Here is a 223090-nt window from a genome sequence, read left to right as displayed (position 1 = left end):
TTTTTCTGCCTCGAAGTTTGTAGGAACGGCAAATCCTCGTTTATGTAAACCCTATAAACCCCGCTGTCAAACCCAATTTTTATAGATGAAACTCCCAAGGAGTTTAAGAGAAATACAAGCTGGTTTGCTAGGAGCTCGCTTTTTGTGGAGAGCCTAAGCCTTTTTGATGGATGAATATCGCCATCACCCACAAAATACGCTCTCAAGAATGCCCATCGTACAGGTTCAGAGGAATCAAATATAATTGAAGGAATCCTTTTGTTCTCTGCTGTTACTCCACAGAGGGATTTCGCGAGAAGGTATGCCATCTTTTTTGGTATATCCACACAGTTTTTGCCGACTCTAACTTTGCCAAAAAACTTCTCTGCAATATTTTTCATATCTTTGAGAACGTTAGGATTCTCATTATAGAGCTTTACTGAGTAGCTCATTCCACCTGTTTTGTTTTTCTGAGCCCCCGCATAGCCTTCGCTGACATAGTAGCCTAAGAACTTTCCGAAATCCTCATCGACTTTGAGGATGCACTTCATCCTAAAGCCGTTGAGCGTTCCAATTTTCCATTCTTCAAGCTCCTTTCGTGGGAAGCAAGATACGGAGTCTTTGATATCGTTAAACCTCACTAAATACTCCCTCTTATTTCCATTGTATCTGAGGTTTTTTACGAGCTTCTCGTAAAGTTGCCTATATCTTTTTAGCCCTTCCCAGTCGGTGACTTCATATCCACGGGGCAGCAGTTTAACAAAACCAAGCTCTTCAAGATGGAAGAGGTACCTGTTAAACGTCCTAATTCTCTTGCTTTCCTCTCCAAAAATCCACTTTAGTGTTCTCAGCATGCCTTTAAAGAAGTTCTTTCTTCCCTTAACTGGGGTTGTCATAACAACATCGGCCGTGTCTTCATCGGGCAGTTTCGAAATCAACTCTGGAATGTTGATGACGGCTTCTTTTTCATTGAGCTTAACTTTTTTGGGCACTATTATAAGGTCGCCAACTTTTACTTCTTCTCCCCATATTTCCTTTATTTTCCCGTTCCTAATCGTGAACAAGCTGTGACCACGGGTTATGTGGATTTTTCTTCCAGAGTTGAGCTCGACCTCGTAAGCTTCACCCTTGTACTTATGCCTTATGAGGGCTTTGACTTTCTTGATCTCGCTCTTTTTGCTTTCCTTATTTAGTGAAAATGCAAAGATGTTATCCACTTCGAGAACTTCAGTATTATCCACTGTTCTTACTTTGTCCTTTTGCTCTTCCATGTAGCGGTCTATGAACTCACCAATTTTTACGAATTTTACTTCTCCGTTTTCAATTATTGGTAGCCATTCATTTGGCAAAATGCTGTTTGCGAGCAATTTAACAGCTCTTTGCCTATAATCAAGCATTTTCTTTTCTATTGGGTCAATTGTAGCTTTCATCTTCTTCTTTATTTCTTGCCTCATTGTGATTAATTCCCCGAGTATAGATGGAATGAAACCGGGAAAATCCTTGCAGAACTTATAACCTACTATCGGGGCAACATCGTAATTCTTGCAGCCTTCTCTTTCTAAAGTGTCAGGGGAGACGTTGTGGGTAACTATAATTGAGGGGTATAGAGAATTGTGAGTCAGAATTCCATTTGCAAAATAATAGGGGTTTCCTTCTAGGGTTAGGTCATAAACTTCGCCTTTATAATATTCAGAAGACACTTCAAACGTTGAAAGGTTGTAGAAGCTGTTATTCTTAAGTCTATTCATTTCTCTAACTTCAATTGCTTTCTCTAAAGCTTCGTTTTTCTCTGAACTTATGAACCCCACCAGTGTTTGGAATAAAATAAGTCCATCCCTTCCTGTTATTTCTAAAATATGCTTAGTCAACTCCTTTCCATTTTCAATGTATTTGTACTCATAGCGGCTATATGGGATTCCAAGGCTGTCAAGTAACTTTGCTACTATATCTATTTTCCATTTGTTGTTTGTACCTTGAGTAACAACTATTGTACTCCGTATTTTGTTCACAGTGGCATCTCTTTCAAAAAAGCCCCTCAATACTGCTGGGGCGTAAAGACTTTCAATGTTTTTCAAAAGTTCCTCGATTTGAAGGTAAACCGCTTTCTTTGCGGTAGTAATTTTAAGCGCATTTGTGTCTCCCTTCTTTTTCACAGAAGGTCTTATGCCAAACAGCTTATCGAAAATGTATAGAATCCTCTCTAAAAGCTCCTTTTCGTTTTCGCCGATTGTTATTTCGACTCTATATTGGTGTGAGATTCTCTTTTTACCTCTCGATGAATCGAAGTATTCAATATCTTTTCGAAGCAATGTGCCCTCGGCTAAAATAATCCCTGAAAGTTCCCCCTTTAATATTTCCTCTTCAGAAGGCTTGTTTTTCTCAAACTCGGCAATTTTTTCAAAAAGCTTTGTTGTGATAATTTTACCTTTTACTTTTCCTGAGAGGAATGATTTTGCAAGACTATCTCTAATCCTAGTTTGCCGATCATTTTCCGTGACTACCGGGACCTTATGATTTGGAGTGCATTTTAAGCCGTTTATATTGATTAGTTTGCCTTCGTAATGATACTTCCAGACTTTTTTGACTCTTTGCCACCCATCTATTCCTAGTATGTAGTCTCCTTCTTTAACATCGCTAATATTCACGATTCCTTTGCCTTTTACTATGACTTTTGTATCTGCAGGGTGGCACCTAAAGTCTAAATAGGCGATGTTCTCCCATAAGCCTCTTTCCGGCTCTTTTACGTATCCTCCCAGGTAAGTAGTCCTTAAACGCCTTCTGTACTCTTCTTCATCCGGCTTGTTCGGAGCGAGCTCATTCCTCTCATATGCCACCCTTAACAGGTACCACTCTACAAGGTTGCCAGTGCTTGATCTTGAGACGTCCCATACGCTTTGGCCTATTAGCTTTGCTAGCTCTGCCTCCATGGGGAAAAACTCTTTTCCGAGTTCATAAGTTGCCCTAGCATCTTCCATCGAGTACTGGGCCAGCTTCTTCATGCTCTCCTCTGTTTCCCAGATGGCGGCGATTTCCTCCGCACCCAGCTTGCTTTTGGTTTTTCCCAAGACGGCTTCATAAACTGCCTCAAGCGTGTATGTTGGGAGGTTTATGGTTCTCCGCACAACCGGGAAGAGATCAAAGTGAATTCTGCCTTTAATTTCCACGGCAAAGCTATCGCCCATTCTGTGAATCTTGGGCTCGGGGTGTTCTTTGTCCCTCCCCAAGAGAAGAGTAACTCCTAACTTCTCTGCCCTTTTTATAAGGTACGGCAAATCAAAGTTGTCTCCATTGTAAGTTATCAGGACATCCGGGTCTTTTTCCCTGACAATTTGCACAAACCGCTTTATCATCTCCCTTTCGTTGGATACAACATCAACGTAGGGCAGATCAATATTCTTCCATGTAATTACCCTTGCCTCTTCCTCATCGGCGTAGCTTATCATTATTATCTCGCCCTTCCCAAACTCGTCTCCCTCGTGGTAAAACGTCTCAATGTCGAAGGCCATTAGCTTAAGCTCCTCGTCGCCCTCCATAGGGATCAAGCCCTTGTCTATGAGGTAGCGCTTGGCAAAGGGTATGTCGTACTCATAAATGTCAATCACAGCTGGATGTTCCCTTATCTTGCCCCTTAGGGCCGGGACGTCTTGGGGATGCTCAAATATAAGCTTCCAGACCTCAACATCTCTCCCCAAAAATTTCTTCTTGACTTTCACTGCATCGACTACTCTCACAATTTTTCCGTGTCTCTCGCCTTTTATTGCTTTTATTTCATCAATAGCGGAGTCATCTTTGAGAAGAGCGTAAATGTAGGGCTGAAAATGTGGATCAAGTTCTATTTTAAATTCCCCGTTCTCTTTCTTGAAAATTCGAATTATGGGTTTACCGTCCTTTGTTATGTAGTCAGTGTCTAATATCATAGATACCACCAGATATAACTGGAATTCAGATTAAATAAAAGTTCCGCCAAATTTTTAAACCCTCCCCCAAATCGGAAATCATGGAGTTGTTTTACAGAATAACTCTTCACGAGCTCATTGCCGATATATTGACCCTCATAGAGGAGCGCGAGCTTTCATCGAAGAACGCCCTAGAGAGAGTTTTCAAAAGAGTTATCGGAAAAGACAGGGAGAGGGCTAGAGGACTGGCTCATGCTTACGTTTTTGAGATTGAGAAATGGAGAAAGAAAATAGATTTTATCGCTAATTCTGTTATTAAAGGAACTAAAATTGAGGATTTTGACCTTTACCTTGCCAATCTTCTCAGGATCGGGATATTCGAGATGAAGTTTAAGAAAATAAATCCCGCAATAGCCACTGATTCAGTTGTCAGAGTTGTCAAAGAAAGATACGATTTAAAGAGGGCAAAGTTCATAAACGCGATTCTTAGGGAGGTAGAGAGTTTCAACCTGGATAAAGCTCTAAAAAAGCTCAAGGAAAAAGATAGGATAGAGTACTTAAGCGTAAAGTTCTCTCATCCGCGCTGGTATGTGGAGTATGTAATTGACCTTCTCGGCTACGAGAGCGCGGTAAGGCTTTTGCTAAGCAACAACAAGCCCCAGAGGTATTACGTCAGAGTCAACCCGCTAAAGACAGACATAGATACGCTTGCAGAGTACCTTGAGGAAAATAACGTCAGAGTTGCAAGGACCCCCGTTGATGACGTCTTAAAGGTTCTGGAGTACGAAACGCCGATAACCTGCTTAGATTGGTATAAGGAAGGCTATTTCGTAATCCAAGACCTGGCGAGTGCTTACGTTGCCCATGTTCTTGCCCCCGAAAAGGGAGAAAGGATTCTTGATTTAGCTGCTGCGCCGGGTAGTAAGACTTTCCATGTGGCCCATCTAATGGAGAACACCGGAGAGATAATTGCTGTCGATTATTCTCTTGATAGGCTCAAAAAAATGGAAGCCAAGATGAAGGTTCTAGGGGTCAAAAACGTCAAGCTTGTACACGCTGATGGCATGAAATTCAAGGACAAGGAAACGTTCGATAAAATAATACTCGATGCACCGTGTTCTTCTTCCGGGACATACAGACAGTTTCCGGAAGTCAAATGGCGTTTCGATAAAAACAAAATAAAGAAGGTTATCCAGGTTCAAAAGGCTATGATAAAAAACGCCTACAGAAATCTAAAAGAAGGGGGCGAAATGACGTATTCTACCTGCTCAATAAGGGTTGACGAAAACGAGGAGAACATAAAGTATGCCATAAATAAAGTAGGCTTTGAGCTTGTTGATTATCCCTTCACATGGGGAGAAAGAGGATTTACAGACATTGGAGACAAGGTTTTCAGAAGCTTTACCCACTTGCACGACTGTAACAGCTTTTTCATTGCGAAATTGAGAAAATGAAGAGCAAAACACAACTAAAATTTGCTACGGAGCATGCAGGGGCTTTCTTTTCACGGGCCCATTGGGATATTCCTCTTCAAAAATCTCCGCGGTAAAACGGTAAACCTCCGTATCCTCATCTAGCCAGCAATCAGGCGGAAGACCAGCTTTCCAGCATGTTTCACTTAAAAATTCCTCCTCATCCCATCCCCATTCAATGGGAACTTGGGGTAGCAATAGGCCGCTGTAGATGCCCTTTTTAATGATTAGCCCATCTCTCCCAACCTTTATCTTTTTGGGCCTTTCGTGAGGAGGACCTTCTACTGGCTCTGGAGGGGTTAGAACACTAACCTCTATCCGCAAGTCCTTTAGTTCATCCAGCGTAACTGGGGGAAAGCGCGGGTCATCAACGGCCGCATAAATTGCGGCCTTTATAGTTGCCTTGACTAAGGGGTATATTGGATACGGGAAGCCTATGCACCCTCTTAACGCTTGAGTGGGAGGAGCATTTGCCCTGTTGAGGGTCACAAAAACACCCATTTTTTCCCAGAGTTCCGGGGGAGTATCCTCAGGAGGTTCTATTTCCTTACCAGAGTTTAAGTACTCCTCTATGGCTTTTCTGGCCAATCTCACCAAGAATTCTCCCCACTCGTCTTTTATCTTGTGCACGTCCCTCACCAATATCCATTTGCTCTCCAACAAAATAAGGCTTTCCACCGTTAAGCTTAAAAAATCGTCGATTCTAATTTAGCCAGGTGTCGAAAATGGGGGTAATTATTGAGTTCGTTATCGTCCCGCTAGGAGAGCTGAGCTTAAGCAAATATGTAGCCCACGTAGTAAAGCTTTTAGAGGAGAAGGGGGTAAAATATCAATTGACACCTATGGGCACAATCATTGAGGTTCCAACCCTGGAAGAGGGGTTGGAGATAATCAAAGAAGCCCATGAAGCGATGTTTGCCCTTGGTGCGAAGAGAGTTTCGACAACGATAAGAATTGATGACAGACGTGACAAAGATAGAAAAATGGAAGATAAAATAAAATCAGTTCTCGAAAAAGTTCGGGGGGATAAAGATTAAAGTATTGGTGCTTGCCATTGACAGAGATGACGACTTTGGAAAAAAAGCAAGGGTTAGAGGTCCTGTTATTGGTAGAGACGCATGTATAGATGCCGCTCTAAAGCTCAGCTTAGCAGATCCAGAAGATAGCGATGCTAATGTTTTATACGCTGCAGTAAAGCTTTATGACGAGCTCAAGGGAAAAGGGGAATTTGAGGACGTTGAAGTGGCGCTCATTACAGGGCATCCTGATGTAGGAGTTAAGAGCGACCTAGAACTGCAAAAACAGTTGGAAGAAGTCCTCAAGAAGTTCCCCGCCGATGGTGTAATTCCGGTTACAGATGGAGCAGAGGATGAGCAGATATTCCCCATAATAACTTCAAGAATTCCAATTATAAGCACCCGCCGAGTTGTCGTTAAGCAAAGCGAAAGCATCGAGACAACCTACTACATTTTGTATCGGTACCTAAAGGAAATTTTAAGCGATCCTGAAGCGGCAAAAATATTCTTTGGACTTCCCGGACTGATATTGCTTATCTATGGTATTGCCCGTTTACTTTCCATAAAATACCAGCAGAGTGTTACAATAATTTCATCAACTGTTACGGGTGTGATACTCTTCCTTATTGGAGGGTACTTTTTCGCAAAAGCCTTCCGAATAAAGGAAGTTTTGGGGCATGTCTTAACCAAGGGGTTTATACAGTTCGTTTCTGCCATTGCGGCAATGTTCGTTCTCTTCGCCGGAGCAGTAAATGCTTATCTTAACTTGGAAAGAATTGCGCTTCAGCTAACGGGTAGATACCCCGGAACGGAGCTTTTAGGGCTGGTTATATTCCTAAATGCCTTAAATACTCCCTTTATCGTTGCACTGGGCATTTTGATGATAGGTAAGATTGTCCATTCGTATCTGAGGAAGGATTACCACATCTGGTACTACATAAGCGGTATTCTGCTCCTACCGGCGCTGTGGATAACAATCGATGTTACCACCCTCTATGCACTCTCAATAGTGTCGTTCTATTCGATTGAGTTCCTAAAGAAAGGGCTCATAGCAATTATCGACATAGCCATTGCGACCCTTGTGGGGATATACCTAAGGGATAAAGTAAAAGGATGGGAGAAAGTTGAAGCTAAGAGAAGCACTTCAGGAGTATGAACGGAAAAAAGAAGAGATTAAAAAACAACGGCAAAGAATAAGGGCAAAATACACAAAAACTTCCGGAGAAATTGTCCTGAAAATTTTCAAAAATCTTGAGAGACTTGAAAAGCAGGAGATACCCAAGAACGTTGATCCTCGACTCGCAAGAATTGTGAAGGCTGAAAAAGATAGATACATAACTGCACTCCGAAACATGCTGCAAAAGATAGAAGGCATTGAGGACGTAGAAAAAATACTGCCGGAGATTTCCAGATTTCACGTTACTCACGGCCGACATCTGCTCTTGATATTTGAGAAGGAGATATATGAAATAAACGCCCTTTTAAAGGCTCTGTCCGAGGAGTATTCCGCGTATCTCAAAGAGGTGGGTAAAATAGGTATTGAGGACGTGAAAACTAAAGAGCTGCTGAAAGAACTCGAAGATCTCAGAGATACCTTAAAAGAGGAGGAACTCTCAAGAGAAAATCTCATGAAACAGTTAGAAGAACTTCAGAAGCAGATTAAAGGGCTCGAAGCCAAGCCAGAGTTTAAAGCCCTTAGAGAATCCCAAGAAAGGCTTAAAAGGGAAATATCCGGAAAGGAGATTAACATCCGTTCGAAGATTTCCAAGCTCCAAAAACCAATAAAAAGGATGAGGCTGCCGGAAAGTGTTGCAAGAGAGTTTTTGAAAGATTCTGCTTATGCAATCAACCATCCAGAAGAATTTCTGGAGCTGCTCGGCAGAATTGAAAATGAACTTGACAAGAAATACAAAAAAACCGCAGAATGGGCCAAAACAAATCTGATTAAGGAATCCCAAGAGCTTGCCAACATGAAAGAAGAACTGGCAAAGGTTGAAAAAGAGCTCTCAGATATCGTGGAAAAGGAAGAAGCCAAAAAACGAGAAGTCGAGGAGTTGAAAAGAAAAATCCGCGAAAAGGAAGAAAAAATAAAGGCATTCAAGAAAAAAGTAGAAGAACTTGAAGAAGAGCTTAAGAGGAGCATTTCAAAGCTTGAACGTATTCTGGGAGAAAAAGTCGAAACGAGTTAAAGTTTTTATATTTTTAGGTCTACCTAATTTTTAGGTGGTGGGCATGAAAAAGAAGGTTGATAGACTAAGGTTTGGAACCGCGGGAATCCCCCTCTCAACTCCAAAGCCTTCAACCATAACGGGCATAGAACAGGTCAGAAAGTTGGGCTTAGACGCCATGGAGCTCGAATTTGTAAGAGGGATTAATATAAAGCCCGAACTGGCCAAAAAAATAAAGTATGTTGCCCAAAAGAACGACGTTCTCCTCACGGCACACGCACCGTATTACATAAACCTAAACGCAAGGGAAAAAGCGAAAGTTGAGGGGAGTAAACAGAGAATAATCCAGAGTGCCGAACGTTTGCACGAAGCTGGGGGCTGGAGCGTGGTGTTCCATGCAGGGTACTACCTAAACCAAGACCCTGCGAAAGTTTATGAGAAGATTAAGAACGAGATAAAGGACATCGTGAGAGTTCTGCAGGATAAGGGAATAGACGTGTGGATACGGCCGGAGCTAACTGGTAAGCCAACTCAATTCGGAAGCCTCGAAGAGCTAATAAAGATAAGCCAAGAGGTTGAACAAGTGCTGCCCGCTATCGACTTTGCACATTGCCACGCAAGGCACAACGGAAAATACAACAGCGCCGAAGAATGGAGAGAGATGCTGTCCCTGATTGAGAATGAGCTTGGAAGAGAGGCCTTGGACAATATGCATATTCACATAAGCGGAATAAACTACTCTGAAAAGGGCGAGAGGAATCATTTAAACCTGCAAGAAAGCGACTTGAAATGGGAAGACTTGCTTAGAGTTTTAAAGGAATTCAGAGTCAAAGGAGTTGTCATAAGTGAGAGCCCCAACATAGAGGGCGATGCACTGCTTATGAAGAAAAAATATGGGGAAATTAAAGTTTAGAAAGGGACTCCACAAGAGAGTTCAAAAACGTCTCAACATCATCCATATCGTTGTACAAGTGAGGGGAAGCCCTTATTCCATAGTGCCCTAGCGCTCCCCTGTGGCTGACCTTTATTCCTTCGGCAAGCATCTGCTGGTAGATTTCCTCTTCTTTCTCGTAACCTAAGCCGGTTTGTATTGTAATTATTGCCGAGCTTTCCCAGTTCTCGTCCCCAATAATGTCCAAGCCCAAGCTTAGAGCTTCATCTCTAATCCTTCCTGCAAGCTTGGTGTTGTGTTTTTCAATTTTTTCAATGCCAACGTCGTTTATCAGCTCGAGGGCTCCCCAAAGAGTTGTTGCAAGAAGATAAGGCAAGCCGCCTCCAAAGTCAAGCTTTCCTGCATCGTTTCTAAGCTCGAATTCCCCCCAAGGATCCTTTTCGGGCATGCCCCACCAGGATGACCACTCCCCTACCGGGGGCTCCATGTTCAACAGTCCAGCTATTGGCGAAGCTTCTTCGATAAGCTCGTCACATATGTACATAATCCCAGAGCCCACGGAGGGATTAAGCAGCCATTTTTCTCCTCCAGCAACAAAGGCATCGACGCCCTCTTTTTCTGGATATAGCTTCAAGCTGCCAGCGTGTTGAACCGCATCTACAATGAGCCATGCCCCATGTTTGTGAGCAATTCTGGAGAGCTCTTTTAGATCCATTCTCTGGCCAGATATCCACTGAACACTGCTCCCAATGACTGCAAACGTGTTATCATCAACGAGCTTTTCCACATCCTCAATAAAGTACCAGCCGTTTCTGTTTTTAACAACTCTAAGCTCCAAGCCATACCTCTTTGCATAGCTTTTTAGAAGGCATGAAAGAGAGGGAAACTCCATGTCAAATGAAACGATATTTCCGCCTTTTTCTGGTTCTAGCGATAGGAGCAGCCTCCTCAATCCCTCTGTTGTCTGGATTGTTAAGGTTAGGTTCTCCTTATTGGTACGGAAAAGTTTTGCCCCCTCCTCAAGCACTTTTTCCAGTATTTCTTTGTTCAAAAAGTCCACTGAGTCAGCCCCTTCCTTAAAGTCTGAGAGGTAGGATAGAAAGTCAATGCTCCTCTTAAGGGCTGTTAAAGGCAAAAATCCTGCACTTGCCGTATTCAAATAGGCTTTGAAATTTTTCAACCCGGGAAAAAGATGTTTGACGTTCATATTTTTCACCTCATTTCTTTTCCAGTCTTCCATATTTCTCCATTATCCTTACAAGCTCCTCTTTGGGAATGGCATAGCGTACGTGATTATCTCTTCCAGTCATGGTCTTTGCTTGGAGGAGGGAGTTAATTATTGCCTCCTCGACTGCTTCAGCCGTGGCTTTGAAAAGGGGCGACAAAGTGCTGTCGGGGAGAACTTTTATATCAAACGGCTCCTTTTGATAGTGCTTTATTCTTTGAGCGGTTGAAAATGCAAAAACTATGTCTCCACTCCCGTTGTAAGCATAGCCTCCGGTTCTTGCAAGTCCCACGGCTCCCCTCTTGGCAACTCTGTGGAGTTGGCGTGATGTTAAAGGAGCATCTGTTGCCACAACGATTATTATACTCCCTTTCCCTTTGCCACCCTTCCCAGGCCAATCTTTCAACTCCAGCCCTACGGGAACCCCAGCAACTGTTAAATCTTCCCTCTTACCAAAGTTGCTCAAAACAAGTGCCCCAACTGTGTATTTTCTGTTCTCTATCTCTACAACTCTGGAAGAAGAGCCGATACCACCTTTGAACTCAAAAGCACTCATTCCAGTTCCAGCACCGACTGCACCTTCCTCAAAGTCCTCTTTTGCATTTTTAAGGGCCTCAAATACGTGCTCCTTCTTGACGTGCCTTCCCCTGATATCGTTAAGATATGAGTCATTGCACTCCATAACAACGGGATTAACTGAACCGGTAGTCACTCCTATGTCATCGTTCTGCTCAAGCATATACTCTATCAACGCATCAGCAGCAGTGCCAATGCTTAGGGTGTTAGTCAGTACTATCGGTGTTTCAAGGGTTCCAAGCTCTTGAACTTGGATTAAGCCAATAGGCTTGGAGTAGCCATTCATAACAAATGCATTTGCCAGCAGTTTTTCCTTGTAGATATTCCCCTCGTGGGGGATTATTGCAGTTACACCAGTCCTTACTGGACCTTTACCCGGTATAAGCTTTCCCTCCCCTTGAATCAAGGTAACGTGACCTACTTTAACACCCTTAACGTCGCTTATTGAATTTCTTTTCCCATGCTCAAAAACTCCTATTTTAATTCCAAGTTCAGGGGCTTTCATAGGAACCACCAAAAGTAGGTATGCTCAAGAGAATAAAAGCTCTTCCACAAGGAATAAGTACCTCAACACCAAGTTTCTCCGGTGAACAAAATGGAGGAGTGGAAAAAGGAGCTTGGGTTGGTGCATATATACACAGGAAATGGGAAGGGAAAGACCACGGCTGCCTTGGGTTTAGCTTTAAGGATGCTCGGCCACAAAGGACGGGTTATTATGATACAGTTTTTGAAATCTGCTAACGTCTATGGGGAGCAGAAAAAAGCCCAAGAATGTGGAATTGTTGTAGAATCCTATGGCCTACCGAAGTTCGTTCACGGAAAGCCTGAGCCAGAAGATATTGAAGCGGCAAAAAAGGCCTTAGAGAGGGCCAAGGAAGTTGTTAAAAGCGGTGAATGGGACCTCGTAATTCTCGATGAGATATGCGTAGCATTGGGATTTAAAATGATAGAGCTCGAAGAAGTTAAACAACTCATAAAAGAAAAAGCTCCAAACACCGAGCTTGTTTTAACCGGTAGATATTGCCCAGAAAAACTCTATGAACTAGCGGACTATGTAACGGAGATGAGAGAAATAAAACACCCCTACCAAAAGGGAGTTGTGGCTAGAAAAGGCGTAGAGTACTAAAAGAACCGAAAAGGTTTTAATAACCAATGTGCAATATATGGTGGAAAAATTTTAGTTACGAATTCTTACTTAAATCGGAGGTGATAAGGATGAGTGAGGAGAAGATTCAACAGATTATCCAAGTTTTGAAGGAGCAAGTTGTTCAAGATACAATCGTCCCAAGAAACATTAGGAGAGCTGCCGAGCAGGCAATTGAGGTCCTAATGGACACTAGCAAGGACCCAACTGTGAGAGCAGCTGATGCTATTGCTATTCTTGAGGAGATTAGCGAAGACCCGAACATGCCAATGCACACAAGGACAATAATCTGGGAAGTTTTGGGTGCTTTGGAGCAGATTAAGTGATTTGCTCGCCTTTTTCTTTTAGATACCACAATTTTGCACTTTCTTCTACTAACTCTGCCTTGTAATAAGCTTCTCTTAAGCTTTTACCAACGGTTACTATTCCGTGGTTGGCCATTATGACCGCATCATAATTTTCCAAATACTTCGCAGTCTCTTTAGCAAGTTCCCAGCTTCCAGCTGGTTTAAACTCAGCTATGGGAATTTTTTTCAAATAGATTTCAGCTTCGGGTGTTATTATAGGGAGCTCACCGCTGAGTAGAGTGGATGCAACTATTGAATATGGCGGGTGGAGATGAACCACTGCTTTTATATCCTCTCTCCGTTTGTAAATCTCCACATGGAGCTTCCATTCGGAAGAAGGCCTCACCAAGCTTAGAACGTTCCCCTCGAGATCAATAACCGCTATCTGCTCCCGTGTAAGTTCATCCATCACAGCTCCAGTTGCCTTTATGAAGATTTTTCCATTGAAAAGAACGCTCAGATTCCCTCCAAATGCAGCTGTTAATCCTCTTTCATGAGCCAATCTCGAATATCTAACGAGCATTTCTCTAACGAGCCTGCTCATTTTTTCACCACCTTTACCCCAATGCCGCAGGCGTTGCAGTAGGCAGTTCCCTTCTGCCATACAAGCTCGTCAGCACCGCAGATAGGACAGACTTCAAGTTTGCCACTTTCTTTCCATGCATCGTATGTTTTCTCGCTTATCACGAGGAATATTTCACCATTTTCCTTCTCAAAATGCCCCAAAACAGGAGTGCTTTTTAACTCAAAAGTTTCTGCGTCTATTATAACCGGCTCCAAACCTATGTTTCCTTCGAACTCAAGTTCATTAGCCGGCAGTATGTCAACTATGTAAGCGTTGAGCTTTTTGTCGTGATATACCATAAGCTCCAAGGCGTCGCTCAAATCTCCAGTTGAAGATATTATATCAACGGTTATGTATTCCTTGGACGGAATGAGGAGAGCGAGGACATACTTGGAGCGGAATAAGGCAAGTCCTCTATCCAGACACGCCTCTTCAAGACCGAGAGACGTCAGTATTTTTCTAAGGTCATCAGCACTCGGTACTTTCCTCTCCTGCAGTATCTTGTCTTTAATTCTCTCCGCAAGGGGCATTGCAAGCATTACGGGTTCATAAATTATCATTGCTCTCACCATAGAGAAGTAGTAGCTTTGGCTTTTAGATTTTGTTGTCACAAGAAATTTTAGGAGCCTTAATTAAAAGCGCGTGTACATTTGATCACTCAGAATAAGCGTGGTAAATGATTGAGTAATGTGCTCCTTTACCCATATGTTTACGTACTTGTTCACATGCGTTTGCTCATTTATTTGAAGATTTGACAACATATGTGTTTGGCAAATATTGATGCTTAGGATAGCTGTCAAACTAGGTATCAAAACTCTCATAAACAAAGTAACATAAATATTTCCTGTTGGTGATAGGCAGATAGTTGCGTTTTACTTCCTTAATACTGACGTGTTGGAGCGTACTATTCCGGAAGCTGTATCCTTGCTTGAAGAGTTAGCAACAACCGTGGTTAGAGTTAAAGTGTGCGAGAAGACCTACGCGTTCTCAGTGGTAAAAGCTGTTAACAGAGAACTCCTAGGGCTAAAGGTTGCAGTACCATAATGTCTCTTCTGCATTCGCTTCTTATTTTCTTTTGGCAAACCCTAATTTTAGAAAGTCCAATTCGCTGGATCCTTCTATAAACAAGAGTTTTTTTGAGTTTAAGCAATCTATTGTCTAAGTTTACAAATCGATTTGTTATGCCTTCCGCATATTACTATTCTCACTACCTCCAACTTCTAACTTTTAACTTCCAACTTATAACTTCTACTCCGCCCTTGAAGACCACAAAAATGCTTTGAGTACAAATTGCAGGCATGTATGTGGCTTAAGGTAACTAAAGAGTGAACTATTCTCGCTCCGAAGGAGTAATGTTTTTAAGTTTTTTAAACCAAATCAAAGAAAAAGACTGCCAGGGGATAATAAAAATGAAAAAATGGAAAACATTAGCAATTTTTCTTGTGTTTGTTCTGCTGGCTTTTTACTTTGGAAATTTTGGCTTTGGAAAATCAGAAATACGCTCATCAGTACAGTTGGGAGCAGCATCCACAAAAAATGCTACTTTCAAAGAGGGTTTTTGTGTGTATCCCGATTCAAAGTTTGGAAGAATTGTTGCTGAGGAGCTACAGAATAGGGGATACAAAGTCTCGGTTATTGAGTCTCCTGCAGAATGCAATAGCCAGTTCCTCGCTGTTTGGGTTGAGGGGATAAACACAACTTATTTTCCTTTTATGGCAAAGGGGTCAATTAAAGTGAAAGCAGTTTATTCAAGCCTCGGTAAGCCAGATCACTATCTTAAGTATTTGAATGCTACCGATAAAGAACGGGAGCTAATAACCTTTGTTTCCAATGTTAATGGAGAAATGCAGGCATATCTGGTTGCTTACGTAACAGATTCTTCTAAAGGCCTTATGGGCTTTAGATGGTATCAGGAACATCTTATGGAAGAAGCCGCAAAGAACCTGATTAATTCTATTGAGAATGCAAGACAAAGAACAAACATAAAGTCGTAGGGAATCCCACAATCGCAGTTTATACCATCTTATGCCATACTCCTGAAGCATTCATAGAGAAAACTTCCACGCGGCCGCAAAAATGCCTGAAAAAGCTCTCTTTTTGAACCTCTATTTTCAGAAAAAAGCTTTTCTGGGGCCGGGGCCGGGATTCGAACCCGGGCTAGGGGATCCACAGTCCCCTGTGCTAACCAGGCTACACCACCCCGGCCATGTCCACTTTAGCTATCTGGGATATCTTTATAAACTTTTCGCCAGAATAAGGTCAAAAAGTGCTAAGACCGGATTAATAACTAATTAACCATCTCAAACGAAGTTTATTAATGATAATTGGCTTCAGAGGTGAGATAAAGATGAGAGCAAAGAGAGAAGCTCTGAAAGCTCTCTTTACAGCAATAAGCGAGAACAAAGTTGACAGGGACATAGTTGATTTGCTCCTCCTTATTAATTCCATAAAAGGTGTTTACACAACAAGCTCATGCTCAGGAAGGGTAGGGATAATTGAAGAGCCCAAAATAGGTGCCAAACCCTTGTCAAGGTGGATTATCAAGAAACACGCCCCAATAACATTTGAAGAAGCAAAAGATAGCTTGAAAGATGCGCGAGAAGGGATAATATTCCTCAAGGCACAGCCACCGATTTTTCACATAGTCGGAGAAACTCCAGAAATAGGGAAAAAGCTTCACGAAATTGGACTTTCTTCTGGCTTCAAGTACACCACATTCAAAGCCCTCAGCAAAGACCGAGTACTGGTTGAAATAAACGGTACCGAGTACTTAACCGTTCCTCTTGGCAGAGATGGAAAGGTGTTAATAACCGACGAATACCTTGAGTTTTTGATTAACTTGGCAAACGAGATGCTCGAGCGGAGCAAGTCACGACTCCCTAGACTCGAGCAGAACTTCAAAAAACTGAAAAAGGAACTTGGAGAAGATGAACTATTTTACGAGCTCAATCCTCCCAGGGCTCAGTATATTTGAGCGCCCATCCAAATTCTTCTTTTAAGATGTCTATTGCTGCACACGGTGGAATAACGGCTTTTTCCGTAATTATCACGTCGATATATTCCGGCGGGGTAACGTCGAAGGCAGGGTTCTTAACGACTATGTTCTTGGGCCATGTGTCGAGCTCCTCTTTTGGAACGACTTCATATGGGTCTCTCTCCTCTATTTCAACTAGCTGTCCCAAGAGTGTCTCCGGGTGGAACTTGTAAGTTTCTGCGGCTATCATAACCCATACTCTATGCTCTTTTGCCGTTAGAGCCAATAGAGCGGTCCCCACTTTGTTTATGACGGCACCGTTGGCAGTTATCGAGTCCGCTCCCATAACTACCTTATCGGTCATTTTCATATAGTGCCTAGCGGCTCCATCGACGACGTAAATCACCGGAATGCCTGCCTCTGCAAGCTCTTTTGCCGTAATCTTTCCTTGATACTTGGGTCTTGTCTCAGTCACGATGACCTTGATGTCTTTTCCTTCTTCCCACGCTTTTTTCATAACCCCTATGGCAGCCTTTGAATGGCAGTGTGTCATTATGACGTCTCCGTCTTCAATCCTCTTTGCACCAAATTCTGCTATTCTCTTAATGGCGTTTTCTGAATTGTGTATGAACTCCTTCGCCGAGTTGATAACTATAAACCTGAGCTCCTCTAAGTCTGCACCGCTGTTGTATGCTACTTTTGCCCTGTATGTGACGTATCTTAAGGCATTTGGAAGGGAAACGGCAGTGGGTCTTGTGTGGTATAAAATTTTTGCCGCTTCCTTAATCTCCTTCCAGAGTTCATCCGCACTTTTTGCTTTGCTTTTTTCGGCTTGAAGTTGCAGTGCATATGCCGCAGACCTTGCTATCTTCCCTGCCCCCCTTATTTCCATCGTCTTTATCTTTTCTGCTATTTCTAAAACCTCCTTTATTACGGCCATTTCAATCCCCCCTTTGTTCCCTTAATTCTTTGAGTGAGTTTATATAGCTCACTCTTTCCATACTTTTGGTTTTGTTCGTTGATGTTTTCACATGTTCTTTGATGTACATAAATTTCCTATACATCAAATCTTTACAAACATAAAGATTGTTTCCGACCAACGCCGAAAGCTTTATATTTAATTGCCACAAAACTACTAATGCACAAAATAGGGTATATGTTCACTTTAGTACATTAGATAAACTGCATGGGGGAAGGCTAAGATGGAGCTTGAGAACAGGCTTAAAGGAAAATTGGAGGCGCCAACTTTGGATTATGAAAAATATTTCTCAGAAAAAGCTCTTGGAATGAAAGCTTCAGAGGTTAGAGAGCTTCTAAAGCTTGTTGAATCTTCAGATGTAATTTCACTTGCAGGTGGTCTTCCAGCATCTGAGACCTTCCCAGTGGAGATAATTGGAGAAATTACCAAAGAAGTCCTTGAAAAGCACGCAGCCCAAGCACTTCAATATGGAACCACAAAGGGGTTTACTCCCTTGAGGTTGGCTATTGCCGAGTGGATGAGGAAGAGGTATGATGTCCCTATCTCCAAAGTGGACATTATGATTACAAGCGGATCACAGCAGGCCCTCGACTTGATTGGTAGAGTTTTCATAAATCCCGGCGATATTATTGTAGTTGAAGCTCCTACATACCTTGCTGCCCTTCAAGCTTTCAAATACTATGAGCCCGAATTCGTTCAAGTACCCCTTGACGATGAGGGAATGAACGTTGACCTCCTTGAGGAAAAGCTGCAGGAGCTAAAGAAAGAAGGAAAGAAAGTAAAGATACTCTACACAATACCAACATTCCAGAACCCGGCTGGCGTAACAATGAGTGAGAAGAGAAGAAAGAGGCTTCTTGAGCTTGCAAGTGAGTATGACTTCATAATAGTTGAAGACAACCCATACGGTGAGCTACGCTATTCCGGAAAGCCCGTAAAACCGATTAAGGCATGGGACGAGGAAGGAAGAGTACTATATTTGGGAACGTTCTCCAAGATTCTTGCTCCAGGCTTCAGGATTGGGTGGATAGCTGGAGAACCACATTTCATAAGGAAACTAGAGATCGCAAAGCAGAGCGTTGACCTCTGTACCAATACTTTCAGCCAAGTTATAGCGTGGAAATACGTAGAAGGAGGCCATTTAGACAAGCACATACCAAAGATTATTGAGTTCTACAAACCTAGAAGGGATGCAATGTTAAAAGCTCTGGAAGAGTTCATGCCAGAAGGGGTTAAGTGGACAAAGCCAGAGGGTGGAATGTTCGTTTGGGTCACTCTCCCTGAGGGAATTGATACAAAGCTCATGCTTGAAAAGGCCGTTGCAAGAGGGGTTGCATACGTCCCAGGAGAGGCTTTCTTTGCACATAGAGACGTTAAGAACACGATGAGACTCAACTTCACTTACGTACCTGAAGAAAAGATTAGAGAAGGTATAAAGAGGCTCGCCGAGACAATAAAAGAGGAAATGAAGAAATAGCAAAGGTTATTAATGAAAAGTCCCAACTACTCCTGCCCGGGGAGTACCGCCGAAGGCGGAGTCGATGAACTCGGGCGGGTTATTACCCCCTTTTATAGACAATTGCCGAAAAACTTATAACGTTTTAGTGCGAGGAAGTAAATATGCTGGAAAAAGAAAAGGAAGCTCTGGCAAAAAGAATTGCTGGTGAGATAACACTCTCTTCCGACCCAGGAAAAACTATGAGAAAGTGGAGAGAGATATTCGGCATAAGCCAAACTGAACTGGCTGAAGTCTTAGGGGTTTCTTCTTCGGTGATTAGCGATTATGAAGGAGGCAGAAGAAAAAGCCCCGGCGCTTCCACAATTAGAAAATTCGTCGAAGCACTGCTTGAGATAGACGAAAAAAGAGGAGGAAACGTTATAAGGGCGTTTAGCAGGACCATAGGGAGCGACCTCCCAACAAATGCCATCTTAGACATAAGGGAATTTGCATTTCCCGTTACCGTGGAAGACATAGTTAACGCGGTGAAGGGAGAAGTTGTTGCAAACGAAGACCTCCTCGGAAGGAAGATTTATGGATACACCGTCATAGACAGCATACAGGCTATCTTAGAGATGAGCAGCGACGAATTTTTGAAGCTCTATGGATGGACTACGGAAAGGGCGCTAGTCTTTACCAAAGTAACCACCGGGAGAAGTCCAATGATTGCAATAAGGGTTCAAGGACTAAAGCCGGCAGTAGTTGTGTTGCATGGGGTTAAAAAGCTCGACGAGCTCGCCGTAAAAATAGCGGAAAGGGAAAGAGTCCCTCTAGTGGTGTCGAAAGCCAAAGACGAAAACGAGCTTATATTGAACCTCAGGGCGTTGGTAGAAAAAGCCGAAAAAATCTAGAGTTTTTCTCTTCTCCAAACACCTTCTTCAGCTAATTTCTCTAGCCTGGATTTCATATGAGTCAACACTTCGCTGAGTATCTTTCCATTGTCGTACTCCGCCACTATTTTTTCAAGCTCTTCTTTGGGGAGCTCCCTCATTTCCTTAGCGAGTTCAATCATCCTCGGATACGCCCTCACTATGTTGTCAACTATGGTTATGTCAGCCATTCTCGCGCTCCTCGAAAGGGGGTTAAGGTCAACTGTTATAACGAACTTGCCCATCCTTACGAGTGCTTCCGTTCTGTCCCCATCTTCCAGCGGAACGACAACTACATCTGCCTTCCATATGCCGTTCTCATCAACTTTACCCCTCTCGCTCTCCAAATTAGGTATTCTTTTTGTGGGGTTTATGCCGAGAAGCTCTACTTCGGGGTCGTATTTGCGTAGCTCTTCTGCTATTGCCTCGACTCTCTCTTCTGTCCGATAGAAGAGGTTTATTTCGAGTTTTGCGTTGAGGACTTTTGCAAGCTCTATTGTCTCTTTTGGAACTAAAGCAGCGACGTTTCCGTTTACCGAAATAACAGGGTATTTAGCTAAGAGAAGTTTCGCAACTGCAGCTCTCATTGCCTTTTCTGCGGGTTCAATTGTCTTCTCACCGATAAGGTAATCGAAGGCTTCTCCTCTTCCGTGGGCTATCAGTCCAGCGGTTGCTAAAATTCCCTTTTCGAGGGCTTCTTCGAGCTTATGCCTATAGTAAAGGCTCCAGTATCTGGGATGAGATTTCGGCACGAAAAATTTTGCCATTTTAATCACCAAAAAGGAGTGGGGGGAAGAGATTAAAAGCCTTTTCTCGACTTCACTAAATACATTCCCAGGAGTGGTATTACGGTCACGAGAAGAACAAAACCTGGACCACAAATTCCTCCGCCAGTTGTTGATTCCGTGGAGATTGAAGACTGGGTTTGAGTGGAGGAAGTTTCACTAGTTGTCGTGCTGTGTTCCCATGTTTGCGTTGTAGTTGCTGAAGATGACGAAGTCTGTGTTGTGGTCGTCGTTTTTGTTTGAGTTGGTGAAGTAGAAGAAGTCTCAGTAGCCGTTGGAGAGGGCGTTTCAATCTCTCCCCCCTTTCCGAACTTGAAGAACCAAGCATCGCCGTTTTTTGGATGGTCAAGGATTCCATTAACGTCTTTTACGAAAACTCTGTATTCAGATGCTTCTAATACTATTTTCTTAGGCTCTGCGGAGTATCCCCTTTCCTCGACATCCAGAGAACTGTAAAGGCTCTTCCAAGTAACTTCAGAGATTTTGGGGACCACAAGGGTTTTAGAGAAATCTTCCGTGTAGCCTGCCCCATAAATCACGCCATCTTTCATTATGGTCTTTGCTACTATATCCTCTCCGCCCCCTTGAACTATTCCGAACCATAAAAGCTCTCCTAAACTGTTAAATTTTGCAATAAGGGCGTCTCGATTTCCGGCAGTAAAGTTGCCAAAGTAACCACCAAGGACTATCTCGCTGTTGTTAAACATCAAAGAAACAAAGATGTCTCCGTAACCTATTCCGAAATGCTTCTTCCAGATGATGCTGCCATCAGGTGAGAACTTCATTATGAAGGCGTTTCCAAACCCCATATTTTCATATGTGGTGCCTACTGCATAAATGGCATCTCTAAACTTAAGACCCTCCAAGCTTTTTAGGGGGTACGACTTAGCCCACTCCAGTTTGCCATGTAAGTCAAACGCACAAACAAAGACCCCGTCCTCATAGTTTCCTCCCACATAAACAGCGGAGGAAGTTGCTTCAACGGCAGTTGCTTTGGAACCTTTCTCACCAAACTCAACTATCCAGTTTATGTTTCCATCAAGTGATATCTCAGCCAGAAATGTCCTCTGAATGCTTCCCGTTGGATAGGTATAGCCCACTACGTATATTTTGCCGTTTGCTATATCTATTGCTTCGGCACCGTCATTGGAGCTTCTACCGAATGTTTTGAAATATTTAAGCCTTCCATTTTCGTCAATGGCAGCTACGAACCCATCAGCCTCTTGAAAGCTTGACGACCCAATCTGGCCAACAACGTATATTGTGTCCTCGAAAAGAAAAGCGTCTTTAATGAAAATTGGGTGCGAGGAATAAATAAGCTTTTGAAACTCCAAATTTCCTTTGTCATCAATTTTGACAATAAACATCCCCCTGGTATCTTCAAAGCTTTTCGTGGAGCCTATTAAAAAAGAGTGTCCATCTGCTGGAAGGTAAGCAATGGCAGTATCACCATCGTCGCCGCCCCAGGTATGGTACTCTAGTTCTTGGGCAGCTACAAAGGGCATTAAAAATAACAACACGAACACCATTAATTTTTTCATAATAGCCACCAGAAGTATCTTTGATTTCTCCTAAATAAGCTTTACCACTGCTTTCTTCTATCACCAAAGAAGAACTTCATAAAACCAGAGAATGCCTCGCCTCTAAAATCCTCGTAAAGCTTTTGGGTTTCCTCCTCGCTTAGCCACTCTATATCCTCGGGAATACCCTCAAAGAAATCGTAGTAAATTTCATCACCTTTTCTGGCCACGTTTATTGTGTAAATTTTCTTCTTGAGTTCTTGGGCAATTTTTATTTCTCTCACAACCAAGGAAGTAAATTTGCCAATTATGCCAACGGCGACAAATATTTCGGCGTCTTTTATCATATGGTGCGTAGGCTTTAGCCCATAATCAGAAGGAAGTATAAAGTTGTTTGAGTTAAGCCTCTCTTCAATAATCTTTAGCACTGCTTTCTCAGTTTGAGTGTGATAAATAATCGTGGGTTCGCTCAGGTATATCAAAGCACCGTATCTCTTCTTCTTTTTGAAAAATCCAAACATTTTTCACACCTCAGGTGGGGATAAAACGTCGTCACCACTCGGCTGGGATGACACTCATCATCGGTTATCCTTATTTTTGAGTTTCAACGTGGCCTTAAAAACCCTTCCCTTTATAGTCCGGCATGGCAAAACTTTTTATTCAAACCCCAGCAACTTGTGTTGGAGTGGAGGTGAGAGGATGAAATTCTGTCCAAAATGTGGGAGCATAATGCTACCAGACAAGAAGAAAGGAGTATTTGTGTGCAGAAGATGCGGATACGAGGAGCCTCTCGATCCCGAGTCAGCAAACAGATACAAAATAACCCAAAAAGTCAAACATGAAAGAGAAGACATCCCAGTAATTGAGCAAGACTTAGCAACGCTTCCAAAAGTAAAAATAACCTGTCCAAAGTGCGGTAACGATGAAGCTTACTGGTGGGAGATACAGACGAGGGCAGGAGATGAACCTTCAACGATCTTCTACCGCTGTACAAAGTGCGGCTATACTTGGAGAAGCTATGAATAGCGGTGGAATACATGGAGGAGCTTGAGATAGAAGTGCTTAAACGTCTTGTAGAAAAAGCTTTAAAGGAGTTAGATGAAGCATATAAAAGGTTACCCGATGTGAACAATGGAAAAACTTATTTATGGAGAGGCAAAGAAAGAATAAGGTTGATGACTAAAATTCTCAACGATATGGAGGGGTAAAAATGCCATTCGAGATAGTTTTTGATGGAGCAAAGGACTTTGCAAGCTTGATTGAAACAGCGAGCAATTTGATTGATGAAGCCGCCTTTAAAGTCACAGAAGAAGGCATATCTATGAGAGCAATGGATCCAAGTAGAGTTGTTTTGATTGATTTAAACCTTCCTGCGGGGATATTCAGCAAATACGAGGTTGAAGGCGAGGAAACTATCGGTATTAACATGGATCACTTCAAGAAAATCCTCAAAAGAGGAAAAAGCAAAGACATTCTCGTTCTTAAGAAGGGTGAGGAGAATTTCCTGGAGGTAACTCTTGAGGGAACAGCAAAGAGAACATTTAGGCTACCTCTCATTGAGGTTGAAGAGCTCGAACTTGAACTTCCCGAGCTACCGTTCACTGTAAAAGCAGTGGTTCTTGGTGAAGTTCTCAAAGAAGCTGTTAAAGACGCTTCCCTTGTTAGTGACTCCATAAAGTTCATTGCCAGAGAAAATGAGTTTATCATGAGGGCAGAAGGAGAAACCCAAGAAGTCGAAATCAAACTCACACTTGAGGACGAGGGGCTGCTCGACCTCGAAGTTAAAGAGGAAACAAAAAGTGCCTATGGTGTCAGCTACCTCGCGGATATGGTAAAGGGAATTAAGAAAGCCGACGAAGTAGTTCTTAGATTTGGAAACGAAATGCCACTCCAGATGGACTACCCGGTTAGGGATGAGGGGAGACTCACATTCTTGCTCGCTCCAAGAGTTGAGGAGTGATTCTCTTTAATTTTCATCAAATTATATTTTTTAGGTGGTTGAATTGGACCTTGCAAAGCTCAGAGAGCTTCTGGAGATGGAGTTATCTTCAAACGAACTAATACCCTTAGATGAGGAGTTTTACAAAGAGTTTGATAGTCTTGTTAAGGCATTGAAACTTAGGGCTGAATCTTCTAAGGAAAGGGGAGAAGAAATCGAAGAAAAAATGTACCTTGCAGAAATGAACGTCGCTGAAAAGCTTATCAAAGAGATACTTCGCGCAAGGCTTCATAAAATAGTGGATATGGTCTTTGAAGGAAGACCACACAACCTTGTTAGTGAAGAAAGAAAGATCTTTTCTCTGCTCCTGGCATTTGTAAACAGGGAGCACATACCTATGGAAGATCTTGAGGTACTTGAAGAAGAAGTCGAGGAGAAAATCCCAGAGAGTGGAAAACGGATCTGGGAGGCTTATATTGTCCTCAAAGACATTCCAAAGGTTATGGACGAGCGCCTGAGGGAGTATGGACCCTTCAAGGCTGGTGATTTGGTTACGCTTCCACGGACCATTGGACATGTTTTAGTTCAGAGAGAAGCCGCAAGGAGAATTAGTATCTCGCCTTAGGGTGCTTCCAATGTTCAGCGTCTGCATGAGGGACTGTTATGACACGTGTGCAATTATAAGTGAATTCAAGAACGGCAGACTTACTGTTAGAGGAAATCCCAATCATCCAATAACGAGGGGCTTTTTGTGTCCAAAAGGAGCTATGCTACCAAAGTGGTTCCACAGTAAAGAGCGATTGAAGAGCCCACTAATAAGGGAAACCCTAGAGGACGAGTTTGAAGAGGTAGAATGGGAAGAGGCTATAAAACTCGTCGCAGAGAAGCTAAGAGAAACAATAAAAAACCATGGAAGCGAGAGCGTTCTTGTTTACAACTACGCTGGTGATAGAGGAGTTGTTAATTACGCGTTTCCCCTGAGGCTTTTCCACTATCTAAACGCTGCAATGCTCGATTATGGCATCTGCGAGAGGGCTGGTCAGGAAGCTTTGAAGGACGTTTATGGAAGTGCTGTAGGAATGGACCCCGAGAAGCTGAAAAGCCAGAAGCTCATCGTGTACTGGGGGGTAAATCCCTTCTGGACGAACCTTCATGGGTTTATGCTTGCAAAAAAATATGGGCTCGAAAAGTGGGTTGTTGATGTCGTTAGAACGGAAACCGCAAAAAGGAGCGAGAAGTTCTTCCAGATAAGACCCAACACGGATGTTCTGTTTGCTCTTGGGATTGCGAAGGTAATTGTGGAGAATAAACTCTACGATAAAGAATTCATTAGGGAAAACGTTTACGGATTTGAGGAATTTAAAGAATACATCAAAAAATTAGACTTGGACTTTGTGAGTAAAGAGACGGGAATTGAAAAGGAGGAAATAGAGGAGTTCGCCTTTAAGTATTCCGAGAAGAAAGGGGTTATTCACATTGGCTATGGATTCCAGCGCTCCCTTAACGGAGGGGAGGCCGTAAGGGCGATTTCCATTCTTCCTGCACTTGTGGGACATAAGTTTGGCTTCATCTACGACATGAAGACAATAGACAAAAGCTACGCAGAGGGGGATTTTCTAAGGACAAAACCTGCTAAAAGAATACCCCAGATGAAGCTTGCCGAGTACATCGAGAGCGGCGAGATTAAATTCCTCTACATCTACAACTCCAATCCCTTTGCATCTCTTCCAAACCAAGGAAGATTGAGAAAAGCCATAAAAGAGAGCGACGTCTTCGTTGTGACTCACGATATCTTTCTAACTGACACAGCGCTTTATTCTCACGTGGTTCTACCCTCTAATACCTTCTTTGAACGGTTTGATATTGCCGACTCCTACTACCACAGATACATCGCTTTAAATGAGCCGGTAGCAAAGCTCTATGGAAAGAGCAACAGTGAAGTAACGAGAATGCTCGCCAGAGCACTGGGCATAACTAATCCTTACCTTTACGAAAGCGACGAAGAAGTGATAAGAAAAGTCTTGGAGATGAACGGCTTAAGCCTTGATGAGCTTAAAAGGAAGGGCTTTATCAAGGTTGAGGAAGGGGAAAGAAGATACGAAACTCCGAGTGGAAAGATAGAATTCTACTCCCAGAGGGCATTTGAGAGAGGTCTTTCACCTTTTCCCGAGTACAAGCCAGTGAAAGGAAAAGGACTTCAGCTTTTGAGTCCAACATGGAAGCTGACGATTACAAGCCAATATCACAACACATACAATATAATAGACCCTTATCTGTACATCAACCCCAAAGATGCCAGTGCACGGGGGATCAAGGATAATGACGAGGTTGAGGTGTTTAACGAACGCGGAAAACTAAGAACTCGGGCTAGGATAAGCGAAGACGTTCCCGAGGGAGTTGTAGTTCTTTACAAGGCATTCTGGGTTAAACTGCTTGAATGGAACGTTAATTTCCTTACCACCGACAAAGTCGTGGAAAAATACGGAAACGCTTCCGCTTTTCACTCAACTTGGGTGGAAGTTAAAAGGGTATAACCAAATTTGTCCAAAAAACGTTTTTATGCATCTCTTCCGATCTTAGAATGGTGAGAAAAATGAAAGTTTATAGGAAGGATAGAGAGTATCCCGAGGAGTACAAAGAAGTTCTGGATGAGTTGAGCACTATTATTGACCCAATAAGCACAATGAACATACTGGATGCAGGTCTTCTGGCAGGGCTCGAGGTTAGCGGCGACACCCTTAAGACATGGCTTGCTGTAGAGAGCAACGCATATTACAACATGATCGGAGGAGCTGCTATAGCCCATTCAAAAATAATAGGGGATATAATGGAGCGCTTTGCCCTTGTGAAGTTTTCAAAGGTTTATATATACGATATGAAAAACAACCTTCTTGCAAAATTTGAGAAGAAGTGAGGAAAGTGGGATTTTTAGAGTTCCTTAAAGAAAAGCCAAGGGGAAGGTTAAAGAGCTTCCTCCCGAAGTTAAAGAAGTTGTGGAAGAGCTTAGAAGAGTCATAGATCCAGAAACAGAGCTTAACATAGTGGATGAAGGCCTAGTACATGGGCTAACCGTGGAAGATAAGAAAGCTATGGTGTGGCTTTTGCTGGCCAGAACAACTCCGGAGTGCCACTTTTGTCAGGCAATAGCTATGAACGTGCAGAAGAGAATTATCAGGGATATAATCACAAGACTAAGAGATAAAGGGTTTACGAACATTAAGGTGTATAATGAAATCGGGCTTTTGCTTGAGGAGTGGAGGGGTGAAGAGGAGGGTTAAGCCGTTTAATGACCTAAAAAGAATTGGAGACAACAAGGTTACGGCAATTGGAATGGGAACATGGGGAGTAGGCGGATGGGAAAGCCCAGACTATTCCAGAGATAAAGAACACATAGAAGCCCTTAGATACGGACTTGAGCTCAGAATGAACCTCATAGATACGGCGGAATTTTATGCCTCTGGCCATAGTGAGAAGCTCGTTGGAAAGGCCATCGAAGGATTTGAAAGGGAGGACATTTTCATAGTGAGCAAAATATGGCCTACCCACTTTGGATACGAGAGTGCCAAAAAAGCGGCAAGGGCTAGTGCAAAAAGATTGGGAACGTACATAGACCTCTACCTTCTCCACTGGCCTACTGAGGATTTTAGAAGAATAGCGGAAACTTTCCATGCCCTTGAAGAGCTCGTTGATGAAGGTCTCATTAGATACATTGGAGTTAGCAACTTCGACCTTGCGCTCCTCAGGAGGAGCCAGGAGGTTATGAGAAAACATGAAATTGTGGTAAATCAGGTAAAATACTCCCTAAAAGATCGCAGACCAGAAGAAAGCGGCTTGTTGGAGTATATGAAAAAGGAAGGCATCACGCTGATGGCATACACTCCATTGGAAAAGGGAACCCTGGCCAGAAATACCTGTTTGGCGGAGATAGGAAGAAAATACAATAAAACAGCAGCTCAAGTTGCCCTAAACTGGCTCATATGGAAAGAAAACGTCGTTGCAATTCCAAAAGCGGTAAACAAGGAACACATTAGGGAAAACTTCGGCGCAATGGTATGGAGACTCCGCAGAGAGGACTACGAGAATGCTAAAAGATGCGTGTAACGATACCTTTTTAACAATATTCTTCCTCAACTCGGAACATGAATATCTTTATTCCTCTCCTACTAGGCATCGTTGTTGGTTATCTGCTTAGGAATAGAATAAGGGCTAGCATGGACAAGCCAATGAGCGCTGCTTTGCTGTTTTTGATCTTTTTCATGGGAGTTGAAGCAGGTAGGGTGGAGATAGATGCGCTTAGGCTTTTTGCATCTTCAATTGTATTTGCCCTGTTTACAATACTTGGGAGCCTCTTTGTAGCGTTGCTGGGGGTGAGAGAGTGAGCTTTCTCTACTTAGTGCTCTCCGCTCTACTTTTGGGCATGTTGGTTGGGAAATACACAACGGTGGATTTCGGCAATCTCTACGAGTTTATGTTATATCTTCTCATATTCATCATAGGCATTGACATCGGAAAGAGCAAAGGACTAAGAGAAGAGCTCAAAAAACTCGGAAAACTTTCACTTTTACTTCCTGCCTCAACTGTTGTGGGCTCATTGGCAGGGGGCTTCTTGGCTTCTCTCCTCTTGAAGGTGCCTATTAAGTGGGGATTGGCGATCTCTGCCGGTTTTGGGTGGTACTCCTTAACGGGACCTCTTTTGGCAACTTATTCACCAACGTATGGAGCAATTGGATTTCTGGCAAACCTAACAAGGGAAATTTTGACGATTATCTTCTATCCTCTGGTGATAAGGAAGGTTCCAAAAGAGAAGGCAATAGTCATGGGAGGGGCAACTACTATGGACACTACCCTTCCTTTAATTGCAAAATTTGGAGGAACGGAAATAACGCTTCTGGCATTTGTTCATGGGTTTGTTTTGACTGCCATAGCACCATTTTTGATTCCTTTGATTCTTCAGCTTTTGTAGCTCTCAAACTCTTTTTCCTCTAGCTTCTTAATCTCGTGGAGGAGCTCTTCCAGCCTCATTGCTCCTCGCCTCTAATTTTAATAACATTTTGTGTTTAAAAATTTTTCTGAATCCCTCCAAAAACGTTTTAAAGGATTCTATGTTAGGGGTTTTCGAACTGTAATAGGCTCATGCTCGGGGGTGTCCGTGAAGGAACCTACCGGGCGTGTTGGGAGGTGGAAAAATGAAATACCCAAAGCAGATAAGAACATACTGTCCGTTTTGTAAGAAGCACACAGTTCACAAGGTGGAAAGAGTAAAGAAGAGACCAAGAAGTGAGCTTAGTGCAGGTCAGAGAAGATTCAGGAGAATTCTCAAAGGTTACAAGGGTTTCCCAAGACCAAATCCAACTGGAAGAGAAAAGCCAGTGAAAAAGCTTGACCTCAGATTCAGATGCACAGAGTGCGGAAAGGCACATACAAGAGGAGAAGGATTTAGAGTAAAGAAGTTCGAGCTTGTGTGAGGTGAGAGAAAATGGCGATGCCCAAGAACCTCATCCCAATGCCAAGATCAAGGTTCCTCAGGGTTAAGTGCATTGACTGTGGAAATGAGCAGATCGTTTTCAGCCACCCTGCAACAAAGGTTCGCTGCTTAGTTTGTGGTTCAACTCTCGTTGAGCCAGCTGGTGGAAAGGGAATCATAAAGGCAAAGATTCTCGAAGTTCTTGAGTGATTTTCTCTTATTTTTCTCCAAAACCTTAAAAACCTCATACAGCTACCTTTATTAGGTAAAATTTTTGGGAGATGGTGAAAATGCCGAGGAGAGCTAAAGAATTTCCGGAAGAAGGAGAGTTTGTTGTTGCTACCGTTAAGAGCATCCACCACTACGGTGCATTCTTAACACTTGACGAGTATCCCGGAAAAGAGGGTTTCATGCACATAAGTGAAGTTGCTCCAACTTTTGTAAGAAATATTAGGGATTACCTCAAAGAAGGTCAAAAGGTCGTAGCAAAGGTAATACGTGTAGATCCAAGCAAGGGGCACATAGACCTAAGCCTTAAGAGAGTCAAGCAGCAGGAAAGAAAAGCAAAGCTCCAAGAGTTCAAAAGAGCTCAAAAGGCAGAGAATCTCCTAAAAATGGCAGCTGAAAAACTTGGTAAAGACTTTGAAACTGCTTGGAGAGAAGTTTGGGTGCCCCTTGAAAAGGAGTATGGAGAAGTTTATGCTGCCTTTGAAGACGCCGCCCAGAACGGTATCGAGGTTCTCAAGGGTCTTGTTCCAGATGAGTGGTTACCGGTTCTTGAGGAGATAATAAAGAATTATGTTGAAATCCCAACCGTTACAATAGATGCAGAGTTTGAAATAACCGTTCCCATTCCTAACGGCATCGAAATCATAAAAGAAGCCCTCATAAGAGCCAGGGATAGGGCAAATGAAGAGCAGGGAATAGAAGTGAAATTCAGCTATTTGGGAGCTCCGAGATACAGAATAGACATCACCGCTCCAGACTACTATAAGGCTGAGGAGGTCTTGGAGAAGATAGCCTCGGAGATACTTCGGGTTATAAAACAAGCCGGTGGAGAGGCCTCTCTTATGAGGAAGGAGAAAAAGATAAGGAAAATAAAGAGGAGAGAGGCATGAGGTTCAGAATTAGAAAATGCCCAAAATGTGGTAGGTACACTTTAAAAGAGGTTTGCCCTGTTTGTGGGGAAAAAACAAAATCGGCTCATCCTCCAAAGTTTTCCCCGGAGGATCCATATGGGGAGTATAGAAGGAGGCTTAAGAGAGAATTACTTGGCATTGGGGTGAAAAAATGAAGGAAACTATGATAGTTGTTTATGAAAAGCCAGATATATACGACCCAATATTTATCGAAGGTCTGCCTGGAATTGGTTTAGTTGGTAAACTTGCCGCGGAGCATTTGATTCAAGAGCTTAATGCGAAGAAATTTGCCGAACTTTACTCTCCTCACTTCATGCATCAGGTTATAGTGAAGAAGGACTCCACAGTGGACTTGATGAGAAACGAGTTCTACTACTGGAAGAGCCCAGACGATGAGCATAGAGACCTAATAATTATCACGGGAGACACTCAAGTGCCCCCAACTGACAGCTATGGCCACTTTGAAGTGGTTGGCAAGATGCTCGACTTCGTGGAGCAGTTTGGAACGAGAGAAATAATCACAATGGGCGGTTATCAAGTGCCAGAGCTTGAAGGAGAACCAAGGGTTTTGGCAGCTTTCACTGACCTTGAAACAAAGGAAAAATACAAACACTTACCCGTAGTCTTTAGAGAAGACGAAGGAGGGGCAATAGTCGGAGCAGCAGGTTTGCTTTTGGGCATTGGAAAGCTTAGAGGCATGAAGGGCGCATGCTTCTTAGGCGAAAGCCTTGGGTATATCGTGGACGCAAAAGCAGCCAAGGCTGTTCTAAGCGTTGTGGCACAAGTTCTTAACTTAGAGATAGACATGAGCGCCCTTGACGAGAGGGCAAAAGAAACAGAGGAAATCCTCAAAAAAGTCCAAGAGATGCAGAGGGCAATGTTCGAGCAGCAAATGCCACAGCCAGGTCATGAAGAGGAGGATAGAGGTTACCTTTGATTTCTCTTTTCCTTTTGAGGTGCCCTTATGCTGGTTGATGCTGACTTACACATTCACTCCCACTACTCTAAGGCGGTTTCAAAGCTAATGGCATTCCCTATTCTGGCTGATAACGCAAAGCTCAAGGGGCTTGGGATCGTAGGAACTGGCGACATTTTGAACCCCCACTGGGAAAAAGAGCTCTTAAAAGCCGCTAAAAAAGTTGATGAGGGCACTTACGAGATAAAAGGGGTCAGATTTCTCCTCACGGCTGAAGTTGAAGACAACAAAAGGGTGCATCACCTCCTTATTTTTCCTTCTCTTAGTGCGGTAAGAGAGATGCGTGAGGCACTCAAGCCGTATTCCAAAGACATCGAAAGTGAAGGACGGTCACATGTAAATCTAAGCGCCGCTGAAATAGCGGACTTGGCCAATGACATGGACGTCTTAATAGGCCCAGCCCACGCTTTTACTCCATGGACATCCCTCTACAAGGGATATAACAGCCTTAAAGAGGCTTATGGCGACGCTAAAATTCACTTCCTCGAGCTTGGGCTTTCAGCGGATTCTTACATGGCCGACAGGATAAAAGCTCACCACAAACTCACATACCTTAGCAACTCCGATGCTCACTCGCCAATGCCCCACAGACTTGGAAGAGAATTCAACCGCTTTGAAATCCAGGAGGCAACTTTCGAAGAGGTTAGAAAAACCATCCTAAAGCGCGGAGGAAGGAAGATAGTTCTCAATGCCGGTCTTGACCCCCGTTTGGGCAAATACCACTTAACTGCTTGCTCAAAGTGCTACACCAAATACAAGCTGGAGGACGCGAGAAGGCTAAACTGGAGATGCGAAGTGTGTGGGGGAATCATAAAGAAGGGAGTGCACGATAGGATTTTGGAGCTTGCCGATACAGATGAGAGGCCAAAAGACAGACCTCCTTACCTTCACCTCGCACCTCTCGCGGAGATAATCTCTATGGTAATCGGCAAAGGAGTTGAAACCAAAGCCGTAAAAAGCATATGGGAAAGACTTCTTAGGGAGTTTGGAAGTGAAATTGCTGTTTTAGTTGACGTCCCAGTAAAGAACATTGCCGAGTTAGTGGGCGAAGAAGTCGCCAAAGCCGTCTGGGCATTCAGAAAAGAAAAGCTTATCGTAATTCCCGGCGGAGGAGGCAAGTACGGTGAAATTAAGCTTCCAGATGAGATAAAAAACGCAAAGCTTGAAGAAATTGAAAGCGTAGAAATAAAGCAAGAGAACGTCTACTACAAACCCAAACAGAGTTCAATTCTGAGCTTTTTGAAAAAAACCTAAGGACACTTTCCTCTTGCATTCAACTCTTTGAAGACCTTTCTACAAGCTTCCTTAAGCTTTTTAGCATTTTCCTCAGGGATTCCATCATAGGTGAACTCCCATGCGCCCATCTCTATCCCTGCGGCGTACTTTATTTTGTCCCTGTCCCTCAGGAGGGGATAGAATTCAATATGGAGATGGTAGAAGGGGTAGCTTCCCTTGAACGGCGCCTGGTAAATGTTCATTACATAAGGCATCTGCCTGTCAAAGAGGCTGTTGAGAGTTCCCGTGGCCACCCTCATGATGTCGGCCAAGTCCGTGGTTTCTTCTTCGTTTAGCTGAGTGAGCCATTGAACATGCCTTTTTGGATATATGTGAACCTCATAGGGCCAGTTTGCGAAGAAGGGCATGAAGAGCACAAAACTCTCGTTCTCGTAGATTACTCTCTCCCCTTTCAGCTCCTCCTCAAGTACCCTGCAGAAAAGGCACTCGCCATGGCGCTTGTAGTGCTCACGGGCATTGCTGAGTTTAATTCTAACTTTCAGTGGGATGAACGGAAGAGCGTAAAGCTGCCCGTGAGGATGAGTCAGGCTGACCCCTATCTCCTCACCCTTGTTTCTAAATATTGCTACGTAGCTCACGTGGGGATTTTCTTTTAACTCTCGGGTAGCCTCTTTCCAGAGATTAACAACCTTAGTCATCTGCTCAAGGGAAAGTTCGTCGAGGTCATTTAAGTCGTGCTCTGGGGTTTCCACTATGACACTGCACTGGCCAATAGCTCTGGCTTTTTTGTAAAAGCCCTCTTTTTCAAGTTTCGGCGCATCAAAAGAGAGCACAGAAAACCTGTTCGGTAAAAGAAGAACTTCCCAGCCATAGCCTGTCTCCTCACTTCCCGGACAGAAGGGACAAAAGTTTTTTGGCCTCCAAGGGCGGTTTTTTCTTACTGCTGAAACCATCACCCACTGTCCTAAAATGGGGTTATACCGAAGCTCCCTCATTCTATCCCCGTAAGACTATTAAGTTTTGGAAGGTATTAATTTTTTGGTGACATCTATGAAAATAAAGTTCCCAGAGTATTTTCTTTTCGGAACTGCTACAGCTGCCCATCAAATTGAAGGGAACAATAAGTGGAACGATTGGTGGTATTACGAGCAAATAGGGAAGCTCCCCTACAAGTCCGGTAAGGCATGCAACCACTGGGAACTTTATAAAGAGGATATAAACCTCATGGCAGAGCTTGGCTACAATGCCTACCGCTTTTCCATAGAGTGGAGCAGACTCTTCCCTGAGGAAGGAAATTTCAATGAAGAAGCCTTTAACCGCTACCGCGAGATTATCGATCTCCTGCTTGAGAAGGGCATAACTCCAAACGTCACACTCCACCACTTCACCTCTCCTCTGTGGTTCATGAAGAAGGGGGGCTTCGCTAGGGAGGAGAACCTCAAGTACTGGGAGCAATACGTTGATAAAGCCGCAGACCTTCTCAAAGGCGTCAAAATCGTCGCAACCTTCAACGAGCCGATGGTCTACGTCATGATGGGCTACCTCACTGCCTATTGGCCACCCTTCGTTAAGAGCCCGTTCAAGGCCTTTAGAGTTGCCTCAAACCTCCTTAAGGCCCATGCCTTGGCATATGACACACTTCGTGGCAAGTTCGATGTAGGAATTGTTAAAAACATCCCCATAATGTTACCAGCGAGTGAAAGTGAGAGAGACAAAAAAGCCGCTCAAAAGGCAGACTACCTTTTCAACTGGAGCTTCCTCGATGCAATTTGGAGTGGAAGGTATAAGGGGGCTTTTAAGTCCTACAAAGTCCCCGAGAGCGATGCGGACTTCATCGGCATAAACTACTACACCGCCAGCGAGGTAAAGCACAGTTGGAACCCACTTAAGTTCTTTTTTGACGCAAAACTGGCAGACTTAAGTGAAAGAAAGACTCAGATGGGGTGGAGCGTCTATCCAGAGGGTATTTACAAAGCAATTAAAGCTGTTTCCCGGTACGGAAAGCCAATGTACATAACGGAGAACGGAATAGCGACCCTCGACGACGAGTGGCGGGTTGAGTTCATAATTCAGCACCTCCAGTACGTCTACAAGGCCATAGAGGATGGCTATGACGTTAACGGCTACTTCTACTGGTCTCTGATGGACAACTACGAGTGGAGAGAGGGCTTTGAGCCGAGGTTTGGACTTATAGAGATCGACTACGAAACCTTTGAAAGGAAGCCCAGAAAAAGTGCTTACGTATATGGAGAAATTGCACAGAAAAAGGGAATAAAAGAGGAGTTGGTCGAAAAATATGGCTTAAGTTCTCTTTAGCTCCTCTGCCCTCTTCTTTAGTATCTCCTTTACCTTGTCCCTGTCTTCCGGGTAGCTCTTCTTTATCCATAGCCACACTACAGCACAGGGAATCCAGAACAAGGCACCTATGAGAAGTGTGTACTGATATGCCAAGGCCTTTGAGTACCCCATGTTCATTAAGAGCTCTATCAGGAAGCCTCCAAACAGTGGACCTGTCGCCTTGCCGACGTTGTCGAGAATGTTGAAGAGGCCAAATACAGTCCCCCTATCCTCGGGGAGGTTGACCTGGGAGACTATAGCCCTGACGTTCGGTCCCGCATATGAAACGAACTGTATTAAGGCGAATGAATAGATCGCTAGGACGACCCAGTGCTTAAAGGTGAGTTCGCTCGGGAGTGGGTAGATGGTAATGCCAATCGCAGCAAGCATTCCAATAAATATCGCAAGCCCTGTAATAACTGCCCTGCCTCCCCTCCATCTTGATTCAAAGTAGTCACCGGTGAATCCACCGAGAAGGCTTCCTAGCACGCTCGAAACTCCAATCAAGAGAAGCACAAAGGTTGCAGTGTCTTTTTCCATCCCTCTTGTAACAATGAGGAACGAGACGAGCCAGTACATTATGACTCCCCACGGTACTGTCCCTATAATGCCTTGGAGAAATATTAGGATGTTGGTCTTCGTTTTCAACGACTTCTTTATGACCTCCTTGTTTAACCTATACGCATACTCGTAACCGGCCTCGAGTACTTCTCTTAGTTCTTTCTCTCCTTCGCCCCTCTTGGGCTCCTCAGCTATTATGTAGAACAGCGGTGCGAGGATGAAGTTTGGAACTGCGGCGATTATAAACGGTGGCCTCCAGCTCGTGATTAGTCCGGCGACTATCATTCCAAACAGAGTTCCGAACCCGAAGGCCGTCTCGATGTAGGCGTAGCCCCTCCCCCGCTTCTCCTCCTCGAACATATCAGCTATTAAGGAATAGCCGATTGGGATTATCGAGCCTATGCCTATGCCCGTTAGGAGGCGCATGAGCAGAAGCTGATAATAGCTTTGGACGTAAGCCGTTAAAAAGCAAGGTATTTCACCGAGGAGGACTCCAATAACCAAGAGTTTCTTTCTCTGGCCTATATCTGAGAGGAAGCCCCAAATTATCGTTATTAATGCACTCGTTGCCACGAAGATCGTTGACACCAAGCCCATTTGAGTCTCTGTTATTCCAAACTCCTCCATTATCTGCTGGTAGTTTGGCGGCAGGAGGTTCTGGTCGGCCATTAAAAAAGCTGCCATCAGTACGAGCAAAACAATCGAGACCTTCCTTCTAAGGTTTCCCATTTTCACACCTCCAGGCATTATAAATGGCCTTAAATGCATCTAACCTCCTTTCAGGCAACGGTTCCCATCCTCTGGCGTCGCTATTCTCCGCGAGAAATGCCAGCTCGCCCGTTAAGTTCTGGGAAAGCATGTTCAATCTTGCGTTTCCTTCATCTTCTGTCCATATTCTTAGACTCTTGTCCGGTGCCCAGCTCGATGTCCTCAGGTAAAGCCTCTTTCCACTGTGCTTGAGTTCCAATGGGAGACATAGCTCGGCATTTAGCTCCCTTAAGAGTTCCAAAAGCCCTCCGACGCTCATTTTGTATCCTCCTATGTCCCTGTAGCCTAGGAACTCTATGTCAGTCCCATAGAGGAGAATTTCATCCTTGCCCTCTATCCATTTGGCAGCCTTTCGGGGGTTCATGAGGGGGAAGCGACCGATTCCAAGCATCACCGCGGTGTTTACCGCTACCCACACAGGGACTGCTTCAATCTCTTTTACGGCTTCCAGCGTTACCTTGCCCCCAAAGGTCATGTTAACGGCCTTCTTCAGCTCCCTTAAACCGAGGAAATAGTTGAGATAGACGAAACCCTCTCCGCGCTGGGCCTTTATGAGGTGGGGGTAGAATGGTTTTATTGGTTTTATAGCCGAATTAAGGTGATTTGAAAGGAGCATCGCTTCCCCATCCGCAAAGAGATAGCTGTAGCCATTGTCCTTCAGTATTGCAGGAATTATCGGGTCATAAGCGAGCTCAGGGAGCCAGAAACCCTCCGGAGAAACCTCAAGTTTGACCTCTTTAACTTCCTTGGTCTCTTTGAATTTGAGCTTCCACCCTGTCGAGAGACAATATAGGGAGTATGGCGTGGGTGTAGCTCGTTCCTATTATTTCTATGAGCTCGCTCTCTATTCCATCCTTCACGAGAGAAATGACTTCTTGAGGAAGAAGTTCCAGGGTATATCCGGTTAGATTAAGGCCGAAGGGGATTTCTTCCTTGAGCAATGAACCTATAACGGAAACATATGCCTTCTCGATGACCTTCGGGATTTCGGCCTTTGGTATCTCCGCGTACTGGAGGTTGCCGTGGAAAACGAGGGCCCTCATCATTTGACCCCCTCAGCGGGTTCTACAACAAAATACCGCGCTTCCCATGGAAACCTCTCTTTGTACTCCCTAAGAATCTTCTCGCCGAACTGCTGGGCCTCTTCTCTGTCCACGAGAGCTATTGCCGAGCCTCCAAACCCCGCTCCCGTCAACCTTGCGCCGTAAGCGTTGAGTTCTTTGGCCTTTCTTACAAAGAAGTCAAGCTCCTCACAACTGACCTCGTAATTCCTCGCTATGTCCCAGTGCGCCTCCATGAGAAGCTCTCCCACCCGGACGATGTCGCCGGATTTAAGAGCGTCCCTGACCTTAAGGACGCGGCGGTTCTCCCTCACGATGTAGCCTAAGTACCTAGCATAAAGGCTTGGAAGCCTTGAGAGTTCCTCTTCGCTTACCTCTTTTGAGGTTCTCTTCCCAAGGATGCTTAGTGCTTCTTTAACGATGACCCTTCTCTCCGCGTAGGCCGATGAGGCCAGCTCCCTTTTCACGCCCGTGTAGAATACCACCATCGAAACGTCTTCCGGGAACGGTACGTACTCATATTTTAGCGTGTCAGTGTCCAGGAAGATCACGTGGTCCTTCTTTCCAAAGGCTATCGCGAACTGGTCGAGTATTCCGCAAGGTACTCCAACGAACTCGTTCTCGGCTTTCTTTGCCAGCAGTGCCATCTCGAGGCGGGAGAGGTTGAGCGAATATGCCTTGTTGAGGAACTCTAGAACCGCGAGTTCGAGGCTTGCCGAAGAGCTTAAGCCCGCCCCAATGGGCAGATCACCTGATATTTTTCCCTTCATACCGCCTACGCTGTACCCTTCTTTCTTGAGCACCCAGTAGATCCCTTTCACGTAGTCTATCCATGCATTCTCTCTGTTAAGCTGATCCGGTTTGAAAGACCTTTCCTCTTTAAAGTGCTCAGAATAAAGGGTGACTTCCTGTGCCTTTTCGCCTTCCAGAACCGTGTAAAGGTTTATCGCCATAGGCATTACATAGCCGAATGTGTAGTCCGTGTGCTCTCCGATAAGGTTTACCCTGCCTGGAGATTCTACCCGTACCATAGCCATCCTAAAAGTTTGGATTTGAAAATATAAATCCCTTTCCCCAAGACTTTTTAACATCCATGTCCCAGTAGTGAGAGGGGTTAAAGTGGAGAGAGTGATAATAGAGCTCTTCATAAAGCACTTCAAACTTCAGGGTGATTTACCATTAGGAGATGATGCCGGAGCGTTAAATCTTGGCGATGAATGGCTCATAGCAACAAACGACATGCTCGTAAGAAGCACGGACGTTCCCGATATAATGACGCCGGAGCAGGTTGGGTTTAAAGTGTTCACTATGAACGTAAGTGATGTCGCCGCAATGGGCGGAAAACCTATAGGATTTCTCTTTTCTCTTGGAGTGCCCAAGGATACTGACATGGACTATCTTGAGGGCGTTGCAGAGGGCATTGCCGAGGCTTCTGAGTTTTATGAGACCCCAATAATAAGCGCCGATACCAATGAGGCGTGTGATCTGATAATAGATGGAATTGCCCTTGGAAAAACTAAAAGGCTGCTCACGAGAAGTGGAGCAAAGCCCGGAGATTTGGTTTGCGTTACCGGAGACATCGGGAGGGCTTTAGCCGGGCTAAAGGTATACTTTGAAGGTATCGATATTGAGGAGAAAACAAGAAAAATACTGTATGAGAAGCTCCTTGAGCCAAAAGCCCGGGTTAAGGAGGGAACTACGTTAAGCAAATACGCAAATGCCGCGATAGATATAAGCGACGGTATGAGCAAAGAATTGCACTTAATAGCGGAGATGAGCAAAGTAAAGATAATTATCGATACAGAAAAGCTCCCCATAAGAGAGGAAGTTTTTGAAGTGGCTAAGCTCTTGGGCTTAGACCCCATTGAGGTTGCCTTAGCTTCCGGAGAAGAGTTTGAGCTCATCTTTACGATTCCCGAGGAGCACTTAAATAAGCTTGACTTTGATTTCGCAGTGATTGGAAGGGTTGAAAAAGGAGAGGGAGTTTACCTAAGGAGGAATGGAAAGCTCGAAAAGATGCCAATTTTGGGGTGGGAGCATCTGGCAAATCCTTAAAACTCGGAGTGAAATTTAGGCTCCTCAAGGCTTTTCTATTTCCTGCCATCCCAAAAGCCCAACTAAGAATCCTTAGCAAAATTAATAACCTTGCTCTCCAATTATCTCTGATGTCATATGAAAAGAATCAAGTTCAAAATCCCAATGGATAGAATTAATTATGAGTTTTTCAACGCCTTTAAGTGGTTCATGGACTTGGTTGAGTGGGGCTATGGGGACACCTACTTCTTCATCGGGAGTGATGTAGTGAAGCTCGTGGAGATTAAGTTCAAAGAAGATGTGAATCCGGAAAAAATCGTTAAAAAACTCCTTGAAATTCCTCACGTTAAGGATGCCAAGCTAATTCCAAAAAACGACCACTACGTCCTCTACGCGAGGGCCAACATTTTTGAGGCACCTCTCCCCCAAAATGCCATGGAGATCTTTGATATTCAAAAGAAAGGTATGGTGATATTCGAGAAGGGTACCTTCACATCCAGCGAAGTTTATCTATACGTGATCTGTGAGGACGAGCTCGTGGGGGACGTCATCGCAGTGATAAAGAAAGTGTATCACGGGGAGCTGGCGAGCATAGAGGAGTACTCCCCAGAAGAGAGCCCGCTCTCAAAGCTCACTGGAAAGCAGCTTGAGGCACTGCTCCTGGCATACAAGAGCGGCTACTTCGACAGCCCGAGGAGGATAACCCTTAGAGAGCTCGCCGAGATGCTGAACCTGAGCCCCTCAACAGTGAAGGAGCATTTGAGGAAAGCCCAGAAGAAAGTCTTCGAGGAGCTTATAGGCTAACTTCTTACCGAAATCTTTAAATCATCTTTTCGGTAGTTACCTATAGTGGGAGCTATGGGAAAAATCAAAACCAGCATTTATATTGATGCCGAACTATGGTGGAAACTAAAGAAAGACGCTGCTGAAGAGAAAAAGGATTTAAGTAAGCTTCTTGAAGAGATTATCTCAGAGGAGCTTCTTTTAGGTGTGGAAGATTCTTTGAGGAAAATGCTCAAAGAATTCGAGGAAAAAATTGAATTTGAACCCATTGTTGTGAAGGGAAGTGTTAGTGAGCTCGTAAGGGCGATGCGGGATGAGCGGGAGAACAGTATACTTGGACAGTAGCGCCATAATAAAACGTTACGTAAAGGAAAAGAACAGCGAAAAAATCATTAAACTCTACAGAAAAGCGTATAATGGAGAAGTTAAGCTCTCCTTCAGCCTCTGGAATATAGGTGAAGTGCTAGGGGTTCTTGATAAAGCAAGAAGGCTTGAAAGGCTTGATATAGATAGTTATGAGTTAGTTAGAGCCAGATTTCTCTCTGAAACTCTTAGAATGAAGCAACTAGGGATATTAAAGCTTATTCCGGTGTATGCGTCAATAATTGAAAAGAGCTGGCAACTGATAGAGAAATACCACATATATCAAGCCGATGCCCTTCAGATACTCTCCTCAAAGAGGGTAAATGCGGATGAATTTTATACTGGGGATAAAAGATTGAACGAAGTAGCTATTTTGGAGGGATTGAAGTCGATTCTTGTTTGAGTTGTTTTAATACTCAAATACCCGCACATGTGCGGGGTTAACTATAACTACTTCTAACGCCCATTTTAAATTGGTGAAAGCATGCCCGTGATTGAAGTTAGGAATGTTAAGAAGTATTACGGCGATGTTAGAGGTGTAGAGAATTTAAGCTTTGAAGTTGAAGAAGGGGAAATCTACGGCTTCCTCGGGCCAAATGGGGCTGGAAAGACGACAACCGTTAAAATTCTCGTGAAGATCATCAAGGACTACACCGGGGAAGTCAGGGTTTTTGGCAAAGACTTGAGAGAATGGGGCAAAGATTACTACAACAAAATCGGTGTGTCGTTTGAGTTCCCAGCTGTTTATTCAAGGCTCACCGCTCTTGAAAACCTCCAGTTCTTTGCAAGCTTCTATAAGAAGCATCTCGACCCAATGAACGTCCTAAAAATGGTTGGTCTTGACAAAGAAGCGGATCAGCTCGTGGCTAGGTTCTCCAAGGGTATGAAGAAGAAGCTTGATTTAGCGAGGGCTCTGCTGCCCGACCCTGAAATATTGTTCTTAGACGAGCCCCTCGAGGGTCTTGACCCAGCAAGTGCAAGAAAAATAAAAGACCTGCTCCTTGAAATGCGTGAAAACGGAAAAACGATCTTTTTGACAACCCATAACATGTACGTTGCGGATGAGCTCTGCGATAGGGTTGCTTTTATCGTCGATGGTGCCGTAAGGCTTGTAGATAATCCGAGTGAGCTCAAGGTAAAAATGGGCAAGCGGGTTGTTAAAGTGGAATACGTTGCCAATGGCAGTGTTGTGGTTAAGGAGTTCCCGCTTGAAAACATCGGTCAAAACGAGGAGTTTCTGAACATCTTGAAGAACTATGAAATAAGGAGAATAAACACCGAAGAGCCCACTCTGGAAGAGATATTCCTAAAGGTGACTGGGAGGAGGCTTGTATGATAGGGAACATAATCAAGACAAACCTTATCCTTGGGGTGAGAAGCTACGTTTACCCAATATACATATTAATAGGATTAGCATACGGTCTCATGCTCATGGCCTTTCCCGAGCGCTACCTCCCTACGATGGTGCCAATCTTCCTCCTCTTTGAACCCGGATTGGTTGGCTTCATGTTCGTAGGAACTGAAATATTCGCCGAGAAGAAGGACGGCGCGATAGGCGCTTTAGCGGTAACCCCGATAGACTGGAGAAGCTATATTCTAGCTAAAACACTCCTTTTGAGTATGCTATCAATTATCGGAGCCATACTTATAATGGCAATTGGGACAAGATCTCTCAATGGGCTTCCATATGTGATTGTGGGAGTCTTCTTAGTTTCCATAGTTTACACGCTCCTCGGAATAGCGGTTTCGGCAAAGTACTACGACCTTGATGATTACTTTGTTCCGATAATGGGGGTTTTGATAATCTCACTCCTCCCATTTGCCCACTATCATGGCTACCTGACAAACGAAATCTGGAAAGTTCTCTACCTCGTACCGAGCTACCCCGGGCTTTATTTCTTCAAAGCGCCCTTCGAGGGAATCTCGACTAACACATTAGCATGGTCCGCCGTAGCCTTAATTGTTTGGGCAGGTGTAGCGTATTACATCGCTAAAATAAGGTTTTACAAATACGCCGTGGAGGGATTGAGATGAGTTTTGTGAAAAAGTTCACTTCCATTTACAAGACCGACCTTAAGCTTCTCCGTAGAGACCCCATGCTCCTTTACAGTGTGGCAATGATACTCGTTCTACTTCTTATAGTTAGATACTTCAAGGATCGCATCGGAGTTTACTACCCGACACTGGCGCTCCTTGTAATGCTATTCATCCCCATGATACTGGGGATGATACCAGGATTCATGATGGCCGACGAGAAGGAGGACAAAACCATACAGGCCCTTCAGGTGATTCCCATTTCAAGTGAGGCTTTTCTTGCTTACAGGCTTACATGGGCTTCCTTAACTACTGCCATACTAACAGCCATATCCCCAAAAATCCTCGCCATAGAGCTTCCGCAAAAGGGTCTTCTGGCTTTGGTAGTTCTTTTTGTCCTCGAGGTTTGGATTTATGGTCTGCTCATCACGGTGTTCTCAGAGTCAAGGATGCAAGCTTTGACTGTTTCCAAGGTTCTCGGATGGTTCTTAATGCTGCCACCGCTGATAAAGCTCGTTGTTGTCTGGAGAAACCTCTCGACAGACTGGAGCAAGTTCACAGCGTTTCTGCCAACATACTGGCTTTACAAGGTCTTTGAAGGAATTCCACTTAACGACTACAGCAACTTCCCTACAGCAATTGCCGTCCATCTTGTCTGGCTAATTCCGCTAGTCCTTCTTTTTAGAAAGAGAGTTCTTTGATCTCTTTTTCTCCTTGATTTCTTTTTGAACCAAAAACTTAAACTGTTATGAGTACTATTTTCTCATGGTGAGACTATGAGAGAAGCAATGTATTGGGAACCCCTTGAGGGAAATAGGGTGAGATGTCGTCTGTGTCCTTTGAACTGTATTATAGATGAGGGGCAAAGGGGCTCTTGTAGAGTTAGGAAAAACATTGGAGGTAGGCTTTATACCCTCAATTATGGAAAGGTTTCATCCATAGCGGCCGATCCTATCGAAAAGAAGCCCCTTTTCCATTTCTACCCCGGCTCTTGTGCATTCTCCATAGGAACTGTCGGATGCAACATGCACTGCATCCACTGTCAGAACTGGGAGATAAGCCAGGCTGATGAAACATTCCCCTACTTGGAGGACGCCACTCCAGAGGCCATAGTAAGGTTAGCCCAACACTATGGGTGTGAGAGTATAGCCTACACCTACAACGAGCCTACGATATGGTACGAATTTGTTTTTGATACCGCTAAGGTTGCCAAGAAAACTGGCCTCAAAAACGTGCTCGTAACAAACGGCTACATAAACGAAGAACCCTTCAGAAACCTAGCCCCTTATATTGATGCTATGAACATTGACATAAAGGCCTTTGGGGATGAGTTTTACAGAAAGGTCTCAAAGGTTCCAGGGGCTGAGCCAAGCAAAAGAACGGCCATCATAGCCAAGAAAGAGTTTGGAATTCACGTTGAGCTCACATACCTAATAATCCCTACACTAAATGACAGCGAGGATGAGATAAGGGCCTTCGCAAGGTGGGTCGTTGAAGAGCTTGGCGATGACACACCAGTGCACTTTTCAAGGTTCTTTCCCCATTATAAGCTCCTCACACTGCCGCCAACACCGATTGAAACCATAGAAAAAGCCTACCGCATAGCAAGGGAGGAAGGCCTGAAGTTTGTTTACGTCGGCAACGTTCCCGGCCATGAGGGGGAAAACACCTATTGCCCAAAGTGTGGAAAACCTTTAATAGTAAGGTGGGGCTTTACCATAGAGGAGTATCACATAAAGGATGGAAGATGTGAATACTGCGGTGAACCAATACCAGTAGTTGGAGAATATAAGAAAAGACATTACAGGAGCATGTGGTGGTAATATGACGACAATGAAGGTTAGATTTTATATAGAAGCCCTCTCAAACGATAAGAAAGCTTTGGAAAGGGCTGTTGAGGAGATTGTAAAATCCCTAAAGAACGAAACTGGTGTAAAAGTTGGGGATATAATAGCGGAAGAAGTCCTCGAAAACCCTGAAGAGGAGATGCTCAAATACTCAAGCATGGTTGAAGCAGAGCTGGAAGGCTCTTTTGAGGAAATAGTTAGGGCAACAATGAAATACGCCCCCGCAATAGTGGAAGTAGTCTCACCGGCTAAGCTTGAGATAGATGGAAAAAGCTTAATGAAGATCCTTGGTGAGATTTCACTCTTCATGGGCAAGCTCATGGATAGGTTCGGACCCCTCGTCGCTTATCCCCCGCTTGATAAGATTCCAAAGCCGAAAGTTGGCTACAGCAGAGAGGAGATTGAAGAACTAATAATCGACGGCAAAGAAATTCTTTATCGCTTTGTTATAGAGACCTTTGGAAAGGACAAGGAGAGCATAGAAGAAACCATGCTGGAGGCGTTCAACTATGAGGGATGCAGAATCAACAAAATCCTCGTAAAGGTTCAAGAAGAAAGAGATGATAGAATATATGCACTTGTTGCGAGTGAGCTGATATCTCCCTTTGAGGTTCTCTTCCAGTTAACGGCAAAATACGCTCCAGTTGCAATATCAATAATTGAGCCCGAGATAGTGGACATCTCCGCGACGGAACTTCAAAACGCTCTCACTGATTTGGGAGGCTTTGTCCACGAGCTAATCCACAGACCCCTCAGGAAGAAACTTATAAAAGCTGACACATTCAAGCTTGGGCTCTCCTGAGCCTTTATTTTACTCTTAGGAGAAAGCTTTATAAACAAAATCCCTTATTGCTGGTTGAAGTGTTACTTTCTTTTTCGGTCGTTGTTGGGATATTATCGGCAAAAGGCGAATAAGTTGTAGGCATTAGGTAAACGCCACTTTTAGCCATCAGAGGAAAAATAAAGCTTCTCTAATCGTTAGAAAGGGTCTGAAAGCGAAAAGTATATAAACCCTAAGCTACATAAAGCTACTGAAGAATACCATAGTTAGGGGTTTGGCCCCTACAAGGTATTGGAGGTGTGAAGAGATGAAAGTAAGAAAGATCGCGGCCCTCGCCGTTGGTGCCGCAATGGTTGGAGCAACCCTTGGATATGCAAGTGCTACAATGCCAGGGAAGGAGTTTTTCGTTAAGGATGGAAAACCAAACGTTAAAATCGTAGTCGGTGCAAACGCCCCATCAACTATGGATGTTGCCAGCGCAGCTGACATTGCCCTTGCAGTTGGAAGCTTACTCTACACATCCGAGGAAGTTGAAGCAAGCGGAGTTAGTGTTGTAGTTAAGAAGGACGTAACAGACGATCCAGAAGACCTCACAATATACAAGTACTTCTATGAAACAGTCAACGGGCCCATAACTGCTGAAGACTGGGACGACTTGCCAAGTGACTACTGGTGGAACGGAAGCGCCTACAACGGCTCATATGATGACTGGGTAGCTGCATATCAAAACGACCCATGGAACTACGAAGTCGAAGACATGGATTCACTCGAAGGAGATTACCAAATTGACTGGGACTTCTCACTTAGTGAGATACACCTAATCCCAACTGAACCAGATGATTGGGAGGAAGAAGATGACATTGCCCAGCCACCAAAAGAGGCAAAGCTCTTAATCCCAGAAGGAGGGTTTAAGGTTCTATTGAACTACACAATCTCAAACTGGTCAGTTGAAGTTAACCTTGGAAAAGACGACCAGTGGGGAATTCCAGAGACGGAGAGCTTCAACGTTATTGATGACGATGAACCAGATGTAGAGGACATCGCCGATGAGTACGATGTTGACCCAAGCGACGTTACAGTAGAATTTGAAGGGTATGTCTATGAAGGAGTTCACGAGGGAGAGTCATTCACAGTTCTTGGCAACACTTACTATGTGTTGGACATTGGCGACCAATCATTCACCTACGGTAAGGATCACGGTGAAGTCTGGTTCAAGCTTGGTGATACAAAGGACTACGACGGCTATAAGGTTAAGGCCGTTGACATAAGCGTTAACGAGAACAGAGCATTGGTAGAAGTTACAAGCCCAGAGGGAGTAGACAAGCTCGTAATCCTCTACAAGGATGAGGAGAAAGACGTCTTTGACGACGGAGGAATAATCCTAACCCTTACCGACACATTCGTCGGTATCGACGGAAACCTCATAGCAACAATACAAGTCGTAACGAACCAGAAGGAAATTGAAAGCGGTGACGAGCTTGTATCAGGATGGACAGCAACTATTACAACTGGAACTGACTCAGAAGACAAAAAAGTCATTAAGTGGATAGAGTTGAGCAATGCTGATGACATCGAAGAGAAGACTGTAGATGTGCTAGGAAAGTACAAGGTCTACTACAAACTTGAAACATACACTGAAGATGAATCTGATGTTGATTACGACATTAACGACGACGGCGACGAGAAAGACGAGCTAATGACTGCAGAAGCTTTGATTGTCATCGAGCCAACAGAGAGAGTTTATGAGACCAAGGAGCTCAAAGTCGGTGACAAGCTTGAGGGATGGACAATCGAGGCCATCAAAGGCGAGACCTACACCGAAGTCACCTTAGTACCACCAACAGAGCCAATCACAGTCCTCGACGATGAAATTGACGTCAACGCAGTTGACAGCAACCTCATCCTCGTTGGTGGACCAGTCGCAAACGCAATCACCAAGTATCTCGTCGAGCAAGGACTCAGCACAGTCGACTGGGAGAACAGCGACGGTGACATCGAGTACCTTGAGGACGTCTTCGGCGAGTACGACGTCCTTATCGTTGCCGGTAAGGACAGGTATGCCACAAGAGAAGCAGCCAAGGAGCTCATGGAGTACTTGGCTGAGCTCTGAAGTCTTTTTCCTTCTTTTTAATTAAATTTAACTTTTCTGGAGGTTTTGACATTGGATAAAAAATTAGCTGCAATGTTTCTTTTGATTGTTGTTGTGCTTGCTCCTTTGGGAGTCCTTGCTTATGGATATGCCAATTTTTCGGATAAGGTTTATCCAGATAAAGAACCTTTGAAGAGAGTCCTTGTTAAAGTCCCATACAACGGGGTTGAGTATAGAATCGCTCTTGAAAGTTACAATACCGGCGATCCCTTTTTGGATTTGAACTTAACACTTAGAGGGACGGTATATGAAAGCATGACCCTCATAGTCGGGGACCCAATGTTTAGAGAGTGCGATGCCAAAGCCCTCGGTGATGTATGCATATGGAGAACCAGAACCGTAACCGAGATTGCGGCGGTGTTATCGCCTGTGTTTACCGCAAATAGGTATTGGTACTACAAGGAAAAAGGATACGATGAGAATGAGTCTATGGCGAGAGCTCAAGCCGATGTTGAAAGAATACATACTACATCTTTGGGGTTCATCCAGAAGGTTAAAATTGGACTTGGACTCATGGGGGACAAAAAACACCTCCTCGTCCTGTTGAAGGGGCCTGCAGAAGGAGGAAAGGTAGACAGGATATACTCCCCAAAGGAAGGAATCATGGTCCTTGAAGCCACCAGCGAGCGAACTCTCTTTGCAGAGGTTTTACTGCTGAAGACCATTATAGCCTCAAGGGTCAAGTGACCACAATATCTTTATACATTCCTCTTCTCTCACCTACCAGCTCTAAAAACTCCTCTTTGCTTTTGAAAGGTCTTTTTGCCAGGATCTTCGCAACCTTCTTCTTTCCAATTCCCGGAAGATAGCTCAAAACTTTAGAGCTTTCTTTGTTCACGTTTATGGGAATTGGTACCCCGGTTATGCTCCTAAAGCCGTGATCAACGATAAGGACGTCATAAAACTTGTTCAATTCTACCTCTTTAGGAATACCCACTATCAAGGGATAGCTCCCTATCTGCCTGCCGTATGTTAAGCCATTGTCAAACACCTCAGCCCTAACTTCCCTCAAAATTGTCCCAACTGGTACAACTCTCTTCAGCATTGGGTAGTCTATCTCATGCCTTATCTTGTACTTGTAGTGCTTTATAAGGGCCTTGTGCTTTTCAGTTTTGACTTTATCCTTCATGCGCCACAAAGGCGTTCCCGGGAATACAACGACCTGTCTTATGTTTATCCTCCTCACCAGTAAGCCGTCGTCAAGGATTTTCTTCAAGAACTCGTAGGTGAGCTCATAGGTTTTTTTAGTCTCTCCAGGAAGGCCAAAGAGGATGTTAATTCCCGGCAACAGCAAGGGCATGCCGTTGTAGCCCCTCTTTGCCCCAACTTCATTTAGAATTTTCACGGCTTCATAAGTTTCCTCAGGGGTTGAATTGAGGTTGTTGAGCTTTGCCACCTTTGGGTCGGCACTCTCAAGCCCGAAGGCAACAACATTCCCGGGAGTGCCGTATTTTATGAGCGTCTTCGCTATTCTAATGCTTTCCTCTGGATAGTTCGCTATCACTGCAGGATTTGCATTGTCCACGTGGAGCGTTTTAACTTCCAGAGCTACTACTCTAATTCCCTTGAAGAGCTTTTCAAGGGCTTCTGGATTTGGGATGGGCACTCTGCCATTTGGCTTTGCCATATACGAAAAGATGCAGCTCTGCCTGCCAATTCTAAAGTGCCTCACACCAAGATTATAGAGCACTTCAATTTCCTTGACGATGTCCTCAATTGGACGGTCTTCAATTGTTTTATACCTAACTGGCTCCGTACAGAAGCTACAGCCCCCTATACCAGCGGCCTTAGGACATCCTCTTTGGGTTTCAATCTCCACTATAACAAAATCAGGGTAATCTGGGAACTGCTTTACGACTTCAGCTCCAAGAAGGGCATAGTCCCTCAATTCGGAATAACTCCTAAAGCGGAAGGGGTTTGCATCTTTAGGATTCGTTAGAAAATCGTAGAGAAAGGCCTCCAAGTCGCCATAAACTATGTGGTCAAAAACACTCTGGGCAAGCATAAGCTCTCTTGACCCTACTCTGGTTCCGCCTTCATGCGCAGAGCCCATAAAAGCGGGCCCGCCGAGAATTTTACTGCCCTTAAAAGGCTTTATAAACTGTGCGACCTCCTCTACTTGAGAAGGAACCGCAGAAAGGTATTTGCCCGGAGTATGTAAGCCGCCGATATAGACAATCACATCAGCTTTCTCGAGGATTTCTCTCGCCTTTGCAACATTGGGCGTTCTATTCTTCGTTTTTATCCCCTGCTCGCCCTCAAAGGTAAAGCGCAGGTCGTCGATTGTCAAGTAGAATATTCTAGCATCTTTTCTAGCCTTTTTTATTGCCCCATAAGCATACCTAGGGTAGATTCCCAAATAGGGTGGCACTCCAAGTCCTGCTGGTTCATCAGTATATCCATCTATTATCGCAACTATCATCATGAATGAGTCTGCTATGTCTTTTAAAAACTAATCGCATTTCTTTCAAAAGGTATAAATGCCAGGAGTACCATTATACACATAGGTGGACTATATGATACATCAGCGCTTTAAAACTGAGAAAGAAAAGTTAAAATTCAAACAGATTTTAGAAGGAATATTGAAGCTCAGCACCAAGGAGCTCCTTGCGTACTGGATGGATCAGGAGGTAAAGGAAGCAGAGATGTACCACAGGCTCTACACAATGAGCAAAGAGGTCAATTGGGACGAGCAGGTTTCAAAGCTTTTCTTGGATATGTACAAAGATTGCTTGGAGCACGCCGAGACACTGCTAAAGCTGTATCGTACTACGTATCCAAACGAGGAAGTTATTATGGTCGATCTCCCTGCCCTAGAGGTAGAGCTCTCTGAGGAGCAACTGAGGGATCTGGTATACCATGGAAGACTCAGGGGAATCCTTGAACACCTAATGGAGACGGAGAAGATTGCACGCGACGTCTATGAATACTTATCGAAACAAACTACCGATGAAGAAATAAAGGATACCCTTATACCCTTATTTGGCTAGCAGATATTGAAAAAGGGCATTACGAAAAGTTGAGAAAGCTCTACGTGGAGCTCTTTGGAGAGAATCCTGAAGAAATGACCTTTAGATAGAATCTTGATAAGGGGTTTTGGGCATATTTTGGATAACTCCCCATGTTTGGAAGTTTAGAGTTGGAAATAAGTTTAAAAATTGGGCATCATGTTTTTATATTTCCAAATTCAAGTTTTAAAAGAGGTGATATAGTGTCAGAAGTATCTTCCTCTGTTAGTCGTATTATTCAAAAATGTCTTGAGAGGCTTCCACATATGACCCCTGAAGAACTGATATCATACAAGATAAAAGCCGAAGTTGAAGACGCAGAGGTATATTACCGATTATACGAGCTGAGCAAAGAAACGAGCTGGAGTGAAGAGCTCCCTAAAATTTTCTACCAGCTCTATCAAGAGAACCTTAAACATGCCGAGAAACTTCTTGAATTCTACAAAAGAATCTTCCCAGGGAAAGAACTTATTTCAGTAGATCTTCCATCCATAAAAGCTACTCTAACCGAAGAAACCCTAAGGTATTTCCTTGAGAGTGATAGGCTTGAGCATCTTATTGATATCTTAATGAAAAATGAAAAACTCGCTAAAGAAATCTGCGAATATGTCTCCAATACAGCAGAAAATCCAGAGGTAAGGGAACTTGCCCAGTGGTTAGCAAAGAGAGAAGAAGAGCGTTACGACAAACTCAAAATAATTAAAAAATTACCTACCGCTAAAAGGGAAGTTTCTAATCAATAAGGCCCTCATTTCGGAGGAATTCTTCAATATCTTTTATGTCCTTTATAGATAGCTGAAAGACCCTTTTGTTGGCATGGGGAATTCTCTCGATTATTGGTTTAAACTTCTTGAATTCCTCCTTTGTTAGTCCCAGCATGTGGTGAGAATCTTTCAGGGCTTTGCTTGCCAGTTTTCTCCTGTGCTGGAAGAGTGCTTTCACGAGGTTTTCATTTAGCTTGATCTGTTCGTCTTTGGACTTAGGCTCCATCACTATTACCGCAGAATCAACTTTTGGCTTTGGATAGAATGCCCCTCTGCCAATCCTCTCAACAAGCTCTACATTTGCCTTCGCCTGCACCATGACGGAAAGGCGGGAGTAATTTTTATTCCCAGGCTTTGCTACCATTCTCTGAGCGAATTCAAGCTGATAAATGAGCACAGCCCTCTCAAAATCATGCTTTAGAATCTTAAAGGTTATTGGAGAGGAAATCTGATAGGGCAGATTTGACACTATCTTGTTAAATTCCGGGAATTCAATTTTCAAGGCATCTCCTTCTATGATTTCCACATTACTCCAGTCGTACTCCCGCTTTAAAATTTCAACCATCCGTGAGTCCTTCTCTATGGCGTAAACTTTTCCAGCCCTTTTAGCAAGTTCATCGGTAAGCACGCCTAACCCGGGCCCTATTTCAAGAACAGTATCGGTTTCTTTTATCTCCGCTCTTTCAACCTCTCTCTTGATTACATCTTCAACTATCAGAAAATTTTGCCCGAGATCAGAATTAGGTCTTAGGTTGTATTTAGAAATTAGAAAAAAGACTCTGGAGTTCATCTCTACTCCCTAAATATTCTTCTTGAACCAACGAAAAGCCTGTATCTGTCTTTGTTTTCAAGTTCGTCCAAGATTCTTCTCGCTATCATCTTTACTGGGTCTGGGAGCCCTTTTACCCTGCGCTTAAGGTCTTCAAAGCTTTTAAATGGCTCTCTTTGTCTCTCTTCCAAGATGTCCCACATGTGTTTCTTCCCTATTCCTGGAAGCAGCTCTAAGCTGTGAAGTCTGTTGGTAATCGGTGGAGCAACGTTGAAAAACTTCACAAAACGCTCTTCGTTGGTTTTTACAATCTCTTCAAGGACATATGGAAGCTCAGCCTTCGCAGTTGGAGTTAAATCGTCATAATTAAGCTTTCTGGTTATCATTAATATCTTATCCCTCGGCCCCTTTCCAACGAAGACTCTCTCATACAGCATAAGGTCTGTCTTCGGAATTACCTCAAGCAAGGTAAAAGCCTTTTCTCCAATAACCTGTGCTATAGGCTTGTTTTCCCTAAAATTCCGATGCTCAAGATCGAGATAACCGGTAGGAAGGTAATCTAATACATAGGCGTATTCCTCATACTCCACATGACGCTTCTTTTTATCGGTGCTTTGGGCATAGGAATGTCTCTTACGATAATAATCCATGGTCTCTCCCCCCAAGAATATACAGTCTAAGGCTTTTAATACTTTTCGAGAAATTTTGAAAAAGAAGAAGAGAGGGCTTATTCTCTATATTCGTCCAAGATTTTGAGTATTTCTTCTGCCTCTTCTTTGGTGGGCATGTGTTCTTCCTTGGCAAAGATAACCCTTATGTCGAAGTAGTCCTCTGGCATTATGTCAACAATTTTTGTCGCCATCCTTTCGTCAAGCCATTCAAAGAGCCCTGTTAGCTTTTTCCTTAACTCTTTTGCATTTTCTGCTGGGAGCTTTGAAAACTTCTCAGCATGTTCAATGCTAACCCTTGCTTCATAGAATATTGGCTCTTCTGGGTTCTCTTTAGCACCTTCTTCCTTTCTCTTAAGCAACAGTTCTTTTGCCTCTGGAATTGAAATGTACTCCTCCTTAAGCTTCTTGCGCCCTATCATAGCCCTCACTTCTGGGGTCTTAAGTGAACTGGGTGGATAAAGAACGTCTTGAGCTTACCACCATCGGTGAGCTGGACTATATATGCGTCTCCCCTTTTTCCGACTACAGTACCAGTTCTTCCATGGAACCTTGGGTCTGGCATTCCCTTGTGGTAGCTTGGCTCAATCACTATGTGAACTTTCTGACCAACTTCAAACTCTTGGAGGAACCTTGTAAGTGGAGGGAGACCTCTCCTTCTTGGTGACTTGCTAAGCTTACCTCTAGTTTTCCTTCTAACTGTGTGGGCTTTTTGAACCATCTCAATCACCTCTCAGAGCTTATTTAGGGATTTTAACACCTTATACGTCCAGGAACACGCTTTTATTGTCAACTACGGGTCTTTCCCAATTACCATACACTCATGCGCTCAACCATTTATAAAGTTTTCACTCTCGTCTTCGTCCAGGATATTTAGGACATCAAGCTTCTCACACCACGCCTTCTTCCCGAGCAGGTCACTAACAGAGGGCTTCGTGCGCCCCTTATCACCGGATATGAGTTCCTTGATGTATAACCCTCCATCCGTAACAAGGCGGAGTTCAAAGTGCTTCTCATCAATCCATCTTGCTTCAGCCTCGTATACTCTCTTTACCCTCACTTTGTCAGCCCTTGACTTTCTAACGCGCCAGGGGGTTCTCTGGTAAATCTCAAGGCCAGTGAGCTTTCTCGCAACTTCCTCCGCTTCCTCGGGAGTAACACCCTCTTCGACGAGGACGAGTGCGAGGTATTCCTTCCTATGGTTCTTCGTGAGCACTTCCTCGGCTTCCTTCGCCGAAACGAAGTGCAGGTTGAGAACCTCTATCTTCCCGCTCGCGTTTATCTCATCCGCAACTTTTTTGAGGCCGACCTTCCTCTTTTTCGGCCTCTTGACTTCAACTATGAAGGGCCTCCCGTTGCCGAGCATCCTTACATCAACGTCCTCCCTTCCAGCACCTTTAAAGACGCACTTCCCTCCAAAGGCCTTCGAAAACGCCCTGCAGATTATTGAGGCGACGCTCTCTTCGAAGTCTGGAAGGGGCGTCTGAGGAATTCCGCGCACGAGCTTTCTGTAGCAGCCATAAACGTAGACAGGATTAATCTGGAGCTCAATCTTACCTGAGAACGGTTCCACGATGAAAACGACATCCGATTCTTTTGAAGTTTCCTTTCCGGTAGCTCGGCCAAAGGCCTTGCCGAGCTCGCGGTTGAACTCCCTGTTTATCGGCTCGGCGGTCTCAATACCGAACTCCTCCCAGATGGCCTTTTCTTTCTCTCTAATCTCTTCAGGGAAGCGGGAACCAACGAGAAACGTTTCAAATTCTATCCCTTCGCTTGCCTTCTTCATCATCTCCACGAACTCGGGGATTCTATCAAAGACATTGTGACAGAGTTCACACTCCTCTGGCTCCGCTATAGGTTCCAGACCTCTCGCAGAGCGCTCCATATTGAGGACAAATCTCACCGCCTTCCCGCGCTCCTCGTTAGTGCCTTTGCCAAGCTTTGCAAAGAGCCTGCCGAGGCAGTGGTCGCAAAGCCTGTACTTTTCAAGAACTTTCTCGGCTTTTTCTACTATCATCTCCCGCACCCTTAAGCTTTTTAATGTTCTTTCAAACTTTCCCTTATGATGACGAGAAGGCAGAAGATAATAAAGCTTTTGGAGGAGAGAGACTACAGCGTAAGCGAACTTGCAGCACTCCTTGATATGAGGGGCAAAGGAAGCAAGAAGGTAATTCTCGAAGACCTAAAGGCAATTGCCAACATCGTAAAGCGTGAGGGAAAAGTTCTCCTTATTCAGCCAGCCCAGTGCAAAAAGTGTGGCTTCGTATTTAAGCCTGAGATCAAAATTCCAGGAAAATGTCCAAAGTGCAGGTCGGAATGGATCGAGGAGCCGAGGTTCAAAATTGAGGTTCGCTAATGGTTGCCCTCGAGATTGGCAACAATGTTTATATCTCCCCTAATCAACTCCATCTAGCCTAAAACTTGTGAAAGGAGGTTTCGCTATGAGGAAAGTTGAACTTTTCATGAAGGAAAAAGGGATTGAAATTGGCGATTACATTGAGGTTGTCGAGGAGGAAAACGGGAAGAGAGTTACCCACAGGGGTCTTGTAATGCCCCCATATGAGCTTTCGAAAGGGGAGACACTTACAATAAAGCTCGACAACGGATACAATGTGGGAATTTTAATTGACCAGATAGTTGAAGTGAGGGTTTTAGAAAAAGCCAAGCCAAGGGAAGAGGTTTCTTTCAAAGAAGTCCTACCCAAAAAGCCGGGACTTCCAAACGTTACCATAATAGGAACCGGTGGAACCATCGCGAGCAAAATAGATTACAAAACTGGTGCAGTTCATGCTGCTTTTACCGCTGAGGAGCTTGCAAAAGCCGTCCCAGAGATTTTTGAAATAGCAAACATAACACCGAAGCTCCTTTTCAATATAATGAGTGAGGACATGAAACCCGAATACTGGAAAAAGATAGCTCATGAGGTCGCTAAGGCCCTCAACAGTGGAGAAGACGGAGTTATAATAGGACATGGAACTGACACAATGGGATATTCTGCAGCGGCGTTGAGCTTTATGCTTAGGGACTTAGGAAAGCCCGTTATTTTTGTCGGTGCTCAGAGAAGCAGCGACAGACCTTCAAGTGATGCCGCGATGAATTTAATATGCTCCACCAGAATGGCAGTCGAGGACTTTGGTGAAGTTGCCGTTGTAATGCACGGAGAAACGAGCGACACATACTGCCTAGCACATAGAGGGACAAAGGTCAGGAAGATGCACACATCTAGGAGAGATGCCTTTAGAAGCATAAACGACATCCCCATAGCAAAAATCTGGTACGATGGAAGGGTGGAATACCTGAGAGACGACTACAGAAAGAGAAGGGATAGCGAGGTATGGGTAGATGACAAGCTTGAAGAAAAAGTGGCCTTAATAAAGGTCTATCCCGGCATAAGTGGAGAGATTATAGACTTCTTGGTCGATAAAGGCTACAAAGGAATCGTAATCGAGGGGACTGGATTGGGTCACACTCCAAACGATATAATCCCCAAAATAGAGAGAGCAGTTGAAGAGGGCATCGTGGTTTGTATGACGAGCCAGTGCCTCTACGGTAGGGTCAACCTTAACGTCTATTCCACGGGAAGAAAGCTCCTTAAGGCTGGAGTTATACCGTGTGAAGACATGCTCCCAGAAACTGCTTACGTGAAGCTTATGTGGGTTCTCGGAAAGACGCAAAACCTTGAGGAAGTTAGAAAGATGATGCTGACTAGCTATGCTGGAGAGGTAACTCCCTACACAAGGTTTGACACTTATTTGAGGTGATGAAGATGGAGCTTGATTACAAAGCACTCGGGTTAAAAGTTGGTCTTGAAATTCACAGGCAGCTGGATACAAAAAAACTCTTCTCACCTGTGCCGAGTGAGCTTTATGAAGATGTAGACTTTACTTTTGAGCGCCGCTTGAGGCCTACAATGAGTGAACTCGGAGAGATTGACCAAGCTGCACTTGAGGAGTTCAAAAAAGGTAGGGTTTTTGTTTATGAGGGGAACTACAAATACAGCGACTTGGTGTATATGGACGAGGAACCGCCTCACTTGCCAGATGAAGAGGCATTGAAAGTTGCCCTTCAGATTACCTATCTCCTAAATGCTACCCCAGTTGATGAAGTCCATTTTATGAGAAAAATCGTCATAGACGGTTCTAACGTATCCGGATTCCAGAGAACTGCTATAATTGGCATTAACGGCAAAGTGGACACCCCATGGGGAAGCGTTGAAATCCCAACGATTTGCTTAGAGGAGGACGCGTGCAGGATTGTAGAGCAAGGGGACAAGAAAGTAATATACAGACTTGACCGTTTAGGAATTCCCCTAATTGAAATCGCCACCACTCCGGACATCCACCACCCGGAGCAGGCAAAAGTAGTGGCAAAGTTCATAGGCGACGCTCTAAGGGCAACGCGCAAGGTAAAACGTGGACTTGGAACCATAAGACAGGATTTGAACGTTTCCATTAAAGGTGGGGCAAGGATTGAGATTAAAGGTGTTCAGGAGCTTGACATGATACCCCTCATAATTGAGCGCGAAGTTCAGAGACAGCTCAACCTTCTAAAGATTAAAGAGGAACTCGAAAAAAGAGGAGCAAAGGAAGAGGAGCTGAAAGAGGAGTTCTACGACGTGACAGACATCTTCAGCAACACTGGTTCAAAAATAATTGCCAGAGCGTTGAAAAATGGAGGCAAAGTCTTGGCCGTTAAGCTTCCAAAGTTTAGGGGTCTCATAGGCTTTGAGATCCAGCCGGGAAGAAGGCTTGGCACAGAAATGGCAGATAGAGCCAAGAAATACGTGAAGGGAATATTCCACATTGATGAGCTGCCCAATTACGGAATAACGCAGAAGGAAGTTAATAAGGTTATTGAAAGGCTTAACCTCGAAGAGCTCGATGCCTTTGTTCTGGTCGCGGCTGAAGAAGATGTTGCAAAGAAAGCCCTTAAGGAAGTCCTCCAGAGAGCAAAAGAAGCCATTAGAGGTGTCCCCGAAGAGACTAGAAGGGCATTGCCAGATGGAAACACCCAATACATGCGTCCCCTTCCAGGAAAAGCCAGAATGTACCCCGAAACAGACATTCCGCCGATATTTATCAGTGAAGAGCTTAAGAGAGAAATCTTGGAGAACCTTCCAGAGTATCCACAGGCGAGAGTGGAGCGCTATGTTAAAGAATACGGCATAGACAAAAGCTTGGCACAGACCCTCGTGGATGACGAGAGGGACGAGCTCTTTGAGGAACTCATAGCAATGGGCGTTAAGCCATCTCTGGCAGCTTCAGTCCTTGTTGTAGTGCTCAAGGGACTCAAGAAAGAAGTCCCAATTGAGAACATTACTGATGAACACATAAAAGACGCCTTTAAGCTTCTCCTCGACAACAGAATAGCAAAAGAGGCTTTTGAAGAGATATTCAAGGAACTCGCACTGCATCCAGAAAAAACAGCCCTACAGGTTGCGGAGGAGAAAGGGCTTACACTGCTAAGCGAAGAGGAAGTTGAAAAGATAGTCGAGGAAGTGGTTAAGGAGAACATAGACGTCGTGAAGGCCAAAGGCATGGGGGCCATGGGAATGCTCATGGGAAGAGCAATGGCGAAGCTTAGGGGAAAAGCCGATGGAAAGCTTGTAAGCCAGCTCGTAAGGAAAAAGATTCAGGAGTTCAGCTCCTAATTCCTTTTTCTCAATAACTTTTTAAGATTCGAAGACCTATTCTAACCGGGAAGAAATATGACGTTTGTTCCAGGCCCGATTATAATCCCAAGCAAGTCTAAGGAAGAAAGGCGTAAAGTCAAAAAGGAAGTAAAGAAAAAGACTACTCCTCCAAAAAAGGAAAAGAAGTTAGTCTATGTTCTCATAAAATTGAAGCCCGATCAGCTTATAAGCGAAAAAGCCAAAGAAGTTGAAGAGCTTTTTAGGGGAAAAACGTTCAACAGGGTGGTAAATCCCGATGAGTATACTCTTCTAATGAATGCCCAGAATCTTTTCTCGAAGGCAAACAGGCTTTATGTTGTTGAGCTAACGGATGGAATGAACCGCTGGTTTTATCTCGTGCCGAGCGAGGAGAGGATTAAGTTCAAAAATAGGGACAAGTACATAGTATTTCTCATTAAAAAGGACTCCTCTCTTGAGGAGATATTTAAAAAAATTGCTGAGGGCAAAATAGACAAGAAGAGCACATTTGAAGTAGTTCTAACTGTCATAGAAGCAGTTTTGGGAATTTTGGCATTTGTGGCTGGCTATTTAGCACTTGAAGATGTCATTGACTTTTCCCAGCTCAGCAACATTGTAACTTTCGTGCTGTTTTTTATCTTTGCACTTCAGAGCATTAAAAAAGGCTATAGAAAGAGGAGCTGGGAGGATTGAGAGTTTTACTTCCCTATTTCCCAAGCTCAAAGTCCGAAAAACCCAGAAGATGTGCATACTCTGTAGTGTTTGATTCTTCCCTCGCAGAAACTTTGAAAGCCCTTGAAAAACGCTTCTTATCTCTCGGAATAAAACCAGTTAGACTCATAGATCCGGAATGCTATACTCTGGAAAGTCTCGCAGATTCTTTGTATGGGAGTGAGCATATTGGAATATTGGAGGTAAAGGGAGAGTTGAATAGAGTGTTCTACCTTTTTTCAGAAAAGAGCGAGCTCGAAGATGACCTCGAGTTCGATGTTTTTACAGAAGCTAAGAGCTATTGGGATTATCTACTCTCTTTAATCCTAACTACAGTGTTAGTGCTTTTAATGGTACTTTTGATAAGCTATCCTTTCTCAATTCTGCCGTTTAAGGGAGTTAAACCAGTAGAAAGGAAAAAAGAAAACTATACGAAAAATCCCGCTCTCAGCGTTGGAATCGCTAAAAAGAATGAGATAAGAAGACTAGCGCCCAAGCTCTTTGTGTGCTTTTGCTAAGTGCTTTGCTGCTATTGCCGCCAATAAGGAGAGCTCTCCTGCCAATACTGCACCCGCAACGATTTCTGCAAACTTCTTTGCATTAGTTCCAGGTGGGTCTCCTCCGCCAGCGACACCCATGATGCTCAATGCCTCCCTTTGCGTAGGAACCCTTGTCCCCCCACCAACTGTTCCAATTTCAAGGCTCGGCATTGTTATGCTTATGTAGAGATCCCCTTCGGGAGTTACTTCCGCAAGGGTTATTCCATGAGAACCTTCAGTTATTTGGGCTTCATCCTGGCCTGTTGCCAAGAATATAGCTCCAACTATGTTCCCAAAGTGTGCATTAAAGCCATAGCTTCCAGCCTGGGCTGAACCAACGAGGTTTTTCCTATAGTTTACTTCTGCTATCAGTTCTGGCGTGGTCTTAAGCTTCTTCTCGACTATCTCCCTTGGAACAACAGCCTCAGCTATAACGGTTTTTCCTCTTCCGTTGATGAAGTTCATCGCGTTGGGCTTCTTATCAACACAGAGGTTGCCCGATAGGGCGAGGTACTTCACATCCGAGAAGTGCTCCTCTATTATCTTCATTATCTCTTCGCTCGCTATCGTGACCATGTTCATGCCCATTGCATCTCCGGTTTCAAACTCAAACCTCAGGTAGAGGTTGTTGCCGACGATGTAGGGTTTAACTCCCCTAAGTTTTCCGTGCCTTGTTACTTTGGAAACCGCTTTCTCTTGGAGGTATTCAAGGTTCTCCTCAACCCATTGGGCGACTTCTCTCGCCCTCCTTGCATCAGGGCACTTCAAAAGAGGAGCCCTTGTCATTTTGTCATCTATTATGGTTGTTTTCACACCGCCTGCGGCTGTTAAAGCTGAGCATCCTCTGTTAACACTCGCAACTAACGCTCCCTCTGTTGTTGCTAGAGGGATGTAAAATTCGCCCTTGGCGTATTCCCCATTTATCTTTAAAGGCCCCGCTACTCCCATGGGTATCTGAACGACTCCAATCATGTTTTCTATGTTTTTTCCGATAACCTGCTCAGGGTCAATGGAGTAATGCCCGATGTTTTCGAGCGATATTCCCAACTTCTTTTCGAGGGCCTTTCTTCTTACCTCAGTTGCAAGCCTTTTGTCTCCTGTGTACTTTTCTACTTGATGGAGCTTAATCTCTCCATTGGCTACTTTTTCGATAAGTTCTTCCAAGTTCATATTCATACCCCCAACAAAAGAGATTTTTCAAATCTTTTTAATCTTTTTAAATATCCATTCCTCTAATATTTCTCCAGATTCATAAAACGCTATAGCAGCATCGCTCCTTGGCTTATATGCGAGTATTGGGATTCCAACGTTTATGGATTCCGGCACGTACTTATCAAACGGTATTACCCCAACAACCGGTAGGCCAACATTTTCAGTGATTTCATCTACTATATGCTCTATAATCTCTTCTGACTCCCTGACCTTGTTTAGCACTACCGCAATCTTCAGCCCGTATTCCTCACCTATTGCCTTAAGCTTGTTGATTTCGTTCTCAACCATTGCTTCAAAGGAATAAATTGGCGATCTTTCAATTTCAACAACTATTATTTGGTAATCAGCAACTTCAAAAGTTGGAAGAGTATCAAACGGAATCCCAGTAGGAGAATCAACAAAGACTACCGGAAACTTGTACTTCATTTGCTCAACAATGTCTCTCAATCGTTTAGGTGAGATGCCTATTACATCCTGCAGTCTAGTACTCCCGGGCATCACGTTAACTCCAGTCTTTGGGTGTTTATAAATGGCCCATTCTGGATCAATATCAGGATTTTTGAGAAGGGAATGAACGGTATAATTAACATTTTCTAAGGCAAAATGGAACCCGAGGTTGGGTAAGAAGAGATCGCCATCTATAGCCAGAGCCCTATACTCTTTTTGAGCAAAATAAACGCTTAAATTTGCCGTGGTTGTGGTTTTACCCGCTCCTCCTCTCCCGGTAACAATTATAACCGGCATTATTCACACTTCCTTAGGTAAATCTTTAAGGTAGAGATAACGCTTCTAAATAACTGCAGCAATGAACACACTACAGTTATTAACAGAAGGAAATATAAGATTTTCGTAAGACAATAGGATATAGGAGAAAGAAAGAAAAACTCAACCGAGAACTTCTCCGAATGCAAACTTCTGTTTCACAGAGTTTATAACAATCTCCACTTCGTCCCCAACTTTTGTGTTTGGGACAAAAATAACAAAGCCCTTAATTCTTGCTATCCCATCTCCACCTTTTCCGAGGGCTTCTATCTTCACCTTGTATCTTTCCCCAACTTTAACTGGAGGCACTCTCAGACTTCTTCTGTCCATCCTCTTCTTTCCAAAGTTCCTATCCTCCAATTCAGACACCACCAAGCAAGTATCTGCAATCTCAATTGTGATAGTAGAGGTATTTAAAATTTTTGGTAGTCTCATAACTTTTTCAAACTTTTTGTTTCTTAATTTCTGTCCTTTCCATTGAAAATTGAAGTCAAGGAACAACGAAACATATTTTATCAATGAAACCATGGTATTTTATAATAGCGATATTTTACGAAGACAAAAAAGCTTATATCAAAAGACAGCGAAGATATTAATGCTAACGAACCCGTTGTGGAGATGGTTAACTATGAGCGAAAAAATGACAGCTATTATGAAAACTAAGCCGGCTTACGGTGCCGAGCTTGTTGAAGTTGATGTTCCAAAGCCAAAAGAAGGAGAAGTCCTCATTAAGGTTCTTGCAACCAGCATATGTGGGAGTGATCTTCACATATACGAGTGGAACGAATGGGCACAAAGCAGGATAAAGCCTCCCCAGATAATGGGGCATGAGGTCGCTGGAGAAGTTATAGAAGTTGGTAAGGGAGTAAAGGATGTTCAAATAGGCGACTACGTCTCTGCAGAAACTCATATAGTTTGTGGAAAATGCTACCAATGTAGAACTGGCAACTACCACGTTTGCCAGAACACCAAGATATTTGGAGTAGATACAGATGGGGTATTTGCGGAATATGCAATTGTTCCAGCCCAAAATGTGTGGAAAAATCCCAAGGAGATTCCTCCAGAATACGCGACTCTTCAGGAGCCTTTAGGCAATGCCGTTGATACAGTTCTAGCCGGGCCAATTTCTGGAAAAACTGTTCTCATAACAGGTGCCGGGCCATTAGGCCTTTTGGGCATAACGGTGGCTAAGGCAAGCGGGGCTTCTCTGGTAATAGTAAGCGAACCAAGTGATTTCAGAAGGGAATTAGCAAAAAAAGTAGGTGCTGACGTTGTTATAAACCCGATGGAGGAGGACGTTGTTAAAGAGGTCAAAGATCTAACGGATGGCAATGGAGTTGACGTTTTTCTTGAGTTTAGCGGTGCTCCAAAAGCTCTCGAACAAGGCTTGAAAGCAATCACTCCGGGAGGGAGAGTCAGCCTTCTCGGATTGTTCCCGGGGGAAGTAACTTTTGATGTTAACAACCTCATTATCTTTAAAGCGCTGGAAGTCCATGGAATCACCGGAAGGCATTTATGGCAGACATGGTATACAGTCTCCAACCTCCTTAGAAGCGGAAAGCTGAACTTAGATCCAATAATCACACACAAATACAAGGGATTCGATAAGTTCGAGGAAGCTTTTGAACTAATGCGTGCTGGAAAAACTGGCAAGGTTGTTTTCTTCCCCAACAAGCGCTGATTTTTCTAATCTTTTTTAACCTTGAAACCGCAATTTTTAAGTAACTCCAGCAAGACTTCTTTCGGGGGGTTGGTAATGGAATTAAGCTATCAAGAAAAATTAACTCTCATCAAGCTCAAAGATTTGAAAAAGGCAAAATTTGAGGATCTCGTTAAAGAGACTGGACTTGATCAAGTAGCAGTGATGAGAGCCGTCCTCTGGCTCCAGAGTAAAGGGCTCGCAAAGCTTCATGAAAGACAAAAGAGAATTGTAAGAATAACAGAGCTGGGGAAAAAATACGCTGAAATTGGGCTCCCAGAGAGGAGAGCTTTAAAGCTGCTTGTAGAAAGGGGCAAGGTTTCTCTTGATGACCTCAGGGAAGTTTTGAGTGACGATGAGCTCAAGCCGATTATTGGAATCCTAAGGAGAGAGGGCTGGGCTTCTGTTAGAAAAGAAGACGGAAAACTTATTCTTGAGGTTACTGAGAAAGGAAAGGAAGCCCTTTCTAAGGAGAGACCAATTGACAAAGCATTAAAGCTCCTTGCTGAAAAGGGAGAAGTTGAAGCAAAAGAACTTGAGCAACTAGTTCCGATTAAGGAGCTAAAGAGCAGAAAAATTGGAGAAGAAGACACCAAAGCGGAAAGAGAAGTGGAAATTACAGAAGAGGGAATAAAACTCGTTGAAAAGGGTCTTGAGCTCAAGAAAGAAGTATCTGTTCTCACTCCAGAACTTATAAAGAGTGGCGAGTGGAGAAATGTTGAGTTCAAGCGCTTCAACATTCAAGCTCCCGTAAGAAGGGTTTATCCCGGCAAGAAACAGCCTTATAGGGTCTTCCTTGACAAGATACGGAGAAAGCTTATAGAGATGGGCTTCATTGAGATGACTGCAGAAAGCCTAATAGAAACCCAGTTCTGGAATTTTGATGCCCTGTTCCAACCTCAAAATCACCCAGCAAGGGATTGGACTGATACGTATCAGCTGAAGTACCCCAAATATGGCTCCCTCCCAGATGAAGAGCTCGTGGAGAAAGTTAAAGCCTCTCACGAACACGGCTGGACAACCGGGTCAAGGGGATGGGGGTACAAGTGGGATCCAAGGATGGCTATGTTACTAATGCCTAGGGCACATGCAACCGCCCTAAGTGCAAGACAGCTCGGCAAAGGCGTTCAAATACCGGGCAAGTACTTTGCAATTCAAAGAGTCTTTAGGCCCGACGTTTTGGACAGGACTCACCTAATAGAATTCAACCAAGTTGATGGATTCGTCGTGGATGAAAGCTTAACATTCAAACACCTCCTTGGAATACTAAAGAGGTTTGCTGTTGAAATTGCTGGAGCAAAGAAAGTTAAGTTCCTTCCAGATTATTACCCATTCACAGAGCCGAGCGTCCAGATGAGCGCCTACCACCCCGAGCTCGGCTGGGTAGAATTTGGGGGAGCAGGAATATTCAGAGAAGAAATGACGAAGCCTTTGGGAATAGACGTACCAGTAATTGCGTGGGGAATTGGAATTGACCGTCTAGCAATGTTCAAACTCGGAATAGATGACATAAGATACCTCTTCAGCTATGACCTAAAGTGGTTGAGAGAAGCCAAACTGGTGTGGTGATGAAGGATGCCGAAGTTCGATGTTGCCAAGCATGACCTGGAGAGATTGGTAGGGAAGGAGTTCACAGTTGAGGAGTGGGAAGATCTCTTCCTTTATGCAAAGTGTGAACTTGACGATGTGTGGGAAGAGGGAGGAAAAATATACTTTAAAGCTGATGCTAAGGATACCAACAGACCTGATCTATGGAGCGCTGAAGGAATAGCGAGACAGGTAAAGTGGGCTCTTGGAATGGCAAGAGGACTGCCGAAGTATGAAATCGAAAAAAGCGATGTTGTTGTCTATGTCGATGAGAAATTGAAGGATATAAGACCGTATGGAGTTTACGCAATAGTTGAGGATCTTGAACTCGACGAAGAAGCATTAAGGCAGATAATCCAACTTCAGGAAAAAGTAGCGCTCACTTTTGGAAGAAGGAGGAGAGAAGTCGCTATAGGAACGTTTGACTTTGACAAGCTCAAGCCTCCCTTCTATTACAAAGCGGTAGAGCCGGATAAAATAAGATTCATCCCCCTAAACAGCGACCGAGAAATGAGTGCGGATGAAATACTTGAGGAGCATGAAAAGGGGAAAGAATACGGGCACTTGATTAAAGGGAAACCGTACTATCCTCTGCTTGTTGATAGAGAAGGAAACGTCCTGTCAATGCCTCCAGTTATAAATTCCGAAACTCACGGAAAGGTCACGGAAGAGACTAAGAGCATTTTCATAGACATTACCGGGTGGGATCTTAACAAGATTATGCTCGCTTTAAACGTCATTGTAACAGCTCTGGCTGAGCGTGGTGGAAAAATAAGAAGCGTTAAAGTAGTATACAAAGATTTTGAAATAGAGACTCCCGACTTGACTCCTAAGGAATTCGAGGTTGACCTTAGCTACATCAAGAAGCTTGCTGGAGTAGAGCTAAGCGATGAAGATATAAAAGACCTCTTAGAGCGCATGATGTACGAAGTTGAAATCGTCGATGGCAAGGCAAAGCTGAAGTATCCGGCTTTCAGAGATGACATAATGCACGCGAGGGACGTTTTGGAGGATGTCCTAATAGCATACGGCTACAACAACATCCCTCCGGAGGAGCCAAAGCTTGCTGTCCAAGGAAAAGGAGATGATTTTGTAGACTTCGAAAACGCAATAAGGGATCTCATGGTTGGCTTTGGCCTCCAAGAGGTCATGACATTTAACCTTACGAACAAAGAAGCCCAGTTTGATAAGATGAACATCCCCGAAGAGGAAATAGTGGAAATAGAAAACCCGATAAGTCAGAAATGGTCAGCATTAAGGAGATGGCTCCTTCCAAGCCTGATGGAGTTCTTAAGTCAGAACACCCACGAAGAATATCCCCAGAAAATCTTTGAGGTAGGCAAGGTGACTCTCATAGATGAAAAGAGGGAAACAAAGACCGTCAGTGAGAGCAAGCTTGCAGTCGCACTTGCACATCCGAAAGTGACGTTTACAGAAGCAAAGGAAATCCTCGACAGCCTAATGCGCCATCTCGGTGCTGAATATGAGCTTAGAGAAATAGAACACGGTTCTTTCATCCCAGGTAGAGTTGGGGAGATAATAGTCAATGGAAAGAGCGTTGGAATAATAGGAGAAATTCACCCACAGGTGCTTGAAAACTGGGGAATAGAGATGCCAGTTGCAGCTTTTGAAATATTCCTAAGACCTTTCTACAAAGGAAGCTTTCTCTGACCTCTTTTCTTTCTCCTGAATATGGAAGGGTTAAAAAGACTTTTCTTTTGTATGAATTTCTTTGCCAACGTAAGCATGATATCAAAGTTGATTAGGGACTCCATTGTTTCTATATCAACCTCCATTTCCCCACCTCCAATTCTTTTTATGGAGTAGAGGTTTTAGCTTTTGCCCTATTTTTATTGTCAAAATTCCAAAGATATTCGCGAATTAGCAGAATGGATAGACACATTGACCTTGATATTTGTAAAGGAAGCTAACGGGTAATATTTTTATAACCTCCTATTCAAATTTTCGGGCATGAGAATAGCTCTAAAAATTGCCTACGACGGGAGAAAGTTTTACGGCTTTCAAAGACAGCCCAATGTAAGAACCGTCGAAGGCGAGATAATTAAAGCGTTAGTAAAGCTAGGAATAATTGAAAACCCGAAAGATGCGAATTTTAAGGGCGCTTCAAGGACTGACAGAGGGGTTTCCGCTTTTGGAAACATCATTGCTTTTAACACATCCAAACCCGAACTCACGTACCCCAGAATTCTAAATCATCATCTGCAAGATGTATGGGTTTTGGGAAGGGCGCAAGTTCCAGAAGACTTCCATCCAAGGTTCTGGAGCAAGGGAAAGGTGTATAGATATTATCTTATCGACGAAGGGTTTGATATTGAAAAAATGAAAGCATGTGCTCAACTTTTTGTTGGGATCCATGACTTCTCAAACTTTGCACGCATTGAAGAGGATAAAAACCCGATAAGGAAAATAGATAGGATTGAAATACTCCCAAAGGGAAAGGTAATTGTAGTTGAAATTGAAGGAGAGAGCTTTCTCTGGGAGATGGTTAGGAGAATAGTAACTGCTCTCAAACTTTGTGCTTCTGGTGTTCTTTCAATAGAAGACGTAAAAAGAATGCTGGAAGAAAAAGTTGCTAGGAAGCTCCCACCCGCCCCTCCAGAAAACCTCGTTCTCTGGGAAGTCAAGTACGAGGGAGTGTCCTTTGAAAAGGATCCTTATGCAGTTGAAAAGGCTAAAAAAGAATTCTTTGAAAAATTTGCCCAACACCTGATAACGGCAAGCATTTTTGAGGACTGGCTCACTTCTTTATGAGTTTTTCAAGTTCTTTATCGTAATATTTGCCATAATACTGCTTCAGGGCTTTTTGCCTCTCTATAAAGTGGGTAAAGAGAAGGGGATCATCATCCTTTATGTCAACTATGACCGCACCGTCCCTTCCTTTGGGCCTTAAAGCCCTTCCTATAGTCTGGATCGTCATTATATCGCTTTTTCCTCCCCCAGCCAGAATTATGGCCGAGATTTCCGGAATATCAACTCCCTCTTTTAGCAGAGTAGACACCAGAACGTTAATTTCTCCTTTCTTGAACTTTTCAAGAATTTCCCATCTGTTTGGGCTCTGGGAACTCAAAAACTCAGCGTTTATGCCCTTCTTTTTAAGCATATCTACAAGAATCTTCCCGTGTTCAATTCTCTTGACGTCTATTAAAACCCTATGGCCTTGTTTTGCGAGTTTATATGCTGTCTCAACTATTGCTTTGTTCCTCTCTTCATTTTCCATAATCACTTCTTCGTAAAGTTCTTTGTATCGTTCTGCCAGAGATGGCATAGATGATTTGTAGTCAATTATTTTGAACTTTGGCTTTGCCAAGAATTTTTCTCTTATCAGATCCTCAGCTTTAACCTCGGATATTATGGGGCCTATCGCACCCTCTATCTTCAGTTCTTCCCCTTTAATCCTTCTCCATGGAGTTGCAGAGAGACCAAATCTATATTTTTGCGGCAGGCTTATCCCAAGCTCGTAGAACTTTTCTGCGGCTGATGTTCTGTGGCATTCATCGAACACAACAACCGCATATGGGAGCTGGAGCTTATCAACGCCTCTAGAAAGAAGAGTCTGTATCATGGCTACCGTTACGGGTCTTTCTACCCAATTGTTGTCCCCCACAACTCCAGCTTCAATCCCAAGAACCTTCTTTATGTTCTCAGCCCACTGATAAAGGAGTTCCTTTGTATGTACAACAATAAGGGCAGAAAGGTTGAGCTCGTAAATTATCCTCAAACCGATTATTGTTTTTCCACTTCCTACGGGCAGTGCTAAAACTCCCATGCCGGCCTTTAATGCCTTTTTGACAGCTTTTTCTTGGTATTTTCTTAACTTATACTCCTCGTTCCACGTTGCGTTTATTTCTAACCCCTCAACTTTTCTTTCATCAATTATCCTAACCCTATATCCTTTTGAATTCAAAAGTCGCTTTACACGGGGAATTAGACCAACGGGGAAGGATTTTGTGTGAGGATCATACAAACTTTCGGGCTTCTCCCATTTACCGAAACTTTTTCGGTAAGTTAACTCTTCATATATCATGAAGTATACCTTAGGATCTGCCTTTTCAATATACACCAATGCGGATTTATCTGGAATTCTCAATACTACCGTCTTCATAGCAACTCAAAAGACATTTTTGGACGTTCCCCTTTATAGCTCTTTCTGTATTCTGTTGAAAAATATCCGAAAAGAAGCGCAAAAATAAAAATGCCCAAAAAGTTTATCACGGCATCAACAAATTTTGGATGGGTGGTGTTATGCTACGCGAGATATTGCAACAATTTCAAGACGAGCTTGTTATCATCGATAAGCCGGTCAGCAAGAAGTTTGAGATAACCAAGTACCTCCTTCAACGCAAAACAAGACCCGTTTTGTTTAAAGATGTCGATGGATGGGAAGTTGTCGGAAATATTTGGAGCACACGAGAGAGGATAGCCTCCTTTCTGAATACTGAGAAGGAAAGGCTCATACACGTCCTGACTGAGGCCATGGAGAACCCCTCACCTTATAGAACTGTTGAGGACGCATCATTCCTGAAGAACTCAACACGTGACTTCTCCCTGACGGAGCTTCCCATCCCCAAGTACTACCCGAAGGACGGCGGCCAGTACTTCACCTCCGCCATGGTCATAGCCAAGGACGAGAACGGCTTCGTCAACTTGTCCTTCCACAGGATGATGGTGCGCGATGACAAGACCGTCGCCATAAGGCTCGTCCCGAGGCACCTCTATGCCATGTGGAAGGACAAGGCCGAGCACGGGGAGGAACTGGACGTCAGAATTGTGGTCGGAAACCCGGTTCATCTTCTCCTGGCCGGCTCTACGAGTGTGGCCTACGGCGTGAGCGAGCTTGAGATAGCCTCAAAGCTTAGTGAGATGACCTTCGGAAAGCCGCTCGAAGTCGTTGAGTTGGGCGGAATACCCGTCCCGGTTGAGAGCGAGTTCGTCTTTGAGGCAAAGATAACTCCCGAGCTTGTTGATGAAGGCCCCTTCGTGGACATAACTGGAACCTATGATCACGTGAGGAAGCAACCTCTGGTTGTGTTTGAGCGCATGTACCACGTGGACAGGCCTATATTCCACGCCCTCCTGCCCGGTGGATACGAGCACTATATGCTGATGGGCCTTCCAAAGGAGCCGCAGATTTACGCGAGCGTCAAGCGCGTCGTGCCGAAGGTTCACGGCGTAAGACTAACAGAGGGCGGGTGCATGTGGCTCCATGCAGTAGTAAGCATAACAAAACAGCACGACGGCGATGGGAAAAACGCAATTTTAGCCGCTTTTTCTGGACACCCGAGCTTAAAGCATGTGGTAGTGGTTGATGAGGACATTAACATCTATGACGACCGCGAGGTGGAGTGGGCGATAGCGACGCGCTTCCAGGCCGACAGAGACCTCGTGATAGTTCCAAACGCCCGCGGTAGCTCCCTTGATCCCTCCGGCGAGAAGGGCTTTACTGCCAAGTGGGGCATAGACGCCACAAAGCCATTGAACAGAAAGGAAGAATTCGAGAGGGCAAAGCTCGGGTGACCTCTTTACAATTTTTGTGAGCGAATGTGCCGTCTTCACAGAACACACTTATTCTGCTTGTTACCACTACTTTAGAGTTACTTTACACTCTTTTTCTTCGCAGTTTAGTTCAATTTCAAACTTCAATTTGCTTGGGACAACAATGCCGAGCCACCAGAATTCATAAACTTGTATCTCTCCAGTGATTGTGTGATTTCCCATTGAAGCGGGGTTTAAAGTAAATCCTACATAACTACTTCCGCTTGGATGCTCCTCTTTAATCAAAATATCGCTTTTAGTGTCAACTTTGATCAAAAATCCCTTAATAATGGGTAGTTTGTCTTTAAGTGCTAGGTAACATCCAAAATATTGCCCGTTTGAGGCACTATACTTTGTACCGTTCCAACAATAAAAAGAAGCGGTGTAGGTAAGTTTGGAGTAGTTTGTGTACGTGTAATAAGGGAGATATTCAAAGCTGTTCTCTGAGACTAGAGAATTTGTTGGGATAACTAAATTGAAGAGAATTACGTAAAAGAGATAAAATGTCAAAATGCTCCGCTTTCTCGTGAATTTCACCCTCATCGCCCCAAATTATGGAGCTCCGTTAGTGCTCTCATAACGGAATGTTCCATTGCAGTATCTCCCTATCCCAGTGTACAAACCAAATGTTGCACAGCCGTCTTCCCTGATTTTGCCCCATCCTGCTATCACATGACAGAGACAGTTCGGGTCGTAATCGAACTTCCTGTCAAAGATTGGTTTTGCATTCTTAAATATGATGACTCTCCCGAACATAGGGGATCCATCACTCTGGGGGCACTCAAAGCCTATGATTGTATAACTGCCATTTGAAGCGAGAAAGATGTTTCTTGTTGCCCAATACCCCTTCCCAAGGTCAATCTTTTTAATAAGTCCCTCTTTATCGTAAATGTATAACCAGTCATTGCCGAGCTTATATCTCGCATCTGGCATTTTGTCGGCTGGAAGACCTCCATGGAACTCCGCAATGAAAAAATACTCCCCAGCTGAACTCACAAAAATTTGGGGCCAGCTTATGCCCTGTTCACTTCCAGTAGCTTCCTTTACTTCCCAAATGTAAGGGAGCATTTGAACATGATCCCACAGGAGATTTCCTCTGTAATCACATGCTACAAAGTGCTTTACCTGCAAGGTAGTGGTTTTGTTCTTAAGTTCCAAAGTTGCCACAGGATAATGCGTTAAGTCCACAATGACCAATGGAAGCTCAACCGTCTCATTCCTCTCATAAAGTCCAACAACTCCCCAAGGGAAGAAGTAAGCCTCGGATGAAGTTATACGATACGCAGTTCTGTTCGTTTTTATGAAAAAACTTCCATCTGATGATCTGGTTATGATTGTCTCATTAAACTTGGCAAAAACGTTGCCGTCGGCTTCCTCAACTGGAGCCCAGAATGGACACTCCGCATTAGAGAGGCTCTCATTTGGCTCGTTTGATTGTGAATGATACCAATAACCCACAAAAGCCAATACAAGAATCAGGAAAAGGATAGGAACTGCCATCCGTCCTTTAACTACCATTAGGATCCCCTTCACGTCTTTGTTGAGGCGCCCTTACTAATCTACCATTGTAGGTCCTTTCACTATAGATATTTCGTGTTGATTTAACAGACAGCAGGGCTTTCAAAAGAAAAAGTTAAGAAAAATAAAATCTCACTCCTTCATTGGCAGACCATAGTCGAAGGAGTAGTAAACCTTCTGGAACTGCTTCCTGAACTCGAAGACTTCCTTCTCGACCTTCTTTGGATCTTCTCTGTCGAGGAGGACTCTTCTCATGAACCTTGCGATTTCTTTCATGTCGTCTTCCATCATTCCTACTCTCGTCATCTCTTGAACGCCTATTCTTAGACCGCTTGGTGTGTTGACCTTCTCAAGTGGATCCCATGGAAGGAGGTTCTTGTTGAGGATTATCCCCGCTTCTTCTAAGAGTGGAGCAGCCCATCCGCCACCGGCTTCGTGGAGCTCGCTAACATCAACTATTACTTGATGGCTCTCTGTGTATCCCTTGTCCTCTCCGATTACCTTAAATCCTTCCTCTGCAAGGGCCTCAGCTAGGGCTTTTGCGTTCTTTACAATCTGCTCCGCGTAGGCTTTACCATATTCAAGCATCTCTGCAGCTGTGATAACTTTTCCAGCCATGTGGTGCAAGTGATGGTTGCTTAAGACACCTGGGAAGATAGCCGATTGCAGTTTTGCTGTGGCTTCTCCAAGGTCTTTATAAAGTATGACACCACCCTGGGGGCCGGGGAAAGTCTTGTGTGTTGAGGAAGTTATTACATCGGCTCCTTCCCTAAGGGGATCTTGGAACTTTCCTCCAGCGATTAATCCTAAAACGTGAGCTGCGTCATACATTACATAGGCACCAACTTCTTTAGCAACTGGAGCAAGCTCCTTAACTGGGTGTGGGAATGGGAACAATGAACCACCAAAGACAACTATCTTGGGCTCGAGCTCTCTAATCATCTGGGCAGCTTTGTCGACATCGATGTTAAATTCTTCATTATCAAAGGGCCATGTGTAAACTTCTAACCCTCTCATACCAGCGGCACCAAAGGGCATGTGGCTTATATGTCCCCCATGGGAGGTGTGAAGAACAATAGCCCTATCGCCGGCATTTGTTAATCCAAAGAACGCAGCTTGATTTGCATTGGTTCCGGAGATTGGCCTCAGATCAGCGAAATCACTCTTGAAGAGCTTGCAGAAGAGGTCAACGCCTATAAGTTCTACCTCATCGACGTACTTACATCCTTGATAGTATCTTTGTCTTGGCCAGCCCTCGGCATATTTGTGCATAAAACCGCTTGCCACAGCTCTTGTAACGCTTGGAGAAGTTACATTTTCACTTGCAATCAAATTTATAGTCGATGCCCTCCATTTTTCGTGTGCTTCAATATACTCCAGAACTTTGTCCCTATACATCTTGTAGCTCATGGTATCACCCCATCGATGTCTTGCATGTGATATTTTACATCCATGTAATTTAAATCTTGCCATAGAATACCTTTAAAAATTTCAAAGGAGAATTATGAGTCGATGCCCCATGATTGAGGAAGCTGCCAAATTAATAGCCCATTCTCACTTTTTGATAGCTTTTACAGGGGCTGGAATAAGTGCTGAAAGCGGAATACCAACCTTTAGAGACAAGGGTGGCTTGTGGGAGAAGTATAGAGTAGAGGAAGTGGCCACTCCAGAGGCTTTTAAAAGGGATCCCCAGTTTGTATGGGAGTTCTACAAGATGAGAATGAAAACCATGAGGGAAGCGAAGCCCAACAAAGCTCACTTAGCACTGGCAGAGCTTGAGAGAATGGGACTTTTAAAAGCTGTTATAACTCAAAACATTGACAACCTCCACAGAGAGGCGGGAAATAAAAACGTCATAGAGCTCCACGGCAACATTTATCGGGTCAAGTGTACCAACTGCAGTTATAGAGAATATAGAGAAAATCTTCTTGAGTCCGGCAGACTTGAAGAGCTTTTAAAAGAAGACTTGCCAAAATGTCCGAAGTGCGGTTCTCTTTTAAGACCCGACGTTGTTTGGTTTGGGGAACCCCTACCTCAGGAGGCCATTCAAAAGGCATTTAAACTTGCCGAAAGGGCAGATGTTTGCCTCGTCATCGGAACGAGCGGCCAAGTGTTTCCAGCGGCGTACATTCCCTACATCGTAAAAGAGAATGGAGGATATGTGATAGAGATTAACATAAAGGAAAGCGGCATAACTCCAATAGCGGACGTTTTTCTGAAAGGGCGAGCGGGAGAAGTTATGGAACTCCTTCTAGCAAAGGTTAAAAGATGTTTAAAGGATAAAGGATGCTAAGGTGGTGTTATTGATACTCCTAATTTGGATTCGAAAAGGACGAAGTTTCCAAGATAAAGGACATCCTTACTGGATTTGAAGTTTATGAGGTCCCAGAATACTGCAGGGACTGGGTTGTAGAGGAAGTTGTGACAAAAGCTCCTACTTTTGAAGGAAGCGGTAACTGGCACTGGAGAAAGTTTATCATAATGCACAACCTCTCAAACAAAAATATAAGCAAGGTCATCAAGGTACTCCGCTCTCATGGAATTAATGGAATCTTTGCGACTACAACACCGACATCTTTAACATGGAAGCTTGAAGACCTCCTCAATGAGCTCATTAGAGAAGATGAATACTTTAGAAGGCTAAGAGAAGAAAAGCAAAGGATGAGTTCCTTTTATCTTGACATAGGGAAAAGTTAAATACTCTGACCTTCTACTTGAGTGAGGGGTTAAGATGATAAAGGTTGTGTTTTTTGATCTCGACGATACCATTGTAGATACTTCTCGCTTAGCTGAACTTGCCCGAAAAAACGCCATAGAGAATATGATCCAGCACGGACTGCCGGTTGATTTTGACACTGCGTATAATGAACTTATGGAGCTAATCAATGAATATGGGAGTAACTTTCCCCATCACTTTGATTACCTCCTCAGGAGGCTTGACTTGGACTACAATCCAAAATGGGTTGCGGCTGGGGTTATTGCATATCATAACACCAAGTTTGCCCACATAAGAGAGGTCAAGAACGCAAGAAAGACCCTAATTAGACTCAGAGAGATGGGCTACCGCTTGGGGATAATAACGGATGGGAATCCTATAAAGCAGTGGGAAAAAGTTCTAAGGCTTGACCTTGACGACTTTTTTGAGCATGTTATAATCTCAGACTTTGAAGGAGTCAAAAAACCCCATCCAAAAATATACCAAAAGGCACTAAAAACATTTAAAGTCTCTCCAGAAGAGGCTTTGATGGTTGGGGATAGGCTCTATTCGGACATCTACGGTGCAAAAAGAGTGGGAATGCATACCGTATGGTTCCGATATGGAAAATATGCGAATAAGGAGCTTGAATACGAAGAGTACGCAGATTTTAAAATCAATGATCTTTTAGAAGTTCCAGAAATTTTAGAGGTGCTCAACAATGGTTCAAATAAGAAAGTTCCTGTTGATAGATAATGCATACAAGTCCAGAATTCTCAGCGGAAAGAAAACTACGACAATTAGGTTTGGAGATTATGAGGTCGAGCCGGGGAGCGAGGTTTATCTCGTCATAACGCCCAGCGACACAGCGATCGCAAAAGTAAGGATTACAAAAGTGGAAAAGAAAAAAGTCAAAGAGCTTACAACTCAAGATGCAAAAAAAGATGGCTTTAAAGACGTCAAAGAGCTTGTAAATACGCTTAGCAAGATATATGGAGAGCTCGACGGAGAGGATGAAGTAACGGTAATTGAATTCGAAGTCATAAAGAAGTTCGAGAGTGGAATTCCTTTAAAATGGCTTAAAGGGCTGAATTACAGGGACCCAGAGGAAATAGCGAAACTTTACGTAGAGAGCAACCTAAAAGAATCTCCCGATGTGGATTTGATAATTAAGAGGGTCTATTCCGAAGGGCTGAAAAGCGCAGTGAAAAGATACGGGCCAAAAAGAGTAAGAGATGCTTTTCTAAGGGCTTATCACAGACTTTATGCGGAAGGGAAAATTTAAAGCGGGAGCTCAGTTGTCTCCTTGTGTATCTTCAGCACAACCATCGTGTGTGTTGCTACCACACCTTCTATTTCTCCAATTTTGTCAAGAAAGTCATTAAGCTCTTCGCTGCTTCTCGTCCTTATCTTGAGTATCATATCATAATCGCCTGTAGTTTCATAAATCTCCACTATCTCTGGGTAGGAGATAAGTTTTTCGGCAACCTCAGCATATTTTCCAGCTTTTGCCTTTATCAGTATGAAAGCCAAGAGATGAAAGCCAAGGGACTCTGGATCGAGGATAATTGTGAATTTCTTTATTATTCCACGCTCTTTCAGCTTCTTAATTCTTTCATAGACCGTTGACTCCGCAAGTCCGACTCGCTTTGATATCTCCCTTAACGGAGTGCGGCTATTTTTTTGAAGCACTCTCAGGATTTCCTTATCGATTTCATCTAAAGGTCCCTTCATGTTCTCACCATCCTAAAATTTTTCGAGAAGGTATATAAAGTTGATGATAGTTTCACACCATAGATTTATAAAAAAAACCTCTATTATAACTCCAATGGACTAGAGATAGGCTAGGGAAGGAGAGGTGAATAGAGATGCCAACAAACGTAACAGCAGAGTACTTGGCTGCAGAGGAAGAATACAGGCAGGCTAAAACAATACCTGAAAAAATAAGAGCCTTAGAAAAAATGTACGCTACCGTACCAAAGCACAAAGGTACAGAAAAGCTCAGACTTCAAATAAAGAGAAAGCTAGCGGAGCTTAGGAAGGAGCTAGAAAAACAGCAAAGCCAAAGAAAAGGTGGGGGTTACTCGTTTAGCGTTAAAAAAGAGGGAGCCGCTCAAATCGTCCTTGCGGGCTTGCCTAATGTTGGAAAGTCATCACTCCTTAGGGTTCTTGCCGACGTTGACATTGACGTTGCTGATTATCCTTTTACAACGGTTGAGCCAATTCCCGGCATGATGAAGCACAAAGACGTTCAAATTCAAATCGTGGAAGTGCCGGGCTTAATAGAAGGGGCTGCTCTAGGAAAAGGTATGGGAACACAGCTTTTGAGCGTTATAAGAAATGCCGATGCCATAGCTATCGTTGTTGACCTCTCTCAAGACCCGATAAAGCAGATGGAAATAATATTAAGGGAATTTGAGCGTGCGGGGATAAAAATAAACAAAAGAAAGCCGAGAGTGGAAATAAAGAGGATGTCAATGGGTGGAATCGTGATTAACGGCCAGCATTTAATTCAGGGAGACATAAGCGAAGTTATGAAAATGCTTAGAGAAGAAGGCATCCACAGTGCTGAAATTACTGTAAAAGAGCCAGTTACCCTTGAAGATTTTTCAGATGCCTTGGACGAGAGCCTTGTATGGAGAAAAGCTATTATAATCGCTAACAAAGGAGATGCTCCCGGAAGTAAGGAGAACTATGATAGACTTGTTAAGGCTTATGGAGACAGGTTTAAAATAGTCCCCGTTTCTGCCAAAAAGAAGGCAAACATCGAGGCTCTTAAAGAGGCGCTATATGATCTGGCAGATATAATAAGGGTCTTCACGAAATCACCTGGCGAAGAGCCGGCTTATCCCCCAATTGCTCTTAAAAAAGGTTCAACGGTTTTGGACGTTGCAGAGAGAATCCATAAAGACTTCGCAAAGAACTTCAAATATGCAAGAGTATGGGGGAAGAGCGCGAAGTTCCCCGGCCAGAGAGTTGGACCTGACCACGTGCTTGAAGATGGGGATATAGTTGAGATTCACGCTCGCTAGTTTGAGAACTTTGGCATGCTTCCATTTTGTATTCCCTGCCTAAGGGTGAAGCTTGCCACTAATGTCGTGAAGTGGGAGAGCACAGGGGATAATAGGCAGAGTTGGCTACGAAGTAGGGCCAACTTCTGACTAACGCCCCCATACAACTTCCTAAGAGAATTGACCCATTTGATAACAAAAGGCAAGAGCAAGCTCCCAATTGAGTGGTACGACCCTACTGCTTTGAGCGTGGAGAACTTTGTACTCAAGCCTTGCAAGTGGGTTGACATTCATAGTTTTTAATTTTTGGTAATTTTTTGATGCATGTGTTATTATTTCAAAAATTGTTCGATTTTTTGGTATTTATTTTCCATTATGCTTTAACCAAAGGTGCACAACATTTTTTTATTGGAAAAACATTTAAAGTGAAAGTCACGTATTTTACATCGGTGAAATTTTATGCGCCTTACTGAACATCCCATTTTGAATTTTGAGAAAATTCGTAAAAGAGAAGTAACAATATACTTCGAAGGACAACCAATAAAGGCCTATGAAGGTGAAACAATTGCGATGGCCCTCCATGCTGCAGGAATAAGAACACTCCAGCATTCAATAAATAAGCACAGACCAAGAGGGCTTTTCTGTGCAATTGGAAAATGCTCCTCCTGTCTTATGAAAGTCAACGGCATTCCAAACGTAAGAACCTGCATAACGCTTGTTGAAGATGGAATGCAAATAGAGAGGCAAGAAGAAAAACCAGCACTGCCAAAAACTACAAAGCCGCCTAAGTGGAAGGAACCACAGCGAATTGAAGCGGATGTTGTTGTCATTGGAGGCGGGCCAGCGGGGATGATGGCTGCAATAAATGCAAGCGAAGCTGGAGCAAGGGTTGTCCTATTAGATGAGAACCCAATGCTTGGGGGACAGCTGGTTAAGCAGACCCACAAGTTCTTTGGGAAGAGAGAGCAGTTTGCTGGAGTTAGAGGGATAAAAATTGCCGAAATATTGCAAGAAGAGCTCAAGAAAAGAAACGTAGAAGTCTTTTTGGAAACTTCGGCAATAATGCTTCTCCAGGATGGAGAGGAGAAATTGGTAGTCGGAGTCAGAAAGAACAAAGAGCTCATTGAGTTCAAAGGAAAAACCGTTGTCGTCGCAACAGGCGCAATGGAAAGGATGATACCATTTGAAGGGAACGATTTGCCCGGTGTATATGGAGCCGGAGCAATACAGACTCTCATGAATACCTACGGCGTAAAACCAGGGGATAGGGTTCTAATCGTTGGTGCCGGTAATGTAGGCTTAATTCTCGCCTATCAGCTCTATCAAGCTGGAGTGAAAGTAGAAGCAATAGTTGAAGCAATGCCAAAGATCGGAGGCTACTTTGTTCACGCTGCTAAAGTCAGAAGGCTTGGCATCCCAATATTGACAAGACATACAATTCTAAGAGCTGAAGGCAAAGAAAAAGTCGAAAGAGCGGTTGTGGCTCAACTTGATGAGAACTGGAACGTTATCCCCGGAACAGAGAAGGTTTTTGAAGTTGACGTAATAGCCCTAGCCGTTGGACTAAGGCCAAGCATAGAGCTTCTTCACCAAGCGGGATGCCAGATCAAATACGTTCCGGAGCTTGGCGGTCATGTTGTCATTAGGGACTCGAGGATGGAAACCACGATAAAGGGCATTTTCGTTGCTGGGGATTCTGCAGGAATTGAAGAAGCAACAACGGCAATGCTTGAAGGAAAAATAGCCGGAATTGCAGCCGCATTGTCTGCAGGTGTAGCTTCTCCAGAATGGCTTAAAGAAATAGAGAAAGCCCAGAAAGAGCTTGATGAATTCAGAAGTGGTCCGTTTGGAAGAAAAGTCCTTGAAGGCCTCAAGAAGGTGGTGATACAATGAGTGAAATTCCCAGGTACTTGCGGGAAGGTTATCTGAGTGTAGAAGAGCTAAAGAGGTATATAGGTCTGCCGAGCGAGGAGAGGCTGAGACAAAGACCTGTGGCAGTTCCAGAGTGCCCACAAGAAATCCCATGTACTCCATGTGCAGAGATCTGCCCCACAAACGCTATTCTCATGGAACATCCAAATGCGACCCCCAAAGTTGATTACGAAAAATGCATTGGTTGTTCTCTCTGTGTCCAAATTTGCCCTGGATTGGCATTTTTCATGATTCATTATGTGGGTGACAAGGCGAGAGTCACACTACCGCATGAAATCCTTCCAGTTCCTAACGTTGGAGAAGAAGTTGTTCTGCTGAACAGAGTAGGAGAAGAAGTCGGAAAGGGAAAAGTTGTCACAGTTGTACCAAGAGAAAAGAGCAGAGGAGATACACCAATTGTAACCGTCGAGGTGCCATTGGAGTTAGCTTGGGATGTTAGAGCAATAAAGGTGGTGAGAGAATGAGTGAGGAAAAGAAAATAATAATCTGCAGGTGCAATGATGTAACGCTTGAAGAGATCGAAGCTTTGATCGACCAAGGCATAACAGATATAGAAACGATAAAACGACTTCTAAGGATTGGAATGGGGCCATGCCAGGGGAGGACATGTCTTCCAATGGTAATAAGCATAATAGCAAGAAAAACCGGAAAGAGCCCAGAGGAGATAAAGCTCCCCGCAACAAGAACTCCTGTTAGACCTGTCCCAGCAGGTGTCTTGGTGGGTGAAATGAATGAAGAGTAAAGCGGATGTTGTTGTCATAGGCGGAGGAAGTACTGGCACGTCAATAGCTTACTACCTAGCAAAGCTTGGCGTTGATGTCGTTCTTGTTGAGAAGAGCTACCTCGGAAGCGGTTCAACTTTTAGGTGTGCCACTGGAATTAGACAGCAGTTTACGGACGAAGCTAACATAAAACTCATGAAATACAGTGTTGAGAAGTGGAAAACGCTAAGTGAAGAGCTTGAGTACGATATAAACTTTAAACAAACTGGCTACCTCTTTTTGGCGACAACTGAAGAAGAAGTTGAAGCTTTTAAGCAAAACATAAAGCTCCACAATAAATTCGGCGTTCCTACAAGGCTTATAACACCCGAGGAGGCAAAAGAGATCGTGCCACCCCTAAATGCCGACGAATTCCTTGCCGGGCAATGGAACCCAACCGATGGAAAGGCAAATCCCTTCAAAACTGTCTTTGCCTTTGCAAGAAAAGCCAAAGAACTTGGGGCCGAGATTTATGAATACACGGAAGTGACTGACATTATAGTCGAGAACAATGAGACAAAAGGGGTAAAAACGAATAGGGGAACTATAAAAGCCGATGCTGTTGTAAACGCAGCAAATGCATGGGCTCCAATAATCAATGAGATGGCTGGACTAGACAAAGAATTCATTCCAATAAAGCCCTACAAGCACCAGCTTGTTAAGACCGAACCCCTGAAAGAAGGTCAAATTGAACCTCTCGTTTGTCCACCAGCGTGGAATGATTCTTATCTCCTTCAAGATGGTGAAGATGGAGGAGTTTTATGTGGAACGGGTTTGGAGTATGGGCCAACATATGACATGACCCCCACTTACGATTTCCTTAGAGAAGTCCTTAAATGGGCGACTAGAATAATCCCGGCACTTAAATACGCCCATGTAATAAGACAATGGGCAGGGTTCTATGCAAAAACTCCAGACAGCAATCCCGCTATTGGGAAGATTAACTACATAGACGGCCTATACATTGCCGCTGGATTCAGTGGGCACGGCTTTATGATGGCGCCAGCAGTAGGGGAAGCCATGGCAGAACTCATAGTTAAAGGAAAGAGCAAAGTTCCGCTTGACTGGGAGTGGTACGATCCACATCGCTTTGAGAGGGGAGAGCTTAGAAGTACAGCTTTCCAGATCGGGTGACCTTTTCTTTTTTCTTATACCTGTTCGAATGAAAAGCTTTTTAACCCCCTAGTCCTTGAATGGGAGTGAAAGCAAAAATTTAAATAAGGCTTTACTAATCGGCCATTAGTTGAGCTTTTCACGTTCACAAATTAAGGGAGGGGTTAAGAATGGCAAGGAACAAACCGTTGGCAAAGAAGCTCCGTTTGGCAAAGGCAGCCAAACAAAATAGGAGAGTTCCCGTTTGGGTTATCGTAAAGACCAACAGGAAGGTGTTAACTCACCCTAAGAGAAGATACTGGAGGAGGACCAAGCTTAAGGAGTGATGAGAGATGGTAGAGGAAAGAATTTACGTTATTCCAATTAGGAAGATCAAGAAGATTGTTCCAAGATGGAAGAGAGCGCCAAGAGCCGCTCGCTTTGTTAGGGAATTCGTAGCGAGGCACACAAAGGCAGACGAAGTCATAATAGGCACAGACGTCAACGAGAAGATATGGGAAAGGGGAATTGAGAAGCCACCAAGCAAGCTCCGCGTCAAGGTGACCGTTGAAGAGAAAGACGGCACCAAAGTAGCCGAAGTTCACCTTGCTTGATTCCTAATTTTTTCCAATGAGGGAAAACCGAGGTGTGGAAATGCACATTGAAAGATTAGACTTTGAAAACTCACCATATCTTGGAGTCTTCGGGTTAGCCACAGATAAGTTCGCCCTAGTTAGGGAAGGGCTCCAAGAAAAGAAGCTTAATGTCCTTAGGGAAGTTTTGAAAGTGCCGGTTATTGAGGCAAGCATAATGAAGTCCAGAATAGTTGGAATTCTTGCTGCTGCTAACTCAAACGCTATTGTAGTCCCTTACTATATCTGGGACTCCGAGCTTCAAAAGATTAAAAGCGCCCTAGAAGAGAACGGATTGGATGTTAGGGTTGAGCCCGTTTTAAGCAAACTCACCGCCTTTGGAAATCTCATCCTCGTAAACGATAAAGCGGCATTAATCAGCGCAAAGTTTACAAGGGAAGAAGCGAAGCAGTTTGAGGACATCTTTGATGTCGAAGTTGAGAGGGGCATGATAGCCAACTACCACGCCGTTGGAAGCGTTGGTGTTGTCACAAACAAAGGCGGATTAGTCCATCCCGAGGCAACAGACGAAGAACTCGAATGGCTCGGAAACCTCTTCAAAGTTGATTTCTACGTTGGCACTGCCAATATGGGCGTGCCCTTTGTGGGCTCATGTATGATTGCAAACTCATTTGGTGTCGTCGTTGGACACCTAACTACTGGACCGGAAATTGTTAAGATTGAAGAAGCACTTGGATTTTTGGGGTGAGGGGAAATGGAGGTTAAAGTGTTCAGAGTTAGGGGCATCTTCGAGAAGAGCGGAAGGAAGTTCAAATTCACCAAGGAGTACAGGGCATTGAAGCCAGAAGACATAAAGGAGCTCGTCTATTCAGATATCGGAAGCAAGCACCGCGTTAAGAGGTCAAAGATTTACATAGAGGGCATCGAAGAGATAAAACCGGAAGAAGCTGAGGATCCAGTAGTTAGGAGACTCAGCTTGGAGCTTGCTTGAATTTTTTGTTTTTTAACCAACACTCTTAAAAACTTCCTCAATTACTCTTTTTGGTGATGGAAATGGAAAACAGGGAACAGCTTGAGAGATTGGCTTATGAGTATCAGCTTTTACAAGCTCGAGCACAGCTTTTAGCCCAAAACCTCGAGCTCTTAACCCTCGGAAGAAACGAGTTCCAAGCTGTAAAAGAGACACTCGAAGGACTTAAGAACGTTGAAGAAGAAAATCCTGAAATTCTCGTTCCAGTTGGTGCAGGTTCCTTTTTGAAGGGAAGGATAGAAGACAAGCAGCACGCCATAGTTAGCGTTGGTTCTGGCTATGCCGTGGAGAAGAGCCTCGACGATGCTATAGCATACCTGGATAAGAGAATTAAAGAGTACGATGAAGCAATAAAGAAGACTCAAGAAGCTCTTCACCAACTTGAGCACAAGCTACAAGAGCTAGCTCAAAAAGCTCAAAAATTACAGCAACAGCAGGCAATGAACTTTAAAGTCCCCAAGAAGTAGCTTCCGCCTTTGGAGCAACTTCAAACTCAATTTCTTCTTTTATGTCGGGTCGAAAAGGAATATCCAGTGCAAGTCTGAGAATAAACTTTCCATGTCCGGCTATTATCCTTCCAAATTTACCGCCTTTCAGGATTCCCAAGGGGCTTACCTGGTCATAGTACCCCAATATTATCAAAGGCTCGTTTAGAAATTCTTTTTCAAAAACTCCTATGTTTTTTGTATCGCCGATGAGCTGTTTAACAACCCTCTTTCTCCTTGAAACCAACTCCACTTTGGCTCTTCTTGCTTTTGAGAGGTTTGCACTTACCGAAATCCTAAACCCATTTTCTATCTCTTCTATTCTGGCCTCGACAAAATCTCCATTGGCAGATACTACAAAGCTCTCAAGCGGAAACCTCACCTCGTAGGACGGTTTTGCATAAAGAATAACCACGTCCTTGTATTCATCGTTCAAAATTCTAATCCCTGGAAGATATATATCTCCTGTTCCATCCTGGGCTATTGATAACAAAAATGGCTTTGTTTCAAGTTTAAATGATGTTACTGCCTCTTCACTTTCCCTTAGAAAACTCTTGAATACATGATAGTGACTGCTCTTTCCGCTTGAACTCCAGTAAGCATAAGCATCAAAATATCCAACTTCTGCTCTCAAGGGTTTTAGAAAACTTATTTCATTCTCGCTGATGGAAATGATTTCTTTGATATTCCTTACTTTTTCAAAGGACTTTCTCGAGCGATAAATGACAAAACTCATCAAACCAGTCCAGAGGGCAATGAACCCAAGTATTCCAGCTCGATACATTATGGGAATTGTGGGATTTTTAAGTACTATTACTCCTACGGGAACAGTGATAAGCATTCCAAGTAGCAGAACAAGGTACAGAACTTTGATTTTTCCCATTAGGATTATTATCCTCATTACAGTTCTCACCCCAAAGATACTCTAAATTTTATACTTTCCCTCATGTCTTTTTTTAAGGGATACTTGAGCTTGGTTTCAAGTTCAAACTCTCCATGTCCACTTATCAAGGAGACTTTTCCAAGCGCATTTGCAAGTTCTTTTGGGCTGATTAAACTTTCATGGGAGATTAATAGAATATGTTCTTTGATAAACTCATAGTCAAATTCTCCCTCTTCATCTCCCCAAAAAAGTAATTCCCTCGTGTCATTCCCTTTAAGTATTACTTCCACCTCCTCAGCATCTTGGAGATTTGGTGAAACTTTACCTTTAAGGCCAAATTTAGTTGGAGCGAGAGTAATTTGCACAAAATCCTCGGAACCATAAATTGCTATGCTCCCCTGGGGAAATTGAAACACATAATTCGGAGTTATGTAGAGAATCAAAATTCCATTATCAAGTCTGAATCCGGGTATTTCGAGTCTTCCAGCACCACTAACGTCTATTTCAACCCGATACTCCGCTGGTTCTAAGAATAGCTCTCTTGATGTAGTTTCTTCTTCCTCTTTAAACTTTCTTGAAACTGAAAGTAGCATACCTCCGTACTCTACTCCTCCCTTATATCTTTTGAGTGTTGCACTGCTAGAACATAAGAGGATTCCTTTTTTAATTTTCTCTTCCTTGGGGAGAATGAGACGGCTATCTTCTATGATAATACTCCCGGAAAAAGAATGTACGAGCTTTTTTGTTTTTCTTTTTAGAAATGAAAGCTTGGAATCAGGGACGAGGATTATTTTTCTCATCGAGTTCCCCCCTATACCATTCCACCGTTTTCAGAAGGCCCTCTTCAAGTGAATACTCCGGTTTAAAACCAAGCTTCATTATTTCACTTATATCTGCCTGACTGTGCCTTATATCTCCTGGTCTTGGTTTGTCAAAGACTATGGAGCTTGAAGAACCCGTTATCTCAATTATTTTAAGGGCGAGCTCCAAAATGCTTGTTCTCTCCCCCCTTGCAACGTTGAAGATCTTTCCGTCTGCTTTACTGCTTTCGGCAGCAAGGATGTTTGCCCTTACAACGTCCTTAACATAAATAAAGTCCCTCGTCTGTTTTCCATCCCCATAGATTATCAGCGGCTCTCCTCTAAGAGCCCGATTGATGAAGATGCTTATTACTCCAGCATATTGATTGTAGCCCTGCCTCTCTCCAAACACGTTAAAGTACCTCAAGCTCACTGTTGGAACGCCGTAGAGCTCATAAAAGACTTTGCAGTAATATTCCCCCGCTATCTTCGTCACGCCATAAGGGGATAGGGGCTCGGGCTTTTCACTCTCTTTGAGGGGGAGATTCTGGTTGTCCCCATAAACAGCCGCAGAAGAAGCGAAGATTAACTTTCCATGCCCCTCGCTCAGGGCTTTCAGAATGTTTAAAGTACCGAGAACGTTTATTTCTTCTGTCAGCATTGGCTTCTCCACGCTCTCCACAACACTGACAAGAGCAGCCTCATGAAAAACGTAATCCGCGTGAGATATTAGCTCGGCTATGCTTTGGTAGTCCCTTATGTCGGCTTGAAGGAACTTTACATTTGGAGGAACATTCTCAATTTTACCGGCGTAGAGGTTGTCGATCACTATTACCTCGTTCTCATCGCGGAGCTCTTCGGCTATGTGGGAACCTATGAATCCTGCTCCTCCTGTGACTACGATGAGTTTGTTTTTTATCATAGCTCTCCCTCACTCTAAGTTCCTTTTGGGGAATTTATAATTTTTGGATCTTCCTTTTAATGGTTTCACCCTTCAGGATGGAGAGGAGGACAGTAGGCAAAGAGGCTCCTCAATACCGTGCTGTGGCTCTTTGAAAAGCCTTAAATCTCAATTCCTATCTTAATACCTTTCTCTTTTTCTAACCCCTTGAGGAGAAACAGTATCTTTTCTCTATCCAGCCGGACTCCCCTTAAATGGCGATACGCCTCTATCAACTCGGTTTTTTCTTTCCCTTCAGCTTTTTCCGCTAGGTATAACAGCAGGGAAAGCAAAACACCTTTCATGCTCTTTTCGATTAAGGGGAGGACTTTCCATTCGCTGTCGTACACATAAAGAGCCTGGGGAATCTCATTACCATTTAGATGCTCCAAAAGGAAAAAGCTCGGCTTTATGGTGCTCGTTAGATACGATATGAGGGTTTCTCTTGAATATCCCTTTGTCCTCAGCATCTCAAACCCCCACGCGAAAGCTTTTAGCTGACTCGCGTATTCTTCCAGCGAGGCTATTTTGTCCTTTGAAAGAAAGCTGAGTTTTAGAGAGCTCTTTTCGATGGGCTCATTGAAGAGGTCTATTTTCAGGAGAACCCTATCTTCTAAGGTTGAGTTCTCTTCAAAGGCTTTCACTATCTTCCACTGGATACCGTTTGTTAAAATGCCGTACTTGACCCCTTGAGAAAAGCAGTACTTGGCAAGCTGTCTTAAAGGCTTTTCACTTCTCAAAACGTTCACGCTTAAGTTTTTGGCTTCCAAATAGGCAACTACCTTTCCGTCGAGAACGAGAGCATAATCTGCCCTTCCCTCTTCCGTTCGTTCTTCAGGCCTTACTTCTTTTGGGTCTTCCCAGTCCCATCCTAAAGCCTGAAAAATCTCGCCTATTAAATGCTGCTTCACGGCTTCCTCGTTTCTCTCATAGAGCAGCCTATGCTCCCGAACTTTCTTGAGAGTGCTTATTATAGCCTTCTGGATTTCAAACATCTCTCACACCCGTTAAACTTCAATAACGTACTTTTTGCTTTGCTCCCCAAACCCCCTAAAACTTCCAAGCTTCAGGCTTATAATGGCTTTCTCGACATTTTCAACCTTTACGGAAGCGAGATGTGTAACTCCCGTCCCCTTAAAGAACTCAGGTAACCCTTGAGCCGTTGCTCCAACGAGAATTATCTTTTTTGCCTTGTTACTTCTCTCCACTATCATATCAATTGTGCAGTTTAGCAGAGCCGAGCCGCTGACTATTACCGCTTCCATCTCCGGGAGGAGGACATATTCAAGGGCATCACTCAAGGTCTCTCTGTCCCAAAGTTTAGGGTTCCTCTCGAACACAAACACTTCCTTGCCTTTTTCACGCAAAGCTTGGACTAGAGGGAGCATGTTCCCTATGACCGCGACTTTTTCTTCCTCTACTAAGTCCAAAACGTTTCTTTCCGCATCTACCTCTAAGTAATACTGAGAAACTGCATTTATTGCCGCAAGGCCAAGAGTTCGTTCTATGATGTTGAGGCTGTCAGCCTTTTCTATAAACCCTCTCAAGCTCGCCCCTGTGATCGTGTTTTTGTACTCGTTAATCTCCTCTGGAAGCGTCATGACTAATCCCACCGCTTTTCCCTTTTCTCCCTCAATAACAACGTAAGTATAAGGTAGGGCGAAGAAGAAGTCTACCAGCTTAAAATCCTCCTCCATTGCTTTCAAAGCTCTCTTTTTTAACAGTCTTAGCATCATTTCCGAAGCCTCCAACCTTTTTAAACTACGCTGCCTAAAAAAGTTTGGTGGATAAAATGTGCAGGGTACTGTTTGCGGCTGGAAATGGAGAATCGATGGTAGAACTTGTAAACGCCCTAGTAAACTCATCAAAACACGATCCCTATAAGGTGGCACTGGGAAAAAGTCCTTCTCATAAGGATGGCTGGGGATTTATCTGGATGTCAGAAGGCAAAATTGAACATTACAAGACGACTAAGCCTATTTTTGAGGACAAAGAGGGAGTTGAAAGTCTTTTGGGATCTTTAAAAGGCTTCGGAGTCCTCTTAGCCCATACAAGAGCTGCAAGTCAAGGAAGTGTTAACATCTTCAATACCCAGCCGTTCTCATATTCCTCTCCAGAAGGCTTTACGTTTTGGTTTTACCACAACGGCGACCTAAAGAAGGACGAAATTATAAAAATGGCAGGGTTTAGGGAAGAAAAACTTAAAGATGCATCTGATAGCTACGTGTTTGGCCTCTACCTGCTGAAAAGACTGTCCTCTTTTGGTGAAGAGGAAGTCCTTAACACCTTTAAAGAAGCCCTTCCAACCGTTAAAACCACACTCAACACAGGAACTCTTTTCACAGCTCCAAATGAAGTCAAAGCTTTTGTAACAGCTTACATGGTCGAGGAGAGAGAAAAAGACACCTTACACAAGAGATACTCTCGCCTTTTAAAACTTGAGACGAAAGACCTCTTTGCAGTTGTATCGTCAACGTTTGAACAGTACTCATCCCTCCCCTTCCAGGAAATTCCGAACAGAAAGGCGTTTTATGTTGACATGGACTTGGGAAGAAAAGAATTTGGGGCGAAGGAGCTTACCCTCTAAACTCTCTAAATTTTCTTATGAAGTTTGCCACCTTTATGGCATCAAGAGTCTCTTTAACGTCATGAGTCCTTATGATGTTGGCTCCGTTCCATACTGCAATGGCGGTAGCAGCTAAGCTGCCTGCTAATCTCTCCAGCGGGTCTTTTCTTCCAGTTATGGCTCCTACAAATGACTTTCTTGATACCCCTACCAAAATAGGTAGCCCAAAAACCTTTAGTAAGTTCAGATTTGCGATGACTTTTGAGTCCCACTCGTACCATGGAGGGTATTGAGGTCTTAGAAATCCAATCGCTGGATCAATTGCTATCTTATTTTTCTCAATGTCATTTTTATATGCAATCTGGAGACTCTCCTTGAGAGCTTCAATGACTTTGTGGATTGGATCTGTAAAGTTCCTAACTTCTTTATGGGCGCAAACTATAACTGGGACATCGTATTCTCTGGCAACTCTCGCCATGTTGGGGTCTCCTTTGAGGCCGGTTACATCGTTTATAATATCAGCTCCAGCCTTAATGGCTTCTTCAGCCACCTTCGCGTTTGTTGTATCTATACTTATAGGAACGTTGACATGCTCTCTGATCGTGCTTATTGCCCATACTGCCCTCCTGATTTCTTCCTCTATGGGTATCTGAGTTTCCAAGTAAGGAGCGGTAGATTTCGCCCCAACATCTATAAAAGAAGCTCCTTCGTTTACCATTTGGATTGCAGTTTCTATCAGCTCTTCTTCATTTTGTTTAACGCTTCCTTTAAAGAAGCTCTCCGGAGAAACGTTGATAACTCCCATAATTTTTGGTTCATCTAATGGCACTCCAGTAAATCTCATGCTCTCACCGAAAAGTGTTTTAATGCTTACACTATAAAAATTTGGGGTGAGAAAATGCTAATCGAGACGCCGAAGAGGTTACACTTAGGCCTAATAGACCCTTCTGGATCACTAGGGAGGCGTTTTGGATCCCTTGGGGTCGCCCTTGATGGGGGGTATAGAATAAGGATTATGCCCCACGATAAGCTTGAAATACGGGCCAACGAAGAGGACGAGAAAACCATACGCTACGTTGTTAACAAGATGAACCAGAAGTTTACAACAGGGTTTAATTACCTGATTGAAGTTGAGAACGCCATTCCAAGGCACATCGGGCTGGGATCCACCACCCAGCTAGCCCTTGCCGTAGGTGTGGGAATAGCAAGACTCAGTTCAGTTAAAATTGAGATTGAAGAACTCGCTTCTCTTCTCGGCAGAGGAAAAAATTCAGGGGCCGGGATTTATGCCTTTAAATACGGCGGTTTCGTAATAGACGGCGGAGTTAAGGATGGTATTCCGCCCTTGATCGTAAGAGAGGACTTCCCCGAGGACTGGGCATTTCTTTTGATAATTCCTCATGCTAAGAGAGGCTTTGACGAGGAGGAGGAAAAACCGATAATGCAGAGCGTAAAAGGAGAAAACAGTATAGCTGAAAAGATTTCCCACAGGATTCTTCTAGGGTTGTTGCCGGCATTAAAGGAAAGAAACATCGAGGAATTTGGGAGGCATCTAAGCGAAATTCAAAAACTCGTGGGGAAGCATTTTGAGGAGTATCAAGGTGGAGAGTTTAGAGAAGACGTTAAGCTCATCATGGAGTTTTTGCAGGAAAACACCTATGGCTGTGGGCAGAGCTCCTGGGGACCAACGGTCTATGGGCTGATAAAGAAGAACGAATATGGAATGACAGAGACAAAGGCTCACGACTTTCTGAAGGCTCATGGAATTAAAGCTACCCTTGAGTTGGGCCTCCCAAGAAACAGGGGAGCAACAACCGTCGAGGAGAACACTTATATCCTGAGGCTCATTAACAAAGTTGCCCAGAAGTAGGTTTTTAATTTTTTCTAAGGTCTTATTGGAACCAGCTTGAGAACGGCTCGATTGTGCCCGCTACCCTGACCTTTCAATTCTTTTAAAGTCTTATTGGAACTCAATGCGTTTATGGGGCATAATAACCCGTTTGGCTGCTTTCAATTCTTTTAAAGTCTTATTGGAACCAATAGCTTCTTGGACGGTTTTTCCATGCCTTCCCACTTTCAATTCTTTTAAAGTCTTATTGGAACGCCTTTGGGTTCACTCTTGAGGAGGGGCGCCCCCGCTTTCTTTCAATTCTTTTAAAGTCTTATTGGAACCGACAAAATTCACCGCGTCTGGTAAAAGCTCAAGTTTTCTTTCAATTCTTTTAAAGTCTTATTGGAACTGGAACGGAGCAGGAGCCAACCCCAGAGTTTGGGGCAGAGGAATACTTTCAATTCTTTTAAAGTCTTATTGGAACGTGGGACGAGGTAAACAAGAGTGCAGTAGTGTGGGTTAAAGCTTTCAATTCTTTTAAAGTCTTATTGGAACTCAGGGCCATCTGTAACATATTTGGGGATATTCTTCATCTTTCAATTCTTTTAAAGTCTTATTGGAACACATTTTGAAGTTATTGATACACGTACCAAAGACACGACTTTCAATTCTTTTAAAGTCTTATTGGAACTAAATGGTGGGTTATGTTGAGCTCCCTAAGCAGTACAGCTTTCAATTCTTTTAAAGTCTTATTGGAACCTGTAGTGTCGACGCTAACGAACTGGTTTATTGCCACCTTTCAATTCTTTTAAAGTCTTATTGGAACTACGCTAACTATCAGCTTAACTTTCCATTTATTCCTATTCTTTCAATTCTTTTAAAGTCTTATTGGAACACCAATGCGTTCCTGCAGAACTTCACAGTGAAAATGGTCTTTCAATTCTTTTAAAGTCTTATTGGAACGGTCTTGGGAGCAGCCTTCACCGTCGGCGACCAGATCTTTCAATTCTTTTAAAGTCTTATTGGAACTTATCAACGAACGCCCTAACCTTAGCATATTCTCTTCTTTCAATTCTTTTAAAGTCTTATTGGAACTATGATATCGATGAGGAAGAAGCTATCGGGATTAACACTTTCAATTCTTTTAAAGTCTTATTGGAACATTAAAAGGTGGTGAAAGTGACTAAAGGTGAATATTACTTTCAATTCTTTTAAAGTCTTATTGGAACGTTGCGCTCGATCCAGCTGTTCTGCTTGGCGTTGCAGACTTTCAATTCTTTTAAAGTCTTATTGGAACCTTCATGTTAATCTGCCTCCATTTATCCTCGACATGGTCTTTCAATTCTTTTAAAGTCTTATTGGAACAATCTGTTTTCATAATCGAATTTTAAGCTTATTTTAGCTTTCAATTCTTTTAAAGTCTTATTGGAACGCATCCGACGCCAGCTCTGGTGATAACCTCCAATACGTCTTTCAATTCTTTTAAAGTCTTATTGGAACAAGATTCAAGGTTTTTACCCTATCTTAAGGCCTCCACTTTCAATTCTTTTAAAGTCTTATTGGAACAGATGAAGTTTTTCGGAGAACAGTTGAGCTTTATTGACTTTCAATTCTTTTAAAGTCTTATTGGAACATTTCACTTCAAATGTTACCATAAACCGTTTTGGAGTCTTTCAATTCTTTTAAAGTCTTATTGGAACTCATCATTGTTTTGGCACTCATGGTATATGTGCTCGGAAACTTTCAATTCTTTTAAAGTCTTATTGGAACTACGGATACACTCGCAAAGATGCAGAACTACTATTAGAACTTTCAATTCTTTTAAAGTCTTATTGGAACCGAGGAAGCGACAGAGCATTATAAAAAAATTAAAGCGACTTTCAATTCTTTTAAAGTCTTATTGGAACCTCCTTGTTCCGTATTTGATGAGTATAATTTTCGAGAGCTTTCAATTCTTTTAAAGTCTTATTGGAACAGGGGCGAATTTTCTCCCAAATCTCTTGTAAACCTATTAGAGAGCTTGAATATTATAAGCCTTTCGACAAAGGGTCGTTAAAGAAGCCTTCCCATACCTTTAATCAAAGCCCAAAGAATGTATTTTCACAGAACAAATCGCGTGAAACTTTGCTAATTTTCTCATGCACAACCATATACACGAGATTCCCAGAGCAAGAACAACAAATTAAACCAAAAATAAACCCCTAAAAACGAATTAAAAAGAAAAAGATCCAACCTCCATGAGGAGAGCATACAAAAGAACCCCTAAATTTGCTCCGTTCAAAACTCCGAAAAAAATTTCGTTACAAAATTCATTAGATTTTGCAACTCTTTGTTAGATAGCAACTTTTAGTTACTAAAGATTTCCAAACCGAGTTTAAAGTTCAAAATTCAAAAAGAAACCCTCAAAAACGATTAAAAGCAAAAAACAAAAACCTAAACGTGATACGAAAAATCTTCGGCTACTCGCTCACGTAATAGTATTCCCCTATTTCCTTTTGCTCCCTGTCCTTAACGCTTCCCTCTTTGTTTGCTCTTGGCCTTCCTGTGTCAGGGTCTCTTCTGAAGGTTATGCCCACGTTTGCCAGGAACCTGTTCATTCCTTCTCTCATCCCCATTGGAGGTAAAGCCCTACCGTACTTTCCTGGCTCACCCTCGAAGACCATTATGCGATCGCTTATGTAGTCAATCATCAGCACGTCGTGCTCAACTACGAGCGCGGTTTTCTCGTTCTTTTCCATTAGATGTCTTATTGCCCTTGAAACGGCCAGGCGCTGCTCAACATCAAGATAAGCTGAAGGCTCGTCTAGAAGATACAAGTCGGCATCCCTTAAAAGACAGGCTGCTATTGCTACCCTCTGCAGTTCACCACCACTTAAGTCATTTACTGCTCTGTCATAGAGGTCGGGGATGCCCAAGGGGTTAAGAAGCTCGGTTTTGTAGAAGTTGCTCATGAGTTTTGCCGCATCGATTTTGCTTAAAAGCTCATAGACCGTTCCCTCGTAGTCGGCTTTTATGTACTGCGGCTTGTAGCTTACCCTAAGCTCCCACTCGACTTTTCCTTCTGTCGGTTCCTCAACGCCGGCAAGCATTTTCACAAAAGTAGTCTTACCTATACCGTTGGGTCCCACTATGCTTACAACTTCTCCCCTGTATAGTGTTCCTCCTTCGGCTTCAAGCCTAAAGCTTCCATAGTCCTTTACAAGCCTTGGATACTCCACCAGAACGTCTCCAGCCTGGCTGTGCCTCTCACTAAGCTTTGTAAACCTTATTTGGTACGGCCTGAATCTGACGTTTTCCTCGGGGAGATAACCTTCCAAGAAGGCATTTATACCAACTCTTGTCCCTTTTGGCATAGAGAAAATACCGTAAGCACCGGGCTTACCATAGACTATGTGTATAATGTCGCTAAGATAATCCAGAACTGCCAAGTCGTGCTCAACAACTACAACGGACTTCCCTTCTTCTGCCAGCTTTCTAATGGCTTTGGCAACTTTGAGCCTTTGCCTTATGTCGAGGTATGATGATGGTTCATCAAAGAAGTAGAAATCCGCATCCCTGGCTATAGCCGCTGCTATCGCTACCCTCTGCAGTTCACCACCACTTAAATGCTGAATCTCTCTATCCAAGATATTTGAAAGTTCGAGCTCTTCAACGAGCTTATCCAGTATTCCTCTCTCGTCAGCTCTTTTGAGCAAATCCCTTACCTTTCCTTTAACGACTTTGGGGATTAAATCAACGTATTGGGGCTTAACCACTTTCTTTACATTGCCTTCTTTAAGCCTCTCAAAGTAGTTCTGGAGCTCATTCCCCCTGAACATCCTTATGACATTCTCCCAGCTGTCATTTGACCCGCAGAGGTTGGGAATCATTTCCCCGGAGAGTATCTTAACCGCGGTTGTCTTACCAGTACCGTTTGGACCCAAGATACCAACAACCATTCCCTCCTTGAGGACTGGCAATCTGTAAAGGGCGAAGCCGTTAACTCCATATCTGTGCACACAGCCTTCTTTCAGCTCCTCGGGAAGGTTAACTATCGTTATCGCCTTGAACGGACACTTGTGCACACATATCCCACAACCGGTACAGCTCGCCTCTTGGATAACAGGCTTGTAGTTGTCCTCGTCGATAACTATAGCTTCTCCGCCCATTCTGTTCACTGGACAAACCCTCTCACACAAGAAGTGCCCACACTTGTCCGGATTGCACTTATCGTAATCGATGACCGCGATCCTCATAACCCTCACCACCGAGCACAATATCTAAGAGCATTTTAAAAGAGTTGTGTAGACCTTTCGGATACTGTTGAGACAAGTAGTGGGGGGCTCAAACTATAGGGTGTGGAAGTCGGTCTAACTTGGGCAACACTTCAGATAAAAATGAAAATCTTGGAGAATGACTAACCAAACAATTCTTCGTTTTAGGCGCCCTACCACCTAAAATCTCATTAGAGAGAAAATCGTGGCAGTAAAAGAATTTGCTAACCAAAACTTCTGGCAATTAAAAAACAGAGAAATATTTTGCCCTTGTTTAGTCCATTATTCGATTTAATGCTTGGTTGATATAATTGAGTTATTCGAAAGGTATCTGCCCAGTACCGTAACACTTATATAATCAATCACAAATAATCATAAATGATCACAATCACAAAAATATGATCGAGATTGATTAGGCGATGACTTATGTTCGCGGAAGAACGAAGAACCAAAATCTTGGAGCTCCTGCAAAAACATAAGAGTATGACTGTCTCTGAACTAGCCAAAATGCTCAACGTTTCAGAACCGACGATAAGAAGGGACTTGGCTTTTTTAGAAAGGAAAAGACAGATAATTCGCACTCATGGCGGTGCTATGGCAATAGAATACTTTTCTCATGAACCCACGTTCTTCGAAAAAGAGCCCCTTGAGAAATCTGCTAAGGAAGAAATTGGAAAACTGGCTAACAGTCTTATAAAGGACGGCGACATTATAGTTTTGGATTCTGGAACGACTACCCTGGAAATAGCCCGGAACATGGAAGACAAAAATATCACTGTAATCACGAACTCTCCTTATATAGTCAAAGAGCTCTCAATGCGGAAAAACATAGAAGTGATAGTTACAGGAGGGAGCCTCAAAAAAGGAACCCTAGCTTTAGTGGGGCCAATAGCGGAAAACACTTTATCCAGATTACACGCAGACATAGCTTTTATTGGGGCTAATGGCATTACGCTGGACGCTATAACGACTACAAACTTGCTGGAAGCTGAAATTAAAAAGATAATGATTAAAATTGCATCGACATCTTACATTGTGGCAGACCATTCGAAGTTTGGTAGAACTGCTTTTGTAAAATTTGCAGAGCCCAATGAGATTTCCGGGATAATAACAGACTCTGGCACCGATTCTAAGTGGATTACTGCGTTCAAGGAACGGAAGATTCGAGTTATAACACCAGGAGGTGTGGGTGGGTGATACTTACTGTTGCAATGAACCCGGCTATTGACAAGACTCTTTTTGTTGAGGAACTAAAACTAGGAGCAACCAACAGGGCTGTAGATGTCAGTAGGAACATTGGAGGAAAAGGTATCAACGTCGCCAAAAACGCTCGGGCACTTGGGGCAGAAGTTGCAGTCGTGGGGTTTATTGGAGAGAAAAGCAAGCATGTGTTTGAGGACTATCTTTCATCTTTGGGAATAAAATATGATTTTGTGATTATCCCCAACGTGAATGTTCGTGAGAACATAAAACTGATAGAAACAAGTACTGGACAACTTACTGAGATTAATGAAAGAGGGCCCGACGTCGATCATCAACTATTTGAAGTCTTGAAGCAAAAGATTTCTCAATATTCCAAACAAGCAGATGTCACGGTCTTGTCTGGTTCTCTGCCCAGAGGATTGTCCGCTTCCGCTTACAAGGAGATTATCACAGAAATCAGAGAAAATACGAGAGTGATCCTTGATGCAAGTGGGGAAGCATTAAAACAAGGCATTGAAGCCTCTCCTTTTATGATAAAACCTAATCTTCAAGAATTTTCCCAACTGCTCGGGAGGGATCTTAAAGAAATCGATGAGATCGTCGCCGCCGCTAAAAAGCTGATAGAGGAATATGGAATAAGTGTTATCTGTGTTTCAATGGGAGCGCGGGGAAGTGTTACAATAACTCCCGAAGCAGCATACTACGCTGAGCCTCTTTACATTGAAGATGTAAAAACTCCTGTAGGTGCAGGAGATGCATTGGTAGCTGGCTTTGCTTATGGTTTCGAAAAAGGGCTTGATATTGCTGATGCAATCAAGATTGCAACGGCTACCGCTTCTGCTTCACTGATGTTGGAGGATACCGGCCCAATTGACTTGGAAGTTTTTCGGACATTGCTTCCGAGGATTAAGATTACAGAGGTGAGATAAACAATGACTGAGGTCAAAGAACTATTCCGAGAAGAGCTAATCAAAATGGAACTAGAGGGAAGCAACAAGAAGGAAGTTATAATGGAGCTAATTGAGTTGCTCTACGAACACGGCGTTGTGAAAGACAAGGAGAAGTTTTTCGAAGATGTATGGGCAAGAGAGCAGGTGACACCAACAGGGGTGGGATTTGGTATTGCGATACCTCACGCCAAAAGCTCTGCCGTTGTAACCCCCACTGTGGCAATCGGAAAATCGACCAAAGGCGTTGATTTTGAGGCCATAGACGGTAAGCCTGTGCACTTGGTGTTCTTGATAGGGGTTCCAGAGAATGCGCCGGATCTTCACCTGAAAATACTGAGCTCGCTCTCCAGACGGCTTGTCCACGAGGAGTTTAGGGAGGCCCTGATGAAGGCAAAAAGCCCCCACGAGATTGTGGAGATTTTGAGCAAGAACATTGAGGGATAACGCGAATTTGTTTATCCAATCGAAGGTGTTGAGGTGGTGGAAAGATGCCGGAAGAGGAAAATCGAAAAATAAAAATTGTGGCCACAACGGCCTGCCCGACTGGAATAGCCCACACCTATATGGCGGCAGAGGCTTTGGAGAACGCCGCCAAGAAACTGGGCGTCGAGATTAAAGTTGAGACCCAGGGAGCAAGGGGAGCCGAAAACCAACTTTCAAAGAAGGACATTGAAGAAGCAGACGCTGTGATAGTAGCTGCCGCAACGAAAGTGGATCTTTCTCGCTTCAAGGGCAAACCAATAGTGGAAGTCCCACTCCAGGAAGCCATAAAAAATGCTGAGGCCGTTCTTCAGAGGGCTATTGAGCTCGCCAAGGAGGAGAGGGCCCACAAGAAAGAAACTGCCCAGAAGGTGCCTAAAAAATCAGACGAAGCCCGGAAGAGTTCCAGTAAGGATATAATTCCGGTATCTTCAGTAAGCGGGGCGTATAGACATCTCCTAACGGGAGTATCGTTTATGATACCCTTCGTCGTGGCAGGAGGTGTGCTGATAGCACTATCCTTCGTCTTTGGCATCCACGCGTTTGAGAAAGAAGGAACACTTGCATGGGCACTCATGAAGATCGGTGGCGGTGCAGCGTTTAAGCTGTTTGTTCCGGTACTGGCCGGGTACATAGCGTACTCAATTGCAGACAAGCCAGGACTCGCCCCAGGTATGATAGGCGGCTTCCTGGCAGTAGACATGGGTGCAGGATTCCTTGGAGGTATTGTGGCAGGATACCTTGCCGGATACCTTGTGGACTACCTGAAGAAGGTGAAGGTTCCCGAATACCTAAGTGGTCTCTACATCATCTTTGTGATCCCAGTAGTGTCAGTACTCGTAGTGGGACTTCTCATGGTCTACGTAATTGGTAACCCCATAGCCTCCGTGACTACAGCACTTAGAAACTGGCTTAACGGTATGAGCGACATGGAGGCCGCAGCCTTCGGATTTATCCTCGGTGCAATGATGGCCTTTGATATGGGTGGTCCAGTCAACAAAGCCGCTTACACGTTCGCAGTAGGGCTTCTCTCCGAGAACATATTCACCCCCATGGCGGCAGTTATGGCTGCCGGTATGACCCCACCACTCGGTCTTGCACTTGCTACAACCCTCAAGAAAGAGCTGTTCACCGAGGATGAGATCGAGGCAGGAAAAGCGGCCTGGATCTTGGGAATCTCCTTCATTACGGAGGGTGCAATCCCATTCGCTGCCGCAGATCCATTTAGGGTAATCCCCTCAATAATGGCAGGATCAGCAATTACTGGAGCACTCTCGATGGCGCTTGGGATTGAACTTAGAGCACCACACGGAGGAATATTCGCAATAATCATGCCAAACGTCGTTAACAACCCACTCGCTTACTTAGGCGTAATAGCAATTGGAACAGTAGTTACGGCGCTAATAGTTATTGCCGTGAAGAAGTACACACGTAGAGAAGTAACATCTTCTTGACTTTTTCCCTATCTTCATTCTTTAATGCTATGGAGGGAGGAAAATGGAAATTAGAAAAAAGATCGTTGTCAAAAATCCAGAAGGACTTCACGCCCGCCCTGCGACTGAACTAGTTAAAGCCCTCTCTGAGGTCTCTAGTGAGGTTTATATTGTATATAAAGGCATGAAAGCAAATGCAAAGAGCATCTTAAACATCTTGAGCTTAGGAGTAGACCCCGGTGCTGAGGTTGAAGTCATTGTAAGCGGAGAGGACGCTGAAAAGGCCATAGAAATCGTGGAGGCGATTCTAAATGAGGAGGCAAAAGACTGACGTGATACAAGTTCCAAGGGACAATATAGTGGTTGAAGGCTACGGGTTGGGCACGCTCAAAGTGCTAAAGAGAAAAAGAATAGTAGATAAACAGTTTGTTAACCTAGAGGACATCAAACTTACCGCAAAAACTCTCTCTTCCGAGTTGGGCAAAATCGTAAGTGACCCATCCTTGCCAAGGGAGGTTCGGGAAATTTCGCAGGTCCACCAGCTCCTCCTTGAGGATCCGTTTCTATGGAAAAAACTGGAAGATGCGAGTGTAGATGGAAAAATAAAGATTGAAGATTATGAGCGTATTCGTGATGAAATAATATCCCTGTTGTTGAGTACTGGTAATCCTCTGATACAACAAAGGGTTGATGACATTAAGGACTTATTTAGAAACCTTCTTCTCGGATCTTCTGAGAGACTTGATAACTTGAGAGGGAGTGTTGTATATAGCGAGGAATTCCTCCCCTCTGATGTTATGAAGTTAAGTATTCTCGGTGTTAAGGCTCTCCTTTCTACCCAGGGTTCTCATACGACTCACGCTGCTATCCTTGCTCGGGCATTTGAAATCCCGTATATAATCAGACTTCCCAACCTCTCCGAGTATGAGGAAAAAAGGGTTTTTGTTGATGCAGTAGAAGGCAAGATCATTATAAACCCGAACGAGACAAATATTCACGAATATGAACGGATAATAGAAAAGTACACGAAAGAAAAAGAGGAAATAGAAAAATATGGTGAACTCAAGTTTGACGACATAAAAATAATGGCAAATATCAGCGTGCCCCAAGAAATAGAGGTTGCCAAAAAGAAAGGGGCTGATGGAATAGGCCTTTTCAGGACAGAATTCCTGTTCGTTGGGCGCGACAACCCTCCCTCTGAAGAAGAGCAATACCTGGTTTATAAGAAGGCTTTAGAAACATTTTATCCTGAGGAGGTTGTCATTAGGTTATTAGACATTGGAGGGGACAAAAAAATTGAATACTTGGCAGTAGATAACGAAGAAAATCCATTTTTGGGGTTGAGAGGGATCCGTTTACTCCTAAAGCACAAAGAAATTTTGAAAACCCAACTGAGAGCACTCCTTAGAGCATCTGCCCATGGTAACCTCTCGGTTTTAGTTCCAATGGTTACTCTACCGGAGGACATCGAGAAACTACTAGAGATAATCCAAGAAACAAAAGAAGAACTTTTGGCTGAAGGAAAAGAAATAGGGTCTTTCAAACTGGGCATTATGGTGGAAGTGCCTTCAGTAATATGGCTTATCGAAAAGATTGCTCCCTATATTGACTTTGTAAGCATAGGGACAAATGACTTAACGCAGTACATCTTTGCGGCAGATAGGAATAATCCTTCAGTAGCAAAATATTACCAAGACGAACATGAAGTAATATTTGAGATAATTGCTACCATAGCAGAAAAGGCCAAGAAGTTCAATTTACCAGTTGGCGTCTGTGGAGAACTGGCAGGAAAACTTGGTGCCACAGAAAAGTTATCGCAACTGGGTGTCACAAAGCTATCTGTTTCGCCTTTCAAAGTCCCATTCATAAAAAGAAAAATCTATGAAATTCAAACTGGCCAAGAGAGAACATATAAAGGTTAAAACTTCTCTTCTAACGATTTTAATTTTTCTACTTATCCCAAAATTATGGCCTGAAGCGCTATTTGGGTTATCTTTGTCGTAGCAAAAAAAAAAACAATTCCTAAAGCTGAGAAAGATATTTGACTATTTCATAAGTATGAAAGAAAAGTATTTTTAAGCATTTGCATCTTTTTTTATGTATGCATTCAATCTTCGAAGAACTCAAAAGCGAAATCGTCTCTATCCGGGAATTCCCACAAAAAGAGGGTATTTATGCCGAGTTTAAGTTTAAGAACCCCCAAGTTAATGAGTTAGTCGAAGAGATGGGGTTTAGGCTTTACAAACATCAGGTTGATGCCCTGAAAGCTCTGTATTCTGGAGAGAATGTGGTTGTGACAACTCCAACTGCCTCCGGCAAGAGCGAAATTTTTAGGCTGGCGATATTTGATAACTATCTCTCAAATCCCCAAGATACGTATCTTCTTGTCTATCCAACAAGGGCGTTGATAAACAACCAATATGAAAAGTTCAGCGTTGAAAACTTCCGTTTCTTCCAAATAACAGGCAAAATGGTTAGTGCAAGAATTTTAACGGGCGATGTGGAGTGGACTGAAAGGAGAAAGCTCATTAGAGAGAAGCCGAGGGTCGTTTTCACGACTCCAGACATGCTTCACTACAATATTCTAAGGAACAGAAAGGACTACGAATGGCTTTTGAGAAATGTGAAGTACCTCGTGGTTGATGAGCTTCATGTATATAGGGGCGTTTTTGGGACTAACGCTGCTTATCTTTTTAAACGGCTTCTCAAGACGCTGGAGAGGTATGGAAGAAAGCCCCAGATAATAGCCCTTTCGGCAACGTTGAGGAACCCGAAGGAGTTTGCAGAAACCTTTTTTGGGATGCCGTTCAAACCCATTACAAAGCCTGCAAATCCTTTTCCAAAAAGGTATCTCGTGCTTTTTGAACCGAGAAGGCTAAATGAGATGCAGCTTTTAAGGGCTATTGTCGAAAAGCTGGCTGAAAAAGGCATTAAAACCCTCGTTTTCTTTGACTCCCGCAAGGGAACTGAGAAGCTTATGCGGTTCCTTTTAACATCTCCTGCAGTTTACAAAACCACAACGTACAAAGGTACCCTGCCAAAAAACATCCGATGGGAAATCGAGAGGGATTTTAAGGAAGGAAGACTTCTTGTGCTGCTTACAACAAACGCCTTAGAACTTGGCATCGACATAGGCGACCTAGATGCTGTGGTAAACTATGGAATACCGCCGGATGGGTTGTTTTCCCTTATCCAGCGCTTTGGAAGGGCAGGACGAAAGAAAGAGAGGGAAGCTATAAATGCCATTGTTCTAAGGAAGAACGGCCTCGACTACTACTATAAGGAGCACGTGGACGAGCTGGTGGAGAAACTTGAAAAGGGAGTAATCGAATACATGCCTATAAACCTCAAAAACAGGCTTGTTGTGAAAAAACACCTCCACTATCTTTTAAGTGAGCTCAAAATCCTCGATTGGGATGAGCTGAATGATTTTGAAAAAGAGCTTGTCCTAGAGCTGATAGAAGAGAAAAAAGCAAAGCTTTATGACAACCCAATTACCGGCAAAAGAGAAGTTCGTATCTTGAAGCCGGCGTCCAATTATTCCTCTATAAGAACGGCAAGTGATGAGAGCTACTTCCTCGTTCTTGAAGAGCCGTGGATAGGGTACAAACTTTTGGAAAAGTCCAGTATAAGGGACTTAATCCGATTTGTAAACTGGCTCAAGCTTAAAGGATACATAATAGAGGAAGTAGACAAGCCCGAATACTACAGGTCGCTTTTACCGGGAATGGCGTATTTCTCGAGGGGAAACTTGTATATCGCAAGGGATAAGCTGAGCCTTGGAAAGTTCCACTTTATCTTCGCGTCTCCGCTCAACAGGTTCTGGGAAGTAGATACGTTCCCCTCAAAGAGGGAAAAAGTGGAGATCCTCGACATTTACAAGAAAAAAGAGCATAAAGGTGTCGAAATTTACATCGGTCGGCTGAGGGTTAAACATCACTACTGGGGATTCGCAGTCAAGGGAAAAGACGTTCCTTTGTACCTTCAGGAGCTTTTGAAGCTTAAGGAAGAAGGCATTTTGAAGGGAGACATTTACTCCCCAATGCTGGAGTTTGGGAAGATGACTAGCAACGACGAAGAGGAAGAAGAGTGGAGCATTCTCAACTGGGAGAAATTTGCAAAAGTTGAGTTTGACGAACCTTTAACATGGGAATTTGAAACGGATGGAATCTGGCTTGTGTTTCCTGAAAGGATTAGAGAGATTACAAACGAGGAGTTTAAGGAGTTCTTCAAGGTCACAGTAGAAAAAGGGCACGAGGAGATTGCGTTTAGCCTATATGAGCGTTTGGATAGAAGGGCCCTCTTCCCCGAACTTCTTGGTGCAACAAGCCACTACCTACGGAACTACATCAAGGAGACGCTAAAGAATTCAAAGATTGAAGATGAAGAGCTTGCTTTTGCCATAAAGAAGATGATAGACAGCAAAGACGGAATTGGAAGCGGGCTCCATGCAATTGAACACAACATGATTAAAATAGCCCCAATTTTCACATATGTGGACAGCAGAGAACTCGGTGGATACAGCTATGAGAGCTTTCCAAATCCTCCTTTTGTGGGCAAACCCATAGTGTTCATTTACGATGGAAACGAAGGAGGCTTTGGACTGGCGGAAATCCTCTACGAAAACTCCGAAAAGCTCATGGAGAAAAGCCTGGAACATCTAAAAAGCTGCGAATGCAGAGATGGATGTCCACTGTGCGTCTATTCGCCAAAGTGCGGCACATTCAACGAGTTTCTTGACAAGTGGCAGGCCATAAAGGTATGGGAGAGCATTTTTACCGGAGATAATACTGAATGAGCTTTCTCAGCTCCAGATTTCGCTCTATCTTTTTTCTTAAAAAGCGCTTTAACTGGGAATTTTCCGCCAGAAGGCCGCTGAGCTCGATGGCGAGTATTTTATTGTCTTCGCTAATTCCGTATGCCTTATACCTCAACGGTGCCCATTCTTTTTCCAGCTTTGCAACTTTCTTCTCAAGCTCCCTAACCTCGTTCTCAAGGGTTTCTACATCTGTTTCTGGCTCTTTAAAGCTTCTAAATAGAATTATCTCAAGAACCTTTCTCTCACTGACCCTATAGCGCTCGCTGAGCTTTTTTATTTTCTCTGCGAGTTCATCGGGAAGCTCAACTTCAATTTTTCCGAAGCCTTTTTCAGGCCTTATTATTAATTTCACGCTTTTTCGCCTCCAATTCTTTCCTAAGCTCCTCGTTCTCCTTTCTCAGTTTTTCTCTAATGTTCTCCATCAACTCCTTATCCTTCAGAGCCTTCTCGTAGAAGGCTTTTAACTCTTCCAGCTCTTCCTCGATTTCCTTTAGCTTCTCCTCAAGCTTTGCTTTTTTCTCAAGGAGAAACTCCTCTCTTTCAGCCTGCAAAGTTCTCTCGGCTTTTAAGAGGTTGTTCTCTATTAACTCCAGAATATTCAGCGCCTTCAGCTCTTTAAACCTTCTTCCTTCTACCCTTATTTCTACTGGCATTTTTCATCATCTCGGTTTTTCTATCGTAGCAGAGAATATAAAAAGCGAGCAGAGACTTCCATTTTCCATAAGGCTCAAGTATCTCCCTAACATTCTTTTCTCTTACTTCTTTAGGATTCAGATTAAATATCTTTGCTATTCCTCTCCTAAGCCCCAAATCTCCGGCTGGATACGTGTTTTTCCCGAGGCCATAGGCCAAGAATAGCTCTGCACTCCATTTCCCAATCCCTTTAAACTTGGTGAGATACTTTATGGCTTCCTCTTCACTGAGTTTCTCTAGGTCTAGATTCAAATTCCCCTTAACGTACTCCTCTGTGAGGGATTTTATGTAAGTTCCCCTATAGCCGAGCTTTGTCTTCTTAAGATCCTCATCCCCCAAATTTAAAATGTCTTCTGGTTTTGGAAACAGATAAAGGTCTTCAATTTTTCTTCCTACGAGTTTTACGAGGTTGCTAATCGTTTTCATTGCGAACTCAAATTTTACCTGCTGCTGGGCTATAACTTCAACTAAAGCCTGGTAGTTGTTTGGTGCCCTAGGGATGGTTAGTCCATAGAACTCCTCAATTAAAAACGAGAACTTTGAATCCTCTATTTCTGAATAAAACTTCTCAAGGTCAATATCCAGACCGAGAATAAACTCAAGCTTCTTTTTTGCATCTTTTCGCTCTTTTTTCGAGAAGTAATCTGGAAAATAGAAGTTTTCTCCGTCAAAACTCATTATACCCTTCTCTAACGCTTGTTTAAATATCCCATTTTCGAATTTCCAAGTGCCGTTTTTTATCATCTCCTGGGTTACTTTCCTGAGGTCGATCACCTTAACCATCTGTCTAGCCTAACAGGGTTTTCCTTTATATCTTTTAGTGTTGAGACATAGAGCCTCTTCCCGTCCACAGAACGGTGAATTTCAAGTTCTCCATTTTCTTCCAAAAAGCGCATGATTTCTTTAATGTCCTTCTCTTTTATTCCAAAGTTTTCTTTTAAGAAGTCCCAGTAAGGTTCTACATGAGCGTATTTAGCTGCCTTCCTAATTATGCTCCATGCAATTTTGATTTTTTCATTCCCTCTGGATAGTTTGAACTTCTTTATCTCCTCTTTCATGCCTCCTCATGTGATTTTTGAGTTCAGTTCTTATTAACTTTTACTTTTTTTGGGAAAACTTAATTAAGCTGAAGAACTATATTTACACAAGGTGGTGGTTATGAAAAAGATTATTCTTATCTCGTTGTTTCTGCTCATATTCTTAGCCCCTGCTTTAGCTGAAGCAAAAACAGTTTATGTTGCTCAAATAAAAGGGGAAATCACATCTTACACCTATGACCAGTTCGATAGGTACATAAGCGAGGCAGAGAGGGCAAACGCAAACGCGATTGTAATTCTCCTTGACACCCCGGGAGGCAGAGCAGATGCGATGCAAAATATAGTTGAAAGAATAAAGTCTGCAGATGTCCCCGTTATAACCTATGTTTACCCACCGGGAGCTATGGCAGCTTCTGCGGGGACGTATATAGCCTTAAGCTCACATTTGATAGCCATGGCGCCTGGGACAAGTATTGGTGCATGCAGACCTATTCTCGGATATTCTCAAAATGGGAGTATTATAGAGGCTCCCCCAAAGGTCGTCAACTTCTACGTCTCTTACATAAAAAGCTTAGCAAAGGCCAGCGGGAGAAATGAAACAATAGCAGAAAAGTTCATAACCGAAGATTTGGCTATAGGTCCAGAAGAAGCCCTAGAATATGGAGTTATTGAGGTTATTGCAAACGACGTGAATGAGCTTTTGGAGAAAGCAGATGGCATGAAAACTAAGGTTCCCGTAAAGGGAGAATACGTAACTCTAGACCTCAAGGGAGCCGAAGTGAAATACTTAGAACCGAGCTTGAAGGATAAAATTATAACGTACATTACTGACCCAGCTGTTGCCTACGTTCTCTTAACCCTTGGCATATGGGCCCTGGTTTTAGGGTTCTTAAGCCCGGGGTGGCACGTTCCGGAAACAGTGGGGGCAATAATGATTGTTCTGGCCATAATAGGCCTTGGATATTTCGGCTACAAAAGTGCAGGATTGCTGTTGATAGTTCTAGCAGTGGTATTCTTCATAGCGGAAGCCCTAACGCCTACCTTTGGCCTCTTTACTGTTGCGGGCTTCATAACATTTGTTTTAGGCAGTATAATGCTCTTCAGCGGGGGTGAGGGAGTGGACTATTTGGTTTCAAGGGAAGTTTATTCCCAGATTAGGTTGATAATAATAACAATTGGGGCACTGCTCGCGCTGTTCTTCGCATTTGGAATGGCCGCAGTAATAAGAGCCCATAGAAGAAAAGCGCAAACTGGAAAGGAAGAAATGATAGACCTTTCGGGAGAAGTTGTAGAGCCATTGGCTCCAGAAGGCATGATAAGAGTTAGAGGCGAGCTCTGGAGGGCAAGAAGCAAGGACGGAGAAACAATAAACGTTGGGGAGAAGGTTAAGGTTGTAGGTATGGAAGGGCTCAAACTTATTGTGGTTAGGGAAAAAGAGAAAAAGGATGAAAAAGAAAATACTAAAGAGGTGAAGTAGAATGCCCTTTGGGTGGATTGTGTACCTTATTATTTTGGTTTTTATTTTGATGTTTTTGGCTTCAGCCATAAAGATAGTGAAGGAATACGAAAGAGCAGTAATCTTCAGGCTTGGTAGAGTTGTTGGAGCAAGGGGTCCAGGATTGTTCTTCATAATCCCAATATTCGAAAAAGCTGTGATAGTTGATTTGAGAACTCAGGTTTTGGATGTTCCAGTGCAGGAAACAATAACAAAGGACAACGTTCCAGTAAGAGTTAACGCCGTTGTTTACTTTAGAGTTGTTGAGCCGGTAAAAGCCGTTACTCAGGTTAAGAACTTCATAATGGCGACCTCTCAGATTTCCCAAACAACTTTGAGAAGCGTAATCGGGCAGGCTCACTTGGATGAACTCCTTAGTGAGAGAGAAAAGCTTAACAGAGAACTACAGAGGATAATTGACGAGGCAACCGATCCATGGGGAATAAAGGTTACCGCTGTAGAGATCAAAGACGTTGAGCTCCCAGCAGGAATGCAGAGAGCTATGGCAAAACAGGCAGAGGCAGAGAGAGAAAGAAGGGCTAGGATTACCCTCGCTGAGGCAGAAAGACAAGCTGCTGAAAAGCTTAGAGAAGCTGCCGAAATTATCTCCGAACACCCAATGGCACTTCAGCTTAGAACTTTGCAAACAATAAGCGACGTAGCAGGCGATAAAAGCAACGTCATAGTCCTAACACTCCCAATGGAGATGTTAAAGCTGTTCAGGAGCCTTTCCGATACAGCTGAGGTTGCAAAGAAAAAATTAGAGGAAGAGAAAGAGTAGGTTTCTCTTTACGTTTTTGACCATCCTTTAATTCTTTTTTTGAGTGGCTTCTACAGAAAGGTCATTTTAAACACAAAGCACCAACTGAAACCAGAGCCGATCAGAGAGGGCATTAAGGTAACCTTATAAAAAGAATTTACAAAGCTCTGTTTGGAGGGAAGAAATAATGGAACTGCTTACTATTTTGATTGTTGGCCTTCTGGTTACGAATATAATCTTGGTAGTACTCTACGTAATGGAGAGAAAAACCGCCACATATACCGTATATGATACAAAAGCAAAGAATGCCCTTAAGAAGAGGGTTGCCCGTCTAAAAAAAGAGTTGAAATTGGAGTTAGCTGAGTTCGATATGGAGGAATGGGAAAAAGCCCTCGACGAGCCTTTAGAAGAGGGAATACGGAAGTTGTAAGGTTGTCTTTGTTAAGATAAAGCTTAAGTATTTTTGAGCAATATTGTTATATCCCCACTATCCTTGGGAGGGGGAAGAATGAGAGCAAAGGTAAAGATTTTGGAAGTGGAGACTGGTAGATTTATGGTAGTAATCAACGAAGAAGATGCTAAAAAAGCAAAACTTCATCCAGAGGACCTAATTAAAATAGAAACCGCAAAAAGAACAATATATGGAGAAGTCGTTATAAGCAACATGGTTGGGCCGGGAGAGATAGGAGTAACGAAAGATATACTGAGTACTTATACATTTTCTGAAGGAGAAATAGTAAACGTGGCTCCAGCTGGAACCCCCGAAAGTGTGAGGTATGTAAAGAAAAAGATGAAAGGTCAAAAGCTTAAGAAAGTTGAAATAGAGGCCATTGTGAAGGATATCGTGGACAGAAAGCTTAGAGATATAGAAATAAGTTCTTTTGTGACATCCCTTGAGATAAACGGGCTCGATATGGATGAGATTGCATGGCTCACAGTGGCGATGGCAGAGACTGGAGACATGCTCGATATAGATAGAAAGCCAATCATGGACGTCCACAGCATAGGTGGCGTCCCCGGAAACAAGACAAACATACTTGTAGTCCCCATTGTTGCTGCAGCTGGCCTGACAATTCCCAAGACTTCCTCAAGGGCAATAACAAGTGCCGCTGGAACTGCGGATGTTATGGAGGTTCTTGCCCCAGTGACTCACTCCTTGGATGAGATAAAGAGGATTGTAGAGAAAATCGGTGCCTGTTTGGTCTGGGGTGGAGCCCTTAATTTAGCTCCCGCCGATGATCTAACGATTAAAGCGGAGAGAGCGTTAAGCATTGACCCAAGAGGACTTATGCTCGCAAGCATAATGTCAAAGAAATATGCCATGGGCTCTCAATACGTTCTCATTGATATTCCAACGGGAGAGGGAGTAAAAGTAGAGACCATAGAGGAAGCGAGATCTCTAGCAAAAGACTTCATAGAGCTAGGGAAGAGACTTGGCCAGTACGTGGAAGTTGCAATTACCTATGGTGGGCAACCCATAGGCCATACCGTTGGCCCTGCTCTTGAAGCTAAGGAAGCCTTGGAAACGATAATGACTGGCAAAGGCCCGGGAAGCCTTGTAGAGAAAGCCACAGGGCTTGCGGGAATCCTGCTTGAGATGGGAGGAGTTGCACCGGCGGGAATGGGTAAGAAGATGGCAAAAGAAATCCTTGAAAGCGGGAAAGCGTATGAAAAGTTGAAGGAAATAATAGCCGAGCAGGGCGGAGATCCAAACATAAAGCCAGAAGACATTCCCATAGGCGACAAAACTTACACCTTCGTAGCTCAAACCTCGGGATACGTGACGAAAATTGATAACAGGGCAATAACAACAATAGCGAGAACTGCTGGGGCTCCCGAAGACAAGGGTGCTGGAATCTTCCTCCACGTTAAAGTCGGAGAAAAGGTAAAAGAAGAAGATCCTCTCTTTACGATACATGCAGAGAGTGAAGCTAGACTCGATCAAGCAATAATTCAGGCAAGAAGACTGGAACCAATAAGAATAGAAGGTATGGTGCTTCAGAGAATCGGAAATCTCTAGCGTTTTCTATGCCTCTCGTACCATCCCCACTCTTTTTTGCTTCCAAAACTTCTAACGCCTTCTTTTACAAGCTTTATTCTTAACTCCTTGGCCATTTCGGGAGTTATCTCTCCGTGCTCTTCCATCCAGTTAATAATTTCCAATGCTTCTTCATCCGTGTCGCATCTTCTTATGAAATCAATAACTGTTGGGTTATATCCAGAGAAATCCATCAGTTCGTCTTCTTCCTCTTCTTCTACTCGATATCCCTCAATAACAAGCCCTGGCTCTTCTTCGAGCTCTCTCGCCAAGTGAGGAAACTTCTCTCTAAATTCTTCCTTATCATATTCCTGCCAGGGAAACTCATCAATTGGGCGTTTTTTCTTTTTATCTACCATATTGGACACCTCTTTTCAACCTCAACTCTGTTGACATGCTTTATATACCTTGCTACCTTACTTTTGCAAAGAGCTTATATATACTCTCATCGATTTTCAACCATGAAGGGTTCGTATATTCTCGTTATCTATTTAGATAGGGACACAAAGATAAAAACAAAAGCCAGAGAGTTTTATTTGAAAAAGGGGTATTACATCTATGTCGGCTCTGCCATGAATTCTCTTGAAAAAAGAGTTGAGAGACATTTTAAAAAAGAAAAACGCCTTCACTGGCACATTGATTTTCTTCTCCAAAAAGCACAGCTTTTGAGCGCTTATTTAATACCTAGCGAGGAGAGAATTGAGGAGATGCTTTCTCGAACTATAGGAGCTGTTTTTCAGGGAGTTGAGGGCTTCGGAGCGAGCGATCTTAGCGTAAAGACTAATTTATACTATTCCAAGCACCCTCCAGATGGAACAATATGTAACATCCTAAACTCAAATAACCTTGGCTGGAAAAGGATTAAAAGTCCTAAAGAGATTATGGACTGGAGGGAAGAAAATGCTGAAGTTAGGAAAAGTTGAAGCATATATTCACGAAAAGCTTGAAAGGGAAAAACTTCACTTTGTTCTCCTCGATCCGGATGATGTTTCTCCTGACACTGCCGGGAAGCTCGCTAAAATGAGCGAAGAAGTGGGCGTGGATGCAATAATGGTGGGAGGCTCTACGGGAGCAGAGGGAGAAGTCCTCGACAATGTTGTTAAGGCAATAAAAGAGAACTCCAGCTTACCGGTGATACTCTTTCCCGGCTCGCATAGAGGAGTAAGTAAATACGCAGATGCCATATTCTTTATGAGCCTTCTCAATTCGCGAAATCCCTTTTTTATCACTGGAGCTCAGGCGCTTGGAGCTTTTACAGTAAAACGCTATGGACTTGAACCAATACCTATGGCGTATCTAATAATTGAGCCCGGTGAAACAGTTGGGTGGGTGAGTGATGCCAAGCCCATTCCAAGGCATAAACCAAAGATTGCAGCGGCTTACGCTCTGGCTGGGCAGTATATGGGGATGAGACTGGTTTACCTCGAAGCGGGGAGCGGTGCTCCGCAACATGTGCCAAATGAAATGATTAAGATAGTTAAAGCGGTCATCGATGTTCCCCTTATTGTCGGGGGTGGCATAAGGAGCTATGAAGACGCAAAAGAAGTGGCAACGGCCGGTGCGGATATAATAGTCACCGGAACGGCTATAGAGAAGGCCGGTTCATTAGAAGAGGCAAGAAAAAGGCTCGAAAACATAATAAAAGGAGTTAAAGAAGTTAGTCCTTGAGTACTCTTTTTTCATTTCTTGTCTTTAGGTTATAAGAGCTCATTTCCTAATTCCGAAAGACCCTCCCAGAACCCTTGAAGGAACAATAGAATTAACATAATCACAACGATCTATACCAGAAATCCCACGACCAGTTTTAGAAGTTCAATTGGCGTACCCATTAGTTCACCTTGTTTAGGGGTGGTTTTAAGGTATTTATTACTTATTTATTACTTTTTGTCCCGTCCAAAAAAGCTATTAAACCTTAAGATTGAATTCTTTGAGTGGTGATATCATGAAGGCATTTATATCTGTTGATTTGGAAGGGATGCCGTTTATAGTAAGCATCGAACACCTAGTAGAAAAGGGTGCCCTCTACAATGAAGCTCGAAAAATAGCCACGGAAATAACCTTAACAGCCGCAGATGCCCTTCACCGGGCTGGTTTTGAGGAGGTAGTGATAGCTGACAGCCATGGTCCAATGGTAAACCTTCTTCCAGAGAACCTTCCTGAATATGTTTATCTCGTCAGGGGATACCCGAGGCCAGTTGCCATGGTCGCTGGAGCTGAAAAATGCGATGTTGCACTGTTCTTGGGCTACCACGCCAAGGCCGGAACTCCTTATGCGATTTTCGACCACACATACAGCGGTGCAAACGTTGGCAAGCTTGAAATAAACGGCATTGAGGTTAGTGAATTCCTCCTAAACGGCTTCACTGTAGGTCATTTCAACATACCGGTAATCCTCGTGGGCGGTGACGAAAAGCTCCTTGAGGATGACGTGAAAAACTTTGCTCCATGGGCGGAGAGAGTAGCGTTTAAGAGAGCATTTTCACGGTATTCCGCTATAAGCCCAAGTTTGAAGAAAATAAAGGCAGACCTTGAGAATGCTGTCTTTAGGGCTGTTGAGAAATACAAAAAAGGTGAAACAAAGCCGTTAAAACTCGAGTATCCCGTTAAGGTAAGGCTCACCTATAACAACAGCGGCATGGCAGATGCTGGAGAGCTTCTCCCAGGGGCAAGAAGAATAGATGGAAAGACAGTAGAATTTGAAGCAAAAGATATCGTCGAAGCATACAAGGCATTCCAGCTGCTGGTGTTTGCTGCCGCAGGAGTTACCTCATTACTCCGGCGTTAAGCCTCGCTCATGACTTTGAAGCTGACTTTTCCGTCTCTCACTATCTTTTTAATATCTGCAAGGAGTTTTTGAACGTTCTCTTCTACAACTTCCATTCTTATTTCACTAATACCTTTGCTTGTGGGGGGCAAGAAGTGTATGTCCTTAAGGTTTCCCCTAACCTTATCTAAAATCTTAGCCAAAACTTTTCCTCTTTTTTCATAGGGCAATTTTATGTCCAGTTCGACAATTTTCATAACTATCACCATTTTATTTTAGAAAAGAAGCCCTATATAACCTTTTTCATGAACCAGAGGCATGTATCTTTCTGGGGTTTATTCCTCCCAGTTATGAGAAAGGTTTTTGATTTTTTGAGCATAATAACTAATGCCCCGGAGAAACCGCGGGGGATGAGCGAGTGGCGAGCTGTGATTCCCCTTCGCTCCTCCGGGGCACAACTATAACAAAATATTTAAGTTTTTCACGCGTAAATTACATCGGTGGCTTTGATGAAAAGAATCTCTCGAGAGCTGGTAGTTGGAATTTTTGTGGGAATAGTGATCGGGGCAGTGCTGTTTTATGCAGTACATGGCAAGTCCCGTGATATTCGTACTTGCCCTGTAGTTAACCACGAGACCCTGGTGGAATATCTGGTAAATGCTAATCTGATCACCGGAGGCGAGGCAACCGCCAAGGCTGTGGAAGAGGCATATCTAGAACAACGCAGTCCCAACTACCCTCTGGAGATATTTAAAGAAATGTATCGCAAGGCTCCTGGAAGAAAAAAGTTCATAGGACTTTCATATGTTTTTGTTAATGATCACCTCCTTTATGGCAGATTTTCCATCTCCAACGAAACCTCCTTAAAGTTTGAGTTCGAAAGCCCGACCAAAAAGATGAGCCAAAGAATAGATGGGGCTGGAATAATAACTCCTAGGTGGGCTGTTATCTTCGTGAGCCTTTACGACTTTGAGGGAACGAACGGCGTTGAGGAGCTACGGCTTGTCGTGCCTAAGGAGTGGAAGCTTGAGTACTACGGAGGAACGGGGAAGATTTTAGCAGAAAGCGTGCTCCGTGTGAGGTTCTCCAGCATAAAAAAGGACAACTACGTGGTCTTTGCTTTCAAGACCGTCGGTGTTGATAATCCGCCGTATGCAGAAATCGTTATCGATGGAGACAGCTACAGACTGATGGAGGATTATTCCTCCACGTAAGGGGACGTTATAACTTTCCTTATTTCTCTGGCGATTTTCTCACCGATTCCCTCAACCTGCATTAATTCGCTCTCTTTTGCAGTGAAAACTCTCTCTACGCTTCCAAAATGCTTAAGGAGTCTCTTTGCCAAGGTTGCCGACACGTAGGGAAGTCCTTCGACGATTAGCCTCTGCCTTTCCGCAAGAGTAAGAGCTTTTCTCTCACTCCTTACAGCCACTTCCTTCTTTCTTTCCTCTTGTTCGCGTTTAGCTATGAGGTAGATGTAGCTGGCGACTTCGCTTGCATCTTTGGCAAAAAGAACCGGGATTTCCCAATCCACAGTCAGAGCGGCCAGAGCTCCCCTAATAGCATTGGGGTGTACGTTCCTGATTCCATAGAGCTCTCCTTCTATAATGATAACTGGCCGGGCATAGGCTTCCTTTAAACGTTTTGCCTGATCAAAAAGCCTTCCATCTATTATTGACTGGATAAAATCGTTTGCAGATTTCCTTTCTATGGCCACGTCCTCGCTTAGTATATAATCTCCCACATCGAGGGTCTTAACTTCCAAATGAGCACCGAGTTCCTTCAGCAATTTTGGAACCTGGCTCTTAAGTTCACGTGAATCAACGTAAATAACAATTCCCTTTGGTTTCTTTACAAAAACTGGCTTTATAGGAAGCTTTTCATACACACCCTTTTCCGCTTCCTCCCTCTTTTCACTAACTTCCTCGGATTTTTCATACTTCTCCTTGGGCTTTACAAAACCTAAAAGGGAAGCCTGTTTCTCCTTTTTAACCATATCTTCCACCTTCTTTAAGAGGGAAATCATCTGCTTCTCCTTATGGCGGGAACTCCAGTAATAAGCCTCATCTCTTGTTCCCTTTGCCATTAGTATAACAACTCTACCGGGTCTATGTCTTCCGGTTCTTCCCCTTCTCTGAATGCTCCTTATTGCTGATGGAACCGGTTCATAAAAGATAACCAAATCTACCTCAGGGACATCCAATCCCTCTTCACCAACGCTTGTAGCCACGAGAACGTTAAATTCTCCTTGCGAGAAGAGATCCAAAATCTGCTTTTGCTTCTTCTGGCTTAAACCCTTATCGTTTTCCTTGTTGGCTTGTCCTACAAAACGCATGCTCTTGATTTGCTCTCGGAGAAGTTCCTTTACGATCTTTTTCGCCGTCTCTCTATAGTTTGTGAACACGATTATCTTTGAGGACGGCTTCTTGCTCAGCTGCTCCTTAACCAATTCCTTCATTTTATCGAGCTTTGGATGATCGATTCCCAGTTCTTTTGCCTGGACAAGAAGAGCTATTGCTTTTTTCATCCTTTGATCTTGCATAAGCTCTTTTGTTGATTTTGTTTTTCCAGTCTTGGATTCCTCGTAGAGTTTTTTTAGATAAGCCCTTAAAGCAGACAACCCCTGAGTTTCGAGTAGCTCTATTGCGTGGTGAAGCTTCAGGGCTTTTGCCTGGTAGAACATAAGCTTCCCAACATCGTAGTTGCCCTTTGCCATCTCGGCATTTATTATCTGCCCTGCCTTGAGAATTTCCTTCTTTGGAATGTCCGGAGAAGCACCATCTATAAGGCCTGCTTCAGCTAAAGGCTTCAACGAGTCTTTGAGCATTTCCCTTAGAATCTTCCTGACTTCCTTGTAAATTTCTGGGAGTTCTACTTTAACCCACTCAAACTTTATTCCATGAACGTAAGGCTTGACGTCTGGGGAATTCTCGGTTCTAACCTCAATGTGCTCAATAAAGAGATTTTTAACGATCTCACGAATCTTTGCCTCGTCACTTCCCGGAGAAGCTGTGAGTCCCAGAATAAGTGGATGCTTTGCCTGCCTCATATATTCCTTTGCTATGTAAACGTAGGCGTAGTTCCCTACCGCTCTGTGAGCCTCGTCAAAAACGAGCAAAACAACATTTTCGAGGCTTATTCTCCCAACAACAAGGTCGTTTTCTATTGTTTGGGGAGTGGCAGTTATTATGATGCTCTTTCTCCAGATCTCAGCTCTTTTTTCTGGAGGAATTTCACCCGTTAAGGTATTCATCTTCTCTTCTGGAAGATCAAAAAGCCTTAAAAAGCTCTCTCTGTGCTGGAGCGCCAGGGGCTTTGTCGGCGCAAGCATTAAGACCTTTCCACCATACTTGAAGAGCCTATAGTCCGCTATCATCTGAGCTATTAAAGTCTTCCCTAACCCTGTTGGTAGAACAACCAGACTGTTTCTATCTTTACATTTTGCGTAGATTACCTCTTGATAAACCCTGGGTTGGATAAGGTCTCTTCGCAGATACATTGGTTTATATTTTAACCGGGAGGTTTATAAATACGCCGCCCACACAAAACCTAAAAAGGTGAAAGTCAAACTGTAGCTCAGGTGTTAAAATGCCGCGCGGGATGGGTTGGAGACGAGGGAGAAAACGAAAAATGCGATTTATAGGATTTATTCCAGAGGTTAGGCACTTCTATCCTGCTAAACCACCATTTGGCCCACCACAGCCGCCAGTTTTCATGACCTATGAGGAGTTTGAGGCACTAAGGTTAGTGGATTACGAAGGCTTAACTCAAGAGGAAGCTGGGCAGAGAATGGGAGTCTCAAGGGGCACAGTGTGGAGAGCTTTAACATCTGCAAGGAAGAAAGTTGCCCAGATGCTTGTTGAGGGGAGGGAGCTCATAATTCTCGCTCAGGGAAACGAAGTCCCTAAATCATCTCAAGAGCCAGAAGTTACCGATGAAGACTCGTTTTAGCCCTTCTTTTCTAGCGATTGTATAAACCCTCTCCATTTGTCTCTTGCTTGTGGCTGGGACGTCGTGCATTAAATGCTGAGGAGCAAACGCCAGAAGAATGTAGGGGATGTAGGGGTTTATGCGGGAGAGATACCTCGCTATTCCCTTGACCTCTTCTTCATCTATGTAATGGGGCACCACTAGCGTGCTTACAACCAGTAGGGGCGGCTCTTCTCTTTCGTCCATTGATGATATAACCCTTATGTTTTCCTTTATTCTCTGAAGGGCTTTCTCTCCATTAATTTCCGTTAAAGCCTCGTAGACACTTGGCGTATAAGCTTTCCAATCGATCTTAACTATTCCACCACTTTCAAGGCTTAGTCTTGCCATCTCGTGAATTATATTGGGGTTTTCAAGCCCATTTGTTTCCCAGCAGATTCGTTTTATACTCTTTACTTTTTCTGCCCGCTTTAGGATTTCTCTGGATGTTTTGATCGCATAGGGACTATGTGGAGTGGGATCGCCACCAAAGTAGCACACACATGATACCTTACTCCTCATTGCTATATCTGCTAGCTCCCTTGAGCTCATGATGATCCCTTCAAAAGGATCCATTTTCCCGTCTTTTATCATGTACTTGTGCTCCATGTTCTGACAGAAAAGACAATCTAGGTTACAGCCAGCAAAGAAAACCGCCAAGTTGTAAAACCCTCTATGATTCTTTTCTGGACAAACGGGCCCTGCAACGCAGTTTGTTGGGTGGGGATCGAGATACCAATGGAGATATGCATGATCATAGCTTCCAGTTATTGGGATTAATCTTCCACCCTTGTTCCATACTATCCCGCAGTAACCAGAGCCTTCCTCTGGGATCTCACATTCATTCACGCAAAGGGAGCACTTAACTCCATTTTTGGGAGGCTCAATGGGGAGGCCTATAAGTTTTCTCCATTTTTTGTGAGATTCTTTTGCAATTTCTAAGGCTTTTTGTGGTTTTGTTCTTAAGCAGTTGACGCATACTCCGATTGATTCACTGATCTCTTCAGACTCATAACCACATAATTTGCATTTTGTCATGACAGTAGTTATTTGGACATAAATATTAATGAAAGTTTCCAAAAACCTTAAACGCCTTTAGGTTAACCTAATTCTGGTGATGATATGATAGCCTTCGGTCCCGTGCCTTCGAGAAGGTTGGGTAAAAGTTTAGGGATAAATAACATTCCAGACAAAGTCTGCTCCTATGCATGCGTTTACTGCCAGATTGGGAGAACTCTAAAGATGGAAATTGAAAGGAGATCTTTTTATCCTCCAGAATTGGTCTTTGAGGAGGTTAAAAGAAAAGCTTGGGAAGCAAAGGAAAAAGGAGAGAGAATAGATTACCTCACGTTCGTTCCCAATGGTGAGCCTACATTAGATGCAAACCTCGGGCAGGAAATAGAGATGTTAAAAGCTCTCAACATCCCTCTGGCCATTTTAACGAACTCATCCCTTATATGGAGAGAGGACGTTAGAGAAGATCTTCTAAAGCTCGATTTTGTTTCCCTAAAGCTTGATGCGGTAAGTGAGGATCTGTGGAGAAAAGTAGACCGCCCACACAGGAGCCTGAGACTCGACAAAATCCTTGAAGGAATGCTTGAGTTTAGAAAAGACTTCGATGGCAAGCTCGTGACTGAGACTATGCTCATCGATGGTATAAACTATGGAGAGGAGTTTAAGAGAATTGCCGAGTTTTTAAGGGAATTAAAACCAGATATAGCTTACATAGCGGTTCCCACCAGACCTCCCTGGGAAAAGTGGGTAAAGCCAGCTAGAGAGGAGGTTATCAACGTGGCCTTCCAAACCTTTGCCGATGCGATTGGGGAAGAGAGGGTTGAGTACCTTATAGGATATGAGGGCAATGCCTTTGCCTTCACAGGAAACGTGAAGGAGGATATACTCAGCATCACTGCAGTTCATCCAATGCGTGAAGATGCCTTAAGAGAGCTCTTGAAGAAAGCTAACGCCGAGTGGAGTGTTGTGGAAAAGCTTGTAGATGAGGGAAAACTGATAGAACTTGAATATAGAGGAAGGAGGTTTTATATGAGAAAATTGAAAAGCCGGGAGCTACCTTAATATTTGCTCTTTAACTACTTCCGCAATCTCTCTGAGGGCTTTCGACGCTTTTGACTCTGGAAACGCCTCCACCACAGGCTTAAGCATTGCCATGCTTTTCGGAACTGCTCTGTCGTAAGGGATCTCACCAATTATTGGTATTCCCTCTTCCTCTGCAAATTCATATAGGCCCTTGAATTCAGGATTTAAGTCCGCTTTGTTGATTATTAGGTATGCCGGTTCCCTGAAGTGTTGAACAACTTTGTAGACCCTTTTTACATCGCTTAGGGATGCCGGGGTCGGTTCCGCAACGAGGATTGCTACATCTGCACCGCCAAGACTTGCTATAACTTGACACCCTATACCCGCAGCGGAATCTACTATCATGTGCTCTATTCCTTCCTCTTTCATAATTCTCTTGGCCCATTCCTTCTCTTCTGTAACAAGCTTTCCGCTGTTTGGTCTCCCTACGTCAAGCTGGGCTGAAATTAATGGAAAGCCATATTTAGTCGTTGTCTTTTGGATTATACCTGAGCGGACTTCTTCTAATGTAATCACGCCCTCCACGGGACATACTAGCTTGCAAACTCCACAGCCTTCACAAGTTAACTCGTTGACCTTATAAACCCCATCAACGAGCTTTATACAGTCGTAAGGGCATCTCTCGGCACAGATACCGCACTTTATGCATGTTTCACTGTTTATTTTTGCAATTTTCGCACCTATAATTTCTCTTTTTTCTTCCCATCTTTCAACGCCGAAGAGCAGATGCAGGTTGGGAGCATCGGCATCAGCATCAACAGCTATCAAGGAATACCCATCTTTGAGCAGATATATGAGTGAAGCGGCAACGCTCGATTTCCCAACACCACCTTTTCCACTCGCTATCGCAATCTGCATCTCAATCACCCCATATAATTGGCTATCTTTTCAGCAAGATCTTTGAAGATCTCCGCTTCTTTGCTATCGGCTAGAACTATAGGTTCCCCTTTAACATAACTCCTGATGATGGCTTCGCTATATGGGATTTCTGCGACTATCTCGGCATTGTATTTTTGTGCAATCTTTTCTATTCCCTCTTTTTCTCCAAGGTCACTTCTGTTAATCACGACCCACGCTTCTATGTTCATTAGTCTAGCAAGTTCAAGAATAAGAGCCAAATCGTGAAGGCCTAGTGGAGTAGGCTCAGTGACCGCTATGAGGAGCTTTGAATCTTCTAGTGCCTTAGAGACGGTATTACTTGTGCCTGCAGCTGTATCTACAAGTAAAAGCTCCTTGTTAAGAGAGCGGGCCCTCCTTTTTGCTGCAGTTACAATGGGCATTGCTCTCTCTTCCCCTTCCAGCAGTTTCCCAGTAACCAGAGAAAACTCGTAAGGGGTCTCGGTAATATAGGTGTGTCCTATAAGTTTCTGACCTTCCAATATTGCTCCAGTAACAGGACAGACTATCTCGCAAGCCCTGCATCCAGAACACAGCGTGGGCATTAAGAATGGAGTTCCGTCTTTCATAGTGATTATTGCGTTTTCTTCACAAACTTCAGCACATTTTCTGCACTTTATACACTTCGAATAATTAAAACGGGGCATGAACATGTTAACAGGTTCCTCGTTTTGCAGTTCAACTCCAAGAAGGATGTGATCATTTGGCGCCTCAACATCGAGATCAGCCAGAGCTAAGTCAAAATATCCCCGTAAAGCTATCGCAAGATTGACTGCTACTGTTGATTTTCCCGTTCCCCCTTTACCTCCGCTCACAGCTATCTGCATTTCGTCACCTCCAGAGTTAGGGAAACCTAAAAGTTTAAAAATTTTGTGCATATGCTAATATGGAGGGATAAAGTGAGGTGCCTTAAGGTCGCGTTTGGAATGGAGGACGACGAGACGCTCGTAGATGCACATTATGGCGACTCTGAGTTCTTTGCGATATACGAAGTTTGCGAAGATGGAAGCGTGAGGCTCATTGAGAAGAGGCCCAACAAGGCCAAAGACCTCGAAGAGGAACACGACGAAAGTCATGGCGACCCGAGGAAGTTTAAGGCGGTTGTGGGCCAACTCCTCGACGTTGACGTTTTAGCGGCATTTAGAATGGGACCGAACTTTTTGAAAATTAGAGACAAGACTAACAAAGTGGCGTTCTTCACGAGGACGAGGGACTTAAAGCTTGCCCTTCAGCGTATCGTTGAGAACTTCGACGACCTCTACAGCCAAGTACAGGCAAAGAACGCCGAAAAGCCGCCGATAGAGGAGTGAGCGATGGTGTTCCTGGGGATAGTGCCCAAGGTTTTCCTTTTTGCTTTCCCCTACACCCTCCTTGCGTTCTACCTGAACTCATATTGCGGAGTTTGGACTCCAAGGCTACCCACCATCGGAGCGCTTCTCGTCGCCGTGGGCATCGCCCTCTGGCTCTTCTGTTACACCCAGATTTCAAGGGCCTATCGCAGGAGAGAATTACTCACAAGTGGATGCTACTCCAGAGTTAGACACCCAATCTACTCAATCTGGGGCCTTCTGATACTGCCGGGATTTTCCCTCGTTATCGGAGGTTTCATGCTCGGCCTGCTCGTGGTTTACTGGACGGTCGTGATGAGGATTATAGGAGAGGAAGAGAAAGCCCTGGAGGAGAGGTTCGACGATGAGTGGAGGGAGCACACGAAAAGAACTTCTCGATTTCTACCCAGAGTTTGAGCTTCTTTCCTTCACTCCTATGCTCCCGCCACTTAAAAAGACTTTGACTACGGGAGGATGATGAGAAAAGTACAACACTCGTTACTGCTCCTCGGGGGGAAGGGAGCTCTTTAAGTTGACAGGGCAAAGTGGTACAAGTCTTCTTTTAAGTCTCTGGGGTTGGATTTTGTTCACATGACTTTCGGGCTAAGGAACAGTATTGAGCGCTGGTTTAGGACTGTTAAGGAGCGAACAAAGCATTTCTGGAATAATTTCAGGAGTAGGGACTGGAGGAAGGTTCAGGGATTTGTTTCTTCTGTTTGCTTTTTGGTATAATTTTGTTCGGGTTCACTCTCGGTTTGGTGGGTCGCATGGTGATGCTGCCGAATGGTTTCGGAGGTGATGCCCCAATTATCCCAACAGTATCCAAATTTTTCCATTCTAAAGAAACAAAGTCTTTAAAAACAAACATAGAAGCCTGCAGAAAGTTAATCTTCATTTGCCATTTTAATTGCTTCATCTTTTTTGGCCCAAATCTAGCAAAAAATTGGGAAAAGGCTCACCAATCCCACCAGTAACCCCACCAGGGGTAGTAGTAGGGATAGTAGCTTCTAAGCCATGCATAATAACCCCATGGTCCTCTAAAGAGCCACCAGCAGGCGCCTCTACCAAAGATCCATCCTGGCCTTAGCCACGGTGGGAGCCAGCTGAATGGACCTCTTCCAGGCCAGGGCTTCCACCAATACCAGCCCCAACCCCACGGCATCACCACCACCTCCAAGGGGCATTTTTTGGGATGAAAAATGGGCAAGCAGGATCGTCAGCATGAACTGGGAGGTTCCAAAATTCACACTTGCCCTCTTTATAGTGGATACACTCCTTGTGCCTTGGTGGTTCTGGTATCAGTGGTCTTGCTGGCATTGGGAATGGAGGATAGTAAGCTTGTGACTGAGGAGTGGGTGGGGCTTGAGATTGTTGAGGTGGATAGTATGCTTGTGGTGGGGCCTGGAAAGGTTGTGGAATCTCGCCTTTGCTTATCTTTTCAACAGCTTCCTTTATTGGGGTTCCCGGTGGAAATGTGTAAACCTTAATTCCCGCAGCTTGAAGAGCCTCCATTGCATTAGGGCCAAGTTGAGGAGTAATTACTGCATTAACGCCTTCCTTAATGAGCATTTGCACAACCATTGGGCCTGCCCCACTTGGAACATTCATAGCCTGATTTTGAATTACCTTCACGTTCTTTATCTCTTCATTCTCAACATCGATGATTGTAAACACAGGAGCCCTCGCAAAAACTGCTGCAACTGTGTCTTCTAATCCTCCACTTTTTGAACTTGGTACTGCAATTTTCATGAGATCACCTCATTATGTGCATATGCAAAAAAAGTTAAAAATTTTATTGGACAAATTTGGGAAGAGTGTCAAAATAGTAGTGAAGTGTTTGTAGCGGCATGAAGAGTGAGCATGATGTATTGAAAGGCTGTTAATGTTAAAAAGCTTCTTCACGATCTTATATAACCTCACTTCGAGAAATTAAGGAAAAGAGGAACCAAAGATTCTGCTAAAGAGAAGATTGGCCACCACGTAGGGTCTTCACACATACCCACAAATCAGCTCTACGAAAGATTTAAAGCGAGAGCTTCGACATATATCTCGGCATAACACTCATTAATTAATAAGGCCACAGCAGTGAGGCTTGTATTGAGGGAACAACTACTTCCGGGGTGATTGACTTGGGTAAGGTGCCGGGAGATCTTCTGAGGAAGTACGTGTTTAGGAGAACTGGATCGAGAAGGGATGACGTCCTCGTGGGGCCTCGCGAGGGTGTCGATGTCTCAGTGATGTCTGCCGGCGACAATATTGCTATCGTCGCTCACTGCGACCCCATAGTTGGTGCTTTAAGGAGGATTGGGTGGTTAGCCGTAAACATTGCGTGCAATGACGTGGCCACAGCTGGTGTGAGGCCAAGGTGGATTTTGCCCACCATCCTGTTGCCTGAGAGGTGGGATGAGAGGATGATTGATGAGATAACCAAGGACATCGACAATGCCTCAAAGGAGTTGGATGTGGCTGTCGTAGGTGGGCATACGGGCTACGCAGTGGGTTCCTTAAGGCCTATAGTGGTGGTTACAGCTATAGGCATTGGCTTAAGGAGCGAGGTGATCACTTCTGCAGGGGCAAGGGTGGGAGACTCGGTCTACATAACCAAGGGCGCAGGTATTGAAGGCACAGCCATCTTGGCAAGTGACTTCAGAGACGTGCTGCTTGAGAAAGGTGTGAGCGAGGAATTGATTAGGAGGGCCGAGACATTCATGGACGAGATCAGCGTGGTTAAGGAAGCGCTGGCCCTATCAGAGGCTAAGGCAGTAACAGCGATGCATGACGCGACGAGAGGGGGGGTCGCAGAGGCGCTGGCCGAGCTAGCCGCAGCATCAAATAAAACCATCGAGGTTTGGGAGGACAGAATCCCCATCAGGCCGGAGACTAAGGCGTTTGCCGAGGCTCTAGGCTTTGATCCCTTATGGATGATTAGCTCTGGAACGTTGGTATTCACAGTACCTAAGGAAAGGGCTGGGAGGGTTAGGGAGGTGATGAACAGGTTAGGCATTAAGTATGCGGAGATAGGTGAAGTGAGGGAAGGAGGGGCTGAAGTATTGATCCACAGAGACAGGGGAGTAGAGAGGATTAAGAATCCTCAACCTGAGAGGGATGAGCTCGCTAGGCTGTGGGAGATTTACCCAAGAGTAAGTTAACCTCCTCTCCCGTCGTGTCCGCGTCGAAGAGGAGGCGGTGCTTTCCCCCAACTAAAACGCTCCAGCCCCAATCGTTGAGAAGACTCTTGGGGGCACGTTCTCGTTAAGGACGACGAGGCGCATAATCTGCCCCCTGTTTTTATCCCCCACGACAAGGTATCGCTGGAAGGGTTTTAAACTTCTCCACCAAACATAAGTGAGGGAAGAAAATGAGGGAAGTAACGTACCGTTTCATCGGAGTCATCCACAGCCCGTTCAAGGAGCCGAAGGGCATTCCAATACAGCCCTCTGCAGCCAGGGGGATTAAGGGAACCGTTGAGGTCTTCCCGGAGTACTCACAGGGATTGAAAGACATCGAAGGGTTCTCGCACATTATACTGATCTACCACTTCCATCTTGCGAAGCCCGGAAAGCTCCTCGTCAGGCCGTACATGGACGATGAGGAGCACGGAGTATTCGCAACCCGCGCACCGAGCAGGCCAAACCCGGTAGGTCTCTCGATAGTGAGGCTTCTCAGCGTCGAGGGAAACGTGCTCCACATCGAAGACGTTGATATCGTTGACGGGACGCCACTACTCGACATAAAGCCATACGTGCCAGAGTTTGACGTACGAAACGTCGAGAGAACGGGTTGGCTGGAGAGAAAAGTTCACAAGCTTCCAAAGGCCAGAGACGACGGCAGGTTTGTGGAGGAATAACACACTATCTCTATGATTCACAGTTGAACAAAGGGTATACAAAAACTTTAAGCCAACTTTTTGTGAAGTATGTTATGAGCATTTAGGGAGATGTCGAAAATGGTGAAGATTGGAATTATAATTTGCGACCGCTACCGCACCTGTGCGGGCGGCAAGTGCTTCAGGGCGCTGAGAGAGCGCGAAGGGGCCTTCAGCATATACAAGAACCAAGAGGTCGAGGTTGTTGGATATACAACCTGCGGAGGCTGCCCCGGCGGGAACATTGAATACGCCCCGGCGGAGATGAAAAAGAACGGTGCCGAGGTTATCCACCTCGCGACGGGCTTTCTGGTGGGCTATCCCCCGTGCCCCTGGATAGACTACTTCAAGCGGTTCATCGAGGAGAAGTACGGCCTCAAGGTCGTCCTTGGAACCCACCCAATTCCGCAGAAATACTACACGACCCACAAGGCTCTGGGCACGTGGGACTCACCCGACTGGGATGAAAAACTAAAGTACGTCATCTGCGACGAAGAAACGAGAAAGAAATACGACTAAAAAGACAGACATACTACACCTCGTAGATCATAACACTTCCACTACATACTTTCTGTTTCTCTTTTTTGAAGCCCTAGGCAGACCATTGCCACGCCGAGCGCCTTTCCTCTTTCACCCTCGACGAGAACCCACGTGTAAGGTAGAGCAAAGCCAAAGTCAACGAGCTTATCTCCAGGAACAACATAGCCATCACTTCACGGCATTTATTACCACAAAGCTCCCCTCACCATAGCCCGGCTTGACGGGCTCAACTTCTCTAATTTCGTCGAGTCTGTGGAAGAGAGTCTGAACTATCTCGAATTTCCTGAAGCCGACCTTCTTGAGCAGTTCCAGAAGTTCATCCGTGAAGAAGAACCTAGCCTCACGGTAGAAAACACTTTTTTCTTTGTTTCGCTCGTATTCCTGCCCGATCGGGCTGTTCCTGTCAACAAAGCCTATTATGAGTGCCCCACCTGGCTTCAGGACGCGGTAGGCCTCGCGTAAAGCCTTCTCAGGATCGTCAACGAAACATATCGTCGTAACCATCAGGAGGTAGTCGAGGCTTTCATCTGGGAAGGGGAGGTTTTCTGCCGTTCCCTCGATAACCTCTATACCCCTCTTTCTGGCTATCTCTGCCATGGCCTTCGAAGGCTCAACGCCTAGCTTTATTCCGAGCGGTGCCGCAAAGCGACCAGTTCCGACGCCTATCTCTGCCCCCTTTCCTTCCTTTGGCAAAAGCTTCCTAACAGCCTCAAGCTCGGAAAGATAAGCGTGTCGGTGCCTCTCGAACCATGCTTCGTACCTCTCCCTGAACTTCTCAAAGGGTTCTGTTTTTGGCATCCTGTGATCCCATAGAGGAATTGGCTCAAAAACCTTATACGCTTTTAGGTCAACCTAATTTCGGTGGTAACATGATAGCATTCGGTCCCGTCCCCTCAAGAAGGCTCGGGAGGAGCCTCGGAGTGAACAACATTCCCGATAAGGTCTGCACCTACGCCTGCGTTTACTGCCAGATTGGAAGAACTTTAAGGATGGAAATCGAGAGAAGGGCCTTCTACGACCCGGAGCTGATATTCAGGGAAGTCTCTGAGAAAGTCAACGAAGCTTTGGAAAGGGGAGAAGAAATTGATTACATAACATTCGTCCCCGACGGAGAGCCAACACTCGATGTCAACCTCGGAAGGGAGGTAGACCTCCTCAGGCAACTGGGGATAAAGTTAGCCGCCCTCACAAACGCTTCTTTAATCTGGCGCGAGGACGTGAGGGAAGACCTTCTCAAGCTGGACTTTGTTTCGCTGAAGGTGGACGCCGTCAGCGAGGCCCTGTGGAGAAAGATTGACAGGCCCCACAAGAGCCTGAGCTTGGAGAAAATCCTTGAGGGAATGCTTGAGTTCAGGAAGGAGTTCAGAGGAAAGCTCGTGACTGAAACCATGTTAATAGACAACGTGGACTACGGAGATGAGTTCGAGCGGATAGCAGAATTTTTAAAGGAGCTAAAGCCGGACACGGCCTACATAGCCGTCCCCACCAGGCCCCCGGCCGAGCCATGGGTGAGGCCCGCGAGAGAGGAGGTCATTAACAGGGCTTTTCAGGCCTTCAGCAAAGCCCTCGGCGAAGATCATGTTGAGTACCTCATAGGCTACGAGGGGAACGCATTCGCATTTACAGGAAACGTGGAGGAAGATTTACTCAGCATCACCGCCGTTCACCCAATGAGGGAAGACGCCGTAAGAGAGTTCCTGCGGAAGGCGAACGCCGACTGGAGCATCATCGAAAAACTGATTCGGGAAAATAAGCTCATAGAGCTGGAATATGAAGGAAAGAAGTTCTACATGAGGCAGCTGAAGAGCAGAGAAACGCGGTGAGACATGGTTGTCTGAATGTTAGGGTAACCGAAAACTTTAAATATTGTGCATATGCACAAAATAATAGAACAAAAGTGAGGTGGTAAAGATGAAGATCGCGATACCAACTAATGGTGGTGGACTTGAGGATACTGTCGCCCCTGTCTTTGCCAGAGCTCCAACATTCCTCATAGTGGACGTTGATGAAAAAGGCAACATTATCAACAGCAAGGTCATACAGAACAGTGCCGCTATGGCAGGAGGAGGGGCTGGATCAATGGCTGTCCAAACCCTCATCAACGAGGGCGTCGAGGCAATAGTAGCACCACAGGTCGGCCCAAACGCTCTTGGCGCAATCCAGGCGGCAGGGATAAAGCTCTACCAAGTAGCACCAGGAACCCCCGTTAAGGAGGCTATAAAGGCTGTGGTCAGCGGAAGTGTCAGCCAGTTCACAGTTCCAGCGCCGCCTGCCCCGGCGACACCAACAGCACCGGCTCCCGCCTACGGCTACGGCCCAGGTTGGGGCAGAGGCTGGGGCCGCGGTAGCGGCTGGGGAAGAGGCAGAGGTTTCGGCCGTGGATGGAGCAGAGGAGGAAGAGGCTGGGGCGCGAGGCTCGGCTACTGCCCCTGGACAGGCCAGCCCAGCAGAAGAACCCTCCGCTGGCTCTACGGCTGGTGGTGAGGCCTTTCTTTTTTATCTCTTATGAATGCGAGCTTTAAGAACGTACCGGAGGAATAAGAATGCCAAGAGGAATAGGGAGGGGATACGGCAGGCAGAGATACGGATTCTATCCATTCGGTGGTGCTTACGGCATAATTGACCTGCTACTCCTGTTAGGAATCCTGTACTTTCTGTTCAAGCTTTTCATCGTGGCACTCCCCTATGCCCTAGGACTGGTAGTACTCCTGCTCCTTAGGTCGTTCATAGGGCGCCGCTTCTGGGGATGGGGAAGGCCATTTTGAGCTTATGCAAACTTTTTTAAGTTCGGCTTTCCTAATTCATCTGGAGGTGACGTGAATGAGGATTATAGTCTCAACTGTAAACGGAGGACTCAACGACAGGGTGAACCTGGCATTTGGGCGGACGCCCACTTTTACTATAGTTGACGTCGAGAAGGGTGAGATAACAAACGTCCAGGTCGTCCAGAACCCGGGTTACAGCCAGCCTAGGGGAGCAGGTATCACCGCGGCCCAGTTCGTCATAGACCAAGGAGCAGACGTGGTGATAGCAGGTCAGTTCGGGCCAAATTCTGCTCAAGTGCTTCAGGCCGCAGGCATAAGAATGGTCTCTGCCCCAGCCACGATGACCGTTAGAGAGGCAGTAGAAGCTTTCCTTAGGGGTGAGCTCACCCAAGCCCTTTTCGGCCCCGAAGGCGGTGGGGTCGGATCCGGCAGAGGCATGGGTAGAGGGATGGGACGCGGCATGGGAAGAGGTAGAGGCATGGGCCGTGGAATGGGCGGCGGAAGAGGACAGGGAAGAGGTGGGTGGTAAACTCTTTAATTGAGAGAAAACCGTTCCCCCTATTATTTTCGGTGGACTTTATGAAGTATAGCAAACTTGCTGTGAAGATTTTGAAACATGAAGAAAAAGAGATATACTATGATCCGGCCTACCACGGCAGAACTCTGAAGATTTTTGGCATCGATGATAACCCCTCAAGAGTTATCGAATACATAGGAGACCAATTTCTTGAAAAAGACTACGGGTTGATTTTCTTTGATACGCAGGGAAAGTACCCCAAGGAGAAATTCGACACCGTAATAAAAATAGAAGATAACAAGCCCACAGGTCTTGATCCCATAAAGATGGTCGAAAAAGGTCTCTTAAAGGACTTTTACACTGCCGTTACGATAATTCAAACCATATATGGATTGGATCGCTCTCTCACAGATAAGCTCTACGCTGACATCCTAGAGGGAAAAGTCAAGAGCGTAAAAGATGCAGCGAAGTCAAAAGAACACTACGGAGAAGTCATAAGGGAAGTTTACACTCCCCTTGACGAGACCTTTTTTGAAGGCGAGCCTCCGGAGCTCGGTAAGAGCATTTTAGTTGACTTCGGAAAAACATACAGCATAAGTATTGCTGGAATGGCAGTTTTAATTCTCGCAGCAGCAATTAGAGATAGGAGAAACACGTTGATTGGAATTGACGATGCGGCAGTTCTCTTTTACACAACTCCAGGGAGTGCTACCCTTCCTCTATTGACCCAGCCCATGAGGGGAAGGGTTACGGTTTTGGGCTCGAAATACGTTGTGGAGAATATTCTCAACATACCTGGGCTAACTTTAGTGCTGTACAACGATCCAGATTTGCAGAGCATAATCTACGAAGCGAATGGTGTTCCTCAGGGCGATATGAGAAAGCATGTTCTTAAAGAGGAGGGAGCGTTTATATGGAGAACAACGCAAACCTTAGAGGGCGAGTTTGGAAAGCTCCCGTTTGAGGGATGAGAAATGAAAATTACAGTGCTTTTTGAAAATCACGCCGGGTTTAAGAAGGGCCTTTTTGGTGCCCACGGCTTTTCAGTTTTAGTTAAACACAAAGGAAAGAGTATTTTGGTAGATACCGGAAGTGATGGAAAGATTTTGCTTCACAATATGAACGCTCTCGATATTTCGCCTGAGGACGTTGATGCGGTGTTCCTCACACATGGTCATTATGACCACACTGGTGGACTGGAAGAGTTTTTAAAGGCGAGAAAAAGCTCCATAGACATTTACGCTCATCCTGACGTCTTCCTGAGGAGGATTGCATTGAAACCCAAGCGCAGGGAGATTGGAATCCCCTTTTCGCAAGAACACTTGGAAAAACTCGGAGCGAACTTTATACTGAAAGAGAAGCCCGTTAGGATATTTGATGAAATTTATACGAGCGGTGAAATAGAAAGAAGAACTTGGGATAGGGCAGTTGGCTACATTATGAGCGGAGAAAAACTGGTAAAAGACCCTCTAAGGGATGATATGGCATTGTTCATTGAGCTTGGGAGCAAAACAGTCGTTATAAGCGGTTGCGGTCACAGCGGTATTCTAAACATAGTGGAGCACTCAAGAAAGCTTATTGATAAGCCGATTTTTGCCTTGTTGGGTGGATTTCATCTAAGCGGGGCCAAAAGAAGTGTCCTGGAAGATGCAGTTGGGGGCATTAGAACTTTTGGAATTAAGAAGCTCTACCCCGGCCACTGCACTGGGTTTGATGGAATTTGTGCATTTATGAGTGCCTTTGGGGACAAAGTGGAGCCCTTACACGTTGGAAAAGAGGTCAACTTTGCCCAGTGACTTGGCTTGAAGACAAAGAGAAGCATAATAGATAAAGGATTCTACGTTCCCATATATGAAAACTACTAATGCGAAACCAATATAAGATGCGACGGCAAATAACTCACAGCTTAAAAATTATCTGCTTCGGGTGAAGATTATGGGGTTAATTGAAGACAAGGCTTTAGTTGAAGCGGCTTTATTTGTAGCGGGGAGGCCTTTGAGCCTTAAAGAGCTGTCGAAAGCTTTGGGGATAAAATCCCTTGACTACCTTGAAAAGCTTATCGAGCTTATAGCTGCTGAATATGCTGAAAGGCAGAGCGCCATAGAGGTTGTTCGAGTCCTTGGGGATAAATACGTAATGCAGGTTAAGCAGGAGTATTCCCAGAGGGTTGTCCATTTAATGCCGAAACCAGACTTGAGAACTGGAGAACTCAAGACCCTCGCATTGATAGCATACCTCCAGCCCATAGAACAGAGCAAACTGATAAAACTAAGGGGAAGCCAAGCCTACGAGCACATAAAGCGCCTGTTGGGAATGGGCCTCATTTATGCGGAACCCTATGAGAGAACTAAGATTCTCGGAACAACACAGAAGTTTGCAGAACTGTACGGATTTCCCGAGAACGATCCCCTGATAATTAAAGAGGCGTTCAAGAAGGTTGTTCATGCCGAGTATGCCGACTTAATAGCAAAAATAGAGAAGCAACAAAAAGAGAAAAACGTCGAGTAGTAATTTCTTATACTCCTCGTTTTTCTTTTTCTGCACTATGAAGAAATTTGGGAGGTCTATTGAAGATTCAAAAACTTTAAATACCTGTTCTGCGAATTACTATTCAGGTGAGTGTATATGAGGGTTATAACAAAAGAAGAGATTGTGGATAGGATAAGGAAAAAAACTGGGATGGGCTTGGAGGAGATAGAGCATAAAATCAAAGAGATTGCTCAAGCTAATGAGATATCCGAACATGCGGCTGCACTTCTTTTGGCAGAACAGCTTGGAGTAGAAACCGAAGAAGAGGAGCCTGCTCTAATCCATATATCCGATCTGGTTCCCGGAATGAGAAACATAAACGTGGTTGGCAGAGTTTTGCGCAAGTATCCTATTAGAGAGTACACCAGAAGAGATGGTTCAAAAGGCAGAGTTGCTGCACTTCTAATCTACGACAATACTGGAAGGGCAAGAGTTGTTTTATGGGACTCCGAGGTTGCAAAATATTACGATGAGATTCAGCCCGGCACAGTGGTCAAGATTATAAACGCAGATGTAAGGGAGAGCCTTAGGGGACTTCCGGAGCTCCACGTTAATTTTAGGAGTAGGGTGATAATCAACCCTGAGGATCCAAGAGTCAACGAAATCCCACCGCTTGAAGAAGTTAGGAGCTACAACTACACAAGAAAGAACATAGGAGAGTTAATGGGTGGAGACAAGTTCGTCGAAGTGAGGGGCACAATAGCAAAGCTTTACAGAATCATAGCATACGATGCATGCCCCCAGTGCAGGAGAAAAGTTGATTATGACCCGGCAACTGAAACCTGGGTATGTATAGAGCACGGTGAAGTCAAACCGATCAAAGCCACTATATTAGACTTCGGTCTTGACGACTCAACGGGCTACATAAGGGTTACCCTCTTTGGAGATGATGTAGTAGAAATACTTGGGGCTGAGCCAGAGGATATCAGCGAGAAGCTTAAAGAGTTTGTAAACAGCGGATTAACCATGAGGGAAGCTGGAAGAAAGTTAGCAGAGGAAGAGTTCTACCACGTTCTTGGAAAGGAGATAATAGTTAGAGGAAACGTCGTTGAGGACAGGTTCTTGGGCCTTATCCTGAAGGCCTCTTCTTGGGATGAGATTGATTACGAAAGAGAAATCGAAAGAGTCAGGAGGGAACTCTTGAAGGAGGTAGAGTGATATGGAAGAAGTTCCTCAAATTAGGAGAAGAAGGCCTGCAGTTGAAAAGAAAATTGCCGAGATAACTCCAGAAGATGTTAGGGTTTCATTAGTCGGCAAGGTTGTTAAAGTTGACAAAATAGATTACATCTTTTGGCTCGATGATGGGACGGGAGTGATTGCAATTGAATGTGAGGAGAACATTTTGCCAAAAATTGGACAGACGGTGAGAGTAATTGGTAGGGTCATTAGAAACGAGAAAGTGCACATCTATGGTGAGGTAGTTCAGGATTTCAGCAATGTAAATCTGGACTACCTGGAGGAGATTCAAGAACTTGAGAAGAAAATCTTGCCCAAGCTCGAAAACGCTCTTGTGTGGTGGTTAGAATGAAAAAGAGATTACCTTCAACGAGGGTTTACATAAAAGACATCCTAGAGGGATTTTACGTTAAGAGTGAAGGTGATTTTGAGCCTAATTACCTTATCACAAAGGATGCAAGGAAGATATACAGGGCAAAAATAGTGGGAACTGTTGTTAGAGAGCCCATAATCGCAGAAGACGAAACATATGGAAAGTTCCAAGTGGATGATGGAACTGGCGTAATATGGGTTCTCGGATTTAGAGATGACACAAAGTTCATCCGCTTAGTAAAGAGGGGCGACATGGTTCAGCTGATCGGAAAAATAGCAGAGTGGAGAGACGACAAGCAGATACTGGTTGAGGGAGTTAGTAAAGTTGACCCCAATATGTGGATACTTCACCGCTACGAAGCACTTAGGGACAAGGTAGAGCACATTAAAAAAGCCAGGCTTGCATTTGAGATATACAACACCTACGGAGTTACCGCAAAGGCCAAGGTGATTGCAAAGAACAAGGGAATCAGCGAAGACCTGCTCAGCACAATAGACGAGCTTTACGGCATAATAATGGAACAAAAAGCTGAAGAGGCTGCTTTTGAGGAAGAACTATTTGAAGAAGAAGCCGAGGAATCCAGCAAAGACCTTGAAGAAGTCAAGAAGGCCGTGCTGGAGATACTCAGATCAAAGGGCACTGCAGTTTCACTCAAGTTCATTCAAAGAAAACTCCAAGACAAATACGATCCAGAAACAGTGGAAGAAGCTATCAGATCCCTTCTTGCAGAGGGAGAAATTTTCGAACCAGAAGTTGGCTATTATCAGATACTTGAATAGCCTCCTTTTTTAAAATTTTAAAATGGAAAAAATCAGTACTGCTCTCTCATTGTCCTAATCACTGGGTCATGGATTAGAGTTGAGGTTATGCCATCCACGAGCCTGTAGAACTCATTTTTACCTCTCTCCAGATCCATGCTTTCTATTTTTAAAAGCTCGCACTTGTTGCTCAGTATCCACCTTCCGAGCACGATCTTTTCCTTTTCCCCTTGCCTGATGTCTATTCTAATAACCCCATAGGGGACATCTGCAGTCCACCAGTTGGCTTTGAACACAACTTCCCAGCCTAGCTCTTCTAAAGTGTTTACGAGGATGTCCATGGTGTCTCCGGGGCCATAGGGAGTTTTGAAAGTGATGACCGTCCACAATTTTTCATCAGCCAGTTTGCCTTTAATTTGGTCTTTAAATTCCATAACCTCACACCCCCTTTGTTAACGCTCCCAACAAAAAGCTGAACACCGCCAAATATATGGCAACCTTCAACTTTCTCTGGACCCTTCCAGCAGTAGTTGGAGAGGGGTCTTTTAAAATTTCGTATGAAGATAACAAAATTATTCCATCTACCACTATTATGGGGAGGTACCCAAGGCCAATTCCGGCTTTTACTGGCAAGAACGAAGCAATCACAGTAGCGACACTAAATAGAACTCCCACTTTTGAAGCTCTTTCAATGCTCCAGATAATAGGCAGGGTTCTGGCCCCATGGGCTTTATCTCCCTCAACGTCTTCTATATCTTTGAATATTTCCCTTGCGACATTCACTAAAAATGCACAAAGTGCAAGATAACCGGCAAGGCCAATCTTACCCACGGCAACAGCCCCATAGAGGGGAGTAACTCCAGTAAGAGCTGCCACCGTAAGATTTCCAACAAATGGAGCGGGCTTTAACTTCCAGGCATAGAAGTACATAAGGATATAAGCTCCAAGGGCAAATAAAAATGCCCAAAGGTTGAGCATATAACTTATCAAAAGCCCTAGCACAGCTAAACATAGCCCATAAACAAGGGCAGCTTTTCTTGATAGAGCTCCTCTAGGAAGTGGCCTATTAGGTCGGTTGATTTTATCAATCTCATAGTCAAAGTAATCGTTGATGATATTGCCCCAGCTACATCCTAAGAACACCACAAGGAAAATCATCAAGCTTTTTTCATAACTGGGGAGACTCCCTAATGCTACAGTAGCACCTAGGATTCCAACCAAACCAGCTACAATGCAGTTTGCTGGCCTCAGAATTTCCACGAACCCCTTGGCTTCCATTAGGCACACCTAATACTAAAATTGACAGGCGGTTAAAAAGCTTTCTCTAAAGAGCATCTCTGTTTAAAAGTCCAAGTTCCTCTCCGTCTTCTCTTACCCTAATTCTCCCAAATCTTATTTCAACGGCGTTACTAAGCTCGGCTTCAGTTAGTGGAGTCACAACATGAGCTTTGAGCTCTTTAAAGTTTATCAGCTTCAGAATCCCAAGCCCCAAGCAAAAACCATTCTTGTCTATAAAACCAACGATAAGATTGCTTAAATTCTCAAGATCTATGGCTTTCATAATGTTCTTATCAAAGCTTCTTGGGAAAGCTCCGATGTCGGCTTTTACAACAAAATATTTGTCAATAATCTTTCTTCCATAAAAAACAATCCATTTGAAAAGGTTCTCCAAGATGCTCTTTTCTTCTTCAATTATCTCTCTTCCTTGAAACATCAGAGTTCCAGTGATGTAAAACTTTCTAAGATCCAAAACATATTCTTTGGAGTTTTCAAAATACTTTTTCCATTTTTCTCGCCTTATATCTCGTCTTTCCTCTCTTGTGTGGAGTCTTGCATTTTCACTGATCTCCAGCCTAATAACCCTTGTTTTGCTTTCGAAAGGCTTCAGAATGTCCTCAAGCTCGTTTTTTCTTTGCAAAGCCAATATCAAATCGGGTTTGGTTATTTCTATTTTCATTCTCTTCAGCTCAACCCCAGAACCGTGGACTAGGCCGGTAGTGTCGATTATAACGACATCGGCTTTTCTTTTAATTGCTTCATTAACGAGAAGCCCAACTCCAGTCACCATCTCACCAAAAAACTGATTCGGAGTTATCGTACCGACAAAATAATGCTTTACAGGCCTTATCTCCTCCAGGGATGTGAAAATGCCCTCGGGAAATCCAAGGCTTATAACAGCAGGCGGCAAAATACCTTTTTGCCCGATATCGCTATCCACAATCGCTACTCTAAACCCTTGAGAAAGAAGTTCATTGGCAAGATATACCGTTAGGGTAGTCTTTCCACTATCAACTCCACCCAATATCATGATTTTAAGAGGCTTTTTTGCTTCTTGAATAATCTTAAGAACTTCTTTTCTGTCCTCTGGAACTTCTTGGGTGTACTTTGCTTTGTTCATGGTTAAAAGTAAAAAGGAAACAATTAAAAAGTTAACTCCGGAACATAGAGTAACCAAGTAGAGGAATCAGTTTACAAAGACCAAAAGGTTTATTAAAGTACTAAACTAAATCTGAGTCGGGATTGGGAAAATGACCAAAGAAGAGGTGGTAAAAATGAATAACGAAACTGCACTTACATCAAGGCAAGTGGAATTGCTCAAAAAGCTTTACAAAGAAGGAAAAACCATAGAAGTACATACCGTCGAAAAAACTCAGGATGAAATAGCAGAAGAACTGGGAATAACAAGGCAGGCTTTGAGCAATCACCTCAAAGCTCTCAAGGAGCTTGGATACATAAGGACAGGCAGAGGGTTCATAGACCTTACAGACAAGGCGCTGGAGTTCCTAGGAGAAAAGAAAGGGGATGTCTTTATTTTTGTTAGAATTGAACCGACCAAAAGAAAAGCCGTTTACGATGCAATCAAAAAGCTCAAAGTTAAGCGCGTTTATAGAGTTACTGGTGACATAGACCTTATTGTTGAGGCAGATAAAACAAGGCTTGATGAAATACTTGAAGAGATAGCTTCTCTTGATGGCGTTAAAGAGACAATCACCCACGTCGTCCTTGAGACTCTCTGAGTTTTTCTTCTATCACTTTTCTAAGTTGATCCAAATTTGTCCCAAATTTTGCTGATATTGGTACAAAAACATCTTTATAATCTTCCCACGTTCCATCGAGTCCAAACTTCTCTATAAGACGATTTATGGTTGCATTTAGGTTTTTCACTTTGTCCATCTTGTTAACTGCGACTATGGTTGGTATGTTAAGCTCTTGGAGAAACTGGAAGAACTCGACATCGATTGGTATTTCCCCTCTCTTCTCCCACCGTTCAATTATTTCAAGAGCACTCTTTCCATCTATAACCAGAACAGCAAGCTCAATTTTATCGGCGTTGTCTTCTATAAAACGCACTATTTCAGTTTTTATCTTTTCTTGAACATGTTTTGGGACACCGCTCATAAAACCAAAACCAGGCATGTCAACTATTGTTTTTCCTCGCCATCCTATCTCTACTGGTTTTCTCGTCACTCCTGGCCTCTTACCCCTTTTAACATACTTCCCAGTAAGCCTAAATATCAGCGTGCTTTTTCCAACATTTGACCTTCCAACAAAGATTATCATTGGTTATCACCCTTTTATCTCGGAAAGGCTTAAGTAGAGTAACTTCAAAAATCTTTCTTAGGTGGTTACCATGGAGAATCAACAGGGAACTCAACTCATTAATAAGTTTGTGGTTTCATTGACCGATGGTCAGATACTCGGTTATGTAACAGATATTAATGTAGAGATCGACCAAGATCAGTTTTACTTCCTTCTAAAAATCAAACCCCTGGAGAACATAAGCAAGAGCGGTGAACTTCAGCCGGGCATGTTCTCAAGCGAAAAAAAGATAAGAATTAAGCCCACCGACATTGTCAGCGTCGGCTCAGATGTTATAATACTAGGAAATGGACAGGTTCCACCACTAAGGGAAATAGAGAGGCTCCATCATATAGCTTCGGAATACAACAGCCTAGTGAAGGAGCTAGAGCACAAAGAGAAAATTATCGCAGAGCTGAAGGAGGAGAACTCAAAGCTAATTAAGCAAATTGATGAACTTACAAGAGAACTAAAGAGGCTTCAAGTTCTCAAAGAAGACTTTGAACACCTAAAAGAACAGCTTATAAGACAAGAAGGACAGCTTGAAATGGCAAAAGAGTACATAAAGCTCTTGGAAGGACTAAGACATGATATAGACCAGATAAAAGCGGATGTTGAGACCCTCGTTAAGGGATATATTGAAGACGTTGTTAGAAAAATAGTGAACGAGGAATTAAACGCAAGAGGATTAAAGAAAACCCTCCTTTAGCCGAATATCTGGTGACCAAACACGTTGAGCAGTATTTCAATGGCTACGAATATCAAAACTATCGCTATTGCCCCTCTCGGGCTTATTTTTATTGCCCTTGTGTCCTCATCGAAGAATCTCATTAAACCCGCACCGGTTGGGGGTAATGTGGTTTTCTCCTTGGCCATTTTCTCACCTCTTGTTGAGGGGATAAAGTAAGGGGATATAAAAAAGTTTTGATATTAAGCTTCAGCTATCAGGAGTAGTTTCTGATATTGTGTAAGCTTCTATGGATTTAATAAAAGGTTTGTTGCTCTAAGTAAAATTAAATGCCACTTAAATTTTGATTTAATAATGGGAACCCCTAAATACAACAAGAACATTAGTTACAATTGAAAACCCAGCTAGAGAGAGGAATAAGTAGTTGATGTGGAGCATCTTGAAAAGTCCCCAAACAATTCTACCTCTCCCTTGTGTGCTCCCTTGGCACCATAAGATATCTCAGGAAGTTATTTTGGAGGTGTAAGCATTGCCAATGTATATCATAACCCATAAGTGGAACCCCGAAACAGAACTGATAGATGCAATGAAGGAAGCCACCAAATTCTTTGAATCCGTTTTAGTTGATGGTACAAAATTTCCCGACGGAGTAGAATTTTTAGCCAGCTATAACTTCGCTGATGGCGCATACACTGTTTGGAAAGCGCCAAACAAGGAAACACTTGAAAAAATAATGGAAGATTTCCCAGTCTTCAAAAAAGAAGCAGAGATAGTTGAAGTTAGTCAAAGTTACCCACCTACCCCGGATTATGTTGCTAGGGCATGGAAGATGGCTATTGCATTCGCTCATAAGTGAGCCGGTTCTGTTTTTATTTTAATATTTTTACTTTAATTTTCGAAGTTATTCTAGTTCAATCCTACCCGAGACAAGGCTTCTAGTATTAACTTGGCAACCTTAACTCAAATAAAGAAAACCTTTTTAAATGAAGTTGCTTAGCCCATGGTGGACAAGGGGTTTACCCAATGAATCCCGCTAATGAACGTGGAGGTGGGAGGAAATGGCAACATTTAAGCTTGTAATATCAGACCCAAAGAGCGGTATCGCAAAGCAGGTTGAGATTAGTGGAGCCGAAGCAGATAAGTTGATTGGTCTTAAAATAGGGGACGAAATAGAGGCCAAGGAACTGGGACTTAACTTAAGTGAAATCTTTGGAAGCGAAATCCCAGCTGATGTTAAGCTCAAGATAACCGGTGGAACGGATAAGGACGGATTTCCTATGAGACCCGATGTTCACGGGCCAAGAAGAGTTAGAATTCTCCTCTCAAGAGGCCCAGGATTTAGGCCTCAGGAAAAGGGAGAAAGAAGGAAGAAAACCGTCAGGGGCAATACAATAAGCCCTGAAATTGCCCAGATAAACGTTAAAATTGTCTACCCATGAAGATTTCTTCTCCAATTCTTTAATCTTTTGTCTCAATCGATTAATTTAAAAGTCATTGTGGTAAGGTTAATAAGGGAGAATAAACCCTTAATTTTGGAGGCGAGGAAAATGGCAAAGAAGAAGTTTAAGCAGGCTGAAGTCAATATCGGTATGGTTGGTCACGTTGATCACGGTAAGACAACACTAACAAAAGCCCTAACTGGAATTTGGACAGATACGCATAGCGAGGAGCTCAGAAGAGGTATTACAATCAAAATAGGTTTTGCTGATGCTGAAATAAGAAAGTGCCCTAGCTGTGGAAGGTATTCTACTTCTCCAAAATGTCCATATTGTGGAGCCGAAACCGAGTTCGAGAGGAGAGTTTCTTTTATAGATGCTCCAGGACACGAGGCCTTGATGACCACAATGCTGGCTGGAGCTTCCCTTATGGACGGTGCAATTTTAGTCATTGCTGCAAATGAACCATGTCCACGACCTCAAACGAGAGAACACTTAATGGCACTGCAGATAATAGGAAATAAAAACATAATAATCGCTCAAAACAAGATCGAGCTTGTAACGAAGGAGCAGGCAATTGAAAATTATAGACAGATTAAAGAGTTCGTTAAAGATACTGTAGCTGAAAATGCCCCCATAATACCGATATCTGCCCTTCATGGAGCAAACATAGACGTGCTGATAAAAGCCATAGAGGACTTCATCCCAACCCCCAAGAGGGATCCAAACAAACCACCAAAAATGCTTGTTTTGAGAAGTTTCGACGTCAACAAGCCAGGTACTCCCCCAGAAAAGCTCGTAGGTGGAGTTATTGGAGGATCAATTGTCCAAGGAAAGCTCAGAGTTGGGGATGAGATTGAGATAAGGCCTGGAGTTCCGTATGAAGAGCATGGAAGAATAAAGTACGAACCCATAACCACTGAAATAGTTTCCCTTCAAGCAGGAGGAAGGTTCGTAGAGGAAGCGTATCCCGGCGGACTTGTAGGTGTAGGAACTAAGCTTGATCCTTTCTTGACCAAGGGAGACTTAATGGCTGGCAACGTTGTCGGAAAACCAGGCAAGCTTCCACCAGTTTGGGAGGAGCTCAGATTAGAGGTGCACCTCCTAGAGAGAGTCGTTGGAACTGAAGAGGAACTCAAAGTAGAGCCAATAAAGAGAAAAGAGATACTCCTTCTTAACGTAGGAACAGCGAGAACAATGGGTCTCGTAACAGGGTTGAGCAAGGATGAAATCGAGCTCAAGTTGCAAATCCCAATATGTGCAGAGCCTAGAGAGAGAGTTGCAATCAGCAGGCAGGTAGGCTCAAGGTGGAGACTTATCGGTTATGGTTTCATAAGGGAGTGATCTTTTCCCTTTTTTGGTGATTTTATGCGGAAGTGGATTGTTATCCCCGATACAAATTTTCTTTTAATTCCAGGTCAGTTTGGAGTTGATATAGTAAGTGAGCTCCATAGAATTCTCGATGTAAAGTTTGAAATACTCATTCCAAATGTTGTTCTTGAGGAACTTGAGGTAATAGAGCGCAAGGTTAGAGGGAAAGACCTTATTGCTCTCAGAATGGCAAAAAAGCTTGCTGAAAAGTTTAACACTATTGAAATAGGCAAGTTTGGAGAGAAGCCCATAGACCAGCAAATACTTGAGTTTGCATTAAAAACGCCAAACGTAATAGTATGTACTAATGACAAGGCACTAAAAAGAAAACTTCGCGAAAAAGGGATTCCCGTAGTTTATTTGCGACAAAAAAAGATTCTCGAACTTGAAGGCATGCTCCCTTAAAGCAGAGAAAGGTATATAACTACTTTTTATCCTACTTCGGCTTAGGTGTTAAATATGCCCTATGTAGAGAAATTGGAAATGAAGGGATTCAAATCATATGGAAATAGAAAGGTTGTAGTTCCTTTTTCTCGTGGATTCACAGCGATAGTTGGTGCCAATGGAAGTGGTAAAAGCAATATTGGTGATGCTATTCTTTTCGTTCTTGGTGGGCTTTCAGCAAAAGCTATGCGTGCAACAAGGATAAGTGATCTAATATTCGCCGGTACGAGAGAGGAACCCCCGGCTAAATATGCCGAAGTGGCGATATATTTCAACAACGAAGACAGAGGCTTCCCAATAGACGAGGATGAAGTAGTCATAAAGCGACGTGTTTACCCCGATGGGCGGAGCAACTACTGGCTTAACGGAAGGAGAACCAGCAGAAGCGATATCCTCGATTTATTGAGCGCTGCAATGATATCTCCCGATGGCTACAACTTGGTGCTTCAAGGTGACATAACCAAGTTCATTAAAATGAGTCCAACAGAGAGGAGAATGATAATAGACGAAATTTCTGGTGTTGCAGAGTACGATGAAAAGAAAAAGAAAGCCCTTGAAGAGCTGAAACAGGCAGAAGAAAACTTGGCAAGAGTTGACCTGCTGATTAGAGAAGTAAAAACACAGCTTGACAAGCTTGAGAAGGAAAGAAACGATGCTTTAAGGTATCTGGATCTAAAAGAAAAGCTAGAGGTAGCTAAGACGACCTTACTCGTAGGGGAAGTGAAACGCCTTGAAAACCTAATCGCAGAGAGCCAAAAACGTGACGAGGAAATCAAAGAGGAGATCGAAAAGATAAGCAAAAAGCTGGAAGAAATTGCAAAGGAGATAATCGAGAAGGAAAAAACTCTCAACCAAATTGAAAGAGAGCTTGAGGAAAAGAGTGAAGATGGCATTCTCGAAGTAACGAGGAAAATAAGCGATGTTACATCCAAAATAGAGCTGGCGAAGAAGAATATTGAAATAGCGAATAGAGAGATTGAAGAAAGTCAAAGAAGACTCGTGAAAACAAAGGAAGAACTCAAGGCCGTTTCTGAGGAGATAGAAAAAAGCAAGTCCGCAATAGAGAGATGGAAGAAAAGAAAAGAAAAACTTCTCAAAGAAATAGGAGAAAAGGAAAAGGAAAGAAACGAGCTTGTTTTAAAGCTGGCGGAAATAGACAAGAACTTCTCCATAGCCAAGGAGGAGTTTGACAAAGTTGAAAAAGAGCTAGAAGACTCAAAAAAGGAATACTACCTCAAAGAAAACGAAATAGAAAAAATGAAAGATGAAATAGAGAGAATTCGTACAAAGAACGCTCAAAACTCCACAAAAAGGCTGGCACTCAAAGGTAAAATCGAGGAAATCAAAAAGGAGATTGAAGAGAAAAAGTCCGAGTTATCTGAAGTAGAGGGTAAAATGGAAAAAATTGGCAGTAGATTGAGGCACCTTGAGAAAGAGCTCGAAGAAAAGCGGCAAAAGCTGGAAAAAATACTTCCGGAGATCAAGAAGGTAAGTGAAGAACTCATAAAAGCAGAGGCACAGAAAGAAATTAGCGGCAACAGGACACTTGAGGCATTGAAGAAGGCAGACATACCAGGGATTTACGGTTCTTTAGCGGAGCTTATAACGGTCAAGGACGAGAGCTACCTTACTGCGGTTGAAGTTGCCCTTGGCTCCCATGCAGACAACGTTGTTGTTGAAGACGACAGAGTTGCAGAAGAAGCAATAACTTTCCTCAAGAAAAACAAACTTGGCAGGCTTACTTTTCTCCCGTTAAACAAAATAAAGCCACGTAAGCTTGCTGAAACCTCCAAAGGAATTCCAGTTATGGACGTTATTGAATACGACCCCAGGTTCAAAAATGCGGTTTCTTTCGCGGTTGGGGATACGCTTATAGTTAACGACATGGATGAAGCCAGAGAAGTCGGAATTGGAAAAGTTAGGATGGTTACACTTGAGGGGGAGCTCCTAGAGAGAAGTGGAGCGATTGTCGGTGGATATTACAGACCCAAAGCAAAGCTCGGGATAAACACTGATGAGATAAAAAGACGCTTAGAGGCCTTAGAAATGGAAAGAGAATCGCTGGAATCCCAAATAAATGCTCTCAAAGCCGAGCAGAAGGGTCTGGAGAGAGAGCTGTTTGAGCTGAGAATGAAAAAGAGCGACCTTTCAAAGGATCTTCAGGTTCTCCAAAAGGAGATGGACAGACTGCTCAGTGAAGACAATGCACTAAAAGAGGAAATTGAAGAGGGAGAAAAAAGAATAGAAGAGCTCGAAAAATTAATTCACCAAACAAAAGGCAAGCTTGCAAAGCTCAGCGGAAGAATAGAAAGGCTTGAGAGAAAGAGAGAAAAGCTGAGAAAAGCCCTTGACAACCCAGAAGCGAGGGAACTCAACCAGAAGATAAGAGAAGTAGAGCACGAGCTTAGTGCCCTTAGGGAAGAGCTAAGCAAGGTTGAATCAAAGCTTGAAAGTCTTGATATTAGAATCAACGAGGAGCTAATCCCAAGGAAAGCCGACTTAGAAGAAGAGATTGAGGGACTTATAAACAGAATAAATGCCTTCAAAGCGAGCATAAGAAAGAATGAAGAAGACATTGCTCAGCTACAAGAAGAGCTCGAAAAATTACAAGAGGCAGAGAAAGACGTTAAAGAGGAACTTAAACACCTAAGAGACGAAAGAGAGAAGCTGAGAGAAGAAATATCTCAGCTAAGGGGGAAAAAGGAGGAACTCAGAGATACTTTGCAAAAGCTCAGAATCGAGGCAAACTCGCTTAAGATAAGAATTGCTCAATACGAGACTCAGCTCCGTGAGAAGGAAAGAGAGCTCAAGCATCACGATGTTAAGCGCGTTAAAGAAATTCCTCTTGACCTAGAGAAGCTCAAGGAAGAGATAAGTGAGATGGAAGAAGAAATTAGAAAGCTCGAACCTGTTAACATGAAGGCCATTGAGGATTATGAAGTTGTAGAGAGGCGCTATCTGGAACTCAAATCAAAGAGGGAGAGACTTGAAGCAGAAAAGGACAGCATCATCGAGTTCATAAACGAGATAGAGGCGCAGAAGAAGAACGTTTTCATAAGAACTCTGGATGCCATTGCAAAGAACTTTTCGGAACTGTTCGCAAAGCTCTCTCCAGGTGGAGAAGCCAAGTTAATACTCGAAAACCCAGAGGACCCCTTCAGCGGTGGATTGGACATAGAAGCTAAGCCAGCTGGAAAGGAAGTGAAGAGGATAGAGGCTATGAGCGGTGGAGAGAAGGCATTGACGGCATTAGCTTTTGTCTTTGCAATTCAACGCTTTAAGCCAGCTCCGTTCTATCTCTTCGACGAAATTGATGCCCACCTTGATGACGCAAACGTAAAGAGAGTTGCAGATTTGATAAAAGAAGCCTCTAAGGACAGCCAGTTTATAGTGATAACTCTCAGAGACGTGATGATGGCCAACGCAGACAAGATTATAGGGGTATCAATGCGCAACGGAATTTCAAGGGTCGTGAGCCTAAGCCTTGAGAAAGCCATGGAGTATCTGGAGAAGGCAAGGGCAAAGAACGCGGCATCATAGGTGAAGAAAAATGGAGCAACGAAGAGATGAAGAGATAACACCTATTGACATCCTCCTTCAGCTCGTCACCATGGGCAAGGTCGATCCATGGAACATAGACATAGTTGACCTCACAGAAAAGTACATTGAGCGCATTAGGGAGATGCGAGATCTCGATTTAAGAATCTCTGCTAGAGCAATTCTTGCCGCCTCCATTCTTCTTAGAATGAAAACAGAGGCCCTGCTTTACGGGGATGAAGAAGAGGAAGAAGAAAAGGAAGAAAAAAGAATCAGGGTTGACGTAGAACCCTACGTGCCACCGCTTAGAAGAGTTGAGCGCTATTACACCCTCGATGACCTTATTGAAGCCCTCATGGATGCACTAGAAGAGGCAGAGAAGAAAAAGCCGCGGAAGAAAAAGAAGGTTGAAATTGAGGAGGAAATATTCGTTGTTGACGATTTCAGAGTGGACATAGAAAAGCACGTGAACAGACTTTACGCAATAGTCAAAGAGCTCTACGAGGAAACAAAAGATAAGATATCCTTCTGGGAGCTGATATTTGATCCAACTCCCAAAATAATAGCAAGAACGTTCCTCTACTTGCTCTTTTTAGCAAACATGGGAAAGGTCGAGCTTATTCAAGAAGAACCATTTGGAGAAATATTTGTAATTCCAACGTAGTCCCTCTCCCCTCTTTTTGCCGGTCTAAAGGTTATCGCGAGAAGGGGTTCATCTTTTCCGATGTACATGACTTTCTTATCCTTGTTTATGTAGAAGTAGAACTCTCCGTCAGGGATTTCATTTAGAAACTTCTTTGGGGTGGTTCTCTTTACAATCTTTTTATCTCCCCAAAATACGCACTCATAGGTTTCTCCAATATTTTTGATCTCGTTTATAATTTCCGACTTATTGAACCTCTTACACTCGAGCCTAGAGCACACAAGGGATTTTCTCTTGTCAGTAAATATAACGATCTTATCATTGACCTCAATTTTTTCTGCTTCCTTAAGAAAATCCAGAAGGGCTGAGTATATTTTCTCGAGCCGCCTGCTTTTTGAAAGACGTTTGATTATTCTCTCCCTAGCATGGTTCGTAAGCAACATAAGAACACCAAGAAGCGTTGTAAATGGTGCGGGGGGCGGGCTTCGAACCCGCGACCTCCCGGTTTCCCAGGCTCCCCCGAAGGGGAGCAACCCTATGAGCCGGGCGCTCTGACCAGGCTGAGCCACCCCCGCACTTTCGCATATACCTCTTTGCGTTCTATTTTTAAATCTTTCGCCCATCACTAGATGACACTAAGTATGAGTTCAAGGAGCTTTCCATCATTAACAGCTATTATGTTTAGCCTTTCTGTCACATCTAGCCTAAACTTAAGGTTATTTCCCTTGTCGTCGGTTATAATGGCTCCAGCTTCCTTTGCTATTACATAGCTAGCCGCTATATCGGTAGGCCTTACATAGTTCCTTACGTCCGCTACACCATCCAATGAGCCTCTAGCAAGGTAAGCAAGCTCTACTGCTATGGCACCCAAGACTCTTGTTCTCTTAACTTTTTCAGCAAGTTTTATCCCTCTTCCCCTTGTATAGAAGCTTATTGAGATCGAATCCTCTTTTAGAGGTCTAACCTGTATTTTCTTGCCATTCAGATATGCCCCTTCTCCAGGAATTCCCTCATAAACGTTCTTTGTGATGAATTCGTAGAGCATTGCATAAACGGGGTTTTTGTTTTTGAACACTGCAAAGCTGAATCCAAAGATCGGGATGCCGTGGATGAAGTTGAATGAACCATCAAGAGGGTCAACTACAACTGTGTACTCACTTCCCACGTCTATATTTCCCGTCTCCTCACTCACCACGTTTACTCCAAGGGGCTTAAGGTGTTCCAAAACAATATCTTCTGCAATCTTGTCCACAAGTTTGGTTTTGTCTCCACTCGGGCTAAAGCCTACGAACTCTCCGGCTTTTTTTGTCCCAAAGAGAGGCATAATTTCCCGCTCAATATTTTTTGCAAGATTAAGGGCTACCTCATTCCATTCATCCATATCTACACCCCCATAAGCATTCTCAATAGATTTCTTGTCCCCGGAGCAAAGCCGAGGATAAACATTACCATTTTTATAAAGTCCATAAGCTCCCTATCGCTCTCACTTTCCTGAAGCTCCTCCATTAGGTAAAGGGCAATCATCAAGACTGAAAACTTCAAAAGATACATAACCGCGGCAGTCCCCGTAAGGTTCATGAGATACCTCGGTAGCACGTGCTGCTCCCAGTAGCCAAGGAAATCAACACCCACAAACGTTGTCGTTGCATCGTAAAAGTGAGCGTAAAAAAGGTAAGAATTTTCCCTCACGAGCCTTATCCTCTTGGAGAGGAGATACACCGCCGCCAGAGCAAGCGATACAAAGGGAATGAAGTACTTTAAGACCTCGAAGTTAAAGCTTACTTTGTCTAAGTTGAAAAGCAGAAGAAGGAACTCTCCACCGACAAGAGCCCATCCAAAGTAGAGAAATACTTTTCTCCAGTCTTCAAAAAGCCTGTGGGTTATTAAAAGTGCAGAGAACGTTATCGCAAAAACGACGAAATATATGCCCGGTGTAACAGTAAGATAGGTTCTGGGGATTATAGTTGCATCCGTAAGTGCTCTCCCAAAGGCGCCCAAAATCATGTATGGAATTAATGCCCTAAAGAACGCGTTGTCATATTTTATGCCGAGTTTTTTAAGAACCCTATACACGCCAAGGGCCGCCAATCCGAGAATTACTGCATAGGTGAGGGTGTTTACAACGTTGTAGCCCTGATTGTACCTTATTGGGTCTATGAAATATCTCTGAAAAACCTCTCCAATGCTCATTTAATCACCTGAAGTGAGTATCCCGAAATTGGTTAAAACTTTTTCTTCCAATTATTTTTTAAGCTTAAGGGAGAAGAATAGAAAGGTGATTATCATGCACTTAATGGAGCTACCAAGGGAAGTTCTTCTTGGCGAAAATCTCAAAGATAAAGTTAGCCAAGTTGCCAAAAGGCTCAAATTAGGTGAGAGGAGCCTAATTCTTTATGGCCCAAAAACAAAGGAAATTGCTGGAAAAGATGTGGAGAAGCATTTAAAGGAGTCTTTTGATGTAAAGAGTTTGGTAGTAAAAGAAGCTTCAATGAAAGAAGTTGAAAAAGCTCTCAACGTAATAAGAGACGAGAACGTAAACTGGGTTATTGGCGTCGGAGGGGGAAGCATAATAGACGTTGCCAAATTGGCTTCTTTTAAGGCTGACGTCCCATTCATAAGCTTTCCAACCACGGCTTCTCATGACGGCATAGCAAGTGCAAACGCCTCAATAAAGGATCTTGGCACAAAAACATCAATAAAAGCCCGCCCTCCTATAGCGGTCATTGCGGATGTTGAGGTCATAAAGACCGCCCCCTATCGCTATCTTGCGGCGGGAGTGGGAGATACGATAAGCAACCTTACAGCGGTAAAAGATTGGGAGCTCGCCCACAAGATTAAAGGGGAATACTTCAGCGAATACGCCGCTTCACTTTCTCTTATGAGCGCAAAGATGGTTATCAAAAACGCTGATATCATCCGGCTTGGCAATGAGGAAAGTGTGAGAAAAGTTATAAAGGGCTTGATATCCAGCGGTGTAGCAATGAGTATAGCAGGCTCTTCAAGGCCTGCAAGCGGTGCAGAGCACTTATTCAGCCACGCATTAGATGCAATTGCTCCAAAGCCTGCTCTCCATGGAGAACAATGTGGAGTTGGAACGATAATAATGGCATACCTCCACGGCCTTAAGTGGCAGAAAATTAGGGAAACCTTAAAGAAGGTCAGGGCACCTACTAATGCATACGAGTTGGGAATTGATCCAGAGTATATTATTGAGGCATTAACAATAGCCCACACAATCAGACCCGATAGGTATACAATTTTAGGTAAAGACGGCCTCACAAGAGAAGCCGCAGAGAAAGCTGCTAAAATAACAGGTGTAATATGATCATCTTTCACAGGAGGTGTTAAAATGGTAATCACGCTGGTCGGTGAAAAGCTTGCAAAACCGGGAGTAGAGTTTATCTATTACGGGCCTGCAGATCCATGCAAAAGCTGTAGATTGGCAAGAGTCTGCGTAGGGAACCTAGAACCAGGAAGGAGGTACAAAGTCGTAAGGGTCAGAAACATAGAGCACTCGTGTCCCCTTCATGAAGGAAAAGTAAGAGTTGTCGAGGTCGTAGAACCGGCAATCGATGTGGCAGTGGAGCCAAGGATAGCAGTAGTAGGCTCGAAAATAAAGCTGAGCTTTGTAGAGTGCAACGACCCAGAAAAGCAAGACCTCGTTAAGCCGGAAGGCCTTTTTGAGGGCGACCTCGTCAAGATTCTTGAAATTGTTGGAGATTTTGAATGTGAGGGGAAAAAATACAAGATCGTAAGGGTTATCCGGGAAAAAGAATGACTACCTCTTCTTTTCTACTTTTGTGAAAGCTATTACCTCTTCTTCTCGAATAATAAAATTATACTTGCCAAACCTCTCTCAGTCAAAAAAGGAGCATAATCGCAGTTATGATGAGGAAATTTTAGAGGAAAAAATGTTCTCTGAGGATAATTAACATAGAAAGTGGGAAGTTCTAGCAGTTGAGATTACAACAACGAGGAACTAGTAGGTTACTAAGAATTTCTTCCTAGCTGTTTTGGAAGATCTTACGGAGACAACCGTTTGATAATGCAAAGAAATATGAATCTGCTTTTAAGTTTGTGAGGCAGGATTTTATATCCCAAAAGTTGGAGGTTTCCGCCATTCAGATACAGTAATAGTAACTAAAAAAGGAGCAGAAGTCATTACAAAAGTTCCAAGAGACTTTGAGAGCTTAGTTGTGTGATCTCCTTTTATCTTTTACTTCTTTAGCGACAATAACTGTAGACGGGGACTATAAAGGTCATCTGATTCTACTATTTTCTCAGACCGTAATAAGAGAATTACATTATTATAAGAGAGTTTGTGCGTTTAACTGCTGTTTGCTTAAATCTTTTAATTAATCATTCTAGACTCCCCAATAGGAACTACGCAAAGGCTCTACGCCTTCAGTAAAAATGTTACCCTTTTGAGAAGGTTTACTTTCAAGAACTATGCTCTTCGAGGGTTAATTCCTTACCTTAGAAGAAGTTTTTTTGTCTCCGCCTTGCCAAGGTGATGTTCATCCCAAGCTGAGTTACCAGCTCACTACAATTCGAAATCGTGACCACTTAAGGTACATTTCTACTGATTACAAGCAAACTGCTGGTTTCTCCTTGTTGGAAAGGTACTGCTGTTTTTCTGACGTTTTTGAGTGTTCGCTGTGTACGTACGTGTGAGTTCAAATACGTATGACAAAATTTGAGTTTTTTAGATTTTATGGTTGAATGTTAGCATCATCGGTCTGAGTATTGAGAAGATTATTGAGGAAGCTTCTATATGAATTTACCTTGTTCACATTTTTAATAGTGAAATTTGGATAAAAATTTGTGATTTTTCAGTTTAAGTTTTAACCAACAATTACAAGACTTAGAGGATTAAAGCCAACTTTTAAGTCAACATTTTACGAGATATATGGACAAAAATTAACACGTTAAACTTTTAATTACCGGGATGCAAAAGTTAACGTTGCTACATACAAATTTAACATAAAGTAATAGTGGAAAACTGTGAGGCTGGTGAATGATGGAAGCAAATTAGTTCTGACACCAGCCGAAGAAAAAAGAAAAAGAGGTGGATGAAAATGGGATGGTTACCAGCATTGGGAGTTTTGATAGTCGTATTGGGATTAGCGCTAGGTTCCAAGTATAAAATCAACCCTCTACTTGCTGTGCTGGCCGGAGGTATTGTTTCAGGAATACTTGGGGGACTTAGTATAACGGAAATCCTCGAAACTATAGGAACCGCTTTTGTGAGTAGCAGGACAATGATACTATTTTTGATAATGTTGCCCGCTATAGGGATAGCTGAAAAACATGGCCTAATGGAACAAATGAAGTATATCATTTCAAAGCTTAAAGGAGCAACTCCTGGAAGAATTTCCTACGTCTATCAGTTAATAAGGGAAATTTCCGTCGCAACAGGTATGAGACTAGGAGGTCACGCAGCATTCGTTAAGCCAATTATTGCTCCAATGGCAGAGGCTGCTCTCTTACAAAAAATTAAGGATGCATCAGAAGAAAAGATAGATACTGTCAAGGCTATGACAGCTGCAGCTGAAAACTTTGGAAACTTTTTTGCTCAGAATATCTTCCCTGCTGCAGCAGGAATTCTCTTAATTCAAGGGGTTATGGAAGAACTAGGGTATTCTGTTCAACTCACTGATTTGGCAAGAGCGTCAATACCAATAGGAATAATAACTGCAATTTACGGATTCGTATACTTTATGATACTTGATAGGAAGGTTCTTGGGGGTGAAACCCAATGATAAAGGAATTACTAGCATCTAAAAGTACTTTGGAGTACTTCTATATACTCACAGGGATAATTCTCTGGTTTTATGCATATATGACATTAAAGGATGAGAAACATGAAGCAAGAATTGGGACGGCCATATTTTGGTTTGTATTAGGGCTGATCTTTGTAGGTGGAAAATGGCTCCCGCCTGTAGTTTCCGGTGCTTTGGTGGTTTTGATAGCATTGTTGGCAGGATTGGAGAAAATAGGAAAAGGAACTTACTTTAGTACTACTTTAGAATTCCAGCAGAAGAGACGTGAAGAATTAGGTAACAAACTATTGATTCCAATAGTATTAATCTCAGGTACTGCAATAGCGTTTGCTCTAGCTAAGTTACACCCCTTAGTTGGATTAGGCGTCGGAAGCGTTCTTGCACTAATTGCAACAAAGTTTTACGCTCCCAAGGATTCGTTTGCACACATCCTGGACTCTGGAAGGGAAACAAGTGATAGACTTGGATGGGCCTTAGTTTTGCCACCATATCTTGCTGCGTTAGGAGCCTTGTTTAATAAAGCAGGCGTTGGAGAAATTGTCTCTGAATTAGTAAAGGCAATATTCCCAGTTGGTACTCCACTTGGGGCAATAGTAGCCTATGCATTTGGAATGGCAATCTTTACAATAATTATGGGGAATGCCTTCGCAGCATTTGCAGTGATAACTTCAGGTATTGGTGTACCTTTGCTCATAAAAGCATATGGAGTAGATCCTGCTGTCGCTACAGCCCTCGCAATGACTGCGGGGTACTGTGGAACTCTAACAACTCCAATGGCGGCTAACTTCAACATAGTACCCGTAGCTTTACTGGACATCAAAGACAAGTATAAAGTTATTAAAGTTCAGATTCCAATGGCAATAGTCTTGTGGGTAACTCATATAATCTTAATGTATGTGTTGTTGTTCTGAGGAGGTGGTGGAAATTGGCCGAAGTCAAAGTGTTGGTAACGGGATTTGAGCCGTTTGGAGGAGACCCTATAAATCCAACAGAAAAAATTGCAAAAGAATTAGACGGGAAAGAAATAGGCAATGCAGAGGTTGTAGGGAGGATTCTCCCAGTAGTGTTTGGAAAAGCTCGCAAAGTACTAGAAGGCATATTAGATGAAGTAAAACCAGATATTGCAATCCATTTGGGGCTTGCCCCAACAAGAAGTGGAATCAACGTTGAAAGAATTGCAGTCAACCTTATGGATGCAAGAATCCCAGATAACGAAGGATTTCAGCCTCGTGATGAGCCCATAGTTCCTGACGGCCCAATAGCTTACTTTGCAACCCTTCCAATTCGTAAAATCGTTGAGAGACTAAACGAAAAGGGAATTCCTGCAGTTATCTCCAACAGTGCTGGATTATACCTCTGTAATTACGTTATGTACCTTAGCTTACACCACTCCGCTACTAAAGGATATCCCAAGATGAGTGGATTCATACATGTCCCGTATCTACCAGAACAAGTTACAAACAAATTCTATATCTTGGGCCAGAACATGCCGAGTATGTGCTTTGAAATGGAACTAGAAGCAATAAAAATTGCAATTGAGACAGGTGTTGAGGAATATCTGAAGAAGATTTGACATTTTGTCAAAATTTTTCTTTCTTTTTCTCATTACTTCCTAAATTTTTGAATTCTGAAAAACTATACTGTCGGACGACTACAGTAGTATTTCATGAAGCTATCAGCTATACATTTTGGGATTGTTTTTACTTTGATTCAAAGCTCACTGGAAAATTCTTTTAAAGCAAATTTATCTTAACTGCCCCCACAACAATAAGGCGATAAACCTTTAACCCTTTCCTCCAACTACACCCCATGCTAGTCATAGACACTGCAATATTTATCCAAGGGGTCGATGTGGAAGGGGTCACAAGTCCAAAAGTGCTTGAAGAGATTAAAGACCCGGAATCAAGGCTTTTTGTTGAGAGCCTAATAAGTGTTGGCAAAGTTAAGGTAATGGTTCCCTCAAAAGAGAGTATAGAAGCTGTTAAGGGAAAAGCCCTAGAAACTGGCGAGCTTGGAGAGCTAAGCGAAGCTGACATCGAGATACTTGCTTTGGCTTATGAGCTTAAAGCGGAGATATTTACCGATGACTACAACCTGCAAAACATTGCAACCCTTCTTGGTCTCAAGTTCAGAACCCTGAAGCGAGGGATAAAAAAGGTCATAAAATGGCGCTACGTTTGCATCGGCTGCGGAAGAAAGTTCGAAACTCAGCCTCCGGATAATATTTGCCCCGACTGTGGAAGCCGGGTTAGACTGCTCCCCAAAAAGAAGAGGAAAAGGCGTCAGCGCTCATAGGGCTCTTCATCAATCAGCTCAAGTTAATCATCATCCGCTATTTTATACTCCCCTTATTGCCTTTTAAGTTTCCCTCAAGGATTTTAATACCTATGCCGTTTAGCCCAAGACCAAAGGAAAAGAGAAAAACATGTATTGGCAGGGCTGTTAAAGAGCGTTTTACCCTCTAAGCGTTGCTATTAGTCTTTTTTCATTCAGCAGCAGATTTATGGCATCTTTAACGTCTTTAACTACCACATCGCTGGCCAGCAAAGCCTCAACACTAGCCCCTTCTTCCCCTACCACACAAATCGCCAGCTCTGCATTCTCAAGCATTCTAACGTCGTTGTTTCCGTTGCCGATTCCTATGTACGGCTCATACTCTAAAGCTTTCTCAAGCTTTTCGTTGCCGTCTTTAACCCTCTCCACCTTGAGGTCAATCCCTTTGAGCTCCTCCTCAAGCGTCCCAAAGGTGTTGGAGCTTAGAACCACGACCTCATATTTCTCGGTAAGCTTCTTCAGAAGCTCTTTCACATCCTCGCTTACCTTTCCATCAACTCCCAGCGTTCCGTTTAAGTCAAATATAACCGTCTTTGCAGTAATTCGCCCATAGTTTGGAATCTCCATATTTTCACCCTTCTTTAACTCCACGAAAAGACTTAAAACTCTGTCCCTCAAAGCTTGAATGGTGAAGGTGTTGAGAATAGCATGGGGGATCAGCGGAGCTGGACATTTCCTCGTCGAGAGCGTTGAGGTTCTTGAACGGCTGGGAAAGGTTCATAACATAAAGGTATTCCTCTCCGCGGCTGGGGAAGAAGTAGCCAGAATGTACGGAGTCCTAGAAAGAATAGGGGCTTTTCCCATTGTGCGTGAGTCCAAACAGGGGCATGCATTTCCTTCATGCGGCGCATTTAACTTGGGCAAGTTTGATGTTTTTGTTATCTCCCCCGCAACGTCAAATACCGTCGCAAAGATAAGGCTAGGAATAGCTGATTCCCTTCTTTCTTGCTGTGCTTCTCAGGCTTTGAAGAGCAAAATTCCCCTCATTCTTGTACCAACGGATTCCAAGCCCGTGGTTGAGACAAAAGCACCCAACGGAGAGGTCTTCAAAATTTACCCGCGCAAAGTTGATCTCGAGCATGTTGAAGCCCTTAAGGAAGAGGGAGTAATAGTTCTTGAGCACCCCTATGAAGTGGAGAAAGCTTTAGAGCGGTTTTTATGATGCATGCAGAAGGCAAGGAACTCACAACTTCCTCAAAATTTTAAGCACCATTTGAGTTTTATCAAAATTTAAAAATCTATGGGGTGAATTTACACCGGTGGTTGAAAGTGAAGATAATCCGCTTTGGTGTTTCGATGCCGGAAGACCTTCTAGAAAAGTTCGACAGCATAATAGAGGAAAAGGGATATGCCAATAGAAGCGAAGCTATTAGAGATTTGGTGAGAGATTTTATAGTGAGGCATGAGTGGGAAGAAGGAGATAAAGAAGTTGCAGGGACTATAACAATTGTTTACAATCACGACGAGGCTGATGTTGTGAAAGAACTTCTTGATATGCAGCATGATTACCTAAATGAGATTATCTCCAGCCTTCACGTGCACATGGACGAGCACAACTGCCTTGAAGTCATTGTTGTTAAAGGTAAAGCCAGCAAAATAAAGAAAATAGCTGAGAGGCTAATTAGCTTGAAGGGCGTAAAGCATGGAAAGCTCGTCATGACTACCACGGGTAAAGAGCTGGTATGAAAAAGCTTATAAATTTCCCTATTATCAACACCTTTGGGTATATGCCGGGGTAGCCTAGCTCGGTAGGGCGGCGGACTCGTAATCCGCAGGTCCCGGGTTCAAATCCCGGTCCCGGCTCCACAAACTTACTCTTCTTATAAACTCCAACTTTTCTCCAAGAATAAACCATGTGGGCAGAACCCAAGAGTTAACTCACCATTACCAAGCCCAGCCTACGATTCTCCCAGAGAGCAAATTTATGCGCAACTATCGCAACTATTATTAATAATTGTACCCTAATAACTAGTTAGGTGTTGCCTCGTGAGGAAATTAGTCACGTTTTTCCTACTCAGCCTCCTTCTGGGGGCTTTGGTAATTACGCCGAAGGAAGCAAAAGCAGAAGAATCACCGTACTGGGCCAAGGTCTATAGGGGACTTGAGGTTGATAGAGCTTATGCTGTTGGTATTGCTTCTAACGGTGACGTGATAGTAGTGGGTGTTACTAATTACCTTGGTGGTGTAGATATTTGGGTTCTTAGGCTTGATGAGAACGGGAATGTGAAATGGCAAAAAACATTTGGAGGAAGTGAGAGTAAAAATGATGAGGCATATACAATTGCAATCGCTGAGAATGGTGACATTATAGTGGCGGGTTTTACTGCAAGCTTCGGCGATGTTTGGGGTGACGTTTGGGTTCTTCGCTTGGATGAGAATGGTAACGTTAAGTGGCAAAAAACTTACGGTGGCGAATGGTCGGATGTGGCTTATGCAGTCGATATCGCTAATAATGGTGATATTATAGTAGCAGGTTGGACTGAAAGCTTTGGAGCCGGTGGGAAGGACGTTTGGGTTCTTAGGCTTGATAAGAACGGGAATGTGAAATGGCAGAAAACTTACGGCGGAAGTAGCTGGAATAGAGCTTATGCAATTGCTATCGCTCCTAATGGAGATATCATAGTAGCTACGCATTACCTGCTGAGGTTAGGTCCTGACGGAGAGCTCAAGTGGGCAATAGAGTTAGGCGGACCTAACACAGAACCAGATATTAAAGTTCTCCCCGAGAAGACAGGAATACTAGTAGGGGTATGGTATGATCTCATTGCTCGATTCAATGTTGATGAAGTGCCCAACTATTCAGGCTGGGAGGCGTGGAATGAAGTAAGCATTGGAGTCCACGAGAGTGACGCTGTAGTGCAAACAACTAACGCCATAGTAAAGACGTCAAATGCTGTAGTAAGCAATACAAATGCTGAAGTTCAAAACACAAACGCTGAAGTAGAAACACTATGGACTTACACCCCCTCTAGTGCGCTTAGGATATATGGTCATGACGTTAATATTCAAGAGAAGGTTAGTGAGGAGCAAGCCGAAGAAACAGTAGAGAATGAAACTGCTGTAGTTACTTACCAAGCAATCACAGAAGTTTATAACGTCACTGTCAAGGTTGACGGTGAAGAAAAACCCGGTTACTTAGTCAGACACAACGTTACCATAATCGACGTGGAAGGTGAGGTTGAAGCTTTTAGGACAGTATTCAACGTCAGCAAGGAGGTCGCTTACAGTGTTGATGATATGATCCTCCCGCCGGATGCTATAATAATCAACCCAGAACCGGTGATAGCCTTGGACATAAAAGATCCGAAAGAAGGGCAGACCGTTAACCAGACGATAATCGTCCTCACTGAAGCTCCAGAGAGCGAATTTATGCAGGGAGTTAAGATAGACCACGAAGTCATCACTAAAAGCAATAACTCTGAAAACTCTACTTGCGGCCCGATAGCTTTCCTCGGCTTCACACTAATTCCGGCGATTCTGAGAAGGAAAAAGTAAAATAACACTTCATTTTAATTCTTAGGGAGGTTTAGTCAGTGAAGCTTAAAGAAACTCTTGTTTCAATCATCATGCTTTTACTCTTAGTCCTTCAGGTCTACGATTTCACCTTAGATGTTCTTGATGCGTTTAATATTAGCTTGGAGCTCCCCTTTGTACTCGACAAACTCTCAATAATCGCCACATTCTTCCTTTCCATTTTCATCTTCCAAGAATTCCTCGAAATTGAATTCAAACTCCAGCCCTTAACCATTTATGCCCTCCTCTCAATATTCTTCTTTTCAAACGCCAATATAATGCTAAAATTCGTCCTCCCAGAGAGTTTTCTGGTTGCACATAGGGGAATATTCAACACGCTCCCTATCGTCCTCATATTCGTGATCCTCCCTATCATCTCGTATTACTTTGAAAGGAGCGTTAAAAAGACTCTTCTAATGCTTGTTTTATTCGCCATAGGCATAGTTTATCCAGTCGCCCAGCTTTACCCTCTCATAATGGATAAGTTCGTCACACTTGCCGCCACTATTTACGTAGTTTACTCAATAATCAAAAGCTCGTCCATAAGAGGAATTAACTTTAAGGAGCTCTTCCAAAGGGCTCTCGATTTTGATAACATCATTGCGGAAGAAATTCTAATAAAACCTGCAAGTAAGACCAACAAGCTACCATTCTACCTCCATGCGGTTCTACTCTTTTACATCCTCTCTGATTTTAGTTTGTATATTATTCCCTCCACACTTGGGCTGTGGGATTCTTCCGATTACCTGGCTCAGCTCGGACTGACACTTTCCAAGGTTTCCTTGCCCCTTGTGGGATACATATCCCTCACTGCGTATCTATACTTCATCCTTTATCCCTTTCTCTTGAGAGTCCTTCCAGAACAGCTAGACATCTCGAAGCCGACAATACTTGAAATCACTGCTATGGCTGTTTTCTTTTTCTTTCCATCGGTCATGCTCAGTCCTCTGGTTAGTTACAACGGGTACGGCGTAGTTATGGAGCCATGGGTGCCAGAGCGGGAGAGGTATATGGTAATGTTTGGGCTACTTTCTGTGTTACTTTTGTTCGTGTTAGTGGGTGTTTATGAGAAGAACTGAAGCAAGATCCTTTCCTCGATTCTCTCACTTGCTTCAGTATCATTTATGATCCCATATGTGCTCGTATACATCTACTCGCTGGCAGAAAGCATTTTCATCTGGTACAAAAACTCGGAATTCATTATTTTTGTCTTCATGCTTTTACTGTTTTTTGTCCTCTCTCTCATTGTGATATGCCATACGTGGTTTAAGGAGGCAGTTTCCGCTTCTCCGCCTTTTTTGGTTCAAGTTATCCTTCTCTATGTTGCACTGTCATTCTTGATATTATCGCCTTCAGTTTATTCTACATCATTTTTCCTGCTTTATCTAATCTTTTTTGTGGTTTTAAGTCTTGAGAAGGGGGAACTCCTAGCGAGACTGTTCCTAATGTTGTATCTCGTGACAGTTCTAGTGGTCAAGAGGTATGAGCTCGCTTCTGTTTTTATGGTTCTTGCCGTATATTTTGCTCTCAACTTTGCCCGGGAATTGAGGATTTATAAGCCGAGTAAGAGGTTGTTGTTGCTCTTTTTTGCCACTGTTGGAATTTTTGTAGTAATTGGGAACCTTTTGGGAGAGATTATACCTTTTGAGAAGAGTCTCGAAGGAGTGCTCTTACTTTTCCTATTCAGTAGTGCTGAGGAGGTTATAATGAAGGACGTCATTTACAAAAAGGGTGATGGTTCGGCTATGGCAAAACTCATCACTAGTGTCGTTTTCGCGCTTACTCACTTGTTAAACTTGAGTATATTCTTCACGTACTTGAGTATAGTCCCGTTTTATGCTGCATACCTCTTCCTGTATCAATTAATAACAATTTTCTTGTATGAGAAGTACCCATCCATTATAGCGTTCTCACTCTTGCACTTTTTGATAAACTTGGGGATTCTGTTTGTTTGAGTTGATACCTCAGGTAAGTGAAAACTGTGGTTAATTGAATCCCTCCCAAACTATAGTTTTTTGCCTCTTTCTTTAGCTTTTTTGAATCTAAGGTTAAACAAAAGTTTCAGGGGGGGATAGTGAGTTAACCAAAAGTTAAACTCATTCTGACAGTAACCCTTATTTTACACAATTGCGAATAAGACTACAGGTGGGGTTTTGTTGGTTAGAAAGAAGCGGATGAGCGTTAGCGGTGTTAAATTTGATGAGGAAAAGACTGAAACCTTTGAGATCCCCTCGGGACTCGTTAGGAGCTTAAAAGGCTATCTTGGTGAGAAAATTGCAGGAGCTTACTTGTGGGACAAAATAATCCCCGAGTTGAAGAAGCAATATGATTATGTCAGCTTGTTCTTTTCCAATCTAGCCCCTGTTCGTTTGACATCCATAGGGGGGAAGCCCCCAACTAACTTGGAAATTGCTTCGGGATTTTTTCGCGAAGTTTTTGGATTAGACTATGGTACAACTTGGGTGCCACCTACCGCCTTCAAAACGTTGTATGTCTTAAAAGAGCAACGGCGGGATTCTGACAGGTTTATGATCAGATTAAAACTGGAAAGAGATAACGCTCTAAATGAACGAGTTTTTATAATTAGGGTAGGGAATTGCAAGATACCCTCAAAGAGGTAGAAACATTCATATCTGGGATTCACTTCCTCCCCAAAACAGACATCGACAGGCTTGCAGAACTTTACAGAACATTATCTTTCCCAAACCACGCTGGGCGGGTTGGATATCGTCCTGACTATATAATACTGACTGCCAATGTTGTAGGAAAACAAAGACTCGAGGTCGTCTCTGAGGAACCAATTAAGAAAAACTTTGAGCTCCCAATCTTAAGGCTCGGGAAGATAGTACTTGTGGAAGTCAAGAGTGGAAAGACACGTCGGTTAACATTTACAGCCAACCAGAAAAAGTTCCTTAAGTCCCTTCCTGAAGGTATTCCAGCAGAATTCTTGCTTCTATTTGTAGAGATCGGAGACGTAGTCTCTTTGAAAGAGGTTAACGTGTCCGTGTACCGTGTTTCAGACATCTACAAGGCACAAGCCACTAAGCAGAGTAAGTTGCCTCTTAGTTAACTCATCTCTTCGTGTGTAGTGGTGGTTTTGCCTTTTTCTCTCTCCGAAAGTGGATAAGGAAATTATGTAAGAGCCGAGCACCTAGATACAATCTTTTTCCCATATCCACTAAGTGAGAGTTATGTTTAGGCTCTCGGCGTGTGATGAGAGTCTCGTTTTTCTTAAATGCCTCTGGAGAAAAGCTTAAATAGGACAAAAATTTTAATAACAAAAGGTGATCAAAATGCTCAAAGGCTACTACATAGTCGAGAACACTGGAGTCGTCCCTGCTGAAAGAAGGTTCAAGTTCAAGGACTTGAAGGCGTGGGGTTACGATCTGCACCTTGGAACGATAGACGGAAAAGAGGCCTATTTCGTCTCAAGGACTGGAACCCGGGAAGAGGGCGAGACCTACACCGAGAAGGGCAAAGAGTACCACATCAGTGAGAGCCAGCAGGAGATCCCAAAGAATGCGAGGCTCCTTGCAAGGATAGTTATCGAGCGCGGTCAGCCCTACATCGAGTTCTGGCTCGACACAGAGGAGGGTAACTACCCACTCGCCAAGGAAGACGCACGAGTGATCCTGCACCGCTTTTGGACTGTGAAGAAGTTCAACCAGCTTGAAAAGCACGTTGGAAGCGTAGGTTTAACTACAGACTTCCTCAAGGACAGAGTCTTTGTTAAAGGCATCCTCCTCCCCTTTGAGGAGTACTCACCAAAGGTCAGGCGCGTTCTCAGGGCCGTCAGGGACGTCCACCGCGATATGACCGGCGTTGGAAGGTTCGTCTTCCAGTACTATGGCGAGGAAGATAATGCACACAATTACCGCCTTTGGTGGCTCTTGCCGACTATACACCTCTTCGATGTCGAAATATCAAACGAAGTGGACAAGATACTGAGGATGCTTGACTGAGCCTTCAACTTTATTTCTGCCGCTTCTCAAGTATTTCGAGTATCTGCTACTCTTCTCGGATCCTCTTCGAGAGACCTGAAACATTCAAACCCTTGCCTTAATCTGGAACATCATGGAGAATTTCAGATAATGTAACTCGACTTGTATACTTACGCAGTAAAGGTAATCTTATTCATGGGTCGGCTGAGTTGACTAAAAGGCTGTTCACATTCGGATCATTTATTTAGACGCCCATCTTAACGTTTTATAATTATGAAATTATTCTGTGATAGTTTGACTCTCAGAGTTTAACCCAATTTTTTACTGTAGCTTATAGTTGTTAAAATTACTCTTTATTATGGTACTACTTATTACATTTTATTCTATAATGATAATTAAAAAATTAGGATGCAGAAAAATTACTTTAAATTAAAGTAAAAATTCGCAAAAATTACAAATATTCGGAGTAATAATTTTACTATTAAAAGACGCACAAATTATCGTTATTGAACAAGATTGTGCATCGAGAATTACACCTTCCAGCAACCTTTGAGTAATCACCAGCATTTAGGTCAACAGGACAATAACACGAGAGAAAGAGCAAGAGAAGATGCAAACCCCAATACCTCCCTAGCAGGAAATCTGTTAGAAAAAGAACACCTCTATCTCATATATGCATTGGACAATATGATAGCATTAATATTGTTGCTTGAGCCAAGATTAGTGGTCATCCCTTTTGGTGCTCCTTGATGGAGAAGTATACCCCTTCAAAATCCTAATTCCCCGTGTTGTAATGTCCCTTTTTTGTACAGGGAAATTAGATATAATGTAGATTATATCCCAATTATGTATAGTGGTAAAATCAACAAGTTTAAAAGGAACGGAAAATTATCATTCAAGGGGAACCCTATGGGAGGAGCGTATAATTTGGTCAGAAATAAAAGTCTATATCTGGAGCTTACTCCTTGGACAGAAGACGAAATTCTAAGGCCTTTCCGGTGGTATTATTCCAAAAGCCCCAAGATTGGAAGTTTGAACCCGCGAACCCTTGCTATCTTGCTAACACGAACTGAGACTGGAGCTGATACTTACACCATGGCATTATACCTAAGCCGCACTCTCAGAGCAAAGTTAGATAGTCTCCAAGCCATAGCCTCATGGAAGCATCAGATAAGCGCAGAATCTCTGATTGAAAATGTGAGAAAAACACCCAAACCGCTCACATCAGAGCACATTTTTGAGGCTATAAAGACTGGGATAGAGAAAGCTCTTATTAAGCTTGATGGGATTTCAATTAAAAACACAAAGTCAAAGGTGCCTCATTGGATAATAAAAACACACATTTCCAAGGCTCTCTCCAAGTATACTGTAAGCTTAGTGGAATGGACATCAGGCAACAAGAGATATGATCTTTATCTACCTCTAGAGGACATTAGGATCGAGGTAAAATATGCTTGGGGATACACTGTAAATTATTACGGGTATGCACAGAAAGGCCCGGATATATACGTCATCGTGGGTAAAAATGTATCATGGGACAAACTCAGAAGAATGGGTGAAACTAAAAATACGAAATATGTTTTATATCGGACGGATTACGGTAGATTATTTTCAAATATGGTGGATTTTGGGTGATTAAAATGGTAAGGGATGTTATTCCAAAATATCCTTCCTTAGTATCCCTTTCGAGGGAGATAATTGTGGCAAAACTCCATCAGGCAACTCTCAATCGAGATAATGCTAGACCATTTTTTAGAGAAAATCAGAAGACTGGTCGCCTAGAGCTGGTGATTCCAGTTAGTTGCCTCTCTTCATTGGAAAAATGTGTATTAGATGAGCTTAATTATCCAAAAAAGCCTGTGAGAATTGGACGTGGCTTCGTTAAGGCATTTGTAATAAACCCTCACCACATCAAAGATAATGATCTTAAGTTAGCCCAAGAGATCATTAATGTCTATAACAAACTCTTAGAAGAGAGCTGTATTGGGCCATGCCACAAATATGGGGTTAATAAACTCTAGTCAGGGGTCTAGAATCTACTTTTAATGGTATTTATCGATATTTATCTCTTATTTCCTTTAAATCTCCCCTTAGCTCTGTTTAAAATATTTATGGCTTTGAATAAATTTGAAGTGCTTGCTATCCAAAAATCTACTATGTACCTGCCACAACTTGTGGATCTCACCAGGAAATGGAGTAATCGACAACAAAGTAGTGACATTGCTTTTAATTATTACCACCGCCAATTGTAACGGAAAAAATTGGCAATGATGCCGGCTTATACAAGAACACTACCTCAATTTTTGTAGAACCGTGGATTGCAAAGAAAAACCTGTATGGCTTGCATCGTTGATTTGCACAACTTTATGTAGTAAAAAATTTGTGTTTTGTAACCATTATTAGTAGTAATATTAGTGTTTAGAGAATATGTAATTATTATTTATTTGTTACTATTGCCATAAAAGATTATGTCTATTATTGTATTTTATGTACTGCATAAAATTTCAAATGATGTAAATACAGATTATAGTAACAAATTCGAGTAAAAGTTGAGAGATAAATTGACACACAAGTCCGATAATATACTACTCAATGTAGTAAAACATTCCGGAGGATATTTATACCATGAAAGCATTACAAAAACTCTGAGGGAGAAAGATGGAGAATACTCAAATATTTGTGTGCCCCTTCTGTGGCTACAAAGCAAAAAGCCTTGAGGAGCTAAAACAGCATATTCTTGAGAGGCACACGCTAAATAGAGAAGACGTACGGGGAATTAGATTCATTCAAAAACATTAAAAGCAGTCCTTCGCTCTTATCCTTGGTGGTGTCCCATGTTCAAAATAGCTGAGAGGAAAATAAGGTGGCATAAAGACTTTGACAGCTCCCACTTCTTGGATTTACCCTATGAGAGTAAATGCCTCAGAATTCACGGGCATACGTATAATGTTGAAGTGGAGATATGGGGCGAGCTGAACGAAAACGGCATGATATTTGACTTTAACCACCTGGGGAACCTCGTAAAGCTTCTTGATCATAAAATCCTTGTCAGTGAAAAGTGGGTAACTAGCAGGGAAGGAAGCTATGTAGTTGTGGAAAAAAACGGCAAGCATCTAAAGCTTCCCCAAGATGAAGTTGTAATCCTTAACAAGCCAAATGTAACGGCGGAGTACATTGCAGAGTGGTTTGCAGAGAGAATAGCGGAAAAAGCCGGAAAAAACGTGAGAAAGATTAAAGTAAGGATCTGGGAGGACCCAAGGAGTTATGCCGAGATTACCCTCGAATGCTGAATGCACTTACCTAAAAAGTTAAATTGCACAAAACCCAATACCTTGAAAGGTGATATGATATGAGGTTTTCAAAGGGTAGAAGCTTTCTGTTCCGAATCCCAGAAGGGGAGGAGTTTTTGAGTGCTTTGAACGAGTTTGCAAAAAAGCACAACGTGTTAATTGGGACTGTCAGCGCAATTGGGACTCTGAGGAATCCAAAAATAGGGTATTTTGAAGAGGAAAAAGGACAATACAAAGTTATCGAACTCGAAGGCGCCTATGAGCTGGTGTCCGCCTTAGGAAACATAAGCATAAAAGACGATGAGCCCTTTGTCCACATCCATGTAAGTTTGGGCGATAGCGAAGGAAGGCTGTTTGGCGGCCATTTAGTTGAAGGAGAAGTCTTCGTTGCAGAAGTTTACATCCAAGAGCTCCTTGGTGAACCGCTGGTAAGAAAGCCGCAAGAAAACGGCTTAGCCCTATGGGACGCTGAAGAGGATTGAAATGGGAGCGAATCTTTTTATCTTTTTCAATTTGTATACTTGTTTCTTGTTTTAGGCAAAGTTTTAAGCAAAAATATTTAAAGGCTCGTGATGATATAAATATCATGATGAGATTGTTTAAAGTCAAATCTAAAGTTAGTAGGAAAGTCCAGGAATTGGGAGAAGGAACAAGCTATGTATCTCTCCTTGTGCTGGCAAAGGACGAAAAAGAAGCAGAAAACCTTGTGGAGAAATATTTCCAAGAAGAGGGTGCTAAAAAGGAAAATTTTGAGATTCTAAAGATAGAAGAGATAAAACCCAAGGAGGGAGAAGTCTTAGGCGTAATTGTCGGGTAGTGTTTTTAGTACTTCTTGTGCTAGGCTGGAACCAAACAACGTATGTATTGCGAAATTGCACACATTCTTTTTTAGAAAAGTATTTAGGAATTACACATAACTAGTTAAGGGTGGGAGAATGAAGCCAATTATTGGAATTGTGGCTTCCTTTGACTGGGAAACTGGAGCTCTCACAATAAACGACACTTATGTAAAAAGAATTAGAAAAGCCGGAGGAATTCCTGTTGCAATTCCGCCCCTCTTGGGGATAACTGATGTTATCGAAGCAATAGATGGACTCATAATCCCAGAAGGCCCTGATATACACCCAAGGTATTATGGAGACACACTCTCCGATAAAATTGAGTGGCTTGATATCCAGAGGGACGAATTTGAGCTTACCCTCATTAAAGCCGCTTTGGGAAAAGACCTACCAATGCTGGGGATAGGTAGAGGAGCACAGGCAATAAACGTTGCCCTTGGAGGAAGTTTGTATCAGGATGTAAGCGAAATTCCAAAGGCTATACGACATAATTGGCTTAAAAATGGGAAGTTTTTAGTCCATCCTGCCGCAAAAGTTCACGAGGTAAGGATAAAACTCGACTCGCTTCTCTTTGAGATACTCAAAGAAAACTTGAACGTTGAGTCCACGAGCGAAGTGTTTATAGGAGTTAACAGCTTCCATCATCAGGCGATTAAGAAGCTTGGAAACAATGTAAAGCCTGTAGCCTATGCAGAGGACGGCATAATAGAAGCAATTGAGGTAGAAGGGAAGTTTGCAATAGGTGTTCAATGGCTGGCTGAGTACCTTAATGAGATGGAACCTCTGTTCAAAGCTCTCGTTGATAAGGCTCTGGAATACAAAAAGAAAAAACTAGGCCTTTTAGATCAGGAGAAAAATTCAATTGACCTGCAAGTGGAGGAGCTATAACACTAGATGAGAACCATCGCAAGTTGGATAGGAGTAGTAGCCCTCCCTGCATGACCCGAAGGTTATGCCCTTTGATTCTATCTTCTTTCTTGCCTCTTCAAGGAGTTTGAGTCTTATGTCTTTAGGAAGGTAATAATAACCACCGATTCTTTCTCCTTTCCTGTAGAGAGGTGCGAGCTTTTTCATTAGTTCTGGGAACTTTGCCTCCATTCGCTTCCATGAATCTGGCCGGAGTTTTAGCGTAGATACTGTTATGTGCGACACGAAGCTTAACGCATCAAGGGTCTCGTCAAAGTCCTCCCACGTGTAAAATGGTATTATTGGGTCAATTCTAGCATAGACAGGAATACCTTCTTTCTTTGCTTTTTTTAGCGCTTTAATTCTTTCTTTTGGCGAGGGCGCATTTGGTTCGAGGAGGCTCGCTTTTTCGTTGTCTATGGTTGTAACGGTAACACCAACGGCACATTTTAGAGTTTTCAAAATGTCCAAGTCCCGCTCAAACAGGTTTGACTTCGTTAGAATCAAACAGGGGACATCGTATCTCTTGAAAAGCTCAAGCACCTTTCGGGTTATCCTTAGCTTCTCGTCTATCCTTGGGTAAGGGTCAGAAGAATAGGAAAGCGCCACTAAAAACTCCCCCTTAAGCTTTCGGAGTTCCCGTTCTAAGTTTGGAAGAAGGTTTTCTTTTATCCTCACTTTAAATGCATTGGGGATGTAAGAGGTTATGTAGCAGTAAACGCACGCATGATCACAGCCGGTGTAAACGTTGAGGGTATACTTAAACGGACAGGTGCAGAGCTTCGACTTCCAGGGATCAAAAGGTCTTATGTACATACACCGTAGGTTCACAAAACACATTTAAAACTTTCCTGCCATTGTAAGGTGGTGGTTTCTATGAAAGGAAAAGTTAGGTGGCTCGGAGATTCCAAGTTTGAAGCGCTTACAGAGGAAGGCGGAAAAATAATCTTCGGGGAGAATGGCATTTCACCGATGAAAACACTCCTCCTCAGCGTGGCTGGTTGTACTGCAATAGACGTCTTGATGATCCTTCAAAAAATGCGCGAGCCTATTGAAAACCTCGAAGTTGAAATAAGCGGGGAAAGGAGAGAGGAGCACCCAAGAATTTACACCAAAGTCCACATACACTACAGGATTTATGGAGATGTAAAAGAAGAAAAGGCAAAAAGGGCTATAGAGCTTAGCCAAGAGAAATATTGTTCAGTCGGGGCTCATTTGAAACTCAGCGGGACTGAAGTAACTTACTCCTACGAGATTATTAGGGAAAAAGTTTAAGTCCCTCTTTTTCAATATGTTTTAGGTGATTTTGATGAGAGGAGAACTTATTAGGGTTTTGAGTGCTGTTGAAGAAAAAGCTAACGAGCTCAAAATGGATGGATTCGAGCCAGATTTGGTGCTCTTTGGGAAAGAGGCTTACGAGTTTTTGAAAGCGCAGATAAACGAAGAGTTTGGAGGGGAAGAGGGAGTTTCCGAGATTTCTGGGCTTAAGGTCAAGGTCGTTGAAGAACTCGGAAAAGATGCGGTTGTTATTGACTCAAAAGTTCTTGGCATAGGGCTCGGAGGGGCTAAAAGGGTTAAAATAATCAAAGATTAAGGGAATATCCACTTAAAATCAGCAGGCTTAAAGAAACTGCCATTATATCTGCCAGACTTCCGGGATTTCTTAAATCTTTCTTTTCTCTTAGAAACTCGTCAAACTCCTCGAGGCTGAGCGTTCCGGCGAGGGTTTCTTTTGCTTTCGTCTGAACGAGTTTTGCCTCCTCAAGCCCGGCTTTTCTTATAATCAAGGTGTCCAAGTTGTTGGATAGAAGCTCAAGGAATGCCCTGATGGTTGCTTCCTCAAGTGAAAAAATGGAGCTAAGTTCTTTGAGCCTGTAAAAGGTGGAGTAGCTGAGCTGGTAGCCGGTAAGCCACTCCTTAAAAATCAGCTCCCTCTCGCTCGAAATCTCCGCAAGCTTTTCAAGGTTTATCTTGTCTCGGATGAGCTCTTCAAAAGAGGAATCATCGTAAACGTCGTATTTTACTCCCCTTTTAACTCCCTTTGGGTTCGCAATTCTTATGGCTTTGTAGAATTCTATGCTGTCATACGGGCTGGATGCAGAGATAAGAAGCTTAACTTTTTCTCGGGCAGCCTCAATGTCTTTCGCCCATCCAAGTGCCACCGTGAGAGGAATTGCGAGGGTTATTATCCCAAAGTTTGGGTTTAAATTCTGGGCTTTTTTGGAGTTTTCAACGGCTTTTTTTATAAGCTCTCCGAGTTTTGCCCCTTCTGGTTGAAGTTTTCCCCCTCTTATGAGCTCCCCTCTATGAGCGGCTTCAAAAAGAACATCAATTACAGAAGTGTTGGCAAAGAGAAAATGGTATAGGGTAAGGTCTTCAAAGTCCCTATATCTATTCACGTTGCCGGGCTTAGGGATGGCTACTTCAAGTAGGGGCCCTAGAGTAAAGGCTTTGACAACCTCCCACTTATCCATAGCCATCATTCCACGACTATTTTTCCAATGAAGTTCTTGACTCTTAGTTTTAATGTTTTCTCCCCAGTTTCAAATCCTTTATTGACAGTAACCGAAGCCAAAGAGCCCTCAATTGAAGGTGCTACCTTAACGTTTTCTGGGATGTTGATGTTAATCTCTCCGCTTCCTCTGTATATTCCAATTTGGGAGCAATATCCACCGATCTCTATCTCGGGACAGTTTTCAAGAGTTAACTCCATGTCTCCTATGAAGTTCGTGACAGTAAAAGAGCTGAATACTCCTGAGGCTGCGACATCTCCAACTACGTTATCCATGTTAACTGAAACAGTCTCTCCCAATTCAAGGTCAACGTCACCCGCAGTATTCCTTAAGGTTAAAGAAACAAGCTTAACCTCGTCTCCAACTTGTATTAAGAGTTTTCCGTTTTCCTTGTTGCACTCGAAACATGAGAGCTTTAGAGTTTCGCCATCACTTACCTCCACCGGCAGATTGCTGAGGACTTTTATAGTATCTCCCGGTACTCGTTCTACGATTATTTTTGCGGCAATATTTTCTATTGCGATCTCGGAAGCGCTGAATTCACCGATTTCCTTTACTTCTCCGACATCCCTAAAGGTGAACTTCCATGAAGAATATGAACCTGGAGTTACAAGAAACAGCGCTAAGTATATGATGAAAACTACCGCCAAAGCAGTCCTTGCGGTTTTGTTTTTGATAAGCACATAGAGACCTGCGATAATGAGAACTACTCCCCAGAACGCTCTTTTAATGTAAGGCGCATATGGAAGGAGGTAGTCATATAGCTCTGGTCTAAGGCTTCTTAAAATGATCAGCAGTCCTAAAAATGTTAAAAAGAGACCAAGGAGTCGTTTCATTTTTCATCCCCTCGCTACCAAGTATAGGCCGAGCAATAGGATAAGCACCGCGACTATTTCCCTAAGCCCGAATAAGGGGAAAGGTATGAAAGCTTTTAAGAGTAGCACTGCGCCTAAGAGAATAAGGGCAATTCCAAAGAGCTTCGTGTCATCTTTTTTCTCAACTACTGGGGCTTTTTTGCTGAGTTCTTCCACACTTTTTCCAGCCTCTTCGGCTATTTTTTCAATCTTCTCAGGAAGTTTCTCTGCGGTTATCTCTTCTTCATCTTCTTCTGGCATGACAATAGCCATCAAGAAGTATGCTAAGATGAACACCGGTTCTACTAAACACAGCAGTATGAAGATTATTCTCACTATCGTCGGATCAATCCCCAGATACTCTGCAATTCCTCCCAACACTCCTAAGAACATTCTATTCTTTTTACTCCTCCTGAGTTTCTTCCCCACTTACTTCACCTCCCTCTTCGGGTTCTTCCGGCATTACAAGAGCCAACAGGAGGTATAACAACGCCGCAGTCCCCACACTCCCCAACAGCAGAAGGATAAAGAGTATCCTAACAAGGGTTGGATCTACGTTAAAGTACTCTGCAAGTCCTCCACAGACGCCAAAAAGTATTCTGTTCTTTTTGCTTCTATACAACTTTTTTTCCATATAAATTCACCTCTTCCTTGAATTAATATTCATTTCACGCTTAATATACTTTTGCGTGTCAATCTTTAATTCGCGGTCATAGTATATTTTAGTACTGGTTATTTTTGGATAGAAGAGCTGTGTTTTCTGCGTTTTTTACCTTCATTGAAATCAATAAAAACCAAAAATCCTGTTGCGTTGTCATTCTTCAATAAATTAAAATAAAAACGGGGAGAAGAAGGCGATCGTGATCAAATTATTTCTACTTCAAAGCCCATTATCTCTCTTCCCAACTTCTTTCTCGCTATTTCAAAGGCTTTTTCTACCCTGCTAACTACCACAATTTCTTCCTCGGGGATTGAATTCCTCCTGTAGTAAACTATTCTCGCGAGCATAGCTCTCACCCCATATATCACTTCGAGTGATATTACAGTAGTATCTAACCTTGATGATTGTAAACACATTTATAAGCTTTTCTGTGCTAATATGTACGTCAATGAACAAAAAGAATTAAAAGGGTTAACGAAAAGAAGCCCCCATGGAAGTCCTTTTCATAAAACGTGCACATTTGGAAGAAATCCTCAGGAAAGCTAAGGAAAGCAAGGTTGAAATATGCGGGTTTTTAGTGGGAAAAATAGAAGGAAAAGCTGCCTTTGTGGAAAAGGTTTCGTTTGCAAACAACAAATTAACTTCCCCGGTTGAATTTGAGATAGACCCTCTAGAGATCCTCAAAGTTCTTGAGAGTGCTGAAAGAGAAGGAAAGGAGATAGTGGGTATTTTCCATTCCCACGTCAACCGCCCACCGTACCCTTCATCCAAAGATTTGAAGGGCATGGACTTGTGGAGAAACATATGGCTGATAGTGAACAACCTCAGAGAGTACAGAGCGTTTATACTCGAAGGGGGCAAAGTAAAAGAAGTTAAAGTAGAGGCAGTCTAGTCCTGAATTATAATCTCTATTTTCCGCCCCTCTTTGTACCCTTTCATGGCAGAGAGCATTCCCTTAATGGTCTTTTCCACTACTTCTTGAACCCAATCTTTCATTGGAAGCTCCTTTCCATCAATTTTAACAATGACCTTTGGTTTTGAACTCAAGACGACACAGTCTTTTACGGTCTTTTCGCCCTTTACTATTAGCTTTGCCATTTCATAGCAGTCAAGCCCGCACAGTCTGCAGTTAATATTCGGCAGAATGAAGGCTTTTTCCTCTATCAAATCGGTAAGCCTTTCGGGGTTTTCCAGAGCGTTTATAACCTCAAGACCATCAACGCTTTTGAGTTCATTGGATATGACTCCGCTAACCGCTATCGCGAGCCCATCGTTTAGCACTTTTACTTCTTCTTCGCTTTTAGCACATATCACTTTGGGCAAATGCTTGGCATCTTTAAACCCCTCAAGAAGAAGAAAATCTACTTCAGGCATTACAGAAAGGAGAGCGTTTAAGTCCTTTGCATCAAAAAGAAGGGCATCTGTGTCCTGAGCCCTCACAATCACGCAATCAGCTACTCTTTTCAGCCTCCATGTGTCGCTTTCTTTTCTATCAAAATTCGTGTGCATGCTCTTTGCTATCCCCACACAGTACCCTCTTTTTTTGAGCTCTTTTGCAACGTTCTCCACTGTAGTTGTCTTTCCGCTCTTTTTGAATCCTACAAACGCAACTGCCCTCATTTTAATCACTCTAGGAGCATTATCCAATTAACGTCGTCTATCTTGACTACCAGTGCTTTTCCCCTGTTTCCTACAACGTCGGCGACGTTCTCCAAGATGATTATCTCTTCATCGAAATCCTTTAGAATGCCAGTAAAGGAGTGGTCTCCGCTTACGGCCAAGGCTATTCGTTTCCCCTTCCACTTTTTGAGGGTTTCGTCCAGTAAAAGTGGTTTCTCCTCGCTCATGTTCTCACCATAGGAAAAGACTATAAATGGCTTTTAGCTTTTTCCATGTGGTGATTGCATGAGGCTGGTTACAAAGAACGAGGTTGTTAAAGATGCCTTTTTAAATGAACTCAAGAGGGAAGGAATTAAATTTGCCGTTACGGAAAGGCTTGGGTACGAGGCATTCATAGGCTACATGATAGAGGGGACTTTGGAGGAGATAAGCAACACTTTAAATTCCTTTGAAGGTGAGGAGAAGGAAATCCTTATCGAGGGTTTTCTCGCGTTTAAGGAGCAAATAAACCATGCCCTTGAGCATCTCAAAGAAGGTGAGGAAATAAACCACCTTCTCCAAGAAGGATACTGGATGGGAGATGTTCTTGAGCAATTGTTTAAAAACGGCGCACTTGTTGTTGAAGAGAACAAAGCAAGGCTAAAGGAAGACGTTGATGTTACAAAGCTAAAATTCCAGTTCAGATTCCCATATCAAATTGCAAAAAACCTCGAAAGCATAGAGAAGATAGCAAAGCAGTTTGCTTTCGTAGATCTGCTTCCCGAGTATGAGATAGAGATCAGGGAGCTTGAAATAGAGAAAATAAATAAAGCCCTTCACATAGCGGCGAAGTACTTTGAAGAGGAAGCGGTTATGGGCGTATACTTTGCTTTAATCTCAAGGGGAATAGTTGCCAACGAAGTGTTAAATGCCCTTGGCAATGAAAAAGTTCCAAAAGACGAGTTAGTTGGAACGTTTCTCAAGGCAATGCCCATGGAAATACCCACTGAAAAGGGCACCATGATAATAAACGTGACAGACGGGAAGGCATTTGAAGAAATTTTGAGAATGCTGGAAAAAGAAGGGCGCATAGACATAAAAGGTGGGAAAATCAAACGGAGATAGAGTCTTCCGAAGGAAGCAACACCAAACCTAGGAGCATTAAAATTCCTCCCACTCTACTCGTCAAGATGAGGGCAATTACTGCTGGAATTAAAAGTTTGTCTTTTGCTTTTTTGTACTCTTTGTTTTCAATAAGTTCAATGACCTCCTCTGACCTCTTAAGTATCCAGTAGCCGAGGATTGCGAAGGGTATTGCGAGCACTATTCCCACAACTGTGAGCAGAAGGAGAACCGCTATGAAGAATGGCTCTATGACGCTTAGAATACCACCGACTTTTATCAACTTTTTCGCCATTTCTACATCTGCCATTTGACAATCCCCAATAGTAATAAATGTAAAAATCCTTAAAAGAGTTTCCAAATTTCATCTGTTTCAGGTCTTTTTAGTGGAACTTCTTTTCCGTCTCTTACGATAACCTTTACGTTCTTATCTTCCAGAAACTCCCCAACTATTGCAGCCTCAATTCCTTCTTTCTTTATTGCCTTCACAATTTCTTCGGCTTTTTCTGGCGGTGCTGCAATTAGAAGGGAGCCCGAGCTTATCAACGCCAAGGGGTCTAAGTTAAAGTACTCGCACAGCTTCTTGGTCTCTTCTGCAATGGGTATCCTATCGTAGTAAACCCTAAATCCCAGCCCGGCTGCATCCGCCATCTCGTGGAAGCCGTTTGCTATTCCTCCCTCTGTGGGGTCATGCATAGCGTGAACTCCAATCTCTGTGGCAATTAGGGCTTCTTTAACCACGCTTATTTTCTCAAGGAACCGCTTTGCCCTCTCTACAAGCTCGTCCCCGAACACTTCCCTTAGCTCTTCCTCCTTTTCGCTTGCTATGATGGATGTTCCCTCAATTCCCGCGCCTTTGGTTAGGATTATGACATCTCCAGCTTTTGCGCCGTTTGAACGCACAAGCTTTTCTTTTTTAACCTCGCCGAGCATTGTTCCAATAACTATTGGCCTATTTAACCCAATCGTAACTTCCGTGTGACCGCCAACTATTGAAACTCCAAGTTTTTCGGCGCTTTTGTGCATGTCCTCCATTATTTCCCTAAGCACATCCTCATCGGCATTCTCGGGGAGCAAAATTGTTGCAAGAAACCATCTCGGTCTGGCTCCAAATGTTGCAACATCGTTTGCGTTCACGTTTATTGCATAAAAGCCTATGTGCTTCTCTGCTCCCGTTATGGGGTCACTGGATGCAACGAGAACGGTTTCCCCAAAGTCTATTGCAGCCGCATCAATTCCCACACCGGATTTTACTATCACTCTTTCATCTTGGGCCCCTAGAAGGTTAAAAACGATCTTCTCAAGTATCTCTGGAGGAACCTTTCCTGGAAGCATTTTTTCATCCCCATTAAAATGAGGATAGAAAAGATAAAAAGGTTGTCCAAAACTAATAAAGTAATCTTTTTACCGAAGACGAGAACGTTTGCAAATTATTTTTCCACTTGTCAGGTTTCGGTGTGGTCCTTAAGCTCTATCTTAAGTCTATAGTCTATTACTCCCTCTATTGCTAACTCGACGGCTCGGGAATTATTTATTCAAATAGGCCAATTCAATGGTTTCAACTACGCAGAGCGGTATTTAGAGGAGCTCTACAATAGGAGGGACACTAATAATTCAGAATCTGTTGTGACTTTATGCAGAGAATAGCATCAACGGTTTGTTCAATCCACCAGCAGGATTAAAATTGGAGTCTTTTTAATGCTTACTTTTTTCAAAACTAATTTTCTATTGCAAACCAAAAATTTAAATGGCTTAATAGACATAAATAGTCTATGAAAACTTCCGTTGGTGATGCTCAATGCGGTTAAAGTTGTTAAGCTTTTTGTTACTTGGTTTGGTGGTTTTAGGATTTTTCGGTAGTGCGGGAATTGGCAACGGTGATAAGGACAAGGCTTGTCAGAGTGGAAGAACTACAGGATTAACAGGTGGAACGATAGTGCAAAAAGGGGAGTTTGCAGGGGTAGATAATCAAGTTCTTACCACTATGGAGGTAGCGGCAGGGTAGGAGGGACGACAGATGTTGCCCCTCTCTTTTCCTTTATTCATCTTAGCTCTGCTGGCAACTAATCCGTTGTGGAGCATTCAACTTAGTGCCAACTCTATCGCAGTAAATGAGAATCTCGTTGCAGTTACCTCTGACAAGCTCTACATTCTTGACGAAAGTGGTGAGGTTCTTTTGGAATATAACGTAACGCCTCTCTGGATTGGCTTTTCTGATGGATACCTTGTATCCCTAACCAAGGATAGAGCACTATGGATTGATAAAAACTTCCCAATCCGCTCATATAATATTTCACTCAAAAATCCCCCATGGTTTACAGATTCAGAAAAATACCTCGCAGTTTACGACCTTGATCCCATGGGCATGCCTAAGCTCTATCTCCTTGGTAGAGAGGGTATAATATGGTCTGCAAACATTTCATTTTCCGTTAACACCATTGCCATTGATGGCAACACAGTTTATCTTGGTGGAGATGACCTCTATGCCGTTAAAAATGGAAGAATTGAGAAAGTACTTAGTCTGCCTCCTTGTGTATCAATCAAAAGCCTCGATGCATACAAAGATTTTGTTGCTTTGGCACTTGAAAACGGGACTTTAATCTTACTAAAAGATTCCAGAGAACTCTGGAGAATGCAACTTACGCCCAACGTGACATCAATACATGAGTGTCTATGCAATGGTACAATATTCAAGACCCCCTCAGCTAAATACCTCAACATCAAATTTTTCGCCAATAATTTACTCGTTGGAATAGACAACAATGTGGAGTTCTATTCCCTTAACGGCACACTTATCCGGAGATTCAAGCTTGATGGGAATATCACATCCCTCGAGACATCAGATTCTCTGGCTCTCGCCGTGACTCCTAATAGGGTGTATTTCATTTCAGAAAACGGGGTTTTGGGGAGTTATACCACTGATGTCAAACATACTGCGGTTTTCGGGCTAAACGCTGTAATAGCAGACTCTCAAGGAGTTCATTTCTTCACGTTTAAACCATTTGTAACGGTTACAGACGTTGATGAGAGTATAGCAAGAGAAGTGTTCTCTAATGAAACTCCCAACAAGCAGATTGTTCTCGGAAAAGCTGCAGCTAAGTTTGTTAACGCGACTTTTACAAGGGATACCATGGAATTTGATGGGATTATTTATAAAAGCACTTGGAAGAAAGAAGATTACTGCCTAATTCAGCCCGAAAGTGGAAGAGTGTTCATAGTAGGGACACACAGGTATGGAACCAGAGCTTGCCTGCTTTACTATAAGGAAAGAAGGCCTGAAAAGCTCACACTGCTCAGATGGAGGGATTTAAACAGAAATAACAAAGTTGAGGTGGAAGAGATTGAAGCTGTACTTATGGAAAATCTCCAATAGGGGGTCTTGGAGTTGAAAGACTTTCTCTTCCAATCCTTCTTTTCCTCCTCGGCTTTGGATGGTTAAGCATAAAAAGGAAAGATATCAAGCTTAAACGAGGTTCTTTTCTTTCAGAACTTTTTCCATTCTGTCCATTGCTTCCTCAAGCTTTTCGTAGGCTGTGGCATAGCTTATCCTCACGTAGCCTTCTCCAGCATTTCCAAAGGCGCTTCCTGGAACAACGACGACCTTGGCCTCCTTTATCATGAGTTCGCTGAACTCTTTGCTTGTAAGCCCAGTATCCTTAATTCTCGGGAATATGTAGAACGCTCCCTTGGGCTTAACCGTTGGCAGTCCCATCTCGTTTAGCCTCTTCCAAACAAGGTTTCTCCTCCTCTCATACTCCCTGCGCATCTCCTCTACAGCTTTCCAGCTCCTTTCGTCCCTTAAAGCCTTTGCAGCTGCGTATTGGATAAACGTTACCGGGCATGTGGCATTGTACATCTGGAAGCGGACCATCTTCTCTATGACCCACTCAGGAGCCGCTAAAAATCCCAAACGCCATCCAGTCATTGCAAAGGTTTTTGAAAAGCCGTTCATAGTTATTGTTCTTTCAAACATGCCGTCTAGAGAAGCGATGCTGTAGTTTTTGACGCCGTCGTAGACGAAGTATTCGTAAACTTCGTCGCTTAAAACCATTAAATCATGCTCTACGGCAAAGTCTGCAATTTCTTCGAGGTCTTTTTTCGTTAAAACGGCTCCAGTCGGGTTGTTAGGAGTGTTTATGATCAAAGCCCTTGTTTTTGGGGTGACGTATTTCTCGAGGTCGTCAACGGTTAAGCGGAATTCGTTCTCCTCGTATGTGGGCACTTCAACGGGTTTTCCTCCGGCTAAGATAACCGCGGGGGCATAGCTGACGAACATTGGAGAAGGAATGAGGACTTCCTCATTATCCCTGAGGAACGTTGCAAGCCCCATTAGGATCTGCTGATTTGTGCCAACAGTTATCATTATTTGGGTTTTTGGATCCGCGTCAATCCCGTTATGCTTCTTGAACTTTTCTGCAACGGCTTCCCTGAGTTCCAAAATTCCTGCGTTTGGGCTGTAGTGCGTTAGTCCCTTGTCAAGGGCTTCCTTTGCGTATTCTTTTATGTGCTCTGGAGTGTCAAAGTCTGGTTCCCCAATCCCAAGTGATATTACGCCTTCAATTCCCTGAGCAAGGTCAAAGAGCTTCCTTATTTCAGAAGGGTTTACCATTTCAAGCCTATCACTTAGCGCCATGAGCCTCACCAGAGGGATTTCTCGTTGATGTTTATAATTTTACCTATATCAAATCATATCAGAAGTTTGAGTTTTGTCGATCCTCATTCTCTATTTTCTCATAATTATCGTAAAATTTATATGTGATCTAAGCAGTAATTAACTTTGAGGGAATAAACAATGGAAATAACGTTTGAAAAATTGGCTGAGGTCATATTCAAAGACATAATACCCAAATTAGAAAACAATATTGGTGTAGCAGTATTTTGCAAAGAGAGAGCAAAATTTGAAGGTTGGCTCAAGGTAGAATTATGTGAGAGCCTACTAAAACATTTCCCAACTTTAATAATAATTCCAGAAAAAGACAGAATTGATATTACCTTTGATGACTGGGCAATAGAACTAAAAACTATCAACACTAATTACAGATATGAAGACGTCAAGAACAAGCATAGACCGATTACTAAAAATATCCAGGGGATACTCGAAGACATTGAAAAACTAAGATCTACAGATTACACCAATAAGGCGATTTTGTTTGTAGTTTTTCCTGCAACTCATAACCATAAAAATTGGCAAATGCATTTGCGGAAAATTTCCGGATCATTAAAAGATATAAGATACAGGGAATTTAAATTTAAAAATAAGGTTCCGGGGGTAATTTATTTTGGTTTAGTTTGATTTTAACACGCAAGGTTTCTCCTGAAACATTTCAAGGAAAATCAACCGAGAATGTAAAGGAGAGGAACCTATGAATATACAACAAAGTTCTCTAAAACGAGGGCATCAAGCCTTGCTTTTCTGAAAGTTCTAACCGCGTCTGCTGGGGAGCAAACTATTGGTTCCCCATGCATGTTGAAGCTCGTGTTTAGGACAATTCCAACACCGGTTTCCTCCTCAAAACGTTTTATTACGTCATAATACCTCGGATTGTCGTCTCTAAGAAGGGTCTGAGGTCTTGTAGTACCGTCAACGTGCACAACTGCCGGGGCTTCCTTTATCATTTTTTCCGTTGCCTTGTAGCTCATTGTCATGAACTTGTTTGGATATGGGTCTTGGAGGTAGTCCTCGATTCTTTCCTCCAGCATTGAAGGGGCAAAGGGCTGGAAGACGTCTCTATTTAACGACACGTTAAGTTTTTTCACAACTTCCTTGTCCATCGGATTGGCAAGGATAGAACGGTTGCCGAGTGCTCTGGGCCCATATTCCATTTTTCCCTGGAAAAAGCCCACAAGCTTTCCTTCTAGGAGCATTTCTACCACAACTTCCTCGACATCTTCACGGTACTCAAATTTTAGGTTTTCCTCTCTCAAGAGGGACTCAATTTTGTTTTCGTCATAAGAGGGACCCAAATACACATGCTCCAGTTTAAAAGGCTTCCACTTTCCATCCAGCCTCTCCATTTGTGCCTTTACAAATGCCGCAGCACCGAAAGCTAAGCCAGCATCGTCCATAGCGGGAAATACCCACAAATCCGGGAAATGCTTCCTCAATATTGCATTTGCCTTTACGTTTTGTGCAACCCCTCCAGCGTAGGCGAGTTTTAAGTTGTAACTTCTAAGTTTTAAACCGAGCTCGTCGAGAAGCTTTTCAAGACGTGCTTGGGCAGAGGCCGCAATCTCAATTGCCTTTTTCTGTAGTTCTCCATCAAGGTTGCCCTTTTTCATCTGCTGGGCAATTTCCTTGGCCTTGGAGAGTGGATAATTAAAGAACTCGGCAAGCTTTTTTGTGGCTTCGATCCCGACAACCTTGAGCTTGTTTTCAAAACTCAATCCATTGAGTTCAATGATGTTTGAGAGATCATAAGCTGGCTTTCCATAGGCGGCTAAGCTCATTACTTTCCCTTCATGCCTCATTGGTTTAAAGCCTAAAAGCTCAGTAACAGAAGCGTAAAAATCCCCAAGTGAGTCCAAATAAGTGCTCTGGGCTATTCTTATCATCTCGCCATCTCTTCCGATGTAAATAGAGGAGCTTAGTCCATCACCCGCCGCGTCTATACTTAATGCCAGAGCCTCCCTCCATCCCGAGGTGAGATAAGCGGAAGCGGCATGACAAAGGTGGTGCTCAACAAAGAGAACTTTCTTTTTGAAGTCTTTGCCAAAAATGGACTTTAACCGTTTTTCTAGCTCCAACAACCGGGATTGCTTCCTGAAAAGGCCAGCAACCGCTATTATTTCCACTTCTTCTGGATGAATATCCCCCATTTCCAAAACTTTCTTTATGCTGAGCTCCGGGAACCCGCGATACTTCTTTATTCTGTTTAGTCTCTCTTCGTTTACGGCGTATATCTCTTTCTCCGTGAATAGCACTGCCCCTGCGTCGTGTCCATCGTGCACTCCAAGTATTATCATGTGTGGGGATTAGACAAATGCTTTTTAAACGTAACTTTGGAACATAACACAGGGGATTGAAATGAAGGCAAAAATTGAGGAGTTTGTTGATAGGGACACGTATAGAAAGGCTCCCCTGTTTGAGGGAGAGCTCCCGGAAGGGAGTTACGCCCAAATAGTTGAGATAAAGCCAAAGCAAAGAGTTCCAAAGCACTACCATGAGAAGCAATATGAGCTTTTTTGCATAATCAGCGGTGAGGCAAAACTCAGCATCGGAGGGGGGGAGTACAACGCCAAACCGGGCGATATCTACCTTGTAAAGCCAAAAACAATTCACTGGGTTGTAAACGAAAGGGAAGAACCATTTAGGCTCTTTGTGGTTAAGCTGAACTACTTTGGGGAAGATACCGTCTGGCTGGAGGATTGACAAAATAACGGATTTCCAGAGCGAAAAATTCTTTAAACCTTCTTATTACCTAAGAGCATGAACATCTACGAAATGCTTGCTTTAATCGGCATAGGGCTTATCCTTCGGAGGTTAGTAAAGTCTGAAATACCGTTCATCTATTTAAATAAGCTTGCCTCACAGGGACTTTTAACCTTCTACGTCTTTTCAAACGTTGCCTCAAAGGACATTGAATACCTTATGGAGATTAAAGTAGTATTCTTGTATGTCTTCTTGGTCATTGTCCTAAGCCTTGGGGCGTCTTTTCTTTATGGCAGATTTTTTGTGCAGGATAAAAAATGGCGGGGAGCTTTGATAATACTCTCAACGTATCCAAATACAGTGGCAATGGGATTCCCAATAGCAAGCCTCTTTTTGGACGACTTAACCCCTGCGATTATCTATGCAAATACAAACACCTTGATAGTCCTTCCAATAGTGACTTTCGTTGCTGCACATTATTCGAGCGGAAAAGCTTCGCTCAGGGAAAGCCTCCTAAGAGCGCTTAAGTTTCCGCCTACAACTGCTAATCTACTAGCCTTATCCTTTGTGCTACTGGGTATTAAACTTCCCTCAGGATTGCTGAGTTGTATGAACAAAATCGGATGGTGGAGTATTCCCGCGATTCTCATTTACTTCGGCTCCCGCATAAACCTTCAGAAGTTTGAATGGAGGAAGCTCCTTGAGGTAGGGACGTTTAGAATAGTCCTGCCTTTTGTTTTTGTCGCTTCAACACTAAGAGCTGATCCGGAAATATTCTATGCAGTACTTGTTGAGGCTTCAATGCCTCCCGCAATAATGGCAAATGCCATTTTAGCTCATTATAAGCTTAAAGAAGAAGAGGGGATTGGAGTTACGATTGTGTTAACTCTCGCAGTTTTAGCCCTCTTTCTTGCCCTTAGGCTATTTCTCTAATTTGGCATCACGGTAGAGTGAACTCGAGTCCCGAGAGTTCATTGTTCACAGACTTCACTACAGAGAACCTGTAGAGCTTACCCTCTGTGGTGACCTCGACTATGGTTGTTGCCAACTCTTCAAGCAATGGCAAAGCATCTGGAACAGCACGCTCTAACACGTCAGTATTGATGAAGTAAAACGCAATCCTGCGCTTATCCCCAACAAAAGAAAGGACGTCATTCACAATACGGAACACCTCTCTTGTAGACTCAGCGAGAGAGAATATCTTTTCAAAGCCCAAAATGGGATTAATTACTATTTCTCTTTCCCTCAGCAGAGAGTCAAAAACCTTCCTGTACTCGTGCTCTTGAATCGCCAGCTCTTCAACTCTAATCCTCCCCACAACTTGCCCGACGTTCAGCCTGCCACCGAGTTTTACGACTTTAACATCATTCAAGAAGCTGGTGTCAATGCCGGCTAACTCCAGCTGTGCCTTGTACAAGTACTTTGGTTTAAATATGGATTGAAGCCCATTTGCGATTCGTAATTTTCTGCAAAGCTTGTCCTAACTATCTCCTTATGTGAAAAAGCTTTAAAGAGAAACCCCAAATATCACCCGAGGTGAAAGCAATGGAGAACCCATTTGAAATTACCGGAGTTGTTGCAAGGGAAATCTTAGATTCAAGGGGAAACCCCACAGTTGAAGTTGACGTATATACTCCAGTCGCAATGGGAAGAGCCGCTGTTCCAAGTGGAGCATCAACGGGAATTCACGAAGCTTTAGAGCTTAGGGACGGCGGAAAGAGATACCACGGAAAAGGCGTTAAGAGGGCCGTTGAGAACGTCAACAAGATAATCGCCCCAGAGCTTATTGGAATGGATGTTACGCTTCAAAGGGACATAGACATGCTCATGCTTGAGCTTGACGGCACTGAAAACAAGAGCAACCTCGGTGCAAACGCTATTCTTGGTGTTTCTTTAGCAGTCGCAAAGGCTGCGGCAAACACACTTGGAATACCGCTCTACCGCTACCTCGGTGGAGCAAACGCTTATGTTTTGCCCGTTCCAATGAGCAACGTTATCAATGGTGGAGCTCACGCTGGCAATGATTTGGACTTCCAAGAGTTCATGATCATGCCAGTCGGTGCAAAGAGCTTTAGGGAAGCAATTCAGATGGTAAGCGAAACCTACCACACCTTAAAGAAGCTTCTCATGGAGAAGTACGGCAAGTTAGCGGTCAACGTTGGTGACGAAGGAGGTTTTGCTCCACCAATGAAAGAGGTAACCGAGCCCTTAGATGCCCTTGTAAAAGCAATTGAAGAGAGCGGTTACAAAGTTGGAGATGAAATAGCGTTTGCCCTTGACGTTGCATCAAGCGAGCTTTATGAGGAAGAAAAAGGTGTCTACGTTGTTGGAGGCAAGGAATACACAAGGGAAGAGCTCATTGACCTCTACAAGGAGCTCATATCAACATATCCGATAGTCTCCATTGAAGACCCAGTTCAAGAAGAGGACTTCGAAGGCTTCGCGATGGTCACAAAGGAGCTCGGCAAGAAGGTTCAGCTAGTTGGTGACGACATCTTTGTTACAAACGTCAAGAGGCTCAAGAAGGGCATTGAGATGGGAGCCGGAAATGCACTGCTCCTCAAGGTAAACCAGATTGGAACGCTAAGTGAAGCAATGGATGCCGCTTACTTGGCATTTAGAGCGGGCTATGGAGTTGTCGTATCCCACCGCTCCGGTGAAACCGAAGATTCAACAATTGCAGACATAGCCGTTGCATTAAATGCTGGGCAAATTAAGACGGGAGCACCAGCAAGGAGCGATAGAAACGCCAAGTACAACCAGCTCCTAAGAATCGAGGAAGAGCTTGAAGGAGTAGCCTACTATCCAGGTAAGAAGTTTAGGAACCCACTGCTCTGATTTCTCTCTTTTTTTCTCTGGAGATACCTTTAAATATTCTCGATAACTTAGATAAAGATGGTGAAAGCTTATGCTTACAAAAATGCTCATTGAGAATTATAAATCAATCAAAAAAGCGGAGCTGGAGTTCTCGAAAATTAATGTTCTCGTAGGGCCGAATGGAAGTGGAAAAACGTCCATTTTGGAATGTGCCGAGGTTCTGCGGAATCCACATGTCTATACTGGTTCTATAACCAACACCGTAGGTATCGAGAGTGTTCTTGAAAACTTATTTGAGATTAAATTCTTCGATGAAATAGTCCATGCTCACGATATTTCTAAGACAATTCACATAAATGCTGATTTTAAAGACGTAGGAATACTGAGAGTTGAGGTTTCATTGTCAAAAGAAAAAGGTACTAGAAAACTAATTGGCAACCAATCCTCTAACAGAGACTTAAAAATGGAACTTTCGCGAATACTTCACATTCTAAAAACTAACCGTAGAGTAGGGCGAAGATTAGGGGAGTGTTAGCGGATACATCCGCTGTTGATACTTCAAATTCTCATGCAATTTTTTATTATGCTTGTTATCGTTCAGAATTCCAGGAAAATATTGGAATCATTCGTGAGTTTTACGCAAAATATGGGCTCCAAAATCTAAGATGGGTGCCAACAGAAACACAAGGCCAGTATGAAATTATTGCAACGACTCCAGAAGGGGTTGACATAAATCTCGCAGATGCAGGTGCAGGATTAAATGCACTTTTCCCGATAGTAACTGCTCTGGCATTTTATCCCAAAGGGAGTACTATTTTCATTGAACATCCAGAAATGCATCTTCATCCAAAACTTCAGTATGAGCTTGCTGAATTCTTCTTAATGGTATCAGAGAAGAGAGATTACCAGCTGATAATTGAGACTCATTCAGAGCACTTGTTATATGGGTTGTTAAATGCCGTAGCCTCGAAACGTTTATCTCCAGAGGATCTCGTTATTTATTCATCACGGAAAGAGCAAGGAGAGTCAGTTTTTAATAGGCTTATTGTTCATGAAGACGGAAGTGTTGAAGGGGATCTTCAAGACTTTTTTGAAGCAGATATAGATGTATTCCTTGATTGGCTAAAAGCATGAGGGGAAGATAATGATTGTCATTGTGCTTGATACCAATGTGCTTAGAAGAGCTCTTGAAGAGGAAAAAGGTCTAAAAGGTGATGAGGAAACTAAACTTGCATATGAAATCGTTACAGAACTCTTATTAAATGTGGAAATATTATTTTCGTAATTAATGCAGATACTGCAAGTGAGTATTATCGTCATTTAGAAGCCCTTAAGAAACGACTCAAGCAGTCAAGAATTGCCCCACAGTCTTTTAAATTGCTTTCCTCAATACTACGAAAAATGAGAAAAGTCCCAACAGAAAATCATGAGTTTGAGATAGAAGGGGAAGCCATTGGGAGAAAAGACTATCATTTGCTAAATTCTGCAAAAACAGGGGCTTTAAAATTCAAAGTCGAAGATGCATTTGTTTTAACTTTTGCTCAAGATGTTTATAGAAGCAAGAAGGCTAAAAATGGTCATGGGCTGTTTCGTAAATAGGAATTTACGAAACATTTGTTGGCTTTTGTTTTCCGTAATTTTTATATAGCCTTGTGGGGTAGTTTTTAGTGATGTGGCAGTCTCCGGTATGTGGGGGTTCTAAGCCCGAATGGGGACTGCTGAAAGTCCTGAGAGATGTGGGGAGTTACCGTTCCCCCCGAAAGCCACCCAATGAAGACGGGAGGGTGGAAGGTTGCCCGCTACGATGGTTTCGCATGTCCCAAAAGTAGCGGACAACCAGAACGGTTACTATCTACTTAATCAATCTTAAAGATGAAAAGGAAAGAAAACTTCTTGAGCAAAGGATTACTTAAATTCAAGGCTTTCTGACAACTATCAATGCGTGGTCCTTTTCATATGGCTCTAAGGAGATTCTCTCAACGACTTCGAAGTATTCGCTAAGTTCTTTCTCAACTTCCCTGAAAACTTCCTCCGGCTCCTTTGTAACGTCTATGCTCCTGCTCTTAATGGATATCATACCGTAGCCGCCTCTCTTGAGGTAAGCTTTAGCGTTATCTATGAGTATCTTAGCTTGCGTTGGCTGGGCAACGTCCTCAAAGATTACGTCCACTTTAGTAACCAGCGCTCTGTATTCTTCGGGCTTTGTTGCATCGCCCAAAATGGGTATGATGTTTCTCCTTTCTTCTACAAGTGGGACGAGCTCTCTAAGGACTCTTGGGGAAAATTCAACACCAAAGATTTTTCCTTCCCACCCTATGATGTCGCTCACGTGAGAAGCTGTGGTACCGCTCGCTATTCCAAGGTAAAGCACGGTTGTTCCGGGCTTTATCGGGAAGTTTTTAAGTCCGTTAAGGATAGCAGCAGCAAGTTTTGATCTGTTTGGATTCCATATTCTGTACTCTTCCCCTTCCCACTTGATAACTCTCTCACCGTAAACCTTCTGTCCTGGGACGAGGTTTTTGGTCGCTATCTTCTCGCTGCCGTCATCATCAATGACAATGTAAACGCCAGGGAATTTGTGTTTTTTAACGTTCATTTACATCACCTCCTCCTGCCTTTCTCTTTTCCTTTCTTTTTCTTCTTGTCCTTGAATTTCTTTCCTTTTTCTTTCTTCTTAAATCTCTTCTTCTCTTTCTTGGGCTTCTCTTTGCGCTTTGGTGGCTTTGGATACTTCTCCTTGATTTCTTTAATTCTTGCTTCAAGCTCCTTCTTAAGCTCCTCTGCTATGTATTCACCTGAGAAGTAGTCAACTCTAGCTGCTATTGCAAGCTTTCCAGCCAAGGCTCTTGCAATTTTACCCCTTTGCCACCATGGAGACCTGTTGATAGCTGGATATTGGTAAATAACTCCGTGCTTTGGTGGCTTTGCACCGGTTCTTAGGTGTCTGAACAAGGCTTTTTCTGCACCGAGAACTTGAATCGTCGATGCCGGCATCATTGCCAGCTCTTTTAGACCACCAGCCAGACTAATCAGCCTGGCAGCAAGCTTCGCTCCCACTAGAGCCTTCAAGTTTGGAGCGACGTCGTCCATTGCCTTGTCAATGTAGTCCTCGATTTCGCTTCTCAGCTTGTAGAGGTCGTCGATTTCCTTTGCCAAGTCTTGGATAACCTTGATGTCCTTTTCATCCATCCATGCACCCATTGTCTTCTCCTTTGCTTCAAGGATTTTTGCTATCTTGTTTTCTCCCAATCCGAGGGATTCCAGCATCTCCCTCGTAATGTTGTCTCTGTGTCCAATGGTCTTAACAAAGCTCACATACTGCGGGTGCTTGGGCAAAAGTTCGTCAAGCTCGGGGAAGTGGAGGGAATACCACTCCCTGAGTCTGGAAACAAGGAGGTTTATGACCTTGTCAATGTCGTCAAGAGCTTCTATTGCTTGGATTACCATCTTGTCCCTTGCACCGCTCTGCTCCTGTATCCTAAGCCTGGTTAAAGCCACTCCCACTGTGAAGTACTTCTCAAACCACTCTTCTCCTAAAAACTCCGCGGGGTTTTCTCTAAGTCTCTCCCCAGCCAAGTTGGGGAATTCGAATTCAGCTTCGAAACCGAGCTCCCTCACGTTTCTGCTCAGCTCCGGATGTTCGAACACAAAACTTGAGTACCCTTTCTCTTTCAGTTCTTTTATGAAAGCAGTGAGGTCTTCTGTGACTTCTCCCTTTAGGAGCTCGTCCAATGCAACTTCTGGCTTCTCCGTGAAGATTCTTTTTCCTATGAGTTTGCCTTCTCCATCAAAGGCGTAGATCCCCTGCACGTTTTCGCTTATGTATGCTTTCATGAGCATCACCTTTTCCATTTTTTGTTGAAGAGGTATAAAAGAGTTGGGCTTTTAAACCTACTCTGCAACATGGCCTTATAAGCAATTGTCGAAAAAACGTTGCACATTTACCGAAAGACTTTTATAATGTACACCATTAACCTCCGAAAGAACCCATTTAAGCTAATTCCTTAAAAAGGTGGTGCCCAATGAGAAGACTGCTAAAGCCAATAAAGGATGTCGGAATTGTTGGCTACGGTGCTTATGTGCCAATGTACAGAATTAAAAATGAAGAAATTGGAAGGGTATGGGGAGTAAACAGCTTTCCCATACAGGAAAAGTCCGTAAACAATTTAGATGAAGATGCTATAACCATAGGAATTGAAGCGGCAAGGAATGCCCTCAAAAGAGCTCAAATAGACCCAAAAGAGATTAGGGCATTGTGGTTTGGAACGGAATCTAAGCCCTACGCCGTTAAGCCCTCTGCAACTGTGATTGCGGAAGCAATTGGGGCAACTCCCGATTTAGATGCAGCCGATTTTGAATTCGCATGTAAAGCCGGAACTGAAGCTCTTCAAGCCGCAATTGGATTTGTGGGAAGCGGAATGGCAAAGTATGCCATGGCAATCGGTGCCGATACTTCCCAAGGGAGACCCGGAGACCACTTGGAATTTACCGCATCAGCCGGAGGAGCCGCTTATATCATTGGAGAGAAGAGCTCGGAAACGGTTGCTTATTTTGAAGGAAGCTATTCCTACGTAACCGATACCCCCGATTTCTGGAGAAGGCAGCACGAGCCTTATCCAAGACATGGAAATAGATTTACCGGAGAGCCCGCTTACTTCCATCACATAATAAACGCCGCGAAGGGATTGATGGAGGAGCTTGGATACTCACCAAGTGACTTTGACTATGCCGTATTCCACCAACCAAACGTTAAGTTCCCGTTAACTGCCGCAAAAATACTGGGAATTCCCAAGGAGAAAGTCCTTCCAGGATTGCTGAGTGGAATAATAGGAAACACCTACAGCGGTGCAACCCTCGTGGGCATTTCAGCGGTTTTAGACATAGCAAAGCCAGGAGATAGGATTCTTTGGGTAAGCTTTGGAAGCGGAGCTGGAAGCGACGCTTTCAGCTTGGTTGTGCAAGATGCAATAGAAGAAAAGAGGGACTTAGCGCCAAAGACCATGGACTACGTAAATAGAAAGAAATACATCGATTATGCACTCTATGCAAAGCACAGAGGTAAGTACATCTTGTGAGGTGGTTAAAATGAGGAAGCCAGTAATTATTGGTGTGGGGCTAACTCCGGTTGGAGAGCACTGGAGGCTCAGCCTTAGAGATTTAGCGGTTGAAGCACTGCTCAACGCAATGGAAGATGCAGGCGTTGATAAGGTGGATTCCCTTTATGTTGGAAACATGGCCTCAGGTTCATTCGTTGAGCAAGAAAACCTTGGTGCATTAATAGCAGACTGGGCAGGTCTTGGAAATATTCCAGCGGTTAAAGTCGAAGCCGCATGTGCTTCCGGAGGAACTGCTGTTCAAGAGGGAGTAAAAGCAGTTATGAGCGGCCTTGAAGACGTCGTTGCCGTTGTAGGCGTTGAGAAGATGACCGATGCTTGGCCAAGCGACGCTACAAGATACCTCGCTTATGCTGCGGATGCAGAGTGGGAGCTCTTCCATGGAGTAAGCTTTGTCGCTTTAAACGCTCTCACCATGAGGCTCTACATGAAGGAATACGGCTACACCGAAGAGGATTTGGCGCTCTTTGCAGTTAACGCCCACGCAAACGGCGCTAAGAACCCCTATGCAATGTTCAAAAAGCCGATAACAGTTGAGACCGTTATGAAGAGCCCATATGTAGCGAATCCACTGAAGCTCTTTGATGCCTCCCCAATAGCAGATGGAGCCGCTGCGGTAATAATAACCACCGAAGAAAAAGCCAAGGAGTTCGTGGATAAGGCAAAGATGGTCGAAGTTGCCGGAATGGGAAGGGCAATAGACACAATAAACTTAGCAAATAGGAAAGACCTCTTATTCCTCAAGGCCGCAAAGGTTGCCGCTGAGAGAGCATACAAGATGGCGGGAGTTAGTGTTGATGACATAGACTTCTTTGAGGTTCACGATGCATTCACTATTATGGCTGCATTAAGTTTAGAATCAATAGGAGTAGCCGAAAGAGGAAAAGGTGCAATGCTCGCAAAAGAAGGGCAGATAGCCATAGATGGAGACTATCCAATCCAAACTTTGGGTGGATTGAAGGCGAGAGGGCATCCAGTAGGAGCAACTGGAGTTTATCAAACTGTTGAAGCAGTTTGGCAGCTTAGAGGAGAAGCCCCGAACCAAGTGCCCGATGCGGAGATTGGCTTGACCCAAAACATCGGTGGAACGGGTTCAAACATAACTGTAACCATATTGAGGAGGGTTTGAAGATGGGAAGGCCCATGCAGGTTGCAAGGTATTGGAGGCACTTTAAAGAAAAGTACCGCCTCATCGGAGGCAAATGTAAGAGCTGTGGTCACGTTCACTTCCCGAAGAGGCCTGTATGTCCCGAATGTGGAAGCCAGGAGATAGAGGACTTCCAGTTCAGCGGGAAAGGTAAAGTTGTTAGCTGGACCATAGTGAGAAACCCACCGAGCGGTTATGAGTACTACAAGCCCTATCCAATAGCCCTAGTTGAGCTTGAAGAGGGGCCAGTGGTTTTGGCTCAGCTCACAGACGTTGATCCGGAAGAAATAGACTTTGGAATGGAAGTTGAAATGGTCACAAGAAAGATCAGAGAGTTCGAAGAAGACGGAATAATCCTCTACGGCTACAAGTTCAGACCTCCGATAAAGTGACTTATTTTTCCTCTTTTAAATCCTTTACCATTCTTACCCATATGCCGCTTTTCCCAGCTACTTTAAACCCATATTTTTTATAGAACTCGATTGCCTTGGTGTTTTTCTCTCCGACCCAGAGCTCTATTTTATCGTTGTATTTGCTCAAATACTCCAAGGCTTTTTCCATGAGTTTTTTGCCAACGCTCTTTCCTTGATAGTCTTTATCAATTACGAACTCGTGTATAGCTCCTACTACTCTGTTTTCATATCTGCTGTGCCAGTCGTTATCGCATACAATGAAACCTACTATCCTATCTTCATCTTTTGCCACAAAAAACCCATCGCTAGCTTTGCTCCAGCACCAGCGGATGTATCTCTTCGCGTAGCTTTCTCCTTCACCGCCGTATTCCCGTAGGTTTTCATAGCCCCGCATGTATATTCCAACAAGAGTTTCGAGGGTTTCTTGATCTAGTTTCTTTAGCTTCTCTATTTTGATTTCATTCGACATATCCATCGGTGTTAAATTTTCAGATGGATTTATAAAATCTAATCCTCAACTGAGAGTAGAGAGCGACGAAGGTGATTTTAATGGCAAAGGCCAAGCCAAGAATTTGTGAAGTCTGTGGAGCAGAGATTAGAGGACAGGGCCACACGGTAAAAATAGAGGGTGCGGAGCTTTTAGTTTGTAGCAAATGTTACCAAAAGTACGGCAGGAAAAAGCCCGGCACTTGGAGCCCAATGCCCACAGGAAGAGAGCCAAGAAGGCACTATGAAGCAAGACCAAAGCCAAAGCCAGCTCCAAGAATGCAGAGACCTCTTTACACAGAGGATATTGTCGAAGATTACGCCGAAAGAGTCAGGGAAGCAATTCAAAAGAGCGGTCTAAGTTATGAGGAACTTTCCCATAAAGTGGGACTTTCAACCAACCTCCTTAGGAGGATAGCCCATGGGGAGTACATGCCAACCATAGAGGAAGCAAGAAGGCTCGAAAAATACTTCAAAATAACACTCATCGAAAAAATAGAGGAAAACATGCAGGAGAAAGTAAAGATACCTAAGGACTACGAACCTACGCTGGGCGACATCGCACACATAAGGATCAGGAAGAAGAAAAAGAAGTGATCACTCCTCGTTTTCTACTCCTTTTACAGATTTCCTGGGGCGGTGAAATCCTTTCAATACTTCAAAAGTTCCCCACATTCTTAGAAGCTCCCTGTGGACGTTTGATCCCGGTGGGATGACTACTATGTGAGCAGGTGGGTGAATCTCTCTCAACCTACCTATTGCCTTCGCAGGGGGTAAGTCTATCTGCGCCACAACATGAGCGCGATACTTTTTCTTGGGCTTTTCTCCCACAATTTTCTCAAACGCCCAATCAGAAAGAGCGGGAGGGATTATTCTAGGCTTGCCCCTAATTTCCATTCCTCCGTATCTTATAAGGTCTGCCAATGCTACCAGTGCTTTGTCGAAGCTGTCCGTCCTTATCAAAACTATCGTGTTTAACATGTTCTCACCGAGAAGAGCTAACCTCAGGGGTATTTAAATGTATGTGTGAACCAGCCCACGGTAGCTTAGCTAAGAAAAATTTATAAGCAAAACCCTAAGAGATATGTGTGGCTAAGGGCCCGTGGTCTAGCCTGGTTATGACGTCGCCCTCACACGGCGAAGGTCCGGGGTTCGAATCCCCGCGGGCCCACCACAACGATTTTGTAAAACTCATAACGTCTCCCTCCCCAAAGAGGCCTCTTCTGAGCAGGATATTGATGGACTTAGGTCTTTGATCTGACTCCTCCTTCCACCTTAAAGGCGATGCTTTTTGGTGTAAGTACATTGTCTAAGTTATCATGTCATTAATGGAGGTAATAAGCGGTAACTCCAATTTGAGGTTTTTTTGAGTAAACTTCAGTGTACTTAATTCCAGAACCAGTATTGTAAAGGAGTATCTTTTCGTCCTTATCAATATCCCCCTCCTCAACCACTTGTTTTAATCCTGCTAAGGTTGCAGCACCTTCTGGGCACACAAACACACCTTCTCTCGCAAGTTCTTTTGAAGCTTCGAGGATTTCCTTATCGCTCACTGCCACGGCGCCACCTCCACTCTCATAGAGGACCCTCAGTATCAAGAAGTCAGCAAAAGCTTTTGGAACTCTTATTCCGGCTGCAATGGTCTTTGCGTCTTCCCAGAATTCACTTTCTTTTTTCTTTTCTTTGAAAGCTTTTACTATGGGTGCACAACCTTCAGATTGAACTGAAATCATTCGAGGCATTTTCTCGTCTATCCACCCAAGCTCTTTAAGCTCATTAAAGGCCTTCCACATTCCTATAATCCCTGTTCCTCCTCCCGTGGGGTACAATATTACGTCAGGTACTTCCCAGTTAAACTGTTCAGCAATCTCTAGACCCATTGTCTTTTTTCCTTCTACTCGATAGGGTTCTTTCATTGTTGAAACATCAAACCAGCCAAACTTCCTTTTTCCTTCGCTGACAATTCTCCCGGCATCTGAAATAAGGCCTCTTACCAAGTAAACTCTAGCGCCAAAAATATAACATTCAAGCTTGCACGTTAATGGAGCATCCTCGGGCATGACAACATAAGCTTCTATTCCAGCTTTTGCCGCATACGCTGCAAGGGCGGCTCCGGCATTTCCAGCTGTTGGCATAGCAAGCTTTTTCAAACCAAGTTCTTTAGCTTTTGAGACAGCCATTGCCAGACCACGAGCCTTGAAAGTGCCTGTGGGGATGAGTCCATCGTCCTTTATGTACAGGTTTTTAATTCCTAGCTTTTCTCCAAGCTTCTCTAATTTAAGTACTGGTGTAAATCCCTCTCCGAGGGATACAATGTTTCTCTCATCTTTTATTGGAAGCAATTCCCTGTAGCGCCACATATCCGCTCTTCTGCCCTTTAGATCTTCTTTGCTTAAGGCATTTTTCACACTCTCCAAATCGTAAATTGGCAAAAGTGGAGCGTTGCATTTTTCACATATTGTTTGTGGTTCATCAGGAGAGAATTCCTTACCACATTTACTGCATACTAATTTTTCCAGATGTGAAGAGTTTCTCATTATGAATCCCCCAACATCAGTAGAAGATTGTTTTCCTTAAGTTTTTCTATAACTCTTGTTTGATATTGCTGATCTTCTTCTAAAGCATAAGAGTTGGAAAAGAAAAAGTCAAAATATTTATATAACCATTGTTTTAGGCCCTTCGCTCTTGGAGGCCCACCATCAAGTTATCTTTTACATTTTTCTTTTGAAAGCCTCGCCCTTTAGGGTGGGGGGAGGTCAGTTTATGAATTGGCAGACCATTTTTTGGAATTCATTGCTTCGTATTTTGCGTACTCTCTCTGAACCTCAGGCTTTCTTTCTTTTCCCCAAAATCCTCTTAGATTCTTGAAACTTATCATTCGTCTCACCAATTAATAATAGAATGCTCAAACTACAAGGGTATATCGATCAAAAATGCTCATTATTTATAAGGATAGAAATTCTAGAAGCGTTATCAAAAGATATTTAAGTATCTTTTAGATTATCATTTGTTAGTTGAAATGAACATTTACGTTGATGGTGTTGAGTATGGAACATGTAATTGAAACTAAAGACCTCACGAAATTTTTCGGAAAGAGAAACATAGTCTATCACCTAAATCTTAAGGTTCCTAAAGGAGTTGTCTACGGCTTTTTGGGCCCCAATGGTGCGGGTAAGACGACCACTATCAAAATGCTTACGGCAGCTTTGAGGCCCACCTACGGAGAAATTAGAATTTTCGGGCTTGAAATGCCCCAGAAAAGAGTTGAAATAATGAAAAACGTCGGCTATATGCCAGAAACACCAATAGCCTACGAGGATATGACTATCTTTGAATTCCTAACCTATATGGGCAGGCTTTCAGGTTTAAAAAGAGAAGAGGCGAGAGAGCAGGCAAAGAAGCTCATGCGATACGTCGGGGTCGGCAGATTAGCCTTGAATAAAATAAAGGAGCTTTCTTCAGGTCAAAAGCAGAGAGTAACCTTTGCATCGGCTTTAATTGGGGATCCAGAGCTTTTGATCCTTGATGAACCCACTGCAAACCTTGATCCCTTGGGGAGAATAGAATTCATAGGAAAAATTCTCTCATTGGCAAAGGAAGGGAAAACAATCTTCGTAAGCTCTCATATAGTCAGCGAAGTAGAGAAGATGTGCAACTATGTGGGGCTTATAAACCAGGGGCGTTTAATAGCTCAGGGAAAGATAAGTGAGCTAACGGAGATAGAGGAAAACGATTACGACGTTTCTACCTCGGACAACAAAGTAGCACTGCAGTTCTTAAGGGAGAAGCCCTATGTCAGAGAGGTATGGGAAGAAGAGAACATAATAAGGGTTAAGGTTGACCCGAGATTCCTGGACGAGTTTTTCCTGCAGTTCCCGAAGTATTTAGTCTCCAACGGCATTCGTTTAAAGCTTTTCAAGCCCCACACAAGCCCGCTTGAGAGAATCCTCATGGAAAAGTTCAGCATAGGTGAGGAAAGTGATTAGCGTTCTCTACCAAAACGAAGTGTATAGGCTTTTAAAGTCGAGAAGGCTAAAAGTGATGCTTGTTTTAATGCTTCTCCCCGTTGTAGTTTACTTCTTCACACACGAAGAGATAACCGAATACAGCGCAAAAGCCTTGGAGATTTCATTCCAGATAAACGTCTCCCAGTTTTTAATAAACTTCTGGGCAAGCGTGATAGGCCAGCTGGTCGTTATAATCGTCATGAGCGATTTGCTTGCAAGTGAAATTGACAGAGGAACGATAAGGCTCCTCCTAACAAAGCCGATAAAGAAAAGCGAAATAGTTTTCGGCAAGTTCTTTTCCGGAATTACTGCTGTGCTCGTTATCTTTGGCATACCCTACTTTGTGATGCAGGTTTACATGGTTCTTCTCTACAAATCGGGCTTTGAGGGGTTTAGGGCAACGTTTGATGACTTCCTGTTTGCCCTCGGAGTTACAGTTCTCGTCCTTGGGAGCCTCGGAGCAGTTTCAATGCTTCTCTCGGTAGTTCTTTCAAGGCCGCTCTATGCGTCCCTTGCAAGCTTTGGGCTGGTGTTCACTGCCCAGTTCATACTTCCACAACTGCCATTCTTTGACAACCCTGAGCGCTTTAACTTGAGCTACCAGATAGGGGTGCTCTTAAAGAGGGGCTTTACGCTTCACACCGGATTGGACACTTACAAAGGAGACCCAACTATGAGCGCACTGTTTTTTATTAGTGTTATCCTGCTAAGCCTGATCTTTACTCTCTTGGGATTATACAGAAAGGAGTATGAGGGATGAGCCATGAGAAAGATATTACCGCTTTTCGTGCTTCTCCTTTTTGCCGGGAATGCCCTCGCTGCGTCGGTTGAGCTCGGAATAGATGAGGTTTTAATAGTGGATAACACCACCGTAACCTTTGATGTCCCCCAAAACAACCCCAACCTTGTTTTTCTATTTCTGGATGGTGAAAATTCGAGCCTAGCTAAGGGGCTGCACTTTGGCGAGAGCGTTCTCTTTGAGGGGGTAAACTATACTGTCGGGAGCTTGGATTTGAATACCCTTACCCTCAAGCTTCATCTGTCCGGCAACTACTCCACCTTTAAGGTTTTAAAAAAGAGGGACTTCGAAGTTTCCCTTGTAGAGTCTTTTGATGCCTACGTAAAAGTAAAGATAAAGAACACCGGCTATTACGAGATCAACGATACGCTAGTGGTTTCTGCCCAGGGAGTAGAGATAGAGGAAAGGGACATTGACCTTAAGCCGGGAGAGAGCTTGACCTTAAAGATTTCCCCCGCTTACAACCAGCTGACCTTTATGCTAAGGAATGCCAAGCTGTCGAAGAGCATAACAGTGGCTTCTCTTGAGGAGCTTGTGACAATTGAGCGTATCTGGAAAGATGGGAAGCTCCATGTTCTTCTAAGAAACCATGGAGATCCTGTTAATGTAACTCTCAAGCTTCTGGTTAGTGGGATGACCTTTGATAAGAAAGAAGTTTTCCTCAACTCAAAGGAAGAGACGGAAGTTGTTTTTGACAGTGATATTACTCAAGGCACGATTCTGCTGGACTATGGAGTAATAAAGCAGGAGAGCTTTTACTTCGAAATGCCGAAGGTGTCTTTAGTGAGGGCTGAGAAAGAAAACGAGAAGCTAAAGATATGGCTGAGAAACGATGGAAAGGTAGGGTTCTCCGGCAAAGTATCAGTCTACCAGAACTCCGTCCTCGTGGGCGAACCTTATTTTATTGACGTTACCATAAAACCTAACGAAGAAGTTTATCTCGAGTTTAAAGTTCCTGAAGATACACAGATTTTAACCGTTATGGTTACATCGAGTTCTTACTCTGCCACCTTCCCTATCTCCTTGAAAGCAGAACTGACCGCAAAAGCGGTTAATTCCTACGCTAAGGGAGTACTTGGGGGAACTGTGAGCTACGTGATAGCCATTGTTGGCAATGGAAAGGTGGAGTTTGGCATTAGCGGACTGCCAGACTCTATAAAAGCCTACTTCTATTATGGGGATACTCAAGTTAAGGAGCTCGACGTAGTTCAAAATGCCCAGGTAACTCTTGTTTTAAAGCTTCCAAACTTACCGCAGGGCTTTGTCTTGAACGAGCCGATTGACTTTAACGTGATGGTCAATGACATAGAGATCCCCTTAAAGCTTGAAGTTAGTGGGGTTGGAATACTACCGGTTTATGGAGACAACTGGCTTGCCAAGGTCAATTATACAAGCGAATACCACCACGTAGACTTACCTTACAGGGTATTTGGGAATGGGATAACTCCTCCCTTTGCCTTCGAGCCATGGGAAGGAGAGAAAATTGCCATCCTATACGGAAGATATATCAGACAGGGAAAGGATTTGAGGATTCACCTCCTAGACCGTTCAGGGAAGATTATTGATTCTTCAACTCAGGAGAGAGGAAGAAGTGATTACCTAGTATTCAACGAGAGCGAATTTATGATAATGGTTGAGGGAGAGGGGTATTTCGAGGGGATCCTTCTGGTTTCTGATTACATCAACGAACTGAAAAACCTCAGCTTTGAACTTAAAAAGAGGGAATTCGGTGAGGGATTGAGGACTTTCATAATAAATGCCACTTCGCTTAGAGGACAAAAGCTGAGGTTTTCCCTCTCTTCGGATAGGGATGTGGAGCTAAAGGTGTACTATTTCACATTGAACAACGAGAAGGAGAACTTCGATCCCTTGTCCACGAACTTCAAGGGAGTCTTTAGAGGTAGAGGGAAGGCTATTGAAGGAGAACTTGGCATAAGGAGCTACGAAGACTTCATAGCTGTGGCGGTTATTGGAGAAGGAAACGTAACTCTAAACTTTGAGAAAGCAGGTAGAGGAGTCGAGGTTGGCGAATTAAAGTCAAAGGAAGTATACCTTATAGTGGCGGCACTGATGGCTCTCCTTGCTTTGGTGGTGTACCTAGAAAAGAAAATAGGGTAGAGGGTATCAGAAGATAAGCGGTGCCCTGTATTCGCCCCAGACTTCTCTTAGGACGTCCGTAACCTCACCAAGCGTCGCCAAGTGCTTGTGTGCTTCGATGATGTAGGGCATTAGGTTTTCATCCTCTTTTTCTGCAGCTTTTCTGAGCTTATCCAATGACTCTTCGACTTTCTTGCTGTCTCTTACGCTTCTCAGCTTCTTAAGTCTCTCAATCTGCTTGTCCCTAATGCTTGGGTCTACCTTGAGGATCTCGACCTCAATTGGCTCGTCAACGACAAACTCGTTCACACCGACGATGATGCGCTTCTTCTCCTCGATTTCTTTCTGGTACTTGTAGGCTGAGTCTGCGATCTCCTTCTGGATGTAGCCGCGCTCGATAGCCTTCATCATGCCGCCCATTGCCTCGATTTTCTCTATGTACTTCATAGCTTCCTCCTCTATGTGGTCGGTAAGCCACTCAATGTAGTAGGCACCGCCAAGTGGATCAATTGTATCCACAACGCCGCTCTCATAAGCTATGATCTGCTGTGTCCTTAATGCTATTCTAACGCTCTTCTCTGTTGGGAGTGAAAGAGCTTCGTCATAACTGTTGGTGTGTAAAGATTGGGTTCCACCCAAAACGGCTGCCAAAGCTTGAATGGCAACTCTTACTATGTTGTTCTCGGGCTGTTGGGCTGTTAGAGTTGAACCAGCTGTCTGGGTGTGGAACCTGAGGAGCATTGATCTTGGGTCTTTGGCGTTGAACTTCTCCTTCATTATCTTTGCCCATAATCTTCTTGCGGCTCTGAACTTGGCAATCTCTTCAAGGAAGTTGTTGTGAGCTGCAAAGAAGAAGCTCAATCTTGGGGCGAACTTATCGACATCCATGCCTCTCTCAAGGACGGCCTTAACGTATTCAATACCGTCTGCTAGTGTGAACGCTACCTCTTGGACTGCATTTGCTCCCGCTTCTCTGATGTGGTAACCGCTTATGCTTATGGAGTTCCATTTTGGAACGTGTTCAGCACAGTACATTATGATATCAGTCGTTAGCCTCATACTTGGCTTCGGTGGAAAGATGTAAGTACCTCTGGCAATGTATTCCTTGAGGATGTCGTTTTGAACTGTACCCCTAAGCTGCTCTTGGGGAACGCCTTGCTTTTGCCCAACCAAGATGTACATGGCTAAAAGGTTTGCGGCTGTGGCGTTGATTGTCATTGAAGTTGAAACCTTATCAAGGGGAATTCCGTCGAAAAGTATCTCCATGTCCCAGAGGGAGTCTATTGCCACACCAACTTTTCCTACTTCTCCTTCAGCCATAGGGTGATCAGAATCGTAACCGAGCTGGGTTGGTAAATCAAAAGCAACGCTCAAACCGGTCTGCCCTTGCTCGAGAAGATATTTGTAACGCTTGTTTGACTCTTCGGCTGTTGCATAACCAGCGTACTGTCTCATTGTCCAGAGCTTCCCTCTATACATAGTGGCATAAACGCCCCTGGTGAACGGGTATTGACCGGGGAAGTTGAGCTTTTCCAAATAATCCCAGTTTTCAAGGTCTGCTGGCGTGTAAACCCTTTTAATCTCAAAACCGTCATCTGTCATGAATTTTTCTTTCCTTTCGGGTCTTTTTTGGATGAACGGCTTTACAGTCTTTTCTTCCCACTCTTGTTCTGCTTTCTTAATCTCTTCAATCTTCTTTTTATCGAAAGTCATTAACACCACCCTAAGGAGATATGTTTTAAGCCTATAAAAATCTTTTACATACTCAAAGGCTTTACTTTCTATTGGACATTTTATCCAGTAATCTTAAAAAATCAGGAGAAAAGAAAAGTTACTCTTTCCACTTTGGATTGTCCTTAACGACTACTTTTCCGTTCTCTTCAACCACTATCTTTGAAAATCCCTTCTCTGCAATCGTCCCATAATCGTGGCCTGCATCCGCTGGGTATATTGCGAGGAATATGAAGGGCTCATCACCTGTGTTTATTGTCCTGTGGGCCCAGTGTGGGGGAACATAGACTATTGTGCTCGGCTCCATTTCGATGAACCTTGCCTCCCCTTCGGGAGTTTGGAGTAGCATTCCTCCTTTACCTTTGATAGCTAGATAAACCTCTGCCCTGTCCACTTTTGCATGATAGTGCCCTTTGGTCATGAAGAACTCGTTCCCAACTTTGCCCGGGTACAAAATGGTGGTTGCAAAGTTTAGATCTCCCTCCTTCTCCTCTTGTTCTATTGCATAGACCTCATAAACCACTGGGTTCTCTTCGTTCACCATTTTTTCCCATGCTTCTTCATCGACAAAGTAGCCTTTCATGTCGCTGAGTCTTCTGACACTTTTCTTTGCATTTTCAATAATTCCTGTTTCAAAATCAAGCTTAACACCAAAGGGCTCTTTATACTTCATTTTTTTCACCCCGTCAGATAATTGGGCTCCTTGTATTTTAATCTTTCCCCTTATGTATCACTAAGAGTGAAACTAAAAGAGGGACTGAAGGAGGAAAGCTATTCCTATTGTAACTCCCCAGTAGCCAGGATTCCATCTCAAGACTTTGTAGCCATCTAATGGAGGAATCGGGAGAAGGTTAAAGAATGCCAACCACAGATTTATAAAGGCTGTGTAGTACAGAGAAGCCCATAAAATGCCGGAAAATTTTCCTAGGAGCAACAAAATCAGGGCAAAAGTTCCTATGAGTATGTTTGTCACTGGCCCAGCTAGGCTTATCTTTCCATAAATCTCTCTATCCTCCCAGTCTGCGTAGAGAGAATAAACTTGGACTGCTCCAACTGCGGCAAAAGGGAATCTAAGTCCAAGAAGCTTATTTAACATCCCCACCAGCAAAGCCAGCATAATTCCGGTGTCCCATCTCCTATAGATGGCATAGTACCCATATCTTCTGGCAACCTGCCTATGTGCAATCTCATGGAACACGAATGCCGTAAAGATGCCAAAGGCAACATAGGGGATTGCAGTTAATTCAAAATTGGAAAAGACGAGTGTAAGCACGATGAAAGATATTGCCAAGTCCTCGAGCTCCTGTTTCCTAAGGCCAAGCACCATTGATCATCTACCTCTAATCTCGATTTTCTTCCCAAGAACAAGCTCCGCTGATTTTACAGCACTTCCTCCGCTGCCTACAGCTATCCTAACTTGATCCTTGGGGACATAAACGATTATCTTGTCTCCTTCGTACTCGACGTCAAGAATCTCAACCTTAAGCATGCGCTTCAGTTCTTCCCTCATTTCCAACCCCATGAAAAATTGTAAGGAGGGAATATAAAGTTTAGGCTAGTCGAAGTCCCATATCGTTCTTCCTTTGTAGAACATCATCACATACCCGCAGGTTTCGCATATTACGATTTTCACTTTGTGTGCCGTGAAACCCCACTTGCTGTCCAGCTTGCCTTCCTCAACCTTAAAGCTCGTTCCTCCACATAGCGGACATTTTAGGTGTTGTCTTTCCATTTGTATCACCGGTCGTTATTTTGTTCTTGTTGTATAAAAGCCTTGTCTTCCTTGTAGGAATTCAAAAGCCTTTCTATGCCCTTTTTGTGACCAAGCCCCACTACCGCTATCACTTTGGGCTTCTTAACGCCTTTCATCTTTAGTCCGTCAACAATTGCCTTTAAATTCCTCGCCATTGTCTTATTCCTATCTTCCACAAGGACTTTGAAGAGGTAAGGATAACGGAGCCTAAATCTATGCATCATTAGTTTGTAACTCTCCATTATATCCTCCGGGCTTTCTCCCTCAGGCGCAATTGGAAGAAAAACAAGGGAGCTCTCAAGCAGGAGAAGTATTTTCTCTCTCAGAGGTGCCTTAAGGAGCTTTCCCATAATGCTCTGGATGTCCTCATCAATTAGATAAAGAGGTACCCCAAGAAGAGAGGCCGTATGGATTGCTTCCAGCATTTCCTCTCCCGGCTTCATTCCAAATTCTTCCCCAATTTTTTCCTCAACTTTCATGAGCAGATACCCCAAAAGTGCCTTCCTTCCAAGCTTCAGCGCTTCCTGGAATGTCATCCTTTTCGGGGACTGGAGTGCGTAGAACCTTCCCATGTCGAGTTCAATAGCAACCGCGTCAGGTTTCTCCTTTAGTATAAGCTCCCTCACTTCACTTCTGCTTTTTGGAGATACGTGCATTGTGCCAATTATTTTAACGTAGCGAAGATAGCTCATATTCCTCACCGATCCTAAGCACATCAAAATCTCTGGGAATTATAAATTTATGCCCGCAGAGCCTCTCAGCTTCTCTTTTGTACTCTTCATACGTGTATCTAGGGGCTCTGTGGAATAGAACTAAAAGTTTAACTTTCGCTTTTTCCGCAATGTCGCAAGCCTCCATGACTGTTGAGTGGTAGCTTTCACCCCTGTCTTCTTCGTTTAGGTAAGTTGCTTCGTGGATCAGCACATCTGCCCTTTCAGAAAAGAGCTTTACTCTCTCACAGGGCTCGGTATCACCGGTATAAACAATTTTCACTCCCTTCTTTGGCTTCCCAGTTACGTCTTCAAGGTGGATAACTTTGCCGTTAATTTCAATTTTACCTTTGGTTTCAAGCTCCTTCATCCAGGGACCGGGTTTTAAGCCGAGTTCCCTAATTTTATTTAAGTCAAAACTCCCTCTTTTGTCTTTCTCTTTGAAAACGTAGCCTAACGCCGGAACACCGTGCTCAACTTTGAAGCTCCATATTTCGTAATTTTTGAACTTCAACCTTGCCTCTCCAAGCTCGTGAACATGTATCTCAAAGCTCGGCCTGAAAAACCCGCTTTTTAGGTAGTTTTGGATAAATTCAAAGGTGTACTTTGGCCCGTAGATGTGGAGGGGCTTTTCTCTGTTCCACAGGGTCATCGTCTGGATGAGGCTCATCAAGCCGAGGTAGTGATCCCCATGAAAATGTGTTATGAAAATCTTCTCTACTTTCATCGGGCTTATCTTGGCTATGCTGAGCTGCCTCAGAGTCCCCTCCCCCACGTCCCACAGAATTACCTCTCCTTCGTATTTTAAGGCTACGGCAGGGACATTCCTCTCTTTGTTTGGCATTATTCCCCCGGTCCCAAGGAAAATCACTTCAAGCATGGTCTAAAATCTACACAAAAACTTAAAAGGTATTTCCTTTGTGGATTATTTCCTCTTCTCGTGTACCCACAGAATAACACTGAGGATTAACGCCAAGATTGAAATGCCAATGGCAATGTCTGCTTTTCTATCATCGGGAGGGACGATGTAATAATCAGGATTTCTATGAACAGAGGCCTCAAGGCTTAGTAAAGAGACTGTATTCCCAAAATACCAGAACCTAACTGGGGAGTTTACTTTTTCCTCAAATGGGCTTTCATCGTCAATCCAGATTGTCAAGGTTCGTTCCCCATTGGGAATTCTTGTTAGGGACAGTTGCAGGCGATGAATTCTTTTTTGCGGAAGTATAGAACATTCCTTCTTTTTACCGTAATATGGCGTATGCAGCTCAACACATATATCGTTGTCCTTTACGAATATTCTTGATGTTTTTTCGTTGCCAAAATCGAAAATCAATATGTCCCCTTCATCAGCCAGCTCAAACCACGCGTCGATGTGAGCAGTGTCCCATAATCTCCCTCCAAATGGGAAGTTAAAGTATGTGCGGTTCTCCCGATTTATGAGAAGATCTTCATTTATCGGCTTTCTTTCATTAATATAGTAAGCTACTGCAATTGTAGAAGCGTTGGGCGGAAGATTTAGATGAAGAGTTACTTCCCCGCTGATATCTCCCCCCGGAATCCATATTCGCCCATCTTTTACTGGAACTGTGAAATTTTTGCTCCCATTTTCCCATCTTAACGTGCCTGAAACTTCTTTCCCGCTGTATTTGTAAAGACGCGCATCGATTCCCAAGAGCTTCCCTGAACCATTGAAAACTAACTCCAATGGAGGAGTTCTAGTTACACCCCCTTCCCCTTGGTACTCAACTACTTTTTCAGTTTTGTTGTGAAGACAAACTCGATCCAATCAGCCTCATAGCTCGGATGAATTACCAGATGAAGGGGATTGCTGAAGTTTCCTTGAAGAAGTTTTACACGATCAAGCGCCTCTACTGGGGGGACCTGAATGAGAATAACGATAAGAAACAAAAATATTGCAGCTTTATGGGGCTTTATTTCTGAAGTTTTCATAAAAATCCCCTCTTGTTTTTTTACTTTATCGTTTAAAAAAATTTTCTCTCTTTCGAGATACTGGCAAGATAACCTTGGCATTGTCCCGAAACTGTTCAGTAAATAATGGTTTTAGCCTTCACACTTTCTTCATATCTGCGGAATAAGGGGACAAGTGTAAACCTTTACTTCCTCATTTTGATTCCTATTATAAGTGCAATCAAGACTGCTATGGCGAGAATAAACCCTCCATACGTTTCTTCCTTTGTGTAAAAAGTTTCCGATGGGTCTCCTTCAACACCATAAAAGGTAACGTTGTATATGCATGCGTGAGAACATGGAGCGCCTAGAGATGCCAAATAAAAGGGATGTCTAACTTGGACAGTTTTTTCAAACGCTATTCCATTTTTAAATAGTTTGACAGACAAATTACCCTCTTGTAGCTTTAATTTTGCGTTGTAAATCCCGGGAGAGATATTAGCTGAGCAATAGCTGGTGCAGTAATCCTCGGCTAGACATACCTTTCCATTATGTATGCTCAATATAGGGCAGGGTTCACTTTTCCACCCGTTTACAAGATCAACATCGCTACCATCGTAGAGAAATGTGAAGTTCAACTCAAATTCTCTCCAGTAGCTTTTGTTTGCAAACTCTAATGCACCGACCTTTGGTTCTTCCACAGAACACGAACTGGATGGTATAAGAAGTAAAGGGAGCTCATTTGGCTTAATTTTTGACGTTATAAACGTAAATTCTTTTATTGTGACTTCGCATTCCCTAACTTTTAGGCTGATGTCAAGAACATAAGGCCCGCGGTCCAGATCATGGTGATGTGAATATAAATCTGGCTCGAAAATTGGCAGATAAGAAACCCCGTCCATTCTTCCCGAGGTTCCATAGGACATATAAAAGTACTCTCCTTTTTTGTCCCTTAGCTTGATGTCACTGCTCAATGTACAGTTTCCTATTCCAGAAAGAAGTATGCCTGCCCAATATAGGTATTCGGTCGTGTTTAACTCGTATCCCCTCCATTCGAAGGTTGTACTGCCGAAATCTGCCCATGCGAAGGTGGGGTCTCTTATCAGGGTGTAAACATCGGAAGAGAAGTTGAACGTGTAGGCAGAGGTAAATGGGGCAAGGAATAAGAGGGTCAGCAACGCGACATTTTTCATACCTATCCCCACCAATGGCAGTTGTCTAAATTACTATTAGCAAGTATATTTTAATAAGCTTATGCATAAGGTTAAAATGTTATCTTGCCTAAATTTTTTGAGGTGCGGTAAATGGAGGAAATCCTTAAAGCAATTCAGGAGAAAGACTGCAAAAGACTGGCAAGTTTGCTCTATTACAAGGTGGATGAGCTGAGTGAAGATGACCTAAAAGAGGTTCTTGAGAAGGCCGAAAAACTGGCCCTTGAGTGTAAAGACTATGAGCTGTATAAGCTTGTTGTGTATTACTTCCTCGAATTCTTAAACATCGACAAGATTGAAGAGTTTGAGAAGATAGCTGAAAAAGAAGATAGTTTCGAGGCTAAATATCACCTTGCCGATTTGTACTATCTTATAGGCGAATTGGAAAAGGCACTTGACCTCTACAGAGGTCTTCTTGAGAAGGAGACAGAAAAAGGAAACTTAGAGAACATTGCAAAGATTTACTACAACATGGGGCTGATTCACGAGGAACTCTTGGAGTATGAGAAAGCGCTGGAACTTATGGAAAAGGCAGAAAAAGCCCTAGAAGAACTTGGAAAGGAAGAGGAGATAAAGCAGATAAGGATTTACAAAGCTTACATAACCTTTGAAATGGGAAAAATTGCAGAGGCAAAGGCTGAGCTCGCGGAACTTCTTTCAGAGAATCTAGACAATAGGATGAAGTCTCAGATACACCTTGTTTTCGAGGAAATGTTTGAAGATAAAGATAACTACGAGGCCGCACTTCATGAGTGCCTCTATGCAATGCTCTACGGAAGAGATAGCGAGTACTTTGATGTTGGGTTTGATGCCTTGATAGATGTACTGTGGCAGATGATGCTCGAGGACAGATTTGAAGATATCTACAACAACATGGACATGTTTGCTAGGGCATTTCCAGAAATGAAGGAGTTCTTTGAGGGAGTGAAGGCGGTAGCTCTGTACAAAGACGGCAAAGTAGGGAGAGAAGAAGTTAGTGAGTACATAACCAAAATAAAGAACAGAAGGCTTTTAGACCTTCTTGAGTTCCTAAGCGAAGCGGAGCTTTGACTTTTAGATTTTTACTTTTTGGTGGTCTTTATGGAAGTCAGGGTTGCAAAGCTTGAGGACTGCAAGGGCATAGTCCAAGTTCACTGCTCTGGGGTTGAGAGATGGATAAAGAAAAGCGAGGGGAGAGAAGCCAGTTATGAGGAGCTTAGCATAGAGGAACGCTACCTTCACGGCGGCCCTTGGATGAGCATCGAGACATGTGCAGTTCATCTAAACAGCCTTCTTTTAGAGGGCCAATTTCCAATTGTTGCGGAAGAAAACGGGAAAATAATGGGGAATGCGGAAGTTTTGATAAGTGAAGAGCCCATAAAAGGGAAGATTAAGCGGATTGCCCATATAGACGTTCTTGAGGTACACAAAAACTTTAGGGGCAGGGGAGTGGGAAAAAGCATTGTGGAGTTTATTGAAGAGCTAGCCCGAGAGAAAGGCTGTGAGCTGGTTACCGCAACACCTGAAAAATCAGCGATCGGCTTCTATGAAAAGTTGGGGATGAGAGATGTCCTTCATGATGTCAGCTTTGTTGAGTTTGATCTAAGCTCTTTCCCACTCACGAAAACCAAACCAAAGGTCTTTGAGTTTTCTTGGGATGATGTTAAAAACTTAGAGATGGTCGCAGGAAAGTTTCAGAGCTCATACCACCACTGGTTCATGGCGTTTAAAGATAAAATAGCTGGAATAGATGATAGAATTTACTTCGAAAGTGGAAAGATTGGGGAATCTTATTACGTCCTCGAAGAGGTCTATTACAGGGGTTCTATCGTTACAGGCTATCTTTGGGGAAGGAAAGAAGATTTTCCACTTTTGCTCAGCAGAGCGAGGGAGCTTGGCTTCAAAAAGCTCCGTACAATCATCGAAAAAGACTTAATGGAGAAGTTCAAGCCCAAGGTAATTGAGAGAATTATTATACTCGCGAAAAGCCTTTAATCTTTTTTAAGTCGCTTTTAGTGTTTACGTTAAAAAAGCTCTCTCGCCAAGCTTCTGGAAGGGTCTCTATTTTGATGTAGCAAGGTTTAGAGAGCCTTATTGCCTCATTAAGCATGTATCTGCCTTTGGCTATCTGTTTCTCCAGTATTTCCAGGAAACTTTTCGAATACGCAGCGTGGAGAGGCTCTAAGTAGCCGTTCTCCCACTTTGGGACACAAACATGGGGCTTAAGCTTATGGAACTTTTCCACAATATAGTCCACAAACTCCGGTTGTACAAGGGGCATATCTCCGGCAATTACAAAAGCATCCCCCAGCTTATGAAGAGCTGCGTAAACCCCTCCAGCTGGGCCTACTTCGAGCTCGTCAGTAATGACTCTAAAGCCAAGTTTTTCAAAGATTTCTTGTTTGCCCCTTGAAGTCACTATTACGACTTCCTCTATTTTCTCAGCTCGTAGAACCCTCCCGATGGTGTGGAGTATTAAGGGCTTTCCGCTAACCTTGTAAAGTAATTTTTCTCCTCCAAAACGCCTTGCTTTCCCCCCAGCAAGCACCGCGGCGATCATGTCCTCTCAACCATAGTTTCGTGATTTTTATAAGAATGCCTGTGTTGTTTTGACATTTATTTGTCAATCTGCTTTTTAGTTTTTCGCCAAAACTGTTTTAAAGATGTTAGTTTGTTAACTATGGGTAAGGAGCCATGCCAAGCTACATAGTTGTTGGCGGTCAATGGGGAGATGAAGGGAAAGGGTCAATAATCGCTTATCTTGCGATGCACGACAAGCCAGAGGTCATAGCACGCGGAGGCGTTGGGACGAACGCAGGACACAGCGTTTTTATAAACGGAAAAAAATATGCAGTAAGACAACTTCCCACAGGCTTTATGAACAAAGAGGCAAGGCTTCTCGTTGGAGCTGGAGTTCTAGTTGATCCTGAAGTGTTTTTCTACGAACTTGAGCACCTGAAAGACTTCAACGTCAGAGATAGAGTTGGAATTGACTACCGTTGTGCGATAATAGAGCCGAAACACAAAGAGCTTGACCGGACCAATGGTTACCTCCACGGAAAGATAGGGACTACCGGTTCTGGCTGTGGGCCAGCTAATGCTGATAGGGCACTAAGGAAAGCCAAGCAAGCAAAAGACATCAAAGAACTTGAGCCGTTCTTAACTGACGTTGCGGAGGAAGTTAACGACGCCCTCGATGAAGGAAAGCTCGTTTTAGTTGAGGGAACCCAAGGATTCGGTTTAAGCCTTTACTTTGGCACTTATCCCTACGTTACATCCAAAGACACTTCAGCATCGGCAATAGCAAGCGACGTTGGAATAGGGCCAACGAGGGTTGATGACGTTATAGTTGTCTTCAAGAGCTTCCCAACGAGAGTTGGTGCAGGACCGTTCCCAACAGAGATGAGCGAGGAAGAGGCGGATAGATTGGGGCTTGTTGAATACGGCACAGTTACGGGAAGAAGGAGAAGGGTAGGATGGTTCGACTTTGAGTTTGCAAGGTACTCCGCGAGGGTCAATGGTGCGACAATGCTGGCAGTGACGATGCTCGACAAATACGACAAAGAGGCTTTTGGTGTTACTGATTTTGACAAGCTTCCAAAGAAGGCAAAGGAGTTCATTGAAGAAATAGAAGAGAGGGTTGGAGTGCCAGTGGCTCTCATAAAGACAGGGCCCGAGCTTGGGCACATAATTGACTTAAGGGAAAATATTTAGTGAAGGAACTCCAAGATTTTCTTTTAACTACTTCTTTTCCATTGTTGCAATCTCTTCTAGCGATTAATATTCTCGCGAGGTTTTTCAATGTTCTACTAGCGACGAAGCTGGCGAACCTTCCTTACATTGGCTACGGGCTTGAATTGCATCACGCTTTCCCGCACGTTGGACAAGCCATTCGATTATCGTTCTGCGGAACTCCTCTCCCCACTCAGGGTCTTCGAATATTTCGTGGTATGCGCCATCAAATTTTTTGAGTATTTTGTCTTCAACTTTGAGCCGTTTAAAAAACTTTATTGCACCTTCTGGGGGAGTTATTATGTCTGCAGTTCCAATAAGGAACAAAACGGGAACTTTTATTCTTTCAGCTTCCTTGTGTGCCCTTTCCATGTTCTCAAAAATACTTTTTCCAAGTGCTGCAGAAATTCTGTCGTGAACGAGCTCATCTTCCACATATTTCTTAACGGCTTCTCTGTTTCTTGAAAGGAACTTCGGGTCTAGTCCATTGCTAAGAGTTACGGTGGGAATTAAAGTCCCCAGCACCTTGGCAAGAGACACCATAAAGCTTGGCGTCCTAGGACTTTTAGCCAAAGCAGGTGAAGAAGCTACGACACCTTTGATATTCTCGGGTCTCGTCTCGGCGTATCTCAAAACAGTAAGACCTCCAAGGCTGTGGCCAAAGAGGAAGGGCTTTTCTCCAATCTCTTCAATGATGTCATCTATTATTTCCATAGCCTGCTCTATGGTTGCATGCCCCCTCTTGCCCCCGCTTTTTCCGTGTCCAGGCCAATCAAAGGTGTAGACGGCAAAGCCTTGCTCATTTAACATCTTTATAAGCTTTCCATACCTTCCGCTATGCTCTCCAAGTCCATGAACCAGAATTACCCATCCTCTTTCAGGTGTTCCGAACTTGGCTCTGTATATCATGCCCAGCACCTTAGATAAATGGAAACGAAAACTTAAATCTCTTCTGGAAAGTTAGCTTCGAACTTTTGACAATCTTCTGCTGTAAAGGGTAATGGAAGCTGCCCTTGAGTGAGTTGCAGAAGTTTGAAGCAACTTTTATATGTTTTGAATGTCTATTATAAGTGTGTGCTTGTTAAGAGATAACGAGGAGGATGAGTTATGAAACGACTGTTTGTTGTTCTGGTTTTTCTCTCATTGTTCTTCTTTCCAAAGAACTCAATTGCAAGTTGCTGGATAGTTGACTATGGAGAAAGCTTTGAAGATGTACTTGTAACCTCTGAAGGCAGAGTTTTCGCAGTAGGGAGTGCTTTTTTGAGCACTGATCTTCAGGGGAAGCCATTACAAGCAATGACAACAGTGCACAGAGATCTTGAAGCCCATAAAGTCGTTTTCACTCCGAAGAAAGAATTAATAGTAGCTGGGCATGATTTTATTGCAAAGTTTGACCAGAACGGAAACCCCCTATGGATGAAAAAATTAAATGTGACAGATGTTGCTGTGGCTCCTAATGGAGACGTGATATTTGTTTTTGAAAATGTTCTAGCAAGTCTAACTCCAGAGGGCCAAATTAAGTGGGCTAAATCGGTTGTTGAACCAAATCAAGGTTTCTTGAGATTCTCTAACGTTGCAACAGGCGACAATGGAATTCTGGTCGTTGGATACTTCTTTGTTCCAGAGGGTAACAATGATTATAACGGTTGGATTGGCTCTTTTGACTTTGAGGGGAATATAATATGGCAGAAAAGCCTTGACTTAGGATACGATGAACTGATTGAAGGGGCTTATGTAATCAATAACTCCGCAATATTGGAGGGGGTTGCTGGCTCCCAACACGCTCCTTGGATTGGAGAATACTTTATCGTAAAACTAAACAAAAAAGGTAATGTTCTCTGGGGGCGTGAAATTTTGCCAATAGCTCTGCCAGAAGAAATAAGCACAGATATTTTCTGGTCACTTAAAATAAACGACATAGATTGCAATTCAGAAGGAAAATGCCTTATTGGTGGCAACTTTATAACTTTCCTTCTCGATGAGGACGGAAATCTCTTATGGGCAAAAAGCTTTTCAAGTAATGGCGTTGCATTAACTGATTCTCTAGCTGTATCAGCTAAGAATGTGCTTCTCGCATTTCCAATAAACGGTTCCGACGCCATTGGAAGGGAAGCCCAAGTTACTTTTTTAGCAGTATCTCCTAAACTCCTCCCAACAAAATTTAAGTTGCAGAATTTTTCAATTACTGTAGAAAACGCCTCCATTAGTTTTGCCCCATTAATCGTCCATGGAGAATTCCTATATTACAGCCAAAATTGTTCAAATGCACAGCCCTTTGCTCTCAGTTCTACGGATGATAAGGATTCACAGATATCTCTTCAAGAACCTACGTTGAACACAAAAGAGAACCCTCGGGAGTTCTACTTTGGAGGAGCGGCTTTGGCAATAATAGCATTTCTCTTATACTTGCGAAAGAAAAAATAGTACACTTCACCACTAAATGTCTGATTTTTCTTATGTTGCTACAGAACAATCTTTATATAATTTGAGGTGTGGTATCATTATGATGAGAAGTTCAAATGAAAAATAATTGAGAACATATTTTTGGGGAGTAATACACCAAGAGGGGAGAAGTATGAAAAAAACAGTTTATAGCCTGATACTCGAAGTAATCTTGCTTTCTACATTATTCCTAGGATGTCTCGGGGGAAATCAAACTACTTCCACCTACAAAACTGCCGAAGAAAACACTGCTATAGGCAACGTATCCGACAACATGCACCAACTGATTCCGAGCTATGTTGGATATGCTCATGTTTATCTAAACGAGCCCATAACATTAACGTTCTATTGGTGCTATCCCAAGGAGAACCTCGACAGTTCAACGAATGTGGTCGTTTCTTTCTCAAGGTTTCATGAGATCTACAACTATGAAAGGCTGAAAAGCATAAATAGAACCCTCCTAGGGTACATTCCATTATCCATAACTATGAACTTTAGCAGACCTAACTACCAGTACAATTTTGGAGTATACGCAAAGACGACGTTGTTAGTAGGAGGAACTGAGGTAAATGAAAGCTCAGTCTTTGTAGATCTCACTATTCAGATAGCCAATATTACGTCAGAAGATGTCCCAATTGAATTTGGCCACTACAATCCAGAAGAAGTATCTTTCACAAAGGACAAGGAAGTGGTTGTCTATGCAGTGGAAATTAGAAATCCAACAGAGCAGCCAGTCGAAATTTTAAACGTATCATATGTGAATACAGTGATTATTCCCCAGTACAACATCTCAGTACTAAACTTTGGAATTCTTAGCGCAAGTGATGCCTCACAAGTCCCCACAACACCTCCTAAGAATCTCAAGAGGGTTCTTTTACCCCATGAAAAGGGCATACTTGTGGCTTACATTTACTTAGATAAAGACATTCAGGCTCTCTACTTCAAGCCCAAAATAACTCTGTGCATTGGAGAAAAGGATATGATAATCTCCGGCCCTCCGTTCTCGTATATCAGAATTACAGAGCCTTGCAGTGCAAATCCATAATTATTTGAGGGGGAATGCAAAATGAGAAAGTCCGACATTTCCTTAATTTTTGCTTCTGTTTTTGCCATTCTTCTGGGAATAGCGGGAATAACGGGACACGTTAAACACTCATTCTACATGCTTTACCTTGTGCTCTTTCTGATCACGCTGTCTGCAATCGTGAAGAAGAACATGCCTATCAGCACGGTTGGAGTCCTCTTGAGTGTTCCTTTAACGTATCTGGCAGCCGAAAGTGTCAAAAATCTCCCTGCATTAACGGTGCTTTTAGTAGCATTTGAACTGGGCTTAATTGGCATGTACATCAAAATGGTTTGGAAGAATAGAAATAGAATAGGGCAAAGAATGCTGTTTCTCGGGCACTAAGGAGGTGGAAACGTGAAGTCCCTCAAATATATTAGACGTTTGGTTTTTTTTGTCAGGCCTTCTTTTAATGTTTTCCTCATTTTATCTCGAATGGAACAAATTTTTGATTAGGTACTGTGGGATTGTACTTACCGCAGCAGGAGTGATAGGTCTCCTTTGGGAGTATGTAAACGCTGGCCGTTTAGATGATTGAAATTAAAAAGAGAAGTTAAGTCCCGTGCTCCCAGCTTTCCAAGTATTTCCTCTGCTCTTCAGTTAGCTGCTCAATCTCGATGCCCATGGATTCGAGCTTAATCCTAGCCACCATTTCGTCAATTTCCCTTGGCAAAACGTAAACTTTGGGCTCAAGCTTCTCGTGGTTGTCCTTGATGTACTCCGCTGCCTTTGCTTGTAAAGCAAAACTCATGTCCATGATCTCAGCCGGATGACCATCTGCTGCCGCTAAATTCACTAACCTTCCTTCCGCAAGGAGGTATAACCTTCTTCCATCTTTGAGCTTGTACTCCGTAATATTGGGTCTTGGATTGCTTATCTCAACGGCTAAGCTTTCTAAATCTGGCTTGCTTATCTCAACGTCAAAATGCCCAGCATTGGCTAAAATCGCCCCATCTTTCATGAGCTCGAAGTGCTCCCTGCGGATGCAGTTTATGTTTCCGGTTGAAGTAACAAAGATGTCTCCTACTTTTGCGGCTTCCTTCATTTGCATAACCAAGAATCCATCCATTCTAGCCTCTAAAGCCTTTATTGGGTCTACCTCGACCACTATTACCGTAGCTCCCAATCCCCTAGCCCTCATAGCTATTCCTCTTCCGCACCATCCGTAACCGACAACTACGACGTTTTTACCAGCAACGAGCAGATTTGTGCTCCTAATTATTCCGTCCCAAGTTGATTGTCCCGTTCCATAGCGGTTGTCAAAGAGGTATTTTGTATAGCTGTCGTTTACCGCTATGATTGGGAACTTAAGCACCCCTTCCTTTTCCATCGCCCTTAATCTTATCACACCCGTCGTAGTTTCTTCACTCGCTCCCCATATTTCTGGAATAAGCTCTTGCCTCTCTTTTAAAACCGTCGAGACCATATCCGCACCGTCGTCTATGATTATGTTCGGCCTTATGTCGAGAGCTTTGTGCATGAACTCGTAATATTCTTCCCTACTTTCCCCCCTTATGGCATAAACTTTTACTCCGTTTTTGGCTAAAGCGGCAACAACGTCATCCTGAGTGCTTAAGGGATTGCTCGCTGCTGCCGAAACTTCAGCTCCGGCGGCTTTTAAAGTTAAAAGCAAGAAAGCGGTTTTCATCTCAAGGTGCAACGTTGCGGCAATTCTAACTCCTTTAAAGGGCTTTCTTTTTTCAAAATCCCTTCTTATGTGCTGGAGAACAGGCATAAAGCGAGAGACCCAGTCTATTTTCTTCTCTCCTTCGGGTGCCAAATTAATGTCCTTTACACAGTAATCTTTTGTGCAGTCCATACCATCACCCTTTTGAGGTAATGCTAAGAAGTTAAAAAGGTGATTATCCAGACAATAGGTGTCGGTAATGAGGATTGTACTCGGAGATAGTTTAGTGATAGTGGATTTAACCCTTGAGCTCAGCGAAGAAACCACTGTTTATCCCGGCGATCCAAGAGTTGAAATAAGAAAATGGACTGCAATTGAAAAAGACGGTTATTATACGAACGCCCTCTTCCTCGGAGAGCACAGCGGGACACATGTAGATGCTCCAGCACACTTCATTCCGGGCGGAAAGACGATAGATGAGATACCCCTTGAGAGATTCATTGGAAAAGGCGTAGTTCTGGATGTATCCTCTCTAAATGAGAACATAAAGCCGCAAGATATCACGAAAAGTGCCGAAGTCGTGCTTTTCTACACCGGTGGGAGAGAGGTATATCTCTCTGAGGAAGGGGCAAAATACTTGGTTGAGCTTGGTGTTAAGGTTGTGGGAATCGATGCCCCCACTATAGGTGATTCCAGCACTCACAAAGTCCTGCTGTCTAATGAAGTTGTTATTTTCGAAAACCTTACCAATCTACAAAAGCTCATAGGAAAGGAATTCACGTTCTTTGGGGTACCGTTGAAAATCAAAAACGGCTCGGGCAGTCCAGTTAGGGCTTTTGCAATAATAAAAGAAGAAGAGTAGAAATCACTCCTCCCTAAATGCTCCGTACTTCTTGGGGTCGTAGAAGGGTGGAGTGACTGTTACGGCTTTCTTCTTTTGTCCCCTTATCTCAATTTCTATCTCCACGCCTGGTTTGGCGTATTCTGGCTTAACGAATCCTATGCCTATGCCAATTCCCAGCAGGGGTGAGAGCGTTCCACTTGTTACTTCTCCAATTTCTTTTCCTTCTGCGTATATCTTGTATCCTGCCCTTGGTACTCCTTTGTCAACCATCTTGAAGTGCACCATCTTGCTCGAGAGCCCCCTCTCCTTCTGCTTTAGAAGTGCCTCTTTTCCAATGAACTCCTTGTCCCAGAAGACCGCAAACTCGAGGTTTGCCTGCAAGGGGGTTACTTCGTCAACATCAGTGCTCAGGAGTTGGAGCTCTTTTGTTTCATTGCCGTAGAGCGTGTATCCCGCTTCAAGCCTCAAGGTATCTCTCGCACCAAGTCCGGCAGGCTTTATGCCGTATTTTTGTCCAGCCTCAAGGATCTTTTCCCACACGTAGAGGGCTTTCTCGGGTTTTCCTCTCTTTTCTGGGTCAGGATGATAGGGGTTAGCATCTTCAAAGTAAACCTCAAAGCCGTTCTCACCGGTGTAACCGCTCCTTGAGAGAAGCATCTTTATGCCGTCGAGCTCAACTTCCTTTGCTTGGAACCACCAGAGCTGGTTAATGTCAATTCCAAAGAGATCCATTGCAAGGTCTCTTGCCTTGGGACCTTGAATTGAGAACATTACATAATCATAGGTCTTATTTTCAATCTCAAGGTCGAGTTTGGTGTATTGTTCAATTGCTCCTTTAATTGAGGTAAACCACGCGTAAAGCTTTTCGAATGCATCGCTGTCGCACACCATCATGTATGTATCGTTGCCCATGTTAAACACAAGGGTCTCATCTTTCACAGCTCCTCTCTCGTTGAGGACTAGGGTGTAAGTTCCGCTTATTGCCGGTGGTTTGGAGATGTCATTGGTTGTGGTATATTGAAGGAACTTGAGGGCGTCTTTCCCTCTGAAGAAGATTTCACCCATATGTGAAACATCAAAGATTCCAACGCCGTTTCTTACTGCAAGGTGTTCCTCCTTTATACTTGAGTACCAGATGGGCATTTCCCAGCCTGCAAATTCTTCAACTTTTTTTGCATGCTCTTTGTGCCAGTCAAAAATGTGCACCCTCTTCATAGTATCACCATTTATGATGTATTCCATTCTAAATATAATGTTTTCCTTCCTAAAGACCTAAATACCTTCATGATGATATATATCAGGTGGTTGCATGTTTGAAAAAGTACTTTTCCCGACGGACTTCTCTGAAGTGTCTATGCATGCGCTTAGGGAGTGCATACCCCAGCTGTTTGAAATAGGTGCCAAGAAACTCTACCTAGTCCATATAGTGGACATAACCGCCACCGACATAGAAGCCATAGAGCTCATGAAAATAGATGAGGAAGAGCTAAATAAGCTTGCCGAAGAAATAAGGGCAAAGGGAATTGATGTCGAGCCAATAGTGAAAGTTGGAATACCGTCGCTTGAAATAGCCGAGATAGCTCAAGAGAACGACGTGGATTTAATTGTTGTACCCTCTAAAGGCGAGAATATTCTCAGGCAAATGCTTCTTGGGAGCACCGCTTCAAATCTTGTCAGAGCAACCAAAAAACCCGTACTGGTTGTGAAGTATGAATGGGATGAGAAAGAGAAGAAAATTAAATGTTTATCAGACTGTAGGGAGATCTTCAAGAGACCACTAATAGCATTAGACTTCTCTCCATGCTCTGAAAAAGTTGTAAATGCTGCAAAGAAGTTTGAAGAGCTCATCGAGGAAGCCACGCTTATCCACGTGGTCGATTACGGAAAGCCAGAAGAACTCGAGAAGAACATTGAAAACGCAAAAACAAAGCTGGAAGAATTCGCAAAGATGTTTAACGTTCCGGTAAAGACTGAAGTGCTTACCGGAATAGCGTCCCACTCAATACTAGGCACTGCACTGGCTAAGGGTTCTTCACTTATAGTCATAGGCAAGAAAGGCAGGAGTGTTATAAAAGACCTCCTGCTTGGAAGCACGGCAGAAAGAGTCGTGAGAGATTCAAAGCTTCCAATCCTCTTAGTACCATGTGAATAACCTCAGACTGGAACGGCTTCCACATCAAATTCGGTAGCTACCCTGTTGCCATCATCGGTCATTCTTTCTTTTTCCCCTTGGTTTAAAAACCTTTCATTGTTCTGAATTTGGGCTTTCTTTGAGAAGTGTTGAAAGCAGCAGCTTTAGCGGCTTGTTTTTTATAAGCGTCAGTGCTTCTTGGATTTCTTCCTGGCTTGCACTGTCTCTAGCGGCGTACAGGTAGAGGGCGTAAGCCATGACCTTGGGATTACCCTCGTTGAGTTCCTCAGCCGCTCTAGCGAGTTCTCCCATGCTTATCTCGTCCGCCAGTCCTTTTAATCTATCTTTGTCGTCCTTTTCGAGAGCATCTCTTAAAGGTTTGTAAAAGCGGTTTATAAGCAAACGTGCCATTCGCTCCCTCTTTATGAGGTAATCAATCGGAGTTTCTTCTTCGGATTTTCTGGAAGGAAGCACATAGTATACGACGGGAAGAAGAATGAAGAACACCATCAAAATAATATAAGGAGTTAGCGAGAACGGCAGCATCTCGCCATACCTATATTTGAGGTACAAAAGGAGAACTAAACCTATGAAGCCCCAGAGCATGAAAAAGGCTATGTAAATCTCACTAATTCCTTGATTTTTTTCGAGTAGCTTATACTTGGAACTTGCCCCTATTTTATTTAGAAATTCCAACCTGTTTTCCGCTAACTCTATTTCTGCTTCGAGTCTCCTTATCCTTTTGTCAACCTCTTTCAGCACATCTCTCATAGCAATCCTTCCAGAAGTGTTGCTATTCTCTCACTAACCACTTCAAGGATCCTCTCTCCTTTTTCTTTTGTCGCTCCTTGAGGGTCATCGTTGACTCCGTTCGGGAAAAGCTCAAGCCCTATGTCCCTCCTTATTACTCTGACTGGAGAGCTTCTCTTTTCTCCCTTTGCTTTCTCCGTTCTAACAAGCTCTGGAGCTATCGCAAGCATTACTGAAGTCTCGTCTTCTCCTGCATGTCCTTGGGAGGAGCATATCTTGAGTATTTCTTCCCTGAAGTCTATCCACCAGTTTATGAGAATAATCTCAACGTCATGACTTTCGGCGACTTCTTCACTTGCTTCTATGAGTGGATACACGTTTCCTCCATGGCCATTTAGAATAACTATCTTGCTAAAACTTTCTTCTGCGAATTCCCTTAATACGTCCCTAACATATCTGCGCAGGCTGTCTGCTTTCACGTTTATCGTTCCTGGATAAACGTTAAGCACAAAGCTGTGTCCATACCAGATCGGAGGCGCTATGAGAATTTCTATCCCCTTCTCTTTTAGCTTTTTTTCGACCCTTTTTGAGATCTCAAGAGGAGCAAAAACGTCAGTGCCTAAAGGCAGATGTCTTCCGTGAGCTTCAACACTGCCTACAGGGAGCAAAACAGCAGATACCTTAGCTTTTATCTTTTCAAATTCCTCCCACGTCAGCTCTTCCATCCTCATCTGTTTCCCCTTAGATATTTGAAATGATTTCCTCATAAACCTTTTCTATTCCCACTACAACCTTGTCCCATGAATACTTCTCTTCGACGGCTTTTCTTCCATTGTTTCCATACCATCTTCTCAGCTCCTCATCCTCCAAAAGCTTTTGAATGGCCTTTCTGAGCTCAAGCTCATTTCCGGGAGGAACTAAGATGCCCGCCTCGTTTTCTTTTAGAACTTCAGGTATTCCGCCAACGTTTGTAGCTATAACGGGAACCCCAGACGCCATAGCTTCAAGTACTACAATCCCAAATGCCTCAGCAGAGATTGATGGTAGCACAAAAACATCTGCCATTCTGAAAATCTCTGGAAGTACATCGTCCGACACATATCCCATGAAAACGACCTTATCCTCTATTCCGAGGAACTTGGCCTGAGCCTTTAAAAAGGAGAGTATTTCTCCAGTTCCTACCATTACAAGAGTAGCATCTTCTATCTTCGAGAAAGCATTCAATAGCACGTGAGGCCCTTTCCGGTAGCTCATTCTGCTTACATAAAGAACGACGTTTCCTTCAATCCCAAACTTAGCTTTTATTTTATCTTTTTCCCTAGCGGGTGAAAAGCGCTTGTCCTCAACTCCATTTGGAATTACCGAAATAGGGACATCCGTAAAATGTTCTATAAATGCCTTTGCAGCCTTACTAACTGCTATTATTTGGTGGGGGTAATTTAAATAGTCGGTGAAAAGGGAGAGTGTAAACCCCAAGGCTTCCCAGAGCTTCGATTCATGGGCAAAGGATATGCTGTGCGTTGTAAGGAGGGTCGCCTTCCCCATGATTCTTCCAGCCTTAACGGCTTTCAAAGCGAGAGGTGTGAATGCATGATGGGAATGTATTACATCAAAGTCTTTTAGGAATTCATTGAGTTCCTCTGAAGATTTCAACCCATAGGTTAGGTTTACGTCCAAAAAGGGGCTTATGATCCCTGGAATTTTTATAAGTTCTATTCCCAGCTTTTCTAACTCTTCTTCTTTTCCAGTGGTTCGGTTGTTTGTGACTATCGCTACCTCGTGCCCTCGTTCTTTGAGCTTTATAGCTAGGTGGTGCATGTGAGACGCAACTCCACCTATTTTCGGGTAATACCAGTCGCTAACTAGGGCTATCTTCATGTCCACCACCCAAAAGCTTGTAAAATACAAATGCACCAACTATTGAGTACTGATACTGAAACAGGAACTTATAAAGGAATGCCGTAAGAGCGCCTTTTGTCGATGGGCCGATGCCCACAAGAATGCCGAACTCATTGGCTCCAAGCCCAGAAGGTATCCCGCTGAGAGAAGCGAAGATAATGCTCATAAGAAAGGCGTAAAATGCACCTTTTAGTGAGATATCCAGAGAAAATGCTTTTCCCACGAGGACTAAGCCGAAAACTTGGAGGAATATCACGGCAAATGATAATAAAAACGCAGTGGCAAAGCTGGTTTTACTTTCTTTTGCCTTTTTCCAACCCAAGTAGCCACGGTGCCACCATTCTTTGAGTCTCGTTGAAATTTTTCTGGCACCTAAGCCTTCCCAAACTTTGAAAAAGGTAAGCGCGACCCGGTGAAAAGCCTTATCATAAATAAAGGCAACGAGTATTATGGCTATCCCAAGAAGACCCAGTTTTGTGAATCCCAGAAATATCAAACCAAAAGAAATGAGAATAACAACTTCTGCGGCCATTCCAAGAGCAAGAGAAGAAAGGGCTGCAAAGTAGTCCCCTCCAACAAGTTTGACTTTTGCCATATGTCCCAAGGTCGGAGGAAGGATTGCCATGAGGTAATAGCCACTTACAAAGGCTTGGAGAGTCTTTCTAAAGCTGGCTTTTTGAACTTTCCTTAAGATTAAGTACCACCTCAACGCGCCGAGTAAAAGAGTAAAAACTGACAGAACAAGGGCGAGAAGCAAGTAGCCATAATTTGCTTCACTTATCGCTAAGGCAAGCTCTTTAAAATCGACGCTTTTGTAGAGATAGGCAAGAGAGATTAAAAAAGCCAATGCACTAAAGAGCTTTCTTAAAGTTGTCTTCCTCATGTTATACACCACTGTGTGTTAATGCGTGAAATACTAAAAGCAAAGCCACACTCCAGTCTAAGAGTTTGTAACTTATTTTTACTTCCCTTTTAGTTCCTATTAAGCTTAACACCCCAGTTAATGCAAAGGGATAAAAAAGGGACCCCAATAGGATTGCAAGAGATAAGAGCGAAAACACGAGAACTAATTTCTCTGAGGTTCCTTTGCCGATAAGTATTGGGGTTGTTTTTAGACCTGCTTTCAGGTCGCTTTCGTAGTCCTCAAGGTGGTTTCTTAGCTCCATAGCCATGGAATACAAAAACAAGGCTAACCCTATCAAGACCTCATATCGACTTATGTTCCCGTCAAAATAGGCTCCATATATAAAAGGCATCGTGCCGAAAAACAGCCCATGTGAGACTACATCAGCTATCGGTCTGGCCTTAAGCCTAGGAGGAGCGGAATAAAAAGTTGCCAAGGCTGTCATTGTTGCATAGACAATAAACGCATCCCTGCTTGAAAGGAATGAGATAATCATACCCATCAATATCAAGGCGAAAGATAAGAGAACCCCTACCCTAAAGCTAAGCTCGCCGCTTGCTATTGGATTTTTATTTCTTTTTCGAGGATTTAGAACATCCGTGTCGGAATCGAAACAGTTGTTTATGGCAAATGCATAGGCGACATACAGTACAAGTGAAAGAGCAAACATCAGGGCTTTAGTAACATCGGGGTTATCCCCAAAGCTAGTTAAGATTCCCAGGATACCAATTCCTATGTAAGCCCTTCCGTCCAGTATCCTCACGTTTTTTATAACTGCTCGCAACATTTTACCCCTCGTTGAGTGTTGGAGCAAGACTTATAAACCTTTTCACCAAAGTGTGATTAGGTATGAACAAAAATCTTCAGACGTGATCCCTATGGAGGAGCTGCTAAACATTTTCACGAATGTGCTTAAGAAGTTTGAGCTTACAAACTCTGAAATTAGGATATACTCCCTCCTTTTAGATGAACAGCTAACAGCAAGGCAAATAGCAAAAAGGCTTGGACTCTCTGAGAGAATCGTTAGGGAGAAGCTCAGACATCTTCTCGAACTTGGGCTTGTTGAAAGAAAGCTTGTCAATAGGGGCTGGATTGGGTATATTTACTGGGCAAAGGCACCAAGAGAAGCCTTGAAAGTTTTGCTTTCTAAAATGGAGGAAATCATAAGAAGCATGGAGAAGGAAGCGAACAAAATACTCTAACTCTTTTCCAAGAGCTCTCTCACGTACTTGGGCATCTGGAATAGTGTTTCGTGCCTTTCGGGGTCGTAGTACTGCAGGTTGAGGTCCTTTGCCCTAGCTAGGTCAACCTTTGTGAAATCTATCTCTCCCTTAACTCCAACCAGAAAGCTCCAAGGAGACGCGTAGCCAATTACCGGGAAGCTAAAGCAATAAACCCTATCGAAGACCTTTTTCATGTTCTTGTAAGCGCCAAGCAACTCATCTGTGAAGAGGTAAACGCTGCCTGCTTGAGTAATGTATAGCCCCTTCTCCCCTAAAGCTTCATATGCATCTCTGTAGAATTCCTCACTGAATAGGAGCTTTGCAGGGCCAACTGGATCTGTTGAATCCACTATTATGACGTCAAAGTGATCTTTGTGCTTCTTCATGTATTCAACTCCGTCCCCTATAATGAGCTCTGCCCTTGGTTCTTCTCCTTTAATGGTTCTCTCAAGGAGTCCCCCATCAATTTTTAGGTATTTCATTGATACTTCAACAACTTTCTCGTCTATTTCCACCATAACTGCCTTTTCAACGGTCTTGTGCTTGAGAACTTCCCTTAGAGTTCCTCCGTCACCTCCACCAATTACGAGAACCTTTTTTGGATTTGGATGGGCAAGCATAGCAGGGTGAACTAATGGCTCATGGTAACTTCTCTCACTCTCCTCCACAAGCTGAACAGTGCCGTCGATTACAAGAAGCTTTCCAAACCCTTCAGTCTCATAAAGCTCTATCTTCTGATATTTGCTCTCTACGTCAATTATTTTTGAAATGACCTTGAATCCCACACCATAACCCCTTGGGTACCACTCAATGAACTCCATCACCTTCACCTTGGTTGAAAGCTTATCCAATGTTTTTTAAACTTTTGCTTTTGACTGGCCAATATTTGACAAAAATTTTGATTTAAGGAGGGCAATAAAGGAAAAAAGATCACTCCTTAAAGAGAAGCCCCCTATCAAGTTTCACAACACTCGGCTTTTTGCATTTTAACTCCTTGATAATATACTCACTCGCTTTGAGGGGCATTGTATGATCTCCACAGGTATAAACATCAACGGCAGCATAACCATGCTCGGGCCATGTGTGAATTGCGATGTGACTCTCAGAAACGACAACAACACCAGAAACGCCTTGAGGAGAAAACTTATGGAAGCGCTTATCAATAATAGTTGCATTTGCCACTTCAGCGGCTTTGGTAAGTATTTCTTCTATTTTCTCTATGTCGTCGAGTATCTTGGGATCGCAGTCGTAAAGATCCAACACGACATGCATCCCTAGTGGGGTTTCGATTACTTGAGCCATCGCCATCACCTCCTTCCATTCTCAACACCTCCTTATACTTTCTTTGTACTTTTTGAAATTGAAAAATTAAAATACTAATAAGGCAGCATAACAACGGCAGCAACAGCAGCAGCGGGCTTATCTTTAACTGTTATCTCGGCAACAGCAGCCTTAAATTCCTTGAGCTTCCAGCCTCTAACTCTAAAGCCTTCTTCCACCATTTTCTTTACCATTTTCTCTGCTTCTTCCTTGGTGCAGTAGCCGCTGTACTCGTATATTAGTCCTCCAGTATTGTCCTCGCTAATTCCGACACCAAGGGCGGCGCTAATTGTCGAACCTGGCTCGTCGCTTTCTATGTGGGCGTAAACCGTTGGAAGGAGCATTCCAATTGGAATATTCTTCGGAAGCTCGTCAATCCACTCTATGTGTGCTGGAATGACGCTGCTGAGCTTTACTAAGTTGACGTTTCCGATGCCCATTTTGAGTAAAGCGTTGTCAAATGCGTTTAATTTTGTACCCCCCTCCGCGCTTGTAGCGAGTAAAATGGCTTTTTTTGGAGTTGTCCAGCTCATAAGTGTTTACCTCCTTCTTTTTCATCTATTCTCAGGTTAATCATGATTTTAAGCTTATTTAATTAAGAATTTCATTGTCAGTTTGCTTTTACGCATAGCCTTGCTTATAAACCTTTCGCCTTATGCCCCTATCAATTTAGACCACTCCAGAAAGGTCTAAAACTAAAAAGAAGGAAGGAAATTTTAGGAATTTTCGGCCGAGAAGAGCTTTCCAATTGTAGTGGAAACAAACATTCCCAAAACACTAGCTAACGATGCTATTGCATAAAGGTGCTGGCTTAGGACTCCATACTCATATCCCAACTCACCCACGAGCAGTCCAAGAACTCCGAAACTTGCAACTCCGCTTGCCCTTACTATTGTTTTTCTGATTTCTCCATTCCATGTAAACGCCATTGTTAAGAGAATTCTAAGGATATAGGCTAAGATAAAGAAATAAACAACTTCCACTGAAAATTCAGTTTCAAAGTTTATTCCACGCCATGCAAAGAAAATTGGAGCGAAAATACCATAGGTTATTCCAGATATTATCGTGTACACCCTCTTATACTGCTTGGTTCCCATTAAATCGCTGTGAAGTAAAAGTCCAACGATGAAAGCCCCAAGGCTAAAGTGGAGCCCTATCATTTCGCTGGCAAGGGCTATCGAAGTTGCGAGGATCATCACCAAGCCAAAAACTGCTTCGTCGCTTTTTAAATTCCTGAGCGCTCGTATAATCAATACTTTATGCTTAACATTTAGGATGTAGTTTATTCCAAAAAGAACTCCTAGGAACAGCCCATCTTTCAGCAACTCAAGAAGTAGGTCAAAATAGGTTAAATGATAAATCTCAAAATTAACTAAAAGATAC

The 223090-nt window shown here is 43.4% G+C and carries 256 protein-coding genes, 4 tRNA genes, 3 pseudogenes and 1 CRISPR repeat array (2 of these 264 cut by a window edge); of the genes and pseudogenes, 161 read left to right on the top strand and 102 right to left on the bottom strand.

Annotated features, from left to right (window positions below; all coding sequences use genetic code 11):
• Positions 1-3896, bottom strand: partial view of a DNA polymerase domain-containing protein gene (locus tag NF865_RS10195; RefSeq protein WP_253305677.1) — the 5' portion only. It extends 1594 nt beyond the left edge of the window; only the first 3896 of its 5490 coding nucleotides appear in the window; it begins with the start codon at positions 3894-3896; the stop codon falls past the left edge of the window.
• An 80-nt stretch (positions 3897-3976) separates the two neighbouring features.
• Here NF865_RS10195 and NF865_RS10190 point away from each other — a divergent pair, with 80 nt between their 5' ends.
• On the top strand, positions 3977-5329 hold the full coding sequence (locus NF865_RS10190; RefSeq protein ID WP_253304587.1) for an RsmB/NOP family class I SAM-dependent RNA methyltransferase: 1353 nt from the start codon (positions 3977-3979) through the stop codon (positions 5327-5329).
• Positions 5330-5353: 24 nt separating this feature from the next.
• Here NF865_RS10190 and NF865_RS10185 read toward each other — a convergent pair whose 3' ends face one another.
• Positions 5354-5977, bottom strand: a complete 624-nt coding sequence (locus tag NF865_RS10185; RefSeq protein WP_253305676.1) for a TIGR00296 family protein — start codon at positions 5975-5977, stop codon at positions 5354-5356.
• Between the two features lie 95 nt (positions 5978-6072).
• On the opposite strand from NF865_RS10185, the gene NF865_RS10180 reads away from it, so the two are divergent.
• The 4 genes from NF865_RS10180 to NF865_RS10165 are packed head-to-tail and all read left to right on the top strand — an operon-like array spanning position 6073 to position 9444.
• Positions 6073-6384: an MTH1187 family thiamine-binding protein gene (locus NF865_RS10180; RefSeq protein WP_253304586.1), complete on the top strand. Its 312-nt coding sequence runs from the start codon at positions 6073-6075 to the stop codon at positions 6382-6384.
• Between the two features lie 7 nt (positions 6385-6391).
• The gene (locus NF865_RS10175) at positions 6392-7519 is read left to right on the top strand and encodes a DUF373 family protein (RefSeq protein WP_253304585.1); all 1128 of its coding nucleotides are present in this window, start codon (positions 6392-6394) and stop codon (positions 7517-7519) included.
• Positions 7488-8552, top strand: a complete 1065-nt coding sequence (locus NF865_RS10170; RefSeq protein ID WP_253304584.1) for a coiled-coil domain-containing protein — start codon at positions 7488-7490, stop codon at positions 8550-8552. The genes NF865_RS10175 and NF865_RS10170 overlap by 32 nt, the downstream gene beginning before the upstream one ends.
• A 43-nt stretch (positions 8553-8595) precedes the next feature.
• Entirely contained in the window at positions 8596-9444 is an 849-nt protein-coding gene (locus NF865_RS10165; protein ID WP_253304583.1) for a deoxyribonuclease IV, read from the top strand.
• Here NF865_RS10165 and NF865_RS10160 read toward each other — a convergent pair.
• Positions 9434-10630, bottom strand: coding sequence for an aminotransferase class V-fold PLP-dependent enzyme (locus tag NF865_RS10160; RefSeq protein WP_253304582.1), 1197 nt, complete (start codon positions 10628-10630; stop codon positions 9434-9436). The two genes, NF865_RS10165 and NF865_RS10160, sit on opposite strands and share 11 nt — an antisense overlap.
• Positions 10631-10640: 10 nt before the next feature.
• Complete coding sequence (locus tag NF865_RS10155; protein WP_253305675.1) at positions 10641-11729, bottom strand: DmpA family aminopeptidase; 1089 nt, start codon at positions 11727-11729, stop codon at positions 10641-10643.
• Between the two features lie 90 nt (positions 11730-11819).
• On the opposite strand from NF865_RS10155, the gene cobO reads away from it, so the two are divergent.
• Complete coding sequence (gene cobO / locus NF865_RS10150) at positions 11820-12350, top strand: cob(I)yrinic acid a,c-diamide adenosyltransferase (protein ID WP_253304581.1); 531 nt, start codon at positions 11820-11822, stop codon at positions 12348-12350.
• 89 nt (positions 12351-12439) lie between these two features.
• Positions 12440-12694 (top strand): stationary phase-response protein, encoded by a 255-nt coding sequence (locus NF865_RS10145; protein WP_253304580.1) that lies wholly within the window; start codon positions 12440-12442, stop codon positions 12692-12694.
• Here NF865_RS10145 and NF865_RS10140 read toward each other — a convergent pair.
• Positions 12687-13259: an aldolase gene (locus NF865_RS10140; RefSeq protein WP_253304579.1), complete on the bottom strand. Its 573-nt coding sequence runs from the start codon at positions 13257-13259 to the stop codon at positions 12687-12689. The genes NF865_RS10145 and NF865_RS10140 overlap by 8 nt on opposite strands.
• Entirely contained in the window at positions 13256-13840 is a 585-nt protein-coding gene (locus NF865_RS10135) for a hypothetical protein (protein WP_253305674.1), read from the bottom strand. Before NF865_RS10135 ends, NF865_RS10140 begins: the two co-directional genes overlap by 4 nt.
• A gap of 331 nt (positions 13841-14171) precedes the next feature.
• Here NF865_RS10135 and NF865_RS10130 point away from each other — a divergent pair, with 331 nt between their 5' ends.
• Positions 14172-14324, top strand: a complete 153-nt coding sequence (locus NF865_RS10130; RefSeq protein WP_253304578.1) for a DUF257 family protein — start codon at positions 14172-14174, stop codon at positions 14322-14324.
• Between the two features lie 365 nt (positions 14325-14689).
• Positions 14690-15274, top strand: coding sequence for a hypothetical protein (locus tag NF865_RS10125; RefSeq protein ID WP_253304577.1), 585 nt, complete (start codon positions 14690-14692; stop codon positions 15272-15274).
• 134 nt (positions 15275-15408) lie between these two features.
• On the opposite strand, the gene NF865_RS10120 is transcribed toward NF865_RS10125, so the two are convergent.
• Positions 15409-15485 (bottom strand) — tRNA-His (locus NF865_RS10120).
• A 142-nt stretch (positions 15486-15627) separates the two neighbouring features.
• Here NF865_RS10120 and taw3 point away from each other — a divergent pair.
• Positions 15628-16254, top strand: a complete 627-nt coding sequence (gene taw3 / locus NF865_RS10115) for a tRNA(Phe) 7-((3-amino-3-carboxypropyl)-4-demethylwyosine(37)-N(4))-methyltransferase Taw3 (RefSeq protein WP_253304576.1) — start codon at positions 15628-15630, stop codon at positions 16252-16254.
• Here the strand turns inward: taw3 and NF865_RS10110 are convergent.
• Positions 16226-17194 carry a ribose 1,5-bisphosphate isomerase gene (locus tag NF865_RS10110; protein ID WP_253304575.1) on the bottom strand — a complete coding sequence of 323 codons (969 nt, stop codon included), beginning with the start codon at positions 17192-17194 and terminating at the stop codon, positions 16226-16228. The genes taw3 and NF865_RS10110 overlap by 29 nt on opposite strands.
• Before the next feature lie 262 nt (positions 17195-17456).
• On the opposite strand from NF865_RS10110, the gene NF865_RS10105 reads away from it, so the two are divergent.
• Positions 17457-18710 carry an aminotransferase-like domain-containing protein gene (locus NF865_RS10105; RefSeq protein WP_253304574.1) on the top strand — a complete coding sequence of 418 codons (1254 nt, stop codon included), beginning with the start codon at positions 17457-17459 and terminating at the stop codon, positions 18708-18710.
• A 143-nt stretch (positions 18711-18853) separates the two neighbouring features.
• Positions 18854-19582, top strand: coding sequence for a helix-turn-helix domain-containing protein (locus NF865_RS10100; RefSeq protein WP_253304573.1), 729 nt, complete (start codon positions 18854-18856; stop codon positions 19580-19582).
• Here NF865_RS10100 and NF865_RS10095 read toward each other — a convergent pair.
• The 3 genes from NF865_RS10095 to NF865_RS10085 are packed head-to-tail and all read right to left on the bottom strand — an operon-like array spanning position 19579 to position 22426.
• Positions 19579-20367 (bottom strand): 4-phosphopantoate--beta-alanine ligase, encoded by a 789-nt coding sequence (locus tag NF865_RS10095; RefSeq protein WP_253305673.1) that lies wholly within the window; start codon positions 20365-20367, stop codon positions 19579-19581. The genes NF865_RS10100 and NF865_RS10095 overlap by 4 nt on opposite strands.
• A 32-nt stretch (positions 20368-20399) precedes the next feature.
• Entirely contained in the window at positions 20400-21926 is a 1527-nt protein-coding gene (locus tag NF865_RS10090; protein ID WP_253305672.1) for a hypothetical protein, read from the bottom strand.
• Positions 21927-21967: 41 nt separating this feature from the next.
• The gene (locus NF865_RS10085; RefSeq protein ID WP_253304572.1) at positions 21968-22426 is read right to left on the bottom strand and encodes a hypothetical protein; all 459 of its coding nucleotides are present in this window, start codon (positions 22424-22426) and stop codon (positions 21968-21970) included.
• 178 nt (positions 22427-22604) lie between these two features.
• On the opposite strand from NF865_RS10085, the gene NF865_RS10080 reads away from it, so the two are divergent.
• The 16 genes from NF865_RS10080 to NF865_RS10005 all read left to right on the top strand — a co-directional run bounded on the left by NF865_RS10080 (position 22605) and on the right by NF865_RS10005 (position 32677).
• The gene (locus tag NF865_RS10080; RefSeq protein ID WP_253304571.1) at positions 22605-22931 is read left to right on the top strand and encodes a transcription factor S; all 327 of its coding nucleotides are present in this window, start codon (positions 22605-22607) and stop codon (positions 22929-22931) included.
• An 11-nt stretch (positions 22932-22942) separates the two neighbouring features.
• Positions 22943-23113 carry a hypothetical protein gene (locus NF865_RS10075; protein ID WP_253304570.1) on the top strand — a complete coding sequence of 57 codons (171 nt, stop codon included), beginning with the start codon at positions 22943-22945 and terminating at the stop codon, positions 23111-23113.
• Between the two features lie 2 nt (positions 23114-23115).
• Positions 23116-23865, top strand: a complete 750-nt coding sequence (locus tag NF865_RS10070) for a DNA polymerase sliding clamp (protein ID WP_253304569.1) — start codon at positions 23116-23118, stop codon at positions 23863-23865.
• A 43-nt stretch (positions 23866-23908) separates the two neighbouring features.
• Positions 23909-24469 (top strand): DNA replication complex subunit Gins51, encoded by a 561-nt coding sequence (locus NF865_RS10065; protein WP_253305671.1) that lies wholly within the window; start codon positions 23909-23911, stop codon positions 24467-24469.
• A 10-nt stretch (positions 24470-24479) separates the two neighbouring features.
• Positions 24480-26378, top strand: coding sequence for a molybdopterin-dependent oxidoreductase (locus tag NF865_RS10060; protein WP_253304568.1), 1899 nt, complete (start codon positions 24480-24482; stop codon positions 26376-26378).
• A 59-nt stretch (positions 26379-26437) separates the two neighbouring features.
• Positions 26438-26758 carry a 3'-5' exoribonuclease gene (locus NF865_RS10055; protein WP_253305670.1) on the top strand — a complete coding sequence of 107 codons (321 nt, stop codon included), beginning with the start codon at positions 26438-26440 and terminating at the stop codon, positions 26756-26758.
• Between the two features lie 79 nt (positions 26759-26837).
• Positions 26838-27122 (top strand): iron-sulfur cluster assembly protein, encoded by a 285-nt coding sequence (locus NF865_RS10050; protein ID WP_366513795.1) that lies wholly within the window; start codon positions 26838-26840, stop codon positions 27120-27122.
• 52 nt (positions 27123-27174) lie between these two features.
• Positions 27175-27945: an aldo/keto reductase gene (locus NF865_RS10045; protein WP_253305669.1), complete on the top strand. Its 771-nt coding sequence runs from the start codon at positions 27175-27177 to the stop codon at positions 27943-27945.
• Between the two features lie 38 nt (positions 27946-27983).
• Entirely contained in the window at positions 27984-28223 is a 240-nt protein-coding gene (locus tag NF865_RS10040; protein WP_253304567.1) for a LysO family transporter, read from the top strand.
• Complete coding sequence (locus NF865_RS10035) at positions 28220-28807, top strand: LysO family transporter (protein ID WP_253304566.1); 588 nt, start codon at positions 28220-28222, stop codon at positions 28805-28807. Before NF865_RS10040 ends, NF865_RS10035 begins: the two co-directional genes overlap by 4 nt.
• A gap of 223 nt (positions 28808-29030) precedes the next feature.
• Complete coding sequence (locus tag NF865_RS10030; protein ID WP_058946147.1) at positions 29031-29309, top strand: 50S ribosomal protein L44e; 279 nt, start codon at positions 29031-29033, stop codon at positions 29307-29309.
• Between the two features lie 17 nt (positions 29310-29326).
• A complete protein-coding gene (locus NF865_RS10025) occupies positions 29327-29518 on the top strand; it encodes a 30S ribosomal protein S27e (RefSeq protein ID WP_171814846.1) in 192 nt (63 codons plus the stop codon).
• Between the two features lie 80 nt (positions 29519-29598).
• Positions 29599-30426: a translation initiation factor IF-2 subunit alpha gene (locus NF865_RS10020; RefSeq protein WP_253304565.1), complete on the top strand. Its 828-nt coding sequence runs from the start codon at positions 29599-29601 to the stop codon at positions 30424-30426.
• Positions 30423-30602: an RNA-protein complex protein Nop10 gene (locus NF865_RS10015; RefSeq protein WP_253304564.1), complete on the top strand. Its 180-nt coding sequence runs from the start codon at positions 30423-30425 to the stop codon at positions 30600-30602. Before NF865_RS10020 ends, NF865_RS10015 begins: the two co-directional genes overlap by 4 nt.
• Positions 30599-31384 (top strand): proteasome assembly chaperone family protein, encoded by a 786-nt coding sequence (locus tag NF865_RS10010; protein WP_253304563.1) that lies wholly within the window; start codon positions 30599-30601, stop codon positions 31382-31384. The genes NF865_RS10015 and NF865_RS10010 overlap by 4 nt, the downstream gene beginning before the upstream one ends.
• Positions 31385-31411: 27 nt before the next feature.
• Positions 31412-32677: a TIGR00375 family protein gene (locus tag NF865_RS10005; protein ID WP_253304562.1), complete on the top strand. Its 1266-nt coding sequence runs from the start codon at positions 31412-31414 to the stop codon at positions 32675-32677.
• Here NF865_RS10005 and galT read toward each other — a convergent pair.
• Positions 32674-33654, bottom strand: a complete 981-nt coding sequence (galT, locus tag NF865_RS10000) for a galactose-1-phosphate uridylyltransferase (RefSeq protein ID WP_253304561.1) — start codon at positions 33652-33654, stop codon at positions 32674-32676. The genes NF865_RS10005 and galT overlap by 4 nt on opposite strands.
• Before the next feature lie 55 nt (positions 33655-33709).
• On the opposite strand from galT, the gene NF865_RS09995 reads away from it, so the two are divergent.
• A complete protein-coding gene (locus tag NF865_RS09995; RefSeq protein ID WP_253305668.1) occupies positions 33710-34975 on the top strand; it encodes a glycoside hydrolase family 1 protein in 1266 nt (421 codons plus the stop codon).
• Here NF865_RS09995 and NF865_RS09990 read toward each other — a convergent pair.
• The 3 genes and pseudogenes from NF865_RS09990 to NF865_RS09980 form a co-directional block, all read right to left on the bottom strand.
• A complete protein-coding gene (locus NF865_RS09990; protein WP_253304560.1) occupies positions 34961-36286 on the bottom strand; it encodes an MFS transporter in 1326 nt (441 codons plus the stop codon). The two genes, NF865_RS09995 and NF865_RS09990, sit on opposite strands and share 15 nt — an antisense overlap.
• Positions 36273-37368: pseudogene (locus NF865_RS09985) on the bottom strand (hydrolase). Before NF865_RS09985 ends, NF865_RS09990 begins: the two are co-directional and overlap by 14 nt.
• Positions 37368-38423 (bottom strand): galactokinase, encoded by a 1056-nt coding sequence (locus NF865_RS09980; RefSeq protein WP_253305667.1) that lies wholly within the window; start codon positions 38421-38423, stop codon positions 37368-37370. The pseudogene NF865_RS09985 and the gene NF865_RS09980 overlap by 1 nt, the downstream one beginning before the upstream one ends.
• Positions 38424-38505: 82 nt before the next feature.
• On the opposite strand from NF865_RS09980, the gene NF865_RS09975 reads away from it, so the two are divergent.
• The 11 genes from NF865_RS09975 to NF865_RS09925 all read left to right on the top strand — a co-directional run bounded on the left by NF865_RS09975 (position 38506) and on the right by NF865_RS09925 (position 48064).
• On the top strand, positions 38506-39441 hold the full coding sequence (locus NF865_RS09975; RefSeq protein WP_253304559.1) for a thiamine-phosphate kinase: 936 nt from the start codon (positions 38506-38508) through the stop codon (positions 39439-39441).
• 117 nt (positions 39442-39558) lie between these two features.
• A complete protein-coding gene (locus NF865_RS09970) occupies positions 39559-40224 on the top strand; it encodes a helix-turn-helix domain-containing protein (protein WP_253304558.1) in 666 nt (221 codons plus the stop codon).
• 54 nt (positions 40225-40278) lie between these two features.
• Positions 40279-40548 carry a hypothetical protein gene (locus NF865_RS09965; protein ID WP_253305666.1) on the top strand — a complete coding sequence of 90 codons (270 nt, stop codon included), beginning with the start codon at positions 40279-40281 and terminating at the stop codon, positions 40546-40548.
• Positions 40517-40969, top strand: coding sequence for a type II toxin-antitoxin system VapC family toxin (locus NF865_RS09960; protein WP_253304557.1), 453 nt, complete (start codon positions 40517-40519; stop codon positions 40967-40969). The genes NF865_RS09965 and NF865_RS09960 overlap by 32 nt, the downstream gene beginning before the upstream one ends.
• An 81-nt stretch (positions 40970-41050) precedes the next feature.
• The gene (locus NF865_RS09955; protein ID WP_253304556.1) at positions 41051-41902 is read left to right on the top strand and encodes an ABC transporter ATP-binding protein; all 852 of its coding nucleotides are present in this window, start codon (positions 41051-41053) and stop codon (positions 41900-41902) included.
• Positions 41899-42600: an ABC transporter permease gene (locus tag NF865_RS09950; RefSeq protein WP_253304555.1), complete on the top strand. Its 702-nt coding sequence runs from the start codon at positions 41899-41901 to the stop codon at positions 42598-42600. The genes NF865_RS09955 and NF865_RS09950 overlap by 4 nt, the downstream gene beginning before the upstream one ends.
• Entirely contained in the window at positions 42597-43301 is a 705-nt protein-coding gene (locus NF865_RS09945) for an Rv2686c family ABC transporter permease subunit (protein ID WP_253304554.1), read from the top strand. The genes NF865_RS09950 and NF865_RS09945 overlap by 4 nt, the downstream gene beginning before the upstream one ends.
• Before the next feature lie 75 nt (positions 43302-43376).
• Positions 43377-44423, top strand: coding sequence for an AmmeMemoRadiSam system radical SAM enzyme (gene amrS / locus NF865_RS09940; protein WP_253304553.1), 1047 nt, complete (start codon positions 43377-43379; stop codon positions 44421-44423).
• A gap of 1 nt (position 44424) precedes the next feature.
• Positions 44425-45249 carry a hypothetical protein gene (locus NF865_RS09935; RefSeq protein WP_253304552.1) on the top strand — a complete coding sequence of 275 codons (825 nt, stop codon included), beginning with the start codon at positions 44425-44427 and terminating at the stop codon, positions 45247-45249.
• A gap of 286 nt (positions 45250-45535) precedes the next feature.
• Positions 45536-47338, top strand: a complete 1803-nt coding sequence (locus tag NF865_RS09930) for an S-layer protein (RefSeq protein WP_253304551.1) — start codon at positions 45536-45538, stop codon at positions 47336-47338.
• Positions 47339-47389: 51 nt separating this feature from the next.
• Positions 47390-48064: a hypothetical protein gene (locus NF865_RS09925; protein ID WP_253304550.1), complete on the top strand. Its 675-nt coding sequence runs from the start codon at positions 47390-47392 to the stop codon at positions 48062-48064.
• Here the strand turns inward: NF865_RS09925 and NF865_RS09920 are convergent.
• Positions 48057-49799: a radical SAM protein gene (locus NF865_RS09920; protein ID WP_253304549.1), complete on the bottom strand. Its 1743-nt coding sequence runs from the start codon at positions 49797-49799 to the stop codon at positions 48057-48059. The two genes, NF865_RS09925 and NF865_RS09920, sit on opposite strands and share 8 nt — an antisense overlap.
• Positions 49800-49893: 94 nt before the next feature.
• On the opposite strand from NF865_RS09920, the gene NF865_RS09915 reads away from it, so the two are divergent.
• Together NF865_RS09915 and NF865_RS09910 are read left to right on the top strand one after the other, a co-directional pair.
• Complete coding sequence (locus NF865_RS09915; protein WP_253305665.1) at positions 49894-50367, top strand: ferritin-like domain-containing protein; 474 nt, start codon at positions 49894-49896, stop codon at positions 50365-50367.
• 131 nt (positions 50368-50498) lie between these two features.
• Complete coding sequence (locus NF865_RS09910) at positions 50499-51128, top strand: ferritin-like domain-containing protein (protein ID WP_253304548.1); 630 nt, start codon at positions 50499-50501, stop codon at positions 51126-51128.
• Here the strand turns inward: NF865_RS09910 and rsmA are convergent.
• The 5 genes from rsmA to NF865_RS09885 all read right to left on the bottom strand — a co-directional run bounded on the left by rsmA (position 51118) and on the right by NF865_RS09885 (position 54603).
• Positions 51118-51939: a 16S rRNA (adenine(1518)-N(6)/adenine(1519)-N(6))-dimethyltransferase RsmA gene (rsmA, locus tag NF865_RS09905; RefSeq protein ID WP_253304547.1), complete on the bottom strand. Its 822-nt coding sequence runs from the start codon at positions 51937-51939 to the stop codon at positions 51118-51120. The two genes, NF865_RS09910 and rsmA, sit on opposite strands and share 11 nt — an antisense overlap.
• A 2-nt stretch (positions 51940-51941) precedes the next feature.
• Positions 51942-52568, bottom strand: coding sequence for a DUF655 domain-containing protein (locus NF865_RS09900; RefSeq protein ID WP_253304546.1), 627 nt, complete (start codon positions 52566-52568; stop codon positions 51942-51944).
• A gap of 77 nt (positions 52569-52645) precedes the next feature.
• Positions 52646-53008 carry an RNA polymerase Rpb4 family protein gene (locus tag NF865_RS09895; protein WP_253304545.1) on the bottom strand — a complete coding sequence of 121 codons (363 nt, stop codon included), beginning with the start codon at positions 53006-53008 and terminating at the stop codon, positions 52646-52648.
• Between the two features lie 5 nt (positions 53009-53013).
• Entirely contained in the window at positions 53014-53307 is a 294-nt protein-coding gene (locus NF865_RS09890; RefSeq protein ID WP_253304544.1) for a 50S ribosomal protein L21e, read from the bottom strand.
• A 108-nt stretch (positions 53308-53415) separates the two neighbouring features.
• Positions 53416-54603, bottom strand: coding sequence for a tRNA pseudouridine(54/55) synthase Pus10 (locus NF865_RS09885; RefSeq protein WP_253304543.1), 1188 nt, complete (start codon positions 54601-54603; stop codon positions 53416-53418).
• Positions 54604-54648: 45 nt separating this feature from the next.
• Between NF865_RS09885 and NF865_RS09880 the strand changes: the two genes are divergently transcribed.
• The 5 genes from NF865_RS09880 to NF865_RS09860 all read left to right on the top strand — a co-directional run bounded on the left by NF865_RS09880 (position 54649) and on the right by NF865_RS09860 (position 59465).
• Positions 54649-54942, top strand: a complete 294-nt coding sequence (locus tag NF865_RS09880) for a transcriptional regulator (RefSeq protein ID WP_253304542.1) — start codon at positions 54649-54651, stop codon at positions 54940-54942.
• A gap of 85 nt (positions 54943-55027) precedes the next feature.
• On the top strand, positions 55028-56347 hold the full coding sequence (gene gatD, locus NF865_RS09875; RefSeq protein WP_253304541.1) for a Glu-tRNA(Gln) amidotransferase subunit GatD: 1320 nt from the start codon (positions 55028-55030) through the stop codon (positions 56345-56347).
• The gene (gene gatE / locus NF865_RS09870) at positions 56347-58236 is read left to right on the top strand and encodes a Glu-tRNA(Gln) amidotransferase subunit GatE (protein WP_253304540.1); all 1890 of its coding nucleotides are present in this window, start codon (positions 56347-56349) and stop codon (positions 58234-58236) included. Before gatD ends, gatE begins: the two co-directional genes overlap by 1 nt.
• A gap of 57 nt (positions 58237-58293) precedes the next feature.
• Positions 58294-58929, top strand: coding sequence for a hypothetical protein (locus NF865_RS09865; RefSeq protein WP_253304539.1), 636 nt, complete (start codon positions 58294-58296; stop codon positions 58927-58929).
• Positions 58926-59465: a hypothetical protein gene (locus NF865_RS09860; RefSeq protein ID WP_253304538.1), complete on the top strand. Its 540-nt coding sequence runs from the start codon at positions 58926-58928 to the stop codon at positions 59463-59465. The genes NF865_RS09865 and NF865_RS09860 overlap by 4 nt, the downstream gene beginning before the upstream one ends.
• Here NF865_RS09860 and hmgA read toward each other — a convergent pair.
• From hmgA to NF865_RS09845, 3 genes are all read right to left on the bottom strand, one after another.
• Positions 59433-60656 (bottom strand): hydroxymethylglutaryl-CoA reductase (NADPH), encoded by a 1224-nt coding sequence (gene hmgA / locus NF865_RS09855; protein WP_253304537.1) that lies wholly within the window; start codon positions 60654-60656, stop codon positions 59433-59435. The two genes, NF865_RS09860 and hmgA, sit on opposite strands and share 33 nt — an antisense overlap.
• A 27-nt stretch (positions 60657-60683) precedes the next feature.
• A complete protein-coding gene (locus NF865_RS09850) occupies positions 60684-61442 on the bottom strand; it encodes a MinD/ParA family ATP-binding protein (protein ID WP_253304536.1) in 759 nt (252 codons plus the stop codon).
• A gap of 141 nt (positions 61443-61583) precedes the next feature.
• Positions 61584-61790 (bottom strand): TRAM domain-containing RNA chaperone, encoded by a 207-nt coding sequence (locus NF865_RS09845; protein WP_253305664.1) that lies wholly within the window; start codon positions 61788-61790, stop codon positions 61584-61586.
• A gap of 298 nt (positions 61791-62088) precedes the next feature.
• Here NF865_RS09845 and tdh point away from each other — a divergent pair, with 298 nt between their 5' ends.
• From tdh to pheT, 3 genes are all read left to right on the top strand, one after another.
• On the top strand, positions 62089-63141 hold the full coding sequence (tdh, locus tag NF865_RS09840; RefSeq protein ID WP_253304535.1) for an L-threonine 3-dehydrogenase: 1053 nt from the start codon (positions 62089-62091) through the stop codon (positions 63139-63141).
• Positions 63142-63216: 75 nt separating this feature from the next.
• Positions 63217-64728, top strand: a complete 1512-nt coding sequence (gene pheS, locus NF865_RS09835) for a phenylalanine--tRNA ligase subunit alpha (protein ID WP_253304534.1) — start codon at positions 63217-63219, stop codon at positions 64726-64728.
• A gap of 6 nt (positions 64729-64734) precedes the next feature.
• Positions 64735-66417: a phenylalanine--tRNA ligase subunit beta gene (gene pheT / locus NF865_RS09830; protein WP_253304533.1), complete on the top strand. Its 1683-nt coding sequence runs from the start codon at positions 64735-64737 to the stop codon at positions 66415-66417.
• On the opposite strand, the gene NF865_RS09825 is transcribed toward pheT, so the two are convergent.
• The gene (locus NF865_RS09825; RefSeq protein ID WP_253304532.1) at positions 66396-66542 is read right to left on the bottom strand and encodes a hypothetical protein; all 147 of its coding nucleotides are present in this window, start codon (positions 66540-66542) and stop codon (positions 66396-66398) included. The two genes, pheT and NF865_RS09825, sit on opposite strands and share 22 nt — an antisense overlap.
• A 175-nt stretch (positions 66543-66717) precedes the next feature.
• Between NF865_RS09825 and truA the strand changes: the two genes are divergently transcribed.
• Positions 66718-67518 (top strand): tRNA pseudouridine(38-40) synthase TruA, encoded by an 801-nt coding sequence (gene truA / locus NF865_RS09820; RefSeq protein WP_253304531.1) that lies wholly within the window; start codon positions 66718-66720, stop codon positions 67516-67518.
• On the opposite strand, the gene NF865_RS09815 is transcribed toward truA, so the two are convergent.
• Positions 67505-68869, bottom strand: a complete 1365-nt coding sequence (locus NF865_RS09815; protein WP_253304530.1) for a DEAD/DEAH box helicase — start codon at positions 68867-68869, stop codon at positions 67505-67507. The two genes, truA and NF865_RS09815, sit on opposite strands and share 14 nt — an antisense overlap.
• Positions 68870-69009: 140 nt before the next feature.
• Between NF865_RS09815 and NF865_RS09810 the strand changes: the two genes are divergently transcribed.
• Complete coding sequence (locus tag NF865_RS09810) at positions 69010-70281, top strand: UbiD family decarboxylase (protein WP_253304529.1); 1272 nt, start codon at positions 69010-69012, stop codon at positions 70279-70281.
• Positions 70282-70347: 66 nt separating this feature from the next.
• Here the strand turns inward: NF865_RS09810 and NF865_RS09805 are convergent, their stop codons facing one another.
• The 3 genes from NF865_RS09805 to glyA all read right to left on the bottom strand — a co-directional run bounded on the left by NF865_RS09805 (position 70348) and on the right by glyA (position 73227).
• Positions 70348-70836, bottom strand: a complete 489-nt coding sequence (locus tag NF865_RS09805; RefSeq protein ID WP_253304528.1) for a hypothetical protein — start codon at positions 70834-70836, stop codon at positions 70348-70350.
• 15 nt (positions 70837-70851) lie between these two features.
• Positions 70852-71817: a hypothetical protein gene (locus tag NF865_RS09800; RefSeq protein ID WP_253304527.1), complete on the bottom strand. Its 966-nt coding sequence runs from the start codon at positions 71815-71817 to the stop codon at positions 70852-70854.
• Between the two features lie 132 nt (positions 71818-71949).
• Complete coding sequence (gene glyA, locus NF865_RS09795) at positions 71950-73227, bottom strand: serine hydroxymethyltransferase (protein ID WP_253304526.1); 1278 nt, start codon at positions 73225-73227, stop codon at positions 71950-71952.
• A gap of 109 nt (positions 73228-73336) precedes the next feature.
• Here glyA and cobB point away from each other — a divergent pair, with 109 nt between their 5' ends.
• The 4 genes from cobB (at position 73337) to NF865_RS09775 (ending at position 75797) form a co-directional block, all read left to right on the top strand.
• Complete coding sequence (gene cobB / locus NF865_RS09790; protein WP_253304525.1) at positions 73337-74110, top strand: NAD-dependent protein deacetylase; 774 nt, start codon at positions 73337-73339, stop codon at positions 74108-74110.
• Positions 74111-74238: 128 nt separating this feature from the next.
• On the top strand, positions 74239-74514 hold the full coding sequence (locus NF865_RS09785) for a DUF3783 domain-containing protein (RefSeq protein ID WP_366513790.1): 276 nt from the start codon (positions 74239-74241) through the stop codon (positions 74512-74514).
• 34 nt (positions 74515-74548) lie between these two features.
• Positions 74549-75268: a TIGR02253 family HAD-type hydrolase gene (locus NF865_RS09780; RefSeq protein ID WP_253304524.1), complete on the top strand. Its 720-nt coding sequence runs from the start codon at positions 74549-74551 to the stop codon at positions 75266-75268.
• A complete protein-coding gene (locus NF865_RS09775) occupies positions 75234-75797 on the top strand; it encodes an ASCH domain-containing protein (RefSeq protein ID WP_253304523.1) in 564 nt (187 codons plus the stop codon). The genes NF865_RS09780 and NF865_RS09775 overlap by 35 nt, the downstream gene beginning before the upstream one ends.
• Here NF865_RS09775 and NF865_RS09770 read toward each other — a convergent pair.
• Positions 75794-76246 carry an Lrp/AsnC family transcriptional regulator gene (locus tag NF865_RS09770; protein ID WP_253304522.1) on the bottom strand — a complete coding sequence of 151 codons (453 nt, stop codon included), beginning with the start codon at positions 76244-76246 and terminating at the stop codon, positions 75794-75796. The genes NF865_RS09775 and NF865_RS09770 overlap by 4 nt on opposite strands.
• A 134-nt stretch (positions 76247-76380) precedes the next feature.
• Between NF865_RS09770 and NF865_RS09765 the strand changes: the two genes are divergently transcribed.
• From NF865_RS09765 to pfdA, 10 genes are all read left to right on the top strand, one after another.
• Entirely contained in the window at positions 76381-77544 is a 1164-nt protein-coding gene (locus NF865_RS09765; RefSeq protein WP_253304521.1) for an OBG GTPase family GTP-binding protein, read from the top strand.
• Between the two features lie 438 nt (positions 77545-77982).
• Entirely contained in the window at positions 77983-79416 is a 1434-nt protein-coding gene (locus NF865_RS09760) for an FAD-dependent oxidoreductase (RefSeq protein ID WP_253304520.1), read from the top strand.
• Positions 79413-79919 carry a 4Fe-4S binding protein gene (locus NF865_RS09755; protein ID WP_253304519.1) on the top strand — a complete coding sequence of 169 codons (507 nt, stop codon included), beginning with the start codon at positions 79413-79415 and terminating at the stop codon, positions 79917-79919. Before NF865_RS09760 ends, NF865_RS09755 begins: the two co-directional genes overlap by 4 nt.
• A complete protein-coding gene (locus NF865_RS09750) occupies positions 79916-80197 on the top strand; it encodes a (2Fe-2S)-binding protein (RefSeq protein ID WP_253304518.1) in 282 nt (93 codons plus the stop codon). Before NF865_RS09755 ends, NF865_RS09750 begins: the two co-directional genes overlap by 4 nt.
• A complete protein-coding gene (locus NF865_RS09745) occupies positions 80187-81350 on the top strand; it encodes an NAD(P)/FAD-dependent oxidoreductase (protein ID WP_253304517.1) in 1164 nt (387 codons plus the stop codon). The genes NF865_RS09750 and NF865_RS09745 overlap by 11 nt, the downstream gene beginning before the upstream one ends.
• Positions 81351-81499: 149 nt before the next feature.
• A complete protein-coding gene (locus NF865_RS09740) occupies positions 81500-81655 on the top strand; it encodes a 50S ribosomal protein L39e (protein WP_042700928.1) in 156 nt (51 codons plus the stop codon).
• Positions 81656-81661: 6 nt separating this feature from the next.
• Positions 81662-81922 (top strand): 50S ribosomal protein L31e, encoded by a 261-nt coding sequence (locus NF865_RS09735; protein ID WP_253304516.1) that lies wholly within the window; start codon positions 81662-81664, stop codon positions 81920-81922.
• A 40-nt stretch (positions 81923-81962) separates the two neighbouring features.
• The gene (locus NF865_RS09730) at positions 81963-82649 is read left to right on the top strand and encodes a translation initiation factor IF-6 (RefSeq protein ID WP_253304515.1); all 687 of its coding nucleotides are present in this window, start codon (positions 81963-81965) and stop codon (positions 82647-82649) included.
• Positions 82650-82655: 6 nt separating this feature from the next.
• Positions 82656-82892 (top strand): 50S ribosomal protein L18Ae, encoded by a 237-nt coding sequence (rpl18a, locus tag NF865_RS09725; protein WP_253304514.1) that lies wholly within the window; start codon positions 82656-82658, stop codon positions 82890-82892.
• Positions 82893-82954: 62 nt separating this feature from the next.
• Positions 82955-83398 carry a prefoldin subunit alpha gene (gene pfdA, locus NF865_RS09720; RefSeq protein ID WP_253305662.1) on the top strand — a complete coding sequence of 148 codons (444 nt, stop codon included), beginning with the start codon at positions 82955-82957 and terminating at the stop codon, positions 83396-83398.
• On the opposite strand, the gene NF865_RS09715 is transcribed toward pfdA, so the two are convergent.
• The 5 genes from NF865_RS09715 to NF865_RS09695 form a co-directional block, all read right to left on the bottom strand.
• Entirely contained in the window at positions 83379-84317 is a 939-nt protein-coding gene (locus NF865_RS09715; RefSeq protein ID WP_253304513.1) for a hypothetical protein, read from the bottom strand. The genes pfdA and NF865_RS09715 overlap by 20 nt on opposite strands.
• Before the next feature lie 8 nt (positions 84318-84325).
• The gene (locus tag NF865_RS09710; RefSeq protein WP_253304512.1) at positions 84326-85099 is read right to left on the bottom strand and encodes a hypothetical protein; all 774 of its coding nucleotides are present in this window, start codon (positions 85097-85099) and stop codon (positions 84326-84328) included.
• Positions 85074-86021 carry an SDR family oxidoreductase gene (locus NF865_RS09705; RefSeq protein ID WP_253304511.1) on the bottom strand — a complete coding sequence of 316 codons (948 nt, stop codon included), beginning with the start codon at positions 86019-86021 and terminating at the stop codon, positions 85074-85076. Before NF865_RS09705 ends, NF865_RS09710 begins: the two co-directional genes overlap by 26 nt.
• A 140-nt stretch (positions 86022-86161) precedes the next feature.
• Positions 86162-87034, bottom strand: a complete 873-nt coding sequence (locus NF865_RS09700; protein WP_253304510.1) for a type I restriction endonuclease — start codon at positions 87032-87034, stop codon at positions 86162-86164.
• 12 nt (positions 87035-87046) lie between these two features.
• Complete coding sequence (locus NF865_RS09695; RefSeq protein ID WP_253304509.1) at positions 87047-87775, bottom strand: Rossmann-like domain-containing protein; 729 nt, start codon at positions 87773-87775, stop codon at positions 87047-87049.
• A 56-nt stretch (positions 87776-87831) separates the two neighbouring features.
• Here NF865_RS09695 and NF865_RS09690 point away from each other — a divergent pair, with 56 nt between their 5' ends.
• Complete coding sequence (locus tag NF865_RS09690; RefSeq protein WP_253305661.1) at positions 87832-88626, top strand: class II glutamine amidotransferase; 795 nt, start codon at positions 87832-87834, stop codon at positions 88624-88626.
• Here NF865_RS09690 and folP read toward each other — a convergent pair.
• Positions 88616-89449: a dihydropteroate synthase gene (gene folP / locus NF865_RS09685; RefSeq protein WP_253304508.1), complete on the bottom strand. Its 834-nt coding sequence runs from the start codon at positions 89447-89449 to the stop codon at positions 88616-88618. The genes NF865_RS09690 and folP overlap by 11 nt on opposite strands.
• A gap of 54 nt (positions 89450-89503) precedes the next feature.
• Here folP and NF865_RS09680 point away from each other — a divergent pair, with 54 nt between their 5' ends.
• A complete protein-coding gene (locus NF865_RS09680) occupies positions 89504-90475 on the top strand; it encodes a beta-ribofuranosylaminobenzene 5'-phosphate synthase family protein (RefSeq protein ID WP_253304507.1) in 972 nt (323 codons plus the stop codon).
• 2 nt (positions 90476-90477) lie between these two features.
• Positions 90478-92411: a CRISPR direct-repeat array (repeat unit 30 nt; unit sequence CTTTCAATTCTTTTAAAGTCTTATTGGAAC).
• 484 nt (positions 92412-92895) lie between these two features.
• On the opposite strand, the gene NF865_RS09675 is transcribed toward NF865_RS09680, so the two are convergent.
• A complete protein-coding gene (locus NF865_RS09675) occupies positions 92896-94671 on the bottom strand; it encodes a ribosome biogenesis/translation initiation ATPase RLI (protein ID WP_253304506.1) in 1776 nt (591 codons plus the stop codon).
• 444 nt (positions 94672-95115) lie between these two features.
• Between NF865_RS09675 and NF865_RS09670 the strand changes: the two genes are divergently transcribed.
• The 7 genes from NF865_RS09670 (at position 95116) to NF865_RS09640 (ending at position 103553) form a co-directional block, all read left to right on the top strand.
• Complete coding sequence (locus NF865_RS09670) at positions 95116-95886, top strand: DeoR/GlpR family DNA-binding transcription regulator (RefSeq protein ID WP_253304505.1); 771 nt, start codon at positions 95116-95118, stop codon at positions 95884-95886.
• Positions 95883-96821, top strand: coding sequence for a 1-phosphofructokinase (gene pfkB / locus NF865_RS09665; RefSeq protein WP_253304504.1), 939 nt, complete (start codon positions 95883-95885; stop codon positions 96819-96821). The genes NF865_RS09670 and pfkB overlap by 4 nt, the downstream gene beginning before the upstream one ends.
• Before the next feature lie 3 nt (positions 96822-96824).
• Entirely contained in the window at positions 96825-97286 is a 462-nt protein-coding gene (locus NF865_RS09660) for a PTS sugar transporter subunit IIA (RefSeq protein ID WP_253304503.1), read from the top strand.
• Positions 97287-97363: 77 nt separating this feature from the next.
• Positions 97364-98776, top strand: coding sequence for a PTS fructose transporter subunit IIC (locus NF865_RS09655; protein ID WP_253304502.1), 1413 nt, complete (start codon positions 97364-97366; stop codon positions 98774-98776).
• A gap of 43 nt (positions 98777-98819) precedes the next feature.
• On the top strand, positions 98820-99086 hold the full coding sequence (locus tag NF865_RS09650) for an HPr family phosphocarrier protein (RefSeq protein ID WP_253304501.1): 267 nt from the start codon (positions 98820-98822) through the stop codon (positions 99084-99086).
• On the top strand, positions 99067-100677 hold the full coding sequence (gene ptsP / locus NF865_RS09645; RefSeq protein ID WP_253304500.1) for a phosphoenolpyruvate--protein phosphotransferase: 1611 nt from the start codon (positions 99067-99069) through the stop codon (positions 100675-100677). Before NF865_RS09650 ends, ptsP begins: the two co-directional genes overlap by 20 nt.
• 179 nt (positions 100678-100856) lie before the next feature.
• Positions 100857-103553: a DEAD/DEAH box helicase gene (locus NF865_RS09640; RefSeq protein WP_253304499.1), complete on the top strand. Its 2697-nt coding sequence runs from the start codon at positions 100857-100859 to the stop codon at positions 103551-103553.
• Here NF865_RS09640 and NF865_RS09635 read toward each other — a convergent pair.
• The 4 genes from NF865_RS09635 to NF865_RS09620 are packed head-to-tail and all read right to left on the bottom strand — an operon-like array spanning position 103531 to position 105325.
• Positions 103531-103926, bottom strand: coding sequence for a hypothetical protein (locus NF865_RS09635; RefSeq protein ID WP_253304498.1), 396 nt, complete (start codon positions 103924-103926; stop codon positions 103531-103533). The genes NF865_RS09640 and NF865_RS09635 overlap by 23 nt on opposite strands.
• Positions 103904-104227 (bottom strand): hypothetical protein, encoded by a 324-nt coding sequence (locus NF865_RS09630; protein WP_253304497.1) that lies wholly within the window; start codon positions 104225-104227, stop codon positions 103904-103906. Before NF865_RS09630 ends, NF865_RS09635 begins: the two co-directional genes overlap by 23 nt.
• Positions 104190-105050 (bottom strand): DNA-3-methyladenine glycosylase family protein, encoded by an 861-nt coding sequence (locus NF865_RS09625; RefSeq protein ID WP_253304496.1) that lies wholly within the window; start codon positions 105048-105050, stop codon positions 104190-104192. Before NF865_RS09625 ends, NF865_RS09630 begins: the two co-directional genes overlap by 38 nt.
• Positions 105038-105325, bottom strand: a complete 288-nt coding sequence (locus tag NF865_RS09620) for a hypothetical protein (RefSeq protein WP_253304495.1) — start codon at positions 105323-105325, stop codon at positions 105038-105040. Before NF865_RS09620 ends, NF865_RS09625 begins: the two co-directional genes overlap by 13 nt.
• 100 nt (positions 105326-105425) lie before the next feature.
• On the opposite strand from NF865_RS09620, the gene NF865_RS09615 reads away from it, so the two are divergent.
• From NF865_RS09615 to NF865_RS09600, 4 genes are all read left to right on the top strand, one after another.
• On the top strand, positions 105426-106781 hold the full coding sequence (locus NF865_RS09615) for an NfeD family protein (RefSeq protein ID WP_253304494.1): 1356 nt from the start codon (positions 105426-105428) through the stop codon (positions 106779-106781).
• 1 nt (position 106782) lies between these two features.
• Positions 106783-107580, top strand: a complete 798-nt coding sequence (locus NF865_RS09610; RefSeq protein WP_253304493.1) for a slipin family protein — start codon at positions 106783-106785, stop codon at positions 107578-107580.
• Positions 107581-107746: 166 nt separating this feature from the next.
• Complete coding sequence (locus NF865_RS09605) at positions 107747-107989, top strand: hypothetical protein (protein WP_253304492.1); 243 nt, start codon at positions 107747-107749, stop codon at positions 107987-107989.
• Between the two features lie 78 nt (positions 107990-108067).
• Positions 108068-109579: an AMP phosphorylase gene (locus NF865_RS09600; protein ID WP_253304491.1), complete on the top strand. Its 1512-nt coding sequence runs from the start codon at positions 108068-108070 to the stop codon at positions 109577-109579.
• Here the strand turns inward: NF865_RS09600 and NF865_RS09595 are convergent.
• The gene (locus tag NF865_RS09595) at positions 109576-109956 is read right to left on the bottom strand and encodes a DUF2095 family protein (protein ID WP_253304490.1); all 381 of its coding nucleotides are present in this window, start codon (positions 109954-109956) and stop codon (positions 109576-109578) included. The two genes, NF865_RS09600 and NF865_RS09595, sit on opposite strands and share 4 nt — an antisense overlap.
• A gap of 102 nt (positions 109957-110058) precedes the next feature.
• Here NF865_RS09595 and NF865_RS09590 point away from each other — a divergent pair, with 102 nt between their 5' ends.
• The 3 genes from NF865_RS09590 to NF865_RS09580 all read left to right on the top strand — a co-directional run bounded on the left by NF865_RS09590 (position 110059) and on the right by NF865_RS09580 (position 112382).
• Positions 110059-110520, top strand: coding sequence for a GIY-YIG nuclease family protein (locus NF865_RS09590; protein WP_253304489.1), 462 nt, complete (start codon positions 110059-110061; stop codon positions 110518-110520).
• Entirely contained in the window at positions 110498-111265 is a 768-nt protein-coding gene (locus tag NF865_RS09585; protein ID WP_253304488.1) for a phosphoglycerol geranylgeranyltransferase, read from the top strand. The genes NF865_RS09590 and NF865_RS09585 overlap by 23 nt, the downstream gene beginning before the upstream one ends.
• A 274-nt stretch (positions 111266-111539) precedes the next feature.
• Positions 111540-112382, top strand: a complete 843-nt coding sequence (locus NF865_RS09580) for a M55 family metallopeptidase (protein ID WP_253304487.1) — start codon at positions 111540-111542, stop codon at positions 112380-112382.
• On the opposite strand, the gene NF865_RS09575 is transcribed toward NF865_RS09580, so the two are convergent.
• Positions 112379-112618, bottom strand: coding sequence for a hypothetical protein (locus NF865_RS09575; protein ID WP_253305660.1), 240 nt, complete (start codon positions 112616-112618; stop codon positions 112379-112381). The two genes, NF865_RS09580 and NF865_RS09575, sit on opposite strands and share 4 nt — an antisense overlap.
• Positions 112619-112870: 252 nt before the next feature.
• Between NF865_RS09575 and NF865_RS09570 the strand changes: the two genes are divergently transcribed.
• Positions 112871-113575 (top strand): hypothetical protein, encoded by a 705-nt coding sequence (locus NF865_RS09570; protein WP_253304486.1) that lies wholly within the window; start codon positions 112871-112873, stop codon positions 113573-113575.
• On the opposite strand, the gene NF865_RS09565 is transcribed toward NF865_RS09570, so the two are convergent.
• Positions 113560-115860, bottom strand: a complete 2301-nt coding sequence (locus NF865_RS09565) for a DEAD/DEAH box helicase (RefSeq protein WP_253304485.1) — start codon at positions 115858-115860, stop codon at positions 113560-113562. The genes NF865_RS09570 and NF865_RS09565 overlap by 16 nt on opposite strands.
• Before the next feature lie 89 nt (positions 115861-115949).
• On the opposite strand from NF865_RS09565, the gene NF865_RS09560 reads away from it, so the two are divergent.
• Complete coding sequence (locus tag NF865_RS09560; RefSeq protein ID WP_253304484.1) at positions 115950-116312, top strand: helix-turn-helix domain-containing protein; 363 nt, start codon at positions 115950-115952, stop codon at positions 116310-116312.
• Here the strand turns inward: NF865_RS09560 and NF865_RS09555 are convergent.
• Positions 116271-117179, bottom strand: coding sequence for a radical SAM protein (locus NF865_RS09555; protein ID WP_253304483.1), 909 nt, complete (start codon positions 117177-117179; stop codon positions 116271-116273). The two genes, NF865_RS09560 and NF865_RS09555, sit on opposite strands and share 42 nt — an antisense overlap.
• Before the next feature lie 273 nt (positions 117180-117452).
• On the opposite strand from NF865_RS09555, the gene NF865_RS09550 reads away from it, so the two are divergent.
• Positions 117453-118406, top strand: coding sequence for a radical SAM protein (locus NF865_RS09550; protein ID WP_253304482.1), 954 nt, complete (start codon positions 117453-117455; stop codon positions 118404-118406).
• Here the strand turns inward: NF865_RS09550 and NF865_RS09545 are convergent.
• Positions 118398-119285 (bottom strand): nucleotide-binding protein, encoded by an 888-nt coding sequence (locus NF865_RS09545; protein WP_253304481.1) that lies wholly within the window; start codon positions 119283-119285, stop codon positions 118398-118400. The genes NF865_RS09550 and NF865_RS09545 overlap by 9 nt on opposite strands.
• A 5-nt stretch (positions 119286-119290) precedes the next feature.
• Positions 119291-120151 (bottom strand): P-loop NTPase, encoded by an 861-nt coding sequence (locus NF865_RS09540; protein ID WP_253304480.1) that lies wholly within the window; start codon positions 120149-120151, stop codon positions 119291-119293.
• 72 nt (positions 120152-120223) lie between these two features.
• Between NF865_RS09540 and NF865_RS09535 the strand changes: the two genes are divergently transcribed.
• The 3 genes and pseudogenes from NF865_RS09535 to NF865_RS09525 form a co-directional block, all read left to right on the top strand.
• Complete coding sequence (locus NF865_RS09535; RefSeq protein WP_253305659.1) at positions 120224-120634, top strand: NifB/NifX family molybdenum-iron cluster-binding protein; 411 nt, start codon at positions 120224-120226, stop codon at positions 120632-120634.
• Positions 120635-120637: 3 nt separating this feature from the next.
• Positions 120638-121069, top strand: a complete 432-nt coding sequence (locus NF865_RS09530; protein WP_253304479.1) for a methyltransferase family protein — start codon at positions 120638-120640, stop codon at positions 121067-121069.
• A gap of 114 nt (positions 121070-121183) precedes the next feature.
• Positions 121184-121510: pseudogene (locus NF865_RS09525) on the top strand (hypothetical protein); the annotation flags it as partial.
• Positions 121511-121607: 97 nt separating this feature from the next.
• Here the strand turns inward: NF865_RS09525 and NF865_RS09520 are convergent.
• Positions 121608-121814 (bottom strand): hypothetical protein, encoded by a 207-nt coding sequence (locus NF865_RS09520; protein ID WP_253304478.1) that lies wholly within the window; start codon positions 121812-121814, stop codon positions 121608-121610.
• Positions 121814-122401, bottom strand: coding sequence for a NifB/NifX family molybdenum-iron cluster-binding protein (locus tag NF865_RS09515; RefSeq protein ID WP_253304477.1), 588 nt, complete (start codon positions 122399-122401; stop codon positions 121814-121816). Before NF865_RS09515 ends, NF865_RS09520 begins: the two co-directional genes overlap by 1 nt.
• A gap of 389 nt (positions 122402-122790) precedes the next feature.
• Here NF865_RS09515 and NF865_RS09510 point away from each other — a divergent pair, with 389 nt between their 5' ends.
• From NF865_RS09510 to NF865_RS09500, 3 genes are all read left to right on the top strand, one after another.
• Entirely contained in the window at positions 122791-123801 is a 1011-nt protein-coding gene (locus NF865_RS09510) for an AIR synthase family protein (RefSeq protein ID WP_253305658.1), read from the top strand.
• A 209-nt stretch (positions 123802-124010) separates the two neighbouring features.
• Positions 124011-124499: a tRNA (N6-threonylcarbamoyladenosine(37)-N6)-methyltransferase TrmO gene (gene tsaA / locus NF865_RS09505; RefSeq protein WP_253304476.1), complete on the top strand. Its 489-nt coding sequence runs from the start codon at positions 124011-124013 to the stop codon at positions 124497-124499.
• Positions 124500-124598: 99 nt separating this feature from the next.
• Entirely contained in the window at positions 124599-125036 is a 438-nt protein-coding gene (locus tag NF865_RS09500; RefSeq protein ID WP_253304475.1) for a CGGC domain-containing protein, read from the top strand.
• A gap of 44 nt (positions 125037-125080) precedes the next feature.
• On the opposite strand, the pseudogene NF865_RS10520 reads toward NF865_RS09500, so the two are convergent.
• Both NF865_RS10520 and NF865_RS09495 read right to left on the bottom strand, forming a co-directional pair.
• Positions 125081-125203 (bottom strand): annotated as a pseudogene (locus tag NF865_RS10520) (Rossmann-like domain-containing protein); the annotation flags it as partial.
• A gap of 22 nt (positions 125204-125225) precedes the next feature.
• On the bottom strand, positions 125226-125855 hold the full coding sequence (locus NF865_RS09495; RefSeq protein ID WP_253304474.1) for a class I SAM-dependent methyltransferase: 630 nt from the start codon (positions 125853-125855) through the stop codon (positions 125226-125228).
• Positions 125856-125926: 71 nt separating this feature from the next.
• Between NF865_RS09495 and NF865_RS09490 the strand changes: the two genes are divergently transcribed.
• From NF865_RS09490 to NF865_RS09445, 10 genes are all read left to right on the top strand, one after another.
• Positions 125927-126880, top strand: coding sequence for a radical SAM protein (locus NF865_RS09490; protein ID WP_253304473.1), 954 nt, complete (start codon positions 125927-125929; stop codon positions 126878-126880).
• 88 nt (positions 126881-126968) lie between these two features.
• Positions 126969-127541: a NifB/NifX family molybdenum-iron cluster-binding protein gene (locus tag NF865_RS09485; RefSeq protein ID WP_253304472.1), complete on the top strand. Its 573-nt coding sequence runs from the start codon at positions 126969-126971 to the stop codon at positions 127539-127541.
• Positions 127542-127600: 59 nt separating this feature from the next.
• On the top strand, positions 127601-127822 hold the full coding sequence (locus tag NF865_RS09480) for a hypothetical protein (RefSeq protein WP_253304471.1): 222 nt from the start codon (positions 127601-127603) through the stop codon (positions 127820-127822).
• Positions 127823-127877: 55 nt separating this feature from the next.
• A complete protein-coding gene (locus NF865_RS09475; protein ID WP_253304470.1) occupies positions 127878-128351 on the top strand; it encodes a NifB/NifX family molybdenum-iron cluster-binding protein in 474 nt (157 codons plus the stop codon).
• 50 nt (positions 128352-128401) lie between these two features.
• Positions 128402-129310, top strand: coding sequence for a hypothetical protein (locus NF865_RS09470; protein WP_253304469.1), 909 nt, complete (start codon positions 128402-128404; stop codon positions 129308-129310).
• 3 nt (positions 129311-129313) lie between these two features.
• Entirely contained in the window at positions 129314-130135 is an 822-nt protein-coding gene (locus tag NF865_RS09465) for an MBL fold metallo-hydrolase (protein ID WP_253304468.1), read from the top strand.
• Between the two features lie 139 nt (positions 130136-130274).
• Entirely contained in the window at positions 130275-130847 is a 573-nt protein-coding gene (scpB, locus tag NF865_RS09460; protein WP_253304467.1) for an SMC-Scp complex subunit ScpB, read from the top strand.
• A 117-nt stretch (positions 130848-130964) separates the two neighbouring features.
• Positions 130965-132026 (top strand): OB-fold nucleic acid binding domain-containing protein, encoded by a 1062-nt coding sequence (locus tag NF865_RS09455; RefSeq protein ID WP_253304466.1) that lies wholly within the window; start codon positions 130965-130967, stop codon positions 132024-132026.
• A gap of 1 nt (position 132027) precedes the next feature.
• The gene (locus NF865_RS09450; protein WP_253304465.1) at positions 132028-132396 is read left to right on the top strand and encodes a replication protein RepA; all 369 of its coding nucleotides are present in this window, start codon (positions 132028-132030) and stop codon (positions 132394-132396) included.
• Complete coding sequence (locus tag NF865_RS09445) at positions 132393-133196, top strand: OB-fold nucleic acid binding domain-containing protein (protein WP_253304464.1); 804 nt, start codon at positions 132393-132395, stop codon at positions 133194-133196. The genes NF865_RS09450 and NF865_RS09445 overlap by 4 nt, the downstream gene beginning before the upstream one ends.
• A 32-nt stretch (positions 133197-133228) precedes the next feature.
• On the opposite strand, the gene NF865_RS09440 is transcribed toward NF865_RS09445, so the two are convergent.
• Genes NF865_RS09440 through NF865_RS09430 form a run of 3 tightly spaced genes read right to left on the bottom strand, consistent with a single transcriptional unit; the run spans position 133229 to position 135573 of the window.
• On the bottom strand, positions 133229-133609 hold the full coding sequence (locus NF865_RS09440) for a ribonucleoside-triphosphate reductase (RefSeq protein WP_253304463.1): 381 nt from the start codon (positions 133607-133609) through the stop codon (positions 133229-133231).
• A 4-nt stretch (positions 133610-133613) separates the two neighbouring features.
• Positions 133614-134453, bottom strand: coding sequence for a geranylgeranylglycerol-phosphate geranylgeranyltransferase (locus NF865_RS09435; RefSeq protein WP_253305657.1), 840 nt, complete (start codon positions 134451-134453; stop codon positions 133614-133616).
• A 46-nt stretch (positions 134454-134499) separates the two neighbouring features.
• Positions 134500-135573 carry a Clp1/GlmU family protein gene (locus tag NF865_RS09430; RefSeq protein ID WP_253304462.1) on the bottom strand — a complete coding sequence of 358 codons (1074 nt, stop codon included), beginning with the start codon at positions 135571-135573 and terminating at the stop codon, positions 134500-134502.
• Between the two features lie 154 nt (positions 135574-135727).
• Between NF865_RS09430 and NF865_RS09425 the strand changes: the two genes are divergently transcribed.
• A complete protein-coding gene (locus NF865_RS09425; protein ID WP_253304461.1) occupies positions 135728-136192 on the top strand; it encodes an Lrp/AsnC family transcriptional regulator in 465 nt (154 codons plus the stop codon).
• On the opposite strand, the gene engB is transcribed toward NF865_RS09425, so the two are convergent.
• Positions 136164-136736 (bottom strand): GTP-binding protein EngB, encoded by a 573-nt coding sequence (engB, locus tag NF865_RS09420; RefSeq protein WP_253304460.1) that lies wholly within the window; start codon positions 136734-136736, stop codon positions 136164-136166. The two genes, NF865_RS09425 and engB, sit on opposite strands and share 29 nt — an antisense overlap.
• 70 nt (positions 136737-136806) lie before the next feature.
• Here engB and NF865_RS09415 point away from each other — a divergent pair, with 70 nt between their 5' ends.
• On the top strand, positions 136807-137463 hold the full coding sequence (locus NF865_RS09415; RefSeq protein ID WP_253304459.1) for a hypothetical protein: 657 nt from the start codon (positions 136807-136809) through the stop codon (positions 137461-137463).
• Here NF865_RS09415 and NF865_RS09410 read toward each other — a convergent pair.
• Positions 137460-137630, bottom strand: a complete 171-nt coding sequence (locus tag NF865_RS09410; RefSeq protein WP_152880575.1) for a preprotein translocase subunit Sec61beta — start codon at positions 137628-137630, stop codon at positions 137460-137462. The genes NF865_RS09415 and NF865_RS09410 overlap by 4 nt on opposite strands.
• A gap of 341 nt (positions 137631-137971) precedes the next feature.
• Between NF865_RS09410 and NF865_RS09405 the strand changes: the two genes are divergently transcribed.
• The 6 genes from NF865_RS09405 (at position 137972) to NF865_RS09380 (ending at position 144894) form a co-directional block, all read left to right on the top strand.
• Positions 137972-138298, top strand: a complete 327-nt coding sequence (locus NF865_RS09405) for a hypothetical protein (protein ID WP_253304458.1) — start codon at positions 137972-137974, stop codon at positions 138296-138298.
• 202 nt (positions 138299-138500) lie between these two features.
• Positions 138501-138881, top strand: coding sequence for a 30S ribosomal protein S6e (locus tag NF865_RS09400; protein WP_253304457.1), 381 nt, complete (start codon positions 138501-138503; stop codon positions 138879-138881).
• 108 nt (positions 138882-138989) lie between these two features.
• On the top strand, positions 138990-140222 hold the full coding sequence (gene eif2g / locus NF865_RS09395) for a translation initiation factor IF-2 subunit gamma (protein WP_253304456.1): 1233 nt from the start codon (positions 138990-138992) through the stop codon (positions 140220-140222).
• A 24-nt stretch (positions 140223-140246) separates the two neighbouring features.
• The gene (locus tag NF865_RS09390) at positions 140247-140654 is read left to right on the top strand and encodes a type II toxin-antitoxin system VapC family toxin (protein WP_253304455.1); all 408 of its coding nucleotides are present in this window, start codon (positions 140247-140249) and stop codon (positions 140652-140654) included.
• Positions 140655-140708: 54 nt separating this feature from the next.
• Positions 140709-144233, top strand: a complete 3525-nt coding sequence (gene smc / locus NF865_RS09385; RefSeq protein ID WP_253304454.1) for a chromosome segregation protein SMC — start codon at positions 140709-140711, stop codon at positions 144231-144233.
• 10 nt (positions 144234-144243) lie between these two features.
• The gene (locus NF865_RS09380) at positions 144244-144894 is read left to right on the top strand and encodes a segregation and condensation protein A (RefSeq protein ID WP_253304453.1); all 651 of its coding nucleotides are present in this window, start codon (positions 144244-144246) and stop codon (positions 144892-144894) included.
• Here the strand turns inward: NF865_RS09380 and NF865_RS09375 are convergent.
• From NF865_RS09375 to NF865_RS09360, 4 genes are all read right to left on the bottom strand, one after another.
• Positions 144852-145316, bottom strand: a complete 465-nt coding sequence (locus tag NF865_RS09375; RefSeq protein WP_253304452.1) for a hypothetical protein — start codon at positions 145314-145316, stop codon at positions 144852-144854. The genes NF865_RS09380 and NF865_RS09375 overlap by 43 nt on opposite strands.
• Positions 145317-145340: 24 nt before the next feature.
• Positions 145341-145448 (bottom strand) — tRNA-Met (locus tag NF865_RS09370).
• Positions 145449-145498: 50 nt separating this feature from the next.
• On the bottom strand, positions 145499-146254 hold the full coding sequence (locus tag NF865_RS09365; RefSeq protein ID WP_253304451.1) for a bifunctional fructose-bisphosphatase/inositol-phosphate phosphatase: 756 nt from the start codon (positions 146252-146254) through the stop codon (positions 145499-145501).
• A gap of 2 nt (positions 146255-146256) precedes the next feature.
• On the bottom strand, positions 146257-147063 hold the full coding sequence (locus NF865_RS09360; RefSeq protein ID WP_253304450.1) for a DUF63 family protein: 807 nt from the start codon (positions 147061-147063) through the stop codon (positions 146257-146259).
• A gap of 94 nt (positions 147064-147157) precedes the next feature.
• On the opposite strand from NF865_RS09360, the gene NF865_RS09355 reads away from it, so the two are divergent.
• The 6 genes from NF865_RS09355 to NF865_RS09330 all read left to right on the top strand — a co-directional run bounded on the left by NF865_RS09355 (position 147158) and on the right by NF865_RS09330 (position 152951).
• Positions 147158-148198, top strand: a complete 1041-nt coding sequence (locus NF865_RS09355) for an NAD(P)-dependent glycerol-1-phosphate dehydrogenase (protein WP_253304449.1) — start codon at positions 147158-147160, stop codon at positions 148196-148198.
• Positions 148199-148222: 24 nt separating this feature from the next.
• Positions 148223-148651, top strand: coding sequence for a UPF0179 family protein (locus tag NF865_RS09350; RefSeq protein WP_253304448.1), 429 nt, complete (start codon positions 148223-148225; stop codon positions 148649-148651).
• Positions 148652-149951: 1300 nt separating this feature from the next.
• On the top strand, positions 149952-150635 hold the full coding sequence (locus NF865_RS09345) for a DUF969 domain-containing protein (RefSeq protein ID WP_253304447.1): 684 nt from the start codon (positions 149952-149954) through the stop codon (positions 150633-150635).
• Complete coding sequence (locus NF865_RS09340; RefSeq protein ID WP_253304446.1) at positions 150632-151567, top strand: DUF979 domain-containing protein; 936 nt, start codon at positions 150632-150634, stop codon at positions 151565-151567. Before NF865_RS09345 ends, NF865_RS09340 begins: the two co-directional genes overlap by 4 nt.
• A 14-nt stretch (positions 151568-151581) precedes the next feature.
• A complete protein-coding gene (locus NF865_RS09335; RefSeq protein WP_253304445.1) occupies positions 151582-152229 on the top strand; it encodes a pyroglutamyl-peptidase I in 648 nt (215 codons plus the stop codon).
• 236 nt (positions 152230-152465) lie between these two features.
• A complete protein-coding gene (locus tag NF865_RS09330; RefSeq protein ID WP_253304444.1) occupies positions 152466-152951 on the top strand; it encodes a type II toxin-antitoxin system VapC family toxin in 486 nt (161 codons plus the stop codon).
• A 159-nt stretch (positions 152952-153110) separates the two neighbouring features.
• On the opposite strand, the gene NF865_RS09325 is transcribed toward NF865_RS09330, so the two are convergent.
• Entirely contained in the window at positions 153111-153557 is a 447-nt protein-coding gene (locus NF865_RS09325) for an HAD family hydrolase (RefSeq protein ID WP_253304443.1), read from the bottom strand.
• A 58-nt stretch (positions 153558-153615) separates the two neighbouring features.
• Here NF865_RS09325 and NF865_RS09320 point away from each other — a divergent pair, with 58 nt between their 5' ends.
• The 15 genes from NF865_RS09320 to NF865_RS09250 all read left to right on the top strand — a co-directional run bounded on the left by NF865_RS09320 (position 153616) and on the right by NF865_RS09250 (position 165461).
• Complete coding sequence (locus NF865_RS09320) at positions 153616-154152, top strand: flavoprotein (RefSeq protein ID WP_253304442.1); 537 nt, start codon at positions 153616-153618, stop codon at positions 154150-154152.
• Positions 154153-154259: 107 nt separating this feature from the next.
• A complete protein-coding gene (gene nikR, locus NF865_RS09315; protein ID WP_253304441.1) occupies positions 154260-154676 on the top strand; it encodes a nickel-responsive transcriptional regulator NikR in 417 nt (138 codons plus the stop codon).
• 43 nt (positions 154677-154719) lie between these two features.
• Positions 154720-154796: transfer RNA gene (locus NF865_RS09310), tRNA-Thr, on the top strand.
• Between the two features lie 180 nt (positions 154797-154976).
• Positions 154977-156485 carry a hypothetical protein gene (locus tag NF865_RS09305; RefSeq protein WP_253304440.1) on the top strand — a complete coding sequence of 503 codons (1509 nt, stop codon included), beginning with the start codon at positions 154977-154979 and terminating at the stop codon, positions 156483-156485.
• A gap of 38 nt (positions 156486-156523) precedes the next feature.
• Positions 156524-157582, top strand: a complete 1059-nt coding sequence (locus NF865_RS09300) for a hypothetical protein (RefSeq protein ID WP_253304439.1) — start codon at positions 156524-156526, stop codon at positions 157580-157582.
• Between the two features lie 45 nt (positions 157583-157627).
• The gene (locus NF865_RS09295; protein WP_253304438.1) at positions 157628-158458 is read left to right on the top strand and encodes a CPBP family glutamic-type intramembrane protease; all 831 of its coding nucleotides are present in this window, start codon (positions 157628-157630) and stop codon (positions 158456-158458) included.
• A gap of 201 nt (positions 158459-158659) precedes the next feature.
• Positions 158660-159124 carry a hypothetical protein gene (locus NF865_RS09290; RefSeq protein ID WP_253304437.1) on the top strand — a complete coding sequence of 155 codons (465 nt, stop codon included), beginning with the start codon at positions 158660-158662 and terminating at the stop codon, positions 159122-159124.
• On the top strand, positions 159100-159573 hold the full coding sequence (locus tag NF865_RS09285) for a hypothetical protein (protein WP_253304436.1): 474 nt from the start codon (positions 159100-159102) through the stop codon (positions 159571-159573). Before NF865_RS09290 ends, NF865_RS09285 begins: the two co-directional genes overlap by 25 nt.
• A gap of 223 nt (positions 159574-159796) precedes the next feature.
• The gene (locus NF865_RS09280) at positions 159797-160465 is read left to right on the top strand and encodes a TIGR00703 family protein (RefSeq protein WP_253305656.1); all 669 of its coding nucleotides are present in this window, start codon (positions 159797-159799) and stop codon (positions 160463-160465) included.
• A 783-nt stretch (positions 160466-161248) separates the two neighbouring features.
• Entirely contained in the window at positions 161249-162079 is an 831-nt protein-coding gene (locus NF865_RS09275) for a hypothetical protein (RefSeq protein WP_253304435.1), read from the top strand.
• A gap of 5 nt (positions 162080-162084) precedes the next feature.
• The gene (locus NF865_RS09270) at positions 162085-162465 is read left to right on the top strand and encodes a hypothetical protein (RefSeq protein ID WP_253304434.1); all 381 of its coding nucleotides are present in this window, start codon (positions 162085-162087) and stop codon (positions 162463-162465) included.
• Between the two features lie 813 nt (positions 162466-163278).
• The gene (locus NF865_RS09265; protein ID WP_253304433.1) at positions 163279-163734 is read left to right on the top strand and encodes a 6-carboxytetrahydropterin synthase; all 456 of its coding nucleotides are present in this window, start codon (positions 163279-163281) and stop codon (positions 163732-163734) included.
• Between the two features lie 59 nt (positions 163735-163793).
• Entirely contained in the window at positions 163794-164216 is a 423-nt protein-coding gene (locus NF865_RS09260; protein WP_253304432.1) for a PPC domain-containing DNA-binding protein, read from the top strand.
• 104 nt (positions 164217-164320) lie between these two features.
• Complete coding sequence (locus NF865_RS09255) at positions 164321-164551, top strand: hypothetical protein (RefSeq protein ID WP_253304431.1); 231 nt, start codon at positions 164321-164323, stop codon at positions 164549-164551.
• Between the two features lie 118 nt (positions 164552-164669).
• Positions 164670-165461 carry a gamma-glutamyl-gamma-aminobutyrate hydrolase family protein gene (locus NF865_RS09250; protein ID WP_253304430.1) on the top strand — a complete coding sequence of 264 codons (792 nt, stop codon included), beginning with the start codon at positions 164670-164672 and terminating at the stop codon, positions 165459-165461.
• On the opposite strand, the gene NF865_RS09245 is transcribed toward NF865_RS09250, so the two are convergent.
• Positions 165456-166295 carry an SPL family radical SAM protein gene (locus NF865_RS09245; RefSeq protein ID WP_253304429.1) on the bottom strand — a complete coding sequence of 280 codons (840 nt, stop codon included), beginning with the start codon at positions 166293-166295 and terminating at the stop codon, positions 165456-165458. The two genes, NF865_RS09250 and NF865_RS09245, sit on opposite strands and share 6 nt — an antisense overlap.
• 60 nt (positions 166296-166355) lie before the next feature.
• On the opposite strand from NF865_RS09245, the gene NF865_RS09240 reads away from it, so the two are divergent.
• Complete coding sequence (locus NF865_RS09240; protein WP_253305655.1) at positions 166356-166754, top strand: OsmC family protein; 399 nt, start codon at positions 166356-166358, stop codon at positions 166752-166754.
• Between the two features lie 34 nt (positions 166755-166788).
• A complete protein-coding gene (locus NF865_RS09235) occupies positions 166789-167073 on the top strand; it encodes a family 4A encapsulin nanocompartment shell protein (protein ID WP_253304428.1) in 285 nt (94 codons plus the stop codon).
• Here NF865_RS09235 and NF865_RS09230 read toward each other — a convergent pair.
• The 5 genes from NF865_RS09230 to NF865_RS09210 all read right to left on the bottom strand — a co-directional run bounded on the left by NF865_RS09230 (position 167063) and on the right by NF865_RS09210 (position 169854).
• Positions 167063-167953: a triphosphoribosyl-dephospho-CoA synthase gene (locus NF865_RS09230; protein WP_253304427.1), complete on the bottom strand. Its 891-nt coding sequence runs from the start codon at positions 167951-167953 to the stop codon at positions 167063-167065. The genes NF865_RS09235 and NF865_RS09230 overlap by 11 nt on opposite strands.
• A 5-nt stretch (positions 167954-167958) precedes the next feature.
• The gene (locus tag NF865_RS09225) at positions 167959-168828 is read right to left on the bottom strand and encodes a DUF4097 family beta strand repeat-containing protein (RefSeq protein ID WP_253304426.1); all 870 of its coding nucleotides are present in this window, start codon (positions 168826-168828) and stop codon (positions 167959-167961) included.
• 3 nt (positions 168829-168831) lie between these two features.
• Positions 168832-169275: a PspC domain-containing protein gene (locus NF865_RS09220; RefSeq protein ID WP_253304425.1), complete on the bottom strand. Its 444-nt coding sequence runs from the start codon at positions 169273-169275 to the stop codon at positions 168832-168834.
• Positions 169250-169480 (bottom strand): PspC domain-containing protein, encoded by a 231-nt coding sequence (locus NF865_RS09215; protein ID WP_253304424.1) that lies wholly within the window; start codon positions 169478-169480, stop codon positions 169250-169252. The genes NF865_RS09220 and NF865_RS09215 overlap by 26 nt, the downstream gene beginning before the upstream one ends.
• Positions 169481-169710: 230 nt before the next feature.
• Positions 169711-169854 (bottom strand): hypothetical protein, encoded by a 144-nt coding sequence (locus NF865_RS09210; RefSeq protein WP_253304423.1) that lies wholly within the window; start codon positions 169852-169854, stop codon positions 169711-169713.
• Between the two features lie 143 nt (positions 169855-169997).
• On the opposite strand from NF865_RS09210, the gene NF865_RS09205 reads away from it, so the two are divergent.
• Positions 169998-170399, top strand: coding sequence for a M67 family metallopeptidase (locus NF865_RS09205; RefSeq protein ID WP_253304422.1), 402 nt, complete (start codon positions 169998-170000; stop codon positions 170397-170399).
• On the opposite strand, the gene mobB is transcribed toward NF865_RS09205, so the two are convergent.
• Both mobB and NF865_RS09195 read right to left on the bottom strand, forming a co-directional pair.
• The gene (gene mobB, locus NF865_RS09200) at positions 170396-171127 is read right to left on the bottom strand and encodes a molybdopterin-guanine dinucleotide biosynthesis protein B (RefSeq protein ID WP_253304421.1); all 732 of its coding nucleotides are present in this window, start codon (positions 171125-171127) and stop codon (positions 170396-170398) included. The two genes, NF865_RS09205 and mobB, sit on opposite strands and share 4 nt — an antisense overlap.
• A 5-nt stretch (positions 171128-171132) precedes the next feature.
• Positions 171133-171354 (bottom strand): LSm family protein, encoded by a 222-nt coding sequence (locus tag NF865_RS09195; RefSeq protein WP_253304420.1) that lies wholly within the window; start codon positions 171352-171354, stop codon positions 171133-171135.
• 58 nt (positions 171355-171412) lie between these two features.
• Between NF865_RS09195 and NF865_RS09190 the strand changes: the two genes are divergently transcribed.
• Complete coding sequence (locus NF865_RS09190) at positions 171413-172231, top strand: hypothetical protein (protein ID WP_253304419.1); 819 nt, start codon at positions 171413-171415, stop codon at positions 172229-172231.
• On the opposite strand, the gene NF865_RS09185 is transcribed toward NF865_RS09190, so the two are convergent.
• Both NF865_RS09185 and NF865_RS09180 read right to left on the bottom strand, forming a co-directional pair.
• Complete coding sequence (locus NF865_RS09185; protein WP_253304418.1) at positions 172218-172538, bottom strand: hypothetical protein; 321 nt, start codon at positions 172536-172538, stop codon at positions 172218-172220. The two genes, NF865_RS09190 and NF865_RS09185, sit on opposite strands and share 14 nt — an antisense overlap.
• Before the next feature lie 35 nt (positions 172539-172573).
• A complete protein-coding gene (locus NF865_RS09180) occupies positions 172574-173563 on the bottom strand; it encodes an AIR synthase family protein (RefSeq protein WP_253304417.1) in 990 nt (329 codons plus the stop codon).
• Positions 173564-174026: 463 nt separating this feature from the next.
• Here NF865_RS09180 and NF865_RS09175 point away from each other — a divergent pair, with 463 nt between their 5' ends.
• Positions 174027-174233, top strand: a complete 207-nt coding sequence (locus NF865_RS09175; protein ID WP_253304416.1) for a hypothetical protein — start codon at positions 174027-174029, stop codon at positions 174231-174233.
• 12 nt (positions 174234-174245) lie between these two features.
• Entirely contained in the window at positions 174246-175601 is a 1356-nt protein-coding gene (locus NF865_RS09170; protein ID WP_253304415.1) for an adenosylmethionine-8-amino-7-oxononanoate aminotransferase, read from the top strand.
• A 90-nt stretch (positions 175602-175691) separates the two neighbouring features.
• On the opposite strand, the gene NF865_RS09165 is transcribed toward NF865_RS09170, so the two are convergent.
• On the bottom strand, positions 175692-176861 hold the full coding sequence (locus NF865_RS09165) for a pyridoxal phosphate-dependent aminotransferase (RefSeq protein WP_253305654.1): 1170 nt from the start codon (positions 176859-176861) through the stop codon (positions 175692-175694).
• 159 nt (positions 176862-177020) lie between these two features.
• Here NF865_RS09165 and NF865_RS09160 point away from each other — a divergent pair, with 159 nt between their 5' ends.
• A complete protein-coding gene (locus NF865_RS09160) occupies positions 177021-177521 on the top strand; it encodes a hypothetical protein (RefSeq protein ID WP_253304414.1) in 501 nt (166 codons plus the stop codon).
• Between the two features lie 68 nt (positions 177522-177589).
• Here the strand turns inward: NF865_RS09160 and NF865_RS09155 are convergent, their stop codons facing one another.
• Complete coding sequence (locus NF865_RS09155; RefSeq protein ID WP_253304413.1) at positions 177590-179191, bottom strand: carbamoyltransferase family protein; 1602 nt, start codon at positions 179189-179191, stop codon at positions 177590-177592.
• Positions 179192-179252: 61 nt separating this feature from the next.
• Here NF865_RS09155 and NF865_RS09150 point away from each other — a divergent pair, with 61 nt between their 5' ends.
• Together NF865_RS09150 and NF865_RS09145 are read left to right on the top strand one after the other, a co-directional pair.
• Entirely contained in the window at positions 179253-179597 is a 345-nt protein-coding gene (locus tag NF865_RS09150) for a cupin domain-containing protein (protein WP_253304412.1), read from the top strand.
• 57 nt (positions 179598-179654) lie between these two features.
• A complete protein-coding gene (locus NF865_RS09145) occupies positions 179655-180530 on the top strand; it encodes an AEC family transporter (protein ID WP_253304411.1) in 876 nt (291 codons plus the stop codon).
• 7 nt (positions 180531-180537) lie between these two features.
• On the opposite strand, the gene NF865_RS09140 is transcribed toward NF865_RS09145, so the two are convergent.
• On the bottom strand, positions 180538-181014 hold the full coding sequence (locus tag NF865_RS09140) for a DUF257 family protein (protein ID WP_253304410.1): 477 nt from the start codon (positions 181012-181014) through the stop codon (positions 180538-180540).
• A 128-nt stretch (positions 181015-181142) separates the two neighbouring features.
• Between NF865_RS09140 and eno the strand changes: the two genes are divergently transcribed.
• The 5 genes from eno (at position 181143) to NF865_RS09115 (ending at position 184013) form a co-directional block, all read left to right on the top strand.
• A complete protein-coding gene (gene eno / locus NF865_RS09135) occupies positions 181143-182435 on the top strand; it encodes a phosphopyruvate hydratase (protein ID WP_253305653.1) in 1293 nt (430 codons plus the stop codon).
• Between the two features lie 70 nt (positions 182436-182505).
• Positions 182506-182949, top strand: coding sequence for an AAA family ATPase (locus tag NF865_RS09130; protein ID WP_253304409.1), 444 nt, complete (start codon positions 182506-182508; stop codon positions 182947-182949).
• The gene (locus tag NF865_RS09125; protein WP_253304408.1) at positions 182943-183548 is read left to right on the top strand and encodes an AAA family ATPase; all 606 of its coding nucleotides are present in this window, start codon (positions 182943-182945) and stop codon (positions 183546-183548) included. Before NF865_RS09130 ends, NF865_RS09125 begins: the two co-directional genes overlap by 7 nt.
• Positions 183549-183558: 10 nt before the next feature.
• Entirely contained in the window at positions 183559-183699 is a 141-nt protein-coding gene (locus NF865_RS09120) for a hypothetical protein (RefSeq protein WP_253304407.1), read from the top strand.
• A gap of 116 nt (positions 183700-183815) precedes the next feature.
• The gene (locus NF865_RS09115) at positions 183816-184013 is read left to right on the top strand and encodes a hypothetical protein (RefSeq protein ID WP_253304406.1); all 198 of its coding nucleotides are present in this window, start codon (positions 183816-183818) and stop codon (positions 184011-184013) included.
• 316 nt (positions 184014-184329) lie between these two features.
• Here NF865_RS09115 and NF865_RS09110 read toward each other — a convergent pair whose 3' ends face one another.
• On the bottom strand, positions 184330-185010 hold the full coding sequence (locus NF865_RS09110; protein ID WP_253304405.1) for a fibrillarin-like rRNA/tRNA 2'-O-methyltransferase: 681 nt from the start codon (positions 185008-185010) through the stop codon (positions 184330-184332).
• A 5-nt stretch (positions 185011-185015) separates the two neighbouring features.
• A complete protein-coding gene (locus NF865_RS09105; RefSeq protein ID WP_253304404.1) occupies positions 185016-186248 on the bottom strand; it encodes a C/D box methylation guide ribonucleoprotein complex aNOP56 subunit in 1233 nt (410 codons plus the stop codon).
• Positions 186249-186436: 188 nt separating this feature from the next.
• Between NF865_RS09105 and NF865_RS09100 the strand changes: the two genes are divergently transcribed.
• The 3 genes from NF865_RS09100 to NF865_RS09090 are packed head-to-tail and all read left to right on the top strand — an operon-like array spanning position 186437 to position 189067.
• On the top strand, positions 186437-187489 hold the full coding sequence (locus NF865_RS09100) for a hydroxymethylglutaryl-CoA synthase (RefSeq protein ID WP_253304403.1): 1053 nt from the start codon (positions 186437-186439) through the stop codon (positions 187487-187489).
• Between the two features lie 10 nt (positions 187490-187499).
• The gene (locus NF865_RS09095; RefSeq protein ID WP_253304402.1) at positions 187500-188657 is read left to right on the top strand and encodes a thiolase family protein; all 1158 of its coding nucleotides are present in this window, start codon (positions 187500-187502) and stop codon (positions 188655-188657) included.
• 2 nt (positions 188658-188659) lie between these two features.
• Positions 188660-189067, top strand: a complete 408-nt coding sequence (locus tag NF865_RS09090; protein ID WP_253304401.1) for a Zn-ribbon domain-containing OB-fold protein — start codon at positions 188660-188662, stop codon at positions 189065-189067.
• A 1-nt stretch (position 189068) separates the two neighbouring features.
• Here NF865_RS09090 and NF865_RS09085 read toward each other — a convergent pair whose 3' ends face one another.
• Complete coding sequence (locus tag NF865_RS09085; protein ID WP_253305652.1) at positions 189069-189557, bottom strand: GNAT family N-acetyltransferase; 489 nt, start codon at positions 189555-189557, stop codon at positions 189069-189071.
• An 80-nt stretch (positions 189558-189637) separates the two neighbouring features.
• Between NF865_RS09085 and NF865_RS09080 the strand changes: the two genes are divergently transcribed.
• On the top strand, positions 189638-190171 hold the full coding sequence (locus NF865_RS09080; protein ID WP_253304400.1) for a multiprotein bridging factor aMBF1: 534 nt from the start codon (positions 189638-189640) through the stop codon (positions 190169-190171).
• Here the strand turns inward: NF865_RS09080 and NF865_RS09075 are convergent, their stop codons facing one another.
• On the bottom strand, positions 190172-190555 hold the full coding sequence (locus tag NF865_RS09075; protein WP_253304399.1) for a DUF356 domain-containing protein: 384 nt from the start codon (positions 190553-190555) through the stop codon (positions 190172-190174). It abuts the gene before it with no gap.
• A 115-nt stretch (positions 190556-190670) separates the two neighbouring features.
• On the opposite strand from NF865_RS09075, the gene NF865_RS09070 reads away from it, so the two are divergent.
• Positions 190671-190748, top strand: a tRNA-Val gene (locus NF865_RS09070).
• Positions 190749-190899: 151 nt separating this feature from the next.
• Here the strand turns inward: NF865_RS09070 and NF865_RS09065 are convergent.
• Positions 190900-192111 (bottom strand): threonine synthase, encoded by a 1212-nt coding sequence (locus tag NF865_RS09065; protein ID WP_253304398.1) that lies wholly within the window; start codon positions 192109-192111, stop codon positions 190900-190902.
• A gap of 510 nt (positions 192112-192621) precedes the next feature.
• On the opposite strand from NF865_RS09065, the gene NF865_RS09060 reads away from it, so the two are divergent.
• Genes NF865_RS09060 through NF865_RS09050 form a run of 3 tightly spaced genes read left to right on the top strand, consistent with a single transcriptional unit; the run spans position 192622 to position 196498 of the window.
• The gene (locus NF865_RS09060) at positions 192622-193560 is read left to right on the top strand and encodes an ABC transporter ATP-binding protein (RefSeq protein WP_253304397.1); all 939 of its coding nucleotides are present in this window, start codon (positions 192622-192624) and stop codon (positions 193558-193560) included.
• Positions 193553-194341: an ABC transporter permease gene (locus NF865_RS09055; RefSeq protein ID WP_253304396.1), complete on the top strand. Its 789-nt coding sequence runs from the start codon at positions 193553-193555 to the stop codon at positions 194339-194341. The genes NF865_RS09060 and NF865_RS09055 overlap by 8 nt, the downstream gene beginning before the upstream one ends.
• A gap of 3 nt (positions 194342-194344) precedes the next feature.
• Positions 194345-196498, top strand: a complete 2154-nt coding sequence (locus tag NF865_RS09050; protein WP_253304395.1) for a COG1470 family protein — start codon at positions 194345-194347, stop codon at positions 196496-196498.
• 6 nt (positions 196499-196504) lie between these two features.
• On the opposite strand, the gene NF865_RS09045 is transcribed toward NF865_RS09050, so the two are convergent.
• The 10 genes from NF865_RS09045 to NF865_RS09000 form a co-directional block, all read right to left on the bottom strand.
• The gene (locus tag NF865_RS09045; protein WP_253305651.1) at positions 196505-198190 is read right to left on the bottom strand and encodes an acyl-CoA mutase large subunit family protein; all 1686 of its coding nucleotides are present in this window, start codon (positions 198188-198190) and stop codon (positions 196505-196507) included.
• Between the two features lie 118 nt (positions 198191-198308).
• A complete protein-coding gene (gene pgiA, locus NF865_RS09040) occupies positions 198309-198881 on the bottom strand; it encodes a glucose-6-phosphate isomerase (protein ID WP_253304394.1) in 573 nt (190 codons plus the stop codon).
• 72 nt (positions 198882-198953) lie between these two features.
• On the bottom strand, positions 198954-199535 hold the full coding sequence (locus NF865_RS09035; protein ID WP_253304393.1) for a site-2 protease family protein: 582 nt from the start codon (positions 199533-199535) through the stop codon (positions 198954-198956).
• Between the two features lie 3 nt (positions 199536-199538).
• Positions 199539-199718 (bottom strand): KH domain-containing protein, encoded by a 180-nt coding sequence (locus NF865_RS09030; RefSeq protein WP_253304392.1) that lies wholly within the window; start codon positions 199716-199718, stop codon positions 199539-199541.
• 45 nt (positions 199719-199763) lie between these two features.
• A complete protein-coding gene (locus tag NF865_RS09025; RefSeq protein ID WP_494546324.1) occupies positions 199764-199940 on the bottom strand; it encodes a hypothetical protein in 177 nt (58 codons plus the stop codon).
• Positions 199941-199945: 5 nt separating this feature from the next.
• A complete protein-coding gene (locus tag NF865_RS09020) occupies positions 199946-200653 on the bottom strand; it encodes a TraB domain-containing protein (protein ID WP_253304391.1) in 708 nt (235 codons plus the stop codon).
• Positions 200631-201551, bottom strand: a complete 921-nt coding sequence (locus NF865_RS09015) for a ribonuclease Z (protein WP_253304390.1) — start codon at positions 201549-201551, stop codon at positions 200631-200633. The genes NF865_RS09020 and NF865_RS09015 overlap by 23 nt, the downstream gene beginning before the upstream one ends.
• Positions 201552-201596: 45 nt before the next feature.
• A complete protein-coding gene (locus NF865_RS09010) occupies positions 201597-202346 on the bottom strand; it encodes a hypothetical protein (protein ID WP_253304389.1) in 750 nt (249 codons plus the stop codon).
• Between the two features lie 74 nt (positions 202347-202420).
• Entirely contained in the window at positions 202421-202624 is a 204-nt protein-coding gene (locus NF865_RS09005) for a hypothetical protein (protein ID WP_253304388.1), read from the bottom strand.
• 164 nt (positions 202625-202788) lie between these two features.
• A complete protein-coding gene (locus NF865_RS09000) occupies positions 202789-203775 on the bottom strand; it encodes a hypothetical protein (RefSeq protein WP_253304387.1) in 987 nt (328 codons plus the stop codon).
• A gap of 111 nt (positions 203776-203886) precedes the next feature.
• Here NF865_RS09000 and NF865_RS08995 point away from each other — a divergent pair, with 111 nt between their 5' ends.
• Positions 203887-204843 carry a tetratricopeptide repeat protein gene (locus NF865_RS08995; RefSeq protein ID WP_253304386.1) on the top strand — a complete coding sequence of 319 codons (957 nt, stop codon included), beginning with the start codon at positions 203887-203889 and terminating at the stop codon, positions 204841-204843.
• Between the two features lie 30 nt (positions 204844-204873).
• Positions 204874-205767, top strand: a complete 894-nt coding sequence (locus NF865_RS08990) for a GNAT family N-acetyltransferase (RefSeq protein ID WP_253304385.1) — start codon at positions 204874-204876, stop codon at positions 205765-205767.
• Here NF865_RS08990 and mobA read toward each other — a convergent pair.
• Positions 205745-206332: a molybdenum cofactor guanylyltransferase MobA gene (mobA, locus tag NF865_RS08985; RefSeq protein ID WP_253304384.1), complete on the bottom strand. Its 588-nt coding sequence runs from the start codon at positions 206330-206332 to the stop codon at positions 205745-205747. The two genes, NF865_RS08990 and mobA, sit on opposite strands and share 23 nt — an antisense overlap.
• A 134-nt stretch (positions 206333-206466) precedes the next feature.
• Here mobA and NF865_RS08980 point away from each other — a divergent pair, with 134 nt between their 5' ends.
• A complete protein-coding gene (locus NF865_RS08980; protein WP_253304383.1) occupies positions 206467-207486 on the top strand; it encodes an adenylosuccinate synthetase in 1020 nt (339 codons plus the stop codon).
• Positions 207487-207570: 84 nt separating this feature from the next.
• Here the strand turns inward: NF865_RS08980 and NF865_RS08975 are convergent, their stop codons facing one another.
• Positions 207571-208413, bottom strand: coding sequence for an alpha/beta hydrolase (locus NF865_RS08975; protein ID WP_253305650.1), 843 nt, complete (start codon positions 208411-208413; stop codon positions 207571-207573).
• Between the two features lie 234 nt (positions 208414-208647).
• On the opposite strand from NF865_RS08975, the gene NF865_RS08970 reads away from it, so the two are divergent.
• The 3 genes from NF865_RS08970 to NF865_RS08960 all read left to right on the top strand — a co-directional run bounded on the left by NF865_RS08970 (position 208648) and on the right by NF865_RS08960 (position 211354).
• Positions 208648-209928, top strand: coding sequence for a hypothetical protein (locus tag NF865_RS08970; RefSeq protein ID WP_253304382.1), 1281 nt, complete (start codon positions 208648-208650; stop codon positions 209926-209928).
• Positions 209929-210079: 151 nt separating this feature from the next.
• The gene (locus NF865_RS08965) at positions 210080-210991 is read left to right on the top strand and encodes a hypothetical protein (protein WP_253304381.1); all 912 of its coding nucleotides are present in this window, start codon (positions 210080-210082) and stop codon (positions 210989-210991) included.
• 21 nt (positions 210992-211012) lie between these two features.
• On the top strand, positions 211013-211354 hold the full coding sequence (locus NF865_RS08960; RefSeq protein ID WP_253304380.1) for a hypothetical protein: 342 nt from the start codon (positions 211013-211015) through the stop codon (positions 211352-211354).
• A 208-nt stretch (positions 211355-211562) separates the two neighbouring features.
• Here NF865_RS08960 and NF865_RS08955 read toward each other — a convergent pair whose 3' ends face one another.
• Positions 211563-212828 carry an adenosylhomocysteinase gene (locus NF865_RS08955; RefSeq protein ID WP_253304379.1) on the bottom strand — a complete coding sequence of 422 codons (1266 nt, stop codon included), beginning with the start codon at positions 212826-212828 and terminating at the stop codon, positions 211563-211565.
• 94 nt (positions 212829-212922) lie between these two features.
• Here NF865_RS08955 and NF865_RS08950 point away from each other — a divergent pair, with 94 nt between their 5' ends.
• Positions 212923-213498 (top strand): cyclase family protein, encoded by a 576-nt coding sequence (locus NF865_RS08950; RefSeq protein ID WP_253305649.1) that lies wholly within the window; start codon positions 212923-212925, stop codon positions 213496-213498.
• 3 nt (positions 213499-213501) lie between these two features.
• On the opposite strand, the gene gcvT is transcribed toward NF865_RS08950, so the two are convergent.
• On the bottom strand, positions 213502-214695 hold the full coding sequence (gene gcvT, locus NF865_RS08945) for a glycine cleavage system aminomethyltransferase GcvT (RefSeq protein WP_253304378.1): 1194 nt from the start codon (positions 214693-214695) through the stop codon (positions 213502-213504).
• Positions 214696-214789: 94 nt separating this feature from the next.
• On the opposite strand from gcvT, the gene NF865_RS08940 reads away from it, so the two are divergent.
• Positions 214790-215632 carry a universal stress protein gene (locus NF865_RS08940; RefSeq protein WP_253304377.1) on the top strand — a complete coding sequence of 281 codons (843 nt, stop codon included), beginning with the start codon at positions 214790-214792 and terminating at the stop codon, positions 215630-215632.
• 93 nt (positions 215633-215725) lie between these two features.
• Here NF865_RS08940 and NF865_RS08935 read toward each other — a convergent pair whose 3' ends face one another.
• The 5 genes from NF865_RS08935 to NF865_RS08915 are packed head-to-tail and all read right to left on the bottom strand — an operon-like array spanning position 215726 to position 219951.
• Positions 215726-216382, bottom strand: a complete 657-nt coding sequence (locus tag NF865_RS08935) for a hypothetical protein (RefSeq protein ID WP_253304376.1) — start codon at positions 216380-216382, stop codon at positions 215726-215728.
• The gene (locus tag NF865_RS08930) at positions 216379-217092 is read right to left on the bottom strand and encodes a creatininase family protein (RefSeq protein WP_253304375.1); all 714 of its coding nucleotides are present in this window, start codon (positions 217090-217092) and stop codon (positions 216379-216381) included. Before NF865_RS08930 ends, NF865_RS08935 begins: the two co-directional genes overlap by 4 nt.
• Positions 217093-217102: 10 nt before the next feature.
• Positions 217103-218239 (bottom strand): glycosyltransferase family 4 protein, encoded by a 1137-nt coding sequence (locus tag NF865_RS08925; protein ID WP_253304374.1) that lies wholly within the window; start codon positions 218237-218239, stop codon positions 217103-217105.
• Positions 218220-219143 (bottom strand): lysylphosphatidylglycerol synthase transmembrane domain-containing protein, encoded by a 924-nt coding sequence (locus tag NF865_RS08920; protein ID WP_253304373.1) that lies wholly within the window; start codon positions 219141-219143, stop codon positions 218220-218222. Before NF865_RS08920 ends, NF865_RS08925 begins: the two co-directional genes overlap by 20 nt.
• Position 219144: 1 nt before the next feature.
• Positions 219145-219951 carry a UbiA prenyltransferase family protein gene (locus tag NF865_RS08915; protein ID WP_253304372.1) on the bottom strand — a complete coding sequence of 269 codons (807 nt, stop codon included), beginning with the start codon at positions 219949-219951 and terminating at the stop codon, positions 219145-219147.
• Positions 219952-220003: 52 nt separating this feature from the next.
• Between NF865_RS08915 and NF865_RS08910 the strand changes: the two genes are divergently transcribed.
• Positions 220004-220366, top strand: a complete 363-nt coding sequence (locus NF865_RS08910; protein WP_366513783.1) for a helix-turn-helix domain-containing protein — start codon at positions 220004-220006, stop codon at positions 220364-220366.
• On the opposite strand, the gene speE is transcribed toward NF865_RS08910, so the two are convergent.
• The 4 genes from speE to NF865_RS08890 all read right to left on the bottom strand — a co-directional run.
• Entirely contained in the window at positions 220363-221208 is an 846-nt protein-coding gene (speE, locus tag NF865_RS08905) for a polyamine aminopropyltransferase (protein ID WP_253305647.1), read from the bottom strand. The genes NF865_RS08910 and speE overlap by 4 nt on opposite strands.
• Positions 221209-221317: 109 nt before the next feature.
• Positions 221318-221689, bottom strand: coding sequence for an adenosylmethionine decarboxylase (gene speD, locus NF865_RS08900; protein WP_253304371.1), 372 nt, complete (start codon positions 221687-221689; stop codon positions 221318-221320).
• A gap of 74 nt (positions 221690-221763) precedes the next feature.
• Positions 221764-222240 (bottom strand): pyruvoyl-dependent arginine decarboxylase, encoded by a 477-nt coding sequence (locus NF865_RS08895; protein WP_253304370.1) that lies wholly within the window; start codon positions 222238-222240, stop codon positions 221764-221766.
• A gap of 183 nt (positions 222241-222423) precedes the next feature.
• On the bottom strand, positions 222424-223090 hold the 3' portion of the coding sequence (locus NF865_RS08890) for a cation:proton antiporter (protein WP_253304369.1). Its footprint extends 467 nt past the window's final position; only the last 667 of its 1134 coding nucleotides appear in the window; its start codon lies beyond the right edge, outside the window; it ends in the stop codon at positions 222424-222426.

This window comes from Thermococcus aggregans, assembly GCF_024022995.1.
In the GTDB taxonomy this organism is placed as follows: Archaea; Methanobacteriota_B; Thermococci; order Thermococcales; family Thermococcaceae; genus Thermococcus_A; species Thermococcus_A aggregans.
Note: the sequence above shows the minus strand (reverse complement) of the source record. Positions and strands in the feature narration are given on the sequence as shown.

Excerpts from the sequence above, each read along its gene's own strand:
- NF865_RS10190 (WP_253304587.1), top strand. The coding sequence starts at position 3,977 with ATGGAGTTGTTTTACAGAATAACTCTTCACGAGCTCATTGCCGATATA.
- NF865_RS10180 (WP_253304586.1), top strand. The coding sequence starts at position 6,073 with ATGGGGGTAATTATTGAGTTCGTTATCGTCCCGCTAGGAGAGCTGAGC.
- NF865_RS10165 (WP_253304583.1), top strand. The coding sequence starts at position 8,596 with ATGAAAAAGAAGGTTGATAGACTAAGGTTTGGAACCGCGGGAATCCCC.
- NF865_RS10160 (WP_253304582.1), bottom strand. The coding sequence starts at position 10,630 with ATGAACGTCAAACATCTTTTTCCCGGGTTGAAAAATTTCAAAGCCTAT.
- NF865_RS10155 (WP_253305675.1), bottom strand. The coding sequence starts at position 11,729 with ATGAAAGCCCCTGAACTTGGAATTAAAATAGGAGTTTTTGAGCATGGG.
- cobO (WP_253304581.1), top strand. The coding sequence starts at position 11,820 with ATGGAGGAGTGGAAAAAGGAGCTTGGGTTGGTGCATATATACACAGGA.
- NF865_RS10145 (WP_253304580.1), top strand. The coding sequence starts at position 12,440 with ATGAGTGAGGAGAAGATTCAACAGATTATCCAAGTTTTGAAGGAGCAA.
- NF865_RS10140 (WP_253304579.1), bottom strand. The coding sequence starts at position 13,259 with ATGAGCAGGCTCGTTAGAGAAATGCTCGTTAGATATTCGAGATTGGCT.
- NF865_RS10135 (WP_253305674.1), bottom strand. The coding sequence starts at position 13,840 with ATGATAATTTATGAACCCGTAATGCTTGCAATGCCCCTTGCGGAGAGA.
- NF865_RS10125 (WP_253304577.1), top strand. The coding sequence starts at position 14,690 with ATGAAAAAATGGAAAACATTAGCAATTTTTCTTGTGTTTGTTCTGCTG.
- taw3 (WP_253304576.1), top strand. The coding sequence starts at position 15,628 with ATGAGAGCAAAGAGAGAAGCTCTGAAAGCTCTCTTTACAGCAATAAGC.
- NF865_RS10110 (WP_253304575.1), bottom strand. The coding sequence starts at position 17,194 with ATGGCCGTAATAAAGGAGGTTTTAGAAATAGCAGAAAAGATAAAGACG.
- NF865_RS10105 (WP_253304574.1), top strand. The coding sequence starts at position 17,457 with ATGGAGCTTGAGAACAGGCTTAAAGGAAAATTGGAGGCGCCAACTTTG.
- NF865_RS10100 (WP_253304573.1), top strand. The coding sequence starts at position 18,854 with ATGCTGGAAAAAGAAAAGGAAGCTCTGGCAAAAAGAATTGCTGGTGAG.
- NF865_RS10095 (WP_253305673.1), bottom strand. The coding sequence starts at position 20,367 with ATGGCAAAATTTTTCGTGCCGAAATCTCATCCCAGATACTGGAGCCTT.
- NF865_RS10090 (WP_253305672.1), bottom strand. The coding sequence starts at position 21,926 with ATGAAAAAATTAATGGTGTTCGTGTTGTTATTTTTAATGCCCTTTGTA.
- NF865_RS10085 (WP_253304572.1), bottom strand. The coding sequence starts at position 22,426 with ATGTTTGGATTTTTCAAAAAGAAGAAGAGATACGGTGCTTTGATATAC.
- NF865_RS10080 (WP_253304571.1), top strand. The coding sequence starts at position 22,605 with ATGAAATTCTGTCCAAAATGTGGGAGCATAATGCTACCAGACAAGAAG.
- NF865_RS10075 (WP_253304570.1), top strand. The coding sequence starts at position 22,943 with ATGGAGGAGCTTGAGATAGAAGTGCTTAAACGTCTTGTAGAAAAAGCT.
- NF865_RS10070 (WP_253304569.1), top strand. The coding sequence starts at position 23,116 with ATGCCATTCGAGATAGTTTTTGATGGAGCAAAGGACTTTGCAAGCTTG.
- NF865_RS10060 (WP_253304568.1), top strand. The coding sequence starts at position 24,480 with ATGTTCAGCGTCTGCATGAGGGACTGTTATGACACGTGTGCAATTATA.
- NF865_RS10055 (WP_253305670.1), top strand. The coding sequence starts at position 26,438 with ATGAAAGTTTATAGGAAGGATAGAGAGTATCCCGAGGAGTACAAAGAA.
- NF865_RS10045 (WP_253305669.1), top strand. The coding sequence starts at position 27,175 with ATGGGAACATGGGGAGTAGGCGGATGGGAAAGCCCAGACTATTCCAGA.
- NF865_RS10040 (WP_253304567.1), top strand. The coding sequence starts at position 27,984 with ATGAATATCTTTATTCCTCTCCTACTAGGCATCGTTGTTGGTTATCTG.
- NF865_RS10030 (WP_058946147.1), top strand. The coding sequence starts at position 29,031 with ATGAAATACCCAAAGCAGATAAGAACATACTGTCCGTTTTGTAAGAAG.
- NF865_RS10025 (WP_171814846.1), top strand. The coding sequence starts at position 29,327 with ATGCCCAAGAACCTCATCCCAATGCCAAGATCAAGGTTCCTCAGGGTT.
- NF865_RS10020 (WP_253304565.1), top strand. The coding sequence starts at position 29,599 with ATGCCGAGGAGAGCTAAAGAATTTCCGGAAGAAGGAGAGTTTGTTGTT.
- NF865_RS10015 (WP_253304564.1), top strand. The coding sequence starts at position 30,423 with ATGAGGTTCAGAATTAGAAAATGCCCAAAATGTGGTAGGTACACTTTA.
- NF865_RS10010 (WP_253304563.1), top strand. The coding sequence starts at position 30,599 with ATGAAGGAAACTATGATAGTTGTTTATGAAAAGCCAGATATATACGAC.
- NF865_RS10005 (WP_253304562.1), top strand. The coding sequence starts at position 31,412 with ATGCTGGTTGATGCTGACTTACACATTCACTCCCACTACTCTAAGGCG.
- galT (WP_253304561.1), bottom strand. The coding sequence starts at position 33,654 with ATGAGGGAGCTTCGGTATAACCCCATTTTAGGACAGTGGGTGATGGTT.
- NF865_RS09995 (WP_253305668.1), top strand. The coding sequence starts at position 33,710 with ATGAAAATAAAGTTCCCAGAGTATTTTCTTTTCGGAACTGCTACAGCT.
- NF865_RS09990 (WP_253304560.1), bottom strand. The coding sequence starts at position 36,286 with ATGGGAAACCTTAGAAGGAAGGTCTCGATTGTTTTGCTCGTACTGATG.
- NF865_RS09980 (WP_253305667.1), bottom strand. The coding sequence starts at position 38,423 with ATGGCTATGGTACGGGTAGAATCTCCAGGCAGGGTAAACCTTATCGGA.
- NF865_RS09970 (WP_253304558.1), top strand. The coding sequence starts at position 39,559 with ATGAAAAGAATCAAGTTCAAAATCCCAATGGATAGAATTAATTATGAG.
- NF865_RS09965 (WP_253305666.1), top strand. The coding sequence starts at position 40,279 with ATGGGAAAAATCAAAACCAGCATTTATATTGATGCCGAACTATGGTGG.
- NF865_RS09960 (WP_253304557.1), top strand. The coding sequence starts at position 40,517 with ATGAGCGGGAGAACAGTATACTTGGACAGTAGCGCCATAATAAAACGT.
- NF865_RS09955 (WP_253304556.1), top strand. The coding sequence starts at position 41,051 with ATGCCCGTGATTGAAGTTAGGAATGTTAAGAAGTATTACGGCGATGTT.
- NF865_RS09950 (WP_253304555.1), top strand. The coding sequence starts at position 41,899 with ATGATAGGGAACATAATCAAGACAAACCTTATCCTTGGGGTGAGAAGC.
- NF865_RS09945 (WP_253304554.1), top strand. The coding sequence starts at position 42,597 with ATGAGTTTTGTGAAAAAGTTCACTTCCATTTACAAGACCGACCTTAAG.
- amrS (WP_253304553.1), top strand. The coding sequence starts at position 43,377 with ATGAGAGAAGCAATGTATTGGGAACCCCTTGAGGGAAATAGGGTGAGA.
- NF865_RS09935 (WP_253304552.1), top strand. The coding sequence starts at position 44,425 with ATGACGACAATGAAGGTTAGATTTTATATAGAAGCCCTCTCAAACGAT.
- NF865_RS09930 (WP_253304551.1), top strand. The coding sequence starts at position 45,536 with ATGAAAGTAAGAAAGATCGCGGCCCTCGCCGTTGGTGCCGCAATGGTT.
- NF865_RS09920 (WP_253304549.1), bottom strand. The coding sequence starts at position 49,799 with ATGATAGTTGCGATAATAGATGGATATACTGATGAACCAGCAGGACTT.
- NF865_RS09915 (WP_253305665.1), top strand. The coding sequence starts at position 49,894 with ATGATACATCAGCGCTTTAAAACTGAGAAAGAAAAGTTAAAATTCAAA.
- NF865_RS09910 (WP_253304548.1), top strand. The coding sequence starts at position 50,499 with ATGTTTGGAAGTTTAGAGTTGGAAATAAGTTTAAAAATTGGGCATCAT.
- rsmA (WP_253304547.1), bottom strand. The coding sequence starts at position 51,939 with ATGAACTCCAGAGTCTTTTTTCTAATTTCTAAATACAACCTAAGACCT.
- NF865_RS09900 (WP_253304546.1), bottom strand. The coding sequence starts at position 52,568 with ATGGATTATTATCGTAAGAGACATTCCTATGCCCAAAGCACCGATAAA.
- NF865_RS09895 (WP_253304545.1), bottom strand. The coding sequence starts at position 53,008 with ATGATAGGGCGCAAGAAGCTTAAGGAGGAGTACATTTCAATTCCAGAG.
- NF865_RS09890 (WP_253304544.1), bottom strand. The coding sequence starts at position 53,307 with ATGGTTCAAAAAGCCCACACAGTTAGAAGGAAAACTAGAGGTAAGCTT.
- NF865_RS09885 (WP_253304543.1), bottom strand. The coding sequence starts at position 54,603 with ATGATAGTAGAAAAAGCCGAGAAAGTTCTTGAAAAGTACAGGCTTTGC.
- NF865_RS09880 (WP_253304542.1), top strand. The coding sequence starts at position 54,649 with ATGATGACGAGAAGGCAGAAGATAATAAAGCTTTTGGAGGAGAGAGAC.
- gatD (WP_253304541.1), top strand. The coding sequence starts at position 55,028 with ATGAGGAAAGTTGAACTTTTCATGAAGGAAAAAGGGATTGAAATTGGC.
- gatE (WP_253304540.1), top strand. The coding sequence starts at position 56,347 with ATGAAGATGGAGCTTGATTACAAAGCACTCGGGTTAAAAGTTGGTCTT.
- NF865_RS09865 (WP_253304539.1), top strand. The coding sequence starts at position 58,294 with ATGACGTTTGTTCCAGGCCCGATTATAATCCCAAGCAAGTCTAAGGAA.
- hmgA (WP_253304537.1), bottom strand. The coding sequence starts at position 60,656 with ATGAACTTGGAAGAACTTATCGAAAAAGTAGCCAATGGAGAGATTAAG.
- NF865_RS09850 (WP_253304536.1), bottom strand. The coding sequence starts at position 61,442 with ATGCCGGTTATAATTGTTACCGGGAGAGGAGGAGCGGGTAAAACCACA.
- NF865_RS09845 (WP_253305664.1), bottom strand. The coding sequence starts at position 61,790 with ATGGACAGAAGAAGTCTGAGAGTGCCTCCAGTTAAAGTTGGGGAAAGA.
- tdh (WP_253304535.1), top strand. The coding sequence starts at position 62,089 with ATGAGCGAAAAAATGACAGCTATTATGAAAACTAAGCCGGCTTACGGT.
- pheS (WP_253304534.1), top strand. The coding sequence starts at position 63,217 with ATGGAATTAAGCTATCAAGAAAAATTAACTCTCATCAAGCTCAAAGAT.
- pheT (WP_253304533.1), top strand. The coding sequence starts at position 64,735 with ATGCCGAAGTTCGATGTTGCCAAGCATGACCTGGAGAGATTGGTAGGG.
- NF865_RS09825 (WP_253304532.1), bottom strand. The coding sequence starts at position 66,542 with ATGGAGGTTGATATAGAAACAATGGAGTCCCTAATCAACTTTGATATC.
- truA (WP_253304531.1), top strand. The coding sequence starts at position 66,718 with ATGAGAATAGCTCTAAAAATTGCCTACGACGGGAGAAAGTTTTACGGC.
- NF865_RS09815 (WP_253304530.1), bottom strand. The coding sequence starts at position 68,869 with ATGAAGACGGTAGTATTGAGAATTCCAGATAAATCCGCATTGGTGTAT.
- NF865_RS09810 (WP_253304529.1), top strand. The coding sequence starts at position 69,010 with ATGCTACGCGAGATATTGCAACAATTTCAAGACGAGCTTGTTATCATC.
- NF865_RS09800 (WP_253304527.1), bottom strand. The coding sequence starts at position 71,817 with ATGGTAGTTAAAGGACGGATGGCAGTTCCTATCCTTTTCCTGATTCTT.
- glyA (WP_253304526.1), bottom strand. The coding sequence starts at position 73,227 with ATGAGCTACAAGATGTATAGGGACAAAGTTCTGGAGTATATTGAAGCA.
- cobB (WP_253304525.1), top strand. The coding sequence starts at position 73,337 with ATGATTGAGGAAGCTGCCAAATTAATAGCCCATTCTCACTTTTTGATA.
- NF865_RS09780 (WP_253304524.1), top strand. The coding sequence starts at position 74,549 with ATGATAAAGGTTGTGTTTTTTGATCTCGACGATACCATTGTAGATACT.
- NF865_RS09775 (WP_253304523.1), top strand. The coding sequence starts at position 75,234 with ATGGTTCAAATAAGAAAGTTCCTGTTGATAGATAATGCATACAAGTCC.
- NF865_RS09770 (WP_253304522.1), bottom strand. The coding sequence starts at position 76,246 with ATGAAGGGACCTTTAGATGAAATCGATAAGGAAATCCTGAGAGTGCTT.
- NF865_RS09765 (WP_253304521.1), top strand. The coding sequence starts at position 76,381 with ATGCCAACAAACGTAACAGCAGAGTACTTGGCTGCAGAGGAAGAATAC.
- NF865_RS09760 (WP_253304520.1), top strand. The coding sequence starts at position 77,983 with ATGCGCCTTACTGAACATCCCATTTTGAATTTTGAGAAAATTCGTAAA.
- NF865_RS09755 (WP_253304519.1), top strand. The coding sequence starts at position 79,413 with ATGAGTGAAATTCCCAGGTACTTGCGGGAAGGTTATCTGAGTGTAGAA.
- NF865_RS09750 (WP_253304518.1), top strand. The coding sequence starts at position 79,916 with ATGAGTGAGGAAAAGAAAATAATAATCTGCAGGTGCAATGATGTAACG.
- NF865_RS09745 (WP_253304517.1), top strand. The coding sequence starts at position 80,187 with ATGAAGAGTAAAGCGGATGTTGTTGTCATAGGCGGAGGAAGTACTGGC.
- NF865_RS09740 (WP_042700928.1), top strand. The coding sequence starts at position 81,500 with ATGGCAAGGAACAAACCGTTGGCAAAGAAGCTCCGTTTGGCAAAGGCA.
- NF865_RS09735 (WP_253304516.1), top strand. The coding sequence starts at position 81,662 with ATGGTAGAGGAAAGAATTTACGTTATTCCAATTAGGAAGATCAAGAAG.
- NF865_RS09730 (WP_253304515.1), top strand. The coding sequence starts at position 81,963 with ATGCACATTGAAAGATTAGACTTTGAAAACTCACCATATCTTGGAGTC.
- rpl18a (WP_253304514.1), top strand. The coding sequence starts at position 82,656 with ATGGAGGTTAAAGTGTTCAGAGTTAGGGGCATCTTCGAGAAGAGCGGA.
- pfdA (WP_253305662.1), top strand. The coding sequence starts at position 82,955 with ATGGAAAACAGGGAACAGCTTGAGAGATTGGCTTATGAGTATCAGCTT.
- NF865_RS09715 (WP_253304513.1), bottom strand. The coding sequence starts at position 84,317 with ATGAGGATAATAATCCTAATGGGAAAAATCAAAGTTCTGTACCTTGTT.
- NF865_RS09710 (WP_253304512.1), bottom strand. The coding sequence starts at position 85,099 with ATGAGAAAAATAATCCTCGTCCCTGATTCCAAGCTTTCATTTCTAAAA.
- NF865_RS09705 (WP_253304511.1), bottom strand. The coding sequence starts at position 86,021 with ATGATAAAAAACAAACTCATCGTAGTCACAGGAGGAGCAGGATTCATA.
- NF865_RS09700 (WP_253304510.1), bottom strand. The coding sequence starts at position 87,034 with ATGTTTGAAATCCAGAAGGCTATAATAAGCACTCTCAAGAAAGTTCGG.
- NF865_RS09695 (WP_253304509.1), bottom strand. The coding sequence starts at position 87,775 with ATGATGCTAAGACTGTTAAAAAAGAGAGCTTTGAAAGCAATGGAGGAG.
- NF865_RS09690 (WP_253305661.1), top strand. The coding sequence starts at position 87,832 with ATGTGCAGGGTACTGTTTGCGGCTGGAAATGGAGAATCGATGGTAGAA.
- folP (WP_253304508.1), bottom strand. The coding sequence starts at position 89,449 with ATGAGATTTACTGGAGTGCCATTAGATGAACCAAAAATTATGGGAGTT.
- NF865_RS09680 (WP_253304507.1), top strand. The coding sequence starts at position 89,504 with ATGCTAATCGAGACGCCGAAGAGGTTACACTTAGGCCTAATAGACCCT.
- NF865_RS09675 (WP_253304506.1), bottom strand. The coding sequence starts at position 94,671 with ATGAGGATCGCGGTCATCGATTACGATAAGTGCAATCCGGACAAGTGT.
- NF865_RS09670 (WP_253304505.1), top strand. The coding sequence starts at position 95,116 with ATGTTCGCGGAAGAACGAAGAACCAAAATCTTGGAGCTCCTGCAAAAA.
- NF865_RS09660 (WP_253304503.1), top strand. The coding sequence starts at position 96,825 with ATGACTGAGGTCAAAGAACTATTCCGAGAAGAGCTAATCAAAATGGAA.
- NF865_RS09650 (WP_253304501.1), top strand. The coding sequence starts at position 98,820 with ATGGAAATTAGAAAAAAGATCGTTGTCAAAAATCCAGAAGGACTTCAC.
- ptsP (WP_253304500.1), top strand. The coding sequence starts at position 99,067 with ATGAGGAGGCAAAAGACTGACGTGATACAAGTTCCAAGGGACAATATA.
- NF865_RS09640 (WP_253304499.1), top strand. The coding sequence starts at position 100,857 with ATGCATTCAATCTTCGAAGAACTCAAAAGCGAAATCGTCTCTATCCGG.
- NF865_RS09630 (WP_253304497.1), bottom strand. The coding sequence starts at position 104,227 with ATGCCAGTAGAAATAAGGGTAGAAGGAAGAAGGTTTAAAGAGCTGAAG.
- NF865_RS09625 (WP_253304496.1), bottom strand. The coding sequence starts at position 105,050 with ATGGTTAAGGTGATCGACCTCAGGAAAGTAACCCAGGAGATGATAAAA.
- NF865_RS09620 (WP_253304495.1), bottom strand. The coding sequence starts at position 105,325 with ATGAAAGAGGAGATAAAGAAGTTCAAACTATCCAGAGGGAATGAAAAA.
- NF865_RS09615 (WP_253304494.1), top strand. The coding sequence starts at position 105,426 with ATGAAAAAGATTATTCTTATCTCGTTGTTTCTGCTCATATTCTTAGCC.
- NF865_RS09610 (WP_253304493.1), top strand. The coding sequence starts at position 106,783 with ATGCCCTTTGGGTGGATTGTGTACCTTATTATTTTGGTTTTTATTTTG.
- NF865_RS09605 (WP_253304492.1), top strand. The coding sequence starts at position 107,747 with ATGGAACTGCTTACTATTTTGATTGTTGGCCTTCTGGTTACGAATATA.
- NF865_RS09600 (WP_253304491.1), top strand. The coding sequence starts at position 108,068 with ATGAGAGCAAAGGTAAAGATTTTGGAAGTGGAGACTGGTAGATTTATG.
- NF865_RS09595 (WP_253304490.1), bottom strand. The coding sequence starts at position 109,956 with ATGGTAGATAAAAAGAAAAAACGCCCAATTGATGAGTTTCCCTGGCAG.
- NF865_RS09590 (WP_253304489.1), top strand. The coding sequence starts at position 110,059 with ATGAAGGGTTCGTATATTCTCGTTATCTATTTAGATAGGGACACAAAG.
- NF865_RS09585 (WP_253304488.1), top strand. The coding sequence starts at position 110,498 with ATGCTGAAGTTAGGAAAAGTTGAAGCATATATTCACGAAAAGCTTGAA.
- NF865_RS09580 (WP_253304487.1), top strand. The coding sequence starts at position 111,540 with ATGAAGGCATTTATATCTGTTGATTTGGAAGGGATGCCGTTTATAGTA.
- NF865_RS09575 (WP_253305660.1), bottom strand. The coding sequence starts at position 112,618 with ATGAAAATTGTCGAACTGGACATAAAATTGCCCTATGAAAAAAGAGGA.
- NF865_RS09570 (WP_253304486.1), top strand. The coding sequence starts at position 112,871 with ATGAAAAGAATCTCTCGAGAGCTGGTAGTTGGAATTTTTGTGGGAATA.
- NF865_RS09565 (WP_253304485.1), bottom strand. The coding sequence starts at position 115,860 with ATGTATCTGCGAAGAGACCTTATCCAACCCAGGGTTTATCAAGAGGTA.
- NF865_RS09560 (WP_253304484.1), top strand. The coding sequence starts at position 115,950 with ATGCCGCGCGGGATGGGTTGGAGACGAGGGAGAAAACGAAAAATGCGA.
- NF865_RS09550 (WP_253304482.1), top strand. The coding sequence starts at position 117,453 with ATGATAGCCTTCGGTCCCGTGCCTTCGAGAAGGTTGGGTAAAAGTTTA.
- NF865_RS09545 (WP_253304481.1), bottom strand. The coding sequence starts at position 119,285 with ATGCAGATTGCGATAGCGAGTGGAAAAGGTGGTGTTGGGAAATCGAGC.
- NF865_RS09540 (WP_253304480.1), bottom strand. The coding sequence starts at position 120,151 with ATGCAGATAGCTGTGAGCGGAGGTAAAGGGGGAACGGGAAAATCAACA.
- NF865_RS09530 (WP_253304479.1), top strand. The coding sequence starts at position 120,638 with ATGGTGTTCCTGGGGATAGTGCCCAAGGTTTTCCTTTTTGCTTTCCCC.
- NF865_RS09520 (WP_253304478.1), bottom strand. The coding sequence starts at position 121,814 with ATGCCGTGGGGTTGGGGCTGGTATTGGTGGAAGCCCTGGCCTGGAAGA.
- NF865_RS09515 (WP_253304477.1), bottom strand. The coding sequence starts at position 122,401 with ATGAAAATTGCAGTACCAAGTTCAAAAAGTGGAGGATTAGAAGACACA.
- tsaA (WP_253304476.1), top strand. The coding sequence starts at position 124,011 with ATGAGGGAAGTAACGTACCGTTTCATCGGAGTCATCCACAGCCCGTTC.
- NF865_RS09500 (WP_253304475.1), top strand. The coding sequence starts at position 124,599 with ATGGTGAAGATTGGAATTATAATTTGCGACCGCTACCGCACCTGTGCG.
- NF865_RS09495 (WP_253304474.1), bottom strand. The coding sequence starts at position 125,855 with ATGCCAAAAACAGAACCCTTTGAGAAGTTCAGGGAGAGGTACGAAGCA.
- NF865_RS09490 (WP_253304473.1), top strand. The coding sequence starts at position 125,927 with ATGATAGCATTCGGTCCCGTCCCCTCAAGAAGGCTCGGGAGGAGCCTC.
- NF865_RS09485 (WP_253304472.1), top strand. The coding sequence starts at position 126,969 with ATGAAGATCGCGATACCAACTAATGGTGGTGGACTTGAGGATACTGTC.
- NF865_RS09480 (WP_253304471.1), top strand. The coding sequence starts at position 127,601 with ATGCCAAGAGGAATAGGGAGGGGATACGGCAGGCAGAGATACGGATTC.
- NF865_RS09475 (WP_253304470.1), top strand. The coding sequence starts at position 127,878 with ATGAGGATTATAGTCTCAACTGTAAACGGAGGACTCAACGACAGGGTG.
- NF865_RS09470 (WP_253304469.1), top strand. The coding sequence starts at position 128,402 with ATGAAGTATAGCAAACTTGCTGTGAAGATTTTGAAACATGAAGAAAAA.
- NF865_RS09465 (WP_253304468.1), top strand. The coding sequence starts at position 129,314 with ATGAAAATTACAGTGCTTTTTGAAAATCACGCCGGGTTTAAGAAGGGC.
- scpB (WP_253304467.1), top strand. The coding sequence starts at position 130,275 with ATGGGGTTAATTGAAGACAAGGCTTTAGTTGAAGCGGCTTTATTTGTA.
- NF865_RS09455 (WP_253304466.1), top strand. The coding sequence starts at position 130,965 with ATGAGGGTTATAACAAAAGAAGAGATTGTGGATAGGATAAGGAAAAAA.
- NF865_RS09450 (WP_253304465.1), top strand. The coding sequence starts at position 132,028 with ATGGAAGAAGTTCCTCAAATTAGGAGAAGAAGGCCTGCAGTTGAAAAG.
- NF865_RS09445 (WP_253304464.1), top strand. The coding sequence starts at position 132,393 with ATGAAAAAGAGATTACCTTCAACGAGGGTTTACATAAAAGACATCCTA.
- NF865_RS09440 (WP_253304463.1), bottom strand. The coding sequence starts at position 133,609 with ATGGAATTTAAAGACCAAATTAAAGGCAAACTGGCTGATGAAAAATTG.
- NF865_RS09435 (WP_253305657.1), bottom strand. The coding sequence starts at position 134,453 with ATGGAAGCCAAGGGGTTCGTGGAAATTCTGAGGCCAGCAAACTGCATT.
- NF865_RS09430 (WP_253304462.1), bottom strand. The coding sequence starts at position 135,573 with ATGAACAAAGCAAAGTACACCCAAGAAGTTCCAGAGGACAGAAAAGAA.
- NF865_RS09425 (WP_253304461.1), top strand. The coding sequence starts at position 135,728 with ATGAATAACGAAACTGCACTTACATCAAGGCAAGTGGAATTGCTCAAA.
- engB (WP_253304460.1), bottom strand. The coding sequence starts at position 136,736 with ATGATAATCTTTGTTGGAAGGTCAAATGTTGGAAAAAGCACGCTGATA.
- NF865_RS09415 (WP_253304459.1), top strand. The coding sequence starts at position 136,807 with ATGGAGAATCAACAGGGAACTCAACTCATTAATAAGTTTGTGGTTTCA.
- NF865_RS09410 (WP_152880575.1), bottom strand. The coding sequence starts at position 137,630 with ATGGCCAAGGAGAAAACCACATTACCCCCAACCGGTGCGGGTTTAATG.
- NF865_RS09400 (WP_253304457.1), top strand. The coding sequence starts at position 138,501 with ATGGCAACATTTAAGCTTGTAATATCAGACCCAAAGAGCGGTATCGCA.
- eif2g (WP_253304456.1), top strand. The coding sequence starts at position 138,990 with ATGGCAAAGAAGAAGTTTAAGCAGGCTGAAGTCAATATCGGTATGGTT.
- NF865_RS09390 (WP_253304455.1), top strand. The coding sequence starts at position 140,247 with ATGCGGAAGTGGATTGTTATCCCCGATACAAATTTTCTTTTAATTCCA.
- smc (WP_253304454.1), top strand. The coding sequence starts at position 140,709 with ATGCCCTATGTAGAGAAATTGGAAATGAAGGGATTCAAATCATATGGA.
- NF865_RS09380 (WP_253304453.1), top strand. The coding sequence starts at position 144,244 with ATGGAGCAACGAAGAGATGAAGAGATAACACCTATTGACATCCTCCTT.
- NF865_RS09375 (WP_253304452.1), bottom strand. The coding sequence starts at position 145,316 with ATGTTGCTTACGAACCATGCTAGGGAGAGAATAATCAAACGTCTTTCA.
- NF865_RS09365 (WP_253304451.1), bottom strand. The coding sequence starts at position 146,254 with ATGGATGAATGGAATGAGGTAGCCCTTAATCTTGCAAAAAATATTGAG.
- NF865_RS09360 (WP_253304450.1), bottom strand. The coding sequence starts at position 147,063 with ATGAGCATTGGAGAGGTTTTTCAGAGATATTTCATAGACCCAATAAGG.
- NF865_RS09355 (WP_253304449.1), top strand. The coding sequence starts at position 147,158 with ATGCACTTAATGGAGCTACCAAGGGAAGTTCTTCTTGGCGAAAATCTC.
- NF865_RS09350 (WP_253304448.1), top strand. The coding sequence starts at position 148,223 with ATGGTAATCACGCTGGTCGGTGAAAAGCTTGCAAAACCGGGAGTAGAG.
- NF865_RS09345 (WP_253304447.1), top strand. The coding sequence starts at position 149,952 with ATGGGATGGTTACCAGCATTGGGAGTTTTGATAGTCGTATTGGGATTA.
- NF865_RS09340 (WP_253304446.1), top strand. The coding sequence starts at position 150,632 with ATGATAAAGGAATTACTAGCATCTAAAAGTACTTTGGAGTACTTCTAT.
- NF865_RS09330 (WP_253304444.1), top strand. The coding sequence starts at position 152,466 with ATGCTAGTCATAGACACTGCAATATTTATCCAAGGGGTCGATGTGGAA.
- NF865_RS09325 (WP_253304443.1), bottom strand. The coding sequence starts at position 153,557 with ATGGAGATTCCAAACTATGGGCGAATTACTGCAAAGACGGTTATATTT.
- NF865_RS09320 (WP_253304442.1), top strand. The coding sequence starts at position 153,616 with ATGGTGAAGGTGTTGAGAATAGCATGGGGGATCAGCGGAGCTGGACAT.
- NF865_RS09295 (WP_253304438.1), top strand. The coding sequence starts at position 157,628 with ATGATCCCATATGTGCTCGTATACATCTACTCGCTGGCAGAAAGCATT.
- NF865_RS09280 (WP_253305656.1), top strand. The coding sequence starts at position 159,797 with ATGCTCAAAGGCTACTACATAGTCGAGAACACTGGAGTCGTCCCTGCT.
- NF865_RS09270 (WP_253304434.1), top strand. The coding sequence starts at position 162,085 with ATGGTAAGGGATGTTATTCCAAAATATCCTTCCTTAGTATCCCTTTCG.
- NF865_RS09265 (WP_253304433.1), top strand. The coding sequence starts at position 163,279 with ATGTTCAAAATAGCTGAGAGGAAAATAAGGTGGCATAAAGACTTTGAC.
- NF865_RS09260 (WP_253304432.1), top strand. The coding sequence starts at position 163,794 with ATGAGGTTTTCAAAGGGTAGAAGCTTTCTGTTCCGAATCCCAGAAGGG.
- NF865_RS09255 (WP_253304431.1), top strand. The coding sequence starts at position 164,321 with ATGATGAGATTGTTTAAAGTCAAATCTAAAGTTAGTAGGAAAGTCCAG.
- NF865_RS09250 (WP_253304430.1), top strand. The coding sequence starts at position 164,670 with ATGAAGCCAATTATTGGAATTGTGGCTTCCTTTGACTGGGAAACTGGA.
- NF865_RS09245 (WP_253304429.1), bottom strand. The coding sequence starts at position 166,295 with ATGTACATAAGACCTTTTGATCCCTGGAAGTCGAAGCTCTGCACCTGT.
- NF865_RS09240 (WP_253305655.1), top strand. The coding sequence starts at position 166,356 with ATGAAAGGAAAAGTTAGGTGGCTCGGAGATTCCAAGTTTGAAGCGCTT.
- NF865_RS09235 (WP_253304428.1), top strand. The coding sequence starts at position 166,789 with ATGAGAGGAGAACTTATTAGGGTTTTGAGTGCTGTTGAAGAAAAAGCT.
- NF865_RS09230 (WP_253304427.1), bottom strand. The coding sequence starts at position 167,953 with ATGGATAAGTGGGAGGTTGTCAAAGCCTTTACTCTAGGGCCCCTACTT.
- NF865_RS09225 (WP_253304426.1), bottom strand. The coding sequence starts at position 168,828 with ATGAAACGACTCCTTGGTCTCTTTTTAACATTTTTAGGACTGCTGATC.
- NF865_RS09215 (WP_253304424.1), bottom strand. The coding sequence starts at position 169,480 with ATGGAAAAAAAGTTGTATAGAAGCAAAAAGAACAGAATACTTTTTGGC.
- NF865_RS09210 (WP_253304423.1), bottom strand. The coding sequence starts at position 169,854 with ATGCTCGCGAGAATAGTTTACTACAGGAGGAATTCAATCCCCGAGGAA.
- NF865_RS09205 (WP_253304422.1), top strand. The coding sequence starts at position 169,998 with ATGGAAGTCCTTTTCATAAAACGTGCACATTTGGAAGAAATCCTCAGG.
- mobB (WP_253304421.1), bottom strand. The coding sequence starts at position 171,127 with ATGAGGGCAGTTGCGTTTGTAGGATTCAAAAAGAGCGGAAAGACAACT.
- NF865_RS09195 (WP_253304420.1), bottom strand. The coding sequence starts at position 171,354 with ATGAGCGAGGAGAAACCACTTTTACTGGACGAAACCCTCAAAAAGTGG.
- NF865_RS09190 (WP_253304419.1), top strand. The coding sequence starts at position 171,413 with ATGAGGCTGGTTACAAAGAACGAGGTTGTTAAAGATGCCTTTTTAAAT.
- NF865_RS09185 (WP_253304418.1), bottom strand. The coding sequence starts at position 172,538 with ATGGCAGATGTAGAAATGGCGAAAAAGTTGATAAAAGTCGGTGGTATT.
- NF865_RS09180 (WP_253304417.1), bottom strand. The coding sequence starts at position 173,563 with ATGCTTCCAGGAAAGGTTCCTCCAGAGATACTTGAGAAGATCGTTTTT.
- NF865_RS09175 (WP_253304416.1), top strand. The coding sequence starts at position 174,027 with ATGCGGTTAAAGTTGTTAAGCTTTTTGTTACTTGGTTTGGTGGTTTTA.
- NF865_RS09170 (WP_253304415.1), top strand. The coding sequence starts at position 174,246 with ATGTTGCCCCTCTCTTTTCCTTTATTCATCTTAGCTCTGCTGGCAACT.
- NF865_RS09165 (WP_253305654.1), bottom strand. The coding sequence starts at position 176,861 with ATGGCGCTAAGTGATAGGCTTGAAATGGTAAACCCTTCTGAAATAAGG.
- NF865_RS09160 (WP_253304414.1), top strand. The coding sequence starts at position 177,021 with ATGGAAATAACGTTTGAAAAATTGGCTGAGGTCATATTCAAAGACATA.
- NF865_RS09155 (WP_253304413.1), bottom strand. The coding sequence starts at position 179,191 with ATGATAATACTTGGAGTGCACGATGGACACGACGCAGGGGCAGTGCTA.
- NF865_RS09150 (WP_253304412.1), top strand. The coding sequence starts at position 179,253 with ATGAAGGCAAAAATTGAGGAGTTTGTTGATAGGGACACGTATAGAAAG.
- NF865_RS09145 (WP_253304411.1), top strand. The coding sequence starts at position 179,655 with ATGAACATCTACGAAATGCTTGCTTTAATCGGCATAGGGCTTATCCTT.
- eno (WP_253305653.1), top strand. The coding sequence starts at position 181,143 with ATGGAGAACCCATTTGAAATTACCGGAGTTGTTGCAAGGGAAATCTTA.
- NF865_RS09130 (WP_253304409.1), top strand. The coding sequence starts at position 182,506 with ATGCTTACAAAAATGCTCATTGAGAATTATAAATCAATCAAAAAAGCG.
- NF865_RS09120 (WP_253304407.1), top strand. The coding sequence starts at position 183,559 with ATGATTGTCATTGTGCTTGATACCAATGTGCTTAGAAGAGCTCTTGAA.
- NF865_RS09115 (WP_253304406.1), top strand. The coding sequence starts at position 183,816 with ATGAGAAAAGTCCCAACAGAAAATCATGAGTTTGAGATAGAAGGGGAA.
- NF865_RS09110 (WP_253304405.1), bottom strand. The coding sequence starts at position 185,010 with ATGAACGTTAAAAAACACAAATTCCCTGGCGTTTACATTGTCATTGAT.
- NF865_RS09105 (WP_253304404.1), bottom strand. The coding sequence starts at position 186,248 with ATGAAAGCATACATAAGCGAAAACGTGCAGGGGATCTACGCCTTTGAT.
- NF865_RS09100 (WP_253304403.1), top strand. The coding sequence starts at position 186,437 with ATGAGAAGACTGCTAAAGCCAATAAAGGATGTCGGAATTGTTGGCTAC.
- NF865_RS09095 (WP_253304402.1), top strand. The coding sequence starts at position 187,500 with ATGAGGAAGCCAGTAATTATTGGTGTGGGGCTAACTCCGGTTGGAGAG.
- NF865_RS09090 (WP_253304401.1), top strand. The coding sequence starts at position 188,660 with ATGGGAAGGCCCATGCAGGTTGCAAGGTATTGGAGGCACTTTAAAGAA.
- NF865_RS09085 (WP_253305652.1), bottom strand. The coding sequence starts at position 189,557 with ATGTCGAATGAAATCAAAATAGAGAAGCTAAAGAAACTAGATCAAGAA.
- NF865_RS09080 (WP_253304400.1), top strand. The coding sequence starts at position 189,638 with ATGGCAAAGGCCAAGCCAAGAATTTGTGAAGTCTGTGGAGCAGAGATT.
- NF865_RS09075 (WP_253304399.1), bottom strand. The coding sequence starts at position 190,555 with ATGTTAAACACGATAGTTTTGATAAGGACGGACAGCTTCGACAAAGCA.
- NF865_RS09065 (WP_253304398.1), bottom strand. The coding sequence starts at position 192,111 with ATGAGAAACTCTTCACATCTGGAAAAATTAGTATGCAGTAAATGTGGT.
- NF865_RS09060 (WP_253304397.1), top strand. The coding sequence starts at position 192,622 with ATGGAACATGTAATTGAAACTAAAGACCTCACGAAATTTTTCGGAAAG.
- NF865_RS09050 (WP_253304395.1), top strand. The coding sequence starts at position 194,345 with ATGAGAAAGATATTACCGCTTTTCGTGCTTCTCCTTTTTGCCGGGAAT.
- NF865_RS09045 (WP_253305651.1), bottom strand. The coding sequence starts at position 198,190 with ATGACTTTCGATAAAAAGAAGATTGAAGAGATTAAGAAAGCAGAACAA.
- pgiA (WP_253304394.1), bottom strand. The coding sequence starts at position 198,881 with ATGAAGTATAAAGAGCCCTTTGGTGTTAAGCTTGATTTTGAAACAGGA.
- NF865_RS09035 (WP_253304393.1), bottom strand. The coding sequence starts at position 199,535 with ATGGTGCTTGGCCTTAGGAAACAGGAGCTCGAGGACTTGGCAATATCT.
- NF865_RS09030 (WP_253304392.1), bottom strand. The coding sequence starts at position 199,718 with ATGAGGGAAGAACTGAAGCGCATGCTTAAGGTTGAGATTCTTGACGTC.
- NF865_RS09025 (WP_494546324.1), bottom strand. The coding sequence starts at position 199,940 with ATGGAAAGACAACACCTAAAATGTCCGCTATGTGGAGGAACGAGCTTT.
- NF865_RS09020 (WP_253304391.1), bottom strand. The coding sequence starts at position 200,653 with ATGAGCTATCTTCGCTACGTTAAAATAATTGGCACAATGCACGTATCT.
- NF865_RS09015 (WP_253304390.1), bottom strand. The coding sequence starts at position 201,551 with ATGCTTGAAGTGATTTTCCTTGGGACCGGGGGAATAATGCCAAACAAA.
- NF865_RS09005 (WP_253304388.1), bottom strand. The coding sequence starts at position 202,624 with ATGAAAACTTCAGAAATAAAGCCCCATAAAGCTGCAATATTTTTGTTT.
- NF865_RS09000 (WP_253304387.1), bottom strand. The coding sequence starts at position 203,775 with ATGAAAAATGTCGCGTTGCTGACCCTCTTATTCCTTGCCCCATTTACC.
- NF865_RS08995 (WP_253304386.1), top strand. The coding sequence starts at position 203,887 with ATGGAGGAAATCCTTAAAGCAATTCAGGAGAAAGACTGCAAAAGACTG.
- NF865_RS08990 (WP_253304385.1), top strand. The coding sequence starts at position 204,874 with ATGGAAGTCAGGGTTGCAAAGCTTGAGGACTGCAAGGGCATAGTCCAA.
- mobA (WP_253304384.1), bottom strand. The coding sequence starts at position 206,332 with ATGATCGCCGCGGTGCTTGCTGGGGGGAAAGCAAGGCGTTTTGGAGGA.
- NF865_RS08980 (WP_253304383.1), top strand. The coding sequence starts at position 206,467 with ATGCCAAGCTACATAGTTGTTGGCGGTCAATGGGGAGATGAAGGGAAA.
- NF865_RS08975 (WP_253305650.1), bottom strand. The coding sequence starts at position 208,413 with ATGATATACAGAGCCAAGTTCGGAACACCTGAAAGAGGATGGGTAATT.
- NF865_RS08965 (WP_253304381.1), top strand. The coding sequence starts at position 210,080 with ATGAAAAAAACAGTTTATAGCCTGATACTCGAAGTAATCTTGCTTTCT.
- NF865_RS08960 (WP_253304380.1), top strand. The coding sequence starts at position 211,013 with ATGAGAAAGTCCGACATTTCCTTAATTTTTGCTTCTGTTTTTGCCATT.
- NF865_RS08955 (WP_253304379.1), bottom strand. The coding sequence starts at position 212,828 with ATGGACTGCACAAAAGATTACTGTGTAAAGGACATTAATTTGGCACCC.
- gcvT (WP_253304378.1), bottom strand. The coding sequence starts at position 214,695 with ATGAAGAGGGTGCACATTTTTGACTGGCACAAAGAGCATGCAAAAAAA.
- NF865_RS08940 (WP_253304377.1), top strand. The coding sequence starts at position 214,790 with ATGTTTGAAAAAGTACTTTTCCCGACGGACTTCTCTGAAGTGTCTATG.
- NF865_RS08935 (WP_253304376.1), bottom strand. The coding sequence starts at position 216,382 with ATGAGAGATGTGCTGAAAGAGGTTGACAAAAGGATAAGGAGACTCGAA.
- NF865_RS08930 (WP_253304375.1), bottom strand. The coding sequence starts at position 217,092 with ATGAGGATGGAAGAGCTGACGTGGGAGGAATTTGAAAAGATAAAAGCT.
- NF865_RS08925 (WP_253304374.1), bottom strand. The coding sequence starts at position 218,239 with ATGAAGATAGCCCTAGTTAGCGACTGGTATTACCCGAAAATAGGTGGA.
- NF865_RS08920 (WP_253304373.1), bottom strand. The coding sequence starts at position 219,143 with ATGAGGAAGACAACTTTAAGAAAGCTCTTTAGTGCATTGGCTTTTTTA.
- NF865_RS08915 (WP_253304372.1), bottom strand. The coding sequence starts at position 219,951 with ATGTTGCGAGCAGTTATAAAAAACGTGAGGATACTGGACGGAAGGGCT.
- speE (WP_253305647.1), bottom strand. The coding sequence starts at position 221,208 with ATGGAGTTCATTGAGTGGTACCCAAGGGGTTATGGTGTGGGATTCAAG.
- speD (WP_253304371.1), bottom strand. The coding sequence starts at position 221,689 with ATGGCTCAAGTAATCGAAACCCCACTAGGGATGCATGTCGTGTTGGAT.
- NF865_RS08895 (WP_253304370.1), bottom strand. The coding sequence starts at position 222,240 with ATGAGCTGGACAACTCCAAAAAAAGCCATTTTACTCGCTACAAGCGCG.